The 230,686-nt window shown below is 55.1% G+C and carries 199 protein-coding genes, 6 tRNA genes and 1 pseudogene (1 of these 206 running past the window's edge); 113 read left to right on the forward strand and 93 right to left on the reverse strand.

Going from position 1 to position 230,686, the window contains the following annotated elements; all coding sequences use genetic code 11:
* Positions 1–30: 30 nt before the first annotated feature.
* From VLX68_15525 to VLX68_15535, 3 genes are read right to left on the reverse strand one after another with little or no spacing between them, the layout of a single operon-like run.
* Positions 31–1,428, reverse strand: coding sequence for a hypothetical protein (locus tag VLX68_15525; protein ID HUI93657.1), 1,398 nt, complete (start codon positions 1,426–1,428; stop codon positions 31–33).
* Positions 1,425–2,201, reverse strand: coding sequence for a methyltransferase domain-containing protein (locus tag VLX68_15530; GenBank protein ID HUI93658.1), 777 nt, complete (start codon positions 2,199–2,201; stop codon positions 1,425–1,427). The genes VLX68_15525 and VLX68_15530 overlap by 4 nt, the downstream gene beginning before the upstream one ends.
* A 28-nt stretch (positions 2,202–2,229) precedes the next feature.
* A complete protein-coding gene (locus tag VLX68_15535; GenBank protein HUI93659.1) occupies positions 2,230–2,769 on the reverse strand; it encodes a septation protein A in 540 nt (179 codons plus the stop codon).
* A gap of 230 nt (positions 2,770–2,999) precedes the next feature.
* Between VLX68_15535 and VLX68_15540 the strand changes: the two genes are divergently transcribed.
* The gene (locus VLX68_15540) at positions 3,000–3,362 is read left to right on the forward strand and encodes a PilZ domain-containing protein (protein HUI93660.1); all 363 of its coding nucleotides are present in this window, start codon (positions 3,000–3,002) and stop codon (positions 3,360–3,362) included.
* Positions 3,363–3,409: 47 nt separating this feature from the next.
* On the opposite strand, the gene VLX68_15545 is transcribed toward VLX68_15540, so the two are convergent.
* From VLX68_15545 to VLX68_15565, 5 genes are all read right to left on the reverse strand, one after another.
* Positions 3,410–4,048, reverse strand: coding sequence for a class I SAM-dependent methyltransferase (locus VLX68_15545; GenBank protein HUI93661.1), 639 nt, complete (start codon positions 4,046–4,048; stop codon positions 3,410–3,412).
* 14 nt (positions 4,049–4,062) lie between these two features.
* Positions 4,063–4,641, reverse strand: a complete 579-nt coding sequence (locus tag VLX68_15550) for a flavodoxin family protein (protein HUI93662.1) — start codon at positions 4,639–4,641, stop codon at positions 4,063–4,065.
* 106 nt (positions 4,642–4,747) lie between these two features.
* Entirely contained in the window at positions 4,748–5,326 is a 579-nt protein-coding gene (locus tag VLX68_15555; protein HUI93663.1) for a DUF4424 family protein, read from the reverse strand.
* Complete coding sequence (locus VLX68_15560; GenBank protein HUI93664.1) at positions 5,323–6,402, reverse strand: T9SS type A sorting domain-containing protein; 1,080 nt, start codon at positions 6,400–6,402, stop codon at positions 5,323–5,325. Before VLX68_15560 ends, VLX68_15555 begins: the two co-directional genes overlap by 4 nt.
* 169 nt (positions 6,403–6,571) lie before the next feature.
* The gene (locus VLX68_15565; GenBank protein HUI93665.1) at positions 6,572–7,303 is read right to left on the reverse strand and encodes a DUF4388 domain-containing protein; all 732 of its coding nucleotides are present in this window, start codon (positions 7,301–7,303) and stop codon (positions 6,572–6,574) included.
* Positions 7,304–7,604: 301 nt separating this feature from the next.
* Between VLX68_15565 and VLX68_15570 the strand changes: the two genes are divergently transcribed.
* The gene (locus tag VLX68_15570) at positions 7,605–9,725 is read left to right on the forward strand and encodes a GreA/GreB family elongation factor (GenBank protein HUI93666.1); all 2,121 of its coding nucleotides are present in this window, start codon (positions 7,605–7,607) and stop codon (positions 9,723–9,725) included.
* 107 nt (positions 9,726–9,832) lie between these two features.
* Here the strand turns inward: VLX68_15570 and VLX68_15575 are convergent, their stop codons facing one another.
* From VLX68_15575 to VLX68_15610, 8 genes are all read right to left on the reverse strand, one after another.
* The gene (locus tag VLX68_15575) at positions 9,833–10,531 is read right to left on the reverse strand and encodes an HAD family hydrolase (protein HUI93667.1); all 699 of its coding nucleotides are present in this window, start codon (positions 10,529–10,531) and stop codon (positions 9,833–9,835) included.
* 123 nt (positions 10,532–10,654) lie between these two features.
* A complete protein-coding gene (locus VLX68_15580; protein HUI93668.1) occupies positions 10,655–13,072 on the reverse strand; it encodes a glycoside hydrolase family 3 N-terminal domain-containing protein in 2,418 nt (805 codons plus the stop codon).
* A 203-nt stretch (positions 13,073–13,275) separates the two neighbouring features.
* Entirely contained in the window at positions 13,276–16,035 is a 2,760-nt protein-coding gene (locus tag VLX68_15585) for a glycoside hydrolase family 3 C-terminal domain-containing protein (protein HUI93669.1), read from the reverse strand.
* Between the two features lie 338 nt (positions 16,036–16,373).
* Positions 16,374–18,038, reverse strand: a complete 1,665-nt coding sequence (locus VLX68_15590; GenBank protein HUI93670.1) for a DUF2341 domain-containing protein — start codon at positions 18,036–18,038, stop codon at positions 16,374–16,376.
* Positions 18,022–18,861: a TIGR02147 family protein gene (locus VLX68_15595; protein HUI93671.1), complete on the reverse strand. Its 840-nt coding sequence runs from the start codon at positions 18,859–18,861 to the stop codon at positions 18,022–18,024. Before VLX68_15595 ends, VLX68_15590 begins: the two co-directional genes overlap by 17 nt.
* 238 nt (positions 18,862–19,099) lie before the next feature.
* The gene (locus tag VLX68_15600; GenBank protein ID HUI93672.1) at positions 19,100–19,804 is read right to left on the reverse strand and encodes a nuclear transport factor 2 family protein; all 705 of its coding nucleotides are present in this window, start codon (positions 19,802–19,804) and stop codon (positions 19,100–19,102) included.
* Between the two features lie 27 nt (positions 19,805–19,831).
* Positions 19,832–20,650 (reverse strand): alpha/beta hydrolase, encoded by an 819-nt coding sequence (locus tag VLX68_15605; GenBank protein ID HUI93673.1) that lies wholly within the window; start codon positions 20,648–20,650, stop codon positions 19,832–19,834.
* Between the two features lie 164 nt (positions 20,651–20,814).
* Entirely contained in the window at positions 20,815–21,762 is a 948-nt protein-coding gene (locus VLX68_15610; GenBank protein HUI93674.1) for a bifunctional methionine sulfoxide reductase B/A protein, read from the reverse strand.
* Between the two features lie 257 nt (positions 21,763–22,019).
* On the opposite strand from VLX68_15610, the gene VLX68_15615 reads away from it, so the two are divergent.
* Positions 22,020–23,522, forward strand: a complete 1,503-nt coding sequence (locus VLX68_15615) for a rhomboid family intramembrane serine protease (GenBank protein HUI93675.1) — start codon at positions 22,020–22,022, stop codon at positions 23,520–23,522.
* Positions 23,523–23,595: 73 nt separating this feature from the next.
* Here the strand turns inward: VLX68_15615 and VLX68_15620 are convergent, their stop codons facing one another.
* Positions 23,596–25,527, reverse strand: a complete 1,932-nt coding sequence (locus tag VLX68_15620) for a zinc ribbon domain-containing protein (protein HUI93676.1) — start codon at positions 25,525–25,527, stop codon at positions 23,596–23,598.
* Between the two features lie 116 nt (positions 25,528–25,643).
* On the opposite strand from VLX68_15620, the gene gloB reads away from it, so the two are divergent.
* Positions 25,644–26,384 (forward strand): hydroxyacylglutathione hydrolase, encoded by a 741-nt coding sequence (gene gloB / locus VLX68_15625; GenBank protein ID HUI93677.1) that lies wholly within the window; start codon positions 25,644–25,646, stop codon positions 26,382–26,384.
* A 477-nt stretch (positions 26,385–26,861) separates the two neighbouring features.
* Here gloB and VLX68_15630 read toward each other — a convergent pair whose 3' ends face one another.
* The 4 genes from VLX68_15630 to VLX68_15645 form a co-directional block, all read right to left on the reverse strand.
* Entirely contained in the window at positions 26,862–27,245 is a 384-nt protein-coding gene (locus tag VLX68_15630; GenBank protein ID HUI93678.1) for a Rieske 2Fe-2S domain-containing protein, read from the reverse strand.
* 97 nt (positions 27,246–27,342) lie between these two features.
* A complete protein-coding gene (locus VLX68_15635; GenBank protein ID HUI93679.1) occupies positions 27,343–27,672 on the reverse strand; it encodes a ferredoxin-thioredoxin reductase catalytic domain-containing protein in 330 nt (109 codons plus the stop codon).
* Positions 27,669–27,926 carry a glutaredoxin family protein gene (locus VLX68_15640; GenBank protein HUI93680.1) on the reverse strand — a complete coding sequence of 86 codons (258 nt, stop codon included), beginning with the start codon at positions 27,924–27,926 and terminating at the stop codon, positions 27,669–27,671. Before VLX68_15640 ends, VLX68_15635 begins: the two co-directional genes overlap by 4 nt.
* Positions 27,927–27,938: 12 nt before the next feature.
* Positions 27,939–28,238: a Rieske (2Fe-2S) protein gene (locus tag VLX68_15645; GenBank protein HUI93681.1), complete on the reverse strand. Its 300-nt coding sequence runs from the start codon at positions 28,236–28,238 to the stop codon at positions 27,939–27,941.
* A gap of 155 nt (positions 28,239–28,393) precedes the next feature.
* Between VLX68_15645 and VLX68_15650 the strand changes: the two genes are divergently transcribed.
* The gene (locus VLX68_15650; GenBank protein ID HUI93682.1) at positions 28,394–29,641 is read left to right on the forward strand and encodes a DUF763 domain-containing protein; all 1,248 of its coding nucleotides are present in this window, start codon (positions 28,394–28,396) and stop codon (positions 29,639–29,641) included.
* On the opposite strand, the gene VLX68_15655 is transcribed toward VLX68_15650, so the two are convergent.
* Genes VLX68_15655 through VLX68_15675 form a run of 5 tightly spaced genes read right to left on the reverse strand, consistent with a single transcriptional unit; the run spans position 29,587 to position 32,595 of the window.
* Complete coding sequence (locus tag VLX68_15655; GenBank protein HUI93683.1) at positions 29,587–30,012, reverse strand: thioesterase family protein; 426 nt, start codon at positions 30,010–30,012, stop codon at positions 29,587–29,589. The two genes, VLX68_15650 and VLX68_15655, sit on opposite strands and share 55 nt — an antisense overlap.
* A gap of 19 nt (positions 30,013–30,031) precedes the next feature.
* Positions 30,032–30,298 (reverse strand): hypothetical protein, encoded by a 267-nt coding sequence (locus VLX68_15660; GenBank protein ID HUI93684.1) that lies wholly within the window; start codon positions 30,296–30,298, stop codon positions 30,032–30,034.
* A 3-nt stretch (positions 30,299–30,301) separates the two neighbouring features.
* Positions 30,302–31,363, reverse strand: coding sequence for a radical SAM protein (locus VLX68_15665; GenBank protein HUI93685.1), 1,062 nt, complete (start codon positions 31,361–31,363; stop codon positions 30,302–30,304).
* 40 nt (positions 31,364–31,403) lie between these two features.
* Positions 31,404–31,802: an OsmC family protein gene (locus tag VLX68_15670; protein ID HUI93686.1), complete on the reverse strand. Its 399-nt coding sequence runs from the start codon at positions 31,800–31,802 to the stop codon at positions 31,404–31,406.
* Positions 31,803–31,836: 34 nt separating this feature from the next.
* Positions 31,837–32,595 (reverse strand): hypothetical protein, encoded by a 759-nt coding sequence (locus VLX68_15675; GenBank protein HUI93687.1) that lies wholly within the window; start codon positions 32,593–32,595, stop codon positions 31,837–31,839.
* Between the two features lie 233 nt (positions 32,596–32,828).
* On the opposite strand from VLX68_15675, the gene VLX68_15680 reads away from it, so the two are divergent.
* Both VLX68_15680 and VLX68_15685 read left to right on the forward strand, forming a co-directional pair.
* Positions 32,829–33,905 (forward strand): DUF362 domain-containing protein, encoded by a 1,077-nt coding sequence (locus VLX68_15680; protein ID HUI93688.1) that lies wholly within the window; start codon positions 32,829–32,831, stop codon positions 33,903–33,905.
* 80 nt (positions 33,906–33,985) lie between these two features.
* On the forward strand, positions 33,986–34,537 hold the full coding sequence (locus VLX68_15685) for a hypothetical protein (protein ID HUI93689.1): 552 nt from the start codon (positions 33,986–33,988) through the stop codon (positions 34,535–34,537).
* A 52-nt stretch (positions 34,538–34,589) separates the two neighbouring features.
* Here the strand turns inward: VLX68_15685 and VLX68_15690 are convergent, their stop codons facing one another.
* The 7 genes from VLX68_15690 to VLX68_15720 all read right to left on the reverse strand — a co-directional run bounded on the left by VLX68_15690 (position 34,590) and on the right by VLX68_15720 (position 44,029).
* Positions 34,590–36,623 (reverse strand): glycosyl hydrolase family 28-related protein, encoded by a 2,034-nt coding sequence (locus tag VLX68_15690; GenBank protein HUI93690.1) that lies wholly within the window; start codon positions 36,621–36,623, stop codon positions 34,590–34,592.
* A 203-nt stretch (positions 36,624–36,826) separates the two neighbouring features.
* Complete coding sequence (gene trpA / locus VLX68_15695) at positions 36,827–37,630, reverse strand: tryptophan synthase subunit alpha (protein ID HUI93691.1); 804 nt, start codon at positions 37,628–37,630, stop codon at positions 36,827–36,829.
* A 36-nt stretch (positions 37,631–37,666) separates the two neighbouring features.
* A complete protein-coding gene (gene trpB, locus VLX68_15700) occupies positions 37,667–38,857 on the reverse strand; it encodes a tryptophan synthase subunit beta (GenBank protein ID HUI93692.1) in 1,191 nt (396 codons plus the stop codon).
* A gap of 30 nt (positions 38,858–38,887) precedes the next feature.
* Positions 38,888–39,835 carry a S26 family signal peptidase gene (locus VLX68_15705; protein ID HUI93693.1) on the reverse strand — a complete coding sequence of 316 codons (948 nt, stop codon included), beginning with the start codon at positions 39,833–39,835 and terminating at the stop codon, positions 38,888–38,890.
* A 2-nt stretch (positions 39,836–39,837) separates the two neighbouring features.
* Positions 39,838–41,643, reverse strand: a complete 1,806-nt coding sequence (gene lepA / locus VLX68_15710; protein ID HUI93694.1) for a translation elongation factor 4 — start codon at positions 41,641–41,643, stop codon at positions 39,838–39,840.
* A gap of 507 nt (positions 41,644–42,150) precedes the next feature.
* On the reverse strand, positions 42,151–43,524 hold the full coding sequence (locus tag VLX68_15715) for a Mur ligase domain-containing protein (GenBank protein ID HUI93695.1): 1,374 nt from the start codon (positions 43,522–43,524) through the stop codon (positions 42,151–42,153).
* Complete coding sequence (locus VLX68_15720) at positions 43,508–44,029, reverse strand: L,D-transpeptidase (GenBank protein HUI93696.1); 522 nt, start codon at positions 44,027–44,029, stop codon at positions 43,508–43,510. Before VLX68_15720 ends, VLX68_15715 begins: the two co-directional genes overlap by 17 nt.
* A gap of 115 nt (positions 44,030–44,144) precedes the next feature.
* Between VLX68_15720 and VLX68_15725 the strand changes: the two genes are divergently transcribed.
* Positions 44,145–44,825, forward strand: a complete 681-nt coding sequence (locus VLX68_15725; protein ID HUI93697.1) for a TIGR00730 family Rossman fold protein — start codon at positions 44,145–44,147, stop codon at positions 44,823–44,825.
* A gap of 486 nt (positions 44,826–45,311) precedes the next feature.
* Positions 45,312–47,507, forward strand: a complete 2,196-nt coding sequence (locus VLX68_15730; GenBank protein HUI93698.1) for a Tex-like N-terminal domain-containing protein — start codon at positions 45,312–45,314, stop codon at positions 47,505–47,507.
* Positions 47,508–47,871: 364 nt separating this feature from the next.
* Here the strand turns inward: VLX68_15730 and argS are convergent, their stop codons facing one another.
* The 7 genes from argS to VLX68_15765 form a co-directional block, all read right to left on the reverse strand.
* Complete coding sequence (argS, locus tag VLX68_15735; protein HUI93699.1) at positions 47,872–49,545, reverse strand: arginine--tRNA ligase; 1,674 nt, start codon at positions 49,543–49,545, stop codon at positions 47,872–47,874.
* Positions 49,538–49,909 carry a ribosome silencing factor gene (gene rsfS, locus VLX68_15740; protein ID HUI93700.1) on the reverse strand — a complete coding sequence of 124 codons (372 nt, stop codon included), beginning with the start codon at positions 49,907–49,909 and terminating at the stop codon, positions 49,538–49,540. The genes argS and rsfS overlap by 8 nt, the downstream gene beginning before the upstream one ends.
* 2 nt (positions 49,910–49,911) lie before the next feature.
* Positions 49,912–50,340 carry a LytR C-terminal domain-containing protein gene (locus VLX68_15745; protein HUI93701.1) on the reverse strand — a complete coding sequence of 143 codons (429 nt, stop codon included), beginning with the start codon at positions 50,338–50,340 and terminating at the stop codon, positions 49,912–49,914.
* Positions 50,341–50,363: 23 nt separating this feature from the next.
* The gene (gene panD / locus VLX68_15750) at positions 50,364–50,696 is read right to left on the reverse strand and encodes an aspartate 1-decarboxylase (GenBank protein ID HUI93702.1); all 333 of its coding nucleotides are present in this window, start codon (positions 50,694–50,696) and stop codon (positions 50,364–50,366) included.
* A 177-nt stretch (positions 50,697–50,873) separates the two neighbouring features.
* Positions 50,874–51,413 carry a hypothetical protein gene (locus VLX68_15755; GenBank protein ID HUI93703.1) on the reverse strand — a complete coding sequence of 180 codons (540 nt, stop codon included), beginning with the start codon at positions 51,411–51,413 and terminating at the stop codon, positions 50,874–50,876.
* A 599-nt stretch (positions 51,414–52,012) separates the two neighbouring features.
* A complete protein-coding gene (locus VLX68_15760; protein ID HUI93704.1) occupies positions 52,013–52,585 on the reverse strand; it encodes a bifunctional nuclease family protein in 573 nt (190 codons plus the stop codon).
* Positions 52,586–52,923: 338 nt separating this feature from the next.
* Positions 52,924–54,210 carry an adenylosuccinate synthase gene (locus tag VLX68_15765; protein ID HUI93705.1) on the reverse strand — a complete coding sequence of 429 codons (1,287 nt, stop codon included), beginning with the start codon at positions 54,208–54,210 and terminating at the stop codon, positions 52,924–52,926.
* A 254-nt stretch (positions 54,211–54,464) separates the two neighbouring features.
* On the opposite strand from VLX68_15765, the gene VLX68_15770 reads away from it, so the two are divergent.
* From VLX68_15770 to VLX68_16045, 56 genes and pseudogenes are all read left to right on the forward strand, one after another.
* Complete coding sequence (locus VLX68_15770; GenBank protein ID HUI93706.1) at positions 54,465–56,141, forward strand: DNA repair helicase XPB; 1,677 nt, start codon at positions 54,465–54,467, stop codon at positions 56,139–56,141.
* A gap of 94 nt (positions 56,142–56,235) precedes the next feature.
* The gene (locus tag VLX68_15775) at positions 56,236–56,592 is read left to right on the forward strand and encodes a hypothetical protein (GenBank protein HUI93707.1); all 357 of its coding nucleotides are present in this window, start codon (positions 56,236–56,238) and stop codon (positions 56,590–56,592) included.
* A 54-nt stretch (positions 56,593–56,646) separates the two neighbouring features.
* Positions 56,647–58,461: a TRAP transporter large permease subunit gene (locus VLX68_15780; protein ID HUI93708.1), complete on the forward strand. Its 1,815-nt coding sequence runs from the start codon at positions 56,647–56,649 to the stop codon at positions 58,459–58,461.
* A gap of 291 nt (positions 58,462–58,752) precedes the next feature.
* Positions 58,753–59,790 carry a phosphoribosylformylglycinamidine cyclo-ligase gene (purM, locus tag VLX68_15785; GenBank protein ID HUI93709.1) on the forward strand — a complete coding sequence of 346 codons (1,038 nt, stop codon included), beginning with the start codon at positions 58,753–58,755 and terminating at the stop codon, positions 59,788–59,790.
* 115 nt (positions 59,791–59,905) lie between these two features.
* A complete protein-coding gene (gene cysS / locus VLX68_15790) occupies positions 59,906–61,387 on the forward strand; it encodes a cysteine--tRNA ligase (GenBank protein HUI93710.1) in 1,482 nt (493 codons plus the stop codon).
* 28 nt (positions 61,388–61,415) lie between these two features.
* Entirely contained in the window at positions 61,416–62,003 is a 588-nt protein-coding gene (locus VLX68_15795; protein HUI93711.1) for an ATP-dependent Clp protease proteolytic subunit, read from the forward strand.
* A 66-nt stretch (positions 62,004–62,069) separates the two neighbouring features.
* Positions 62,070–62,145: transfer RNA gene (locus VLX68_15800), tRNA-Thr, on the forward strand.
* A gap of 34 nt (positions 62,146–62,179) precedes the next feature.
* Positions 62,180–62,262 (forward strand) — tRNA-Tyr (locus tag VLX68_15805).
* Between the two features lie 9 nt (positions 62,263–62,271).
* A tRNA-Gly gene (locus VLX68_15810) sits at positions 62,272–62,344 on the forward strand.
* 13 nt (positions 62,345–62,357) lie between these two features.
* Positions 62,358–62,431 (forward strand) — tRNA-Thr (locus VLX68_15815).
* Between the two features lie 66 nt (positions 62,432–62,497).
* On the forward strand, positions 62,498–63,703 hold the full coding sequence (tuf, locus tag VLX68_15820; protein HUI93712.1) for an elongation factor Tu: 1,206 nt from the start codon (positions 62,498–62,500) through the stop codon (positions 63,701–63,703).
* A gap of 81 nt (positions 63,704–63,784) precedes the next feature.
* The gene (gene rpmG, locus VLX68_15825) at positions 63,785–63,937 is read left to right on the forward strand and encodes a 50S ribosomal protein L33 (protein ID HUI93713.1); all 153 of its coding nucleotides are present in this window, start codon (positions 63,785–63,787) and stop codon (positions 63,935–63,937) included.
* Between the two features lie 129 nt (positions 63,938–64,066).
* Positions 64,067–64,139 (forward strand) — tRNA-Trp (locus VLX68_15830).
* Positions 64,140–64,162: 23 nt separating this feature from the next.
* Positions 64,163–64,354: a preprotein translocase subunit SecE gene (secE, locus tag VLX68_15835; protein HUI93714.1), complete on the forward strand. Its 192-nt coding sequence runs from the start codon at positions 64,163–64,165 to the stop codon at positions 64,352–64,354.
* 21 nt (positions 64,355–64,375) lie between these two features.
* Positions 64,376–64,906, forward strand: coding sequence for a transcription termination/antitermination protein NusG (gene nusG / locus VLX68_15840; GenBank protein HUI93715.1), 531 nt, complete (start codon positions 64,376–64,378; stop codon positions 64,904–64,906).
* A 119-nt stretch (positions 64,907–65,025) separates the two neighbouring features.
* Positions 65,026–65,451 (forward strand): 50S ribosomal protein L11, encoded by a 426-nt coding sequence (rplK, locus tag VLX68_15845; protein HUI93716.1) that lies wholly within the window; start codon positions 65,026–65,028, stop codon positions 65,449–65,451.
* Positions 65,452–65,480: 29 nt separating this feature from the next.
* Positions 65,481–66,179, forward strand: a complete 699-nt coding sequence (gene rplA / locus VLX68_15850) for a 50S ribosomal protein L1 (GenBank protein HUI93717.1) — start codon at positions 65,481–65,483, stop codon at positions 66,177–66,179.
* 68 nt (positions 66,180–66,247) lie between these two features.
* Complete coding sequence (rplJ, locus tag VLX68_15855) at positions 66,248–66,814, forward strand: 50S ribosomal protein L10 (GenBank protein HUI93718.1); 567 nt, start codon at positions 66,248–66,250, stop codon at positions 66,812–66,814.
* Between the two features lie 39 nt (positions 66,815–66,853).
* Positions 66,854–67,237 (forward strand): 50S ribosomal protein L7/L12, encoded by a 384-nt coding sequence (rplL, locus tag VLX68_15860; GenBank protein HUI93719.1) that lies wholly within the window; start codon positions 66,854–66,856, stop codon positions 67,235–67,237.
* Positions 67,238–67,437: 200 nt separating this feature from the next.
* Positions 67,438–71,217, forward strand: coding sequence for a DNA-directed RNA polymerase subunit beta (gene rpoB, locus VLX68_15865; protein ID HUI93720.1), 3,780 nt, complete (start codon positions 67,438–67,440; stop codon positions 71,215–71,217).
* Positions 71,218–71,255: 38 nt separating this feature from the next.
* Entirely contained in the window at positions 71,256–75,467 is a 4,212-nt protein-coding gene (rpoC, locus tag VLX68_15870) for a DNA-directed RNA polymerase subunit beta' (protein HUI93721.1), read from the forward strand.
* A gap of 74 nt (positions 75,468–75,541) precedes the next feature.
* Entirely contained in the window at positions 75,542–75,916 is a 375-nt protein-coding gene (rpsL, locus tag VLX68_15875; protein HUI93722.1) for a 30S ribosomal protein S12, read from the forward strand.
* Between the two features lie 9 nt (positions 75,917–75,925).
* On the forward strand, positions 75,926–76,396 hold the full coding sequence (gene rpsG / locus VLX68_15880; protein ID HUI93723.1) for a 30S ribosomal protein S7: 471 nt from the start codon (positions 75,926–75,928) through the stop codon (positions 76,394–76,396).
* 185 nt (positions 76,397–76,581) lie between these two features.
* Complete coding sequence (fusA, locus tag VLX68_15885; GenBank protein HUI93724.1) at positions 76,582–78,666, forward strand: elongation factor G; 2,085 nt, start codon at positions 76,582–76,584, stop codon at positions 78,664–78,666.
* A gap of 60 nt (positions 78,667–78,726) precedes the next feature.
* On the forward strand, positions 78,727–79,035 hold the full coding sequence (gene rpsJ / locus VLX68_15890; GenBank protein HUI93725.1) for a 30S ribosomal protein S10: 309 nt from the start codon (positions 78,727–78,729) through the stop codon (positions 79,033–79,035).
* A gap of 42 nt (positions 79,036–79,077) precedes the next feature.
* A complete protein-coding gene (gene rplC / locus VLX68_15895; GenBank protein HUI93726.1) occupies positions 79,078–79,710 on the forward strand; it encodes a 50S ribosomal protein L3 in 633 nt (210 codons plus the stop codon).
* Positions 79,711–79,786: 76 nt separating this feature from the next.
* A complete protein-coding gene (rplD, locus tag VLX68_15900; GenBank protein HUI93727.1) occupies positions 79,787–80,416 on the forward strand; it encodes a 50S ribosomal protein L4 in 630 nt (209 codons plus the stop codon).
* A complete protein-coding gene (locus VLX68_15905) occupies positions 80,413–80,703 on the forward strand; it encodes a 50S ribosomal protein L23 (protein HUI93728.1) in 291 nt (96 codons plus the stop codon). Before rplD ends, VLX68_15905 begins: the two co-directional genes overlap by 4 nt.
* A 32-nt stretch (positions 80,704–80,735) precedes the next feature.
* Complete coding sequence (gene rplB, locus VLX68_15910; protein ID HUI93729.1) at positions 80,736–81,563, forward strand: 50S ribosomal protein L2; 828 nt, start codon at positions 80,736–80,738, stop codon at positions 81,561–81,563.
* Positions 81,563–81,871, forward strand: coding sequence for a 30S ribosomal protein S19 (gene rpsS, locus VLX68_15915; protein ID HUI93730.1), 309 nt, complete (start codon positions 81,563–81,565; stop codon positions 81,869–81,871). The genes rplB and rpsS overlap by 1 nt, the downstream gene beginning before the upstream one ends.
* A 27-nt stretch (positions 81,872–81,898) precedes the next feature.
* Positions 81,899–82,240, forward strand: coding sequence for a 50S ribosomal protein L22 (gene rplV / locus VLX68_15920; GenBank protein HUI93731.1), 342 nt, complete (start codon positions 81,899–81,901; stop codon positions 82,238–82,240).
* A gap of 11 nt (positions 82,241–82,251) precedes the next feature.
* Positions 82,252–82,926 (forward strand): 30S ribosomal protein S3, encoded by a 675-nt coding sequence (rpsC, locus tag VLX68_15925; protein HUI93732.1) that lies wholly within the window; start codon positions 82,252–82,254, stop codon positions 82,924–82,926.
* 15 nt (positions 82,927–82,941) lie between these two features.
* Positions 82,942–83,361: a 50S ribosomal protein L16 gene (gene rplP / locus VLX68_15930; protein ID HUI93733.1), complete on the forward strand. Its 420-nt coding sequence runs from the start codon at positions 82,942–82,944 to the stop codon at positions 83,359–83,361.
* Positions 83,362–83,365: 4 nt separating this feature from the next.
* Positions 83,366–83,551 (forward strand): annotated as a pseudogene (gene rpmC, locus VLX68_15935) (50S ribosomal protein L29).
* Positions 83,552–83,743: 192 nt separating this feature from the next.
* Complete coding sequence (rpsQ, locus tag VLX68_15940) at positions 83,744–84,001, forward strand: 30S ribosomal protein S17 (protein HUI93734.1); 258 nt, start codon at positions 83,744–83,746, stop codon at positions 83,999–84,001.
* A gap of 34 nt (positions 84,002–84,035) precedes the next feature.
* Positions 84,036–84,404: a 50S ribosomal protein L14 gene (gene rplN, locus VLX68_15945; GenBank protein HUI93735.1), complete on the forward strand. Its 369-nt coding sequence runs from the start codon at positions 84,036–84,038 to the stop codon at positions 84,402–84,404.
* Between the two features lie 17 nt (positions 84,405–84,421).
* Positions 84,422–84,739 carry a 50S ribosomal protein L24 gene (gene rplX, locus VLX68_15950; protein ID HUI93736.1) on the forward strand — a complete coding sequence of 106 codons (318 nt, stop codon included), beginning with the start codon at positions 84,422–84,424 and terminating at the stop codon, positions 84,737–84,739.
* A 20-nt stretch (positions 84,740–84,759) separates the two neighbouring features.
* On the forward strand, positions 84,760–85,299 hold the full coding sequence (gene rplE / locus VLX68_15955) for a 50S ribosomal protein L5 (protein ID HUI93737.1): 540 nt from the start codon (positions 84,760–84,762) through the stop codon (positions 85,297–85,299).
* A 28-nt stretch (positions 85,300–85,327) separates the two neighbouring features.
* A complete protein-coding gene (locus VLX68_15960; protein ID HUI93738.1) occupies positions 85,328–85,513 on the forward strand; it encodes a type Z 30S ribosomal protein S14 in 186 nt (61 codons plus the stop codon).
* A 38-nt stretch (positions 85,514–85,551) separates the two neighbouring features.
* Positions 85,552–85,944, forward strand: a complete 393-nt coding sequence (rpsH, locus tag VLX68_15965) for a 30S ribosomal protein S8 (GenBank protein ID HUI93739.1) — start codon at positions 85,552–85,554, stop codon at positions 85,942–85,944.
* 31 nt (positions 85,945–85,975) lie between these two features.
* A complete protein-coding gene (gene rplF, locus VLX68_15970; protein HUI93740.1) occupies positions 85,976–86,515 on the forward strand; it encodes a 50S ribosomal protein L6 in 540 nt (179 codons plus the stop codon).
* A gap of 39 nt (positions 86,516–86,554) precedes the next feature.
* Complete coding sequence (gene rplR / locus VLX68_15975) at positions 86,555–86,923, forward strand: 50S ribosomal protein L18 (GenBank protein HUI93741.1); 369 nt, start codon at positions 86,555–86,557, stop codon at positions 86,921–86,923.
* Positions 86,924–87,025: 102 nt separating this feature from the next.
* Positions 87,026–87,538, forward strand: a complete 513-nt coding sequence (gene rpsE, locus VLX68_15980) for a 30S ribosomal protein S5 (protein HUI93742.1) — start codon at positions 87,026–87,028, stop codon at positions 87,536–87,538.
* A gap of 3 nt (positions 87,539–87,541) precedes the next feature.
* Positions 87,542–87,736 carry a 50S ribosomal protein L30 gene (gene rpmD, locus VLX68_15985; protein HUI93743.1) on the forward strand — a complete coding sequence of 65 codons (195 nt, stop codon included), beginning with the start codon at positions 87,542–87,544 and terminating at the stop codon, positions 87,734–87,736.
* A 2-nt stretch (positions 87,737–87,738) separates the two neighbouring features.
* The gene (rplO, locus tag VLX68_15990) at positions 87,739–88,194 is read left to right on the forward strand and encodes a 50S ribosomal protein L15 (protein ID HUI93744.1); all 456 of its coding nucleotides are present in this window, start codon (positions 87,739–87,741) and stop codon (positions 88,192–88,194) included.
* Positions 88,187–89,512, forward strand: coding sequence for a preprotein translocase subunit SecY (gene secY / locus VLX68_15995; GenBank protein HUI93745.1), 1,326 nt, complete (start codon positions 88,187–88,189; stop codon positions 89,510–89,512). Before rplO ends, secY begins: the two co-directional genes overlap by 8 nt.
* A gap of 26 nt (positions 89,513–89,538) precedes the next feature.
* A complete protein-coding gene (gene infA / locus VLX68_16000; GenBank protein HUI93746.1) occupies positions 89,539–89,757 on the forward strand; it encodes a translation initiation factor IF-1 in 219 nt (72 codons plus the stop codon).
* Positions 89,758–89,855: 98 nt separating this feature from the next.
* Complete coding sequence (rpmJ, locus tag VLX68_16005; GenBank protein ID HUI93747.1) at positions 89,856–89,972, forward strand: 50S ribosomal protein L36; 117 nt, start codon at positions 89,856–89,858, stop codon at positions 89,970–89,972.
* Between the two features lie 27 nt (positions 89,973–89,999).
* Positions 90,000–90,383, forward strand: coding sequence for a 30S ribosomal protein S13 (rpsM, locus tag VLX68_16010; protein HUI93748.1), 384 nt, complete (start codon positions 90,000–90,002; stop codon positions 90,381–90,383).
* Positions 90,384–90,703: 320 nt separating this feature from the next.
* Positions 90,704–91,063 (forward strand): 30S ribosomal protein S11, encoded by a 360-nt coding sequence (rpsK, locus tag VLX68_16015; GenBank protein HUI93749.1) that lies wholly within the window; start codon positions 90,704–90,706, stop codon positions 91,061–91,063.
* 14 nt (positions 91,064–91,077) lie between these two features.
* Entirely contained in the window at positions 91,078–91,701 is a 624-nt protein-coding gene (rpsD, locus tag VLX68_16020; GenBank protein HUI93750.1) for a 30S ribosomal protein S4, read from the forward strand.
* Positions 91,702–91,719: 18 nt separating this feature from the next.
* On the forward strand, positions 91,720–92,709 hold the full coding sequence (locus tag VLX68_16025) for a DNA-directed RNA polymerase subunit alpha (protein HUI93751.1): 990 nt from the start codon (positions 91,720–91,722) through the stop codon (positions 92,707–92,709).
* Positions 92,710–92,813: 104 nt separating this feature from the next.
* The gene (gene rplQ, locus VLX68_16030; protein HUI93752.1) at positions 92,814–93,416 is read left to right on the forward strand and encodes a 50S ribosomal protein L17; all 603 of its coding nucleotides are present in this window, start codon (positions 92,814–92,816) and stop codon (positions 93,414–93,416) included.
* Positions 93,417–93,437: 21 nt separating this feature from the next.
* On the forward strand, positions 93,438–94,535 hold the full coding sequence (locus tag VLX68_16035) for a ketose-bisphosphate aldolase (GenBank protein HUI93753.1): 1,098 nt from the start codon (positions 93,438–93,440) through the stop codon (positions 94,533–94,535).
* A gap of 419 nt (positions 94,536–94,954) precedes the next feature.
* Entirely contained in the window at positions 94,955–95,878 is a 924-nt protein-coding gene (locus VLX68_16040; protein HUI93754.1) for a hypothetical protein, read from the forward strand.
* 11 nt (positions 95,879–95,889) lie between these two features.
* Positions 95,890–95,963 (forward strand) — tRNA-His (locus tag VLX68_16045).
* Between the two features lie 284 nt (positions 95,964–96,247).
* Here VLX68_16045 and VLX68_16050 read toward each other — a convergent pair.
* On the reverse strand, positions 96,248–99,094 hold the full coding sequence (locus VLX68_16050) for a DUF4982 domain-containing protein (protein ID HUI93755.1): 2,847 nt from the start codon (positions 99,092–99,094) through the stop codon (positions 96,248–96,250).
* Between the two features lie 606 nt (positions 99,095–99,700).
* Between VLX68_16050 and VLX68_16055 the strand changes: the two genes are divergently transcribed.
* Positions 99,701–101,776: a glycosyl hydrolase family 28-related protein gene (locus VLX68_16055; protein ID HUI93756.1), complete on the forward strand. Its 2,076-nt coding sequence runs from the start codon at positions 99,701–99,703 to the stop codon at positions 101,774–101,776.
* Between the two features lie 252 nt (positions 101,777–102,028).
* On the opposite strand, the gene VLX68_16060 is transcribed toward VLX68_16055, so the two are convergent.
* On the reverse strand, positions 102,029–102,664 hold the full coding sequence (locus VLX68_16060) for a hypothetical protein (protein ID HUI93757.1): 636 nt from the start codon (positions 102,662–102,664) through the stop codon (positions 102,029–102,031).
* Positions 102,658–103,500 (reverse strand): hypothetical protein, encoded by an 843-nt coding sequence (locus VLX68_16065; protein HUI93758.1) that lies wholly within the window; start codon positions 103,498–103,500, stop codon positions 102,658–102,660. Before VLX68_16065 ends, VLX68_16060 begins: the two co-directional genes overlap by 7 nt.
* A 204-nt stretch (positions 103,501–103,704) precedes the next feature.
* Between VLX68_16065 and VLX68_16070 the strand changes: the two genes are divergently transcribed.
* Positions 103,705–104,178 carry a hypothetical protein gene (locus VLX68_16070; GenBank protein ID HUI93759.1) on the forward strand — a complete coding sequence of 158 codons (474 nt, stop codon included), beginning with the start codon at positions 103,705–103,707 and terminating at the stop codon, positions 104,176–104,178.
* A gap of 89 nt (positions 104,179–104,267) precedes the next feature.
* Here VLX68_16070 and VLX68_16075 read toward each other — a convergent pair whose 3' ends face one another.
* The 4 genes from VLX68_16075 to VLX68_16090 all read right to left on the reverse strand — a co-directional run bounded on the left by VLX68_16075 (position 104,268) and on the right by VLX68_16090 (position 109,587).
* Positions 104,268–105,992 (reverse strand): hypothetical protein, encoded by a 1,725-nt coding sequence (locus VLX68_16075; protein ID HUI93760.1) that lies wholly within the window; start codon positions 105,990–105,992, stop codon positions 104,268–104,270.
* Positions 105,993–106,418: 426 nt separating this feature from the next.
* Positions 106,419–107,777 (reverse strand): UDP-glucose/GDP-mannose dehydrogenase family protein, encoded by a 1,359-nt coding sequence (locus VLX68_16080; GenBank protein HUI93761.1) that lies wholly within the window; start codon positions 107,775–107,777, stop codon positions 106,419–106,421.
* Positions 107,778–107,921: 144 nt separating this feature from the next.
* On the reverse strand, positions 107,922–109,148 hold the full coding sequence (locus VLX68_16085; protein ID HUI93762.1) for an MFS transporter: 1,227 nt from the start codon (positions 109,146–109,148) through the stop codon (positions 107,922–107,924).
* 22 nt (positions 109,149–109,170) lie between these two features.
* Complete coding sequence (locus VLX68_16090; GenBank protein HUI93763.1) at positions 109,171–109,587, reverse strand: GFA family protein; 417 nt, start codon at positions 109,585–109,587, stop codon at positions 109,171–109,173.
* Between the two features lie 177 nt (positions 109,588–109,764).
* Here VLX68_16090 and VLX68_16095 point away from each other — a divergent pair, with 177 nt between their 5' ends.
* Complete coding sequence (locus VLX68_16095; protein HUI93764.1) at positions 109,765–110,460, forward strand: hypothetical protein; 696 nt, start codon at positions 109,765–109,767, stop codon at positions 110,458–110,460.
* A gap of 108 nt (positions 110,461–110,568) precedes the next feature.
* Here the strand turns inward: VLX68_16095 and VLX68_16100 are convergent, their stop codons facing one another.
* Complete coding sequence (locus tag VLX68_16100; protein HUI93765.1) at positions 110,569–110,937, reverse strand: DUF1801 domain-containing protein; 369 nt, start codon at positions 110,935–110,937, stop codon at positions 110,569–110,571.
* 222 nt (positions 110,938–111,159) lie between these two features.
* On the opposite strand from VLX68_16100, the gene VLX68_16105 reads away from it, so the two are divergent.
* Positions 111,160–113,970 carry a DUF4982 domain-containing protein gene (locus tag VLX68_16105; GenBank protein HUI93766.1) on the forward strand — a complete coding sequence of 937 codons (2,811 nt, stop codon included), beginning with the start codon at positions 111,160–111,162 and terminating at the stop codon, positions 113,968–113,970.
* 151 nt (positions 113,971–114,121) lie between these two features.
* Here the strand turns inward: VLX68_16105 and VLX68_16110 are convergent, their stop codons facing one another.
* The 7 genes from VLX68_16110 to VLX68_16140 all read right to left on the reverse strand — a co-directional run bounded on the left by VLX68_16110 (position 114,122) and on the right by VLX68_16140 (position 125,035).
* Entirely contained in the window at positions 114,122–114,472 is a 351-nt protein-coding gene (locus tag VLX68_16110) for an STAS domain-containing protein (GenBank protein HUI93767.1), read from the reverse strand.
* 341 nt (positions 114,473–114,813) lie between these two features.
* On the reverse strand, positions 114,814–115,164 hold the full coding sequence (locus tag VLX68_16115; GenBank protein ID HUI93768.1) for an STAS domain-containing protein: 351 nt from the start codon (positions 115,162–115,164) through the stop codon (positions 114,814–114,816).
* A gap of 122 nt (positions 115,165–115,286) precedes the next feature.
* Positions 115,287–115,655, reverse strand: coding sequence for an STAS/SEC14 domain-containing protein (locus VLX68_16120; GenBank protein ID HUI93769.1), 369 nt, complete (start codon positions 115,653–115,655; stop codon positions 115,287–115,289).
* Between the two features lie 352 nt (positions 115,656–116,007).
* On the reverse strand, positions 116,008–116,208 hold the full coding sequence (locus VLX68_16125; GenBank protein ID HUI93770.1) for a hypothetical protein: 201 nt from the start codon (positions 116,206–116,208) through the stop codon (positions 116,008–116,010).
* Between the two features lie 88 nt (positions 116,209–116,296).
* The gene (gene pbpC, locus VLX68_16130) at positions 116,297–118,657 is read right to left on the reverse strand and encodes a penicillin-binding protein 1C (protein HUI93771.1); all 2,361 of its coding nucleotides are present in this window, start codon (positions 118,655–118,657) and stop codon (positions 116,297–116,299) included.
* 227 nt (positions 118,658–118,884) lie between these two features.
* The gene (locus VLX68_16135) at positions 118,885–124,446 is read right to left on the reverse strand and encodes an MG2 domain-containing protein (protein HUI93772.1); all 5,562 of its coding nucleotides are present in this window, start codon (positions 124,444–124,446) and stop codon (positions 118,885–118,887) included.
* Between the two features lie 412 nt (positions 124,447–124,858).
* The gene (locus tag VLX68_16140) at positions 124,859–125,035 is read right to left on the reverse strand and encodes a hypothetical protein (GenBank protein ID HUI93773.1); all 177 of its coding nucleotides are present in this window, start codon (positions 125,033–125,035) and stop codon (positions 124,859–124,861) included.
* 500 nt (positions 125,036–125,535) lie between these two features.
* Between VLX68_16140 and VLX68_16145 the strand changes: the two genes are divergently transcribed.
* The 6 genes from VLX68_16145 (at position 125,536) to VLX68_16170 (ending at position 132,775) form a co-directional block, all read left to right on the forward strand.
* A complete protein-coding gene (locus tag VLX68_16145) occupies positions 125,536–127,743 on the forward strand; it encodes a TonB-dependent receptor (GenBank protein ID HUI93774.1) in 2,208 nt (735 codons plus the stop codon).
* A 117-nt stretch (positions 127,744–127,860) separates the two neighbouring features.
* On the forward strand, positions 127,861–128,685 hold the full coding sequence (locus VLX68_16150) for a DUF3450 family protein (GenBank protein ID HUI93775.1): 825 nt from the start codon (positions 127,861–127,863) through the stop codon (positions 128,683–128,685).
* Entirely contained in the window at positions 128,682–130,148 is a 1,467-nt protein-coding gene (locus VLX68_16155; protein ID HUI93776.1) for a MotA/TolQ/ExbB proton channel family protein, read from the forward strand. The genes VLX68_16150 and VLX68_16155 overlap by 4 nt, the downstream gene beginning before the upstream one ends.
* Positions 130,149–130,151: 3 nt before the next feature.
* Positions 130,152–131,189 (forward strand): biopolymer transporter ExbD, encoded by a 1,038-nt coding sequence (locus tag VLX68_16160; protein ID HUI93777.1) that lies wholly within the window; start codon positions 130,152–130,154, stop codon positions 131,187–131,189.
* 6 nt (positions 131,190–131,195) lie between these two features.
* Positions 131,196–131,831, forward strand: coding sequence for an energy transducer TonB (locus VLX68_16165; GenBank protein ID HUI93778.1), 636 nt, complete (start codon positions 131,196–131,198; stop codon positions 131,829–131,831).
* Between the two features lie 11 nt (positions 131,832–131,842).
* Positions 131,843–132,775 (forward strand): tetratricopeptide repeat protein, encoded by a 933-nt coding sequence (locus VLX68_16170; GenBank protein ID HUI93779.1) that lies wholly within the window; start codon positions 131,843–131,845, stop codon positions 132,773–132,775.
* 509 nt (positions 132,776–133,284) lie between these two features.
* Here VLX68_16170 and VLX68_16175 read toward each other — a convergent pair.
* The 3 genes from VLX68_16175 to VLX68_16185 form a co-directional block, all read right to left on the reverse strand.
* Entirely contained in the window at positions 133,285–133,773 is a 489-nt protein-coding gene (locus tag VLX68_16175) for a hypothetical protein (GenBank protein ID HUI93780.1), read from the reverse strand.
* 243 nt (positions 133,774–134,016) lie between these two features.
* On the reverse strand, positions 134,017–135,657 hold the full coding sequence (locus VLX68_16180) for a serine hydrolase domain-containing protein (protein HUI93781.1): 1,641 nt from the start codon (positions 135,655–135,657) through the stop codon (positions 134,017–134,019).
* Positions 135,658–136,245: 588 nt separating this feature from the next.
* Positions 136,246–137,112 carry a class I SAM-dependent methyltransferase gene (locus VLX68_16185; GenBank protein ID HUI93782.1) on the reverse strand — a complete coding sequence of 289 codons (867 nt, stop codon included), beginning with the start codon at positions 137,110–137,112 and terminating at the stop codon, positions 136,246–136,248.
* A gap of 185 nt (positions 137,113–137,297) precedes the next feature.
* Here VLX68_16185 and VLX68_16190 point away from each other — a divergent pair, with 185 nt between their 5' ends.
* On the forward strand, positions 137,298–137,903 hold the full coding sequence (locus VLX68_16190; protein ID HUI93783.1) for a helix-turn-helix domain-containing protein: 606 nt from the start codon (positions 137,298–137,300) through the stop codon (positions 137,901–137,903).
* Positions 137,904–138,086: 183 nt separating this feature from the next.
* Here VLX68_16190 and VLX68_16195 read toward each other — a convergent pair whose 3' ends face one another.
* The 4 genes from VLX68_16195 to VLX68_16210 form a co-directional block, all read right to left on the reverse strand.
* Entirely contained in the window at positions 138,087–138,815 is a 729-nt protein-coding gene (locus VLX68_16195; protein HUI93784.1) for a class I SAM-dependent methyltransferase, read from the reverse strand.
* A gap of 102 nt (positions 138,816–138,917) precedes the next feature.
* Positions 138,918–139,136, reverse strand: coding sequence for an acyl-CoA thioesterase/BAAT N-terminal domain-containing protein (locus VLX68_16200; protein ID HUI93785.1), 219 nt, complete (start codon positions 139,134–139,136; stop codon positions 138,918–138,920).
* A gap of 55 nt (positions 139,137–139,191) precedes the next feature.
* Positions 139,192–140,163: an NAD(P)-dependent alcohol dehydrogenase gene (locus VLX68_16205; protein ID HUI93786.1), complete on the reverse strand. Its 972-nt coding sequence runs from the start codon at positions 140,161–140,163 to the stop codon at positions 139,192–139,194.
* A gap of 318 nt (positions 140,164–140,481) precedes the next feature.
* The gene (locus VLX68_16210; GenBank protein ID HUI93787.1) at positions 140,482–140,724 is read right to left on the reverse strand and encodes a zinc ribbon domain-containing protein; all 243 of its coding nucleotides are present in this window, start codon (positions 140,722–140,724) and stop codon (positions 140,482–140,484) included.
* Positions 140,725–140,951: 227 nt separating this feature from the next.
* Between VLX68_16210 and VLX68_16215 the strand changes: the two genes are divergently transcribed.
* Together VLX68_16215 and polA are read left to right on the forward strand one after the other, a co-directional pair.
* Entirely contained in the window at positions 140,952–142,229 is a 1,278-nt protein-coding gene (locus tag VLX68_16215; GenBank protein HUI93788.1) for an SO_0444 family Cu/Zn efflux transporter, read from the forward strand.
* 519 nt (positions 142,230–142,748) lie between these two features.
* Positions 142,749–145,448: a DNA polymerase I gene (gene polA / locus VLX68_16220; protein HUI93789.1), complete on the forward strand. Its 2,700-nt coding sequence runs from the start codon at positions 142,749–142,751 to the stop codon at positions 145,446–145,448.
* A gap of 239 nt (positions 145,449–145,687) precedes the next feature.
* On the opposite strand, the gene VLX68_16225 is transcribed toward polA, so the two are convergent.
* From VLX68_16225 to VLX68_16265, 9 genes are all read right to left on the reverse strand, one after another.
* Complete coding sequence (locus tag VLX68_16225; GenBank protein HUI93790.1) at positions 145,688–146,137, reverse strand: pyridoxamine 5'-phosphate oxidase family protein; 450 nt, start codon at positions 146,135–146,137, stop codon at positions 145,688–145,690.
* A gap of 269 nt (positions 146,138–146,406) precedes the next feature.
* A complete protein-coding gene (locus tag VLX68_16230; protein HUI93791.1) occupies positions 146,407–147,354 on the reverse strand; it encodes an alcohol dehydrogenase catalytic domain-containing protein in 948 nt (315 codons plus the stop codon).
* A 585-nt stretch (positions 147,355–147,939) separates the two neighbouring features.
* On the reverse strand, positions 147,940–148,464 hold the full coding sequence (locus VLX68_16235) for an HD domain-containing protein (protein ID HUI93792.1): 525 nt from the start codon (positions 148,462–148,464) through the stop codon (positions 147,940–147,942).
* A gap of 85 nt (positions 148,465–148,549) precedes the next feature.
* Entirely contained in the window at positions 148,550–149,470 is a 921-nt protein-coding gene (locus VLX68_16240; protein ID HUI93793.1) for a hypothetical protein, read from the reverse strand.
* 71 nt (positions 149,471–149,541) lie between these two features.
* Positions 149,542–150,903, reverse strand: coding sequence for an aspartate kinase (locus VLX68_16245; protein HUI93794.1), 1,362 nt, complete (start codon positions 150,901–150,903; stop codon positions 149,542–149,544).
* A 17-nt stretch (positions 150,904–150,920) separates the two neighbouring features.
* Entirely contained in the window at positions 150,921–151,901 is a 981-nt protein-coding gene (locus VLX68_16250; protein ID HUI93795.1) for an AraC family transcriptional regulator, read from the reverse strand.
* Between the two features lie 103 nt (positions 151,902–152,004).
* On the reverse strand, positions 152,005–152,286 hold the full coding sequence (locus VLX68_16255) for a hypothetical protein (protein HUI93796.1): 282 nt from the start codon (positions 152,284–152,286) through the stop codon (positions 152,005–152,007).
* 42 nt (positions 152,287–152,328) lie between these two features.
* Positions 152,329–152,589, reverse strand: a complete 261-nt coding sequence (locus VLX68_16260; GenBank protein ID HUI93797.1) for a DUF2442 domain-containing protein — start codon at positions 152,587–152,589, stop codon at positions 152,329–152,331.
* Between the two features lie 289 nt (positions 152,590–152,878).
* Positions 152,879–153,151, reverse strand: a complete 273-nt coding sequence (locus tag VLX68_16265) for a hypothetical protein (protein HUI93798.1) — start codon at positions 153,149–153,151, stop codon at positions 152,879–152,881.
* A 261-nt stretch (positions 153,152–153,412) separates the two neighbouring features.
* On the opposite strand from VLX68_16265, the gene VLX68_16270 reads away from it, so the two are divergent.
* The 3 genes from VLX68_16270 to VLX68_16280 all read left to right on the forward strand — a co-directional run bounded on the left by VLX68_16270 (position 153,413) and on the right by VLX68_16280 (position 156,131).
* Complete coding sequence (locus VLX68_16270) at positions 153,413–153,583, forward strand: hypothetical protein (GenBank protein HUI93799.1); 171 nt, start codon at positions 153,413–153,415, stop codon at positions 153,581–153,583.
* A gap of 170 nt (positions 153,584–153,753) precedes the next feature.
* The gene (locus VLX68_16275) at positions 153,754–154,914 is read left to right on the forward strand and encodes a glycosyltransferase family 4 protein (protein HUI93800.1); all 1,161 of its coding nucleotides are present in this window, start codon (positions 153,754–153,756) and stop codon (positions 154,912–154,914) included.
* A 20-nt stretch (positions 154,915–154,934) separates the two neighbouring features.
* A complete protein-coding gene (locus VLX68_16280) occupies positions 154,935–156,131 on the forward strand; it encodes a glycosyltransferase family 1 protein (GenBank protein ID HUI93801.1) in 1,197 nt (398 codons plus the stop codon).
* Between the two features lie 15 nt (positions 156,132–156,146).
* Here VLX68_16280 and VLX68_16285 read toward each other — a convergent pair whose 3' ends face one another.
* On the reverse strand, positions 156,147–157,151 hold the full coding sequence (locus VLX68_16285) for a glycosyltransferase family 2 protein (GenBank protein ID HUI93802.1): 1,005 nt from the start codon (positions 157,149–157,151) through the stop codon (positions 156,147–156,149).
* Between the two features lie 217 nt (positions 157,152–157,368).
* Between VLX68_16285 and VLX68_16290 the strand changes: the two genes are divergently transcribed.
* Entirely contained in the window at positions 157,369–159,426 is a 2,058-nt protein-coding gene (locus VLX68_16290) for a B12-binding domain-containing radical SAM protein (GenBank protein ID HUI93803.1), read from the forward strand.
* 269 nt (positions 159,427–159,695) lie between these two features.
* Here the strand turns inward: VLX68_16290 and VLX68_16295 are convergent, their stop codons facing one another.
* A complete protein-coding gene (locus VLX68_16295) occupies positions 159,696–160,901 on the reverse strand; it encodes a type II secretion system F family protein (GenBank protein ID HUI93804.1) in 1,206 nt (401 codons plus the stop codon).
* Positions 160,902–160,915: 14 nt separating this feature from the next.
* A complete protein-coding gene (locus VLX68_16300; protein ID HUI93805.1) occupies positions 160,916–161,971 on the reverse strand; it encodes a type IV pilus twitching motility protein PilT in 1,056 nt (351 codons plus the stop codon).
* A 247-nt stretch (positions 161,972–162,218) separates the two neighbouring features.
* Here VLX68_16300 and VLX68_16305 point away from each other — a divergent pair, with 247 nt between their 5' ends.
* Entirely contained in the window at positions 162,219–162,731 is a 513-nt protein-coding gene (locus tag VLX68_16305) for an SPOR domain-containing protein (GenBank protein ID HUI93806.1), read from the forward strand.
* Positions 162,732–162,782: 51 nt separating this feature from the next.
* On the opposite strand, the gene VLX68_16310 is transcribed toward VLX68_16305, so the two are convergent.
* The 6 genes from VLX68_16310 to VLX68_16335 form a co-directional block, all read right to left on the reverse strand.
* Positions 162,783–163,304, reverse strand: coding sequence for a hypothetical protein (locus tag VLX68_16310; protein HUI93807.1), 522 nt, complete (start codon positions 163,302–163,304; stop codon positions 162,783–162,785).
* Positions 163,291–163,854: a sigma-70 family RNA polymerase sigma factor gene (locus VLX68_16315; protein HUI93808.1), complete on the reverse strand. Its 564-nt coding sequence runs from the start codon at positions 163,852–163,854 to the stop codon at positions 163,291–163,293. The genes VLX68_16310 and VLX68_16315 overlap by 14 nt, the downstream gene beginning before the upstream one ends.
* A 45-nt stretch (positions 163,855–163,899) precedes the next feature.
* Positions 163,900–164,352: an NUDIX domain-containing protein gene (locus tag VLX68_16320; GenBank protein ID HUI93809.1), complete on the reverse strand. Its 453-nt coding sequence runs from the start codon at positions 164,350–164,352 to the stop codon at positions 163,900–163,902.
* Positions 164,353–164,371: 19 nt separating this feature from the next.
* Positions 164,372–168,070, reverse strand: a complete 3,699-nt coding sequence (locus tag VLX68_16325) for a tetratricopeptide repeat protein (GenBank protein ID HUI93810.1) — start codon at positions 168,068–168,070, stop codon at positions 164,372–164,374.
* A 138-nt stretch (positions 168,071–168,208) separates the two neighbouring features.
* Complete coding sequence (locus VLX68_16330; protein HUI93811.1) at positions 168,209–168,805, reverse strand: N-acetylmuramoyl-L-alanine amidase; 597 nt, start codon at positions 168,803–168,805, stop codon at positions 168,209–168,211.
* 22 nt (positions 168,806–168,827) lie between these two features.
* A complete protein-coding gene (locus tag VLX68_16335) occupies positions 168,828–169,295 on the reverse strand; it encodes a hypothetical protein (GenBank protein HUI93812.1) in 468 nt (155 codons plus the stop codon).
* A 97-nt stretch (positions 169,296–169,392) separates the two neighbouring features.
* On the opposite strand from VLX68_16335, the gene VLX68_16340 reads away from it, so the two are divergent.
* Positions 169,393–169,731, forward strand: a complete 339-nt coding sequence (locus VLX68_16340) for a hypothetical protein (protein ID HUI93813.1) — start codon at positions 169,393–169,395, stop codon at positions 169,729–169,731.
* A gap of 314 nt (positions 169,732–170,045) precedes the next feature.
* On the opposite strand, the gene tyrS is transcribed toward VLX68_16340, so the two are convergent.
* Positions 170,046–171,326: a tyrosine--tRNA ligase gene (tyrS, locus tag VLX68_16345; GenBank protein ID HUI93814.1), complete on the reverse strand. Its 1,281-nt coding sequence runs from the start codon at positions 171,324–171,326 to the stop codon at positions 170,046–170,048.
* A gap of 248 nt (positions 171,327–171,574) precedes the next feature.
* Between tyrS and VLX68_16350 the strand changes: the two genes are divergently transcribed.
* On the forward strand, positions 171,575–172,543 hold the full coding sequence (locus tag VLX68_16350; GenBank protein ID HUI93815.1) for a serine/threonine-protein kinase: 969 nt from the start codon (positions 171,575–171,577) through the stop codon (positions 172,541–172,543).
* Between the two features lie 35 nt (positions 172,544–172,578).
* Positions 172,579–173,085, forward strand: a complete 507-nt coding sequence (locus VLX68_16355; protein ID HUI93816.1) for a hypothetical protein — start codon at positions 172,579–172,581, stop codon at positions 173,083–173,085.
* 107 nt (positions 173,086–173,192) lie between these two features.
* Here the strand turns inward: VLX68_16355 and VLX68_16360 are convergent, their stop codons facing one another.
* The gene (locus VLX68_16360) at positions 173,193–174,290 is read right to left on the reverse strand and encodes a glycoside hydrolase family 16 protein (protein ID HUI93817.1); all 1,098 of its coding nucleotides are present in this window, start codon (positions 174,288–174,290) and stop codon (positions 173,193–173,195) included.
* Positions 174,291–174,488: 198 nt separating this feature from the next.
* Here VLX68_16360 and VLX68_16365 point away from each other — a divergent pair, with 198 nt between their 5' ends.
* Positions 174,489–176,015, forward strand: coding sequence for a leucine-rich repeat domain-containing protein (locus VLX68_16365; protein HUI93818.1), 1,527 nt, complete (start codon positions 174,489–174,491; stop codon positions 176,013–176,015).
* A gap of 74 nt (positions 176,016–176,089) precedes the next feature.
* Positions 176,090–177,178 carry a glycosyltransferase family 1 protein gene (locus VLX68_16370; GenBank protein HUI93819.1) on the forward strand — a complete coding sequence of 363 codons (1,089 nt, stop codon included), beginning with the start codon at positions 176,090–176,092 and terminating at the stop codon, positions 177,176–177,178.
* Positions 177,179–177,190: 12 nt separating this feature from the next.
* Here the strand turns inward: VLX68_16370 and VLX68_16375 are convergent, their stop codons facing one another.
* On the reverse strand, positions 177,191–177,745 hold the full coding sequence (locus VLX68_16375; GenBank protein ID HUI93820.1) for an acyltransferase: 555 nt from the start codon (positions 177,743–177,745) through the stop codon (positions 177,191–177,193).
* A gap of 198 nt (positions 177,746–177,943) precedes the next feature.
* Between VLX68_16375 and VLX68_16380 the strand changes: the two genes are divergently transcribed.
* From VLX68_16380 to VLX68_16390, 3 genes are read left to right on the forward strand one after another with little or no spacing between them, the layout of a single operon-like run.
* Positions 177,944–179,896: a tetratricopeptide repeat protein gene (locus VLX68_16380; GenBank protein ID HUI93821.1), complete on the forward strand. Its 1,953-nt coding sequence runs from the start codon at positions 177,944–177,946 to the stop codon at positions 179,894–179,896.
* Positions 179,889–181,007 carry a Rid family hydrolase gene (locus VLX68_16385; protein HUI93822.1) on the forward strand — a complete coding sequence of 373 codons (1,119 nt, stop codon included), beginning with the start codon at positions 179,889–179,891 and terminating at the stop codon, positions 181,005–181,007. The genes VLX68_16380 and VLX68_16385 overlap by 8 nt, the downstream gene beginning before the upstream one ends.
* Positions 181,008–181,058: 51 nt before the next feature.
* Positions 181,059–184,181, forward strand: a complete 3,123-nt coding sequence (locus VLX68_16390; GenBank protein HUI93823.1) for a fused MFS/spermidine synthase — start codon at positions 181,059–181,061, stop codon at positions 184,179–184,181.
* A gap of 261 nt (positions 184,182–184,442) precedes the next feature.
* Here VLX68_16390 and VLX68_16395 read toward each other — a convergent pair whose 3' ends face one another.
* Positions 184,443–186,815, reverse strand: a complete 2,373-nt coding sequence (locus VLX68_16395; GenBank protein HUI93824.1) for a glycoside hydrolase family 3 N-terminal domain-containing protein — start codon at positions 186,813–186,815, stop codon at positions 184,443–184,445.
* Between the two features lie 624 nt (positions 186,816–187,439).
* On the opposite strand from VLX68_16395, the gene VLX68_16400 reads away from it, so the two are divergent.
* The 5 genes from VLX68_16400 to VLX68_16420 all read left to right on the forward strand — a co-directional run bounded on the left by VLX68_16400 (position 187,440) and on the right by VLX68_16420 (position 195,758).
* Positions 187,440–189,335, forward strand: coding sequence for a hypothetical protein (locus VLX68_16400; GenBank protein ID HUI93825.1), 1,896 nt, complete (start codon positions 187,440–187,442; stop codon positions 189,333–189,335).
* A gap of 373 nt (positions 189,336–189,708) precedes the next feature.
* Entirely contained in the window at positions 189,709–190,536 is an 828-nt protein-coding gene (locus tag VLX68_16405; GenBank protein ID HUI93826.1) for a TIGR02147 family protein, read from the forward strand.
* Between the two features lie 13 nt (positions 190,537–190,549).
* The gene (locus VLX68_16410; GenBank protein ID HUI93827.1) at positions 190,550–193,276 is read left to right on the forward strand and encodes a kelch repeat-containing protein; all 2,727 of its coding nucleotides are present in this window, start codon (positions 190,550–190,552) and stop codon (positions 193,274–193,276) included.
* A 24-nt stretch (positions 193,277–193,300) separates the two neighbouring features.
* Positions 193,301–195,043: a hypothetical protein gene (locus VLX68_16415; protein HUI93828.1), complete on the forward strand. Its 1,743-nt coding sequence runs from the start codon at positions 193,301–193,303 to the stop codon at positions 195,041–195,043.
* Positions 195,044–195,425: 382 nt separating this feature from the next.
* Positions 195,426–195,758 (forward strand): hypothetical protein, encoded by a 333-nt coding sequence (locus VLX68_16420; GenBank protein ID HUI93829.1) that lies wholly within the window; start codon positions 195,426–195,428, stop codon positions 195,756–195,758.
* Between the two features lie 72 nt (positions 195,759–195,830).
* On the opposite strand, the gene VLX68_16425 is transcribed toward VLX68_16420, so the two are convergent.
* Positions 195,831–198,230, reverse strand: a complete 2,400-nt coding sequence (locus VLX68_16425) for a glycosyl hydrolase (protein ID HUI93830.1) — start codon at positions 198,228–198,230, stop codon at positions 195,831–195,833.
* Between the two features lie 272 nt (positions 198,231–198,502).
* On the opposite strand from VLX68_16425, the gene VLX68_16430 reads away from it, so the two are divergent.
* From VLX68_16430 to VLX68_16445, 4 genes are read left to right on the forward strand one after another with little or no spacing between them, the layout of a single operon-like run.
* Positions 198,503–199,006: a GspH/FimT family pseudopilin gene (locus tag VLX68_16430; GenBank protein ID HUI93831.1), complete on the forward strand. Its 504-nt coding sequence runs from the start codon at positions 198,503–198,505 to the stop codon at positions 199,004–199,006.
* 51 nt (positions 199,007–199,057) lie between these two features.
* Complete coding sequence (locus tag VLX68_16435; protein HUI93832.1) at positions 199,058–199,504, forward strand: type II secretion system protein; 447 nt, start codon at positions 199,058–199,060, stop codon at positions 199,502–199,504.
* On the forward strand, positions 199,476–200,321 hold the full coding sequence (locus VLX68_16440; protein HUI93833.1) for a hypothetical protein: 846 nt from the start codon (positions 199,476–199,478) through the stop codon (positions 200,319–200,321). The genes VLX68_16435 and VLX68_16440 overlap by 29 nt, the downstream gene beginning before the upstream one ends.
* 13 nt (positions 200,322–200,334) lie before the next feature.
* Positions 200,335–202,545: a discoidin domain-containing protein gene (locus VLX68_16445; protein ID HUI93834.1), complete on the forward strand. Its 2,211-nt coding sequence runs from the start codon at positions 200,335–200,337 to the stop codon at positions 202,543–202,545.
* Between the two features lie 66 nt (positions 202,546–202,611).
* Here the strand turns inward: VLX68_16445 and VLX68_16450 are convergent, their stop codons facing one another.
* From VLX68_16450 to VLX68_16460, 3 genes are all read right to left on the reverse strand, one after another.
* Positions 202,612–204,315 carry a hypothetical protein gene (locus VLX68_16450; GenBank protein ID HUI93835.1) on the reverse strand — a complete coding sequence of 568 codons (1,704 nt, stop codon included), beginning with the start codon at positions 204,313–204,315 and terminating at the stop codon, positions 202,612–202,614.
* Between the two features lie 182 nt (positions 204,316–204,497).
* Positions 204,498–205,340, reverse strand: a complete 843-nt coding sequence (locus VLX68_16455) for a transglutaminase family protein (protein ID HUI93836.1) — start codon at positions 205,338–205,340, stop codon at positions 204,498–204,500.
* A 267-nt stretch (positions 205,341–205,607) separates the two neighbouring features.
* Positions 205,608–206,516 carry a hypothetical protein gene (locus VLX68_16460; GenBank protein ID HUI93837.1) on the reverse strand — a complete coding sequence of 303 codons (909 nt, stop codon included), beginning with the start codon at positions 206,514–206,516 and terminating at the stop codon, positions 205,608–205,610.
* A gap of 239 nt (positions 206,517–206,755) precedes the next feature.
* On the opposite strand from VLX68_16460, the gene VLX68_16465 reads away from it, so the two are divergent.
* Both VLX68_16465 and VLX68_16470 read left to right on the forward strand, forming a co-directional pair.
* A complete protein-coding gene (locus VLX68_16465) occupies positions 206,756–207,961 on the forward strand; it encodes a carboxypeptidase-like regulatory domain-containing protein (protein ID HUI93838.1) in 1,206 nt (401 codons plus the stop codon).
* Positions 207,962–208,090: 129 nt separating this feature from the next.
* Positions 208,091–208,504 carry a T9SS type A sorting domain-containing protein gene (locus tag VLX68_16470; protein ID HUI93839.1) on the forward strand — a complete coding sequence of 138 codons (414 nt, stop codon included), beginning with the start codon at positions 208,091–208,093 and terminating at the stop codon, positions 208,502–208,504.
* Positions 208,505–208,588: 84 nt separating this feature from the next.
* Here VLX68_16470 and VLX68_16475 read toward each other — a convergent pair whose 3' ends face one another.
* Positions 208,589–209,863 carry an MFS transporter gene (locus VLX68_16475; protein ID HUI93840.1) on the reverse strand — a complete coding sequence of 425 codons (1,275 nt, stop codon included), beginning with the start codon at positions 209,861–209,863 and terminating at the stop codon, positions 208,589–208,591.
* A gap of 107 nt (positions 209,864–209,970) precedes the next feature.
* Positions 209,971–211,446 carry a hypothetical protein gene (locus VLX68_16480; GenBank protein ID HUI93841.1) on the reverse strand — a complete coding sequence of 492 codons (1,476 nt, stop codon included), beginning with the start codon at positions 211,444–211,446 and terminating at the stop codon, positions 209,971–209,973.
* Between the two features lie 489 nt (positions 211,447–211,935).
* On the opposite strand from VLX68_16480, the gene VLX68_16485 reads away from it, so the two are divergent.
* Entirely contained in the window at positions 211,936–212,907 is a 972-nt protein-coding gene (locus VLX68_16485; GenBank protein HUI93842.1) for a hypothetical protein, read from the forward strand.
* A 441-nt stretch (positions 212,908–213,348) separates the two neighbouring features.
* Positions 213,349–214,716 (forward strand): hypothetical protein, encoded by a 1,368-nt coding sequence (locus VLX68_16490; protein ID HUI93843.1) that lies wholly within the window; start codon positions 213,349–213,351, stop codon positions 214,714–214,716.
* A 31-nt stretch (positions 214,717–214,747) separates the two neighbouring features.
* On the opposite strand, the gene VLX68_16495 is transcribed toward VLX68_16490, so the two are convergent.
* The 3 genes from VLX68_16495 to VLX68_16505 all read right to left on the reverse strand — a co-directional run bounded on the left by VLX68_16495 (position 214,748) and on the right by VLX68_16505 (position 218,791).
* Positions 214,748–216,328, reverse strand: coding sequence for a sulfite exporter TauE/SafE family protein (locus tag VLX68_16495; protein ID HUI93844.1), 1,581 nt, complete (start codon positions 216,326–216,328; stop codon positions 214,748–214,750).
* A gap of 200 nt (positions 216,329–216,528) precedes the next feature.
* Positions 216,529–217,554: a ThuA domain-containing protein gene (locus VLX68_16500; protein HUI93845.1), complete on the reverse strand. Its 1,026-nt coding sequence runs from the start codon at positions 217,552–217,554 to the stop codon at positions 216,529–216,531.
* Between the two features lie 112 nt (positions 217,555–217,666).
* Positions 217,667–218,791: an aldo/keto reductase gene (locus VLX68_16505; protein HUI93846.1), complete on the reverse strand. Its 1,125-nt coding sequence runs from the start codon at positions 218,789–218,791 to the stop codon at positions 217,667–217,669.
* Between the two features lie 373 nt (positions 218,792–219,164).
* Here VLX68_16505 and VLX68_16510 point away from each other — a divergent pair, with 373 nt between their 5' ends.
* The 9 genes from VLX68_16510 to VLX68_16550 all read left to right on the forward strand — a co-directional run.
* Entirely contained in the window at positions 219,165–221,765 is a 2,601-nt protein-coding gene (locus VLX68_16510; GenBank protein ID HUI93847.1) for an FAD-dependent oxidoreductase, read from the forward strand.
* Between the two features lie 70 nt (positions 221,766–221,835).
* Positions 221,836–222,606, forward strand: coding sequence for a 3-ketoacyl-ACP reductase (locus VLX68_16515; protein HUI93848.1), 771 nt, complete (start codon positions 221,836–221,838; stop codon positions 222,604–222,606).
* Positions 222,607–222,721: 115 nt separating this feature from the next.
* Positions 222,722–224,716, forward strand: coding sequence for an FAD-binding protein (locus tag VLX68_16520; protein ID HUI93849.1), 1,995 nt, complete (start codon positions 222,722–222,724; stop codon positions 224,714–224,716).
* Positions 224,717–224,849: 133 nt separating this feature from the next.
* The gene (gene eda, locus VLX68_16525) at positions 224,850–225,497 is read left to right on the forward strand and encodes a bifunctional 4-hydroxy-2-oxoglutarate aldolase/2-dehydro-3-deoxy-phosphogluconate aldolase (GenBank protein HUI93850.1); all 648 of its coding nucleotides are present in this window, start codon (positions 224,850–224,852) and stop codon (positions 225,495–225,497) included.
* 154 nt (positions 225,498–225,651) lie between these two features.
* On the forward strand, positions 225,652–226,749 hold the full coding sequence (locus VLX68_16530) for a sugar kinase (protein HUI93851.1): 1,098 nt from the start codon (positions 225,652–225,654) through the stop codon (positions 226,747–226,749).
* A 124-nt stretch (positions 226,750–226,873) separates the two neighbouring features.
* Positions 226,874–227,389 (forward strand): hydrogenase maturation protease, encoded by a 516-nt coding sequence (locus VLX68_16535; protein HUI93852.1) that lies wholly within the window; start codon positions 226,874–226,876, stop codon positions 227,387–227,389.
* Positions 227,386–228,300: a hydrogenase small subunit gene (locus VLX68_16540; GenBank protein HUI93853.1), complete on the forward strand. Its 915-nt coding sequence runs from the start codon at positions 227,386–227,388 to the stop codon at positions 228,298–228,300. The genes VLX68_16535 and VLX68_16540 overlap by 4 nt, the downstream gene beginning before the upstream one ends.
* 133 nt (positions 228,301–228,433) lie before the next feature.
* The gene (locus VLX68_16545) at positions 228,434–229,999 is read left to right on the forward strand and encodes a nickel-dependent hydrogenase large subunit (protein HUI93854.1); all 1,566 of its coding nucleotides are present in this window, start codon (positions 228,434–228,436) and stop codon (positions 229,997–229,999) included.
* On the forward strand, positions 229,993–230,686 hold the 5' portion of the coding sequence (locus tag VLX68_16550) for a hypothetical protein (GenBank protein HUI93855.1). The gene runs 614 nt beyond the window's last position; 694 of the gene's 1,308 nt are visible here — the first part of the coding sequence; the start codon lies at positions 229,993–229,995; the stop codon falls past the right edge of the window. Before VLX68_16545 ends, VLX68_16550 begins: the two co-directional genes overlap by 7 nt.

A 230,686-nucleotide genomic window follows, 5' to 3' on the forward strand; every position in this document is an offset into this window, starting at 1 on the left:
CTGTCAACTAATCGATTTCGGGTCAGTTACCTACCAATTGTCATGATTCTCAAGCAATATTTCCTTTGAATCATCCAAATATTTTTTACTGTTCAGGCTCCGGCCCTTAAACAGCACCTCGCGGGCGATAATCCATATCTGGCCCAAAAGCAGCGATACTTCTTCCGTCAGCGGTAGGTTCGACAGCAGCGGGAAACCTGTACCCGATAGCTCGGCATCGAGAAAAAATGACGCCGGCTTCACGCTGATGCCGTTCGACGCCTGCCATTGGGAATCTGAAAGGTTGACATACAGCGTCGCGCCTTCGAATTTTTGACGGACAAGGTTCCTGCCGGTCAAAGCAAAACACCGCCGTCCACGGAGAGCGATTGCGCCGTCGGAAACGATCCTCACGATCGAGTTTGCCGGCAAATTGGCTATAGTTGCCGTGTCATGATAAGTCTCTATTGCGCAAAGGTCGGAAGTCAAATGCACCGGTCGGTCAAACACCACCTGTAGGGAATCAACCGGCGTAGTATTCGTGTTGACAATCCAAAAACGATTTCTCTCATGCAGAATAAAGACTCCTTGGATCAAACGAAGCCGTTTCATCGTGTTCGAAACGGTGTCTATGCGCAGGGCATTATTTGACAATAGCGACTCGACCGCGTCCGTGAAACTCCTTTTGAGGCTGCCTCCATTCGGGCCGGCATACCGGTGGAGGTACTGATACAGGACCGTGAGGCCGTTTTCCCTGATGAGCCGTTCCTGCTCTTCTTTTCCGGCGCAATCGGCAAGCGACCGTTTCGTGGCCGAAAACCATCCATTGACAAGCGGGCGTTGCCTGCAGTGGTACGGCATCGAGGGATTCTTTTTCAGCGTGTTTATCCGCCTTGTCCGGTACAGGCGGATCTGGTTTACGGCGATGCGGCACATATCGCCCCAGAAATACGGGCTTGTTCGGGTCTCGCCGCTGCATTCGAATCCCGAGAATGCCTTAAGAAGTTGATGAAACGGAAACAGGGAGGTTATTTTTTCATTCCAGTAAATGTTTTCGGCGTTCTTGGAATGGCAGATGAACGTGTCGGAAGGCCCTAATTCCCTTTGAAGAAACTCAAGGGCTTTTCTTGTGGATTCTCTAAGATTGTTTCCGGCCGACGCGCCGTGCAGGCACAGCTCGTAGCCCATGGCGCGCAGCTTCTTGCAGTAATCAAGATAGCGGGCATCCTGCAGGGTGACGCCCCGCAGCGTCGAAGCGGGAGCGGGAGGGATGCCGCAGTTGTCGGAGGGCTCAAACGGCCAGACCGTTTTTGTGGTCAGGAAATGCCGTGACGAGAGAAAGTCATACACCGCTGTTATCTGTTCGAAGGTGGCGGCATCGGTGTCATCGGTGACGCAGAACCCCGCCTTGTAGGGGTGGGGAGGCCAGATGACTTTCCCGTTTGTCATTTTTTGACGCCCTTGATCATGATGATCCCGGCAAAATCGGCGGCAAAGGGAACCTTCTCAAGGACGGTTTCCGCCGCTTTGAGGAGTGGCAGCAATGACGAGGGAAACCTTTTTGAAATGAACAGGAACTTCTTGATTCTCCTTACGCCGAATCCGGCATCCAGGAACAACCTTTGCGCTTCGACGGTGGAAAAAAGATGGTCGAAAATATGCCTGTTGATCCCCGCCGCCCGCTTGATAAAGATATGCCACGGTGAAAGCCTGTTGGGGAAATCGATGACGGCAATACCGCCGGGCTTCAGTTTTTTATGAATGGCTTTCAGCGCCTCGTGCGGGCGCGGACAAAACCGTATGGTGGAGAATGAGAATACGACATCGAACGCGTCGTCGGGAAGGCGGGACAGTGTTTCGGCATCATCGGCAATAAAAGTGACATTGGCGATGCCGTAATGCTTGAGCCGCTTTTCCGCGATTTTTATGCTTTCGGGGGAAATGTCCACCGCGGTCAGCGAATCGAATTTCTTCGAAAGCAGGGCGGTCATGTGGCCGAAGCTGCATCCGATTTCCAGGGCCCTTGACGCGCGGGAAACATCGGTGCCGCACAGCCTGAGCGCCTCCGCCACCTTGCGGTCTATGAAATAGTGCGCGGCGGGCGATTCCGGGACGCGTTCGGTGCCGCCCTGTTGCAGCCATTCCCGGGTGTCCTTGTTTATCGCCTCCCGGTCGTATTTTGCAATGATCTTCTGCTTGATGTTCTCTGCGGGCTCGTTCATCACGCGCTCCTTGTCAAAAGCAACAAGTCTACGGTTTCGCCTTGCCTTTTTCCTTCATCTCAATCACCAGGCCCTGCGCCACCGCAAACACCGCAATGCACCCCATGATGCCGAACAGCTTGAAGTTCACCCAGGTGTCGGTTGAAAAATTATAGGCCACGAACAGGTTGACGCATCCGATCAGGGCAAAAAAAACACCCCAACTCATATTCAACGCGGCCCAAGATTTGTCCGGCAGGCTCATCTGTTTTCCGAGAAGGCCTTTCATGGCGTTTTTCCGGAAAAACATCTGGCCGCCAAGAAGCACGGCGCCCATGAGCCAATACAGAATGGTGGGCTTCCATTTGATATACGTTTCGTTGTGCAGCAGAATGGTGGCGCCGCCGAACACCGCGATGATAGCAAGACTGGCCCACATCATGGGCTCGACTTTTTTTCGCCTGACAAGCATCCAGCCGATCTGGAGCGCGCTTGCCGCGATCGCCACACCCGTGGCGACGAAGATCCCCTTCAGTTTGAAGGCGGCAAAGAACAGGATGACGGGAAGGAGGTCGAAGAGAAGTTTCATAAAGAAAAAGGCTTTCTAATGAAAAAACTGTTCGGCAATCAATAGGGGAAAATAACTGTTCCGTAAAGTAACAGCGTAACAAAGAGACATGAAAACCAAGTTGTAATCAACCGGTCCATAGATGATCCTATTCAATTCAGAAGCGCAGAATTTCCTTGCATCCGGAGAAATTATCGGGTAAAATGTAGCAGAGAAAAGGATCGGAACCATCTTCCCGCAAAAGGCGCCATGTGAACCACAGGGAACGCCGCAAACACCCCCGGATCAAGAAACAGCTCCGCGTTGTTCTTTACAAGAAGAAGTTTCTATTCATCTGGGACGGCAGGCATGTCGCCGAGCTGGTTGACATCAGCCTGGGCGGCGCGCAGGTCAGCACGAAAAAGCCGCTTAAACTGGGCGACCGGGTCGTGATGTCCCTGCAGCCCAGGGCCTACAGCCCTGCGGTGCATTTCCACGGCAAGGTGGTGTGGGTGAAAACACAATACGCACAGGACCACCGATACATGCAGGCTGGCGTCGAGTTCACCACCGTGGGATCGGCGCATCGAAAAGTGTTGAAGCGTCTGTCAAGCGGGGCTGCTCCCGCGGAATAGCGCGTAATAAATCATCAATGAACTCCGGTGAGCCCTGCGCCGGCTTTTTATTTCTCCGCGACAAAGCAATGCCCGAGCATTTCCCTTCCGGCCCGTGTCTCGACCGCTGATTCGCACGTGACTGTTTTAAATCCGCCCCTTTGCATGACCGGAAGGAATTCTTCTGCGGTGTATTTGCGGAACACGCCCGTATTGGTGTAGGGGACCGTGTCCATGGCGAGCCGGTCGGAAAAATAAAGCACGGCCCTGCCGCCGGGTTTGAGCATCCGGAAAATTTCGCCGAGCTCGCGCTCGGGCAGCGGCCAGAAATAAACGACATTGACCGCGAATATCCTGTCGAAAAAGTTATCCGGAAACGGCGCGGGATCCATGTCCCCGAACATGAGCTCGGCCTTGCCCGACTTTATGAGCTGCCGGCTGCGCCGTGAAGCTTTTTTCACCATGGATCGCGAAAAATCCAGCCCGAATATTTTGCCGGACTTCAGCCGCTGCGCCGCAAGGGCGATGCCGATCCCCGGGCCGAACCCGATTTCAAGGACCGTGTCGGCCTCCCGTATTTCGCATTTGTCTATCGCCCGTTCTATCCTGGCACGGTTGTTCTTCTCCATGAACCGCACCGCGTACAGTGCAAGAAGGCCGGAAGGCCTGCGGAACTGGCGCGCGAGAATATGGGCGAAAAAATTCATACAGGGAGCCACGCTTATTTCTGATGAAGTTTTTTAAGCACCCAGGCGATGTTTTTCCCGAGCGTGTCCATGGTCGCAATCCCTTCCTGGTCTTTTTCAACCTCGCCCTTTTCGCGTCCCATGCCGATGTTCCAGTACGAGGAGCCGACGATGATCATCTGGGTGATGGTGAAGAAGTGGTTGATTGAATCGAACGCGTGGATCGCGCCCGCGCGGCGCACCGCGACCACGGCCGCGCCCACTTTGCGCTTGAACAGGTCGCCGCCGGCGCGTGCCACAAACCCGGCGCGTTCCATGAGCGCCTTGGTCGCGGCGGTGCAGTCCGCGAAATAGGTGGGTGAGCCGAGGATGATGGCGTCGGCGTCGCGCATTTTCCCGATGAGTTCATTTGCGCAATCGTCACCCTGCGCGCAACGGCCGTTTTTGGAGTCAAAGCATTTGTAGCAGGCAATGCATCCGCTGATTTTTTTGCCGCCGAGCTGGATCAGTTCCGTCTGGATTCCTTCTTTTTCCAGTTCAGCAAGCACGCGGTTTATCAGAATGGCGGTGTTGCCGTTGCTGCGGGGGCTGCCGTTGATGGCAAGGGCTTTCATGTGAACTCCTTTATTCAATGGAAATCACAATTTGATGATCATGAAAAATACTTTCGGATTTGAGATCAAAGTGAATGCGCGGAAAAAAATGAGGATGAATGGCGGATCAGCGCCTGCAAAAGGAAAAAACAAGGTCCTTGGTGGGCATGAACACCTTCTTAGAAAAGAAATACACCGTTGAATCTTTGCGCGTAAAAACCGAGTCGCTTTCGTAGGATAAGAAATTAAGGATGGCATGCGACGGAACGGTAATAAAATAATTGCTGTTGCCGAGCGGCTTCCGCCAGGTCTGGGTGGTGGTGAGGATGTAACGTCCCGAGTTCTTTTTGAGTTTCTGGCGATACACGACGGTGGTTTTGCCCGTGTCGTTTTTGGCGATTGAGACCGGGATGAGGATCATCGCCTGCCCGGGATTGGATTGAAAGGCGACCGGTCCGGCCTTGTCGCGCACGCGTATCAAGCAGGGAAAATTGATGGACGAATCAACAGGAAAGGGGTACATGACCGTCGTGTGGATGGCCGAACCGTCCGTGGAGGCAAAGAAATATTCGCCCTTGACGCACATGGTGTCGGGAAGGACGAGGGAGATGAAGATGTTTTCCTTGACAAAGTCGATGTTGCCGGCAAAATTGCGCGCGGGGGCAAGAAGTAAAAAGATTGCAATAACGGAAAGCGCGCGGATCATCTGATTGAAAAGCGTTTTTCAATCGAAGATGATGGGGATTGGATTCTGGCGACATAGGTCCCCGACGGCGGTGCATTGTACCAACTGACAGAATACGTGCCAGGGCCTGAGTTGAAAACTGTTGTGGAATGCATCCTTTTCCCGTTGAGGGAAAAAATATCAATGGTATAGTCGCCGGTTGCATCACCGCCATTAAAAACTATAAGTGCGCCAGCATTGGTTTTCGTGACGCCAACTATCTTTATCGAGGAGGGGGTTGAACGAAAAACCGGATTGTTCGATGCTGTTGCGATGTAATCATCAAACTTGCACACCACGCTGAGGGTGCATTCGGGAACCACGGAAAAGGGGCCGAAATTGCCGCCATACTTAGAAGAGAAAAATGAAAACTTGTATGACGAAACCAGATTTGGCCAAAAGAAACGCCCGTTGGTGTCTGTTTTAATAGACATCTGCATACCGTTAAGGAGTCCGGGAAACGGATTGTAATATGCAAGTTGAAAATTCGGAATTGGAATACTATCACCGTCGCAAACAAGACCTTTTAGACAACCGTAAATACCGGTTGAATCATTTGCATATCCTAACGTCGGAGTTGCATCCAAACACCAGAGAACGCTTGCGTACGTTCCGTAACCACCCTGGTAAAATCCCTGGTACGCTGCCATGGATTGCGTCGGCTGAAGCCTGCGGTCTATAATACATTCCCAGTTAAAGCTGCCAAAGTGATTCCATTGAAGCGTGACCGTGTCGCCCGGATGGAGCTGCAGCGTGGGATATTGTTGAGGAGTTATGAGGCCATAGCCGTTCTTTTTTATTGGGATTTTCGGGTGATAGCTTGTATCAATGCTCTTGTTTACAAGCGAAAAATCGTAGGTAAAGGTATCGGACAAAAGGGTGACGGCATTGAACTTGTTCGAATAAAGAAACTCCACCGTCCAGTGAGTGGGGTCAATAATCTGAACTTCCGACAGCACAACGTACTGAGTCGGAGAAATCGGGTTGGCAAACACGGCAGTAGCCCCAAAAACAGCAGCCGCCTGAATCACTGCGGAAATTATGCGTCTTTTTTGCATGGTACCCCCCTTTACTTTCAGCGCAGAAAAATTCCAGAAAATCGTCTTTCCTATTACTAAATATACCACTGGAACAAACGATATTCCCTAATTACGTTACGTTCCCGATAAAAAGTGTTTTCTGCTGGAAAACCCCTGTAGGAGGATGAAGAAAAGGCGGTACAGGGTATTAATGGCGTTCGATGCTCGCCTCGTCCATCAACCTGCACCCTTCCATGAGCAGCATGGTGGTGCTTGCGCGAAAACGGGGCTTTTCCCCGATGTCGGCGCGCGGCGCGAACGAAAAGGTTCCGCTCATGCACTTGAGCACCTCATAAACGGCGCTCTCGTCACGTGTCTTTCCGAACTGGGCCGAAATCACGTTTCCCTTGACAAAGTTGAACGTCCCGTTCCCGACGTCGGAGGTGAGCGTGAGGATGCCGGTTTTCCTGCCGTATTCCAGCATCTGGAACAGCTCCACGGCGCACAGGTGCTCGAGGTCTCCGAGGAACGCCGACTGGCTGATCGCGGACTTGATGTCGGCGACATTGATGACGTCGGTGGCCTGTAAATGGATTTGCGAACTGAGTTCCTTGAATTCACGGCTGATTTCGGCAGGATCGTTGACAAAACGCACGGAGAACACGCTCGAGGCGACGCGGATCTTGTCCCCGTCGGCAACGGGCGTCGGGGCAAGGGCATAGAGTTTCCGGCCGTTTAAATAGGTGCCGTTTGCGCTCCCGAGGTCGCTCACGGTAAATGCCTTCGACGAATATTGGTATTCGATCTGCGAATGGAAACGGCTGACGCGGGGTTCGATGAGGACGATGGTGTTCGTTTCGGCGCGGCCGATGGTCACTTTTCCCTTTTCAGGGACGGGCACGGGCGCCTCGGGATATCGTACCAGAAACAGGTTCGCCATAAAAAGAAAAATACGATATGGAGTTTATCGGACAAGGGAAATTAGTGGTCTGAAATGATTACTTTTTCAGGATCAGGCGATAAGTATTTTTTAAATTTGATAATTAAATAATATTGCGGATGGGGGAGGTATCCCCCTCGCTGCGGCCCGGTCGCGCTCCAGGTTGTTTTCTACAATTGCATCCTAGAACCAGCGCGGCCGGTGCCGCCTGCTGCAAGATATTTGCATCCGCTGGGCGCACCCGCGGAGAGCAGTTTCTTTGGGACGCGTCATTCATTATTTACAAATGGAAAAATAAATAATGTCCAACACATTCAATTGGGATGATGGGGTCCTGCATCAGGATAAGCCCTTTTTTAAAACCACGCCGCCGTATCAGCCGCTTATTGACAAAAGCGATTTTGACGGACTTGAGGCCGCGCTTCTTGAGCACTTGGACGCCTCGCCGCAGGACACCGACTATTATCTTCCGGCGTACCGGTTTTTCGTGAAAAGAAAGGAGGCCGACCGCGCATCGGCCCTCCTGCAGCTGCATATCGACGGCCTGCGGGAAAAAAGCGGGGACGCCGAAGTGGCGGCCCTGCTGCAGGCGGTATTGGGGATCTGGCCCGACTGCGTCATTGCCAGAAACGGCTTGCTCGCGTTTCTTAAGGCATTCTACGCGGCAAGCCCGCATTATGAAGCATTTGTCAAGCACATACATGCGCAGGAAAACCCCGGCACCGAGACCCTGCGCCTGCTCGAAGCATGGCTGCGCTACGACGAAGGCAGGCCGGTGTACATGCCGGGAAAAGGCGCGGGGCGCGTAAAGGAAGTCAATCTTTCCCTGGAAGTGCTTCGCATCCTGTTTGAAAACGGCGAGCAGGTTTCCTTCAAGATTGACGAAGCGGAACGGTTGTGCCGATCATTGCCGCAGGAGCATTTTTTGAGCAGGAAGCTCGATTCGGCCGCGGAGTTTTCGAAGATGGCGGAAGCGGATCCCGGCGCGCTGCTCGGCCTGCTTTTCTCCAGCGTCAAGAAAAATCTTTCCCTTGCCGAATTGCGCGAGATGCTCGGCGGCGTGGTACCGGACGAGAAATGGGCCGCCTGGTGGGCGCGCGCGCGCAAGGACAGGCGCCTCACCGTGGGCAGCGGAGCAAAACCGGCCGTCACCTGGAGCGATTCCAGCACCGACGCCGAAGCGGCGATCGCGAAACAGTTTGAAACGGCTTCACCCATGGAGAAACTTCACCTGATGCAGAAGCACGCGGGCCGCTCAAAGGAACTCGCGGCAACCATGCTTGCCGGTCTTGTAAAGGACGCGCAGGCGCTGAAAGATTCCAACCCGTCGCTGTGCCTTGAAATCGCGCTGTCGCTCGACAAGGGAGGGCAGTCCGCGCTTTCATTCTCACCCCAAGAGGTGCTTTTGCGCGGCAGCGCCGCAGACATCATTGCCGGAATCGCCGACCGCCTCACGCGCAAAAAGGCCATGGCGCTCACCGCCGAGGTGCGCGAAGACTGGCCGGACATTTTTGCCAGGCTCATGCAGAACGAGCAGGACGGCCAGGCGCTGGGGTTTCTCTATGATTCGTTGCGTCAAAAAGGAAACGCCGAAAAGTGCGACAAGGCGGTCTCGCAGGCGCTTTCTGATCCGTCAACCGCCCCGCGCTTCTATGCCTGGCTCTGCCGCGAAATTCCCTCGCGGCCGGAGCTGCTCGGCCGCGCCAACGTGGAATTCCTCCTGGGACTGCTGCGCGTCCTTGACAACAAGGCATTCAAGGGTCTTCACGCGTCGCTGCGCAGGCTCTTTGACCCGGGCGAGGCGGCCGACAAGGCCGCCTCGACGCTCGACGCTGCCGGCGCGACCCGCGTGCTCGACGCGCTCAACCGCGACTCCGGGCTCGAGGACTACCGCAAGGACCGCGTCCGCGAACATGTTTTCGCCATGCACCCGCACCTGCACGGCGAAAAGAAACAGTACCTGTATGTGACAAAGGAGAAACTCGAGGAAAAACGCGAGGAGCTTTCCCGGCTCATGACCGTGGACATCCCGCAGAACAGCAAGGAAATCCAGCGCACGCGCGAGTACGGCGATCTGCGGGAGAACTTCGAATACCACGCGGCGCGCCACCGCCAGGAAATGCTCTCGTCCCGCGCAAAGTCATTGCACGACGAGCTTGCCGTGACCCGCGACATAGACCCCAAGACCGTCGACGCTTCGAAAATATCGGTGGGCACGCGCGTGGCGCTCTCGGATACTGCCGGACAGAACGCCGGGATTACCCTTACTATTTTGGGGCCTTGGGATTCGGACCCTGCAAAAAATATCCTTTCCTATACTTCCGCGGCGGGAGCTGCACTGCTGGGCGGCAAAATTGGCGGGACAGTGAAGTTTAATGAAAAGGAATACAAAGTTGAAAAGATTGAGGTGTGGAAAAAATAATGTCTCAGGATTGATGCACCGAAGAGAAAATAGCTGGAAGTTGAAGGTTGAAAATTGAAAGTGAAGAATTGAACAAAACCCGTTTATCTTTCAACTTCCACTCATCCTCAACTATGGGATGATAGGTTATCACGTATCGCCTCCATCACCGCTTCAGTGTCCGCCAGATTATCAAACACCACATCAGCCCCAGCGGCCAGCAGATCTTGCTTTGTGGGATACCCGGTTGCCACTCCGACAGCGAGTGCGTCGATAGACCGCGCCGCTTCCATGTCGTAGGGCGTGTCGCCGAACAGAACGGCTCTATTGCTAACGGTCATATTGTAAAGGGCGCCGCAGCGCTTGAGTGCAAGCGCCGCCATTTCCCTGCGTTCGCCGCTGTCGGAACCGAACCCGCCAAAAGTGAAATAATGCCCGACACCGGCTTTCTTGAGTTTTGCCCGGGCGATTTCTTCGAGGTTGCCGGTGACAAGCCCGATATGCGCTCCTTGTTTCTTGAGCGCCTCGAGCAAATCGAAAACGCCGGGAAGAAGCTCAATGGTGTCTGCGGGATTCAATTCGTTGAACCGCTCGACCATCACCCGCATGCAGCGTTTGATCCCGTTATCAATTGTTTTTTCGTCAAGCCCCTTGACCCGCAGCACTTCCCGGATGATCTGCTGGTCGGTCATGCCGTAGTGCTTTATCACATTTGCCTCGGCCTCAACGCCGTATACGGCCTTGAGCGACATGAAAAACGCCCTGAGATGCGCGGACGAGCGGGCGATGAGGGTTTTGTCGATGTCGAAGAGGGCGATGAGCGGCATGAAAGACTTCTCGCAAAGCTTGCCCCCGCGAAAGCGGGGGGACGCAAAGAATTTTAATAATAAAATACAAAAGCCACACCGGTTTGGTGTGGCTTTTGTCAAATGACCATTCGCGATAAACGGCTAATACGTCAATCCGAAACCATACTGATACAGCGGGGCGGATACGTCGCTGCCGACCGCGTCTCCCATAGTGCCCTCATTGACGGGCTCCTGGTTGTTGTTCGCCGGCCAGGTATAGGGGAGTTTGCCGACAAAATTATAGTCGCCGAACAGAACGTCGGAAACGCCTTCGCCTTCAGTGCCAGGCAGCCACGCGGCGACAAGCGCGGTACTGTTGTCGGGAATGGTGCCCAGAACATTGGGTCTTCCGGTGAGCAGGATGGTGATCACCGGTTTCCCCACACTGGCACAGGTCTGCACAAGGGCCGCTTGGTCCACACCGTTTTGCGTACCGAGCGTTATATCCGCTCTGTAGCCTGCATCTTCGGCATAGGGCGTTTCGCCCACGACCACCACGATCTTGTCAACGGTATTGGGAATACCCGTTCCGTTGGCGTAATAGGTGATGCTGCCGCCGCCGGCCGTGTTGATTGCCGCCTGCATGCCCTGGAGAATGGTGGTTGCGCCGGCAATGCCGTGCGCCGTTGTCGATCCCTGCCATGCGTCGCCGCCCGTTTCCGACCAGCCGCCGCACTGCACGCCCATATTGTCGGCCCACGCGCCCACCACGGCGATCTTTGCCGTCTTGCTGAGCGGCAGAGCCGAATTGCTGTTTTTAAGCAGCACAATTGCCTTGCGCACGCAGGCGCGGGCGACGTTCCGGTAAATGGCGTCGGAAAAGAGGGTGCCTAGGGTCTGGTTCGGCATCTGGGTGGTAAAAAGTCCCATTTCCAATTTTACGCGGATGCACCTTTTCGCCGCGTCGTCGATCCTCGCCTGGGGGATCTGGCCGCCCGCCGCTCCCTTGAGCGCGTTGATATACGCGTCCGTATTGTCGGGCTGCATTGCCACGTCAAGACCTGCATTCAACGCATTGATCGGTCCCTGTGTGGTGCCGCCCACGCTTGCGTCGGTGCCCATGTCCCAGTCCGATATCACATACCCCGTGAATCCCCACCCGTTCTTGAGCGTGTCGGTGATCAGGGTCGTGTTGCAGGTCATGGCGAGCTGGGCGTTGTTTGTTGACGAAGTGGGAAAAGAGTTGTACGAGGTCATGACGGCGGCGGCGCCCGCGTCGACCGCTGCGTGGAACTGGGGCAGGTGGATCCTGCAGAGAACGTCCCACGTGCCGGTGGCGGTCTGTCCCCGCATGATGCCGTCCGTTGTTCCGCCCGCGCCCGCAAAATGTTTGCACGTCGCGATGATGGAGTAATCGGACGAAAGGTCGGAGCCCTGCAGACCGCGGACCGCGGCACGGGCGAAATGCTTCGTAACGTCCACGTTCTCGCCCCAACCTTCGTAAACGCGTCCGTTCTTGTCGTTGCGCGGCACGTCGATGCAGGGCGCGAAGTTTTCGTTGTTGCCCTGCCTGCAGCATATGCCGCAGATGCGGTAGGCAAGCTCGGTGAGGAGCGTGTCGCCGGTCGTGGACATGCCGACGTTATGCGGGAAATATACCATGGGGCCGCCGTGCACATAGTCGGTGCCAATGGTGACCGGGATCTTCATGCGCGTTGACATTGCGGCAGTCTGGTTCGACTGCTGCGCGGCCCAGGTGCTGCCTTTAAGGAACGAACCCGCAAAGGCCGAGGTTATATAAGCGGCATTCGACACCTGCACGCACTGGCCCACTTTTTCAGCCACCGTCATGAGCGCGAGGATCGAGTCCGTCTTGGCTTCGATATTGATGGACGTAATGGCGACATCGCCGACATTGTCGGAATAAGTCGTAAGGTTTACGATTTTCGGCGTGTACCCGGTTTTGCCCACTCGCAGCTGGTCGATGGCTGCTATTTTCTTGAGCGTCGGTGACGGCGTGGCCAGTGCTTCTGAAGCTGGTCCAAAGGCGTTCCGGCCCATATACGGCAGGCTCACCGAGGCCGTCTTCGCACCGTCGCTTATCCGTATGACGTAGGTCTGCTGTGTCACTTTCTCGAATTGTGCAAAAGGATTGAGGGAATAGCTGCCCTCGCCAAGCTGTTTGTCAAAGACGCGGGCCACGTGTTTCCCGGCAATGGTGAAAATATCCGCGGTTATTTTACTGCTTCCCTTGCCTACGGAAAAGAGTATTGCGGAACCGCGGAGCATAACGTTAAATGCCGGGACTGATGCGTTTGATGCAGGAAATTGATGGACCGCCGTGACACACGATTTATACATCGGCGGATCGGCAAGGTTCCATTCCGTGGGAGACGGCAGGCAGAAATCACCGTTTGGATTTGAGTAGACATAATCCAGCCGGTTCGCAATGCTGGTGTAATACACCATTGCGTCGGGAACCGGATTGCCGCTGCCGTCAACAGCGCGGCCGGTTACCATGGCGCCGGCAGGGACGCTCAGAAGGGCAACACAAAGTATTGCCTGGATCCATTGCTTCATTTAAAACCTCCCCCTTGAAAAATGAAAAAGTTGAAAAGATTTTGATTTTTGATTGAAAATATCAGTCGATGAAACCTCATGCACGCCAATGATATTTGGCCGTTCTGGTCCAACTAGAAATATAATACTAATTGGAAGATTTTTTAAGTTTTTTTATGACAAAAAGCCTCCTTTTGCGTTGCAAACACCATGAAAAACCCTTTTTATTTTCCCCAACCTTGTATTCCAAACCCATATTGATAAAGAGGATCACCGTATAAAGAATCGCCGGTACCGGTGTTGCACGGCCGGCCTGTGGCGATAAGCCCGCGAATTTTCTGTCGTTCTTGGCCCGTTGCGCCTATATCGTAGGGAAGGTCCCATTGTTCGATTGCGGATTTCGGGTCATTGAGCCCGATCTGGTCTATCGACCGGGGCAGTTGCCACGGCAACCTTCCTCCAGGCGTAAAGTCTCCAAATACGAGCCCCGCAACCGCAGAGCCGCCGCCGTCGCCCAGACGGTACGCCGCAACGAGCGCGTCGGCGCTGTCGCTCGGCCACCCAAGCGCATAGGGCCTCGGCATGATTATCACGACTATCACCGGAATACCTGCATGTTTATAGCTTGTGATGAGTTCGAGATCAGGGAGCGGGATGTCAACGGTGTTCGCGCCCCACGAAGGAATATTGGTATAGTTCTCCTCGCCGATCACGCATACCGCGGCCTTCGCGTTCGTGTGTACTGCCACCGCGGAATCGTACACCGCCCCGGCTTGCACGGCGGCGGCGCGTTTACTTAATGTCAACCAGATGGTGGTGTCATGAAACGAACTGCCCCAGCCGGTATAGCTATTGCCGTCGTTGGCGCGTTCGCCGGCCACGATAAGCGTGTCGCCTGCCGACAGGGTGAGTGGCAGAACGCCGTTGTTCTTGAGCAGGGTCAAGGATGCCTTTGCCGCGTCCCTGGCGAGCTGTGCATGGGCAGGGTCGGTTTGCACCGCGTTGTTCCAGTCGGCGTTGCCGTAGGGATTTTCAAACAGCCCCATTCTGAATTTCACGGACAGGACCCTCGCGCAGGCGGCGTCGATAACACTGTCGGGCACCTGCGACGCGAAGGTCGGGAGGTCAACGTCTCCGGGGCTCGCGCCGGTGAGCACGTCGGCGCCCGCGAGCAGGCAGTCGAGCCATAACGATTTGTCAAGCCATTCGGTGAAGATGGGGCCGTCAAACCGCAGCGAATCGCGCAGGAACCCGAGCATCTGGCGGTTGGTGCTGGCGCCGTTGGTGTTGGTGAAGTAGGCGCTGTTGGTGCCGAGCCCGGCCATGACCGCGGCCGCGCCCGCGGCGAGCGCGGCGCGCCACGGTTTGAGGTGATAGGCGATGGTGACGGTGTCGAACGGGATGTCATCCTGCCCCGCCAGCCAGTGGCCGGGTATGGCAAGGAGCGAGCGCGGGTTGAGCTCCGGGCCGTCGTGGCACGCGGCGACCATGGCCTTTATCATTGCGGCGCCGAAATCGGCGTTCTCGCCGCACCCGTCGCCGATGCGCGCGTACAGCACCTTGGTCCCCACCTCGGCGGTGGGGGAAAAGGTGCCCTTGTACGCCTGGATGAGCTGCTCGTCGCGCTGCATGGCGGCGCATTTGTAAATTATACCCAGGTCGCGCGTGGCCGCCAGCGCCGCCTGCGAGGGGAACGTGGTGGTGTACCCGCTGATGAAGTCGGACGCGGGGACCACCGGGATGCCCCATTTCGCCTGCGCGGCGCGGATCTGCACGGTGTGCAGGTCGCCGATACTGAGCGACGACGACCAGCCTGCGCCGGGATAGTTGAACGCGTTGAAAAACAGCTGCATGGCTTTTTCGGTCTTTGACATGCGCGACAGCAGGTCGCGCACGCGCACGGCCACGGGCAGCCGCCAGTTTTCATACGGCTCGATGGTGCCGTTTTTATTCAGGTCCCTGCACCCGTTGATGACGGCCACGCTGTCGTAGGCCGTGGCCGACGTGTCGATGGTGGGATTATACACGCTGAACGTGCGGAGGGCCGAGGCCTTCCGGTTTCCCGCCCCGTCAACCGACACCACGTACCACCGGTACGTCCACCGGTCGGGGAGCGCCGGCGCGATGATGCTGTCGTCGGGCGTGCCCGCGGCGATCTGTGTGTAATTGTCAAGCAGGCTCGCGCCGGTGTCCGCCCAGTTGTAATCGGTTCTCGAAAGATTGAGATACACATCGTAGCTCACCGCGTTGGTGTCTTTTCCCCACTTGAGCACGGGCTTGCGCGTCGCGGTCACCACGGCGCTGTCGGCGGGGGAGAGGAGGGCGAACACGGTCTTCTCCAAAGTAAAGTTATAGATTCCGGCATAGGAGGAAATCACCGAGCGCGCCCGTGCATATCCCTGCGCCCATACGAGAATGGTGTCCACGGCCGTGCTCCGCCGTGCAAGGTTGCTGGGGATTTTATCTTCATCTAAAAGCGCCAGGCGGCTTTGTCGCGGCGCCTGCCCAGGAAAAGGCGGCGCCTTGAGCACGGTTTTCTGCGATCCCGTCTTGACGCGCACGAAACATACCTGCGCGGTTCCGCGCGGCAGAAAAGCGGTAAGGGCGTAATTTCCCCGGAGAAGCGTCGCATTGACGGCCGCGCTTATCCGCCTGCCCGACAGGGTGAACGTTTCGATGCACACCTGCTCGGCCGCGCCGTAGACGCCGAAGTACAGCGTGTTGTTGACAAATGCCGGAGCCTCAAGCACGGCGTTTTGCGCGCTGCGGGGCAGAGCGGCGAGCTTCTGGATGATTGAATAGGCACCGTTTGCGTCGGTGTGCACCGTGGCCTTTGCGTTCGCAAGGCTGACGCTGGCGCCCGGGATTCCCGTGCCGTTTACGGTCTTTACGGTTCCGGTGAGGTGGATATCCTGGCCAAACGAGGCGAAGCTTGAGCATGAAAGGCAAGCAAAAGCGAGGGCTGCTCTGATCCGAAAGGTCATAATAGCCGCCGGGTTTATATGCGTTCACCACAACGGCGCGTCGGCCCGGCCGGATACTTTCCCGCGGTGGGTCCCCCCCAATGCTCACCGGTCAAGTGAGCAACCCGCTTAGTTGCGAAAGTATCCGGCGTAGCCGGTGCGCGGCCGCGGCAAAAAGCCGGCAGGGCCTTTTCCTGTTTGAAAAGACCCCGCCGTTCGTAAAAGAAAGGAGCCCCCCCTCTTTCTTTCACTTTGTTAAAGAGCGCCGCGCCCCCTGTCTCCCCCCAAAACCCTCAAGGAGACGCGGCGGAAATTTCAATAATCCCCACGCGCGCATTGAACGGAAAAGTTAGAATCCGTCATTTTTCAATCGTAATCCCAACCGTTTTCTGTCCCGGCTTCTGGTTTTCGTATGAAAACAGTATCCAGTCGCTTGACCGCGCCGTCTTTGAAATGTGCATCTCGTCAAGGAAGCCGTTCAGATACTGGATGCCGTTGTACCCGATACTCACCGCGTCGCCGGCATTGTCCCTGGCGGCAGCCGTGTAGGTGCTCGTGATGCCGGTCTCGCTGCTGTCAAGGAAGAACGCGGCCGTTCCCGATGTGCCCGACTCCCAGTTCCACCGGAATACGAGGTAATGCCAGCGGTTGTCGAGCGGCAGGTCCCGGTCCGCGAACGCGTAGCCGTTGCCCTTGCCCGAGAACGACGGCCGCAGTCCGCTCGCGCCGTTGGGCGTGCCGTCGCTGAAGTACAGCTGTTTTTCCCCGCCGTTCTGCACCATGTTCTCCTTGCCCTTGCCGCAGACCACGCCGCCCGCCGCGGCGAGGTTCACCCATGCCGCGATGGTCACGCTGCCGGCGGCCATCTCGGTGACGCCGCTGTTCGTGGAGATCTTGTCGCTGCCGGCAAATGAATGGCCGCAACCCACCACGCCGCTCTGGTCGGTCGAGGAAATCCAGTCGTCGCCGTCCGCGCCGGCGGGGGTTGCGTCTTTGTAAAGCCCGGGCGTGCCCACGCCGCTTTTTTCCTCCTCCAAGTGCCACACGGCGGCGAACCCGTATGCCGTGTCGAACACCGCGTTCGGGTTGGATGCGGACAACGCGGCGGTGTTGCCCCAGAACATTCGCACATATTGCGATGCGCTGTTGCCGTAAATCGTGTCAACGCTTACCCAGACAACGGCCTGCGAAAGCGAAGCGTCCCATCGGGCGGTCTCAAATGCGAGCGGCCTGCCGTTCGCCTTGGTGAAGCGGATGTCCGCGCCGCCCGGCAGGGTCTGACTGAAGTTGAAATTCGACGCGTCGAGCCGCACAAGGAGCGGAAAATGCCCGAGCGCGCCGGTGATGGCCGCTCCCGAAGCGGCGGAGGTGTTTATCGTGATTTTTGCCGAGTGCGGCCACGAATCATAGGGGCTGACGACCATTGTGCCCGGAGAATCGACACCAACATTCGCATAAAGCAAGGAAACGGAACCGGTGCTGTTTGTCATGAACTGCACGGAAGACAGCGTGCATTGCGGCACCGAATCGAACACCACAGCGTCGGTGCCTGCGTAAACCTGCCGGCAGATCGGCGTGCCCTGCACATAGGCGTATCCGGATAGCGCGATGATGCTGTCGGGAAGGGGCAGCACCACGGTCGCGGTTTTTCTGAGCGAGTCGGGCGGGACAACAACGGGCTCCGTTGCCACTTTAATGTTGGTGCGCAAAAGCCGTGCTCCCTGTGCATTATTCACCGCGAACAAATTGTATTCGCCGGCACTGATGTTTTCAAAACGGTAATTTCCGTTCGCGTCCGTGATATGGATAGCAAGGCCGCTGTCGAATGCCGGGTTGTATGTTTGCGGAATAAACGACACCTGCGTGCCGGGATTGCCCTTGCCGTCGGCGGTGACGATGCGGCCGCTCACCTCGGTGTCCGAGCCGCCGCCCGCGAGCATGGGCGTGCAGGCGCACAGCGCGGCGAGGACGAGACCGGCCGCGCCAAAAAGCAGATGAAATACTTTTTTACTTTTTCTTTCCATCAGTGCTTTTACTCACCGGGAACAGGTTAAACGTGAATTGAAACACGCGGTTCTGCTCGTTGTCGAGCCGCGCGATTTCAAGAAGCTCCTTACGGAACTCGCGCGTCTTCATTTTGAACAGCTCGAAGGTCGCCTTGGATATGCTGAACGTGGTAGAGGCGCTCATGCGGTCGCTTCGCGGCACGTTATCGTACGCCTTGAGCGCCATATCGAGCATTTCAGCCTGGAATTTCTCTATGATGAACGCGTCGGGCGCGTCGGGTTTCACTGCAATCACGTTGTCGGTCTGGTGATACAGGCCCTTTTCATCGCGCTCGAGGAACCCGAGACGCTCGAGCAACTCCACGGATTCCTGCGCTTCCTTTGCCGAGATTGGCGGAGTAAGATGCGAGGCGAGAAGACCGTAGTCGTCCTTGAAATCGACCATGGTGACGAGCTCGCGTATGATGCTGTGGTACCATTTACTGTAGAATTCATACCTGTCTTTAGCGACCGTCGTGATGTCGATGGGCCTTCGGCATTCCACGATGCGGCCGTAATACATGGTCTTTTCCGCGATTGTCTTTGCCTGGTTGAAAAACACCAGGTTCTCGAAATAATCGTTTTCCTCTTTGGTGTGGCCGATGGCGCCTGAGATTTTGTCGATGCTTTTTTTGGTGAGGTTTCTTTTGCCTTCAATCACATAATAAAGGAAAGCGGAGGCGTTGATGCCCGCCTTCTTTGAGAAGTAACGGTAGGAGAAATAGCGTTTTGTTGCCTTCTGATCGTTGTAATAATCGCGAAGATAGAGCCGGTAATTTTGATATTCAAAAATATTGACCATGAATACCGGAAAATGAGGTTGTAATTGTTGATTGAAGGGAGTTCTGTGAACAGAATATACGCAATTTATGGTTATTTTACCAGATTTTTATTCAAATTCGGTGAGGTCCGGTGAACGACGGGTATAATTCTTTGCTCATTAATGAGTTAGGCTTTAAAATCATTAGGATTCTCTACATTAATATTAACGGATTATTATAGGGGCCGCTTAAATCAGCGAGCATTCTTGAGCCGGGATGCTACTCCCCGTACAGAACCTCGAGTTGGCCAACGGTAGGATAGCCGCTATATAATTCTCCCTGCGGCCCAAGATACCCTTCCTTGCATCGTACCAGTTTCACCCGCGAGAATTGGCCCTTTGCGTTCGGGATGTTTATCATGAGCGTATCGTGGAGCGCGGGCCTTGGCTGCAGCGAGATCCCGTACGCGGCGTTCTGGTCTTCGCCGGCGTGGTTCGACTCTGCCGGTCGGCGATAGACATCGGAAACGGGGACATCGCAGATTTTCTGCGAGGTGTGCGTCATCTGGGTCTTCCACCTGTTTTTTTCCTTCTTGTAAATTTCGGTTATGATCAGGTCGTTCTTGACGATGTCCTGCCGGTCCCTCACGATTTCCTCATCCATTTCGTATGTGGCGAACGCCATGGTCTCGTCCTCGGCAATAAAGGGCTGAAAGCTGAGGATCGTGCTCTGTTTGACCGGCGTTTCGGAATGAAGGGCGGCTTTTTTCAGTTCAGGCAGGGTCATCTGCACGCCCGCCGACGTGATGCTCAGGTAATTTTTCGTGCATACCCGGGAAAGCGTGCTGGTATCCTTGTTGGACATCGCGTCGATCCGATCCTTGAGCAGCAGCTTGAGGGCGGCCGGGATGTCCTGCTGGCAGAACGCCGGGGGGAAGCAAAAGAATATGCTAAAAGTGATGAGAATGTTAAAGGGATGACGCATGATAGACGTCCTCCTATTCAAGCCGCATCAGCGGACATTTTCCTGTATAAATTCCTTGATTGAACCCCAGAACGCCCTTGGGTCCTTGTCTTCCAAATTATTGTGGCCTCCGTCTTTAATGGTGACAAATTTCTTTTTCACCGTGAGGCTGTTGTAAACCTTTTCCCCCAAGGCATACGGGATGATTTCGTCGGCTGTTCCATGGATGACCAGGCATGGACACGCGAGCTTCCTGCATTTTTCAACATTGTTGAATGCGCCGCCCGCCAAAAAAGAAATATACCCGATTCCGTGCGCCGCGGCATATTCTTTTCCGGTTGACAACGGCGTGACGAGAATGAGTCCCGCAATGTTTTTTCCCATCGCCGTGTTGATCGCCGCGGTTGTCCCTATCGAGCGGCCGCACATGAAGATCTTTTCCGTTTTGTAACCAAGGGAATCCTTCGCGTAGTTGAACGCGGCGGCGCCGTCAAGATAAATGCCTTTTTCGCTCGGCCTGCCGGTGCTTTTTCCATATCCCCGGTAGCCAACCCCGAGCACGCTCACGCCGGAATGCCGCAGCATCCCGAGTTCCGGGATCCTTTGCCCTATGTTGCCTCCATTGCCGTGGAAATATAGCAGGATGTTTTTTGAATCCGGGAAGGGGAGAAAATAGCACTGCAGTTTTACCTCGTTGCCAGTTTTGATGAATACTTCCTTTACATCCGGCGGAAGGCTGGCGGCAGGGATCGTATCGGTGGTATCGGGAAAAAACGCCATGCGATTCACGAGCGGGTCGCAGCCGGACATGAAAAGCAAATATAAGAAACCGGCGATGAAAATCGTTTTTTTGGAGATCAGTTTCATTTATCAATATTTTAGCATTTTATAGAGGGAAATGCAATTATTAGACGAGTTAAATAATTGCCCCGAAGATTATCGCACACCAACCGGGGTATAAAATTCATAACTTCCCAAACCGGTCATTCTCGCGAAAGTATTCTCACAGTACAAGCGCCCGTTTCAACCATTCACCGCACCGCACACGCCGCACTACCCGTCTTCTCATCATACCGCTGATGATATTCCTCCGCCCGGTAGAATTCCGAGGCGGGCGAAATCTCTGTGACGACCGGTCTCTTGAACCGGTGCGTCTTTTCCAGCGCGGCCTTCGAATCCCTTGCCGCCTTTTCCTGTTCCGAAGAGGTGTAGAAAATCACTGAACGGTAATTGTTTCCTATGTCCGGCCCCTGGCGGTTGACCGTCGTTGGGTCGTGGATGCTCCAGAACTTGTTAAGCAGCTCATTGTAGGAAACTTTCTGCGGATCGTAAATGATTTCCGTCACCTCTGCATGGCCGGTCGTGTGCGTGCATACCTGCTCATATGATGGATTTTTAACCGTTCCGCCCATGAATCCGACCGCGGTGGCCTCCACGCCCTTGACTTTTCTGAATTCCTCCTCAACTCCCCAGAAGCACCCTGCGCCGAAAACCGCCTTGTGCAGGCCGTTCGGATTGCTGATCTTTTCATCAGGAACAAAGTGCAGCGCCGCAGAATTCATGCAGTAGCGCAGATGGGTGGGCGCAGGGCCGTCTTCGAACACGTGGCCCAGATGCGCGCCGCACCTTGCGCACAGCACTTCGGTCCGGTGCATGCCGTAGCTGTCGTCGGTTTTTTCAAGGATGTTTTCACTTGCAATGGGCGCGAAGAAGCTCGGCCATCCGGTGTGGGATTCGAATTTTGTCCCCGACGAGAACAGCGGCAGGCCGCAGTCCACGCAAAAGTAAATGCCGTTTTGGTGGTTGTTATACAGTGCGCCGGTAAACGCGCATTCCGTCGCCTGGTGCCGGGTGACATTATACTGGTCGGGCGTTAGAATACGGCGCCATTCAGCATCCGATTTTATCACCCTGTCCGAGCTCACCGGGCCGGTGATCGAGCCGTCGAAAAGAACAAGCCGGACATTGAGAAAGTCCATGGTCGCTCCCTTGTTTGCTGTAGAATTGGTTGAAAAACATTGCACAAAAAAACATGCAACGGATAACAGAAATACTCCCTTTTTCATTGGCAACCCTTCCTTTCGGTTTCCCATTATGTATTCGAGGTGCCATGGCATAAAATTGCCTTCGGCGGATAGTTTTGCCGCGGATGACCGATCGAGATAGTATTTGACAAATGCGATGATTGAAGGTATACTATTTATCAAAGAGCGTTCGTCCTCTGGAAAACATCCTTATGATGATAATTCCCATCAGCACGGACCGCCATGACGGCAGCATCGGTCTAGCTTCGCTGATCATCATCGGCATCTGCCTTCTGGCACACATAGCCGTTGAACTCGACGCCCCGCGCATCGAGCGCCGCGCAAAGGAGGCCGGGAATGCCTATCGGGAGTCGCAATACCAGCTGCAAAACGACCATGCGTTTTCACTGGATTCGGCCGGAGACATCAGTGCCGCTCGAGTGCGAAAGGCGTACGATTCCGGATTTGCGGCACGCATTGATCACGGCGCGGATTCGGTGGCAAACAGCGTGCGCCAGCAGTCCCTGGAATACCGACTCATGTTCACGCCCGCGCATTTCAACATCGTGGCCATCTTAACGGCCATGTTTATGCATGGCGGATGGTGGCACCTCATCGGCAACATGATCTTTTTTTACGTGTGCGGCGTGGCGATGGAGAAATACTGGGGGTTCGGCAGGTTTCTTATCGTGTATCTTTCCTGCGGCCTTGCGGCGTCCCTGTCGTACATGGGGTTCTGCGCGATCGACTGGCAGCGGATGGCCGGCACGCCGTGCCTTGGCGCATCGGGCGCAATCGCGGGGGCAATGGGCGCGTTTTTGGTCACGCATGCAAAAGCGAAAGTAAAGATGCTCTGGTTCATTTTCTGGTGGGGACGCGGGACTTTCAATGTGGTGGCATGGGCATATCTCGGGTTCTGGTTTCTTTCCCAGGTTGTTTTCCTGCTGCTTGACTTAAAGCAGACTTCGGGGGTCGCCTACACCGCGCATGTCGGAGGATTTCTGGCGGGCATGGCGTTCGGCTGGCTTGTCAAAGGCGAAGACGAGGCCTCCCTTGTGCAGCCTGCGCTGGCGGGCAAGGGCGCGGTGCGGCGCGCGGTTTTGCCCAGCCATATGACCGGCGGCGCCTCGTCATTCAACGCAAAGGCGGGAAATCTTTCGCTTATAGATCAGGCCGTGGAACGGGAGGCGCAGGCGATAAGGCGGGAAACGGGGCCACGGGTAGCCCAGAGCGAAACGGATGGGTTTGCGGCCTTGCAGCAGGGCGACCATGCCTCGGCCGCGCGGAGCCTGGCCTGCGCACTTGACAATTATCTTCAGGCGCCGCAGGAGCACAAGGACGCGATCGCGAGTATACTTGCGAAAATCCTGGAGGCCAAGCCGCCGCTTCCGGTTCCGGCCGCGCAGCTGTACCAGTGGGCAAAGGCGATTTACAAACTGGACCAAAAGGAGCTGGCGCTTTCGTGCCTCGACCGGGCGAGCCTTGACGCATCGAACCCGCATGTCCAGAAAAACAGCATGCTCAACGCGGCGGTCATACGGATACAAACCTACTACCAGCTCGAAACCGCAATCGAGGGCCTAAAAAAATTGCTCTTCATCGAACCTGACGGCATCATTGCGAACCAGGCAAAGCAGTATCTCGCCCAAGCGCAGCAGATGCGCGGGTCGTCAAACTTTTCCATTTCGCACTTCGGAGATCCGGGCGGAATGTAGGCGATCGTCAAGGGAAAAACACCGCACATGTTGCGGGCTCATCGTCCTTATTTTATAAAAAAATTGAGGGGGATTATCGCTTTGTCGTGTCCGCGCCTGTCTTTGCTGCAGCCTCGGCCTTGTCCCGGGCGTCCCGTACCTGCCGCAAGCCGTCGAGCGCGTCGTCGTTCTTGGGATCAAGCGACAACACTTCCATATACTTGTTCACCGCCTCATCGTAGGAACCGAGATTTTGGTACAGCTGTGCGTTTTTAAGGTCTTCCTCGATTTTGGCCTGTTTTTTAGCCGAAGACTGTCCGGTTCCCGCGCTCAGCTTCCTGGCAATGCCTTCAGCGGTCGGGGGAGGAGCGGCTTTTTTCACCGTGTCGGCGACCGGCGCCGGCTTGGGAACCGCGATAACAGGCGCCGGCGCGGTATCGGTCTTGACAACGGGAGCGGGTTTCTCCACGGCCGCAACAGGCGGTTTTACCTGCTCCTGACGGCCGGCCTTCTGCGTGAAAATGAACGTAATTCCAGCCGTGATAATAGCGAGCGGAATAATGATAAAGGAAGCGATCTGAATGATTTTGGCTGCGGATTGTTTTCCCGACTGTTCCGCCGGCGGTTCCTGCCACATCTTTGTGCCGCAATTGGAGCAGAAATTTGCTCCCCGGTGATTTCTGGCGCCGCATCGCCAGCAGAAAAATTCCTCGTCGGGTAAAGGTGCAACTGGATCTTTGGGCATTGGTGGCTGACCTTTTGCCGCAGGCGCCTTGGTCTGGATTTCTTCGATCGCCGCCTGCTCGAATTCCACAATCTCCGGTTCCGGTGCGGGTTTCGGCTCTTCTCGGACAACCTGCTTGACCGGCGCCGGTTTTGGCGCGGCAGGCGCCTGCTTGACAGATGGTGTTTGCGCAGGTGCCGGTTTCGGTGCAACCGGAGCCGCCAGCTTGGCCGGCGGTGTTGCCGCCGGCGCTGGTTTCTGCCCGACCGGTGCGGCCTGCTTGGGCTGAGGCGCGGTCGGCGCGGGCGACGGTTTAGGCTCAACAGGTGATTCTTTCTTGACAGGAGCAGGCGCCGGCTTCGGGGCGGCAGGCGTTGCCTGTTGCGCCGGAGTCGGTGCCGCGGCCGGAGCCGCCTTTACCGCCGGCTCTACTTTCTTAACGGGAGGCGGTGTGGGCGCAGGCGCCGGTTTTGTCGCCTCACGGACTGCGGGTTTGGCGGGCGCGGGCGGCACGGTTTTTTTAGGCTCCGGAACCTCGGAAATGATTTTGGTTTCTTCCCCTTTGTCCAGCAACGCGGTTTTGCGGAAATCAACGGACTTGTCGCCCGAGGCGAGTTCTTCCACCATGGCAAACTGGGACGTGTCGGAGGCGATGACGATGCCCTCCGTCTTCCGCCCGTCTTCCGGCGGCGGCGTTTCGGAAACAAGCTGGTCCTGAATGATCACCTCGGTGCCGGGCGCATCGTCGCCCGCTTCGGGTTCCTTGTAATTCAGATCCGCCTTGGACAGCGGCAGCAGCTCCTTGTTCCGGTCAGCCCATTTCGCCGCCTCGCTGTTGAGCGGGTTGGTGGTGTCGTATTTCTGGAACGCGATCATTCTGCCGAGCTGCACGATGAGGTCGGGAAGCGTCGCGCTGCCGCCCCAGATTCCTTTAATGTCAATTATCTCCGGCGCGATGTTGGGATGGAAAATGGGGGTGACGCGCGTGCACACCGGCTCGGCCTCGGGATATTTTTCAGGGAGCACGATCTCCACCACGTGCTCGTTTTTCGTTTCGATGGTGTTCTTGACCTTTTGCAGCCCGTCGATGCGGTACATGATGTGGTATTTGTCTGGCGGGGAGCCGAAGGTCTCCTTGACGGAAATGAACGGGTGCGACTTGAAGAGCCTGGAAACAAGCGTGAAATCGGACCGGAGCTGCTCGCCCCTGTCCAGTTTGCTCCTGCCGGAAGATGGCTGCTTTTTTTTGAAATTGAACATGTCGATGATCCCCGTTGGAGAACCCGTATTTGTCCTTACCATGAAATTATATTCTTCCGGAATCTATTTGTCAAAATGTTTGCTTTTTAGATGCTGAAAGCGATATTTTTTCCTGTACGGAGTGAAGAAAGGCTGGCTTTCGTACGAACCTCACCATCGTGACCATACCGCTGCTTGCGGACAATTATGCCTGGATCCTCCACGACGGCACTTCCGCGATCGTGGTCGATCCCGGGCAGGCCGAGCCGGTGGTCCGGTTTCTCGGCCGTGCAAAGATCAGCCTGACGCACATCCTGTGCTCGCACCATCACACCGACCACTGCGCCGGGGTTGACGAACTCAAACGCCAGTACAACCCTGCGGTGGTGGGCCCGGACGACGAGCGCATGCCCTTTGTCACCGACAGGGTTCGCGACGAACAAACGAGGAACATTCTGGGCCAGGAGATGATGGTCATCGCGACACCGGGGCATACCATCACCCATGTTGTGTATTATTTCCCCAGCATCCGGGCGGTGTTTACCGGCGACACGCTGTTTTCTGCGGGCTGCGGCCGCATCCTCGAGGGAACGCCCTCCGACATGCTGCAGTCGCTGATCAAATGCGCCTATCTCGAAGACCTCGCCTCGATCTACTGCGGCCACGAATACACCGAGGAGAACCTTCTTTTCGCGACCACCGTGGAACCTGACAACAAGGACGTGTGGCAGCGTCTCTCGGATGTGGAGTTCATGGCGCGCCGCGGTATTCCCACGGTCCCGTCGCCCCTTATCACGGAGCGTTCGATCAATCCGTTTCTCCGCACCGGAAGCCCCAGCCTGCGCAAGAAGCTCGGCATGGAAAAGGCCACGGCGATAGAGGTGTTCGCGGAGCTGAGAAAAAGAAAAGACGGATTCTGAGATTCTTTGTTTTCCATATTCATAAAATGTCTGGGCGTTCCCTCGCTGTGGAGGGGCGGTTCGCGAACCGCCCCTCCACAGCGAGGTCGGCCGTCCTTCCAGTCCACCCCTTCGGGTGCTTCTCCCTCGTCAGGGATTTCCAAGGGTCACAAGGGTCGTCGTCCTTCGGCTCGGGCCGCCACGGGCGCGAGGCCGCTTCGCGGGGCGCCGGGCGGCACCGCGCTCCAGCGCGGCCTCCAGTCCTGCCTAACGCGGCGGCAGAGTTCTGATGCGTCAACATGCTAAAGTAGCGCCGATCGGACGATAATACATCATGTGACGATAATTTTGTCCTGTCTGCTGGTATTCAAAAGAATTTGAAAAATTAAAACACGATCGACATCACCCTCTAGACCTTTGAGCCGGGGGAATTAGCGGTATGCAGGTGAGGAATTTTATCATCGCTCTTATGGTTCAATAATGGCTGAAGAAAACAGATCATACATCGACCCAGATATCCGAATCTTTGATCGTCACCTTGAACGTCTTCAAATCATATGTCTTTATCTTCTCCGCCATCTCTTCCTTGTGCTCGAAAAAATACCTGAACTTTTCCGGCAATCCTTCCGGCTCAGACTTGATGAATGCCTTCTTGAGCATTTTTCCGGTGCGGATATCAAATTGCGCGTAATGCATGGGGCAGGTGAGGATATGCCCGCGCAACGTTCCCATCTCGCACGGCGCGTTCATGTGTCCGCAGCGGCGCTCCGCAGCATAGAATTTTCCCTCGACGTTGCCGATGAGGATTTCTTTTCCGTCAACTTCAAACGCCTTGACTCCGCCTTGAGCAATATCGTTCGCTGATGCGATCTTTTTTTTCATGCGAGCTGTCCTTAATCATTTTAATTATCTTTTCACTCTTTACTCTTCACCATTCACACTTCACTCTATTTTTCTCTGTGTCTCTGAGGCGTTTTTTTTATTTTACCGCCGACGCCGGAATCTGTTTCAGCTTGTCCGGATCGGTCACGTCCTTGTGCACGTACAGGCCGCACCAGCACCGCCTCATGGCGTCGTAATGCTTCCGGTGAAACGGGATGCAGGGGCACACGATTTTCATGTCATGCTCCCGGTTTCTCGTGATCGCCTGGCACGGGCAGAACGGTATTCCGTGCTTTTCCTCGAGTCTGGCCTCCTGTTCAAGGCAGAAATCGACGAGCTCCTTGTCGGGTGAGAATTTGTACCCCAGCGCGTCAACGATGGGCCCGAAAAGGAATTTGAGGCCTTTTGCGCGGGACTTAACGGTCATTTTTTCTTTCCCAGAAGACGGGCATACTCGTCGGGATCGTACCCGCACACGCCGGAATTTCCGATGATGGCGAACGGGAACTCCCCGGTGCCGCCGAACGTGTTCACCTCGTCCATGATGGCCTCCTGCTCCTCTTCGGAGACCAGGTCGTAATCAACGACTTCAAAGGGGATCTTGTTCTTGGTGAAGTACGCCTTTGCCTTCCTGCACCACGGACAGGTGCTCAGGGTGTAGAGTTTCACTGTTTTTTTCATGGAATGTCCCGGTTAAAGGTCTATTGAAACATCGCCGTTTTCCGATTTGAGCGGATACGTTTGCAAACCGATTTCTTTTGCCTCGGTGAAACGTCCGGTAGCCAGGTCGAATTTCCAGTCGTGGCAGGGGCACTGGATCGTTTCGCCTTCCACGACCGCGCCGCCGAGCGAGCAGCCCATGTGCGGACAGTTTGACGAAAGCGAAAAAAGCCCTCCGTCCTTTTTGAAAATAAGGGCGGCGACGCCCCTTGGGTAAATCCGGTGAATGCGGTTGTCGCTGAGTTCGGTTTCTTTGATGGCAAAGGTCCACATGAAAACAATTCACGGTTGAAGAGATTGGATGATTAATTAAAATTATATGGTCGATGGCGGAAGGTCAAACAAATGAGGGATGACCGTTGGCGAATAAACCGTTCTCCATTCAGTGATTCGTATCCAATCATTATGCAAAGACCTATTTTTACCCCATGAAACGCTCCGGCACCGCAGACCTTCCCCTGCACGGCGGCCATGTGCCCGAATGGCTGCATTCGCGCATGACGCAGCTTGGCCGCGAAATCATCCGTGCGCTCGTGCACGAGTGCGGGGCGGCAGAGGTGCTCACGCGGCTTTCCGACCCGTTCTGGTTCCAGGCGCTCGGCAGCGTGATGGGCATGGACTGGCACTCTTCGGGCGTCACCACGTCGGTGATGGGAGCGCTCAAGGCCGGCGTCAATCCGCTGTTCAACGAGCTCGGCCTTTACATCTGCGGCGGCAGGGGAAAACACTCGCTCAAGACGCCGCAGGAGCTTTTGGAATTTTCCAACCGCACCGGCTGCAACGGCGTCGCGCTTGTAAAGGCCTCCAAACTGAGCGCGAAGGTCGACAACACCTGCGTGCTTGACGGCTTCAGCCTATACCTCCATTCCTTCGTGGTTTCCAAAACAGGGGAGTGGGCCGTGGTCCAGCAGGGCATGAACACGAAAACGAAAATGGCGCGGCGCTACCACTGGCATTCGGCAACGGTGAAATCTTTTGTTGACGATCCACACTCGGCGATTGTCGGCGAAAACATGGGCCGGATCATGAACCTGAGCGATTCGCGCGCGGGAAAAAACAGAACGGGCATCGTGGAGTTCCTGTCAACGCACCCGGACAGGCAGCAGCGGGAGCTGCGGCGGCTCGTCATGGACCCCGGGCATGAGGTCCTGCCCCGCCATGTTGACTCGAAGCGGCTCGGCGCGGTGCTCGCGCTCGCGTATGAAAAGCAGCCCCGCGAATTCGTTGACGCGCTGCTTCTGCCCGGCGTGGGGCCGCGCACCGTGCAGTCGCTCGCGCTGGTAAGCGAGGTGATCTGGGGCGGGCCGAGCCGATTCAGCGACCCGGCGCGCTTCGCGTTCGCGCACGGCGGCAAGGACGGCCATCCGCACCCGGTGCCGCTCATGGTGTACGACGAGAGCATTGCGGTGCTGCGCAGCGCAATTGACCGAGCGAAAATAGACCGCAGCGACAAGCTGCGGAGTATCGAGGCGCTCGGCCGACTGGCGCGGCTCATCGAGCGGCGCTGCGACCCATTCGCGGATGTCAATAAAGTGATACGGTATGAGCGCGAGCACTCTCATGAATTCGGCGGAATGACCGTTTACGGAAAGGCGAAACGGCCGGAGAAATCTCCCGCGGTTCAGCAGTTGTCCCTGTTTGATCCCGCCACGGAAAACCTGTCCCGAACTTCCTGACCCACGCGCGCCGGCCTGCCTGTTTTAGCGTCCAGCGGGCACCACAGTGTGCGCGCACGCGCGAGGACCTTGCGGTCGGCGGCCCGCAGAATTTCGGTAAAGCGTTCGAACGTGGTGTTGGTGGCGGTTCCCACCCAGGTAACGGCGATGATCGAGTCTTCGGCACGGGCCGAACGCTTGTAATCTATTTCGTGGCGCACCACGACCCAGGTAATGTTCTCCTGCTCGTTTTTTGAGGCAAGGGTGCGCCAGTGCGCCACGGCCGCATCCTGCACCCAGCGCAGATACACCACGTTGTTCACGCGGCCCTGCACGTCGATGTCGGCGGGAGAGATGGCGATGGAAAGCTCGAATTCGCCGTGCGTTTCCATAATTCTTCAGTGGAATTTTTTAGATTGCTGTTGAAATGTCCATCCCATGTTCAGCGAGTGTTTCCAAGCACACCTTTCGCACGCTTTCCGGGACGTTTTCATTCACCGATTTCAAGACGTCTGCGGTTTCAACTTTTCCCGACGATCGTTCTATCGCGTTTTTCTCGCATGCGCTGATGATCTTGCCGAGCGCCCGTTTCCGCACGAACGGCGGTATGAGGGTGACGCTGGCGCACAGCGCCTTCCACACCGGCTCGTCCCATTCCATGCTTCTGAGGCTCGGCATGGGTCAGCCCTTTGCCCTGGTTTCTTCTTCTGTAAACCAGCAGGTGGGGTCTTCCGCCATCATGTCGCCGGTTTTTTCGTACGCCTTGCAGCGCGCGCCCGCGCAGGTGAGCTTGTAGGAGCATTTCCCGCATTTGCCCTTGAGAAGGTCCCTGTTGCGCAGGGTTGCTAAGAGGGGCGAATGGTTCCAGATGTCCTTGAGGCTTTTCTCCCTGACGTTGCCGAGTTTCACCTGAAGCACCATGCAGGGGATCACGTCGCCGTTCGGCAGTATGGTGATGTACCGCGTGCCCGCGGCGCAGCAGCTCCGCACGAATTTCAAAAGGATCTCGTCCTCGGGCACTGTTTTTTCCACCATCACCCAGTATTGGGGAAGTGCTATCACTCTGTAAATCATGTCGTTCTGGCGCTGGCGTTCGATGACCGTTTCTATCAGCTGCCTGCGCTGTTCCGTGTCGAGTTCATGGTCGGTCTTCCCCTTGCCCCTGCCGGTCGGCACGTAATCAAAAATTTCGACCGCATCGCTTTTGTTCTGTTTTGCAAGGGCGATGATGTCTCCCAATTGACGGCAGTTTCCGGCGTGGAGCAGCGGCGCAAACTGGAACGCCAGGCCCGCGGCGGCGCAGTTTTTCGCGCCCTCAATGGTTTTACTCCACGCCCCTTCAACCCCGCGCCATGAATCGTGGGTGCGTGCGTCGGCGCCATCGAGACTGATCGCCACTCCCCTGCACCCGGCCTGCTTGAGCCGTGCCGCAAACTCCGCGGTGATGCCCATGCCGTGGGAGCCCGCCACCGTCCTAAGCCCTTGCTTCGCGGCGTACTTGATAAGATCGACGAAGTCGGGCCGCAGCGTTGGTTCGCCTCCGTCAAGGATCACGATCCTCGCGCCCAACCCCGCGATGTCGTCGATGACGCGTGCGGCCTCATCAAAGGTCAATTCCTGCGGGTCCTTATCTTTCGAGTCGGAATAGCAGTGGGGACATTTGAGGTCGCACTGGCGTGTGATGCCGAAACTGACTAGAATGGGTGAGGGGACATTTTTATGGACTTGTTTTGGATGATTCATGTGCGGCTCGCTTTTTCCTGATCTGTGGGTCATCAGCATTTCATTTCTGCAGCATCACTTGGACCTGCGGTGGCGCGGCAAGATGCTTTTTCACCGTGCACGATTCTGCCGCCCTTACCACCGCATCTTTGTATTTATCAGGAAAACCAGCGGGCAAGGATAGGGTAATCACTATTTTTTCAACAAAATGCGTCGTGTCGTTTCTTACAACGGTCTGCGACATTTTTATTCCCTCAACCGGAATATCGCGCGCATTGCAAAATGCGACGACGAAATACCCGGCGCAGGTGCCGAGCGACGCGAGGAACAATTCAAACGGCGCGGGCGCGCTGTTTTCCCCGCCGTCGGAAACCGGCTGGTCGGTCGCGATGGTGAAGTCGCGCATGCCGATGGTGACCTTAGTGCCGCCGGCAAGGGAAATTGGGTAAGTTGTTTCCATTGGAAATCTCTGGGGTTTGCAGCTTAATTATAATTTATTTAAAACGATTTGTTTCATAAAAGTCAGTATTCTCAAACGTGCTGTTTACAAAGTCATAAGTTGCGCATGCCCAGTGATCAACTTTACTCGAATCTCCAACTGGAATGCATGAGGAACCGCCAATTCTTCCAATTTTTATCGATGTCAGTTTTGTATTGACCCAAATTACATAATCCATTTGCATCTGAACGCATTCTTTATCTTCCGGATGGCTTGCAACTGCTGCTGCAACGCTTGCAACGACAGTGAGCGGCATAGCAGCGGAAAAAATCATGGGTGCGTTTGAACTCGCACCGATGTGGCTGTTTAACATAAGATTACTCATAAAAAGGATATAGTCTGGTTTTTCTCCATCAAAGATGATTCTTTGACCAGGATCAGGAACCAGAATATAATCTTTTGGCCCAGGAGTAAGTCCTCCAAATGAGCGAGACCTTGGCGTTCCAGGAAGAATTTGCCCCGTGGTCCTTACTTTTTCATTAGGAAAATAAGAAAAGATATTTCTGAATTTAGTGAGATTTCGCATATCTTGCGTCAAGCCAGTATCTATCGCTGTCCAGATTCGGTCTGCTTGCCCGGTATCTACAGGATGATTGTGGTAATAGGCCGTTAATTTTTGAGAAATACAAATGATGGCAATTGATTGTGAAGTAATACTTATTTCTTTTATTTCTCTATCATCGGTATAATCTTCAGCTGGTAACTTCTCAAAGCTGGCGCAATGTAAAAATAGAAAACCGTTGTTAGAAAACACGTTGTCAAAAAATAATGAAACATAGCCTTCGCACTGTCCTTAGAAAGAGATAAAATATTAATAATTGCATGGTTTTAATAATTCGCTTACTGATAAAATACCGTTTTATCGTTTCATCCGCAATGTGGACGGTTTTATATCCGTAGTATCATCGTAGTTTTGGCGCTTTTTTTAACAGTTAAATTTTTCAGATGTATTTTATGCATAACGATGAAAAGAAAAGGAGCGATTTTGTGAAACAAAAAGAATCCATTTCCCGTCGCGATTTCCTTTCCTCTGCTACTGGCGCCACCGCCGGCATCCTTGCCTCGTCCGCCGTTTCCGCCTTCGGTGACGAAATCAAAGGCGGCTGGACCAACGGCAAGCGGATCAATCCTTCCATCGATAACCTCCGCGTGGTGTGCTGTATCGATCCCGCGATGATGAAGTCGGATCCGAAGTCATGGGACATCGTGTCGCAGAACGAACCCGTCGACCACGAAAAAGTGCTCCGTACCATGGACGCGATGGCATGCGCACTTGCGCAGAAAAACTCGGCGCACGAGGCGTGGGGGAGCATTTTCCGCAAGCCCGCGTCAAAGGAATGGCAGGACGTCACGGTGGCGATCAAACCGAATTGCTTTATGCCCAACAACCCTCGCGTTGCGGTCATCGACGCGGTGTGCAAGGCGCTCATCGGCCTGGGCGTGCAGCCGGCCAAGATCATCATTTATGACGGCTGCGGCGGCGCAAAGGAGAAGTTCGGCGGTTTTGCAGGCACCAAGCTTCCCGCCGGCGTGGTGATGAGCAACAAAAACGACGTGCTCGGCGGCACGATCGACGCTCCTGTTCCCGCGCCGCATGCGGGCCATTTCAAGTGCTCGGCGGCGATCGCGAAAGGCTCCATCGACATCCTGGTCAACATCGCGGTGAACAGGGGCCACCACCTTGCGGGCACTTCCATGACCATGAAAAACCACGCGGGCACGTTCGAGGCCATGCCGATTCATCTGGGCGGAGGGCTCAATTATATCATCGCGTTTAACAAATCGGAGGCGATCCTCGGCGGGGAACCGGTGCGCCAGCAGCTCTGCGTCGTTGATTCGCTGTGGGCGCAGACCAAGGGCCCCATGGGCGCGCCCAACAAGCGGCCCGGCGCACTCGTGATGGGGACTCTTTCACCCGCGGTCGATTATATCACGGCGCGCCGCATCCGCGAGCCGCTCATGGGATGCACCCATCCGCCGGAACTCGGCCGCCTCATGTCGGATTTCGGGTATTCGGACCTTGAAAAGCTTGATTTTGTCAAGGTCGAGCCGGTGAAAGGGTGATCGTTGAAAGCATACGGACAGAATTTTTCCGGATTATTGATGTACGGTCAAAACAACATTCGTCGCTGAGAGGTTCAGTCATGAGAAAACTGCAATCATGCCTCCTGTTGTATGTGGCCCTTCATCTAGCAGCGTCCGCCATTTACGCAGGGGAAAAACCGGACTCCGCCAAGTTCGTTGCTTTCCGGTCCTCGGTCAGCGCTTGTGCCGGATGGACCGAGCAGAAGGACCAATACCGGTATTTTGTCCCGCATGGCCTGTACGACATCATCGACGGGGGAGCGGATGAATACATCAAGATGGGCATGGTCGACGGCATCGTGGTGAAGCTTGACAGCGCCGGAAAGAAGACCGCGGAGTTATATATCGAGGATTTCAACAAACCCGGCGGCGCGCAGGGAATGGTCAACCACCGGCAGGCGACCGCTTCCGAGCCGAAACCGCTGGCGGGGCTTGCGGCGCTGGGCGCTTTTTATGATGAGGTCATCGGCGGGTGCGAGGTGTGTTGTTACAGCGGGACGTTTTACTTTGAGATGAACTTGACCGGATACGACAAGCTGGACCCCGCCTTGAAGGACGCGCGGGCGCTTGTCGCGGCCCTCACCGCAAAGAAGAAAGAAAAAGGGAAGTAGTCGTTTGTTTGGCAGGACTTTGCTTCATTCGGTACGTTTTTCGTAACGGGTTTTATTTTACATTCACCGCCGCGACGTTGCTTGACGTCATAGAATTGTTTTCACCGCCCAGCGAAACCCTCACGACGTAGACTCCCGGGCTTAATCCATTGACAGGACAGACATACTCGTTCCCGCCGTGCGGAGCAATTTGCCGGCGCTTCATCACCGCTTGTCCAAGCGAGTTAAAAAGCGAAATCTCAGCCGATGCTTTGGCGCCTTCCACAAAATAGCCGACATGCAATCCATTTTGGAAATGAACGGCCAAGAATTTATTGGCGTTTACGGATGATACCGCTTGCCGCTTGACATCCGACGCCGGCAGCGTATCCGGGAACCCGCTATTGTGTCCGAACGTCACCTTGAAGGTGGACGGCGCGTCGTTTTTGTATGCGAGCTGGCCGGGAACCCGGTTGACAAGAGCGTTGGAATCGAAATACGCCGAGCCAACGGCGCCGGGCTGCACATAGATTGCGGTCTGCGCCGGGTGGTCTATGATGTTGCCGGGCCTAACGTTCATCACCACGCTGTCGCTTCCGATCAGCATGCCGTAGAACTGCGCGTCCCTGATGGTGTTGTCCGCGATGGTCACGTTCACGAATTTGGCGCCGGGTGAGGCGTTGATTGCCATGCCGGCCGGGTCGCGCCTGCCGCCGCAGCGCAGCACCACGTTGCCGGTGACCACGCAAGAGTCAAGGTTGTTCCCATCGGAACCGAACACGCCGATGTAAATGCCGGACTCCTTGACGTCGTCCATGATAAGGTTGTTTTCCGCGCGCACGTTTTTACCGCCCGCGATGCGCAGGCCGTTGGCCCACCACATGGCCACCGTGGTGTTGTTGCGCAGCGTGGCGCCGTTGATTTCCTGGGATGAGGACACCGAATAAACAGTGGCGCCGTCGTCGCCGCAGCCGCGAGTGAAGTTGTTCTGGGCCAGGAGGTTGGTCCCCACGTTGTTGCCGGCGGAGCCGTTATTGAGGTTGAGGCCGTCGCCCCAGCATATTGACGAACGGCAATTCTGGATGGTGCCGTTGGTGCCGCAGGCCCAGAAACCGGCCCAGCAGCCGTGGATGGCCCATACCCGGTCGATGAGCCAGTTGGTTCCCGCGATGTTCACTCCGCCCATGCCCTGGTCGCGCTGCACGGTCACGGCGTCCACGCAGAAGTCCTGCAGCGTGCACGACACGGCCTGGATCTGGCCCATGGTGAAGTACAGCGTGGTGTACCACATTCCCGCGCCCGCTATGGTGACGCCGTTCGGGCTGAAGTTCGAGTTGAAGTAGTATGTTCCGGCGGGGACCCAAACGGTCTTGCCCTGCGATTTCGCCGCAGAGCAGCAGTTGTTGAAAGCCGTGTTGACATTTGCGGTGTCGGTCCCGGTCGCGCCGTAATCCGCCACCGACAGCGAGTTTGCCGGACGGGGCTTGGGCGCGGCGCTCTCGAGGTCGATGCAATCGATGTAATAAAACGCCGCAATGTTCGCGGCATCTTTTTTGAGCATGATGGTTGAACCCTTTGCGATTGCCGCGCCCTGGATGTGCACGCGCGCCTCGTCGTAGAACACATGCGGCCCGCCCGTTGCAGGGTTCTGGTCCATGCCGTTGTTGTTGCCGTTGGTGCCGTCGTACACCCAGGTCTGGCGCGACGTGAGCGGGACCGCCTGGCGAAGCGCGCCGTCAACGTACAGGTCAAGTGTCGCGTCGATCCCGCCGCCGGCCGGCGCGTCGGGGATGCTTTCGCGTATGACAAGCGTGTTGGCGCTGTCCACCGGGTTTGTCCAGGAGACCGATTCGCCGGTTGCGTTCAATTCAACGAATGCCCTTCCCGAGGCTTCGAGTTCCGGGCTTGACAGCGCGTTGGCCGGGATGGTCTGCAAAGCGCGGACGGCCGCCCCGCCGGAAAGCGTCCCCGCTTCTGCTTCGAGCGTAGTGAACGGCGTGGTGGCGCCAATGGTCTGGGCGGTGGCAAATTGAGAGTTCAGGAAAAGAAAAAATGATATGATAATCGGAAAGTTGGATACCTGTTTGAAGTGAGGGATTGAAAGCATCGTACTTTCTCCGGCTTTTGATTATTTCTTGAAATGGATCTGTAATCTATGAATAATAATAATTACCGGTGGTAGCGAAAGAAGGGAGATTGACATTACTCTGTTTAGGAAAGCTATATATAATTAAATTGAGCGCGAAGAAGGATTATTCTATCTGGTGCTCAATTTTTGAAGAGTCAACGTTAAACTTCCAGCTCTCAATTTTATTCCTTTGTCGCTTCCTTGAACTTTTTCACGCTGTCTGACAGCAGACGAATCATCCTCGGTTTGTTCTTCAGGTTATCCTCAATAATTTTCACCAGCGCGCTTCCCACGATCGCCCCGTCCGCGCCTGCCGCCTTCATGCGTTGCACATGCCCCGGCGTTGAAATCCCGAACCCCGCGCACAGCGGTTTATCGGTGACGCCGCGGAGTCGGGCGAGCGTTTTGTCAACCGTGACATTGATTTTTTTCTGAACGCCGGTGGGGCCGAGCCGCGAAACTACATACACGAACCCGGAAACGTGTTTGCAGATATACCGCATGCGCTCGGCCGGGGTGAGCTCCGAGACGATGTAAACGGTCTTGAGTCCGCGCTTTCTCATTGAGGACGCGAGGCCAACCGATTCTTCGGGGGGCATGTCTGCAACAAGCAGGCTGTCTATTCCCGCGTCCGCCGCGCGTTTACAGAAAACATCGTAGCCGAGGTGACGGGCCGAATTCGCGTACATCAGGATTCCTATGGGACAATCGGCGTAGGAACGGATCTTTTCAACGAGCTTGAAAAACGACGCGTGCACAAGCCCGCAATTGATGGATCGTATCGCGGCGCGCTGATTGATAGGGCCGTCTGCTACGGGATCGGAAAAAGGATACCCGATTTCAAGGACATCGGCGCCGCCGTCGATGTATGCCTTGAAAATCGCCTCGCTGGTTTTCAGGTCGGGGTCACCCGCAACAGCAAACGGGATAAAGGCGATTTGCCCTTTCCGCTTCAATGCCGCAAATGTCTTCTGATAACGATTCATGTGATTATTGGATTTCCACGTTATTGTTTTTCCCTCTTATACCTTCATCCCCAAATAATCCGCCACATGGAATATGTCTTTGTCCCCCCGTCCCGACAGATTGACAATCATGATCTTTTCTTTTCCCATCTTCGGCGCTTGTTTCATCGCATAGGCAAACGCATGCGCCGACTCCAGCGCCGGAATGATGCCCTCGCATTCGCAGAGCATGCGGAACGCGGCAACCGCCTGCTTGTCGGTAGCATACGTATATTTCGCCCGGCCGCTGGTATACAAATGGGAATGCTGCGGTCCCACGCCCGAATAGTCGAGCCCCGCGGAAACCGAATGCGTGACGGCGATCTGGCCGTTTGCGTCCTGCAGCACGTAGGAAAGCGAGCCGTGCAATACGCCGGGACGCGACAGTTTTGTCGGCGTGAGCCGAGTGGCGTGCTTGTTCGTGGCAAGGCCGAACCCTCCGGCCTCCACGCCGGTGAGCTTCACCTGCTTGTCTTTCAGGAACGTCGAGAAGATTCCTATGGCGTTCGAGCCGCCTCCAACGCATGCGACGATTTCGTCGGGAAGCCTTCCGGCCTGGGCTATTATCTGCCGCCGCGTTTCCTTGCCGATCACGCTTTGAAAGTCCCGCACGATGGTCGGGAACGGGTGGGGCCCGAGCGCGGAGCCGAATACATAATGCGTGTTCGGGCAGGAAAGCGTCCAGTCGCGCAGGGCCTCGTTCACCGCGTCCTTGAGCGTCTTGTTGCCGCTTTCCACCGGGACCACCGTTGCGCCGAGCAGGTCCATGCGGAACACGTTGGGCCGCTGTCGCGCCATGTCAACCGTGCCCATGTAAATGTCGCACGAAAGGCCGAGGAGCGCGGCGGCCGTGGCCGTGGCGACGCCGTGCTGGCCCGCGCCGGTCTCCGCGATAACGCGCGTCTTTCCCATGTATGTTCCGAGAAGCGACTGGCCCAGGGAATTGGTGATCTTATGCGCGCCGGTATGGTTGAGGTCTTCGCGTTTTATGTAGATCTTCGCGCCGCCGAGACGTTTCGTGAGACTTTTCGCAAAGTAAAGCGGCGTGGGGCGGCCGCAATAGTCATGGAGAAGCGAGTGGAATTCGTTTATAAATGCCTTGTCGCGTTTCGCGGTATTGTACGCCTTTTCGATGGCCGCGAGCGCGGGCATAAGGGTTTCCGGCGCATACTGGCCGCCGAACGATCCGAAATATCCTTTGGTCTTCATAGTTGATTCATCAATCCGAAAAATTCTTTTTTATTTGATGATTTTAAACAAACGGTCGATTCTGAAATAAGATTTCCCTTCCACGCTTTTTCCAAAACTCCACAGAACACAAATAATTCTTCCCTTGACAGATGATGAAACCACCGGCCCGAAATAGCGCGAATCGAATCCCTTCTGCCAATCATCGGCAATAAGGAATATACCTGTTTTTTTAAAGGTGTAATCGTACATTCTCGCCCCGTTTCTCTCGAGGGCGAAACACAACTGCACGTTTTTGCCGTTGTTTGATTTGACAAGATAATCGCGCATCCTGTCCCAGAAAAACCAGTCGTACTCGAATTTTGCGGGCACGGAATCGAGCCGGCCCTTGTAGAGATAAAAGTCCTTGACGACAAAGCTGTCCGCCGGCGTCCCGTCGAAGAACACCGCCGGTTTCATCCGAAAAATATCGCCTGGATTTTCCTGGTGAATGAGCGAAGCGGCAAAGAAAAAGTCCCGCAGGGAAAGCGAATCTAGGGAAACTGTGGCGCCCTTTCGCGGCAAACAATACGCCGGCATTGAATCGCGGGGCGAATAGTCGGGCGGCAGCAGTTCCTCAAACGGCGACTTTGACGAAAACGCCGAAGTATGCCGGTTGAGGATGAGGCATTTGCCGGAGCTTATCACGATGCTGTCGCCCGAGACCGCGGCGACGCGCAGGCACGACGGCTTTCGGCCCGTCTGCGGGTTGGCGAATACCACTGGGCTTTTACGAAGCGGAACCAAAAAAACATTAAACGGCCAGACGTGAAGTGTTTTGAATACCACGACGCGGTCGCCGTCTTTGATGGCGGGATCCATCTGGTCGGTGCGGACCGGGAACGTGTCGAGCAGGAAAAACTTTATCGCGAGCGCGACCAGCGCAACGAGAAAGGTGAACTTGACAATGCGGTAAACTGCGACGCGGCCGTCCACCGGCGCTGCAGAATTGTAGGCCATGGTCACTCCCGGCTCAGAATGGCAAGAAAGGCTTCCTGCGGGATTTCCACGTTGCCCACCTGTTTCATGCGCTTCTTTCCCTCTTTCTGCTTTTCGAGCAGCTTGCGCTTGCGCGTGATGTCGCCGCCGTAGCATTTGGCGGTCACGTCCTTTCGGAACGCCTTCACCGTGGTGCGCGCGATCACGCGGCCGGCAATGGCCGCCTGGATCGCCACCTCGTACTGCTGGCGCGGGATGAGCTCCTTGAGCTTGGAGGTGATCATCTGGCCGTAGGCGTAGGTGTGGTCCTTGTGGATGATGGTGGAGAAGGCGTCCACGGGCGCGCCGTTGATGAGGATGTCGAGCTTGACAAGATCATTCTCCGCAAACGAATCGAACTCGTAGTCCATGGAAGCATAGCCCTTCGAGATGCTCTTGAGCTTGTCGAAAAAATCGATGATGATCTCCGACAGGGGCATTTTGTAATGCATGCACACGCGGGTGGGCTCGAGGTATTCCATGGTGCCCATGACGCCGCGTTTTTCCTCGCACAGCTTCATGATGGCGCCGACGAACTCGGTGGGCGTGATGATTTGCACCTTGTCAACCGGCTCCGCGACGGTCTCCACGTAATTGGGCGGCGGGAGCTTTGCCGGGCTCTCGATGAAAATCTCCTCCTTGTTTCTCGTGAGCACCTTGTACCGCACGTTTGGCACCGTGGTGATGATGTTGACGTTGTACTCGCGGAACAGCCGCTCTTGCACCACCTCCATGTGGAGGAGGCCGAGGAACCCTGCGCGGAAGCCGAACCCCAGCGCCGTTGAGGTCTCGGGCTCGTAGTAGAGCGACGAGTCGTTGAGCTTGAGCTTCTCCAGCGACGAGCGCAGGTTCTCGTAGTCGTCCTTGTCAACCGGATACAGGCCCGAAAACACCATGGGCTTCACTTCCTTGTACCCGGCGACCGGCTCTTCGGCGCCGTTGTTCTTGCTCGTGATGGTGTCGCCGATTTTTATGTCCGATACGGTCTTGACATTTGCGATAACATAGCCCACCTGGCCCGGCGTGAGCGCGTCCTCGGGCATCCTGCCCAGCCTGAAATATCCCACCTCCATCACCTCGTGCTCGCTGCCCGTGTTGAAGAACCGCACCATGTCGCGCGCCTTCATGGCGCCGTCGAACACCCGAACGTAGGCCACCGCGCCGCGGAACGAATCGAACTTCGAATCGAAGATGAGCGCCTTGAGCGGCGTGTCGGCATTGCCCTCGGGCGGCGGCACGCGCTCAACGATGCGCTCCAAAATGGCGGGAACGCCTTCGCCCGATTTCGCGCTGCATCTGAGAATCGTTGAAGGATCTATGCCGAGAAGGTCGGCAATCTGCTTCGCGACGTCGTCGGGATGGGCCGAGGGCAGGTCGAGCTTGTTCATCACCGGTATGATCTCGAGGTCGTTGTCGAGCGCGAGGTACACGTTGGTGAGGGTCTGCGCCTCGATGCCCTGGCTCGCGTCCACCACGAGCACCGCGCCCTCGCACGCGGCGAGCGACCGCGACACTTCGTACGAAAAGTCAACATGGCCCGGCGTGTCGATGAGGTTGAAGCAGTAGTCGTTGCCGTCGGCGGCGCGGTAGGTCATGCGCACCGGGTGCGACTTGATGGTGATGCCGCGCTCGCGCTCCAGGTCCATGTCGTCGAGGATCTGGTCCTGCATCCGGTCCTTGGCCACGGTGCCGGTGAGCTCGAGGAAACGGTCCGCGAGCGTGGATTTGCCGTGGTCGATGTGCGCGATGATGCAGAAATTGCGGATGAATTTCGGGTCTTGCAACGACAAATGCTCCGGAAAATTTTCAATTTTAATTTGGATGACGCTTAAAAATACAAAATGGGGGAGAGGTATTAAAGGACGCAAATAATAAATCAAAATATAAAAATGGGCGCCTGCCTCCGGCACCGGCCCTCCTTCCGGGCTCGGCCCTTGGCCTCGTTGCCGGACCGCCCCGATGCCTATCGGCGGGGTCGGCCGGCAATTCGCTCCAGCTCACCACTCCAGTCCGGCCTGGCGCGCGGCAAACGGATCACTGCCGCAATCCTGTTAATTGGCATGAGCAAATAGTCAATGTCATTGCGAGGAGGTGACGACGAAGCAATCTCCCGTTGATACAAGAGCAGAATATTGATGATTGATTAAATCTGATATTTATCAAACCGCGAAGCGGCGGTATATTTGCAGCCCGGGGCATGCGAGTCTGTTGAAGTTTTATTTCCCCTCTCCGATTCGGAGAGGGGTGGCCCGGAGGGCCGGGGTGAGGTCTCAACGCGCAATCCAAATCCAACCAGTTTACTTCATTTCTTCCAACGCTTTTTTTATCTCCTCCACCAGCCCCGGCAGCGACGGGTCCCGCGCGCCCATCACCAGCACCGCGTCGCCCGGCTGGGCATTTTGCTTTATGAGGGAAACGAGTTCTTCTCGGGAGTGAACCGAAACCGCGGTCTTGCCTCGCCGCTTTACAAGGGATACTATCTGTTCCGATGAGATATCCTTGGTCGCCGTTCCTCCGGCGTAATAGATGGGGAGCAGGAACAGCGTGTCGTCATTCGTCAATTCCTGCGAGAACATGGCAACGAGGTCGTCCTTGAGAAAGCGCGTGGGGCCGAAGCCGTGCGGCTGGAACACGGCGAGCACGCGCTTCGCAAACCCGCGCGCGGTCTGAAGCGCGGCCTTTATCTTTTCGGGATTGTGCGCGTAATCGTCGATCACCTTGATGTCGCGGGGCAGGGTTGAAACGGCGAACCTGCGCTTGACGCCGCGGTAACCGGCGACCGACTTGACCAGGCTCGCGTCGCTGCACCCGAGAAAGTCGCATACCGAAAGGGCAGCGAGCAGGTTCGAAAGGTTGTGCTGGCCGGGAAGCGGCAGGGAATAGCTGACGGTTTCACGCATGAATGAAACCCGGGGCGTCACCGAAATCACGCTGGAAGGCGCGTAGGTCCCGGCCGCGCCGAAGGTGCGGGAGGGCTTGAGGATGTCAAGCTGGCGGTCGTCGGCATTGGCAAAAACGATTTGTGACTGCCGCGCGAGCGTCACGAACAGCTCAAGCGTCTCGGCAACGGGCTTGTGGTCTTTCGAAACATTGAGAAAAACGCTCAGGTACGGCTTGTACTTGGCGCAGGTGCCGTCGCTTTCGTCGGCCTCTATGACGAGAAGGTCGGACGAGCCTTTGTGCGCGTTGCCGATGTGCCCCTGCTCCTCGAGCCTTAAAAGCCCCGCGCCGGTGATCAGCGACGCGTCCTTGAGACAACCCTGCAGAAATTCCCAAATCATGGCCGTGACCGTTGACTTGCCGCTCGTGCCCGCGACGGCGATGGTCTTTTTTGTTTCCGCGATCGCAGCGAGCACGTCCGACCGGTGGAACACGGGAATGCCGCGCTTGCGCGCGGCCGCGATGTCCGGATTTGATTCCTCTATGGCGGTTGACACGACCACGGCGTCGGCCGCGGCAGCGCCCGAACCGTCTTGGGGAAACAGGGCGCAGCCCAGCGCGGCGAGCTTGTCCTCGGTGTCCTTGACTTCCGGGGAACCGATCAGCCGGTCAGATCCCGAAACGGTCAGGCCGTCCCACGCACAATACTGCGCGATCGCGCTCATGCCCGAGCCGAGCACGCCGGTAAAATGCAGGCCGTTGCAGGATGTCGCGTTAATCAATAAGGACAACGGTGCCCTCCGGGACGATGTCGAACAAATCTATGACGTCGCTGTTTTTCATGCACACGCACCCGTGCGACGCGGGCGAGCCGACCGCCGCCTCGTTGTTGGTGCCGTGGATGTAGATGTACCGCTCGTACGAATCAATGCCGGATCCGCGGTTAACGCCCTCTTCGCACCCCTCGAGGCGCAGGATGCGCGATAGGATCACGTTGCCGCCGGGAGCGCCCACGGGCCAGTCTTCGCCTGTGTCAAGACGGTCGCGGAACACCCTTCCGGCCGGCGCGCCGTGCCCGTATTTTTCCCTCACCCGGTGCACGCCCCTGGGCGTCTTGAAGGAGCCCTCGTTGTTTCCCGTGCCGAACTTGGAGGTTGAAACAGGGTATTCTTTGACTAATGCGCCGCTTTCTATGACAGACAATCGCTGTTTCGACGTGTCAACAAGCAGAAAGCGTTCCGGAACGGAGCCGAGCGCCCGTTTGATTTTATTTTCCGCCGATGAGTAATCCCTCATGCAGCCGATTTCTCTTAAGGAAAAATATCAGCCAAGGTTGTCATAGACATATTTTACGTAATAAAATATAATCAATATCCGCAAACGATACGGCAAAACAGAAAGGCTCATGCTCATGAATGACAAGCCAGTTTCCCTGAACCAGCCGCCGTCACACGAAGACACGTGGCGCATCTTCCGCATCATGGCCGAATTCGTCGAGGGGTTCGAGACGCTTTCAAAGGTCGGGCCGTGCGTCACCATATTCGGCTCAGCGCGCATGCCCGAGGGCGACCCCTATTACGAAATGGCGCGCTCGGTCGCGTCGCATGCGGTGAAAAACGGCTACGGCGTGATTACGGGCGGCGGCGGCGGCATCATGGAGGCGGCGAACAGGGGAGCATTCGAGGCGAACGGAACGTCCATCGGCCTCAATATCCAATTGCCGTTTGAACAGGTTCCCAACAAATACATCAAGCTACTGTTGAGCTTCAGGCATTTTTTCTGCCGCAAGGTGATGTTCCTCAAGTACACCTCTGCGGTCATCGTGCTGCCCGGCGGGTTCGGCACCATGGACGAGCTGTTCGAGGCGCTCACCCTCATTCAGACGCACAAGATCGACACGCTGCCGGTGGTCATGATGGGGAAAAAATACTGGGAGGGCATGCTTTCCTGGATGCGTAACGGTATGCGCAGCGCAGGTTACATTTCCAAGGAGGATTTGGATCTTGTCAAGCTCACCGACGACCCGAAGGAGGCGGTGGCGATTATCAATGCGTTTATGAAGAAGCGGCAGACGCAGGTAAATTTCGCCTGATAAATTATCTGGTGGGGGAAGCTCAGCCTGTCTCATAACTGCCTAAATAATCATAGCGCATGCCGGTCACGGCACCGGTTCTTCCTCCGGTCTCGCCTTCGGCTCGGGCTGCCACGGCGCGAGGCCGCTTCTCGGCGGCGTCCGGGCAGCACCGCGCTCTAGCGACGGCCTGCGGTCGCCCCTAACGCGGAACATCATCCTCTTTTTTTCAAACTCAATAAAGAACAAGGATAGAGGTCTACTAAAAACTGCGCACAAAACTACCACTATTGAAGAGGATGCACAAAAAAGCATGTGGAGCTTCGTTAATGGAACGGATAATATTCGGCGATAAATCTTTTGTCGGCCTTCAATGCAAAATTCATACTGTATAAGAAGTTGCAATACATTCTGGCATCTTTTAATTTAAATCCGCGCTAAAAATACCTTTTCACTGGTGTCATCCGGGAAAGCTGTTCACTGGAGACACGCCCCATTAGCCTGGTAATGAAAGAATTTTCCAAATACATCGCGGACAAATGGAACATTTCCGAGCCTCTTTCAAAAGAGTTGTGCGAGTGCTATGAGAAGGGATATTCTCCGTGGTACTGCGCCGACTACCGGCCGAACGTCGCCGCCGAGCTCGAAACGCCGGGCGTGTGGAGCATCTACGATTTCCTCCGCTCCATGGCCGAACTGGCGCCCAAGAAAAAGCGCCTGCTCAACGCGCTCAAGAAAAGCGGCAAACTCACCGATGAGCTTGAGAAGCAGATCACCCTCAACACCAATTCCAACGAGCTTGACGACATGCTGCTTCCCGAGCGCGTCAACCCGCGGAGCAAGGGGCAGCTCGCGCTGAAAAAGGGCCTCGGCGAATGCGCCGACGCCATCCTCCGCCAGGAGGAGGGCGCCGCGTCCCTCGACGACATCGTCGCCCCGTACGTCGGCAAGGACCCGTCGCTGGCGTCCGCGGACGACGTAGTTGCAAATGTCAAAGACATCATCGCCGAACGCTTCGCCTACGACGAGACCGCCCGTACCATGGTGCGCGAGTTCATGTACGACGACGGTTTTTTTGAGATCACCATGAAATCGAAAACGCCGGAGGCCGAACGTTTCGCGAAGTTCGCCGGTAAATCCCTGCCCGTAAAGACGCTTGCGAAAGAAGACCTGCTGATGTTCCTCGCCGGCGAGGACAAGAAACTTGTTCGCGTCAAACTCACGGTGCAATTGTTCCGCATCACCGAGCTGCTCAAGCACCATTTCGTGGTGAACCCGGATTCGCCGGGGTTTTCCGTCATCAGCGAGGCCATCGACGACAGCTGGCTGCGCCTTTTGCAACCCATCGCTGAACGTGACGTGAAACAGCGGCTGCGCACCGAGGCTGAAAGCTGGGCGCTTTCCGAAATGCACGTCGCGCTCGAAAAGCAGCTGTCGCTCGAAGGGGACGAGAAGGCCTGTATCGCCTGCGGCATCGCCGATAAAAAGAGTTTCGCCGTGGTCGCCTGCAACGACAGGGGCCGGCTGTTCGGCGCGGCGCTCGAGAAAAAGATTCCTCTCGACCGGCCCGTGGTGAGCGAGCGGCTCAGGCAGTTCGTGTCGCGCTACCGGCCCGAACAGATCATATGCGCCGACAACGAGAGCGCACCGCTGGCCGAGGCGATCATTGCAAAATCGATCGACGGGTTGACGTTGAATCCGAAAATCGTAAAAGTAAAGCACGGCGAGGGCCGGCCCGACCTCGCGGCGTCGGCCTGGATGAAAAAGGAATTTGCCGACCTCGAGGAGCCCATGCAGAAGGTGCTTGCGGCCGCGATCATGCACCTCCAGCCGCTGCGCCTGCTTCCAAAAATCGGACCAGAATATTTTTCGTTGCACCCGCTGCAGCCGTATGTTTCGTCAAGCCGCCTCGCCGAATATATCGAGCGCATTATCTCCGGAAGGGCGCTTAGCCGCGGCCTTGAGTCGAGCTTGCTCGCCGAAACGCTTCCCGCTTTATTGCTCGAGCCGTACGTGAGCGAGGCGGCCAAGAAGGAAATCACGAGCTGCAGCCTCAAATCACCTTTCGAAACAAAGGACGATCTTCTCAAGGTGCCCGGCATCACCGAAAGCGCGTTCCGGTGTCTCGCGGGATACCTGCTCATCCCGTCCGCACCGTTCGCCCTCGACCGCACCATGGTGCATCCCGATCATTTTTCGTGGCTCGCCGAAATGTGCGACCACCTGCAGCTCCCGCCCGACGCGCTTGTCAATGATCCCGAGGCGGTGCGGTCGTTTCCGGAATCCGATTTCGCCAAGAAGCTCTTCATCGAGAAAAAGCTCATTCCGCAGCTCCAGGCCGGCCGGCGGCAGGCCGCCGCCGGTGCGGCAACACGGCCACGCCACAAGCTCAAGCTCACCGAAATCCAGGAAGGCTCGGTGGTGACCGGCCGCGTCACCAACATCACGCCATTCGGCGTGTTTGTCAACATCAATGCCGTGTGCGATGGCCTGATCCACATCTCGCAGGTCGCCGACACCTATGTGGAGTCCGCCGACCAGGTGGTGAGCGTGGGCGACACGGTGAGCGTCCGCGTGCTCAAGGTCGACATCAAAAAGCGCAGGATCTCCCTCTCCATGAAGGGGCTGGGACATCAGGGTCCCAAGGCCGCTCCCTCCAAGCGCCAGCTCTCCGATTTGGCAAATCACTTCCAGAATCGCTGATCTTCATGGAATTTAAGAAATGCGGGCGTTCCCCCGCTTCGCGGGGTCGGCCGTCCTTCCGGTCCACCCCTTCGGGTGCTTCTCCCTCGTCAGGGATTTCCAAGGGTCACAAGGGTCGTCGTCCTTCGGTTCGGGCTGCCACGGCGCTATGCCGCTTCGCGGCGGCCGTCCGGGCAGCACCGCGCTCCGGCGCGGCCTCCAGTCCTGCGCACGGCATACGGTTTACTGCCGTAACCAAATAAACTTCACAAGAGAGAACTCGTGGATGAGTTTAAGTCACGTAGTGGCGGTATGTTTATAGAAAAACGGTTCTGGGGAAATAATGTTTTCCCCTCTCCTTGTGGGAGAGGGGGCTGGGGTGAGGTTACATCCGTTCCGGAGCCGAAACTCCCAATAAATCCAATCCTAATCTAATCACATTCCTTACCCCGCACGTCAGCAGCAATCTCGCGCATGACAAGGGCCTGTCTTCCGTCACGATCCGGTGCTTCTGGTAAAAGACGTGGAACTCGGCGGCAAACGCCTCGAGAAAGGCGGGAATGCGCTGCGGCTCAACGGCGAGCGCGGTCTGCACGAGCAGGGTGGGGAATTCGGCGATGCGCTTCATGAGGTCGAGTTCTTCGGCCGCGGCCAGCAGCGCCGGCGAGGCAGCGGCGATTTCTTCATCGGTAAAGCCCTGCTGCCGCGCGTGCACGAGCAGGCTGCACGTGCGCGCATGGGCGTACTGCACGTAATACACCGGGTTCTCGTCGCTCTTCTTTACCGCGAGCGACATGTCGAAGTCGAAATGGCTCGACAGCCGGCGCATGAGGAAGAAGTACCGCGCCGCGTCGACTCCCACTTCGTCAAGCAGGTCGGAGATGGTGATGAAATCGCCCTTGCGCTTCGACATCTTGAACGGCTTGCCGTCGCGGATGAGGTTCACCTGCTGGATGATGAAGTTCCTGAACACGGTCGCGCCGGGCGCAAGCACCTTCACCGCGGCCTCGAGCCGGGGAAGATAGCCGTGGTGGTCGGGCCCCCAGAACGTGCACGACTCGTCGTATCCCCGCGAGGCCTTGTGCAGATGGTACGACAGGTCGGCGAGAAAGTAGGTGGGCGAGCCGTCCTGGCGCACGAGCACCCGATCCTTCTCGTCCCCGAACTGCGCAGCCGTGAACCATTTCGCGCCGTCCTTCACTTCCACGAGTCCCTTCGATTCGAGCAGCCCGAGCGTCCGTGACGGGGCGTCCGATTTGTGAAGTTCGCTTTCGCGGAACCACCGGTCGTACGTAACGCCGTAGTGTTCGAGAATGTCCTTCTGCTGCGCCATGATGCGCTCCAGCGCCTCGCGGGTGAACAGCGCCGCTGCCTCGCCATCTTCCATCCGGCCGACCTCGGGATGGACTTGGGAGATTTCGATTGCCAATTCGCGAATGTAATCGCCCTCGTATCCTCCTTCGGGGATGGGACGGTCCTGGCCCGACGCCTGTTTGAAACGGCAGAGGATCGATTTGCCGAGCAGTTCCACCTGGTTGCCGTGGTCGTTGACGTAGTATTCGCGCTCCACGGCGTTGCCGATCCATGCATTGACGCGCGCGACCGTGTCGCCGATGGCCGCGGCCCGTCCGTTCACCACGACCATGGGGCCGGTGGGATTGGCGCTCACGAACTCGAACAGCATCCGCTTTGCCGGGTCTGCCTGGTTGCGGCCGAAAGCCTGCGGCGACGAGACCGCCTCATGCAAAACGCTGTGGAGAAAGGCGGCGCTCAGCCTGAAATTGATGAAGCCGCCCGTGACCGTTGATTTCAAACCGGGGTCCGGCCGCACGAACGCATCGTCCCAGGAAAATCCCGCCATTATTTTTTTCGCCACAACCGGGGGGCTTTCCTTGACGACCTTCGCGAGCCCCAAGGCAACGGGCGATGAAAGGTCGCCGTACGATTTTGTCTTGGGTTTTTCTATGGAAATGTCCAAGCCGCCGGCAGCGCCGCCGTACGCTTTGTCAATGGCGCTTTTCAGGCTTCGGGAAAGGTGCCGGTAAACGGACTCACTCATGCGGCGGCCTGTTCTGGCTCCGAGGCGGCGACGCCGGCCACAGCTCTTCGAGCGCGTAATACTCGCGGACCAGCGGGATCATGATGTGGACCACGACGTCGGAATAGTCGATGAGGATCCACCTGCCGTCCTGCTCGCCCTCGGAGTGCCACGGAAAAACGCCGCGCTCGCCGAGCTCGTCCACGATGCTGTCGCGTATCGCCCTGTTGTGGTGCGGGTTGTCCCCCTGGCAGATCACGAAATAATCGGCGATGCCGGATTCACGCTTGAGGTTGAGCACCGTGACGTCGTCTGCTTTTTTGTCAAGCGCCGCCTCGGAAATGAGGGGGATGAGCTCCTTGCCTCTGGGGATTCCTTTGGCCATTGTCAGCGCACATGCTCCTTGAAATCGGCGCCCACGAACACGGTCACGTCGTACAGGTCGCTCCCGTTCCGGATGAGGACCACCGTTTGAACGCCGAGCGCCTGCGCAACCTGCCGCGCGACGGCCTGATCCTTGGTGTGCGAGACCACCATGGTTCTGGCATAGTTGTCGGTCTTCGCGTTGCCCTCGTCCTTGACGTCGAATTTCCTCGCGCGCAGGAAATTGGCCATGGTTTTTGCCGCGCCGTCAATGCCGCACCCGTTGAGCACCTGGATTCTGCCGATAGAAGGGACCTTCTGGTCGGCTTCGGATTTCTGCGGCGCGGGAGTTTCCGCCGGCGCCGCACCCTTTGCGGAAGTGCCGGAAAGGCCCGCGACCATGGCGATGATGAGCACGATGCCGGTGACAAGAAGAATTACTGCGTTTTTCATACGCTACCTGCTTTTGGTCACGGTCAGTTGTTCCCGCTCACGACGCGCGGCGCGTGGAACGGGATTTCGTTTTCCGTCAGATAGACAAATGACAATACCATGATCCGGTTTCCCACCTTGCCGAGGAGCGCGGCGGGGCCGTTGAGCTCCACGGTACCCGAGCCGCGCTTTCCCTTGATGACGTAGGTGGTGAATCGGTTGCCGTTGTCGAGGTTGAGGACGTGCACCTCCTCGTAGGGAAGGATGCCCGCCTGCTCGAGGTAATCCTCGTCGATGGTGATGCTTCCCTCGTATTCGAGGTGGGCGCCGGTCACCATGATATCGCGTATTTTCGCCTTTAAAAAACTTCGCAGCATTGTCAGCTCCGTTTACCAGTCAAAACAAAAAAACCTTTGCCACAAAGACACAGAGGTATCGAGAAAAATAAAATAAAGTTAGAAGGTAGAGGTTGAAAATTAAAAGACCGGAAATCCGCCGTTGAATCATTATTCATCTAGGCACTGTGTCACCGTGGCAAATTTTTTTTATCCGGATCAAAACGAAAAACAAAATCTCATGCCGATATCTTCCGGAACAAATAATGCTGCGCCCTGCCGTTTTTGCCGTGCCACCTGCACGCTCATGTCAATGCCGCTCCACAGCAGGTCCGGGACCAGCAGGCACAATCCGAGCGGCTGAAACCGCGCACTGCGGTAATTCTGCGCGGCGAGCAGGCCGAGGGAACCTGCCGCCACGGCCACCATGAGCCAGCCCCTCACGGGCTGGTCGCGCCTGATCTGGTTGAACCCGGGAATAAAAAAACTCTGCACCGCGCTTCCCGCGTTGATCGTCCGCTTCTGTGAAATCCTTTCGCGGACCTCCGCGTCGGAATTGCCCGCCCTGCGCAGTTTGATATAGTCCTCTTCCGATATGAAAAGCTCTTTCCACGGATACCTGAAATACTCCGAAACCGTGATGCCGCTGGCCATTATTTCGTGTACTTTCGACAGCGGCAGGTTCGCGTCCTTGATTTTGTTCCATTCGGTTTCCGAAAGCCCGAGCTTCTCATACGCCTCCTTGTCGGCCGGCGTCATGTTGGCAGCTCCGCAGAGCAGGCCGAATAAAAGTACAACAGGTGCGCTGAGATGCGGAAAATATTTTAATGTATGCATGATTGGATAAAATCAATCGCACGGGGAGCGTGTGATCCGTTTCGCATATTTCAAGGGTAAAAATACTTAATTTTGCATAGTTCTCAAAGTGCGTTATTGATTTAATTGGATGAAAAAGCGGCCGGATTTGATGGTTTATTTATCCGTTTCGTTTTGATTTCACAATTGACGGTGGCATTGCGGTAACGGGTACACTGATTTTCCACGAAAGTTTGCCCGCGCGTTAGTAGGCTGTTGAAAAACTCCATAGGGGGTGTAAAATTGCTTGACTTTATGGCATGAAATGGCGATTTTATTTCGCCAGCGCATTTGTCAAGAAAACACCTCAAAACGAGTTTTTCAACAGTCTGTTAGGCGGGACTGGAGGCCGCGCTGGAACGCGGTGCTGCCCGGCCCTCGCCGAAGGCATATTGGGACCGTGGCAGCCCGAGGCAAAGCCGAGACCTGAAGGACGGCCGGCCCGAGCATGAGCAAAGCGAAGGCGAGGGGAACGCCCAGATTTCGCAATTTTATTTGATGGGTTAATTCGAACTCGTCATCTTTTTCAGCTCATCACGCAGCTTCGCCGCATCTTCATACCGCTCCTCCTCGACGGCCTTTTCGAGTTTCTGCTTGAGCGCGTCGAGCGGGGACAATTTCAGCTGCGGTTTTTCCGGAGCCTCGGGCTCTGCCGGCGGGAGCTCGGGCTCGCCGCCCTCCTCGGTGATGATGATTCCCGCCTTGTCCATTACCTTTTCGGCAACATACATCGGCGCGCCGAAGCGCAGGGCGAGGCAGATGGCGTCGCTGGGCCGCGCGTCAAAATCGAGGATCGTCCCCTTGAAATCGATGATGAGGCGCGCGTAAAACGTGTCGTCGATGAGGTCGGAGACCTCGATGCGGAGGATCTCGGCGCCGAGCGAGTCGAGCACCGACTTGAACAGGTCGTGCGTGAGGGGACGCGGGACTTCCACTTTGTTAATCTGGATGATGATGGACTGCGCCTGCTGGTCGTCGATGAAAATGGGAAGCGCGCGCTTGTCCGTGGTGCCTTTGAGAAAAATGACAAAGCGTTTGTTGAGAAGAGCGACGTTGACGATTTCGACGGGAAGCATGTTTTTTAAATCCATTTTCTTGATGAAAAATTAGCCGCTGAAAAAATACTTCATGGGCAAATACGAGAGAGCTATTAGAAAAAATGTGATGAGGCCGAAAAAGAGGTCTCGGCAGGGGCCGCTGAAGCATGTTGACAAAGCGAAGCATGACGACGCGTCAGGGCGGACTGGAGGGTGAGCAAGAACGAATTGTCATTTTCATTCCATGAGGTAAGGAAATTGCGTTTTTTATTATGCCGTTTGCCTCATGCCGGCCATCAAATCGCCCGGTCGTCGAGTAGCCGCTGTTAAGCCGCGTATCGAGACGCGGGCGGTCCGCCCAGTTTATTTGAGAAATCTTATAACGGCTCTACTTCTATCGTCTGCGTCCTGTCCGGTCCAATCGAAACCAGCAGCAGCGGAAGATCATAGCATAATTCCTGCAGCCGCTTGACATACTTCAATGCGTTTTTTGGCAGGTCGGAAAGCTTTTTGCACTTCGACAGGTCCGTTTTCCATCCGGGCATGGTTTCGTAGCAGGGCCTTGCCTTTTGCGCGGCCTCTATGGTGGTGGGGAAGACATCGACTTTTTTGCCGTCGATCTCGTAATGAGTGCAGATTTGTATTTCGTCAAGCGAATTGAGCACGTCGAGCTTGGTGATGGCGAGCCGCGTAAGGCCGTTGAGCTGCGCCGAGCGCCGCAAGAGCACGCTGTCGAACCAGCCGCAGCGCCGCGGCCTTCCCGTGGTGGCGCCGAATTCGCCGCCCTCGGCGCGGATGCGCTCGCCGAGCGCGTTATCAAGCTCGGTGGGGAACGGTCCGTTGCCCACGCGGGTCGTGTATGCCTTGACAATGCCGACAACGTGGTGAATGAGGGACGGGCCAACGCCCGCGCCCGTGCACGCCGCGCCGGCAATGGTGTTCGACGAGGTGACGAACGGGTAGGTGCCGTGGTCGATGTCGAGAAACGTCCCCTGCGCGCCTTCAAACAAAAGGTTTTTTCCGTTTTTTGCCGCGATGTTAAGCAACCCGCTCGTGTCCGCGATAAAGGGAAGCATGCGGTCGCGCAGTCCTTTGTACCGCTTCAGCATTTCGTCGAGGGAAGGTGACATCGGCTGTTTGTAAAATGACAGCAGCTGTTTCTTTATTTCGAAATTGTTCCGGAGTTTGTCGGAGAATGCCGCCCATTCCACCAGGTCGCCCACGCGAAGGCCGGTGCGCGAGGCCTTGTCTGCGTAGGCGGGGCCGATGCCGCGGCCGGTGGTGCCGATTTTTCCCGCGCCCATCGCCGATTCATTTGCGCTGTCCTGCAGTTTGTGGTAGGGCATGACCAGGTGGGCGAGGTCCGAGACAAAAAGCCTTCCGTCAACCGTGATGTTTTTGCCGCGGAGCTCGTCCACTTCCTTGAGAAACTGCTCGATGTCGAGCACCACGCCGTTGCCCACCACGCAGAGTTTCCCGGGATACATGATGCCCGAGGGGACCAGATGGAAAACGAACTTTTCCCTGTTGGCGATCACGGTGTGGCCCGCGTTCGCCCCGCCGTGGAACCGCACGACGATGTCGCAAAACCGGGCAAGGTAGTCGATCACCTTGGCCTTGCCTTCGTCCCCCCACTGCGTGCCAACAATCACTGCATTCGGCATGACGCGATTCTCCTTAAAAAAGAAAATACCGCTTTTTTTAAAAAGCGGTATGGGAATAATCTGTTTCCTGTGTTGCTGGTGACAACGGATTATAAATTACTAATTGTAAAAACAATAGTCAATGGTGCAGGACTTGAACCCTTTGGATAAAGAGAGGTTTTTCCACTGGAAATATTTGGAATATATCAAATAATGGTTTAAAAAAAATCACCCATGAGTTATTTTCCGAAGCTTGTAAAAAAAGAAAAAGAATCATGCCGACAAACCTGAATAATCCGCTCATCGTCCAGAGCAACAGCACGCTCCTGCTCGAGGTGAACAACCCGCTGTTTACCGATGCGAGGGACGCGATCACCCTTTTTGCGCATCTCGAAAAAAGCCCCGAACACATACACACCTATTCCATAACTCCCTTGTCTTTGTGGAACGCGGCCGCGTTAGGCATGACGCCCGCCCGCGTCGTTGAACTCCTCGAAACATTTTCCAAATACGAATTGCCCCAGAACGTTCCCGAGGGAATTTCCGAGCTGATGGCGAGGTTCGGCAAGCTCATCCTGGAAGCGTACGGAGACGGGCTTGCGCTGCGCTGCACCGACGCGGACATGATCAGGCACCTCGCGCGCAACCAGAAGCTTGCCGGCCTCATCGGCGACCCCATCGACGCATACCGGTACGGCGTGCCTCCTCAGAACCGGGGGGTGATCAAGCAGGCGCTCATTTCGCTCGGCTATCCCGTGCACGATGTCGCCGGGTATGTGGACGGCGACGCTTTTCCGCTCTCGCTCAAGAAAATCATCGGTGAAAACGTGACCTTTGTCATACGCGAATACCAGAAGCAGGCCGCCGAAAGCTACGCGGGCAACCCGCAGATGCCGGGCGGCAGCGGCGTGGTGGTGCTGCCGTGCGGCGCGGGAAAAACCATTGTCGGCATGTACGTGATGTCGCTGCTCAAGCGGCGCACGCTCATCCTCGTCACCAACGTCACGGCGGCCCGCCAGTGGAAACGCGAGCTGCTTGACAAGACGGACATTGCGGAAGGCGACATCGGCGAATACAGCGGGGAATCGAAAGACGTCAGGCCCGTCACCCTGGCCACGTACCAGATCCTTACTTACCGCAAGAAAAAAACAGACCCGTTTCTCCACTGGGGACTTTTTAATTCGCAGAACTGGGGACTCATCATCTACGACGAGGTGCACCTGCTGCCCGCGCCGGTGTTCAAGTTCACCGCCGATATCCAGGCGCGCCGAAGACTCGGCCTCACCGCCACGCTCATCCGGGAAGACGGTCACGAGAACGACGTGTTCACCCTGATCGGCCCGAAAAAATTCGACGTGCCGTGGAAGGATCTCGAACGCCAGGGATGGATCGCGACGGCGCGTTGCGTTGAAATCCGCGTCGACCTTGCGCAGGAGGAAAAGCTCAAATATTTCGGCATGACCCCGCGCGAACAGATACGGCTCGCCTACGAAAATCCGCGCAAAATCCCTATTGTCAAGGAACTCCTCGAAAAACACAAAAACGACCAGGTGCTCATCATGGGGCAGTATTTGTCCCAGCTCGCCATGTTCGCGGCGGAGTTCGACGAGCCGGTGATCACCGGCTCAACGCCCAATGACCGGCGCGACGAGCTGTACGAGCGGTTCCGGAAGGGCGACATCCGCGTGCTCATCCTGTCCCGGGTCGGCAATTTCGCGGTTGATTTACCGGATGCGAATGTCGCGATCCAGATATCGGGCTCGTTCGGTTCGCGCCAGGAGGAGGCGCAGCGTCTCGGACGCATCCTTCGCCCGAAAAAACAGGGGGATCAGGCGGTGTTTTATTCCATCGTGACGCGCGAGAGCAGGGAGCTGGATTTCGCCATGAACCGGCAACTGTTTCTGACGGAGCAGGGGTATTCGTATGAAATACGGTACCGGGAATTTGATTAGCCTTTGCCGCCCTCTTGATTTCATCCGAGCGTGGAGTATATCTTTTAGTAAAAGCTGAGTTTTTTCCTGTTTGGGATTTCAAGGAGTATAAATCATGAAAATTCGAATGGGTATTGCCTTCGTCGCCGTGGTTCTCGTTGCGTGCGTGAGTGAGACCAAAACCGCTTTGGATCTCACGATCATCCAGCCGCCTTATTATAAAGACCATATCGATACCATCGCCACGGATACGATCATCGTCGAAGGCGTGACCACCGTCGGCGCGATGGCAATGATCGGCGCAACGGAAAATCCCACCATACCGGTCGCTGTGGACAACAGCGGCCATTTCATCGGCCAGTTCGTCGTCGAGGATATGGAGGGGAATTATTCCGCTTTTGTCAAGGTTTCAATGGCCAATCACGATCCGATTCTCGAAAGCAGGTCGGTGTACTACAAGCCGCTGCATTAAGCCTTGCCCGACTGGCGGCGTAACCTTCGCCCACGACATCCCTTCATCCCCGATATGAAATCAAAACTTTTACCGTTGAAAATTTTCCATTTCACGGAAGACATCCTCTCCTCCCTTTCACTCGTCCTCACCGCCTTGTTTCCGGTGCTCGAGGTGATCGCCCGCGGCGTATTCCACACCGGCGTTTACAGCTCGGCGGAATACGTAAAGCACCTGGTAATTTTCGTCACGTTTCTCGGCGCCATGATCACCTCCCGGGAAGACCGCCATCTCTGTTTTGCGGTTGGCATAGAGCACGTTTCCCCTCCGTGGAAAGAATGGATCCAGACCGCAAACGCCATGCTTTCGGTGGTGGTGACGCTCTTCATCGGGTGGAGTTCCGTCTCGTTTATCAATACCGCATTTTCCCCTTCCGACAAACTCGGATTTTTCCCGTTGCAATGGGCGATGTACGTGATGCCGCTGGGTTTTACCGTGATGCTGCTCAGGTTCGTTTCGCACGCGCCGAAGGGGGTGCTTTTTAAAATCATCGCGGCAAGCGGAGCGGGCGTTATCGCATTACTCGGATTTATTTGCGGCCCCTATCTCCATTTCATGGCATGGCCCGTCGCTGTGGTACTTTCGGCAGGCCTTTTTCTCGGGACGCCGGTCTTTATCGTTGTCGGCGGTTTTTCACTTTTATTTTTCGGACTTTCACAGGGTTCGTTTGAAATAATACCCAACGAGGCATACACGCTGCTCACCGGGCCCAACATTCCCGCGATACCGCTGTTCACCCTTGCCGGGTTCATCCTGTCCGAAAGCAAGGCAGGGGAGCGGCTGGTGAAACTTTTCAGGGAACTTTTCGGATGGCTCCCGGGCGGGCTCGGCATTGCGGCGATCCTCATCTGCACGTTTTTCACCTCGCTTACCGGCGCGTCCGGCGTCACCGTGCTCGCCTTGGGCGGGCTGCTGCTGTTTATTCTCATGGAAAACGGTTACAAGGAAAAGTTCGGAACCGGCCTGGTAACGGTAAGCGGCGTGGGCACCCTGTTCCCGCCGAGCATGCCGCTCATCATGTACGGGATCGTTGCGCAGATCAACATCAAGCACCTTTTTATCGGCGCGTTTTTCCCGGGCTGCATCATGGTGATCGCGCTCGCCGTTTACGCCTTTATGACCGCGAAAAAGGACGGAGTCAAACGGGTGCCCTTCAATGCAAGGAACGCGATACTGTCGCTGCGCGAATCACTTTGGGAAGTGCTGCTCCCTGTTCTGATATTAGTTGTTTTTTTCAAGGGGATTTGCACCCTTGTCGAAACTGCGGCAATCGCGGTGCTCTACCTGATTGTCGTGGAAACGCTTGTCACACGCGACATCCCTCTGCGCAAGCTGCTCACCGTGTGCGTCAAAAGCATGCCGGTGATGGGAGGCGTGCTCATTCTGCTCGCCGTGGCCATGGGACTTTCCTATTATCTGGTAGACGCGCAGATCCCGCAGCACCTGGCCGGATTTACGCAGCGGTATATCCATTCCAAACTACTTTTCCTTCTCATCCTGAATATGCTGCTGATCGTCGCCGCAAGCCTCATGGACGTGTACGGCGCCATCATCGTGATCGCGCCGCTTGTCATTCCGCTCGGCAGGGCGTATGGGATTGATCCCGTCCACCTGGGCGTGATCTTTCTTGCCAATCTCGAGCTTGGCTATCTCACTCCTCCATTGGGGCTTAATCTTTTCCTCTCGTCATTCCGCTTTAACAAACCGCTGCTTTCCATTTCCCGCTCCATCATTCCGTTTTTTATCGTGCTTTTCATTGCGCTTATGGTAATCACCTATGTTCCGGCCGTGACCACAGGAATTTTCCCCCTGCTGCATATCAGCCGGTAAATTTCGGGTATGCCGTTTCATTATATGTAATGGAAGAGAGAATATTGACTTTATTCCTCGCCAGACCTATTTTTGAAAGATTCGCAATGACCCCGCTGGTGGGAAAAAACCGTAAATCCCGGGGTATCGCTGTCTGAATTTTTTCCGTTTTCGCCCCCTGAAAATCTTCGCGTTTTTTGTAAAGGCTTTTTGTATGCCTCGATAAAAATCTGTTTGTAGCAAACGGGAAACGACATTGTATCATTTTGTAAATCAACCACTTTCATCATGGTCAGGAAAAAAGAATAGGCTATGAGTACCCCGCTGAGTTATGCCGATGCAGGCGTTAATATTCCGGCCAAGACCGCTGCAAGAAAGCGCATTGTCAAGCTCGTTGAATCCACCTTCAATAAAAACGTTGTCGGCAAGTTCGGGCACTTCGGCGGCATGTTTTCAATTGCCGCGCTCAAGGGGTACAAGAAACCAATACTCGTGTCTTCGGTTGACGGCGTGGGAACCAAGCTCAAGATCGCTGCGGAGACCGGCGTACACCACACCGTGGGCATGGACATTGTCAACCACTGCATCAACGACATCCTCGTGCTCGGCGCAAAGCCGCTGTATTTCCTCGACTACATCGCGACGGGAAAGCTCGAGCCCGACGTGTTTATCAAGGTCGTTTCCGGGCTCGCCAAGGCGTGCAAGGCGGCCGACTGCGTGCTGATCGGCGGCGAAACCGCAGAAATGCCGGGCATGTACCAGGCCGGGGAATACGACATCGCGGGCACCATCGTGGGCGTCGTTGACGAAAAAGACGTAATTGATGGAAGCGAAATACGAAAAGGAGACGTCATCATCGGCCTGCGTTCCGACGGCCTGCACACCAACGGGTACAGCCTGGCGCGGAAGATCGTGAAGGACGTCGCCCGAAAGACCTACTTCGACGTTCTCCCCGAAACCGGCCGCACCCTCGGCGAGGAACTGCTCCGGCCGCACCGGCCCTACAGCCCGGTGCTCGGCCTGATGCGAAAGGGTCTCATCCGCGGGTGCGCGCACATCACGGGCGGCGGATTCGTCGACAATGTAGACCGCATTCTTCCCAAGGAGTGCGATGCCGCCATCGACTGCCGCACGTGGACGCCCGACCCGATTTTCACCTGGATGCAGAAAACGGCCAATGTTCAAAATCATGAGATGTACCGTACTTTCAATATGGGAATAGGCATGGTGCTCGTAGTCAAGCCTATCGATACGGACAAGGTACTCGGGGCAAAGGAGATTTCAAGGTTTGAACCGCGGGTGGTGGGAACAATAACACAGGGAAAAGGGAAAGTTAATCTGACGTTTTAAGCAAGTTAAAAGTTTGAAGTTGAAAGCGAGAATCTCAATAGCAACAGGTATATTTTTTTTCTTTCAACTTTCCACCTCTAACTCTAACAATTTGTAAATTTTATCAAAATTGACCATGTTTAAAAAATTCTTGATTTTCAACACCGCCTCGCGGCAGAAGGAGGAATTCGTTCCCCTTCACGATCCGGTGTCCATGTATTGCTGCGGCCCGACAGTGTATAACTTCGCGCATATCGGCAACCTGAGGACCTACATTTTCGAGGACGTGCTCAAACGCGTGCTTCTTGCGCTTGGCTACAAGGTGAAGCATGTCGTCAACATCACCGACGTGGGGCACCTGACCTCCGACGCCGACACCGGCGAGGACAAAATGGAAAAAGGCGCCAGCCGCGAGGGGAAAACCGTGTGGCAGATCGCCGAGTATTATACCGGTGTTTTCAAGCAGAACTTAAAAGACCTCAATATCATTGAACCCCAGGTGTGGCCCAAGGCCACCGACCATATTCCCGAAATGATTAAAATGATCGCGGCGCTCAAGGACAAGGGGTTTACTTATAAGACCGGCGACGGGATTTACTTCGATACCACAAAGTTTCCGGCGTACGCCGATTTTGCGCGGCTCGACATCGACAACCTGCAGGCGGGAAGCCGCGTTGACATGGGCGACAAGCGCAGCGCAACCGATTTCGCGCTGTGGAAATTCTCTCCCAAAGACAAAAAGCGCCAGATGGAATGGGACAGCCCGTGGGGAAAAGGCTTTCCCGGATGGCACATCGAGTGCAGCGCCATGTCGCTCAACTACTGCGGCCAGCCCATCGACATACATTGCGGGGGCATGGACCACGTGCGCGTGCACCATACCAACGAAATAGCCCAGGCCGAGGCCGCGACCGGCAAGCCGTTTGTCAAGTACTGGCTCCACGGCGAGTTCCTGGTGCTCGACAAGGGGAAAATGGCGAAGTCGTCCGGCGATTTTCTGACACTCGATTCCGTCAAGCAAGCGGCCGTTCCTCCGCTCGCCTACCGGATGTTCTGCTATACCGCGCATTACCGGAGTCCCCTTATGTTTTCGTGGGACGGCCTTAAATCGGCGGCGCAGGGTCTTGCCAACCTCAAGAAACTGATTTTTTCCGAGACGAAAAAACCAGCGGCAACGGGCTCCGTATCGCACGAGACCGTTGATCGCATTCTCGGGCCGTTTTACGACGCACTTTGCGACGACATGAACATGCCGGTCGCCTGCGCGCATGCGTGGACGGTTCTCAAAGACAAGGCGCTCAGTGCAGAGGAAAAATACGAGGCAATCGAAGCGGCCGATACGGTACTCGGCCTTGATCTTCTCAAGGATGACCGCGCAAAAGAAATAATCTCTGAAGTCGAGAAGAACGATGTGCGCCTCAAGCTGATATCGTCTTCCATTCTTGAAACGTCGCTGATAGACAAGGTCGTGTCGCTCGCTGCGGCGCGCCAGGAGGCGCGACGCAGCAAGGCCTTTGACAAAGCGGACCGCATCAGGAAGGAATTGGCCGGCCTCGGCGTGGAAATCAAGGACCTGCCGGGCGGGATAGCCGAGTGCCGCGTGGCAGCCCGGCCGTAAAAATCATCCAACAAGGAGCTGAACCGTGATGAATGAAAAAGAGAATTCGCTGTCAAACGATCTGAGAAAAATGCTGGTCGGCAGCGAAATCGAAGAACAGATGATGAAGCGCAGGGAAATATTCCTGTGGGGCGACATCAACGACGAATCGGCGGCCTCCGTGGTGCAGAAGATCATCTATTTCGACGGCCAGAGCAACGAGGACATCACCCTGTTCATCAACAGCCCCGGCGGCATGATAAGCTCGGGGCTCGCCATCTATGACGTCATGCAGTATGCGAAATCCGACATCAGAACGGTGTGCATGGGGCTGGCCGCGAGCATGGGCGCCGTCGTACTGTGCGCCGGCGCAAAGGGAAAACGCCAGAGCTGGGAAAACGCCCGCATCATGATCCATCAGCCGCTTATCGCCGGCAATTTTTTCGGCCCGGCTTCGGAAATCAAAATACAGGCCGAGGAAATGCTGAAGGTGCGTGAACGGCTCAATGAGATATTGGCCGAGCATTCGGGCCAGACGCTCAAAAAGATAGAGGAGGACACCGACCGGGACTATTTCATGTCGGCGGAAGAGGCTGTGAAATACGGCCTTATCGACACCATTGTAAAAAAATTATAATAAATTATAATATTTTGACATTAAATTCCAACATATAGTATATTTACAAAACTTTTTCGCTAAAACGCCGATGTAGCTCAGCTGATAGAGCATCCGATTTGTAATCGGATGGTCGGGGGTTTGAATCCCTCCATCGGCTCCAATAGTGGAACAGCGGCGCAAGTCAACAATCAGATGGGTAGGTGCCCGAGTGGTTAAAGGGGATGGACTGTAAATCCATTGGCTGACGCCTACGGTGGTTCGAAACCATCCCTACCCAGATAAACATGCGGGCATAGCTCAAGTGGTAGAGCTCCACCCTTCCAAGGTGGCTGTTGTGAGTTCGAGTCTCATTGCCCGCTTATGCAAACTATCGCCCATGTAGCTCAGTTGGTAGAGCACATCCTTGGTAAGGATGAGGTTCACCGGTTCGATCCCGGTCGTGGGCTTTTCGGAAATGAACCAGGGTAGATACTAAATAAACCTTTTCACCTCACTATACCAAGGGGAGTGTCATGGCAAAGGAAAAGTTCTCACGCACAAAGCCGCACGTGAATGTCGGGACCATCGGTCATGTCGACCATGGTAAAACCACGTTGACAGCCGCGATTACGCGGGTGATGTCGTCCAAGGGCCTGGCCAAGTACATCTCTTACGACGAGGTCGCGAAGGCGTCCGAGTCACAGGGCCGTCGTGACGAGACCAAGATCCTCACCATCGCCACGTCGCATGTGGAATACGAGACCGAAAACCGCCATTATGCGCACGTTGACTGTCCCGGACACGCGGACTATGTCAAGAACATGATCACGGGCGCGGCCCAGATGGACGGCGCCATCCTCGTGGTGAGCGCGGCCGACGGCCCCATGCCCCAGACGCGCGAGCACATCCTTCTCGCCCGGCAGGTGGGAGTTCCCTATATCGTCGTCTTCCTGAACAAGGTGGACACCGTTGACGATCCAGAGCTCCTTGAACTCGTCGAGCTCGAGGTGCGGGAGCTGCTTTCCAAGTACGAATTCCCGGGCGACCAGATCCCCATCATCAGGGGAAGCGCGATCCAGGTGTTGCAGAACCCGGACGATCCGGCGAAGCAGAAATGCATCCTCGATCTCATGGCCGCCATCGACAAGTATATCCCCACGCCCAAGCGCGAGACCGACAAGCCGTTCCTCATGCCGGTTGAAGACGTGTTCTCCATCACCGGCCGCGGCACGGTGGCCACGGGCAGGGTGGAGCGCGGCACGGTCAAGGTTGGAGACGAGATCGAGATCGTTGGCATCAAGGACACGCGCAAGACCGTGGTGACCGGCGTCGAAATGTTCCGGAAGCTGCTTGATAAAGCGGAAGCCGGCGATAACATCGGCTGCCTGCTCCGCGGCGTGGAGAAAGACGACATCGTGCGCGGCATGGTGCTCGCGAAGCCGGGTTCCATCACCCCGCACAAGAAATTCAAGGCGCAGGTATACGTGCTTTCCAAGGAGGAAGGCGGACGCCATACCCCGTTCTTTTCCGGGTACCGTCCCCAGTTCTACTTCCGCACCACCGACGTCACGGGAAGCCTCGTACTCGACAAGGGCGTCGAGATGATCATGCCCGGCGATAACGCGGCGCTCGAAGTGGAGCTCATCGCGCCCATCGCCATGGAAAAATCGCTGCGCTTCGCCATCCGCGAGGGCGGACGCACGGTTGCTTCCGGCGCGGTATCGGACATTGTCGAATAACGGAGAACACTCGAGGATGCGCCCGGCGGCGCATCATCGGTTTACAAGCGGTAACACTTTAAAAACGTATCGGCGGTACAAATGCCCAGAGAGATGATTTCGTTGGAATGCACGTCATGCAAGAGAACCAATTATTCGCTCATGAAAAACAAACGCAAGCATTCGGAGCGTCTCGAGCTGAAAAAATACTGCCCGTTCGAACGGAAACGTACGGTTCACAAAGAAGCGCGTTGAGTACCCATTCTCTCTTAGTTTTCCCTTTGTGCCAGTCGCAGCGGCGTAGCGGAAGTGTTGCAACGTACCTCGCCGGAAAAAAATGGCTCTATGAAAAATTGTAAACCGAACATGACGCTGAAAACGTTTAGGTCTGTAGCTCAATTGGTAGAGTAGTGGTCTCCAAAACCATTGGTTGGGGGTTCGAGTCCCTCCAGACCTGTTACCTCTGACAGTGGAAGACGTATGAATAAACTAATTCAATATCTGAAGGATGTCAGGGCGGAGATGGGCAAGGTGAGCTGGCCCGCGCGCAATGAATTGATGGGCGCCACTTGGCTCGTGATTGTTCTCAGCCTTCTCATGGCTATTTTTGTTTACACGTGCGACCAGGTGATAAACCGGATCATCGGTTTGTTGCTCAAGATCAACCTGTAGAAACGCTCACGAGGATTTTTCATGGCAAAACGCTGGTATGCCGTCCATACATACTCGGGCCAGGAAGCGCGGGTGATGGAAGTCATCACCGACCTTATCGCCGCAGGCGAGATGAAGGAACAGATCGGCCAGGTGCTCATGCCGACGCACGACGTGGTCCACGTGAAAAACGGCAAGAAGATCAAGACGACGCGCAAGTTCTTCCCGAGCTACATCCTGGTCGAGCTTGAATTGAACAAGGATACGTCGCATTTCATCAGGAACATCAACGGCGTCACCGGCTTCGTGGGAGGGAAAAAGCCCCAGCCGCTGCGCGACGAGGAAGTCGCGCGGATCCTGGGACAGACCGAAAAAAGCACGCGGCAGCAGATTTCAGAGGTACCATACGAGATCGGCGACGCGGTGAAAATCAAGGAAGGGCCATTCAAGGATTTCGACGGCGTGGTTGACGAAATACACCCGGAAAAAGGGAAAATAAAGGTCATGGTGAGCGTGTTCGGAAGATCCACGCCGGTCGAGGTGGACTTCATGCATGTCAATCCGATCAGTTGACGGTGATTAAATTGATTAATGTGATTGACAGGATTTTAAATAGAGAATAAATCTTTTTCGATATTTGAAATCACGGCCATCAAAAGAATCATGTAAATCATAGTTAGGGGGCAAGTACCTTGGCTAAGAAAGTAAGCGCAATCATAAAGCTGCAGATCCCGGGCGGTCAGGCGAACCCCGCGCCGCCGGTGGGACCCGCGCTGGGCCAGCACGGTGTCAACATCATGGAATTTTGCAAGTCGTTCAATGCGAAAACAAAAGACGCGAACGGCATGATCATCCCGGTGGTGATCACCGTTTACGCAGATCGGTCGTTTACGTTCATCACCAAGACCCCGCCGGTGTCTGTGCTCATTCTCAAAGAGCTCGGCCTCGAAAAGGGGTCGGGCGTGCCCAACAAGGACAAGGTGGGAACGCTCAACAAGGCGCAGGTAAAGAAAATCGCGGAAATCAAGATGCCCGACCTTAACGCGGCAAGCCTCGAAGCAGCAATGAACACGGTCGCGGGAACGGCGCGGAGCATGGGCGTCAACGTCGCGGACTGAAGCGAAGCACACAAAGGGAGTTCTGATACATGAAACGTCACGGCAAGAAGTGGAAGGCCTCGCGGGCAAAGATCGACAAGACCAAGGAGTATCAAATTCCGGAGGCCGTGGAATTTTTACGTACCAATAAAACCGGCAAATTCGACGAGACGCTTGAAGTCGCGATCAACCTCGGCATTGATCCCACGAAGAGCGACCAGAACGTCCGCGGCGCGGTGGTGCTGCCGCACGGCCTTGGTAAAACCGTGCGCGTGCTCGCGTTTGCCCAGGGCGCAAAGGCCGAAGAGGCAAAGGCGGCGGGCGCCGACCACGTGGGCGCTGAGGACATGGCCGAAAAAATAAACGGCGGGTGGCTGGAGTTCGACGCCTGCATCGCGACGCCCGACATGATGAAAGTGGTGGGCAAACTCGGAAAGATCCTCGGCACGCGCGGACTCATGCCCAACCCCAAGGTGGGCACGGTCACCATGGACATCGGCAAGGCGGTCAAGGAACTTAAAAAGGGCAAGGTCGAGTTCCGCGCGGAAAAAGGCGGCATCGTCCATGCTCCGCTGGGCAAGCTCTCGTTTGACGCGGACAAGCTTATTGAAAATGTAAAGACTTTTCTCGAGGCGCTGGCAAAGGCGAAGCCCTCGTCCGCAAAAGGGCAGTTTCTCAAGAAGGTGGTATTGAGCAGCACCATGGGGCAGGGCGTCAAGCTGGTGACGGCGACCGAAGCCAAGGCCTGACGAGGACTTCCCGGATTTCATAGAAAAAAGAATCATTGTAGAATCACCAAGCAAAGGCATACCAGATCATGTCGACAAAAACCGAACGGACAAAAACCATAGAGGTCCTGGAAAAGGAATTCAAAGAGGCCAAGGGCATCTACCTCACCGACATCAATAAAATTGATGTGGAGAAGATCACCAGGCTGCGCAACGATATCCGGAAAAAAGGGATGAAGTACATCGTTGTCAAGAACACCCTTGCGCGGATCGCGCTCGAGCGTTGCGGGAAAAAAGACCTCACGCCGTTTTTGAAGGGACAAATCGGCGTGGTAGTGGCTCCGCAGGAGGGCATGGCGCCGGCGAAAATCATCCGTGATTTCCAGAAGGAGTGCGCGAAACAAAACAAGGAGCTCGAACTGCTTCCCGTCAAGGTGGCCTACATCGACGGCACCACGTTTGACGGGAAGGAGACGGCGCGTCTTGCCGACATCCCGCCGCGTGACGTGCTGCTCTCCCAGTTGCTCGGCGTGCTGCAGGCGCCCATGGCGAAATTCGCCGGAACGCTCAACGGCGTTCTCACCACGTTTGCGGCGACGCTGGATGCAGTGAGAAGTAAAAAGGAGTCGGAAGCTTCCGCTCCCAAGTCCAACTGAAAACTAAAACTTAAACTTATCTCATAGGGAGGTATTACCGTGGCGACTTTAACGAATGAAGAACTGGTTGAGGCAATTGGCGGTAAAACAGTACTTGAGCTGTGCGATCTGATCAAGGCCATCGAAGACAAATTCGGCGTCAAGGCCGCTGCGCCCGTTGCAGTGGCGGCGGCTCCCGCCGCGGGCAGCGCGGCGGCACCGGCCGAGGAGAAGACCGAATTCTCCGTGATCCTCAAGGACGGCGGCGCGAAGAAGATCCAGGTGATCAAGGTCGTGCGCGCGATAACCGGTCTCGGGCTCAAAGAGGCAAAAGACCTTGTTGAAGGCGCGCCCAAACCGGTCAAGGAAGGAATTCCCAAGGCAGAGGCCGAAACGATTAAAAAGCAGCTGGAAGAAAACGGCGGCGTTGTCGAGATCAAGTAAGCGGGGCGCTCATTCCAACATTAACGAATGCCGGTTGTTTGCATCCTTAAAAAAACAGTCATTCACGTAGCGGACGCACGGAATGCCCGCAAGAGCATTTCGTGCTCGCTATTGGAAAAAACGGATTCATCCTGCCCGTTTTCGGCAAACGCGCCGAAACGTGCGCGGATAATTTCCTATAAACCCGAGGGGACACGCGAATGGTAGAACGCACAAGCTATTCCCGCATTAAAAAAGTCATGGATTTGCCGGATCTTCTGGAGATCCAGACCGAATCCTATGCCGCCTTTTTACAGGCCGACATTTCCCCCCGACAGAGGAAGAAGCAGGGACTTCACGGCGTTTTTCACAGCCTCTTTCCGGTCAATGACGTGAAAGGGTATTACTCGCTCGAGTACGACGGGTACAAACTCGGGGTTCCGAAATATACCATAAAAGAATGTAAGGAGCGGGGAATGACCTTTGCCGCGCCCCTTAAAGTCGATATGTCGCTCCTGGTGTACGAGCAGGACGGCGAGGTCAAGAAGTTCGTCGAGAAGATCACCAACGAAGTGTACGTGGGCGAAATCCCGCTCATGACCGAACGCGGCACCTTCGTGATCAACGGCGCCGAGCGTGTGATTGTGAGCCAGCTGCATCGTTCGCCGGGCATCACCTTTGACGAGGAGGAGCAGCCCAACGGCGAGAAGGAGATGACCGCGCGCATCATCCCGCAGCGCGGATCATGGGTCGAGATGATCCTCGACGCCGACGACGTGCTCACCATAAACATCGATCGCCGCAAGAAGATGCCCGCCACCATCCTGCTGCGCGCGCTCGGCTATTCCACCGACGAAAAGCTTCTTGCGCTGTTCCATGAACGAGAAAACGTCGACGTTGGCGCAAAGGGAAAGGAAAAAATAGTCGGAAACGTCAACGCCGTAACGTTGTTCAACAAGGAAACCGGCGAAATCATCCTTGACGCCAACGAGATCATCACCGAGGAAAAATACGCGAACCTTGTCTCGAATAAAATCGGCGAGGTGCAGATCCTCGCCAACGTCCCGAATCCCGAAAACATGATCATCCGCAACACCATCGAGCGGGACCCGACAAAATCCGAGGAAGAAGCCTTATTCTATATATATGCCACCATGCGGCCCGGCGATCCGCCCAACGTGGAGACCGCACGAAACCTCGTGAATCGTCTTTTCTTTGACGAAAAGCGGTACGATCTCGGCAATGTGGGCAGGTACCGGCTCAACACGCGGCTTAACATCAAGCATGAGGAAGGCAACAACACGCTTTCGAAGGACGATTTCGTCGCGGCGTTCAAATATCTCATTGGCCTGGGCGGCAGCGAAGGTTTCATTGATGACATCGACCATCTCGGCAACCGCCGCGTCCGCTCGGTGGGCGAGTTGCTCTCTGCCCAATTCACCGTGGGCCTCACGAGGATGGTGCGCACGATTCGCGAGCGCCTTAGCCTGCGCGACAATGAAAACGTAACGCCCCAGGATCTCATCAACGCGCGCACCGTGTCGACCGTGGTTCAGGCGTTTTTCGGCTCGAGCCAGCTGTCGCAGTTCCTCGACCAGACCAACCCGCTGTCCGAGCTCACGCACAAGCGACGCGTGAGCGCGCTCGGCCCCGGCGGCCTCACCCGCGAGCGCGCGGGCTTCGAGGTGCGCGACGTGCACCACACGCATTACGGCCGTTTGTGCCCCATCGAAACGCCCGAGGGACCGAACATCGGGCTCATCGCGTCGCTCTCGACCTTCGCGCGCGTCAATGGGTTCGGCTTCATCGAGACGCCGTACCAGAAAATCGAGGACGGCAGGCTTACCGGCGACATCGACTACCTCACCGCCGACCAGGAGGACAACTACAAGATCGCGCAGGCCAACACGCCGGTCAACGAGAAGGGAAGGCTCACCGAGGAGACCGTATTCGCGCGCTACCGCGGCGATTTTCTCATCCTCAATCCCCGGGACGTATCGTACATGGACATCTCGCCCATGCAGCTCGTTTCGGTGGCCGCGGGGCTCATCCCGTTCCTCGAACACGACGACGCGAACCGCGCGCTCATGGGGTCCAATATGCAGCGCCAGGCGGTGCCGCTCCTCAACACCGAGGCGCCGCTCATCGGCACGGGACTCGAAGGACGCGCCGCGGTCGACTCGGGATGCATGATCATCGCGCGCAACCCGGGCCTCATTGAAAAAGTGGATGCCACGAAAGTCGTGATACGCAAAACGAAAACATCGGCCGGCGACGATATCCTCGGCCTTTCCGAATACGACACCTACGAGCTCACGAAGTTCGAGCGCAGCAACCAGGACACGTGCATCAACCAGAAGGTGTGCGTGTCTGCGGGCGACAAGGTAAAGGCGGGCGACGTGCTCGCCGACGGCCACGCCACGAAAAACGGCGAGCTCGCGCTCGGCCGCAACGTGATGGTGGCCTTCATGCCGTGGCGCGGGTACAACTTCGAGGACGCCATCATCATTTCCGAGAAGCTCGTGGCCGACGACATCTACACCTCGCTGCACATCGAAGTGTTCGAGACCGAGGTACGCGACACCAAGCGCGGCCCCGAGGAGCTCACGCGGGAAATTCCGAACGTGAGCGAGGACGCGGTGAAGAACCTCGACGAGACCGGCGTGGTGCGGGTGGGCACCGAGGTCGAAGCCGGCGATATTCTTGTCGGTAAAGTGACGCCCAAGGGCGAGACCGAGCTGTCGCCGGAAGAACGCCTCCTGCGCGCCATTTTCGGCGAAAAGGCCGGCGACGTGCGCGACTCGTCGCTCAAGGCGCCCCCGGGACTCAAGGGCATCGTGATGGACACGTGCATCTACTCCCGCAAGGAACGCGACAAGCGGTCCAAGAAAAAAGACAAGAGGATCATCGACGAGATGAAACTTTCCATCGGCAAGCAGATCGCCGAGATCGAAAAGGCGAGGCTCGAAAAGCTCACCGATATCCTCTCTGACACCGTCACGCGCGTCATCACCAACGCCCATACGGGCGAGACCGTGGTCCCCGAGGGCAGGAAGTGGACCAAGGCGCTGCTTAACAAGATGGAATTCGCGAGCATCGCGTTCAAAAACGGCCTCTGCAACGACGCCGCCAAAAACCGCAAAGCCGAGGACGTGCTGTTCCACGCCAACGATCTCATCGCCAAGCTCGAGGACAAGCTCGACAAGGAGATCGACAAGATCGTGCGCGGCGACGAGCTCAAGCCCGGCGTGCTCCAGCTTGTCAAGGTGTATGTGGCCAAGAAGCGCAAGCTCTCGGTGGGCGACAAGATGGCGGGCCGCCACGGCAACAAGGGCGTGATCTCCAAGATCGTCCCCGCCGAAGACCTTCCGTTCCTTCCCGACGGGACGCCGGTTGACATCGTGCTCAACCCGCTGGGCGTGCCCTCGCGGATGAACTTCGGCCAGATCCTTGAGACGCACATGGGATGGGCAGCGGCGAAGCTCGGCCAGCACGTTTCAACGCCCGTGTTCGACGGCGCCACCACCCAGGACGTCGATGAACTCCTTGCCAGGGCGAAGCTTCCCAAGACCGGCAAGATTCAGTTGCGCGACGGCAGGACGGGAGAGCCGTTCGACCGCGAGATCACCGTGGGCCCCATTTACATGATGAAACTCTGCCATCTCGTGGACGACAAGATCCACGCGCGCTCCATCGGACCGTATTCGCTCGTGACCCAGCAGCCGCTCGGCGGGAAATCGCAGTTCGGCGGACAGCGCTTCGGCGAAATGGAAGTGTGGGCGCTCGAGGCCTACGGCGCGGCGTACACGCTGCAGCAGATCCTCACAGTGAAGAGCGACGACCTTACCGGAAGGTCAAAGATCTACGAGTCAATTGTCAAAGGCGAAAATTCGCCGCGGTCGGGCGTGCCGGAGTCGTTCAAGGTGCTCATACGCGAGATCAAGGCGCTGGCGCTCGATATCGACGTGAAAATAGGTGATGAAGTGTACAAGGCCGTGTAATTCCCGGGCTGACGCCCGTTTAACAAGGAGGAATTTCGGTGGCTGAAACAAATAATCAGATAAGCGCAAAGACGCAGGAAATTTCCCAGGTCGGCATTCGGCTCGCCTCGCCCGACATCATCAGGAACTGGTCGTACGGCGAAGTGACCAAACCCGAAACCATCAACTACCGGTCGTTCAAGCCGGAACGCGACGGCCTGTTCTGCGAAAAGATCTTCGGGCCCGTGCGCAACTGGGAATGCAACTGCGGAAAATATAAACGCATCAGGTACCGCGGCGTGGTGTGCGACCGCTGCGGCGTGGAAGTGACGCATTCCAAGGTGCGGCGCGAGCGCATGGGGCACATCGAGCTCGCGGTGCCCATCATCCACATCTGGTTCCTCAAGAGCGTACCGTCGCACATCAGCTACCTGCTCGGCTTGCCCAACACGGTGCTCGAAAGGATTGTTTACTATGAATCGTACGTGGTCATTGAGCCGGGCGACACCAATTTGCGCAAGGGAATGCTGCTCACCGAAGATGACTATATCAAGCTCGAGGAACAGAAGAAAATGTTCGTGGCCAAGATGGGCGGCGAGGCGATCCTCGAAATGCTCGCCACGCTTGACCTTGAGGAACTCGGCTTCGATTTGCGCTCAAAGATAAAAATCGAATCTTCCGAGCAGCGCAAGCTCGAACACCTGAAACGGCTCCGCATCGTCGAGTCGTTCCTGAAATCGGGCAACAAGCCCGAATACATGGTGCTGCGCGTTCTTCCCGTGCTGCCGCCCGACCTCAGGCCGCTGGTGCCCCTCGAGGGCGGCCGCTTTGCCACGTCGGACCTCAACGACCTTTACAGAAGGGTAATCAACAGGAACAACCGGCTCAAGAAGCTCATGGAGATCAAGGCGCCCGAGGTCATCCTCCGCAACGAGATGCGCATGCTCCAGGAAGCGGTCGACACGCTGTTCGACAACGGCCGCCGCACTTTCTCGGTGAAGGGCGAGGGCAAGCGTCCCCTCAAGTCGCTGAGTGATTTACTTAAGGGAAAACAGGGGCGGTTCCGCCAGAACCTGCTCGGCAAGCGCGTCGATTATTCGGGCCGCAGCGTCATCGTGGTGGGCCCGGAACTTAAAATTCACCAGTGCGGCCTTCCAAAGACCATGGCGCTCGAGCTCTTCAAGCCCTTCGTGATTCAGCGGCTCGAGGAGAGAAATCTTGTCCAGACCGTCAAGAGCGCGAAACGGTTCGTTGAAAAGGAGCGGCCCGAGGTGTGGGACATCCTCGAAGACGTCATCAAGGACCATCCTGTGCTCCTCAACCGCGCGCCCACACTGCACCGTTTGGGAATTCAGGCCTTCTTCCCCGTGCTCGTGGAGGGAAAGGCAATTCGCCTTCACCCGCTCGTATGCGCGGCGTTCAACGCGGACTTTGACGGCGACCAGATGGCCGTGCACGTGCCGCTGTCGTTCGAGTCGCAGATCGAGTGCCGTCTCCTCATGCTGAGCTCCAACAACCTGCTCAACCCGGCGTCGGGCATGCCCATCATGGTGCCGAGCCAGGACATCGTGCTCGGCGTCTATTATCTTACCAAAATGGGAAGCGGCCGCAAGGGCGAGGGAAGGGCGTTCTGCGATCCCGACGAGGTGCTCCACGCCATTTTCAACAAGCAGATCGACATCCACGCGAAAATCAGGGTGCGCGTGAACGGCCAGAGCATCGACACCACGGCCGGCCGCATCATCTTCAACCAGATCATACCCGAAGGCATCGAGTACGTCAACGAACTGCTCAACAAGAAAAAAATCCAGGGCATCGTGGCCGGCATCATCAAGAAAAAGGGCAACGCGGTCGCCTGCAAGTTCCTGGATGACATCAAGAACCTCGGGTACGAGTATGCGACGCGTGCGGGAGTCACCTTCGGCGCCGACGACCTCGTGGTCCCCGGCGAGAAAAAGGCGATCATCGAGAAGTCGCTCGATGAGGGAACGCGCATCCGTAAACAATACGACCGCGGTATCATCACCGAGGGCGAGCGGTACAACAAGATCATCGACCTGTGGACCCACACCACCGGACAGGTCGCCGACGCGCTGCGCGAGGCGCTCAAGAACGACAAGGACGGATTCAACCCGGTGTACCTCATGCTCGACTCGGGCGCTCGCGGCTCAAACGACCAGATCAAGCAGCTGGCCGGCATGCGCGGCCTGATGCAGAAGCCGCAGAAGAAGATCACCGGCGCCGTGGGCGAGATCATCGAGAACCCCATCATCTCCAATTTCAAGGACGGCCTGTCGGTGCTCGAATACTTCATCTCGACGCACGGCGCGCGCAAGGGACTCGCCGACACCGCGCTCAAGACCGCCGACGCCGGCTATCTCACGCGCCGCCTCATCGACGTGGTGCAGGACGTGGTGATCACGCAGGAGGACTGCGGCACCATCAAGGGCATCGAGATCGAGGAACTGCGGGAGGGCGACGAGGTGATGGAGGCGCTCGGGGGCCGCATCGTGGGCCGCGTGGCGCAGGAGGACATCTACGATCCGGGCAGCCCCGACGAGCTCATCTGCCAGAGCAACACCGTCATCGACGAGACCACGGCGCGGCGCATCGAGGAGGCGGGAATCCCCAAAGTCAAGATCCGTTCCGTGCTCACCTGCGACGCCACCGAGGGCGCCTGCGCCAAGTGCTACGGACGTAACCTCGCCACGGGCAAGCTTGTTGACATGGGAGAAGCGGTCGGCATCATGGCGGCGCAGAGCATCGGCGAGCCGGGCACGCAGCTCACGCTGCGGACGTTCCACATCGGCGGCACGGCCTCGCGCCTCATCCTCAAGGGCAGGGAGTTCTTCCCGTTCAACAACCTCGAGCGGGGCAAGACCGTTGTCAAAGGGAAAATCAAATTCGTCGACATCGACGTGGTCGACCATAAGGACGGCCGACGGGTGATGAGCCGTGCCGGCGAGCTCGTGGTGGAACTTCCCGACAAGGAATTCCGGTACACCGTCCCCTACGGCGCCACCATTTTCGTATCCGACAAGGACGAGATCGTCCACAGCAACCCGGAATTCGTCGAGGAAAAGGAAAAGAGCAAGAACAAGCCCGGGTTCAAGGAATACCAGAAAAAGGAAATGGGCACCGTTTTGTTCCAGTGGGACCCCTATAACAGCCTCATCCTCGCGCCGGAGTCCGGCACGCTCGAGCTCGTGGACCTCGTTGACGGCGAGACCACGAAAATGGAGGTGGACGAACGCACGGGCATGAGCAACGTCGTGGTGGTGGAGCACCGCGACAAGAAACTGCACCCGCATCTCCAGGTCCTTGACGACAGTGGAAGGCGGCTCGCCAACATCGCGGTTCCCACGGGCGCCTATCTGGCGACCATAGAGCGCGACCACAAACCGGCGCTCATCAAGAGCAGCGACCCGGTCAACAAGGGCGACATCCTCCTGAAGATCCCGCGCGAAACCGGAAAGAGCAAGGACATCACGGGCGGCCTGCCGCGTGTGGCCGAGCTGTTCGAGGCGCGGCGTCCCAAGGACGCGGCCGTTGTCTCGGAGGTGGACGGCATCGTGGCGATCGGCGGCACCGAGCGCGGCAACCGCAAGCTTGTCGTGCGCGACGACGACGGCGCGGGCCACGAATACCTCGTTCCCATGGGGAAGCACCTCCGCGTGCACGAGGGCGACCGGGTGAAGGCCGGCGACCGTCTTAGCGAGGGCGCCATCGACCCGCACGACATCCTGCGGATCATGGGCGAAAACGCGGTGCAGCGCTACCTGCTTGACGAAATACAATCGGTGTACCGGCTGCAGGGCGTCACCATCAACGACAAGCACATTGAGGTGATCGTCACGCAAATGCTCAAGAAGGTGAAGGTGGAGAACCCCGGCGACACGCATTTCCTCGAAGGCGATGACGTTGATAAACGCAACCTCCGCGACGAGAACGAGCTCGTGGTGTCGGAGGGGGGAGAGCCCGCGACGTTCACGCCGATCCTGCTCGGCATCACGCGCGCCTCGCTGACCACCGAGTCGTTCCTCAGCGCCGCGTCGTTCCAGGAGACCACCAAGGTGCTCTCCAAGGCCGCGGTCGAGGGCAAGGTTGACAAACTCAAAGGCCTCAAGGAGAACTTGATAATGGGCAATCTGATTCCCGCGGGAACGGGGTGCCGGCTGTATAAGGATGTGAAGATCAAAGACTTAAGCACCGAGGCCATCCCGGTGGAGAAAACCGAGGCGGACGAGGATTTCCTCGACCTGGGCGCGTAAGGTAAAGGCGGAATTTGATTTACGAAATGGCTTATATTATTTTGAAAAATTGTCTTTTTCCGGAGGATTTTTAGGTGCCGACCATCAGTCAGCTTATTCGCAACGGGAGAAGGATACTCTCTTCCCGGAGCAAGGCAGGCGCGCTGCAGAAATGCCCGCAACGGCGCGGCGTGTGCATTCGCGTGTTCACCACGACGCCCAAGAAGCCGAACTCCGCGCTTCGGAAGGTGGCGCGCGTCCGCCTCACCAACCACATCGAGGTGAACGCCTACATTCCCGGCGAGGGCCACAACCTGCAGGAACATTCCATCGTGCTCACCCGCGGCGGTCGCGTCAAGGACGTGCCCGGCGTGCGGTACCACATCATCAGGGGTGCGCTTGACACGCAGGGCGTTGAGGACCGCAGGAGAGGACGTTCCAAATACGGCGCAAAGAAGCCGAAGAAGTAGGACTACGAAATGTCAAGAAGAAAAAAGTCGCATAAGCACGAATTCGTCCAGGACCCGAAGTACAAGAGCGTGTTGATAACGCAGTTCATCAACAACCTTCTGCGGCGCGGGAAGAAGCGTCTTGCCGAGACCATGGTCTACGACGCCATCGATCTTGCCGGAAAGCGCACCAACCAGGACGGTCTGAGCGTTTTCAAGAAGGCGGTTGACAACGTGAAACCCACGGTGGAGGTCAAGTCGCGCCGCGTGGGCGGCGCCAACTACCAGGTGCCGGTGGAGGTGCCGTCCGACCGCAGGACGTCGCTTGCGATACGGTGGCTCATCACCTATGCCAAGGAACGCACCGAAAAGAGCATGGCCGACAAGCTCGCCAACGAATTCATCCAGGCGTCCAAGAACGAAGGCGGCGCGGTGCGCAAGAAGATCGACACGCACAAGATGGCGGAAGCAAACAAAGCATTTGTGATATTCAGGTGGTAGCGGTTTGAAGGTTCAGGGGTTCAAAGGTTTAGGGCACCGTTAAGGATTTTTTTTTGATTTGTGAGCCTTTGAACGGGGAACCTCTTCAAATAGTTCTTTTAAAGTCCGGGAGCGAAGGGTACGCAGAAAAGGCGAGCGTGCCTTCGAGTCGTGGCTGTATACAAGGTGAAGGACCGTGATGCGATATGGAAAAGACATTTCTGCTTAACAACGTGCGAAACATCGGCATCATGGCGCACATCGATGCGGGGAAGACGACCACCACCGAGCGGATCCTCTATTATACGGGTATCATCCATCGGATCGGCGAGGTCGACGACGGCAACACCGTTATGGACTGGATGCAGCAAGAGCGCGAGCGTGGAATCACCATCACCTCCGCCGCCATCACCACCGAGTGGAAGGGCGTCCGCATCAACATTATCGACACTCCCGGGCATGTGGATTTTACGATAGAAGTTGAACGTTCTTTGAGAGTTCTGGATGGCGCAGTAGCCATATTCGATTCGGTCGGAGGCGTGGAACCTCAGTCGGAAACGGTCTGGAGACAGGCCGACAAGTACAACGTTCCCCGGATCGCGTTTGTGAATAAAATGGACCGTGTTGGGGCCGATTTCAAGAATGTTGTTGCGATGATGGAGCAGAAGCTCGGCGCGGCTGCCGTTCCCCTCCAATTGCCGATTGGCAAGGAGGACACGTTCAGCGGCGTCATAGACCTGGTGAGGATGAAAGCGTACGGATACGGCGAGGCGGATTTCGGCGCGACCGTAACGCAGCGCGACATCCCGCAGGCATTTGCCGAAGAGGCAGGAAAGTACCGCCACATGATGCTTGAGAAAATATGCGATTTCGACGAAGATCTCATGCATACGCTGTTGGAAGACAAGACTCCGGCGGAGGCGAGCATCAAGCGTGCGGTCAGGGCCGGCGTCATTGCGGGCAAGATTCATCCCGTGCTGTGCGGCGCCTCGTTCAAGAACAAGGGAGTGCAGCAATTGATCGATGCGATCGTCGATTATCTTCCGAGTCCTCTTGACAGAATGACGGTTAGAGGGTTTGACCCGAAGGCCGGTAACGAGGTGACGAGGAACGCGTCGGACAGCGAACCGTTTTGCGCCCTGGTTTTCAAGATCGTCGCCGATGCCCACATCGGCCGCCTGGCGTTTGCGCGGGCGTATTCGGGTGTCATAGACCTGAAGAGCACCCTTGTCAATCCGCGAACGGGAACAAGGGAACGCATCACCCGGATCTTCCGCATGCATTCGAACAAGCGGAAGCCGGAGCAGGCCATGCACGCCGGCGAAATCATGGGGCTCGCGGGGCTCAAGGACACCGCGACGGGCGACACGATCTGCGATCCCGAGCACCCGATTTCGCTCGAGCAGATGACGTTCCCGCAGCCGGTGATCTCCCGGTCGATCGAGCCCAAAAGCACGAGCGACGAGGAAAGGCTGAGCACCGCGCTTGCACGGCTGGCGGACGAAGACCCGACGTGCAAGGTGAAACAGGATCCCGAAACAGGGCAGACGATCATCTCCGGGATGGGAGAACTCCACCTGGAGATACTCATTGACAGATTGGTACGAGAATTCAATGTTGAAGCGCACATTGGGAAGCCGCAGGTTTCCTATAGAGAAACGATCAGCTCGGGCACCGTTGAGACTTTTGAACTGTCCCAGCTCATCGGGGGCAAGACACAGTATGCAAAGGTGGTGCTGAGCGTTGAGCCGATAAATCCCGCACGCGGAACGGAATTCGAGAGCAAGATCTCCGAAAAGTCCATACCCGCCGCGTTCGTCAATGCGGCGAAGCAGGGTGTTGTCGAGACATCGGGCGGCGGCGTGATGTCAGGCTACCCGCTCACCGGGGTGCACACCACGCTGAAGGGACTTTACTTCCGCGAAGACGATTCGACAGAAATGGCGTTCAAAATCGCGGGCTCGATGGCGTTCAAGAACGCGTGCGCACGGTGCGGCCCGGCCATCCTGGAGCCGGTGATGAAACTCGAGGTGGTGGTGCCGGCCGAATACATGGGCGCGGTGATCAACGACCTCAATGCGAGACGGGGCACCGTGAGCGGGATCACGGGACGCAAGGACGCGCAGGTCATCGACGGCGGCGCGCCGCTTTCGGAAATGTTCGGATACGCGACAATGCTGCGCTCTTTGACACAGGGAAGAGCAGTATACACGATGCAGTTTGACCACTACGAGCCCACGAGCAGGGCGGTCCAGGAGGAGATTCTCAAACGCATCGGAAGAATATGGTAGGGCGGAACAACAAGGGCAGAATTCTCAAATAAAAATTTTCGATCATCAAAAGGAGTAACAGTGCCGGGCGAAAGAATCAGAATAAGGCTCAAGTCATTCGACCATAACATCCTCGACAAATCGACCTCCGACATCGTGCGGACCGCCAAGGGAACGGGCGCCAGAATTTCGGGCCCCATTCCGCTGCCCACCGAGAAGTCGATCTATACGGTGCTGCGCGCGCCGCACGCCGACAAGAAGTCGCGGGAGCAGTTCGAGATCCGCATCCACAAGCGCCTCATTGACATCCTCGAATCAACGCCGCAGACCGTGGATTCGCTGATGAAGCTTGACTTGCCGGCCGGCGTTGACGTTGAGATCAAGGTATAACAACACGACTCCATACAAGGTGTATTCAACACAGGACACGCTATGCAGGGAATAATAGGAAAAAAGATCGGGATGACCCAGATGTTTTCGAAGGACACCGGGAAATTCATCCCGATAACCGTGATACAGGCCGAGGGAAACGTCGTGCACCAGGTGAAGACCATGGAGAACGACGGCTACAGCGCGGTGCAACTCGGCTACGACGTCGTTTCCGACAAGAAGGTGAACAAGCCCCTTGCCGGACATTTCAAGAAGCACAATTCGACGCCGACCAGGGTCATCAAGGAATTCAAGCTCGATTCGGCGGAAGAAAAATTGACGCCCGGCCAGAAGATCGGCCTCGAAGTGCTGGAGAACGTCAAGTTCGTCAACGTGGTAGGCACCTCAAAGGGACGCGGCTTCACCGGAACCATCAAGCGATATAATTTTCATCGTGGCCCCGCAGCCCATGGCAGCAAGTCCATCCGCGTCCGCGGATCGTCCGGCGCCAACACCACGCCGGGCCACGTGCTCAAGGGCCTGCGCATGGAAGGCCATTACGGAAACGCGCAGGTCACCACGAGGAACCTCGAGGTGATGGCGCTTGACAAAGAAGCGGGCCTTGTGATGCTCAAGGGTGCGGTCCCCGGCCCGAACAGGGGAATCGTTTTCATCAGCAAAGTGGTTAAGAAGTAAAGGTTCGCCGTTCAAAGGTTCAGAGGTTCAAAACGGGGAACGGTGAACGCGGCAGGAAAATAAAGGCAAGAAACTCATGAAAGCCAAAGTTTTTACGCAGGACGGCAAGGTCAAGGGCGAGATGGCCCTGGCCGACAGCGTCTTTAACGCAGATGTCAACGAGCAGGTGATGTACCTTGTTGTCAAGACCTACCTGGCCAACCAGCGCCAGGGCACGGCCAAGACCAAGGGCAGGTCGGAAGTGAGCGGCGGCGGCCGCAAGCCGTGGAAGCAGAAGCACACCGGCAACGCGCGCGCCGGCTCCAACACCTCGCCGATCTGGGTGCGCGGCGGCAAGGCCTTCGGCCCGGTCCCGAGAGATTATTACCGTCACATTCCGAAGACCATGCGCAGAATCGCGCTCACGTCCGCGCTTTCGTCACGCGCGAAAGAGGAAAAGGTTTCTGTGGTGGCGGGCATCACATGCGACGCGCCGAAGACCAAGACCATCGCCGCGATGATCGGGGCGCTTTCCCTTGCCGACAAACGGACGCTGCTCGTGATCGACCAAGCAAGCAAGAACATCTACCTTTCGGGCAGGAACATAAAGAACCTCACGCTGAAACCGGTCTCCGAGATCAATGCCTACGACGTGCTCAGCAACGACGCCATTGTGTTCGGATCCGAAGCGATCGTGAAGAAGATCGAGGAGGCGTACGCGCAGTGAGCACCTATCATTCGATCATCCGGTATCCGTCCATTACCGAGAAGAACACCCAGCTGCGGGCGTCGCAGAACAAATACGTCTTTGAGGTCATGCCCACCGCCACCAAGCCGCAAATCAAGGAGGCGGTGGAAAAGCTTTTCAGCGTCAAGGTGCTGTCGGTGAACACCATGGTGGTGAAGGGAAAGAAAAAAAAGCAGGGCAGGTTCGCAGGCTACCGCCCGAACTGGAAAAAGGCGATTGTCAAGGTGGCTGCCGGGCAGACCATCAGCAAATTCGGCGAAGTGTAAATAACAGGATACTAAAGTATAACGGAGAAATTATGGCTCTCAAGACCTATCGGCCGCTAACGCCGGTGCTTCGGTATAAGAACACGCTGGATTTTGCGCAGCTGACCACCGACAGCCCCTACGCGCCTCTGTGCGTGGCAAAAAAGAGAATGGGCGGCCGCAATAGCGACGGACACATCACAGTGCGGCACCACGGCGGCGGGCAGAAAAAATATTACCGCATCATCGATTTCAGGCGCGACAAAAAAAACATTACCGGCACCGTAGAGACCATCGAGTACGATCCGAACCGCTCGTGCTTCATCGCTCTTGTCAAGTATCTTGACGGCGAGCGCCGCTATATTCTCGCCACCGCGAACATGAAGCCGGGCATGAAGGTGATTTCTTCCGACACCTGCGAAATCGCCGAAGGCAACTGCATGCCGCTCGTCAACATGCCGTCGGGCACCATGGTGCACAACATAGAGCTCAAAGAAGGCAGGGGCGGCCAAATGGCGCGGAGCGCGGGCGCCTACGCGGAAATCGTGGCGCGCGAGAACAACATGGTGCAGCTGCGGCTTCCCTCGGGCGAGATCCGCAACATCCGCGAGAAGTGCACGGCCACCATCGGTCAGGTGAGCAACATCGAGCACATGAACGTGGTGCTGGGCTCGGCCGGCCGCAAGCGGTTGATGGGTTGGCGTCCGCACGTGCGCGGCGTCGCCATGAACCCGGTCGACCATCCCATGGGCGGCGGCGAGGCGAAGTCCAAGGGCGGCAACCACCCGATGTCGCCGTGGGCGCAGAAGGCCAAGGGGCTCAAGACGCGCACGAGAAAGAAGCTGTCGAGCAAATACATCATCAGCAGGAGAACCAAGTAATGGCCCGCTCAATAAAAAAAGGCCCTTTTGTCGACGAGCATCTCGCGAAAAAGGTGAACGAGATGAATACGTCGGGGCAGAAGAAAGTGCTCAAGACCTGGTCGCGGCGTTCCACCATCCTGCCCGAATTCGTGGGGTTGACGTTCGCGGTCCACAACGGGAACAAGTTCATTCCCGTGTACGTGACTGAAAACATGGTGGGGCACAAGCTCGGCGAGTTCGCGCCGACCAGGACCTTCAGGGGCCACAGCGGCCATATCAAGGCGACCGACGGAATGACGGAAGAGCAAGCGGCGGCGGCATCATAACGAACCGGAGTTTTTGGAGGATAAACAGTGGAAGCAGTTGCGACTTGTAAATTTCTGCGCAAAACGGCGCGGAAGGCCCGCTTCGTGGCGGACGCCCTGCGGGGGAAAATGGTGGGCGAGGCGTTAAGCCTGCTTGAATTCGGCACGAAAAAGACCGTGGCAAAGGACATTGCCAAGCTCATCAAGTCCGCCGTGGCGAATCTGCAGCACAAGAACGCCGACGCGCACATCAACGTTGACGAGTTGCGCATCAAGGCCATCGAAGTGGGCAACGGGCCCACCCTCAAGCGGTTCCGGCCGCGGGCGCAGGGACGCGCCTACCGGATCCTCAAGCGGATGTGCCACATCAAAGTCGTTGTGTCGAACTGAAAGGGGTAATGGTGGGTCAGAAAACGAATCCTATCGGTCTACGGCTCGGCATCACGAGGACCTGGGTCTCCAACTGGTACACGAGGGACAAGATGTCGGACTACATCTATGAAGATCTCCTGGTGCGGAACTATCTCAAGAAGCGCCTCGAGCACGGCGGCATTTCGTTCATCCAGATCGAGCGGACGGCCAAGCGCGTCACGGTCACCATACACACCTCGCGTCCCGGCATCGTGATCGGCAAGAAAGGCGAGGAAGTGGAGCGGCTCAAGGGTGAGCTGCAGCACCTGACGCAGAAAGAAATCCAGATTAACATAAAAGAAGTCAAGAAGCCCGAAATGGACGCGCAGCTTGTCGCCGACAACATTGCGCGGCAGCTCGAAAAGCGCGTCTCGTACAAGAAGGCAATAAAGAAGTCCATCGCCACGGCATTGCGCATGGGCGCCGAGGGCATCAAGATCGGCGTGAGCGGCCGGCTCAACGGCGCGGAAATCGCCCGGCGCGAAATGTTCAAGGAGGGCCGCGTTCCGCTGCACACCCTGCGCGCCGAGATCGACTATTCCACCGCCACCGCGGTGACGACCTACGGGTGCATCGGCGTGAAGGTCTGGATCTGCAAGGGCGAAGTGATCAACCGCGCCGAGAAAAACGCCGCGAAACAGAAGGAACCTGCGAACGCCGCATAGGGAGGGACAAGGGAAATGTTAGCGCCGAAGAAAGTAAAGTGGAGAAAGCAGCAGCGGGGACGCATGCGGGGCCAGGCAACGCGGTGCAATTCCCTTGCGTTCGGGGAATACGGCCTGCAGGCAGTCCAGCCCGGATGGGTCGACAGCAAGCAGATGGAGGCCGCGCGTATCGCCATGGCACGGTTCCTCAAGCGCGGGGGGAAAATTTTCATCCGCGTGTATCCCGACAAACCTTACACGAAGCATCCGGCCGAATCGCGCATGGGAAAAGGCAAGGGCATCCCCGAAGGGTGGGTCGCGGTTGTCAGGCCCGGCACCGTGATGTTCGAAATGGCGGGCGTCAAGGCCGACGTGGCCCAAAAGGCCATACGGCTCGCCTCGCAGAAGCTCCCCATCCGCTCGCGGTTAATTGAGATCGAAGAAACAATAGGATAGCACCATGAGACTTAAAGCACGCGACATGAGGCATTTGGCGGTGAAGGAACTGCAGGAGAAGGCGGCGTCCCTCGAGGAGGAGCTTTTCAACCTGCGTTTCCAGGCGAAAATGGGCCAGCTGAGCAACGCGCTGCGGCTCAGGGCCGTGCGAAGGGACATCGCGCGGGTAAATACCGTGATTAACGAAAAACGCGGAGAGCAGACCCCATCCGCCCCCAAGGCAGAAGTCCAGACGAAAGAGGAACAAAAAGTAAAACATGCCCAGAAGCCGGAACCGAAACCCGAGGCAAGGTCAAAAGGCAAGGCCAAGCCGAAAGAAAAGACCAGGGCGAAAGCGAACACCAAACACAAAGCAAAAGCGTCTTCGAAGTAAGAGGTGAGAATGGTTGAGCGGAACATGAGAAAATCGAGAGTCGGGGTCGTCGTCAGCGACAAGATGGACAAGACCGTCATCGTGAGCGTGGCGCGCAGCTTTATCCACAGCCAGTATGGCAAGACCATCCGCACCAACAAGAAATTCGTGGCCCACGACGAGAAGGACGAGTGCGCCGTGGGAGACATCGTGGAGATCGTGGAGACGCGTCCGCTTTCGAAGACCAAGCGGTGGCGCGTGCGTGAGATCCTGACAAAGGCGAAATAATACAGGTTACCGATATCAGCATGATGAGGACACAATGATTCAGGTTCATACCGAGATGAACGTCGCAGACAACTCCGGTGCGCGCAAGGTGGAATGCATCAGGGTTCTCGGCGCGACGAGGCGCCGTTACGCGTACGTGGGCGACGTCGTGATCGTTTCCGTGAAGAACGCGCTTCCGAACACCGCGGTCAAGAAAGGCGAGGTGGCGCGGGCGGTGATCGTGCGCACCACCAAGGAATACGGCCGCAACGACGGTACCTACATCCGTTTCAGCGACAACGCGGCGGTGCTCATCAATGACGCGAACGAGCCCCGGGGCACGCGTATTTTCGGCCCCGTGGCGCGCGAGTTGCGCGACAAACAATTCATGCGCATCGTGTCGCTTGCGCCGGAAGTGCTGTAACAGGGGAGATTGACACTATGCCATTGCGGTTGAGAAAAAACGACACGGTCATGATCGTGTCGGGCGACAATAAAGGACAAACCGGACGGATCATCAAGGTGATGCCCAAGAAGAACCGCGCCGTGGTCGAGGCGAGGAACATGGTGAAGCGCCATACCAAGCCGAGCCGGAAGGTGCAGCAGGGCGGGATCATCGAAAAAGAAGCGTCCATTCATCTGTCAAACCTCATGCTGCTGTGCCCGAAGACGTCGAAGGCGACGAGGGTCGGCATGAGGACTCTTGACTCGGGGAAACGGGTGCGGTATTCAAAAAAGGCTAAGGAGCTGATCGATTGAACACTGACAAACAGAAAAAACTGCCGAGGATTCGGGAGTTCTACCAGACACAGGTGATTCCCGCCCTTAAAACGAAGTTCGGCCTGAAGAACGTCATGCAGGTGCCCCGGCTCGACAAGATCGTGCTGAACATGGGCGTGGGCAAGGCGATCCAGGACTCGAAGCTCATTGACGAAGCGGTGACCGTGTTGCAGAACATCAGCGGCCAGAAGCCGATCATTACCAGGGCCAAGAAGGCGATTTCCAATTTCAAGCTGCGCAAGAACCTTCCCATCGGCGTCAAGGTGACCCTGCGGGGAGAGCGGATGTACGAATTCTTCGACCGGCTCATTTCCATCACCATGCCCCGCATCAGGGATTTCAAGGGAATCTCGCGGAAATCGTTCGACGGACACGGCAACTACACGCTCGGCATCAAGGAGCAGATCGTGTTCGCGGAGGTCGACCGCGACAAGATCACGAACATCACGGGCATGGACGTCTGCATATGCACTACGGCCGGCAAGGACGAGCTTGCCCTTGCCCTTCTCGAAGAAATGGGCATGCCGTTCAGGAAATAGGTTCACGTTTACTAAGGGAGAATGACGAGTGGCACGAAAAGCGATAATGGAAAAATGCAGAAAGACGCCCAAGTTCAAAACGCGCCGATACCACCGCTGCAGGCGGTGCGGCCGCAAGCGCGGCTATCTCAGGCGATTCGGCCTGTGCAGGATCTGCTTCAGGGAAATGGCGCTCAACGGCCTGATTCCCGGCGTGGTCAAGGCGAGCTGGTAAACGGTTTTTCTATTTTGCAGGAATAAAGGGGACAAGGCATGACGGATCAGATTGCTGACATGTTCACGAGGATACGAAACGCGATACAGGCCAAGAAAAGGACCGTGAGCGTTCCCGCCTCGAATCTCAAGAAGGAAATCACGCGGCTGCTGTTCGAAAACCACTTTATCGCAAAATACGCGTTTGTCGACGACGGCCGCCACGGCACCATTAAGATTTTGCTCAAGTATAACGACCGGATGGAGAACGCCATCCAGGGACTCAGGCGCGTGAGCACGCCGGGGCTTCGGATGTATTCGCGCGCCGCCTCGGTTCCCAAGATGATGAACGGCATGGGGCTCACCATTATTTCAACATCCAAGGGCGTCATGAGCGACGCCGACTGCCGGAAAATGAACATGGGCGGCGAAGTAATCGGCATGGTGTGGTAAAACCTGGAACTTTTCAACGGGGAGCTGTAATTTGTCTCGCATAGGAAAAAAACCGATTCCGATTCCCAAGGGAGTCGAGGTTAAAATAGAGGGCAGCACGGTATCGGTGAAGGGACCCAAAGGAACCGCTGTGAAAAAAGCGCACCCGGCTGTCAAGCTTTCCGTGGAGAACAACGAGGTGCGTTGCACGGCCGACGCGGCCGACCGCCTGTCGAAGTCGGTATGGGGGCTGTGGCGCGTTCTCATCAACAACATGATCATGGGCGTGACCGCCGGCTACAAGAAGACGCTTGACATACAGGGAGTCGGGTACAAGGCCGAAATGAAGGGGAAGGATCTCAACATCGTGGTGGGATATTCACATCCCGTCGTGATCAAGCCGGCCCCGGGAATCACCTTTAAAACCGAAACGGCCACCCGCATCATCATCGAAGGCATCGACAAGGAGGCGGTGGGAGAAACGACCGCCGAAATCCGTTTGATCAGGGGACCGGAACCGTATAAGGGCAAGGGAATTAGATATCTCGACGAGCATGTCCGCCGCAAGGTGGGCAAGGCCGCAGGCAAGTAAACAATCACGCGAAAGATACGTGGAGATCAAGGCAGCGTTATGAAGAAAAAGTCAGACAGCCGGCAGAAACGGGCGAACCGCATACGGACAAAGATAGCAGGCACCGCGCAGCGGCCGAGACTCTGTGTGCGCAGAAGCCTGAGCCACATGTACGCCCAAATCGTTGACGACCTGTCGGGCAAGTCGCTTGTGCAGACCGGCAGCACCTCCAAGGAGATCCTGGGAAAAATTACCGACAAGAAAAAAACCTCAAAGACCGAGGTGGCAAAACTCGTGGGCGATCTCATCGCGGAAAAGGCCAAGGCAAAAGGGATCGAGAAAGTCGTGTTTGACCGCAAAGGGTATGCTTATCACGGCCGTGTAAAGGCGCTCGCCGATGCAGCGCGCAAAAAAGGCCTGCAATTCTAATATGTAGTAAGCAGAAAAAGAGATGCCGCAGATTTTAAATGGATAAGGCATCCAGTAAAAAGTTTTGTTAACAAGGAGTCTCAGTTGGATCACCAAGGAAAAATGGCCGAAACGGGCGAAGAAGGAAAACTTCTTGACAGACTCATAGCGGTGACCAGGGTCGCCAAAGTGGTCAAGGGAGGCCGCAGATTCGGTTTTAACGCGCTCGTTGCGGTAGGCGACTCAAACGGTACGGTCGGCGTGGGCATGGGAAAAGCCAATGACGTCACCGACGCGATCCGCAAGGCCGTTGAAAACGCAAAGAAAAACCTTGTCACGGTCAGCGTGGTGAACGGCACCATCCCGCATGAGATCATCGGCACCTTCGGCGCGGGAAGCATCCTGCTCAAACCCGCGGGCCCCGGCACCGGCGTCATCGCGGGCGGGCCGGCGCGCGCCGTGCTCGAACTGGTGGGCATTCACAATATATTGACAAAATGCATCGGCACCACCAACGCGCACAACGTTGTCAAGGCCACCATGAACGGCCTGCTTCGGCTCAAGACCCGCGATCAGGTGCGGCAGCTGCGGCAGATCCCCGAAGTGGTAAAAGCGGAAGAGGCAAAGGCGGAATAACGCATGGCGAAAAAGATAAAGATAAAACAAGTCAAGAGCTGCATCGGCAACATCACGCCGCAAAAACGGACCCTCAAGGCGCTCGGGCTGCGCCGCATCAGGCACGAAAAGACCTACAACGATTCGCCTGCCCTGCGCGGCATGATCGGGGTGGTGAAGCACCTTGTCGAGGTCACCGAAGCCAAGGAAGGCGCATAACCATGTTCAGACTCAATGAACTGCACCCGGCACCGGGCTGCACCAGGGATTCCAAACGCCGCGGCCGCGGCATCGGCTCGGGCAACGGCAAGACCGCGGGCCGGGGGCACAAGGGCGCAGGCGCTCGCTCGGGCACCAAGAAAAAGCTGTACTTTGAGGGCGGACAGACGCCGCTCACCCGCAGGATACCCAAGCGCGGCTTTGCCGGTCCAGAAGGCAAGAAGTTCCAGATTGTCAATATCGGCGACATCGTGAGCATGGAGCCGGCCGACAAAGAGGTCACGGCCGAGTGGCTTTTCGACAACGGGCTCATCCGGTCGAAAACAGACCCGGTGAAAATCCTGGGCAACGGCGACTGCGCGAAAAGCGTGACAGTCAAGGCACAGGCATTTTCGAAATCGGCGCGCGAGAAGATTGAAAAGGCAAAAGGGAAAGCCGAGGTAGTCGCGAGTGCTTGAGACCTTCAAGAATATCCTAAGGATACCGGACCTCCGCAAGAAGGTTGGGTTTACCCTTCTTATTATATTTATTTACCGCATCGGCGGACATATTCCCACACCAGGCATCAATTCCAATGTGCTCGCCGAATTCTGGGCCCAGTCGCAGAACACCCTGTTCGGCCTCTATGATATGTTCGTGGGCGGCGCATTCGGCAAGGCCACCGTGTTTGCCATGGGCGTGATGCCGTACATCAGCGCATCGATCATCATCCAATTGCTTGCAACCGTTTTTCCCTACTTTCACAAGCTGCAGCGCGAGGGCGGCGAGGGCAGGAAAAAAATCACGCAATACACCCGCTACGGCACCGTGCTCCTTTCCTTCATACAGGCCATCGGCGTGAGCGTTTTTCTCCAGAGTATCGTGTCGCCGACCACCGGACAGCACGCCGTGATTCCCGGGATCGCCCCGCCCGTGTTCACCTTTGTGACCGCGGTGAGCCTCACCACGGGCACGGTCCTGATCATGTGGCTGGGCGAACAAATCACCAACAGGGGAATCGGCAACGGCATTTCGTTTATCATCTTCATCGGCATCGTTGACAGGATCCCCACCGCGGTGTTCAGGGAGATCCAGCAGGTGGTCGCGGGAACAAGGAACCTGTTCCTTGAACTCGTCGTGCTCGCCATTGTTTTCGGCATGACAGCGTTCATCGTGCTCTTTACCCAGGCGCAGCGCCGCATTCCCATACAGACGCCGAAAAAAGTGGTAGGGACAAAAATGTACGCCGGCCAAAACACGGTGCTGCCGCTCCGCGTGATCATGGCGGGTGTCATCCCGATCATTTTCGCGTCATCGCTCATGTTCCTGCCCAGCATGCTCAAGAATTTCTTCCCGGAGTCGCAGGTGATGGAGGATTTCACCAACCTGTTTCTGCCCGGCAGGCCCGTGCACGACTCGCTGTACGCGCTCCTGGTGATTTTCTTCACCTATTTTTACACCGCCATTATATTTAACCCGATGGACATCGCGGACAACCTCAAGAAGTCGGGCGGATTTGTCCCGGGCATACGGCCGGGTAAGAAGACCGCCGAATTCCTCGACAGCGTGCTCACGCGCATCACGCTGCCGGGCGCGATTTTCCTCGCGTTCGTGTCGGTGGTGCCTTTTTTGATTCTCGGCGCGTTTAATGTTTCGTTTTACTTTGGCGGCACGAGCGTTCTCATCGTCGTGGGCGTGGCGCTCGATACGCTGCAGCAGCTCGAATATCATTTACAGATGCATAATTACGAAGGGTTCCTTAAGAAAGGCCGTCTGCGCGGCAGGCGGTATTATTAACCGGACAGGGGAGCACGGCCGGAAGTATGTCGAAGCAGGAATCAATACAGGTGGAAGGTACAGTGGTTGAGACCCTGCCCAATGCTTCATTCCGCGTCGAGCTCGAAAACAAGCATGAGATCCTTGCCCATATTTCGGGCAAGATGAGAATGAATTACATACGCATTCTGCCCGGGGACAAGGTGCTTATTGAACTTTCCCCGTACGACTTGACAAGAGGCAGAATCGTGTACCGATACAAATAGAAGTTCCGAATTCCAGGTTTCAGGTTCCAAGTTCAAAAACAAAGTGACTACCTGAAACTTGGAACTTGAAACCTGGAACTCTTGATAGGAGTGATATCTTGAAAGTACGAGCGTCGGTCAAGAAAATGTGCATCGGCTGCAAGGTCATCAAGCGGCGGGGCGTGGTGCGCGTCATCTGCTCGAAAAACCCCAAACACAAGCAGCGCCAGGGCTGACGCAGCGCCTGAGAAAGGAGTCCGGCAGTGGCACGTGTGGCAGGAGTTGAGATACCGAACAACAAACGGTGCGAGGTTGCTCTCACCTATATCTTCGGCATCGGGAGATCGTCGGCGCTTAAGATTTGCGCAAAGGCGAACGTTGACAAGAACAAAAAGGTAAAAGACTGCTCTGAGGACGAGCTCGACCGTATCCGCAAGATCATCGACAGCGAATACACGGTGGAGGGAAACCTGAGGTCAAACGTCCGCCTCAACATCAAGCGTCTCATGGACATCGGCTGCTACCGCGGCATACGGCACCGCAAGCAGCTGCCGGTGCGCGGCCAGCGCACGCGCACCAATGCGCGCACACGCAAGGGTCCGCGCAAAACCATCGCCGGCAAGAAAAAAGCGCCGTCTAAAGGATAACGGTTGAAAATATAAGGGGTACCACGACAATGGCAGAAAGCAAGAAAGAAGGAAAGGCAGAGGCTAAGCCCGAGAAAAAGGGCGAACACGCTGCCGACAAACCTGAGAAGAAACACGCCGAAGGCAAGCCTGATAAAAAAGGCGAGCATACGGCCGAAGGCAAACCCGAGAAGAAAGCCGAGCACGGCGCAGAGGGCAAACCCGAGAAAAAGGGCGAGCGCGGTGCCGAAGGCAGGCCCGAGCGGAAAACCGAACAGGGAGCCGAGGACGGTGCCGAAGCGAAGGGCGAAGGCAAAGAAAAAGCCCCGGTCGTAAAGAAAATCCGGAAAAAAGTCGCCTCCGACGGCATCGCGCACGTAAGGGCGACGTTCAACAACACGCTCATCAACGTTTCGGACATGCAGGGCAACGTGGTGGCGTGGGGATCGCCCGGCAAATCCGGGTTCAAGGGCTCGCGGAAGAGCACACCCTTTGCCGCGCAGATCGCGGCCGAAGCCGTTGGCAAGGCCGCGTTCGACGCCGGCGTTCGGAAAATAGAAGTGCATATCAAGGGCGCGGGAAACGGCCGGGAGAGCTCGATACGGGCGCTCGCAGCAGCCGGGCTCAGAATCACGGCAATCAAAGATTATACGGCCATTCCTCATAATGGCTGTCGTCCACCAAAACGAAGAAGGGTATAAGAGGAGTAACAACTATGGCAGTGTATCATGGCCCGCGGTGCAGGCAATGCCGCAGGGAAGGCGTGAAGCTGATGCTCAAGGGCGAGCGTTGCAGGTCGGAAAAATGCGCCGTGGATCGCCGGCCCTATCCGCCGGGAATGCGCATGACGAAGCGGCGCCGTTCAACGTCGGAATACAACGCGCAGCTCCGCGAGAAGCAGAAGATGCGCCGCATCTACGGCATTCTCGAGCGCCAGTTCCACCAATATTTTAAAAAGGCGTCGAAAAGCACGGGCGTGACGGGCGAGATGCTGCTCCGCATGCTCGAGATGCGGATCGACAACATCGTGTACCGCATCGGATTCGCCCCGTCGCGCAGCGCGGCGCGGCTTTTGGTGCTGCACAACCATTTCAAGGTAAACGGCAAGAACGTCAACGTCCCTTCGTACCAGCTCAAGGAAGGCGACGTGGTGACGGTCCGCGAAAAAAGCAAAACCCTCGAGGTCATCCACAGCGCGCTCAAGGCCGCGAAGGATGTCCCGGAATGGCTGTCGGTTGACAAAGTCCAGCTGTCGGGGACCGTCGTGCGGCTGCCCGCGCGCGCCGACATCCCGGTCACCGTCCAGGAACAATTGGTCGTGGAACTGTACTCCAAATAACAGAGGAGAACTAGGTACATGAAGTGGAAAAGCCTGTTGATGCCCAAAACCATCAAGGTCGAAAATCCCGACGATGTCGCCCGTTACGGGAAGGTGATTGTCGAGCCGCTCGAGCGGGGATGGGGGCACACCGTGGGAAACGCCATCCGGCGTGTCCTGCTGTCGTCGCTCCAGGGAGCTGCCGTGATTTCGGTCCGCATCGAGAACGTCCTCCACGAGTACTCGACCATCCAGGGCGTCAAGGAGGACATCACCGACATCATCCTGAACATCAAGAAGCTGCGCGTCAAGCTGAATTCCGACGAAGACGCGACACTACGCCTCGACGTGAGCGGCGAGGGCGAGGTCAAGGCGTCCGACATCGAAAAAAACCCGGACGTGGAAATCCTCAACCCGGACCTGCACATCGCCACCATCAATGCAGACGCAAAGCTCAAGATCGAAATGCGGGTGTCGGACGGCCGCGGCTACGTTCCCGCGGAGCAGAACAAGCGCGAGGACGACCCGGTGGGCAGCATCCCCATCGACGCGCTGTTTTCGCCGGTTGAAAAAGTAAACTACACCGTTGAAAACGCGCGCGTGGGACAGCGGACCGACCTCGACAAGCTCGTTCTCGACGTATGGACCGACGGCAGCATCTCGGTCGAAGACGCCATGGCCTACGCGGCAAAACTGCTTGCCGACCATTTCACCCTCTTCATCAACTTCGAGGGCGACCTCGAGCCGGTGGAGGAAGTGGTGAAAGACGAGAAGGCAGAGAAGCTCCGCCAGCTCCTCAAGATGCGTGTTGACGAACTGGAATTGTCGGTGCGCTCCGCGAACTGCCTGCGCGCCGCCAACATCCACACGCTGGCCGACCTGGTGAAGAACCAGGAGTCCGACATGCTCAAGTACAAGAATTTCGGCCGCAAATCGCTCATCGAGCTCAACCAGATCCTTGCCAACCTCGGGTTGTCATTCGGCATGGAAGTGGAAAAAGTGGAGCCCGCGGAAGCCAAGGAAAAATGAGGTTAGAAGGTTCAGGGTTCATGGTCCAAAGGGTGTCAAACCACGAACGAACTTGAGCGCCGAACGGGGAACCTGCAACGAAGAAATAAAGGAATTTATTCAACATGCGTCATTTAAGTTCTGTCAGCAAACTGGGCATGCGGACGAGCCACCGCAACGCGACGCTCGGAAACCTTGCCATGTCGGTGCTCGACATGGAGCGCGTGATCACCACGGTTCCCAAGGCAAAGGTGGCGAGGAGCCTTGTGGAGCATCTCATCACCATCGCAAAGCGCGGTGGACTCCACGCGGTGCGGCTCGCGGCCCAAACCATCACCCAGAAAGACGTTCTCCAAAAGCTGTTCACCGACATCGCGCCGTCGTACAAAACACGCGAGGGCGGATACACCCGCATCCTCAAGCTCGGGGAGCGCTGGGGCGACAACGCGCAGACCTGCGTCTTCGAGCTGGTGGGCAGGAACAGCCTTGAACTGTCGCAGTTGCGGAAAAAGAAACGCAAGGCGCCCGGCGCCGAGCCCGCCGCCGGAGAGGCAGGCAAGGATAAAGAAGCTCCGGAGGAAAAGGCCGTTGAGAAAAAAGAGGAAAAGGCGGCGCCCAAGGAAAAGGAAGCCAAAAAAGAGAAAAAGGAAAAAGCGGCGCCCAAAAAGAAGAAGGCTCCCGAAAAAAAGACCGATGACTCGGCCGATAAGAAAAAGAAAAGCAAATAACGATTAACAAGGGGTAGCACCATGTCACTCGTGCCAATGAAGCTCATTCTCGACGAGGCCAACAAGGCCGGTTACGGCGTTGGGGCCTTTAACGTCAACAACATGGAGCAATTGCAGGCGATCTGCGCCGCGGCCGCCGAAACCAATTCTCCGGTCATCATCCAGGTGAGCCGTAACGCGCTCAAATACGCCGACAAGGGCCTGCTCGCCGTGATGGTGGGCTACATGGCCAACAAAAAATACCCGCAGATTCCCATGTCGTTGCACCTCGACCACGGCCCGGACATCGAGACCGTGGCCGAATGCGTGAAGCTCGGGTTCACGTCGGTGATGATCGACGGTTCGCTTGACTACAGCAGAAAAGACGAAAAGGGGAAGCACCCGGCACGCTCGTTCGAAGACAACGTGAAGATCACCAAAGAGGCGGTCGCGATCGCGCACGCCGCCGGCGTCACGGTGGAGGGCGAGATCGGCACGCTCGGCGGGATCGAGGATGACACGGTCGCCGGCGCGGTGCACCTTACCAACCCGGCCGAGGCCGAGGAATTCGTGAAGCAGACCGGCGTCGACGCGCTGGCGCTCGCCATCGGCACCTCGCACGGCGCGTACAAGTTCCCGGTGGGACACGAGATCAAGCTCGCGCTCGACATCATCGACGACGTGCACAAGCGGATCCCCAACACCGCGCTTGTCATGCACGGCAGCTCGTCGGTGCCGCCGCACATGGTTGAGCTCGTCAATAAATTCGGCGGCAAAGTGCCCAACGCGGTGGGCGTTCCCACGGCCATGATCCAGGACGCGATCAAGCGCGGCATGCGCAAGGTGAACATCGACACCGACGGACGCCTTGCGATCACGGGAGCGATCCGCAAGGTGTTTGCCGAGCAGCCCCAGAAATTCGACCCGCGCGATTACCTCGGGCCCGCCCGCGAGGCCGTGAAGGCTTGGATGCTCGAGGAAATGAAGGCCTTCGGCACCGCCGGCCATGCCGGTGATTACCGGCCGGTGACCACCAAGGACATGCTGAAGGTGTATTTCCCCAAGGCGGCGAAGAAGTCTGCGCCGAAAAAAGCCGCGAAGAAGCCGGCAAGAAAAGCGGCGAAGAAAAGGAAAAAGTAGATTAGTCTTAATAAATAGCGATTGACAAAAGGCATGACGGTGTAAGGTCGTGCCTTTTTGATTTCTGCATCGATTGTCGCCACCGTGGGTGATTTGATGCAGCTGAACCCTGCCGCCGCGTTAGGTCCGAACGGAGGTCGCTCTGGAGAGCGATGCTGCCCGGACGCCCCGGGAAGCGGCCTCGCGCCTGGCAACCCGAGCCGGTAGGCGAGACCGGAGCGAGGACCGACCCGACCCCGAGCATTTATGAGGGGGAGGGGAACGCCCATATATATCACTCATAACTCATAATACCATGTGCATTAATTATATTTTATCGGTCTAAAATCGACATAAAACACGGGCTCCGGAATCATGAACGGCAGCCTTTTCACCGTATATCACCGACATTTTTCAGGAGGGGACAAAGGACAATGCGTATGAAAAAATTACAGGTTGGATTGATGGGCGTGGTCTGCGCGGCATGGTTTGCCACTTCGTCCGGTGCCGATATCGTCACTTTCAACAGCCCCGGGCAATGGACCACCGAACGCTCGGACAACCTCGTGCTCAAGGCGCAGCTCGACACGGCAAAAATTCCGAAGAAGCAAATTTCGGTGAGCCTTTATAAAATAGAGGCGGGGAAGAAAAAGCTTGTCGCGACCAAGCCGTTCAAGGTCACCGATTATTCCCAGGAATTCAATCTCGGCACCGTTGGGACAAACCTCCTGGGCGGCAAGGACTATCTCAAGATCGAGTGGTCGATCATGGGCGCCAAAGACAAGGGCAGCCTGTTCCCGGTCGGCATTGTCAATCTCGACAAGCTGCCCCCGGTGGCGGCCGTGCACGCGTCCAAGGTACAGGCGCCTCTCGATGCGGGCAGCGCCGCGTCGTTTGCCGCAAGCGCGAAATTCGTATCCGTGAAGGACTGCGACATCGCCCTTTTCTGGAGCAGCAGCGCGCTTTCGGTGCTGGTGAAAAAAGGCCAGTCCAAGAACACGCTCAAGCTGGCGTTTGACGGCAAGAACGGCAAGAACGCCTTTATTTCGTACCCGGACCGGGTTGTTGAACTGAACATGACGAAGGATTCCCTGAGCACCGTGCTGTACGAGCGGGTCGCCTTGAGCGACAGCGTCAATTTCCCGGTCAAGGACTGGAAAAGCGAAGTGAAAAAGACCGCGGCCAACGGCATGACCATCATCACCATCCCGTGGTACGACATCGGGCTTGTCGCCCAGGACGGACGGGTGCTGGGTTTTGGTGCGTTCGTGACCGACGAGAAATCGGCGCCGGTCGCGGCCTACCCGGCAAGTGCAAAGCTGCTGCTGCCAGGCTCGTGGTCGAGCATCGTGCTTGACAAATAACGCTATTTACGGTGGCTGTAGTTCAATTGGTTAGAGCCCCGGACTGTGGCTCCGGGTGTTGCGGGTTCGAGCCCCGTCAGCCACCCTTTTAAAATTCCCCTTTTTTTCCACGTTTTGCGAGGGAAAACGCTTGACAAGCCCAAAAGTCCAGCGTTTTTCATTTGTTCCTCTTTATCAATTTTTATCACCTTTTTACAATACGTTTCGGACAAATTACGGACAGTTTTTAAATATCCTCAAATAACCACCAACAAAAATATTCCGGCCGGCAACTATCGAAGAAACTGACATTTTTCCATGGCGCGCGCAAAAAAAGACTGGGCACCCTTACGGATGCCCAGTATATCTACGGACCCGTTCGTAGCGCAGCTACTTTAAAAGCAGAACCTGCCGGACAAAGTGTCCGCCATCAACGTCAAGACGAACGAAGCAAACTCCGGTGCTCATTGCCTTACCGTTGGGGATAGTTCCGTTGATCGCAATCGGATGCCACCCGGCTTCGACCCTCGAATTGGCCGTCCGTTCTAGGATTCTTCCTCTCGCGTCAAGAATCTCCACGGAAACGAGCGAAGGAATACTAATATAGTATCGCACCACACCGTTGATTGTCCGGATGTCGAAAGCCGGCATGACGGAGGCCGCCGCCCGGCGCGGTGCCGGCCTCACCGCAGTTACTATTCCATTGTTCGGTACCGGTACCACCGTGAACGAGGCTGTGCCGGTGCCGAGGCCGGGCGAGGTTGCTGTCACGGTCACCGCGCCTGGTGTAAACGTCGAGCGCACCGCAACCTTGCACATGCCGCCTTCGGCCGAAAGGTTAGGGTCGAGAGGTGCATGATAGCCCACGGGTTGGCCTGCCGTAACCATCTGATCGCTTCCGCCGCGATAATTGCCGGGGCCCGAAACCGCAAAGGTGATGATGTTGCTTGCCGTGGGGCAGGTGATGTTGTTTGCGTCAACGACTTTTGCGAGTATGAGCGCGGCGTCCGTGGCATTGGCAGTAATCTGGAACGTGTCCCCGTCGGCCTGCACCACCGGCGTGTCCACGACCAGAACGATGTGATCAGGATTGCCAGCTGTTTGTTTCTGGTCTGAACACACGATTTTGCCGTTGGCGTCAAGGCCGTTCGCAATCAGTGTCCCGGCAGCCCAGGTCACGTTGTCCCAATAACATTGGAACGGCAGTTCCGTGTTGGTATTCGCGGCGATGGTGTAGTCATCGCCGGTGCCTTGCCAGGGATTCGGCGTCTTGGTTCCCAAACTATTCCCATTTAATAGCAGATTTACGCTGGGGCAATTACTGAACACGTTGACCCGGACCGATCCCGACCGGTTCCAGTGATGTGCGATATAAACGACGGGCCTGATGGAATAGGGAATCCAGCACGCGGCATACATCTTGTACAGCATCTTGGGCAACCGGTTGAAATCCATCATGGAACAGCCGAACGATCTCACGGAATTGCCCGGAGTTCCATCGGCGTATTGCTGGTCCTCGCCGGGAGTTTCGGCCATGTACCATTGACACATGCCAAAACAATTGGCCGCCCTCGCATCCTTCCAGTGCATCAGATATGCCTGGGCCATCTCAATTTCATAATCGTAGGCGTCCCGTTGCGAAGCGTACATGTTCATTCCGCCCCACGCTTCCGCGCCCCAGGCCGGATTGCCGGGGTTCCCGCCCTTGACGCCGATCTCGCATCCGGTAACCGTGCACGAAAGGATATCTTTGGGCCCGTTTCCGTTTCCGCGAACCGATATTACACGCGGGGAAAGGGAGTCCCATGTATTGCAGATGGTCCGGAGCGCGTTGCACGTATTGGGATCGATGTTCCCGTTGCTTACCTCCCATGCGAGAATGGACGGATCGTTCCGGTCGCGGATGACTCCGTCGCGCTGCATTTCCTCCTTGAGCGTGATTTGGTCCGCGGTCGCGGATCCGGTGGAGAACTGGCCCTCGCCTTCGCCGCTCGGCTGCATGAGCATCACACCGGTATTGTCGCACGCGTAGACGAAACCGGGGCTGCACGCGGAGTGACCGGGCCTCCACAGGTTTCCGCCGCACTTTGTGAGAAGCAGCGCGTCACGATATTCGATTTCAGGCGGCAGGGCGGTGCCGAGCGCGGGGTAGTCGTAGCGGGCGGATGCCCCGTACAGCAGATGCTTGTGCCCGTTGATATAAGGAAAATTGGCGTCCCAGGTGATCGTGCGTATTCCCAGAGGACTTTGGAATACGTCAACCGTGGACCCGGCCACCTGTACGATATGGTACACCTTGTACATATACGGCGAGCCGAAGGTGCTGTTGTTCGGATACCACAGATGAGGATTGGCAACGGTTCCGTTCTGATCGAAAACCGTGCTTTGCCCCGCGCTGACGGCGCCGGTGCTTGTCTGGGTCAAAACTACCGTATTCGCGGCATCAACGACCTTGGTTGTAACCGTAACCGTCTGGGCGGTTGCGCCGTCGTTCCTGACGTTTGTCAACATCCGCACCGTTGCCTGTGAACCATCGGCGGTAACGTTTGTCGCGGCGACATAGGTGCCCCATTGACTGAGCGTTGAATACGAATTCATCGGCACATGAACCTTGTCGGTGATGTGCATGAACACTGGCCTGAATATTCCGCCATCCTCTGAACCAAAACGGAAGACCTCCGAAAAACCGGGATCCTTATAAAAGCCGCCGCCCTTGCCCACTCGCACGGCCAACACATTGTCCGCTCCTCCAAAGGTGACATAAGGTGTGAGATCCACGACGAATCCCTGGAAACCTATGACGTGGGTAGCCTGCGCATCCGCGGTAACGGCGCTGTTACCGGGGAGAAAAGTGCCGTTGATGTACACCTGGCAGCCTACATGCACACCCTGGAATTCAACGAAGATTTTTCTGTCGGCGTACGAATTGTCGAGGGTAAAATGTTTTCTGTACCATACATTGCCGCCAAACATCGACCCGTCGCCGCCGCCGCTGCCTTGGTTGATAAAGGTGTCGGTGTCATTATAGGTGTGCGGAACACCGATCTGCTTCCACGCGGCGTCGTTAAACGCAGGGGCCTGGGCGCCGGCGGGGTCGGATTTCGCAAACAGCCAGGGCGTCACGCCCATGTTGATCGTGACCCTGTTGCTCGATTCTCCCGTGTACGTATCCGCGGAGCCGGATATCGAAACCAGCATCGCGGCAACCATCGCCCACCCAATGATTTTGCTTTTCATTGTCATTGCCCCCTTAAAAGTAGATTGTTTTGCATGCGGGATCTTGCGTTGGAGAACCTCGCAGCAGTTTCGGTGATCTTCAAGCTCTGTTGAACGAATACACCCTCTCATTCGATCAGTACCTTCCGCGCGCGCCCCCGGACGCGAGCATGTGAAACATCCTGCGCGCGTTGTGTGCATTCCCACTTTTCGAAAGCGGCCGCAAAACCAAGTTCAATCCCATTCCTAGCCATATAATATAATCTACAATTGCAGATTTCACTTGTCTAAATAAACATATAAACATTAGAGTTATGGTCACATTTCCGGTCACGAGGCGGCCAGCGATAATCGTGATAATAGCGTTGGTCATCACGATAATTGCGATCAAAGGGCTCATAACCTGAAGTTCGCCGTTCAAATCAGAGCATGTCGTAGTAACGCTGTAAAATAGGCGTTAATTCAGGTTTCAAGAGGCACAACTTTTTGACAGATTGTATTAATTCCATAAAATTCAACCCATGCGTCCGGCATCCCCTGATTTGACATCCGCCTCCGATAATGCCTATATTCCCTTGTGACAAACATTTTTTCCAATTCAGTTTCATAAAATCATGGAGCCTTTTTATGAAATCGCCGTTCATCGCATTCGTCGTCATCATTGCCGCAACCTGCTTTTCCGACCTTCTTCCCTCCGACCGCACAGTCGCCTGGGAAGGCAACGTGGGTGTCCCGGGCGGCATTCCTCATCGCACCGCCATCTACAAGACCATTGATTCCGTCACTTACGGCAACGGCGCGACTGATGCGGCCCCCGTCCTGCAAACCACAATCACCGCCTGCCCCAATGATCAGGTAATCTACCTGCCGTCGGGCACCTATCTTGTCTCCAAGTCCCTTGTCATAAATCATCCTGTCATCCTCCGGGGCGCCGGGGCGAACCGCACCACGCTCGTCACGGGCGACCGGATACTGTTCTCTCCTGCCAGCGGAAGCTATCCCGGCGGAGCAGTGGGCAATGTGGTTAATTGGACCGCCGGCTACAACAAGGGCGACACGGTCTTGACTCTTGCGAGTGTTGCCGGCCTGAGCGTTGGGCAATCCATTGTCCTTGACCAGCACAACGATACCTCCATTGTGCATGTACCCGGTGTCGGCGGGATCCAGACCACCTATTCGCGGGCGGATGACGGCAATTTTGCAGGCGGCACGAACCGGGCGCAGGGGCAGATGAACGCAATCACGGCCATCAATGCCGCGACAAGCCAGATCACCGTCCAGGTTCCGCTGTATTACACCTTTAAAAGCGCTCTCGCGCCACAGGTGTTCTTCTGGGCGGGAAACATGAAAAACGCGGGCATCGAAGACCTGAGGATCGACTCCAGAAACAACAGCTCCAGGGCAGTTGATTTCGAATTCTGCGACTACAGCTGGGCCAGGGGCGTCGAGGTGGCGAACCCAGCGCGTTCGGCCATCGCCTTTGTCCTTTATTGTTTCCGGCCCGAGGTGCGCGACTGCTACATCCACAACAGCCAGCTTCCGTTCGGGCCCACGCGCTACGGCATCGAACTGGGGGACGTTTCAGGCGCGCTTGTCGAGAACAACATAGTGAGCAGCGTGGTCGGCCCGGTCGTCACCATCAACTGGATAAGCGGATGCGTGATTGCCTATAATTTCATGCAGAAGAACACGTTTCAAAACGGTGCACAGACCGCCTGGCAGTTCTGCTCCATTGAAACGCATATGTGCCATTCTTTTCAAAACCTCGTGGAAGGGAATATCGCCACCGCGTACGACAACGACGTGTATTGGGGCTCGGGAAGCCATTCGACAACTTTCCGCAACCGTTTTGTCGGGTATGACGGTCCCATGGACAGCCTTTACATAAACGGAACGCACGCGGTAAGGGTGGACGCGTGGAACCGGTACATGAGCCTTGTGGGCAACGTGATCGGCTGCACCGGATGGCACCGTTATTATGAGCTCGACCCGGCCAACTGGAAAGGACAGGACGACCGGTTCGCCGTGTATGCCCTCGGGTGGTGGGATTACATCAACGATACGGCAGATTACGATCCAGTGGTGAAATCAACCATGCTTCGCGGCGGAAATTACGATGTTGCCACGAACGAAGTGATCTGGCGCAGCAATGTTCCCGCGGGCGAGGACTCCGCGACGTACCTGACTCAGCAGGCTCTGCCGCCGTCGCTGTATCTTTCGCAAAAACCCGTCTGGTGGAACGCCTCGCCCTTTCCGCCAATAGGCCCGGAAATAACAACGGGCGACGGCCCTGGCGCGCACACCTTCGCGAATCCCGCGAAAGACTGCTACGACCGTTCGCCCAAAAACCCGGACACCACGCTCCAATTCAATGCCGATACCTGCTATTGTGCCGGCCTCGCCGCGAAAGTTGCGCCGCCGGCGCGCAGGAATACGTTTTCCCTTAGCGTTTCGCCGATCAGGGGATCGCGGTTCACCATTTCCGTGCAGGGAGTCGAGGCGCCTTTTTCGCTGCGCATATTCAACCTCCAGGGCAGGCTGGTGAAGACCTTGGCTTACGATGAGGTAAAACGGACTGCGGAGGCTTATCGCACGGTCTGGACGGGCATCGATAATCAGGGGAACAGGTCAGGGCGTGGGATATATTTCATAACCGGCAGCATGAAGGAACAGCGGGTGGCTGCGCGCGTGCTGCTGTATTGAACGAGGTAGCGCCATCAAATCCAAGTTTCTTTCATTGCCTGTCAAAGGATAAGGCTTGACAATACGAAATGTCGGGCCTTTTTCATTGCCCGACGATAAAAATATGATCTGTCAATTTGGATGGCCTGCTGGCAAGCTGGATCACGATTGTTTAGTTTTGAGCGGCAGATGAACCTTCATCCCAGATCCAGCCCAAACATAAAGAGGGCGCGGCGTCGATACGGGGTGAATGCCTTTTGTTATGGCTGGTTGTTAAAAATGGTATTGCACGGCCATAAGGCGCGTCACCATGCCGCTGCTTTTCACCAAAAAACAGCCGCGGCCCTTGACATTTGCGATCTTTCTTCCGTGAAGATCATAGAGCTCGATTTTCCCGCTGCCTGCGGCGTTGAGCGCCCTCACCGTCCCGTCTGCGCCGATTTTGAAAACCGGCGTTTGCGAAGCGCTTGACGTATTGCGAACCATCGGCGTTATTACCGGCACGCTGCTGCGATAGGTGTTCCATATGTAGGTTACAAACTGGTTCTGAGCGCCGCTTGCGTCGGGCAGGCTGTCATTCATCCATCGGTCGACAAAGTCAAAGAACGCATCATGGTTCCATATGCCTTTTGCGTTGAGCAGAAGTGCCGAAAGCATTTCCCCAACCCAATACGGCACGGTGCAGCAGCCGCGGTAGTCCGGGCATCCGTCAACCAGGCCGGCGGGATCGCGGCAGTCCTTTGCGCCGCTGCCGGTGCAGCCGCTCTGGAAATAGTTCTGGCCGCTGCCGCAATTCCATCCCCAAAGAGCCTTTCCGTTTTTACCGTAGTAGGTCTGGTCGTTTTCACCGAAATTGCCGTCCGCCGCATAGTCAATTCCCGCCCCGAGCATGGCTGAGTCGTTCAGCATGAGGCCGGCAAAAACAACGGGCCACTTGCGCCCGCTGAAATGCCCGCCCAGCCGCCGCCCGCCTTGAGAACGCCGTAATTGTCGATGCCGAGCTGGATCATGTTTCTTGCCACCATGATGCGGTCCGCGACGTTGAGCAGGACATAGAGCGATGCGTCGCTGACAAAGTAGACGACGTCCCTTCCGTAGCAGGGCTCGCTGTCGCCGATTTCGCTCCACCAGTTGTCCTCGGCACAGCCGTATTGGATGGTCCAGTTGCACAGATGATCGACGCGCGGCCCGCGTGAGGCATGCTGCAGGTCGGTGCCGCTCGGCGCCGATGCGGGCCTGGGAAGACTGGGCAGCACATTCCAATGGACTTGATTTGTGGTAAAGTACTTTTTATACTCGCCCGCGTAGGACGGCCGGAACGTTCCGGTGTCCGGCGCGGAACTCACCGCGGTAAGGACCGCCTGCGACTGCAGCACGCCGACATTTTTATAATCAGGACCGTCCGGCTTGCTCACGCTCGAAACCATGGACTGGCCGGGCTGAAGCGTGTAGGGAAGGGAAACCCGGTCGGTGGTGTCGAAATCCGCCCGGTTGTCATAGCCCTGGCGCCCGCCGCGCGGATTGACGCAGGTGCCGTTGCGCGTTGCGGTCGGGGAAGGCGAGACTGAGGCAACAGTGGCCGGGCCCACCACCCACCAGTCGCCGGTCACAAACTGGCCTGCTTCGCAGGGTTTGTCAAACGTCCAGGTGATGCCGAATTGGGTTATGGAAGAAACCGTTGCGCTGGATGATGCGGCCGGTATCATCACGACGACTATTAACATTGATAAGATCATTTTCTTCATGTGACGCCCCTTTCGGCCGAGCCGCAACACAACGACCACCACTATCCACTGGCGTTGCAAAGCGGCGGTTCGATTCGGATTATTTGCACCCCCCGCAGACGTTATTATAAAATAAGGATATTCGGAGGGGAATCTAAATTTATTTTGAAGCAGGCTCGCGTTGAACTCAAATAATTCTTCACCCGTTTTCATTGGAGGACGTCCATGCGCCTGATTTTTATCAATATCCTTCTGTTTACCATTATCGCATTTTTCAGCGTGTCGGCCGAAGAACCGTGCCTCAAAAACGCCTGGTCCTCTTTCGGCAAAAAAGACTATAAAACCGCAATTACCTATTGCGACACCTGCATCAAAAAATTCGGCAAGATCTCCCTTGACCAGCAGGCAAAGCTGGAAAAGGACAGCGTGCCGTTGCCGCCCGCGGGAAAAGTGGACAACGAGGCCGAGAAAAACAAGATCTTTTCGCAGGGGCTCATCAATGACGTGGCCACGTCATTTTGGATTAAAGGCGAGTCCGCGGAGCATCTGTATGAAACCTCCAAGGACAAGAAATATAAGAACCTGTCCCAAGAAGCGTTCAAAGGGGCGGTTGAATTGAATTACGGCCGATGCTGGGATCCCAAGGGATGGTTCTGGTCGCCGGGCGACGCGGCGAAGAAGAAGCTGACTGCCAAGTAGGGTTGACATGGGGAGCGTATGATAAAAAAGGCGCTGCCGCACCGGCAGCGCCTTTTTTATTTAAAGCCTACGTCCGAAGGGCGGGGCGGTCATTTCCGGCACAATGCCTTTGCGGTGAACACGTGCCCATCGGCCTCCATGCGGATAAACGCGAGCATGTTGACGGAGGGCAATTTCCTGCTGAAATACCCCGCCGGCATCATGCCGTCGGCAAGCGTGGCGATGCAGCGCCCCGCGACGTCGTACGCCCTGACCAGCACGCGCGCGCTCTTGGGAAGCGCGAACGACACGCTTCTCGACGCGACACGAAGATCGAAGCGCGCCGGCACCGCCTGTATTGATTTGTTAAGGACCGGCGTCGTTCCGTTAAAAATATAAGCGACCGGTATAAAAAATGTCTTTATGATCGTCGCCCCATTGGCCTTTGTCATCAGGATCCGGAGCGAATCCACCGTGACCGGGACGCCCTGAGAATCCGCTATCCCGAACATGGTCCGGCCGCTGTCTGAACCGATTCCCGCGGGGAACAGAATCGACCCCTTGTCCCATTCGCGGCCGATCACGGCGCCGTGGTACAACGGATCAACGTAGATCCGCACCGCCGTATCGGCGAAATAACTGAACGTAATGTGCATCGTGTCCTTGAAATTGAGCGTTTCCGGCGACGCGGGCGAGATTTGCACATTGTAAACCGAGTCGGAGCCATAGACGTATGAAACGGGAATAAACATGTTGACAAACGTGTCTTGCTGACTGGAATCTTTCATGATTGCCTGAATTGAATCGATACGGCCGATCCCTGAAGTGGGGGCGATGATATACCTGGACATGGTGTCGCTTCCCGCATCAATCGGCAATGCACCTTGACTGGCGCCTACATATTTGCCCTGCCACATTCCCAGGCACCAGATCAACGAGCCATGGCTCCATACCGTGGTGTAGTTGAAATTCGCATAGACCTTCTGCCCATTGGCAAGGACGCCGGGGCTCGGCGGTGCCAGAACAAAGTTAGAGAGCGAGCTGACCGGCTCGTAATAAATCCGGATGGTTGCGGGAGCAACCATGTCAACCGACCGCCATACCGCGGAATGAATGTGCCAGAAAAGACCTCCTGAGCTCGATTGTTTTGCCGAATCAAGATTGCAGTACGTCGTGCCCCCGATCACAACACTGTCGGCCTGCGCATGGACCGTGCCGTTCGCGTTGTAGGTGACGATGCGCAGCGAGAGGTCATAGCCATATTTGAGGACCTGCAGCTTTCCATAAAGCCCGGTTTTCGTTATGTAAATCAGTACCGTTCCCGTTGGAATCTGGTTCGAGACGCTGTCGCTTCCGTCAAGCGAGCTGTAGGGGATGATAAATGAGGAATCCATGGACAACGTCAGATTGTCGAAGGAAACGATGTTCGGTTCGTAATATATCCCGATCGTCGCCCCGTTCATCATGGTCAGGACCCGGTTGTTGCCACCGATGATGTCCCAATGAAAGTCCGCGGAGGGGGCAAGGGTTTCCTTTGCCGAATCAAGACTGCATTCGAACGTCCCCCGTATTTCAACGCTGTCCGCTTGCGCATGCACCGTGCCGTCCGCGTTGTACGTTACAATCTTCAGCCACAGGTTGTACCCGTAGTTGACGACTTCCATTTTCCCCAGCAGCCCGCTGTTTGTTTTGTAAACGAGGATCGTTCCCGTGGGGATCATGTTCGACGAGCTGTCACTCCCGTCGATGGAGCCGGCCGGAATGGTGAACGACGCGATGGTCGCCCGCGTCAGGTTGTCGAACGACACCGTCTGCGCGAAAGACGACCACGCCAACACCAATCCTGCCGCAATCGAAATCAAACATAACTTTTTGAACCGCATACGTCTTGCTTCTCCTTTCATTGAAGTTTAGTAAAGTAAGGTAAAACTGCCGTGGCGGTAAAAATTATATGACACCTTTCGGCGTCTCATTATCGGAACGGCATCGGTCACGGGGGAGATGTTGGTTGCCTAGCGATAATGAATGCAACCGGTTTCTATCTCACGCTCCTGATGCACCTTCGCATCCTTATCACGCCATCCGTTTTCGGGTTCCTTCCTGCAACACAACGTCTAATTATAAGGTTTTATGAAATTTTTGTCAACGTGATTATGCACGAATGACCGGTGATCGTCTCCGGTTGCATTTTCCCCGATGGAAAAGGCGCTGCGTGCAAGGCAGCGCTTTAGCAAATTCCAACTTCAATCAAAGCGCGGCCGTTATTTTGGCTTCATCCCGAGCCCGATTCCGTAATAGGCAGCCACCTTGTCGCGGAACGCCGGGCCGTAAATCCTTCGTCCGTCGATGACCACCGAGCGCTTCATGAGCTTGTTGAACGTCGCCGCGCTCAGCCGCTTGAACTCGTTCCATTCGGTCACTACGATGCAGCAGTCTGCGCCCGTGATGCATTCCTCGGCGCTTGACGCGTAGGATATTTTTATCGTGTCCTTGATGAACCTGTTTTGGGCGTTGGGGACCGCCACCGGATCGTACGCCACTATGTCGGCGTTCTCGGCAAAGAGATGGTTGGCGATCTTGATGGCCGCAGCCTCGCGCATGTCGTCAGTGCCGGGCTTGAACGAAAGACCGAGCAGCGCGATGCGCTTGCCCTTGAGTTCCCCGAGCGCCTTGCGCACGAGGCTCACCACGTGCGACGCCTGCTCGATGTTGACCTCCTCGACCGTCTCGAGGAGCGCGGGCTCGATCTGCCGCAGCTGGGCGAACGATATGAGCGCCTTGACGTCCTTGGGGAAGCAGGACCCGCCGTAGCCGGCGCCTGCGTTGAGGAACACCGGGTTGATGCGCCAGTCCGCGCCGATGCCCTTGACCACCTCGTAGATGTCGATTCCCGGAATGCTCTCGGCGATCCTGGCCATCTCGTTTATGTAGGAGATGTTCATGGCGAGAAACGTGTTGCGGCCGTATTTGACCATCTCGGCGCTCTCCAGGTTCATGCGCAGCACCGGCACCTTCTGCCCTTTGTAAAGCTCATTCGCGAACGCCGCCAGGAAATCGCCGGACTTCCTGTCGAACTCGCCGATCACCACGCTGTCGGGCTCGGACGTGTCCTTGACCGCCGCGCCCTGCCGCAGGAACTCCGGGCTCATGCACACGCCGAAGTCCCTGCCCGCTTTTTTCCCCGAATATTGCTCGAGCAGGGGAATGATCACGTTCCGGGTGGTCCCCGGCACAATGGTGCTGCGCGCGACGATCACGGAGTATTTGTCTTTTTTCTTGAGGGCCTTTCCGATCGCCGCGGCCGTGTCCTTGACAAGGCTCAAGTCCGCCTCGCCGCTCACCAGGCTGGGCGTGCCCACGGCGATGAAACAGATATCGGACTTCAGGGCGGCTTCCTCCCTGCCGTGCAGCGCCTTGAGCGTGCCTTTCTTCACCGTTCTCTTGATAATGGGGGCGAGGTCGTTCTCAAAAAACGGCGCCTTGCCCGCGTTGATCGTGTCGACCTTGGCCTTGTCCTGGCTCGAGGCGAGCACCGTGAACCCCCGGTCCGCAAACACCGCTGCCGCGACCAGTCCCACGTATCCGGTGCCGAGGATCGCGATGCATTTGTCTTTTGGCATGATGGAGCTCCTTTATGAAAGGTTGATGGAAAGATGATAAAAATAATTTTTGGCACGTGAAAGGAGCCGATATCGAGGGTTACACTGCCGTCGTAAAGAGATAGATGATGATTTTCTGACCGCTGAATTCCGATCGCTTATTCATCAGACCGCTTCGGTATAATCCAAATCCTTCCCGTATGTCTCCTCGATCTGCGCAAGCGCGATGAAAGCAATGATGACAATGACCGCTCCGATCAGAATTGCCGAAGGTAAAGTTCCAATTCCGGGCCGCAAGCCCTTAAACGCAATGGTGAGGAGCGCGGTGAGGCCGCGCACGAAGTTCGGGGCGGTGATCGCCGCGGTTGCGCGCAGGTTCGTGCCGAACTGCTCGGCCGAAATGGTGACGAACAGCGCCCAGTAGCCGCAGGCCCACCCGATAAACCCGCACAGGCCGTAAAACACCGGCAGGGAGGCGCCGCCGCACAGGAAATAGGCGGCGCAGGAAACGGCGGTAATGATCATGAACGCGAGAATGACTTTGTTCCTCGTTTTAAATACTTGGCTCAGGTATCCGTTTGTCAAGTCGCCGAGGGAAAGGCCGGCGTAGTAGAGCAGCACCGTCCTGCCCGCCAGCGGCGCCGGCGAAAGCCCGAGCGCAGCGCCGATTTCGGGCGAGAAGGTGATGAGGATGCCGATGGCGTACCAAATCGGCATGGCAAGCAGTATCACACAGGCGTAACGCCTGAGCCTTTTCGCATTGGTGAAGAACGCGAGGAAATTCCCGCGCGCCACGTTTTGCGACTTGACCTGCGCGAACAGGGCCGATTCCCGCACGCCGAGCCGCAGCAGCAAGAGCATGAACCCGAGCCCGCCGCCGATGAAATAGGCGGTGCGCCACGCGAACAGGTCTCCCACCAGCGACGCGCTCACCACGCCGAGTACGCCGATGGCCGCCACGAGCATGGTGCCCCAGCCGCGGCTGCGCTTCGACATGAGCTCCGAAACCAGCGTGACCCCTGCGCCGAGCTCGCCCGCAAGGCCGAGCCCGGCGGCAAATCTGCACGCGCCGTAAGCCGCGACGCCGTTTACCATGCCGTTGGCAACCGTAGCGGCAGAATACAAGATGATGGAGCCGAACAGCACGCGGCGCCTTCCCCAGATGTCGCCGATAATGCCCCAGGCGATCCCGCCCGCGAGCATGCCCAGGAGTTGCGCGTTGAGCAGGTCTATGCCGGTTGACAAAAGCGCATTGCCTGCGACGCCGAGCGAAGCGAGGCTCTGGTTGCGAACGATGCTGTAGAGGAGCAGGTCGTAGGCGTCGACGAAAAAGCCCAGCGCCGCCGCGACTACGGCAAGGGCGATGGCAACGCGGGAGGGATTCTGGTTCATGATGCTGGGGTATTTTCCAAGGTTATTTGCCGCTCGGCAGTAAGTCAAACTTCGGGATAGCATGCAGGTCTGAAAGCAGGGAACAGTGGTCGCGCCAATACACGTGCATCTGGGGCTTCACCCACGAATTGTCGTGAAGCGTTCCCGCGCCGATCACCACCGTGTTCGGGCTCGAGGTCATATCGGCATAGAGCGCCGTTCCGCAGCGGGAACAGAAATGGCGGATCAGCGGTTTGCCGCTGTCCCCGAGGTATTCGTATTTTGTCAAATTGTTTCCCGTTGCCTTGAAGTCGGATTTGTTCAAACCGACAACCACCGAAAAAGCCGAGCCCGTGGCCTTTTGGCATGAGGAGCAGTTGCATATCGCGGTGAATTTCGGTTCGGAAATGCATGAATAATGCGTTGATCCGCAATGGCAGGAGCCTTCGATTTTCGGCATTTTTCCTCCATGATTGATCGCCATGAACGTTATAGATAAACTAAAATCCGCGCGGACGGTCAACTTTTATTAAATAGGGCATTTGACATCACCTCAGTGGCGCGGTATTTTCATGTATTATGAGGAAAATTGAAAGCTCTGGCGGCGGAATTCTCACCAAAGTAACAGGAGGCTACCATGAAATCAGTGCGTTTGTTCGGTATGTATGCGATTATGGCCGGAATCATCATCATTCGGTCTTCCAGCGGACAATGCACCAAGGACACCGACTGCAAGGGCGACAGGGTTTGCGTCGATGGAGAATGCGTGGAGCCGCAGAAATCGAAAACTGAAGGTTCTTCGGCTTCTGAACCTGAAAAAACAGGCAAAACGGGAAATCCAGGATGGGCGTTCGGCGCGGCCATCACCGGATATGCGTGCGCTCCCGTTATCCTGGGGCTTGGCATCGCCTCCGCGGCGACCACGGGAAGCGACGCCTCCCTTCCGCTCGGCGTCAGCGCATTTTCGGTGGGCGTGGCCACGTTCCCCGTGACCGCCGTGGGCGGGGCCTCGGCCCGCATGAACTCGGGCGCGCGGGGCGTGCTCGGCCTTCGGATCCCAGGCTACATCGCTTACGGCCTTGCGCTGGTAAACGGCGGCGTGCTGATCGCCTTCAGCATTGCCAACACGAATGTGACCATTCCCGCAGCCCCCATCGTCACCTGCGCCGCCCTCGGCACCGCCGGCTGCGTGCTCATGTCAACCGACGCGCTCATCTCCGCGCGCCAGGCCGCCAGGGGCGGCTCCAGCGATGCGGACCATCAAGGCACCTTGCGGCTTTCCCTTGTTCCGGCCCGTAAAGGGGCGGGGATGCGGGTTGAATATTTGTTTTGATGAAGGCCGGGTAGAATGAGCCCATCAGGATCGGAATGCTAAAATGATCGCGATGGAGTGGTAGTATTCTTGGCGATAATTTGAGAGGGATTTCTGACCGCGCAAGAGCTATTTCTTTTTTCCTTTTTGGCTGCTCTCCCGAAACCTGAATTTCGTGATCCTTGAAATCAAGCCGTAAGGAATTGGCTTATGGAGAGGAATTTTTATTGTACCTTTTGTTGTCTCATATTCCTTCAACTCTTTTTTGAATTTCGCGACGCCGCTTGACGTGGGGAAGATGCTGACGTGGTCTGAAAAGGCCGCGAAATAAATTAAAATGCCGTTTTGTTTGAACGCGGGCATTTGATAGCTCATGACCTCCTGAGCGCCAGGTACGGCCTTGCGGATCACCGCGCGGATTTTCTGTAATTTATCCTGGATATCACCTGGGAATCCGGTTATGTAATCATCAATATCTTTTGGGGCATTGCTTTTCATTCTTAATTCTCCTTTCGTGGCATCTTAAAGTTTCTGTCAAGTGGAATACTATCAAAAAACGCGCCAAATGCTCAACCAGTAATGTCATTTGGGCATGGATTTCATAAATTAAAATTCGCCAAATAAAATTGTATCTCTCCTGTAAAAAACTCTATATTATAGCCATAGATTAGGCCAACCATAATAATCCAAAGGGGGAGAAGTATGGCTTTAAGAACTTCTATGTTAATCGCTTTAGCCGCTTTTATTTTTGCACAAAGCGGCTGGGCCGATACGTACACCGGCGAACCCAGCAACCGTATCAAGATCAACCTCGGCGCAACGGCCTGGAAACTCGTCCAATCGGACGCGGTCGGCGCCCAGGCACTGGCCTACAACGATGCCAACGCCGCGACCGTCGGCCTTCCAAACAGCATGGGCGAGGACGCGATGTTCAGCAACACCGCATCGGGCGGTGGCCCCGGGCCCGGCGGGCCCTATTGGTACCGCAAGAAGTTCACACTCGCCTCCGCCTTTGCGGACAAAAAGGTGTTTCTGGAAATCGAGGGCGCGCATCTCGGGTGCCAGGTCTATTTCAACGAGACATTGCTGCCCACCTCAAGCGCGGTCAATCCTCAGGCGACGCATGTCGTTGGTTTCATAGGGACCATTCACGACGTGACCAGCCTGGCCAAATTCGACGGCTCCGACAACATCGTGGCCATACGCGTGGGCATGGGCGGCGGATTTTTTACCGATCCGGGTTTCTCGACCGTATTCCGGTTCGGACAGGGCTGTGCCGGCGTTTTCAGGCCCGTATGGCTGCACATCACCGACAAGGTGCACGTGCCTTCGAACGTCTATTCGAACCTCAAACAGTGGGGCACCTATGTTGCAACCACGTCGGTTGCGGCCGACCTCTCCTCGGCCGTGGTGAAGATCCTCACCAACGTGATGAACGAGAACGCCACCGACCAGACCGTCACGCTCACCACCAAGATCGTTGACCAATCGAACAACAACGTCGTGGCCTCCAAGGACGCGACCCATCTGGTCGCAGCCGGGCAGACGTACGAGTTCAACCAGACCGACACCATCGCAAATCCCAAGCTATGGTGGCCCAACAACAGCATCTACGGCAAGCCCAACATGCACAAGGTGTATCACATTGTCAAGGTGGGCGGCGTGACCGTGGACGTGTTCGAGAGCCCCCTGGGAATCCGCACCATTACCTGGGACAAGAACTTTCCGTACATCAACGGCAAGGTCCACCACCTGTACGGCGGTGCGTCGCGCTACGACTTTCCCGCGCTCGGCACCGGCCTGCCGCCCGGCATCGAATTCAGGGACGCAAAGCTTTTGGCCGACGTGGGCGGCAACCTGTGGCGGCCCGGCCATTCATCGTGCTCGATCGGGTTCGTGAACGCGTGCGACGCCTATGGCATCATGCTCATAGACCCGAGCGGCGAGGGCGAGGGCGCCTTCGGCGGCTCGTCTCCCTCGGACGCCAAGGGCACCCTGAAATGCGAGCTCCACCGCGACATGATCATCCGCGACCGGAACCATCCCTCGCTCCTTGCCTGGGAGGCGAGCAACGGCGACATGGCGCAGGCCATGGCCGACTCGCTGCGCGGCCTGTCGAACGTCTGGGACTCGCTCAGTCCACGGGCCCAGAACCTCCGGGGCGCCCCGTTTGAAGAGGGCTTCGACGACCTGCATTCCTGCACCTTGACAGGATGCGATGCCCAGCAGAAACCGTTCCATCCCGACTGGCCGTGGTGGGGCGCAGAGTACTGGGGTTCCCCTACGTCGCGCTTCGCGTACGACTACCAGATCCAGTTTTCGGCGGGATTCCTGCACGACTGGGCCGGCGGCATCACGAACAACTGCTTCGGCATGGTGCAGTGGTATTTCGCGGAGACGCCCGGCGAAGTGCAGACCTTCCTCGGCGGCGGCGGCACGGCCCGCTCGTTCGGCTCCTCCATGACCGATTTCAACCGCATCCCCAAGTTTCTCTATTATCAATACGGCGTGTGCTGGGTGCCCTACAGCCTGCAGCCGCGCATCGCGATCGCCAACCACTGGAACCGCTCCGGCGGCGCCGTGCGCGTCGACGTTTGGAGCAACTGCCCCAAGGTGCGGCTCAGCCTGAACGGCACCGCAATCGGGACGCAGGCGCCCAACGGCAGGCTCGGCGCGGCCGGCGGCATCAACGATGTGACCAACACCACCACGCAGCTGCCGTACCAGTGCACGTTTCAGAACGTGACTTGGGCGGCCGGCACGCTCAAGGCCGAAGGACTTGACTCGAGCGGAAACACGGTCTGCTCGGCCCAGCAGGTCACGGCCGGCGCGGCCGACCATGTCGTGCTGTGGGTCGACACCAACATGCAACGGCCGGGCAACGTGAAGATCCCCATCACGGCCAACGGCACCGACGTCGCGCTTATCAAGGCCACCGTGGTCGACGCCAACGGTAACTGGTGCCCGACGGCGGACGGCGTCATCACCTGGAGCGTGGCCGGTCCCGCAACGTACCGCGGCGGCGCAGACCAGTTCGTGGGCGGAACCGGCAACGGGTGGCACTCGCCGGGCGACCCGAACCTCAACATCGAGGGCGGCATGGCTCAGGTCGCGGTGCGGTCGCAGTTCACCACCGGCACCGTCACGGTGAGCGCAACGGTGACCGGGCTGCCGACTCCCAACGCGTCGGTCTCTTATGACATCACACCGGTGCTTGACATCGTGCGCACCGACACGCTGCCCGTCACCGGCATCAGGGTGATGCCCGAGCAGCGCACTGTGGCCGCGGTGAAGGTGGCGATGTCCGGCACGGTGTTGAAATATTACCTGAACACCACCGCGGTGGTCGGCCTCGACATCATGAACGCAAACGGCAGGCTGGTGCAGCGCATCGCGGCGTCCCGACAAAACGCCGGATGGCACCCGATCAATGCCGCGCTCTCGCAGGTGAAGGGGAGCGGCGTGCTGCTATTCAGGTTCATGGTGGACGGAAGGGCGATGAATGTCAAGCAGTTTGTTATGATGAAATAATGAGTTGACAAATTGGAATGACAAGGTGCCGCGGGTGGAGATCCTGCGGCACCTTTTTTTTAGATGCTCTCAAGCATATAAAAATGGGCGTTCCGCCGCTTCGCGGGCTGTTCGCCTCGTTCGCGGACCGCCCCGATAAAGTCATAATACGTCAGCTCCCCACCACCTTCTGCGCGGCGAGGAACTCCTCCTCGGAATTGTACATTTTCATCAGGCGGTTGATGCCCACCAATTCGAGGAGCTTTTTCACGTCGCCGCGGTTCGCGATGACGGAGACCGACCCCCGGTGCGCCTGCACGTCGCTGAGGCAGTGCACGAAGATGCCGATGCCCGCGCTGTCAAGGTAGGTGGTTTTCTCAAGGTTGAAGGCGAAATGGTGGCGCCCCTTGCTGATGTACGCGGAAATTTCGTCGTCGAGCCGCTGCGTCATCTGCACGTTGTCGATGTCCCCGGTGATGCGGATCATCGCGATTGTTCCCGTGTCAGAGATTTCGTACTGCATGGGAATTCCCTTCTAATCCTTCATCTTGCCTTTCAAGAGATTATACCGTTTGCCAAGGGCCATGGCAAATGATATTTATTTGTGCGTCGCAGTAAATTTAAATATAAATGGGCGTTCCGCCGCTTCGCGGCGGCCACCTTTCAACTTCCAACTTTTAACTTTAGACTCATAAGGAATGCCGCTGCGCGACGATTAAAAAGATCCGAGTAAGGAAATCTGGGAAAAATGGCGTAATCGTGTGCCACGGTCCCGGCAGTGTTTATACCCAATAATGCTGGATTTTATGATTGAATTTCAACCAGGAAAAAAAACCAAGAGGTCACATACGACATGGAAACGCGTCAGCTCGCCACGATCTTGTGCGCCATGAGAAACTCCTCTTCCGAATTGTACATTTTCATGAGGCGGTTGAAGCCGACCATTTCGAGGAGGCTCTGCACGTCGCTGCTGTTGGCGATAATGGAAACAGACCCCTTACGCTCCTGGACATCGCACAGACAATGCACGAAGAGGCCGATCCCGGGGCTGTTGAGATAGGTGATTTTTTCAAGGTTGAAGGCAAAATGGCGGCGTCCTCTCCTAATATACGCTGAAATATCCTTATCGAGTTGTTGCGTCACCTGGTCATCGTCGATGTTTCCGACGATGCGGATCATCGCGAACTTCCCCGCGTCCGAGATTTCATACTTCATCCGAGTTCCTTTCGCAATTCGGGCAATGACCGGGGATCAGATTCCCCGGGGCAGCCGCTCCTTAACGGATTGCTCCTTTTTCCAGATTTTACGTTTATTCATGGTTTGAAGCAAATGAAATTTCATTGCCCTATAAGCCATTGAAGCGCTTCGTCGGAATTGGAGAAGATGCGCAGATTGAAGCCGCGGTTCACGGCAACGGTCTCAAAAAACGCGTCGTCCCGCTCAAATTCCTTGAGGTCAACCAGCGCCGCACGGTTGATCACATTGAGGTTCCGCACCGTGGGGAAAAACCTGCTCGGAATATCATAGTCCTCCCTGATGGGCAAACGGCCCTCCAGTCCGCGGATGTCAAGCAATACCTTTGAAAGCTTCTTTTCGGCGCACGCCGCGTAAATGTCGGGCACAAAGCGTATTATTGCTTCACGGGTGCGTTTTCCGATCGCGCAAACGTGCAGGATGCCGCCCTTCTCTTTATATTCCAACGGCATACTTGTTCGACCTGAATAGGTTGCGCCGGTTTTCGATCCCGGCTGTTTTAAGACGATGGGAGCCTTATTGAAGATAAAATGCAATTCGGAAGTTGATTTTGCAAAGTAATTTTCGCATGTCAAATGCCTGACATGGCCGGGCTAGTCGTTATTATTTTCTGGGCATCATCGGTTCAACAATATAGCTATAAGATTAAAGAATGTTTATTTAGGGAAACACGACCAAGATGGTCGTGGCACACGGAAGGATTATTATTCGTAGGAATAGAAAGAAAAGGTCACCCGCCCGCATGCATAGAGAGGGAAGGGAGATGAATTTGTTTTTAAATATAAACAATACGCCTTAAAAAGCCTACCTTGCAAATGCAAATGGATATAGTATTACGGTGGTATCATTTTTTACAGGTATTGCTCCAAAATCCCATTTATAAATCGTTAATATTAAATTTAACGTTAATAGCGCCGCTATCCCCTCGACCTTGGTGTGCACATGGTCCAGCTGGACAGTGGCCCGGATTACCTCGATATCGTCGTCCATGCCGTCGAGATGCATGAGATCTTCCTTCGTTTATTTCACACCATAACTATTCCATTCATGATCGTTGTAGACAATTCGAACAGGCGAAACAATCAATGTCCCCTCACTCATTCTTCCTAAACGCCCTAAACCTCACCACCTCGGTCTCTCCCTCTCCGTCCTGCACCGCAAGTTTGTGCTTTCCCTCCTGTAAATCAACCGCGACGTTGTGCTGCACCACGGTCTCGGCAAGAAATTCGCCGTCCAGGTACCAGAACAAATGCCCGCTCGGCCGCTGGTATTCGGCCTTGAAAACGATTTTCTCGTGCTCGCCCTGCAAATTCCTCGGCACGATGATGGAAACGTTTTCAACGGGGTAAACGATCTCTATCGCGGGTTGCGGGTGGGCCACCGGGCATTTCGGGTTGTGGCGCGGAAGCGAATCGGTCTTTATGCCTTGCAGGACCAGAATGGAGCGTACCGACGGCGGGTAGATCGTTTTCACGCGCCAGACCGTGTCGATGCCGTTCCAGCAGCGCGAGCAGACCGAAAAGCCTTTTGATTTACTCACGAGGATGCGCTGATGATACGGGCACAGGGCGGTCTGGTATGCGGTCAGGGGCTGTTCGGCATGGATGGTGTCGGCGCATGCCGGGGAAGGGGAGAGGCCGCTCTGGCGGCACACCGTGACGGTGCGGAGGTCGTATTCCGGCTTTGTAAACCATAGGGGCAGCGACTTGTCGGAGAGCGCATTGAACAGCTCGAACAGCACGGGCCCTGCCGACTGGGCGCCGCCCAATGCCGCGTTTCCCTCGCCCGTGAAATTTCCCACCCACACGGCAATGGTCCATTGCCGGTTGGTGCCGATTGCCCACGCGTCTTTCTGCCCGTAGCTGGTGCCGGTTTTCCATGCGACCGATATTTGGTTGGAAAAGAATTTCCAATAATATTCGGAGCCGGGCCGGTTGAGCTGCGATATGGTTGACAGAACGAGCCATGTGGCTCCTTCGCTGCAGATTCTTGTGGTGTCGTGCGACGCCGGGCCGGCGTATATTTGAAACGGCCGCAGTATTCCCAAATTGCCGAGGCCGCAGAACAGGCGGCCGAGTTCCCAGAGGCTCGCCTCTGCGCCGCCTAAAATCAGCGACAGGCCGTATCCTTCGGAAGAACGGAAAAGCCCCGTGAACCCCGCGTTGCGCAGATCGGAATAAAAATCGTCAACGCCGTACCAGTATAAAAGCCGCACCATGGGCACGTTGAGCGACTGAATGAGGCTTTGCCGCATGGTGGAAAGCCCTGAAAATTCCTTTGAGGCGTTCTCGGGCGCAAAGCTGCCGTAGAACGTGGGAACGTCCTGCAGTTTCGATTCGAGAACGTACGGACCTCGGTCGAGCGTTTTCGCCACAAGATACGGTTTTAAAAGGCTTCCTGTCGAGCGCCGTGCCATAACGCCGTCCACCTGGCCGCCGCTTGCCGTATCAAAAAAGTCCTGCGAGCCCGCGTACGCGCGGACAGCGCCGGTCTGCGTTTCCGCAACGAGCGCCGCGATGTTCTTCACGCCTTGTGATGCGTAAAGCCTGTTGTACGTGCGCGCGATTTCCTCAACCCGCTTCTGGATGCCGGGGTCGAGCGTGGTCTTTACGATTGTCGCGTTGGTCAACGCGAGCGCGCGGATTGAAAAGTGCGGCGCCCGAAACGGCACCATGCTCGCGGCAGACGGCAGTGGCTCGCTTTGCGAGAGCATGCAGGTCATGCTGTCGATGAGTCCTCTTTTAAGCAGCGTTGCAAGGCCGCGGTCGCGTTTCTCCTTGAGTTTCGCACGCTCTTTTGCGAGATTGAGCGCGGACGGCGAATTGGGGAGCACGGTGAAGAGCGCGGCCTCTGCCCAGGTGATCTGCGAGAGCGGCTTGCCGAAATACCGCCACGACGCCGCGTGCACGCCGACGATGTTGCCGCCCATGGGAACGTGGCCGGCGTAGAGCCGGAGGATTTTCTGTTTGCTCATGTGCAGCGACAGTTTGAGCGCGCCCGCGCATTCGAGCGCTTTGTTGAGGTAGCTGCGCTTTTTCGGGTGCGACAGCCGCATCACCTGCATGGTGATGGTGGAGCCGCCGCGCACGCGGCGTCCGGTTTTAATATTGACAATGAGGGATTTCACGAGCGCGAGCGGGTCTATTCCCAAATGCGAAAAGAAGCGCCGGTCTTCGCATGCGGTCACTGCGGCAATGTATTTGCGGGGCAGCGGGTCTTCAGGGACCGGAAACCGTATCTGCCCGTCGGGCGCGGCGGTCACGCGCATGAGCCCGCCCCTGCAGTCGTACACCACGCGGGAATAGGACTCCTTGAACGGCGGGCCAGGGGGGATGATGAGCCAGATGGTGATGATAAGGAAGATAATGATGATCGAGGATAAGAATTTATGCTTGAGGATTAATTTGATGATGGCGGAAAATATGGATTTATACCGTTGAAAAGTATTTGTCATGAAAAAATATTTTCGGTTGCAATAGATTTTCTTTTAACCGTCACGCCTCATCCCCAGCCCTTCTCCACAGCGTGGAGAAGGGAGCAGAAAACTGTTTTCCCCTCTCCGCTTGTGGAGAGGGGACGGCCGCTTGCGGCCCGGGAGTGAGGCGACGGTTGCCCGCGAGCGGTTGAACGGCGGAAGCCGCACCCCAGGGGGAGCCTTCCCCCACCAGATAAACTTTATCTTTACTTTACACTCACCTCCGCCCCGCCAATCCTCGCGTAGTAATCCGGCGAATACATGGGCTCGACCGTGATCGGCGGCAGCTTGTAAACACCCTTGAACGTGGGGTTGCATTTGACAACGAAGTTCGCCTCGTTGTTGTAGCCGAGGTCGAAGAACCAGTTCACGCGGTCGTCGCGGATGTCCATGTAGGTGCCGTTGGTCGCGTTCAGGTTGTTCACCCACTCGGGCAGCTCGGTGCCCTCGAGCCGGTTGTTGATGATCTCCCATCCCGACGGGAACAGGCTCGACAGCGCGAGCTGGGTCAGGCGCTCGTGCGTGGTGCTGCGCACGCGGTAGCGCACCCAGAACCCGTCGCCCTGCCTGATCTGCTCGATCGTGATGGGCGCGCCGTCCTCGTCGTAGAAGTTGCGCGTGAGCTCGATGCCCTTCTGCTCGGTCTTTATCCTGTTGTCAATGGGGATGCCCTCCTCGAACAGGGTGACGAACATGGGGTTGTCGCTTTCGGTGGAAATGGAGACCTCCTTGTCCCAGAGGTCGTTTGCGTCGAGCTTGGTCTGGTACGCCTTGATCACCAGTTTTTCGGTCTTGCCGCCCCGCACCGACACGGTAAACGGCACGGCGCCGCCGGTGATGGGCGACTTGGCGTAGACGGTGGAAATGGCGAGAAGCGAAAACGACGTTTCCTGCGTGGAATACCATCCCCACGGATAAAACGACTTTGCCACGGAGCTCAAAACGCGCGCCGCGCCTGTCATGTCGCCCATTTTATAATCGAGGTAGGCGACAAAAGCCATGTCGCGCAGCGACGAGCCGTACGTGCCGCTCATCTCGCGGTAGGTGGAAATTTCCGTGACCATGAATTTGTCAACCTCGGCCGCGGCCGGCTTCTGGCCCGCAAGATAATAGGCGGCCGCGAGCAGCTTCTTGGACAACGGGTCAAGCTCGCGGAGGTAATTCTCGCGCACCAGGTTCATGGCGCCCTGGTTGGGCCTGCCCGCGAGCGAGAGCAGAAAGAGCCGGTAGCATTGGTAGCGGTGGTCGCGGCTGTTCACGGTCTTTGCCTCGCGCTCGGCGTTGTCCAGCCAGTGGTTGAACAAGTCGTCGGGCACGTGGTAGCCCGCGCTTCTCGCCTCGATGAGGAAGTGTCCGGCGTAACTCGTGCACCAATCGGCGTATTCGCCGGCATACCAGCTTCCCAGCGGCCAGTACGAGAACCCGTTTCCGATCCTGAACGACGACAGCTTGTTGATGGCCGCGTTTACGTTGTCGGTGACCATTTGCTTTTCCACCGACGTGAGGTCGAGCAGGGACCCGATGAATAATTGCGGGAACGCCGACGACGTGGTCTGTTCGATGCAGCCGTACGGATAATGGATCAGGTCCTTGTACCGTTTCTCGATCTGGATGTCCGGGAACCGGGTGAAGCTGAAGCGCGCGCGGTTCGTGGGCTCGATACCGAATTTTTTCGGCGTCATGGTCACGCTTTTCCCTTTTGTCACCACCGTGTCAATGGCCTGGATGTAATACGGGTTGGGGCAGGTGACGGGCAGGTCCACCTCGTCGGAGGCGGATTGTCCCCGGCCCGTCGCGTTCACGACGATCTTGCCCGCGCCGATCTGTCCCAGCACGTCAACCAGGAACGACACTTCGGTCTCGCCGGGCTGGCCAAACCTGCAGCCGGCAATGGCGGGCCCGGCCAGGGACAGCGGACCGGAAACCTTTATGGAGACCGTTGCGGTGTCAACCGATTTGTCCATGGCAAACACCGAGACCGGCACGTAAAACCTGTCGCCCGGACGCGCCACGCGCGGCACCGTGGTGAGGATCATGAGCGGCTGGCGAACGGGCACGGTCTTTTCCACGGACGCGTAGCTGTTCTGTGCGCTTCCGATCAGCATGATGCGTACCGAGCCCACGTAATTGGGCATCTCAAACCGGGTGGTGACGCTCTTTCCCGGCTTAATGGCGATCGGCCCGGCAAAGAGCACCACGGGCTTGAAGCGCTGCACCTTGGATTCGCCCGCGCGCTTGCGCGCCTCCTCCATGTCGCCGCCGATGGAAAACCGTTTGTCAATGTCGGGGTAGATGATGCCGAGCACCTCCTCGAGGTTGTCGCGCGTGACCACGCCGAGCCGCAGCTTGCTGAAGAAGAACTTCCACGGGTCGGGCGTCTCGAACCCGGTGAGGTCGAGCAGGCCCTCGTCGACCACGGCTATGGTGTAGGTCGCGGTCTCGGGCGACTTGGACGTCACGGTAATGTCGAACTTGTCCTTGGGCTTGATCTCGGCCGGCGCGCTCATCGTAAGTTGCAGCCGCGTCGAGAAATCCTCCACCGCGATGGGCTTCACGCCGTAGATGCGCATGGGCACGTCGTTCTTCACCTGGCTGTGCGGCTGGATGAGCGAAAGCACGGCATAGCAATTGGGCACCATGTCCTCGGTGATGTCGAGCGTGAAGCTGGTGCGGCCCGGCGTCACCTGCTTGATCTCCTGGTGCAGGATCCGTGCGCCCTGCTCGAGCGTGAACAGCACCATGCCCTTCTGCGGCGTTTCGCAGGAGACCTGCATCCGGTCGCCGGTGTAATAGAGGTTCTTGTCGGATGCGATCTGCAGAAACACCCGCTCCTTCTTTTCCTGCGCCGGGCCCGCGCCCCACGACGACGCCCAGAAGAACATGCCGCAGGTGTGCCCCGACACGGCGTCGGTGATCTCGATGAAGTTCTCGCCCTCGTCCTCCACCTCGAGCGCCTGTTTCACGGGCTTGTCGGATGACACCAGGGTGTATTCGGCGACCTTGTACGTGGTCTTGAGCTCCCTGAAGTCGGGCTTGGAGCGCGAATCGTAGTCCCACCACCAGTAGCCTTTATTGACGTACCATTTCACGGTGAGCTTGTGGCCGGGAACGGGCTTGCCGTTCAGGCCGGTCACGATGATCGGCAGCTGGTAGGTCTGGCCGGTCTGCGCGCTTCCCCATGACGACGCGAACGGGCTCTTGAACCCGCAGTACGAGCGGTACGGCGCGATGAGCACTTTTTTATTATTGGAAGTGAACCCGCCGCCTTTTTCAAAAACCTCGGCGCGCAGGACCGCGCTCACGAGCTCGGGCGCGTTTTTCGCGTCGTCGGCGTCGTAGGAGAAACTGTATCTTCCGTTATTGTCAAGGCTCTGGTCGAACATCTCTTCCGCGCGGCGCTGGAACTTGGCCAGGGGATGGCCGAAGGTGTAGTCGTCCCAGGCCGCAAGCCGCAGCGGCACGGGTGAAAGGTCCACGAGCATCTTCGCGCGCAGGCCCGCCGAGGGCATGCCGAACAAAAACCGGGATTCGAGCACGCCCGCTATCTCGGTGCTGCCCGGCGTGAGCGTGTCGGGCGTCTGGATGAACACCTTGAGCCGGTTGGGCTTCACGGTTTCTATTTTAAGCTCTTTTGTAAATGTCTGGTCGGCGATGGTCAGCGCCGCGCGCCACGAGCCGGTGGGGTCCGAGATGCCGGTGACGATCGCGAAATACACGTGGCCGTTGGGCCCGCATTTCTGCATCGCCTCGTACACCACCTGTTCCTTGGGATTGTACACCTTGAGCGTCACGGGCTGGTCCGCCGGCGGCGCCTTGCGGTTGGCGCGCACGATGGCGGCGAGGTGGACGGTGTCGCCGGGACGGTGCACGCCGCGGTCGGCGTAGATGAACATGTTGAGGCCTTTTACCCCTTCGTCAACACCGGCCACGTCGAACGACGAGGTTTCCCAGTTCGGGTGGTCGAGTCGGATCAGGGCGATGCCGGCGCTGTGGTCGCCGCGCAGATAATAGCCGTTCGACGGGTCGCTGAACAATGCGTGGCCGCTCGCGTCGGTGGTCTGCTTCTGGACAAGCTGGTTCTGGTACGTGTAAAGCCCAAGCGTTAGCCCGGCCTCGGGTTTCGCGTCGATCACGTTGACCGCGTAGGCGTGCAGGCCGTCGGCCGCCTGCTTGATGGTGAGCCCCACGTCCGAGGCGATGAGCAGCTTGCTCTTGTTGCCGTTGCGGTAATAGTAGCCCTCCTGCGCCGGCGTGTTGTAGTAATTGTCGCCCGCGTAGAACAGGTCGCCTTCCTTGATGTCGTCGCGGTCGGTGACGCATCGGCCGGTAAGGTCGTTCTTGTTGAATCTGAGGTTCACGATGAACCCGGCGTTGCGCCTGCCCTTGAACACGTGCGAGAGGTCGATCTCGCTGCGGATCCACTTGTTGCGGTCGGTGGTGATCACGAGCTCGCTGTCGAGGATGCATTTTCCCACTCTGTCAACGTCATTGTACTGGTTGGGCTCGTACCCGCCGTAATAGTCGCCCTCGCCCTCGTCCTCGTCGTAGTAAAAGCGGGAACGGCCGTGGGCCTTTGCCTCGCTCAGCAGGTTGCTCTGGATAAAGAAGCCCAGGTTATTTTCATAAATCTCGGTGATCCTGCAGTGCACCTTTCCCACGTTGACCGATTTGAACTGCAGCCTGAAGTTGTTGTCCGACGGCAGGTAAATGCCCGGGGACAGCCACAGCAGTTCGGGCTTGAGGTTTGCAAGCGCGATTTCCGCGGTGTAGGTGGCGGCGAGCCTGGTGCCGAAGGAACTGGGAAACCCCTTGGCAATGGTGACCGTGTATTCCTGGCCGATCAGGAACTTTGCCGAAAGCTTGAGGAATTTCTTCTCCACCGACACCGTGAAGGGGAGCGGCGGCTCGATCTTGACATAACCCGAAAGGTCCGTTCCGGTGCGGATGGGATCGCTGAAGCGGAACCCGTACGCGCTCTGCGCCGCCTGCGGGTCGCTCATGTCCATGTGCGCGAGCACCTTGAACACGTTGATTTCCGGGAGCATGGCCTCGGCGGTCCATTTGCCCTTGTCAACCGTGTAGCTGCCGGGCAGGGAGAACGCCAGCATCTGGCCCGAGGCCCCGCGCTTGAGCTGCTCCGACGTGATCTTCACACGGCCCTGGTCCTGTCCGTCCTGCTCGATGCCGAGTTTCACGCTGCGGCCTTTTGTCTCGCATTTCAGGTCATTGCGGATTTTGTTTATGTCCACCGGCTGCGCGAACGCGGCGTATCCTCGGTAGCGCACCGTGTTGAGCCCGCCCGTGTCCGGCTCGAAATCCCCGGAAAATTCCACCACCTCCTGCTCCGCGGTCTTGAAGGAGAACTCGAAATCGTTGACGTTGCGCTGCGCGCCGAACGCCTCCTTGCCGTGCAGCACCGCCTCGTAGGTAACGCCGGCGCCCAGCGGTTTATTGGGCGTGAAGCGCAGCTCGGTCTGGCTGACCCACTTGGCAGCACCCTTGATCTCAGGCTTGAAGCCGAAGGGCGACCGGTCAAGCGCCGTGCCGCTGAGGTGCGGCGGGACCACCGGTTCGTTGAAAATGATGTCTATGGTCGCGAGCACCGAAATGATGGCCGGCGGCTTTCCCACCACGGTTTTGTTCAGGTCGAGCGGACGGTTGATGAGCTCCTGCACCGACGCCGCGGGCGGGAGGCCCTTTTCTCCGTGTTTCTTCTGGCACGATACGGCAATGAGGCACAGCAGGACCAGCGCGGCGGCTCGTTTCATAAGGGCTCCTTGCGAAAGGTGAGGGCGTGATGGAAGGGCATGGTGGTTTCCGGATGAGAATACAGGTTGTAAACTAATAAATAGAAGGAGGCGGGGCAAGAAATGGGATTACAGTGTCATTGCGAGGAGCCGCAGGCGACGAAGCAATCTCCGGAAAAGAAAATAAAATTACGGCGGGATTCGCTGGATGCCGGGAAGAGACGGTGGAGACGGAGCAGGATGAACCAGGGCCTTCGTTGCACACAGGACAATACGGTGAATACTTTTGTTTATTTAGAAGCCCAACGTGCGCGCAACTGGGTGCCGTGGCCGAATTGCCGACATGACGGCTGCGAACGAAGCGAAGACGCCGACGGAGCCACCAGACAGGCCATTGCAGCACTTTAACTGTTAGGTGCTGTTTGTAAACCACCTACCTTAGTGCAAGTCTTTTTTTCGGCGGCGGTCTTCGGCTTTTCGGTTTTTGTATTTGCAGCCCCCGTTTTTCAATTTCTTCCGGCGGCGGCTTTTCTTGTTTCTTTGAAGCGCTGTTTTCAGTGGTTAAAAAAAAATATAATAATTTGAGCGTTAAAACGTATTTTGCTTCCATTATTCCATCTATTAGGATATGCCGGAAATGCCAAATCTGAGACGTCGTGCTCGAAAAACATTAGATTTTTGTTTTGCCATTTATTTGGCCGTTCTTCTCGGTGTGGTTGCACCTGCGCACCATCACAAGGATGGCGCGGAACATAGCGACTGCGCAGTTTGCTTAATTTCACATCTGCCCATTATCGCACCATTAATAGTTTCAGTGATTCTGATTGTCGTTAGGTTATTTGTTAAACCCGTCCGGCTTCCTGAAATCATATCCTCTCGTATACCTCATGCTTTCCATTCCCGCGCTCCTCCCGCATTGATTCCGGTTTCTTAAAACACTTCGCTTTAATTTGCTGACCAGCCAGGGAGACAACGAGGGTACTCCACGTCCAAATTATGCATGCAAAACGTATGCATAATTCAGATGGAGTATCTAATATCTAAGTGAACAGGCCAAACCCTCCCGGGCTTTCAGTGGTAATTTATTTAACCATGCGACTCGGGAGGCATATGAAATTCAATTTAAAATTATTGATATATCAACTACGCGTATGCGGTTATTCGGGTAATGTTTTGTCCAGTATTCCCGTGCGTAAATCATTTTTCTTCCTGATAACCGTTCTCTTTACTTTTTCATATTTTGTGCAAGCGCAAACCATGCCGGATTCCTCATCGCAAAAAATACGCTTGCTCGATACGATGACTGTTACAGCCCAGAAACTCAACGAAGCCCGGTTGGACCGCCTCGGAGCCATGTCAAATGCCATCCAACCCACCAGCGTGGTTACGCCCGAGGCCATCTTTCTTAAAAACGCGGATGATTTCACTCAAGCGGTAACGTCGGAACCGGGCGTCTGTGTCTTGACCGGATGCAGTTCATGCGGCTTCAAACAGATTCAGATCAATGGTTTGGGCGCAAATCACACAACCGTGCTTGTCGACGGGCTTCCGATTTACACGCCGGTAACGAGTTTTTACGGCGTTGACGCGCTCACCACCGCCGGAGTGGCCGACATCGACATTTCACGTGGTCCCGGAGCCTCGCTTCTTGCGCCGGGCGCCATGGGAGGAGCCATGGATGTTCGCTTTCGCAACCCTACTCGTAACGCCATCACGGCCGATGCCGCAATTGGCAATAACGACTGGAACCATCTTTCATTCTCGGGAACAGCCGTAGTAGACAGCGCGAAACTCGGCATCCTTGTTGCAGGGCATCACTTTTATGAAGGACAATGGGATGCAGACGGAAACGGCGTTTCGGAGTCACCGTCTCTCAACGACGAAAGCGCCTTGTTGAGGCTCAACGGTCTCATCGGAGAAAACTGGTCGTGGAATTTACGGTATATGCACAGCTACTCTGAGGTTTTCGGCGCGGCCGTGACGTCAAATCATATGGGCGCCGCGGTTGGACCGGCGGATTCGATTCCGTTGTATGTTGATGGAGATGTACGAAAAGCCTTTATAGGAAATCCTCAGGACCTTATCGAATGGGTCCAAACAACGCGAGACGAAGCCGCGGGCGCGTTGACCTGGGATTCGCCACACCTTGGCACATGGCAATTACGGGCGGGCCTCGCCAGCCAATCGCAAGTCTCCGAATACGAAGGAGGCGCGGACTACAACAATGCGGACAACAATGTCGTGGGGGATTTGCGCTGGATGGGAACTGCCTGGGCCAACACCCTTACACTGGGCGTTGACGCCAACATTGAAAGAATGGCGTCGCAATCCCACTACTATTATCAAGTCCTTGGAATTACTCCTGATTCCTATAACGCAACTTTCGGGGGCGTTTACGCGCAGGACGTGTGGAACTTCGGACAGGAGCGAGACTTGTCCCTGGCGCTGCGCCTGGACGATATCGATGTTAATTGGATCAACAAGCCCGGCGAAAAAATCAACAATTTCATAGCCGCGCCCAGGGCCAGCTTGCGTTGGGAATTCATTGAAGGTCTAACCGGGCGCTTGTCCGCCGGTTTAGGCTGGCGGGCGCCGCTCACTTTTTTTGAACTGGATCACGGTCTTTTGAATAACGGATTCGACATAGGCGTTACCAAGTTGGAGAAAGCCGAAGGAGCGGGAGGCTCTCTCGCGTTCGATAGGTCGCAGTGGGAGATAACCGCGGGAGCGTACGTTACCCAGGTTTCGGATCTCGAATTCGTTGACAATAGCCCCTCTTTGCCGCGTCCTGTCTTGCGTAACGATTCCACTCAACTCACTTTTTTAGATGTTGACGCCGAAGCCTCTTATATTCCCTGGAATTGGCTCAAGTTGGGCGTCGGGGTCGAACACCAGCAGATTCCCGATCAGTATAAAGCCGTTGAATTGGTGGCGGCCATGGAAACCGAGGTCAACGGACGCGTTGAAATGAATTACGGACCGGCCTCACTTTCCGGAGACGTGGCATGGACCGCGCCGCGCGACTTGACGCCTTACGGCTACGCGGGTCAATACAATGTTTTTGAAAACGGCGCGGCCAGCGATCCCAAACTCACACAAGCGCCTGGTTTTTTCGTGGTCAATATGAAGGCGACCTGGAAGCTCCTTCCCGTTTTGGACCTTTACGCGGGAGCCGAGAACCTGCTTAACTACACCCAGACAGGTTCGGCCCACGACGATCCACATTATTGGGACGACCAGGGCAATTTCAACACCTCGCATATCTGGGGACCGTTGCGTGGAAGGCAAATGTATGTCGGGTTGCGTTTGAAGACATAACTCAAGCCTGTAGAATGATGGGCCTGCCAAAAAAAAACGGCAGGCCCTTCATTCGGTTTCGGCACAATTTTCTCAAAGAAAAAAGATTCTTGAATGGAGAGTAATTTCATGAAAAAAATGGTTCACCAAGTCACATTTGCCGCGGCATTAGCGTGCTGCGTATGTGCGGCTCTCGTTTCCGCCCAGACCGCGCCGCCGTCGATCGACGACGATATCGCGCGGCTGCGCAAGGAGCTGATTCAATCGCAGGTTGACGCCGAGCGAGTTGGCCAGGAAATGCTAAAAGACAAACAAGACTTCGATACCTACCGCGCCCGAACCGCACAACGCCTGGCCCAAACGCAAAGCGAGCTCGATACACTGAAATCTGAGACCATCGTCGTTTCGCGAGCCGATGCCGCGCTCGCAGCCCAGATCAACGGCGTGCTTGCTCAACGCCATGAGATTGAACTGTCGCAGGACGAATTTCGCCAGAAACTGATCTCCTTTTGCAACAGCGTGACTCCTGCGGTAAAGAGGCTGCCGCCGCTTATTATGGCGCCCACGCTCTCCGGCCTTTACCTTCTTATCAATGACCTGACAACCAAGTCGGTCGACGTCGTCGAAGGCAGCACACGTCTGGTACAGATCCTTAACAAACTCGACGAGGCCGGTTCCGGCATCCAAGTTTCTCAGGAAAGCTCGCCGGCGCCGGACATACCCGGCATGGTTTACCGGTTGCGCATCGGGACAATATTCGAGGCGGTGGTCGACACAAAGGGTGAGAAAAGCGCCGTATTCACTGGCTGGGGAGACGATGGAGCTCCGCATTGGAGGAATTTGAATTCTCCGAAAACCGCTATGGCGATTCTTCAGGCGGTTAACGTCCGCGAAGGAAGATCATTGCCCGTGTTCGTGAACCTTCCCCTTGGAGCCGGTGCGGGAAAGGAAGGTGCAAAGTGAAAAAGACGTTTTTTGTAATTCTGTGGCTGACGGTGACGGCATCTTTTGCAGGCAAAGCCGAAAAGATCCAAGCGATAAAGGAAACGGAACGCAAAGAACTCCAGAACGCCCTCGACAAATCGCGCGATAGTCTGCAAGAGCTCGTTACAAAGCAATACGCGTTCGAGCAGCAGGCCGTGGAAATGAAAGAGGCAAACAAGGATGAATTCGACAAGCTGCACGAACAACAGGACCGCATGGAGACGGAACTCGCGCGCATCAAGGAAGAAAAACTCAATCGTGAACAGTCGCTTGCAGATGAAATAAAGAACCTCGAAGCGAAAAAGGAGGAGTGGACCTACCTGCAAAACCAAATAAAAGACATCTTTCAGAAAGACGCCGATGGTCTGCTTGAAGCCTTTCCGCTCGACAAGGAACTTCGACGTGCCGAACTCGAAAAGATCCGGGCGTCCTTGAGCGAACGCCATTCGCCCACGGCGGCGTTTGGAGCTTTTGTCAACTATAGGCTGGCATGGTTGGCCCTCGGGGATTCCATATCCCTCGCCAAGGCCGTGGTCTTGCCTGAAGATGGCAGCCCAAAGCAACTGACCATCTCGCGATTCGGTAACGTGTTCGGGTACGGCATCGACCCGGCCGCGGGAACGTGCTACTATTTGCGCCAAACGGGAAGACTTGGATCTGATCGATTTTCGGTTGAAAAAATTGCGGCTCCACAACTCGCTACTAAGTTGACCGAACAGTTTCCCAAGTGGCTTTCCACCGGCCGGATTACCGGAGACGTGCTGATGGAAGTGATGCAAAATGACCAGGCCCGCATGCTCATTGCGGGAAAAAGACAATCCACTGGTCTTGCGTTGTACGAATCGTTCGCCAAGGGCGGTTGGGTCATGATTCCCATGCTCATGTTACCCTTCTGGGTGCTGTACCTGATGGTCGTTAAAATCGCGCAATATGCAGGGCGGGGCAGCCTACTTAAGAAGCAATACGTCACAGCAATGAAGTTCCTTGAAAAGAAAGAGTTTAACAGCGCACTGGCATGGGCAAAGACTTGTAAGAGAGGGGTGATGGCCCGCATAGTTGCCGCAAGCCTTGAACGGCAAAGCCAGGGTAGGCAAACGGGTGAACGAGCGGCCTACGAAATTCTAACCCTTGAAACTCCGCCCTTACGCCGTCACCTCAATACATTAGCGGTGATCGCGGGGGCGGCTCCGCTGCTTGGATTACTTGGAACCATTAGCGGCATGATAACTCTGTTCGCGGCGGTCACGCACTTTGGAACCGGAGACCCCAAATTTCTCGCGGGCGGAATATCCGAGGCGCTTATCACTGCGAAAACAGGGTTGGCTATTGCCATTCCCGTTCTGTTTATTCACGATCTTCTTCGTGCAGCAAAGGATCGTCTTATGGCAGACCTGGAGAACGATACGATTGCCGTACTCAACGCAGTGTATCCCGAGGAATAGGAAGTGTTCACACCGTTTCTAAAACTATTCTATGAAGGCGGATGGGTGCTGTTTCCCATCTTTGCCGTGTCGGTTGTAGTGTGGCACATCGTTTTCGGAAAGCTAATCCGCTTTGCACATCTACGCACGGCGCGCAAACGGGTCCATGCCATACTTGTGACGCAAAACGTTGAACCGACGACGCGCACCGGCTACCCGGCCTTTGACGTGTTTGTCAAGAGGCTCCTGAAGCCGGGAATCAAACCGGAGCAGGTGGAACGGACGTTTGACGAGCTTGTGATAGAAATCAAACCTGGGCTCGACCGGGGCTTTTCCACGATCACTGCCTGCATCGTTATGGCGCCGCTGTTGGGCTTGCTCGGAACCATCACCGGCATGAACAGCATGTTCGCCATTATCGGCGAGTTCGGTTTCGGCAATCCGACAATCATGGCCAACGGGATTTCCATGGCGCTTGAGGCAACGCTCACCGGTCTGGCGGTTGCCGTGTCGTCGCTTTTGTTCCTTGATTACCTCAATACCGCAAAACAAAAGCTCATTGCCGGTCTGCGCGAAGACCGGGACATAATACTAAGTAAACTTCTCAGCGGCCGTTCCCAGACTAAGGCCGAGCCTATCAAGGGAGGATCAATGCGCCCCGTCAACAATCCATTCCACGAGGAACACCAAAACCCGGAAATCAACCTTGCGCCGTTTGTCGACACGATCATGATCCTTCTGATCTTTTTCGTGGTTACGGCAAACCTTTACGTAGAGACCGGCGTGGACGTATCCAAGCCAAAGGCGCAGAGCGCACGGCCTGCCGGCCAGAAAGCGATACTCATCGGAATCACCCGCGAAGGCACCGTCCACATTTACGGACGACAAACCACGATTGAACGCGTTCGCACGCTTGTGGAGCAGGAGGTGGGAAAACAGCCTGATATTTCGGTGGTGATTGTTTCTGATCGGGATGGCTCGGTCGGCAGGACTGTCGAGGTAATCGACCAATGCACTCTTGCGGGCGCGCAGAAAATATCAATCGCGGCAAACAAGGATTAGCCCCTCATGCATATCCTTTCCTATTGGTTGCTTTGGATCGGGCGTCTAGCGCTTGCCGTTGTGGTGAGCTTTCTCCTGTTCACCGGAGTTTCGCTTTTGCACGCAGCGGTGGGACTCGGTTCCAAGTCGGACAAGCAGCAGGCGCTCAGGATCTCGGCAACGGACATCGTGCGCAAGCCACCTGAGGAAAAAAAGCTGGTGCAGCAGCGCATCCGTCAAGTGCAAACGCCGACGAACCAGGGAAGGTCCCTAGAGAACCAGATGACCATGCGCTTCGCGCCGGACCTGGATGTAGACAATTCGGGGGAAGGGGCGGGTGTGGCGCTGCAAAAGCAGGAACTTTCAGCCGAAGTGTTTGAGCAGGGACAAGTCGACCAGGACGCGTCGCCGGATTACACGCCGCCGATCCCGTATCCTAATCGCGCGGCCGAGCAGGGGATCAAAGGTACAGTCGAAGTGGAATTTGTCGTCACCCACGAGGGAAAGATAACCGATGTCCAGGTCACGAAATCGTCATCGTCTTTGTTCACCGAAGCTGTCAAGCGAGGAGTGGCCCAATGGCGCTTCAAACCGGCGAAGAACAAGGGGATTCCGGTCAACCAGCGGTTCCGCCAAGTAATCCATTTCAATCTTGACCAGTGATTTTGAGTATCATGAAAAGCAAAGCATTCTTCATTCTTATGTTCATTGCCGTGGCAATTCCTGCCGCCGCCATGACCTCGCTTTCCCAGGCTGATTCTGCCTACAACGCCGGGAATTTTCGCCAGGCGATCAAATTGTTCCACACGGCAGCCGGAGAAGGCGAGACTCCGGCACTGTGCTACTACAATATGGCCAATGCGTACTTCCAGCTCGACAGCCTTGCGGAAGCGGTCGTTTACTATCGCGCATGCATCCAGAATGCACCTGATTTCTTCAAGGCCAATTTCAACCTTTCCGTGTGCTATTACCAGCTTAACGACCTCGGCCGTTGCCTAGCATCGATAAAACGCACGCTTGAACTTGATCCGACGCATCAGAAGGCGCTTCTGATCCAGGCCGCTGCGCTGCGCCGCGTGGGCGCAATTGCCAAGGCCGTGGCAGCCTTTGAAAACATAATCAGGCTGTATCCTCAAGTCGAGGAGGCCTACATCGCTCTCGGAGAAATGTACCGCGACATCGGCGATGCGGACGAGGCAACCAAATGGCTCGAATCTTTTCCGCTGAACGGCAAGAACACCTTGTACGTTGATTTGTTGCTTGCCGACTTGTACGAAAAGGCGGGGGACGTTTCCCGATCCATTTCTTATCTTACCATGGCCTTTAATCTAGACACAACTAAACAATGGACCCTGTATCGTATTGCGCAGCTGCACCAGCAATCCGGCAACCAGCTCGTGGCGCTTGAGACCTGCCGTGACGGCATGAGGCGTTTCCCGAACTTCGCGGACATGGCCGTGCTCGCCGGCAGCATCGCTTTTGATCGCCAGCGCATTGACGAAGCGGAACAGTTCTTTGCTCAAGGCGCGAAAAACGGAAGCCCGTCCGCTGTTGTGGGTCTCACCAACGTTCGCGCTTGGCGTAAGGCACATTTTGTTGAGCAGTAGTGGTTGAATAAGAAGATTGCATCAAGATAGAATAGATAGGTATGCTACCACTGTTAAAGGAAGGTGACGCAAGGGTTAATCGGAAGATCACGCTTATATTTGTTACGCCTTTTCTTTTTTGGTTATTGCCCGGTTGCTCCCTGCACACGAATCCCCAATCCATTCAGTCTCAACAACGAAACAACCAAGAATATCTATTCGCAGCTGGCGCACTGCAAGCAATTAATTATCCAGAATAGATTGAATAGGGAAGACCTCCCCAGGTTTAGTACTGTAAAAGTGCGAGTGAAGCGCTGCCGGACGTGAACGCTGGACATGCGCAGCAGTAATGCTGTGCTGTCAAACAAATATCATCCAGTATACGAAAGCCAGCTTTATTGATGCGCATGCCAAGTGAGCGCCTGCAGCTGAACGATCCAATGTTGTCCATGTGGCTGTTGTAGGCTGTTTTCGCCAATTCACTATATTCGTAGAACCCCAGCGTTACTGTTTATATTGTATTTGTTGAATTAATAATTACACGGATTGCCAGAAGTTGCTTTGCCAGATGGACTCTTATAAGGAATGTCCCATCTCTTATTTGGTAACCAATCAGGAATTATAAATAAGTTTCTTTTTGATGTTCTGTAAAGTGATGTTGTTGAATCGCCAACACATCTTTTGTATTTATTCAACTCCCAATAGACGATATCTAAATTTCTACCCTTACCTGGCATTTCCATTGCCATAAATTTTCCATCGCTTGTTTCATAAAGGTACTGTCGAATAAATGGGATTCCCCCAAATTCTCCGTAAGAAAAAAAGAACATTAAAATTGCGAATATGTTAAAAAACGTCTTTCTAATTTTAGTATCTATTTTGACAAACTTTTTAAAAAAATACAGATAAATTACACATAATATAATAGACAATGGGATACTTAAAAATGTTCCGAACATTGCATGCGCGATATTAACAGATATATAAGTTATCGTCAGAATAGTTATTTTTTTATTCATTTTATTTCCAATATTATTCTTTCGCAGTTTTTTTTACCTTTATGAATTGGCGAAGATTGCGTACAACGTTCCAGGCATGCAGAAGTTGCCCGATTGCCGACATGACGCCGGAACGAAGTTGACGGCGACGGAGGCATCAAACCGGCCTTGTGATCCCTTGCACTATTGTTTGTCTGTTTGGGCACCCAAGCCTTCGTTTTTCGTCGCGCTCTTCGGACTTTTTCAAGAAAGCCCTTTCAATACTTATTTTACTCTCTTGAAATCGAGACCAAACATGGTTATTATGTCCTTGGATGCAATGATAGTTTCTCCTGCAAACCTTCCATACCCGATGGTAATTGCCTCAGAATCATTTATGGCATCCAGGAATATTTTTAACCGTCCCATTTTATCGACAATACTTGAAAGCGCCATTCCGTCATGGGTGCATTGAAGTTTAAAAGATTTCAACCGTGGTCGCTCTTCATTAACACAAACGTAATTGCCGCTTCTTTGTTTCCACGTTTCCGTAACATTCAAAGGCCTAAATTGTTTCCCCTGCGGTGAGCGAAAACCGAGTTGCTCAAGGGCAAATACTTTTTCGCCATTGATTTCAACGATACCTACGCGAAGCATCGATAGTTTTTTCAATTTCAAGGGTAAAAAACCGAAAAGCATAAAAAGAGCGCCAAACCAGCCATCGCTATGCGGTTGAAGACGAAATATGCCTGAAGCCAATTTAGCCACGAGATGTTTTCCAGAGACCAAGGTTTCTGCCATTCCCGAAAGTGTGAAAAATCGACCGGTCAGAGTTTTCATTTTTTCAGGTGAAAGGGTTGATGGCATTTTCCCTTGATCTGGTGGAACAGCTATATGATGGCCTTCTTCGAGAAACAACTGAAGAATGTCGACCGCTAATGTATGGTTCATCGTAGCGCCGGTAGATGAGTTTGTCAACAAGGTGATACCAAGTTTTCTCTCTGGAATAAGAACCACAAGACTGAAAAAGTGTGGCGTACCACCATCATGCCAGATTACCTTGCCACCGTGATCGAGTCCCGGTTTACCCATAAACCATCCTAGTCCGCAAATAAAGCTCATGTCTATGGCATTGTCTGGATATTGGGGAGTAAGCATCATATCAAAAGTATTATTATTGACAAAAATGTTCTTGCCGGAATTCAGAATCGAATTCATAAACAATGCCATATCCGGGGCCGTTGAATGAATCCCCCCTTCAGGAACTGCTTTCATCATTCCTTCAAATTGTTCTTTCCCCATTCGGTAAGGTTTTGAAAGAGCTTTTCTTTTCTCATCAGAAAGACCTATTGCCGAATTGGTCATGCCGATTTTTCTTAATAAAACATCGTCAATATATTTGTGAAAAGGCATGCCGCTGATTCGGCTGATAAGCACGCCCAGGAGTTCATATCCAAGATTAGAATAATAGAACATTTGTCCAGGGGGACAAATGGCATATGCGTTTTGAAGGTAGGGCAGAACAGAATGGAAGGCTTCGAGATTATCGTTATAATAATCACGCAGGTTATCGCAAGGAAGGCCAGAATGATGGCACAAAATGTCGCGGATAGTTATCGGTCTATCGGATGGAAAACGGGATTTTACGGAGAATTCCGGGATGTATTCCTTTATGGGCTTATCAATATCAATCTTGCCCTGCTCGGCAAGCTGCATGACAGCGGATGCCGTGAAGACCTTGGTAATTGACCCGATTTTGAAAAGTGTCGAATCATTAACGGGGATGTTGTTCTTTTTGTCGGCATAACCAAAGTTTCTGAGAATTACCGGAGCATTGTCATTGATGATCGAAATGCTGGCGCCGGTGATCCGATAGGTTTTCATGGCGCGTTGGACTAATGCCGCGGCTCTTTCATTTAAATCCATAGTATCAAGAAACTCTTCCTTTCAATAAATCCACGGCACAAGTCGCCAAGTTCTTGTCATGTAGCCGCGGTATTCCGGAAATTCAGCGATCATGAATTTCTCTTCCTTGTGAATTCGTAATATCGCTCCTATAATGCAAAGAGGTAGGAATAAAAAAGCAATCAATGAATGTAACATCAACCATGTGCCTGCTACCTGCAGCAGTGTGGCGCAATATAAGGGATGACGCACAACCCGATAAATACCGTTAGTCTGCAAACGTTGATTCTCGGAACGTCCCTTCGGCGCTCAACGCCTTTGCGAGGCGTCCTGTCCAATACGCGGTTCAATCCTTTACGGGACGGGCCGGACTGGTTTCTCTTCAACCGCTGCGGTACGTGGCTCGGTCATGCAGATTCTTCTTTCAAGATAGGTCAAAAGGGATCACTACAAATCAACCTTCCGCGCTCCGGAAAAGCAAGGCTTGCGGTGGAAAATTGCCGGTCAAAATGCACAATAGGGGCGGGCCGAAGCAACGTTGGAGAAGTCAGGCCGAAGCAGAATTCTCGTCGCGCAGCAAAGTATTAATGCAACACTAAATCATGCGCGTCAATTTGACGATCCCAAAACGGAGTTTTCTGTTTTGGCGGATTCTTTGGGCCGCGGAAACCTGTAAAGCAATGGCTGCTGTGTCTTCCCGACAACGGGTATGAGGTTCAGCAGCCGTACTTTCATGCGGTCGGAAAGAGACAAGCGCCGAAACTCGGGCAAATCGGTTGCTTTAAGCAAAGAATCGAAGCATAACCGGGGTTCCAGCCGGATCACCTGCCGTGGAGTGCTGATTCCCCAGTGGAACGCGGCCCCTGTCCCTCTCACGGTGGAACGGGACATTAATCGGACGAGCAGCTTGCCGAACGCGTTGAAGAGTATCCGGCCGCTGGGGAACCTGTCGACAACCCGGTTGAGCAGTCGCCTCATGATGTTCTCCGTGAGGTACATGGTCACGCCCTCGGCCATGATCAGTGCCGGCCTGTCATTTTCCACTTTGTCAAGCCATTCCAGCTCCGACAAGGGAGCGGCAACGAGGTGATAACCGGCCCGTGCGGGGTAGAGCCGTTGACGCAGGTCGACCACTGCGGGATAATCAACATCATACCAGCCGACGGACCCGGCCGGATTGACCCGGTGCACCCGGCTGTCCAATCCGCACCCCAGATTAAGGACCGTCGCTTCAGCATGGTTCCGGAGGAATTCCTCGGTGGCAAGGTCGAATATCCTGGCGCGAAGCGCAAGGAATAAAGATTCTTTTTGGCCGACATTGAATTTTTTAAAGTCGTTTTTGATTTTCGAGACCGCCAATTCGGCCCAAGGGTCGCGGAATATCGCCCACTTTGAACGGCTCTCCAGCGCCTTTGCATACAAGGTAAAGAGCATTGTCTCCTGCTCTTTGACCAAATTGACCGTTTCTGTTTGCATTCATCTCTCCCGTATCGTCATCAAAAGCCTTGCTTCGATTTGCCGCCGTCACAGATAAGATACATAGTGTATCTTATCTTAAATATACGCCATTTTAAAATAAAAGACAACATGTATCTTATATTTATTTCAATCGGATTGTATATTATTCATAAAAGAAATACAGGCAGAGGAGGTTCGCATTCATGAAGAACACACGCAGGAATACACGGAAGCGGGGAGATGCGCTGGTCGAAAGTATTTATGACGCGGCCGTAAAGCTTATGAAAAAAGTCGGGTATGCCGATCTCACGTTTCGGCAGATCGCGAAGGCGGCAAAAACCGGCCGCAGCGTGTTGTACCGCCGTTGGGCAAATATGTTTGACCTGCTCATGGAAATAGTCGATGACCGATCGTCCAAAGCGCTGGGCGGCCAATTGATCGACAGAATGGAAAATACCGGAACTTTACGGGGAGACCTGCTCAATTTGCTTACCCTCTACCAGAGCACCTACGCGGAAATCGGGCCGGAAATTTTAAGCGCGGTTTTATTTGAAATAGGGCAAGGCAATAATAAAATACCCGAAGCCGAGATAGACGCTGCCGCAAAAAATATCCTGGTCATGCGAAAATTACTGAAAAATGCGAAGTCAAGAGGCGAAAAGATAAAAAAGGTCAGCGACGCGGCACTGACCCTGCCGTTTACCCTTATTCGCATGGAAAACCTTATGCGTAAAAATGCCGATTCGAAACGGATCGCATTATTTGTCGATGAAATACTGCTTCCGGTTTTTACCAAAGCTTGTTTCTGATTGCGCTTTGCCGTATCGACCACAGAGAAATAAATTACTGAATTCGGCATTTTCGTGCTAGCGCTGTTTACGCTGCTGCCATAGTGTAATGTCTTGTTTGCGCCGATCTTCTCTTTTGTCATTGTCTTGCCGCGCCCCTCTTTTGTTTTCAGCCGCCGCACGGAACTGCGCGGGCACCTTAGCCTATTTTGAGGCTTTCAGGATTCCCTGCCAGGGAGTCACGGTTTCAAGAAAATGGCTATCAAGAATCTCCGTCGACATTCCCTCGCTACGGAAGACTTGGGCGTACTCCTTCAGCCGGAGGATGTCCGAGATTATGACTTTCCCACCGGGCTTTAACACCCTTGCGATTTCCCGGCAAGCTTTTTCTCTGCCCTCCTTGGTTGGGATGTTGTGGATGCAGAGGTTGGAAAGAACAACGTCAAAGTATAAACCGGGAAAGGACATCTTTTGAGCGTCTTCGTTTCTTACCTCAACCTTGTCGCTTACCCCTTCTATTTGGGCGTTTTTGAGGGTGTCTTGAGGATTGTTTTCATGCATGTCTACTTGGCTCCAAATATCGATTCCAATGCTCTTACCGCCGGTTAACCTCTTGGCCGCTCCGATCATCAGCAAGCCTCTTCCGGTGCCGATGTCAAGGACTGTTTCGCTTCCCTTCCAATCCACCATGGAAAGAAGCCTGTCTCGCAAGTGAAACTTGCCGGCCTTAACGTAATAAGCGAATTTAACGGCGACGAAGGTGAACAATAGAGAACCAACAAGGAACAAGGCGCTCAGGATTTTAAGAATTGGGTTGGGAAGAATGACGAGAACGATGGTGATAACCCAAAGCCCGGCACAAATAAAAGGAACCCTGAAAGGTGAACCATCAACGCCATAGTCCGGTGAGACAGTTTTTTTGTTTTGATCCATAGACCCGACTCTGATGTTTTAAAATGGTATTTGCTTTTCCTGTCTTCGGCGCAAACTCTATTATTTCATTCAGCGCAAACATTGACGCCAATGTGCGCCGTGTTACGACGTGGCCAGCGTTAGAAAACGTGGGCTTGCCGAAGGGGACATGCCGCCGGCGTCGGCCGTAAAAAAAGCGAAAGATTCGTATCGTATGTTTTTTGCCCACGGGAAGTTCATGGCGGCGCTCATTTTGACCTTTGCCGTCGGCGGCAAACCGGTGGCTTTTATTTTGATTCTTTCATCGCAAAGGGCGGTCATCGGATTGGCTTCAAGTTTCATCAGTAAAAACCTCCTTTGGTTTGTATCATGTTTGATGCTGATGACGTTGCGCCCGTCAAACCATGACTACCACGATTTTGCCGTGTGCATGGCCCTGCCCAAGATATCTCATGGCGTCCGCGGTCTTTTCGAATGAAAACCTTTTGTCTATAACCGGTTTGATCCTGCCTTCCACGATGCGCTCTTTGATGAAATCCAGATCCCGCTTGTTTGCTTTTGCCGACAAGGCAAGAAATTTCTTCCGGGAGCCCAATGCGAGCAACGGGCCCATCAAAACCCCCTGGAAAATCTGGCGCGGGTTTCCGCCCACCATTATATACACGCCGTTTTCCTTTAAAGCCCGTTTGTAAACGGAAGACGGCTGGAAACCGTTGATGCCGAGTATCGCGTCGAAACGTTTGCCTCCTGTAAAGGCGTTCTCCTTTGTATAATCGACCACGTGATCGGCGCCGAGCGAGCGGGATTGCTCAACGTTGCCGGGGCCGCATACGGCGGTCACGATGGCCCCGAAATATTTTGCCAGCTGCAGCGCGAATGTTCCCACCCCGCCTCCCGCGCCCTGGATCAGCACTTCCTTCCCCTGCAGGGAAGTCCCGGCCTTTTGCATGGCCTGCAAAGCGGTAATGGACGCCAGGGGGACCGCCGCCGCTTCTTCGAAAGACAGGATGCCGGGTTTCGGGACCAAGCTGTCTTCAATACAAACGGCGTATTCGGCGAAACTGCCCGACCCATGCATGAAAATACAGCCAAAGACCGCGTCGCCCGGTTTGAATTGCGTAACGTTTTTCCCGACCGCCTCCACCACGCCGGCAACGTCAGCGCCGAGGACACTTCGTTTGGGTCTTGTCAATCCCATCATCAGCCTGACCGCAAATATATCGGCGGTCAGAAGATGCCAGTCCGCGGCATTGACGGATGCGGCATGGACTTTTACCAATACCTCGTTGTCTTTGGGCGCGGGCTTTTCTATATCCTTTAACTGAAGCACGTCCGGTGGGCCGTATTTTTTATAGACAAAGGCCTTCATTGTTATCCCTTCCGGTTTGTTTTGTGGACCAATGATGACGTTTTACACCGCGAGGATGACTTTTTCAAATCTAAAATCCAACTTGCGACTATCATAAACATCTCTCATAAAATCAACCATCCGCGCCTTATAAAAGCAAGCCTGAGCTTTCAATCCAATAAAATGAGATCGATGATGAAACAATGCCTAGAAATCAAGATGTACCCCTTTTGAAAATCTTCAAAAGGAAAATGATTGCTCTTGCCATTTGGAAAAAAACGGCAGCCAACGGTTGGCCGTGCGTAACGCCCGGATTTTTATCTTCTTGCTTGGGAACTATTATGACATTCCCGGGCAACAATTCCCGGCGCCGCAACTATTGGCGCCGGGACAGGCATGGCCGCTTGAGCAGGCAGGCCCGGATGAAATCTTTCCCATTGCAATGCCGCCCACGCGGGACATGAGCTTGCGGGTCTTTTTCGACTTGCATTTGGGGCAGGGCAGGGTATCGTTGGTGAAGGATGAGACGATTTCTTCAAACGTGTTTCCGCATTTTTCGCATTCATATTCGTAAATCGGCATGACGGAACCTTTTTTTGGTTGATCCCTTACTTATATTGGTTAATTGATGAAACAATTCTTATTCTCTATTTAAAATCCTGCTCACCATCCGTGAAATTCCCGTCCATCATAGTTTAAAATACATCAAAATTCGGCACTGCGACCGGCCGTAATGATTTGTGCCGCTCCTCAAAGAAGGGAAAAGGTATTTTACAGGCTCATTCTTAAAGCATAATGGACCAGATTTTATGCTGATACAATTTGCAAACGGGATCATTGATACGTTTCTTGCCATGGCTCCGTATCTCACGATAGGGTTGTTCTTCGCCGGCATTCTGCATGTGTTCGTGAGCACCGACATCGTGGTAAAACATCTCGGCAGCAACTCCATAGGTTCGGTGGTCAAGGCGGCGATCTTCGGCATCCCGCTGCCGCTGTGCTCCTGCGGCGTGCTTCCGGTCGCCATGTCGCTGCGCAAGGGAAAGGCGTCAAACGGCGCCACGATCTCGTTTCTCATTTCCACGCCGCAGACCGGCATCGACGGCATCATTGCCACCTGGGGCATGCTCGGCCCTGTGTTCGCCTTATTCAGGCCGTTTGCCGCACTAGTCATGGGAATAGTGGGCGGTCTTGTGGCAAACCTGTTCTCGCCCAAACAGGCCGCGTCGGCAAGCAATGGTGAACGGCGTTTCGAATGCAACATCTGCTACGACACGTCCCCGCATTCCCATTCGCTCGCGCACAAAATACGGCGCATTTTTACCTATGCGTACAGGGATTTTTTCGACGACATTTCGGTGAACCTGATCATCGGGCTGGTGCTGTCGGGCGCCATCTCGTTTCTCGTGCCCGACAATTTCTTCGAGAAGTACGTGGGCAACGAGTTGCTTTCGATGCTCATGATGATCGCGCTGGGCATTCCCATGTACACCTGCGTCACGGCGTCCATACCGGTCGCGGTGGCGCTCATGCTCAAGGGGCTTTCACCCGGTGCGGCGTTCGTGTTCCTCACCGTGGGGCCTGCAACGAATTTTTCGTTCATCATGGTGATCGCCCAGGTGATGGGGAAAAAGATCGTCACCGTGTATCTCGCCACGCTCGCGGCCATGTCCGTTATCATGGGCTTTGCGCTCAACGCCGTTTTCGATATTGCGGGCAAGTCCTCTCTCGAAGGCCTGGTGGCGCGGCATTATCACCATCACCATATTCCGGTTTGGCAACTTGTTCTTTCCGGCATTTTCCTGATCGTGCTTCTGCTTTCGTTTTACCGCCTGCTTGCTCCCAGAGTGCAAAGGCTGTTGGGAGTGAAAAAAACCGGCAGGGAGGCATCCGGCGCACTCGTACTTTCCGTTTCCGGCATGAGCTGCAAGAACTGCGCGCGAAAGGTGACCGAGGCGGTGAAAAAGGTTTCCGGCGTAAAGGAAGTTGAAGTGGACGTGAAAAAAGGCAAGGTGAAGGTGGCTGGCAAGGTTGATATAAATGAAGTTAAAAAAGCTGTGATAGATGCAGGATACAAAGTTGCATAAGTTTTATCTAGTGGGGGAAGTCTCCCCCTAGCCCCCGGCTTCCGGCGCACTCCCATGATAGATTATACTATGTCAAGGAGTGCGCCGGCGATCCGGGGGCATACCCCCTCTTTGGCGCCGATACTCCCGTTATTCGCATGCAGTATGAGTGGCTGGCGATACAACAGTAGCAGAGCGAGATATTATTCTAAGGAAAAAGATAATTATTATGGCTACTGACGATCTGTCAATTTGTGCCGATTCTCAAAAAAGAAATGCTGTCCGATTGGCGCCACACTAGTTGTTGACGCGAAAGAATTCCGCCGTCGCGTTAGGGGCGACTGGAGGCCGCGCCAAAGCGCGGTGCTGCCCGGCCCTCGCCGACAGGCATATAGGGGCCGTGGCAGCCCGAGCCGAAGGCGAGACCGGAAGGAGAACCGACCCCGTTTGTAAGGGTGAAATATTTTTCACCCTTACAAACGGAGGTACGCCCATTTTTATTATTTAGTTTTATCCATTATTTATCTTTTATCCATCCCCATGTCCCAACAAAAATCCGACAAGAAACTTTTCCTCATCGACGGCCACGCCGTCGCCTACCGCGCCTATTACGCGCTGATCAAAAACCCGCTCACCAATTCCAGGGGACAGCCCACGGGCGCGGTGTACGGGTTCGCCACGTACCTGCTCAAGCTGCTTGACGATTACAAATGCCCCTACATCGGCGTGGTGTTCGACAGCCCTGAGCCCACGTTCCGCCACAAGCTGTACAAGGAGTACAAGGCCAACCGCGAGGAAATGCCCGACGACATGAAGTCGCAGATCCCGCTCATCAGAAAACTGGTGGAGGCGTTCAACATCACCGCGCTTGCCCAGCCTGGACTCGAGGCGGACGACATCATCGCGCACATGACCAGGCGCGCGCGGTCCGAGGGGTTCGAAGTGTTTCTGGTGACAAAGGACAAAGACCTCATGCAGCTTGTCGGACCCGGCGTGCGCATGCTCGCGTTCGAATCCGCCGGCGGCATCGCGGTGGTCGGGCCCGACCAGGTGAAGGAGAAACTCGGCGTTTTGCCCGAACAGGTGCGCGACCTGCTCGCGCTCATGGGAGACTCGTCCGACAACATACCGGGCGTGCCCGGCGTGGGCCCCAAGACCGCGCAGAAGATCCTGGAAAAGGCGGGCACGGTTGAAAAGCTGCTCAAAGACCCTTCGGTGGTGGAAAACGAAAAGCTGCAGGCGAAAATCGCGGAGAACAGGGACATGATTCTCCTTTCGCAAAAGCTGGCGACGCTGCATTCGGATGTTTCCTATGACGTCAACGTCGGCGACCTCGTTGCCAGGCCGGTCAAGAAGGACGAATGCATTGAGTTTTTCAAGGAGCTCGAATTCACGTCGCTGCTTAAGAACCCGCTGTTCGTCCAGGAAAAAAAGATCTGCCATGCGTCAACGGTCCCGAAATCCGCGGCCGAACTCGAAGCGTTCGTAAAGAAGATAAAGGCCGCCGGGTATGTATCGGTCGACACCGAGACCACGAGCCTCGTGCCCCGCCAGGCCTCGCTCGTGGGGATTTCCCTGGCGCTGGACGACAATCAGGCCATGTATGTTCCGGTGGGCCATACCGGAAAGGACGCGTCTTCCAACCTTCCGTTTCCGAAGGTGCTTGCCGCACTCAAGGACATTCTGGAGTCAAAATCGGTGGCAAAAATAGGCCAGAACCTCAAATACGATTACCAGGTGCTCAAGAACCACGGCATCACCATGCGGGGCATTGCGTTCGATACCATGATCGCCGCCTACGTGCTTGACCCTGGAAAGCGCAACTACGGCCTTGACGCCATGGCCGCCGAGCACCTCGGCGTTTCAACCGTTCCCATCGAGTCGCTCATCGGCAAGGGAAAAAAGCAGGTCTGCTTCAGCGAGGCGCCGGTCGCGGAAGCCGCGGAATATTCCTGCGAGGACGTGATCCTGCCGCTGCACCTTAAAAAGCTGTTCGAGCCCGTGCTTGACGAACGGAAGCAGGTCGCGCTTTTCAGCGACATCGAGATGCCGCTCGTGGCCGTGCTCGCCGAGATGGAATGGGAAGGCGTGCGCATCGACGACGGCCTGCTTGCCAGGCTTTCGAAGCAGTACACGAAAGACCTCGCCGCGATCTCCAAGGACATCTACCGGCTCGCGGGCGAGGAGTTCAACCTCAATTCGCCCAAGCAGATCAGCGCGATACTGTTCGACAAACTGAAGCTCCCCAAATCCAAGAAGACCAAGACCGGTTTGTCGACCGACGTTGACGCGCTGGAAAAACTCGAAGGAAGCCATCCGATCATCCCCAAGCTCCTCGAATACCGGGAGGCGCAGAAGCTGCTCTCCACCTACATCGACGCGCTCGGCCCGCAGGTGCTGCCCGCGACCGGCAGGCTCCACACCACGTTCAATCAGACCATCGCGGCCACCGGCAGGCTCTCAAGCGCCAACCCCAACCTGCAGAACATACCGGTGCGCACCGACGCGGGCCGCACCATACGCGAGGCGTTCATTGCATCCGAGGGCCGCGTGCTCGTGTCGGCCGACTATTCGCAGATCGAGCTGCGCATCCTGGCGCATGTGTCAAAGGACCCGTTCCTCGCGGCGTCGTTCATGGAAGACAAGGACATCCACACGCAAACCGCCTCTGCCATTTACGGCGTGTTCCCCGAGATGGTGACGCAGGAAATGCGGCGCGCGGCAAAGACCATCAACTTCGGCCTGATGTACGGCATGGGGCCGGTGAACCTGTCGCGCCAGCTCGGCATTTCGTTCAAGGAGGCTTCCGAGTTCATCGAAACCTATTTCAAGCAATTCCCCACCATTAAGTCCTGCATGGAAAAGAACATTCGGAAGGCGCGGGCGAGCGGCTTTTCTGAAACGCTGCTCGGCCGGCGGCGCTATCTCCCGGAAATCAACGCCGAGAACCGGCAGGTGCGCGAGGCGGCGGAGCGCACCGCCATCAACACGCCCATCCAGGGCACGGCCGCCGACATCATCAAGATCGCCATGATACGTATCAGCGAGGCGGCCGAAGAGTCGGGCTTCGACTTCAAAATGCTCCTGCAGGTGCACGACGAGCTGGTGTTCGAGGTGAAAACCAAGGACGCCGAGGCATTCAAGGAATGGGCATGTAAAATGATGAGCGAGGCATACAGATTAAATGTTCCCATTAAAGTGGAGGCCGGGGTAGGGAAGAATTGGAGCGAGGCGCACTAATAAATTTGTAATGATTGATAAATAATAATTTGGCGGGGAAGTCTCCCCCTCGCTCGAGCCTCCTCGGCCCGCCAGGAGCGGGACTGGGTGCAGCCGGGTAACGATAGTGGCAAGATTCATCCGCCTGCTGGGCGCACCCGCGGAGGACATCTGTAAAACAATTCTTACAAATCCAATGATACTCATCTAAAGAACAATAACCTTAATGTAAAACATCAGGATAATCTTCTACTTATATTTCAAATTATTTCTTCGGTGATCGTCTTCTTTGATTTGGCTAAATCCGTCACCTGCAAAGTTTTCCCCTCCACTTTGTAAATCGCCCAGTTTTTGAATCCCCGGTCTTTTATATACTTCCCGAATCCAGGTGATTTCTTCGCCAGCATTTTCAGTACCTCATCAAACTCTTTTCCTTCAGGCACCTGCGACGCCTTTCCCGACAGGGCCACGCTCTTGAACTCTTCCTGCGAGATGACGGGATTCTGGAAATTAAGCGTGACATTCGGATTTGCGGCAATATGCCTTACCTTCCGCGAATCCAGGGCCGTGGTGAAGTAGACGTTGAGCCCGGTGTTCACCAGCGGGCCCACGAACCTTACGAAAGGTTTATTTTCCTCGCCCACGGTAACGAGCAGGGCGATCATTGATTTCTCAATATAGGCGGCGGCGTCGGATGAAAGGTCGCTCATGGAGACTCCTTTACTTTCAAGCTCAAAATAAGACTTTTATGCGTAGAAGGCAAGATGCGTGAAGGCAGGCGCCAAAGCATTTGAAAATAGCAATTGAAAATGGCGTAGGGTAATTTATGTTCGATTTGAGTAACGGAAGCTTGTTTACATAGTGGAAGTCATTCTAAATGTTAGGCATGACTGGAGGCCGCGCTGGAGCGCGGTGCCGCCCGGCCGGCCCCGCCTCACCCGCATCCGTGAGGCGGGTGAACGCCAGCCTTTATTTTATTTCACATCTTTAACAATACTTTTAATATTCCCGCCTTTTTAGAATACTCAAACGCCTCCATCCCATCCTTGATCCCAAACTCTTTTGCTATCATCCACGAAAAATCCGGCTTGAACATTTCGAGGAAACGAATTGCTTCAGAAAACCGTCCGCAGCGCGAACCCACCATTGTTATTTCGTTGACCACGAGCGGTGAGGGATTGAACGTGATGCTCAGCGCAAAGGTGCTCTTGAGAACAAGGGTGCCGCGCGGTTTTGTGCATTCTACTGCGAGTTGAAACGCATCCGGGTTTCCGGAAGCTTCAATCACCACGTCAAATTTGGTTTTTTGGAATTCATCTGACACAATTGCCGCCGCCCCGGGTTTTCGGATACGGTTGAGCGTTTCGGGATGATGCCCGACCACTGTCGTCTCGCATTGGATTGTGGAGAGCACATGGGCGATTAAAATACCCAGCTTTCCGTCGCCGACGAGCAGCACCTTTGTATTTTCAAGCGGAACCTGGTCTTTTATCTCAAGCGCGGCGGCAAGCGGCTCGATGAACACGGCGCTTAAATCGGGAATCGAATCAGGAATCACCACGGCATTTTCCGCAGGCACGCTTATATATTCCGCGAACGCGCCGTCGCGCCCCTGTATGCCGATGACAGTCCGGTGGGGACAGTGGCGCTCCATGCCGCTTTTGCAATAATCGCAGGTGCCGCAGCCGCAGTTGATTTCGGCGGTGGCGCGTTTCCCAATAAATTTTTTATCGTCGGCTTTTTCGATAACGCCGATAAACTCGTGGCCGAGCACGCCCGTGAAGCCCGGCATGTAGCCGGCCACGATCTCGTGGTCGGTGTTGCAGATGCCGGCTTTTACAATGCGGATAAGAACGTCGCCTTGTTTACGGACAGGAATTGGTAATTCCGCGAGATGAAGATTTCCGTCAAAGACAAGCGCTTTCATTTGAATCCCTTGGAATAATAGTATTGAAAATTATGTAAAGAAAAACCATAGTAGTTTGATCTCTTCCGGGGGCGTTGTCCCAAACCTCTGCCAACTTTTTTGTCACTTCGTTCCCCACGGCAAAGTAGTTGGTGCTTCGCACCAGCTATTATGTCTTTTGCCCTGTCAGCGGCGAAGGAAAGTAGGCAAAAGACGCCGCGCCTGCAGGGCCGCCTATTCCCGCGGCAGTCGGCCGCTCGTGAACTCGCCCAGCTGGATGAAAAAAGATTAGCGGACTCAAACAGCGCGAGCACCATTCCTCCTGCCTCAGGGCGGCGCTGATGATGACGAAAAAACAAAGTCGGTGGCTGACTTATGCCCAGCGTTGGGCCGGACTGGAGGGTGAGCAAGGGCGAATTGTCACTTCGTTTAGTCAGGGCAAGGTAGTGGTGCTTCGCACCATCCATTATATCAATTGCCCTGTGCCGGCCGACCCGGCCGTCAGGCACAGGGCGGTCCGGCAACGAGGCGAACGGCCGAGCCCGGAAGGAGGGCCGCCGCGGCAGAGCCGCGGAACGCCCAACGCAATTCGGTTTAAAAATATGATCAATGATATCCCGCCAGCGCCATTACTTCTTTTTCAATTTCATAGTACCGCTTTTCGGCCATTTTTACGGATTCTACTTTCTCCTTTTCCAACTTTCTGCGTTTAAGAACTTCTTTGAACCTTTCTTTAAGAGAAACCAACCTGTTCTTGAACCGCGCATCGGCATAAGCCACTATTTTATTCTCAACGGTTTTGGGAAGCAATGATTGGTCCGGCTTTCCGCGAATCACCGAAATTTCGTACATACTTCCATGCATCACAATTTCTGCTATTTCTTCAAGACCTTCCTGCTTCAATAGGGTGATCGAATTTATTTCATGATCCCCTTGCATGCTTCTTCCGATATCGTGAAGTAAAGCGGCGATGCGGACTTTTTCGGGATTAATAGCAAGTGATGGGTGCTTTTTATGGATTTTTGCGGCGAGATTAAAGGCGAATTGCGCCACGCCTTTGGAATGACGCATGTGTGATTCGTCAAGGTCGTATTTCTTAAACAGCGAAAGGGCCTGTTTTACGGTGATCATAATTACGTCGGATGAACTGGTTGATTGGAAAAATGAAAGAGGGAGCCGCCTTCAGCTCCCTCTTTTATTATCGGATGTTGTAAAATCAGAAAAACCTGGGCCAAAGTTTTAGCGGCGATTTCTTTGGAACCGTCGGTCTGACGGACCTTTTGAGCAAAGCGGTTTTGGCATTGGCAATAATGAAGTCCGAAAACCAGGTTGGGACATCATTCGGGCATGACTTCGGCTTGGCATAATAAGTGCCGGTAGCATGTGCGGAATTGGAGCTCGAAAAGGTTTCGTCGCCCTGCGCGTTCCAGGTGACGGTGACGGTCTCGCCCGAGGTTTTTCCTTTCAATTGTACCGAGGAGGCGCTCAGCTTGACAACGGTGATATTATAGCTGCAGGTGTCCATGCCGTAGCTGCCGGCCGAACAGCTGGTCCATGATTTCACATATTCGTCCGCCCAATCAATGCTGGAAGACATTGTTCCGGTGATTTGATTGTTGGAGAAGGTATATTGCATGGAAACCTGGCCCGATGAAAGCGCACTGTTGAAATCAACATTCTGTGAATCAAGATATCGCTTTATGCTGTCGGGCGCTGTGCCGGATGAAACGGCATAACCCTCGGAGGCAAGTTTCCATGTGCCCTCAAGTCCGCTTCCCATGCCGACCCGATTGAAGGTGGCAACCATATCAACGGTATACGCTGAACCCGACATATAAGGGTCCCATTGAGAAAGCGTCATGGTGTTATTCACAATGGAATAGACGTCTCCGGTTTCGCCCGATGTTCCGGCAGAATCAATTTGGACCTCAAGACTGTCGCCTAGGCAGTATGTCGATGTGTCGGCCTGCGAGTTCATGGTGACATACAAGGAATCTCCGGACACGCGGTAGGTGCCGGTCATGGTCATGGCCTGGCTCGGCGCGGGGCCCACGCCGTTGCTGGTCCCGCTGCAGAACAGAAAGATCGTTCCGACAATGACAAGCGCAATAATCAACACGAGAAGTTTTTTCATCATCACTCCTTTAAAAAGGTGCAGAGTCCGGTTGACCGGTAGGACTCATTAAGTATACATTTGCGGCGACGGAATTACTTGAAAAATTCGTGGTACAGGGCCACGACTGCCTTTTGCTCATCCGATGCGTCAATGCCGAAAATCATGCTGATCTCGGAGCTGCCCTGGTTGCACAGCTTGATGTTGACGCCCGCCTTTGACAATGCGGAAGCCGCCTGCGCCAGCACGCCGATCTTGTGCAGCAGTCCTTCGCCCACCACGGCCACGAGCGCGATGCCGAACTCCACCTTGATGTCCTCGGGCTTCAGGTCGTCGTGGATGGTGCGGATGATGTTGTTGACGTCCTCGGGCTTGAGCTGGCTCTGGTCGAGGATGACCGAGATGTTGTCGACGCCCGACGGGCAGTGCTCGTAGGAAAGCCCCATGTCCTCGAAGATGGCAAGCAGTCTCCGTGTGAACCCCTTTTCGCGGTTCATGAGGAATTTCTGTAATGTAAAGCTGCAGTAACCGCCGCCGCTTGCTATGCCGGTCACGTCGCGCTGGCTGGGCAGGCGCTCCGACACGATGAGCGTCCCGTCGTTTTTGAGGTTGAAGGTGTTCCGGAGGCGGATCGGGATTTTCTTCCGCATCACGGGCCGCACCGCCTCCTCGTGCAGCACGTTGAACCCGATATACGAGAGCTCGCGCATCTCCTTGTAGGTGAGCGCCGGGATCTGCGAGGCCTTTTCGATGGTGCCCGGGTTGGCAGAGAAGATGCCGTCCACGTCGGTAAAGTTCTCGTATTCTATTGCGTCAATCGCCTCGGCGAGGATGGAGCCGGTGAGGTCGGAGCCGCCGCGCGAAAACGTGGCCACGTCGCCGGCGCGCGTCACCCCGAAAAAGCCGGGAAAGACCACGATCTGCTCGGAGCAGATTTTCTTGAGCCCCGCGAGCTTGAACGCGATGTCGTCGATGGGCTGCGCGTCGCCGAACACGGGCGTCACCACGAGGCCCGCCTCCTTGGGCGAGACATAGGTGGCCTTCCGGCCCAGGTGCTTGAGGTATTCGGCGAACAGCCGCGCGTTCACGTCCTCGCCCGCGGCCACCACGAGGTCGCGGAACTTGCCCGGGTGCTCCTTGCGGCCCGCGACGCGCTCGTCGAAGTCGTCGAGCGCGGCCTCGATGATCTCCTTCTTGACGCCGAGCGGGCCGTAGATGTCGCGGAAGCGGGTCTTGACGTCCCGGATCTCGTCGCCGCAGTCCTGTTTCGCAAGCGCCTTCTGCACCGCCTTGATGAGAAGGTCGGTGACCTTGACCGCGACGCCCTTTGCCTTTCCGGGCGCCGACACCACGACGCAGCGCCGGTTTTCCTTGAGCTCCAGTATTTTCGCGATCTGCTGTAGGGTGTCCTTGGTGGCGACCGAAGTGCCGCCGAACTTGCAAACGATGAATTCCATGAAACGTGCTCCTCTGGTTAAGATGCCGGCGCCGCGCGGGCCGTTTTTTCCTGCCTGCGGCGGTATGCCGTGGGCGCCTGCGACGCGTAATGCTTGAAGGCGCGCGTGAACGAGTTCGCGTTGGGATAGCCGATGGCCGACGCGATGTCCGAAATAGAAAGCTTGTTTTCCTCAAGAAGGTATTTCGCGTGCTCCATGCGGACGCCCACGAGGTATTTGTAAAGGGTCATGCCGGTTTCCCTGAAAAAGATCACGTTGAGGTAATTGACGTCGACCCCGCACTCGGCGGCCAGCGCGGCCTGGCGGTGAAGCGTCGCGTAATTGTTCTTCATGAAGTTCTTGGCCTTTGCCACGAGGCTTTTCTGCTTGTTTTTGGGGAACTGGCTTTCCTCTATGACAAGGATGCCCTTTTTGAAGAGCACCACGAGGATCTCGATGATGCGCGACACCGACGCGAGCCCGAGCATTTCGTTGCGGCCCGCGATCACGCGGATGCAGTCGAACACTAGGTTTTCAAAATAGAGACGCTCGTCGCCGTCCAGCACGATCTTGCCCTCCACCGCCGAGTTCCAGTAACATTTCGCCTGATGCGAGGGCAGCAGGGAGAATTCCATCAAAAAGCATTCGAACGGCCCTTTCTGATGCAGGTAGGTGTGCCGCTCGCCGCGATCCATGACGCCGAGCAGGCCGGGCCGGGTGTTGCCGAAACTGCTGCGCGTGGCGTTCTGGAGGATTCCTGTCCCGTCAATCTGGTACCACAGCCGGTAACAGTCCTGCTGGAACCGGAGCATGTCGCCGGGCCCGCCCGGCTTCATCCCGAGGTTCCGCAGGTAGTCGAGCCGCCTGATTTCTATCTTGACGCGCGGGAGGTCGATCACGGCGCCGTCCGGCATCCACGACGAGAGGTTTTCGAACGTTTCGAAACCGGGAAACCGCGGATGGGGCACGATGGCCGAGGCCCTGATCTCGGAAAGTATCTCGTGGCGCGTCTGAAGCATGGATCAAAAAATACATTTTCACATGCGAATGGAAAAGAATTGGGGGGAGTCGATATGATAATTTGATATGGATAGTCTCGTAAGCAACCAACTTACCATCAAATTAGAGCAGAATTTTAAGAAATCCAATTAAAGCAAGGACGAGCAGTATGGCGGCGACGACGGCAACCCAGGAAACCTTTGTCTTTTTTTTACCGGGGGAGGAGGGGAATTCATTCTCGACCAGCTCGTCGTAGTCAACATCGTCGCCGAGGTCTATTCCGTCAAGATAGGTCCTGTCGTTCCATCCGGTGCGCTCGTCCGACCCGCAGTGCGGGCACGCTGCCGCGCCTTTTCTCACCTCGCCGCCGCAGTTGGGGCACAGGAAGGTCTGGTTGGTTTTCATAATGCCTTTTAATCAGTAATTATATTTGTTATCGAAAAAAAGTTATTTATACCGTAGAGGATATTTTTCCAGGCTTTCCAAGGAGGCCAGTTCAAGATCGACATCCATTTGAGGCCAGTGAAGATGGGTTGCGTGCAGCAGACTGACATCAAGGACCGCGCTCACTTTTGCTTCCCTGAACCAGGGGAAATCCACAAAAGAAAGGAAATATTCGTGCGCTTTCGCAATAAGCCAGACGCCATGGGAGGTGACATCCGTGATTTCAACGGCTGAAATGCTTTTTCCAACTGTTTTTGATTTCATTAAGCCGTTCCTCAACGAGTTTTTGAAGCCGGTTCAATTGTTTCGTGGACAGCCCGTGATTTTCCGCAAGTGACGGTATCGGCTCGAGCCAGAACTTTGCCTCACCTTCCGCAATAAATATGGACACGCGTCCTGTTTTCTTCACGGGAGAAGAAGTAAAAACGGTATTTTCCCTCGTAAAAAACCGTCGGGCTCATAACCAAAGCTCCCTGAGGACAAAATACTATATTGCCGAAACAGGTTGGAAAAGCGGCAAACGACTCAATAAAACGGTTACATCCCGACAGAATCAAAACAGCTTCACCGACAGCTTTATCGCCCGCATTACGCTGATAAAAAGCGAGACGTCGAACAAAATGAAAAACCCGAAGGCGATGCAGGCCGACACCACAAACCAGGTGAACTTCCGGCCGTTGAAAAAGAGGGGAGCGATGTCGGCCATTTTCAGGTCGATCTTTTTAAGGATCGAGGCGATGCGGTCCGCATGATTGATGATTGCGTAGGCGGCAAAGGCGAGCATGGCGATGAGCCAGAGTGGCCATAATATGATGATTGCATCCATGGATTTACTTCTCCTTGTTTCTCATTTTTCCTCGTCGACCGCTTGCAGCGCGGCAAAGTTTTATAATGACTAGCAAAATAGGTCTTTTTCTAAGCCAGCGTCAAATCCCCGCGTCAACGGGTCCGCGGCTTTTGTGCCATATCCCTGCCCGCCTGGGCTCGATGACGCGGAACTAAAATGCACATTTCCCTGATGTATTTTGGAGAAATCTTGTTTTATCCGCGAGCCGATCATGCGGTCGCGCTCGCGGAAGGAAATACCATGCCGGCATGCTGCAGGGCATGCAAGCAGGCGCCCTTGGCAAAGCGGCACTGGGCGCTTCCAAACAAGTTCGGCATCAGCCCGGTCTTGCTGAGGTTCAATGTTGAGCAGTACCTGCGGTTGATGTACGGAAGACTGGTGTTGCGCATGAGCACAGTATCGTTTTCGTAACGTCTGCCGATACAGGGCCCAACCGAAAATGTTCGGTCGCCAGCATCCGATCTCCTGCGCATTGTATATTTAACCCGTTCTCCCTGTTGAAGAATAACCGATCCGCCGTGACGTCCCGCTGAGAAAGGCCTTCTGGAGGAAAACCAACGCCGTTTGCAGGCGCTCAGCCTATGAATATCTTGTTCATATCAACGCTTTTTCTTTTTCGAGAAACCAGGTTCGGCGGTTCAAAGCGCCTCTATGCCATTGCGAAGGAGCTTTCCAAAAAACATGACGTCCATGTCCTCTGCCTTGACGGCTGCAACGAAATAGGAAATAAAAACAACTATCCCGTTGAATTCGAGCATTTTCTCTATGTTCCCGAGGACAGGCCGCGGCGGCTCCATGAACGGCATCTTCCGATCAATCATATACCGTATCTGATCGGCCGTCACGAATCCGGCATTTCCTTGTTTGTAAATGCGGCCGCCTTTGATGCGGTCTTTCTCGCATTTCCCTATGCACTGTCGTTCCTCGATATTCTGCCCGAAGCGGCTCGCGGCAAGGTGACCTACCTTGAAGACGATCTGTATCTGGAAAAACTCCGGATGGAAGCGGAAGTCCTTTCAAATCCGGTACGGCGTTTTTGGAAACGCTTCAGATACCGGCAGCTCCTCGACTATTACGGCAAGCGGCTCCATCACATTAAACATTTCATAGGAATATCCCGCGAGGAAATCGAGATATTCCGCCGTTATTTTCCCTGGGTAGATGCGAAGGTCATCACCTATGGCGTCGATCCGCTCGAATTTCAATTCCTGCCTCCGCCCCAAGACAGAAGCACCGTAGGCTTTCTCGGCAATTACCGCCATACGCCGAACCGCGATGGAATGGAGTGGTTCCTTCGCCGGTGCCTTCAGCCGCTCGCAAATAAAAATCCCGCGATCAAGTTCTGCTGGGCTGGCCCCAATATTCCTGAATCCCTCCGTAAGGAGTTTGGCGCGGTTCCGTCGTTAATTTGGCGGGACGATGTTGCCGATGTCAGGGATTTCTATTCCTCGATCTCCGTCTTTGTCAATCCAATCGTTTCCGGACGTGGTCTGCGCACCAAGCTTATCGAAGCGGCGGCCCTGGGCAGGCCCATTGTCTCGACGCGGCTGGGCGCCGAAGGCCTTGACGACTTGAAGATTGAACGCGCCGACGATCCTGATACGATCGCGGCAGCATGCACGGAGCTGGTCAACAACGCCGACTATTATCATGAGACGGCACGCCATAATAAGAAAATCGTCAGTGAAAAATATACCGCCGCGGAAATTGCCCGGCAAGTTGAGGAAGTGCTTTTTTCCTGACGTTGATGAAGGCCCGATTCATGAAGCATGTTTTTTTTGATACGACGTTCCTTCACTACGGCGACGACCTGCGCGGCATACCGCAGGTGATCCTCCAGCTTGTGCGTCTGTTCCGCGACGATAAACGGTTTAGGGAAATCCGCTTCATCGCCACCCGAAAGGTGTTCAAGAAGAGACTGGCGCCGCTTGGGATTGCGCCTGAACGCGTCGCCATTGTCAAGCCGCCGCCCCTGTTCCTGAACACGCTGCGATTCCACGGCGCCTTTGCCGCGTGGCGCTATCGGAAACTGCTGCCGAACGCCTCTTTCATCATTCATCCCGAACACCGGACGGTCATCGGGGGGCACCTACCGCAGGCGGTCATCTTCTATGATTTCATTTATCTCGAGGAAGAACGGATCGAGAGGAAGAAACCGACGGTACGGTCGCTGGGACGTTCCTTGTATCTCGTTTACCTCATGAGAAAATTCTCCATTGCGTCTAGGGTTTCCCATAAAATTACCATCAGCGAATACACCAGATCGGAATTACTGCGGCGTTTTCCCTCCTGCGCCCCGGCGTCGGTGACCGCGCTGTGCATCGGTTTCCGGAACAGTTTGTACGAGGGGCCTCGGCTTGCCAAGGGCGATTTGAAAAAGGGAATTCAGTATCTTTACGTCGGGGGTATATTGGAGTCCAGGAAAAATGTCAGGGCCTTGCTCCAGAACTTCGGCTCGTTTCCCCAGCCCGGGGAAACCAGACTCCACCTGGCCGGAGGGGTATTGGCAAACGGCGTAAACAATAAAACCATGCTTACAAAGAAGTTGCGGGAACTCGGGCTTGAAAACAGGGTGGTGATCCACGGTCTGGTGGACGACGTGAAGCTCCGGTCACTTTATCAACAGGCGCATTTTTTCCTTTTCCCCAGCCTCATGGAAGGGTTCGGCCTGCCGCTGATAGAGGCAATGGCAAATGGGACTGTCGCATGCGCTTTCAGGAATTCAAGCATACCCGAAGTCGCGGGGGAGTGCGCGATCCTGAGAGAGAATAATGATTTTGCAGGATGGACGGATGAAATTCAGAAGATGATCAGCAGGCCGGGCAGCTACGATGAATTAAGCAAGAGATCGGTTGAGTGCGCCATGCAGTTTTCGGAAGAGAAAATGTTTAAAAGGTATGGGGACTATTTTGAATCCGTTCTGTTCGCCAAAAGTGGGCTGCTCTCGAGGAGGACATGATCAAACAGCCGTCATTCACGACTTTGATGGTGGATCATATTCCTGAAACGGGTGCTTGTGGAATAATGCAAACTCGCGTTCCCTTACCTTGAATTTAGCAGTCAGCCTTTTTCGCTCCGCGCCAAATTGTAATATTCCCGACAAAGCCTTCATCCTCGATGCAAGATAATCCCGAAATCTCTGTCTCCCGGCGCAACATTGCAGAAGGGCCCACATCTCCCTTTTAATCAAAGGTAAAATATTCTTGAAAATAACCCTCACGGGAAAGAATTTGTACATAAACCAGTATCGATTTCTCTCCGACAAGTAAAAGCTCAACCCGTCCTGCTTGTTAAACGTGTGGCCATGGCGATGGTAGACAACCGCCGACGGCAGGTACAGACATTTCCATCCGTCAAGGAACGCCCGCAGGCACAGGTCTGATTCTTCGTGATAGGCAAAATACCTTTCGTCGAATGTTCCTATCTCGTCAAGGCATTTCTTGCGGTATATTGCAGAGGCGCCGTTGGCAAGAAGCACAAGACCGCAGTGATGATACGGGGCAAGACCGGAATAGAGCCGGCTGGTGCCGGCATGAAAGGGCGCGAAGTTCGGGGGGATGATGCCGAACAGGGCATCAACGATTTCCCTGTGCCAGAAGTCCATCTGCCGGCAGGAGACGATGCCGATTTCTTTGTCGGATTCGAATGCGGCGACTGGGGCGTTGAGCCATTGGGGTTCAACGATAATATCGTTATTGATTGTTGCAAGATACGCTCCCTTGGCTTTTTCGAAGCCAAGGTTGTTTCCGCCGGCATAGCCGAGATTTTTTTCAGATTTAACCAGGGATATTCCGGAAAGCGTCGACAGAATCCTGCAGGAATTATCTGCTGAGGCATTGTCGACGACAATAATTTCGTAATTCGGGTAGACGGTCTTTTGCAGCGAAGCGACACATTCTTCTATAATATCCTCGCCGTTGTAATTGAGCACCACCAGTGATACCAGGGGATATTCTTTTTGAGCTTCTTGCCGATTCACTGCCATAGCGTCTTGCATGCGGACGTCTGGGTAAACTTTCTTCTGCCATTAAGATACGCTACGGAAGATGCCTCCGCCTATAATTTTAACGGTAATTATGATGACGGCTCCATGCAGGGGAGGCAATGGGTACATTGGGTCATCATTTGACAGTGATGACCTTAAAGGGCTATATTAAAACGCCGGCGTTAATAAATCTATCAAACGAGGATCGGCCATGGACCGCGTAAAAACAGTCTTGCTGGTTTATATCGGCTCGGAGCAGGGATCATGGGGAAACATCGCGTTTCCTAAGCCGTGGCATTACTACATCATGCCGGGCGTCCGCTACTGCGCAGCGGCGCTTGAGAGCGATTCCGAAATAGCGGGCTCGTGCGCCGTCGAATGCCGTTACTTCAACCGCACCGTGCAGGACATCGGCGCCATCACGGCGCAATTGCTTGACAAAAAATATGACCTGATCGGCTTCTCTTCGTACTGCTGGAACATCACCGACGTTTGCCTGCTCGCCGGCCGCGTCAAGCAGCGTCATTCTGATACAATCATCATGATGGGTGGGCCGGAAGTTTTCATGCGCGACCAGGGCGAAGCCGATGCGTTTTTTCACGGTAATTCCTTTGCGGATTGCCTGGTGTTCGGCGAGGCCGAGAAGAAAATATCCCTTCTTGTCAAGGCACTGTTCGGCAGGCGGGAGCTGTTTCCGCAGGCAAGGGGATTCGCGCTTGCGCCGCGCCTGGGCGGGGCCTCCGATTTCACCATGACCTACGCGGCAGCGCCGTCCGAGGTCCCGGCCATCATCCCTTTTGCCATCGAGGTGCCCCGCACCAGGGACTGCGGGCTTGCCATGGTCTATGAGACCGGCCGCGGCTGCCCTTACCGCTGCATCTACTGCCAGTTCGGCCACCGCAATACCAAGCCTTTCCGGCTTGACATAACGCGAGTGCGCGCGGAGCTTTGCTGGCTGCTGGAAAAGGAGATCGATTGCATCCATTTCGCCGACGCGGTCTTTGACCTCGACCCGGACTATACAAAGGAAGTACTGCGCCTGCTGGTCGAGAAAAACCGGCGCACGTCGCTTTTTTTCTACTGCTCGTTCAACAAGCTTGACGAGGAGCTTGCGCAGCTTTTCAAAGCGTCCCAATGCCAGATCGGCGTCGGCATACAGTCGACCAACACCGAAGTGCTCAAGATAATAAAGCGCACGCTGAGCCCGCAGCTATTTGAACGTAATGCTGAATTGCTTGAGCGGCATCGTCTCAATTTCTACACCGACCTCATCTTCGGCCTTCCGAACGATGATCCCGCATCCTATGAACGTTCGTTTGACCAGGCGCTCGGCCTGGATCCCTCATTTGTCATGACCTTTCCGCTCACGCTTATCAAGGGGACGCCGCTGGCCGACAATGCCGCGTCGTACGGCATACGGCGGTTCGCCTCTGATAAAATCGCGGAGCTCGGGCTCATGTGCGGCATCCAGTATGACAACATGGGCCTGTTTCGCGCGTTTTCGTTGCAAGATCTTGCGGCGTTCGACGACGTCGCTCTTGCCCTTTTCTATTTTTACAACCGTTTTCCCCATTGCTTGTCCTATCTGCGCCGCAGGTGCGTAAAAGGGAGAGCGTTCGGCCTCTACCGCTCAATCGGGAGCGAAACAAAGGAATTTCTCCGCCGTATCGGCCGCACCGCGTCAAACACCGATCTTATTGAGGGATTTCAGGACGAAATTCAAACCATTTTCCTTCAGATTCTGGAGAAGGAATCGGCCGGCGAAAGGGAGACCTCGGGTTTTAAAGAACTTTTTAAATTGGACATTTACCGGATTCTGATCATCAACTCCTCGCAGCGAGAAAAAATATTCCGCGCATCGTTCCCTCTGAAAAGCCGTTGCATTGACCTCGCAGCAGGCATCGGCGATGCGCCCGTCAAAGCGATTCGTTCCACGCACGGAAAGGTATTCACGCTTTCATACCGGCTCAAAGACCTCCTGCGGCTCCATGAGAAAAGGGAAGCACTCGAAGCGGCGCCGGAGGCCGTGTACATCCACGCGCCGTTCGGCCATTGGAACGCCTCGGTTGCATCGGTCAACGAACTCAAACGTTTCCTTGTGGAATTCATTCCGGCCGACCGCGGCCTGCGGCTGCAATCAATCATTAAGGCGGCGCTACGGCATTTTTCGTCCCATGCTTCCGCGAAGCAGGTGGATGATAACGCGATTCGTTTGACGCTCACAAATATGGCGTGTGAAGAGGTAGTGCTGGTTTACAAAGAGGATTGAACTCGTGGTTTTATCGCTGTAAAGGTGGATTTTTTCCTCTTCACTGAGCGCGTCAAATTGACCCTTTCCGGATCGGACGGGGGACATTTACAAATACGGCGGAGAACTTTTGCCGCGCGTTAGGCAGGACGGAGGCCGCGCTGGGCGTCCCCCGCCGCGCGGGAGCCCTCGCCCTGGTCGTCGAGTAGCCGCTTTTAAGCGGCGTATTGAGACGCAGGCATACAGGGGCCGCGGCAGCCCGCCCGTCTCATTCTGTAAAGCCTGATTTTCTACTCGATATTGCCGATCATGCTAAATATGGGTAGATACATGGCGATGAGCATGCCGCCCACCACAATGCCCACAATGACAATCATGATAGGCTCGATGATGGCGGTGAGCGATTCAACCGCGGCGTCCACTTCCTCGGTGTAGAATTCCGAAATTCTGGTGAGCATGCCGGACAGATCTCCTGTTTTTTCTCCCACCGCGATCATTTGAATGACCATGGGTGGGAAAAGCCCCACGTCTTTAAGCGGATCGGCAATGGTCATACCGCCGGAGATCCGTTCGAATACCCTCATCAGCCCCTTCTCCAGGACCTTGTTGCCGGCGGTTTTGGCCGTAATAGACATGGCGTCAAGAATCGTGACGCCGCTCGTAAGTAGGGTCGCGAGCGTCTGCGAGAACCTGCTGACCGCAGTCTTGCGTTGAAGCTCGCCGATGACAGGCGCGCGAAGGAGGAGAAAATCTATGTTATATCTGCCGATCGGATTCCGGTAATATAGCGTGAATGAAACAATAAAAATAATGATGCCCGGAATAATGAAAACGATATTGTGCGTTATGGCATCCGATATTCCCATGACGATCCGCGTCGGAAGCGGCAGCACTGCGCCCATGTCCTTGAACATCTGCGCAAACATCGGAATCACGAACGTGAGCATGACCGCGGAAAGTCCGAAGATGATGAAAATGATGATGACCGGGTAGGTGAGCGCGCTTTTAATTTTGCGCACAAGACGGTCGCCTTTTTCCAGATATTCGGCGATGCGGTTGAGCACGCCGTCAAGGTTTCCCGACGCCTCGCCGGCCGCCACCATGTTGCAATACAGGGAATTGAAGACGCCGGAATGCTTGGAGAGCGCATCCGCCAGCGAGCTTCCCACCTGGATATCCGCGGAGACCTGCTGAACTTTCTGTGAGAAGTTCTTGTTCGCTATCTGTCCCACGAGGATGTCGAGGCACTGGACAAGGGGGAGTCCGGCGGAAGTCATGGCTGCAAGCTGCCGGGTGAACCTGCTGACCTCCTGGGATTTGACGCCGCTTCCCAAAAACGCCAGCGGGTTCAAGGACACCTGCTTCACCTTGATGGATATGGCGCGGATTTTTTTCTTTCTCAGCTGGGTGATGACTTCGTTCTTGTTGCCGGCAAGGAGTTCGCCCTTGGTCTGCTTGCCGTTCGCGCCGACGCCAATATATTCGAATCGAGGCATAGGATGCTCCGTTGTTAAGCGTCCAAATATTTCTGCAAGCCATCAGGGTCCGGAGTACTGCTGATGGCATCCTTCATTGAAATCATACCCTTATGAAACAGCCGCGCAAGGTCCTGGTTCATAGTCTGCATGCCCTGTTTCTGGCCGATCTCCAGCATCCCCTGCAGCTGGTGCACCTTGTCCTCTCTGATAAGGTTGCGCACGCCGGTGTTCGCCACCATGATCTCCGACGCAACCACCCGGCCGCCGCCGATGCGCGGCACGAGCGTCTGGCTCACGATGGCCTCAAGCACCATGGCGAGCTGAGCGCGGATGGTGGACTTCTGATCGGCCGGGAAAACGTCGATGATGCGGTTGATCGATTTCGTGGCAGAATTGGTGTGGAGTGTCGCGAGCGTGAGGTGGCCCGTTTCAGCAATGGAGAGCGCTGCCTGGATGGTTTCGAGGTCGCGCATTTCGCCGATGAGCACCACGTCCGGGTCCTGCCGCAGCGCCACGCGAAGCGCGCTCGCGAAGCTCTCGGTGTCCTGGTGCACCTCGCGCTGATTGACGATGCATTTCTTGTGCTGGTGCACGAATTCGATGGGGTCTTCCACCGTAAGGATGTGTCCCTCAAGCTCGGAGTTGATTCTGTCAACCATTGAAGCGAGGGTGGTGCTTTTGCCGCTGCCCGTCGGGCCGGTCACGAGCACGAGCCCGTTCGGCCTTTCGGTGAGTTTGCCGACGATGACGGGCAGCCCGAGCTTGTCCAGCGGCTGGATGAGGTAGGGGATCTGCCTGAACACGCACGCGGTGCAGCCGCGCTGCAAAAAAACGTTCGACCTGAAACGGCACAGGTTTTGCACCCCAAAGGAGAAGTCTACCTCTTTTTTCTGCTCAAAGGTTTTTTTCTGCTGTTCGTTCATCACGCTGTAACCGAGCTTGAGGATCTGGTCCGGGTTGAGCTTGTCGGCGGTCATAGGCTTGAGGACGCCGTCCACACGGAACAAGGGCGAGGACCCGGCGGTGAGATGAAGGTCGGACGCCTTTAAATCGATCATCTGCTTCAGCAATTCTTGTATCGATGCCATAATGCCTTAAAATTACTTTGTTATACGGTGAAAAAGAATAACTTTCTCCCCCTGGGAACGGAGATGCGTCGTGTTACTACAATGATAACCTTAGGTGCATTGTTTTTCAAGGAATTACATTTTTTTATGTACCGGGCAGCCGATACTTGACTTGGCAGCATTACGGATTTATTATTTTAAAGTGCTGCCCGCCGGTATCTTTAGGGCCGGAGGTATCTCTTCTGTCAATAGAAAGGCGCATGCGGCGATGATGACACATTTCTTCCGCTTCACCGGTGTCGCGATGATTTTAATCATTCTGAATTCGAATTATGCCATGTCGAAGCGGCCGCAGGACGATGAGGCGCCGGCCCGCAAAATCGTCCTCGCAGCGAATGACAAGCCCGCCGCCGAGACCTTTCTCGACACGCTGAACAGAGGAAGGGAAATCACGCTCAGCGACAAGGACTTCAATCCCATCATTGCGGAAACGACCGCGATAGCGCCCGGCAAGGACGGCGCCGGTTCCTCCGAGGTCCCCAACGGTTTCAGGGTGCAGTGTTTCGCTTCGAGCCAGATCGAGCGCGTCCGCGCGGAGCAGAAAAACATTGAGGCCAGGGTCCGCTTCCCCGTGTACATCATTTTCGCTGCGCCCTACTACAAGCTGCTCGTCGGCGATTTTGTCAAGCGCGCCGATGCAGACGCGGCGCTTGTCAAGATGAAGGAACTCGGTTATGCCGACGCGTGGGTCATGCGCACCAAGGTGTGGATAAAACAATAACCTTCGGTCGTGCCGTCTCCCGACTCCAGCCGACCGCTGACTTTTACTCCCTTATTCTTTTTTGAGATCGACGGGGACGATGCCCTGCGGCGGCTTGACAGGCAGGACTTTTTCGCCCTTTTGGGGAAGGCTTTTCTTGGCGGTGTCGAGCGCTGCGGTCGCTGTCGCGTTTACCGTCTTGGAAGGTGCGGTAACTTTGCTTTGCGCGTAGGCGGAGGATGATTTGGACTGATAGTATGCGAAGGTGAAATAACCGCCGGCGCCGACGCCCAGGGCGAAGACCAGCGCGGAGAAGAGGACCCTCTTGACCCATGGCAGGTAAAAGATTCCGATGCCGGTGGGTATCATGGGCTTCGCGCACAGCGAAATGATCTTTTTATCAAGATGTTCGGGCGTGGGTTCGCACAGGAACGCCGCGCTGAAGTATTTTTTCCTTTCGAGGAAGTATTGATTGAGTTCGTTTGAGCAGCACTGGCAGATTTTAAGATGTTGTTCGAATTCTGACGTTAACGGCTGGGATAGTTCGTTGGCCATGTACAGCAGACCACTTTCGTCCCACTTATTGCACTCCATGGATACCCCTCTTTTTTAATTCTTTTCTGATATTTTTCAAGGCCAGCCGCATCCTGCCCAGCGCGGTATTGATGGGGCAGTTCATGATGTGCGCTATATCCTTGAAAGCAACATCACCGAGTTCCCTCAACAGAAACACTTCCCTTTGCATCGGCTCGAGCGTCTTCACCGCCTCGTTGATCACGGTGTTCAGATACTCGTTTGAAAGACCGACATCCGGCTGGTCCGGCCCTTTTCCGACGGACCTGTCGGTATCGAGAAGATGCTCGTTTTCGACTTTTACATGGCGGAAGTAATCGATCGTGCGCTTGTGTGCAATCCCGAAGATCCAGCTTAAAAAGTTGCGTTGCCTGTCGTACTGCTGCGCATTTCGCATCGCCGCCACAAAAGTGTCTTGGAGAAGGTCTTCCGCGATTTCACGGTCGCCGGTCATCCGCACCAGGAAACCGAACACACGGTTTTTATACCGCTCGTACAGGGCGGCGAAACCGTCGGAGTCACCTCTCATCCATTTGTCGAAGAGTACCTGATCGTCCTGCAAACTGTCCATAACTACGTCTGCTGTAAAAAAAATATTGCAATTTATTTTAAGTATTTAAAGCAGCCCCAGGTCATTTAGGGCCTGTGAATAGACTTCCTTTTTAAAACCGACAATTCTTTTCAGCGCCTCTGTTGCGGGCGCCCACATGAAAGCATCGAATTCGGCGTGCTCATGGTTGAAATTGATCGCAGCATCGTTTCCGGAAAATTCGGCAAAAATCCATTGCTGCACCTGGCCGTCGTAATTTTTGTGTTTGCTCCGCATCCCTTCGGGGAAATTGTAGCTGTACTGTTTTGCCGATATCCGGACCACCGTGACGTCTTCGGTGCCGATTTCCTCCCGGAGCTCGCGCTTCATCTCCGCAACGATTTCGGCGCCTTCACGGATGCCGCCCTGGGGGAACTGCCACCCGTCATCGGGAGGGAACCCTTTCCGGTGGCAGAGAAGCAAAAGGCTGGTGCCAGCTTTCCGCACCGCTATGCAGACGTTTTTCCGGTATCGGGGCATGGACCGATCCGCCCGAATATTACCGTTTGGCGTTCTTCGCCTCTTCCTTTATCTCGGCGTTGTTCGGATCGAGCTGTATTGCCTTGTCGAGATTCTGGAGGTACAACGCGTTGTTCTTCTGCATTTTTGCCAGCCGTGCAAGTCCCAGGTATCCGAGCGCGTAATTCGGATCGGCGCGCAGCGCCCGTTCAAAGAACGTCTTGGCCCACTGGGGTTTGTTCTGCTGCAGATGCACGTCGGCGCGCTCGTACAGCGCGGGCGCGTAGTTGGGATTGATATAGGAGATTTCCTTGTACGTTTCCACTGATTGATCCAGTTTCTTTTCGCAGCGCAACGCCCGCGCAAGGACCATGAGCGCTTCGATGTTTTCCGGGTCCGTGGCCTTGATGTCCTCGATGACATCCTCTGCTTCCTTGCATTTTCCGTCCTCATAAAGGGCCGATGCGTAAGGGAGTAAAATCTTGTTGTCGTGCTTGATGGCGATGAGCTGTTTCATTTCTTCGAGCGCCTTTTTCGGCTGGTCGGTCTTCTTGTACAGCTCCACGAGCTGCAGTCTGATGTCGGCGTCATCGGTCTTGAGGGCTTTTGCCTTTTCGAGCACGTCAATAGCATCTTTGGCCCTGTTTGTCTTGATATACCCTTGCGCGAGCAGGATCATGATGTCGGGGTCCTTGTTCGAAAGGGTGTTGGCCATTTCGAGGTACACCATGGCATCGGTGACCGCACCACCCTTCATAAGGAGGTAACCCAGGCGTTTGTTCGCCTCGAGGTTCTGCGGGTCCATGGTGACGAGTTTTTTATACGCCTCGAGCTCGCCCCGGTCGTTGCCCAGTTTGTTATAGACCTGGGCCATTTCGATCCACATGGCAGGGATCGTGTCCGCGATGGTGGACGCTTTTTTCAGGAGCGCGGCTGATCTCGAAAGCATGGTCTTGTCTTTTGCGTACAGAATGCCCAAACGCAACATGTTGCGGTAGTCATTGGGAAACGCGGCCACGTTGTCCTCGTAAATTTTACGCGCGCGCATCGGGTTGACCTTTTCCTGCAGGAACCCGGCCTTGTACGCGACGTCCGGGTCTTTTGCGCCCGGAAGCATGGAATAGTCGGCGTACATGTCGACGGCTTTTTGCAGGTTGTTGTCCTTCTCGTACGACTCGGCGAGGATCTTGAGGACTTTCTTGATGCCGGGAACCGTGGGCTTGCGGAGCCGCAGCCCCTCGTAGATTTCCTGCGCTCTTTTGCTGTTGCCTGCGAGGTAATAGCTTTCGCCGGCGGCCATGAGGTAGTCGATGTCTTCGGCGCCTTTTTCCTTGACAAGATCGAAATATTTGGTCGCCTCCTGATATTGCTTTTTCTGGTACAGCGCCATGCCAACGCCTTTTGCCACGTCCTGGTCGGTCGGAACCTTCTCGAGGTATTTCTTGTACACGCTGATGGCCTGGTCGTTTCGTCCGTCCTTGAGGTAGAGGTCGCCGAGCTCCTTGAGCTCGATTTCGGCCTTGGGGTTCATCATGATCACCTGTTCGTAAGTGATGATTGCGCCGTTCCGGTCCCCGGTCTTTGCCTGGCATTCGGCCAGCGCCGAAAGAACGTCAAGGTTTTGCGGGTCCATCTGCATGGCCTTCTGGTACATTTCGAGTGCCTTGCCGAACTGGCTGCTCTTCTGGTAGATCATGCCGAGCGTAGTGTACGAACCCACGTCGGCCTCTCCGGCCGCGATCGCGCGGGTGAGCACGCGGATGACCTCGTCCTGCTGGCCTTTCGCGATCACAAGCTCGGCGTAGCGCTTGAGGAACCCTTTGATGGTTGGATCGAGCTTGAGCGCTGCGCGGTAGGCATTCAGTGCGCCGTCCTGGTCCTTGAGTTCGTAGAGCAGGTCGCCGAGGTTGCGCTGCGCGACTGCGTCGGACGGGTTGAGCTGGATGTACTTGCGAAGGTAAACGCTGGCACCGCCCTTGTCGCCGCTCTTCATGCACAGCTCATACAGGTTGCGGAATACCTCGGGGTTTTGCGGGCTGAGCACGGACAGTTCTTTGTACATGTCGAACGCCTGCTTGGAATCCTTCTGGTCGAGCGCGTAACGCGCAAGCCTGAGCCGCGAATCGACGTTGGTCTTGTCCATCTCGGCGATTTTCTTGTCCGCGATTGCGAGTTTGGCCTTGTCGTTAGTCTGATCGTAGCATATCGCGAGCTGCTTCCAGTATTCGAGTTCCGACGGTTTTTTACTTACCAGAAATTCGAGCTCGTCCTTTGCGCCGGTAAAATTTTTGTCCTTGAGGTATGCCTTGGTAAGGATGATCCGCGCGTCCATGAGGTTGCCGTCCAATTTGATCGCCGATTCCGCCGCGTCGCGGGCCTTGTCCCACTGGTTGAGCGTCGAGGCGGTGATCGCAATGCCCTCCGCCGATTTCGCGCCGTGGTCAAGCAGGTAGCATTTCTCAAAATATTTCAACGCTTCCGCAAACTTTTTTGCCTTGAGGTTGTACTGGCCCAGGGTCATGTAAACCTTGGGGTCGTTGGGATTAAGCGATATCATTTTCTCGTAGGTGGTCTTGGCCTTTTCGCCCATGCCGTTCTTCTCATACAGGTCGGCAAGCCGCGCGGTGGCTTCGATGTTGTTCGGGTTCTGTGCAAGCGCCTTTTCGAGGCAGAGGATGGCCTTGGGGCCGTTGCCGGAACCATCGTAGGCGTCGGCAAGCAGGAAATTGATGTTCTCGACGAATTTTCCTTGCGGGTCGGCATTGGCGATGAATTGGTATTGGGCGAGCGCCGCCTCGTAGTTTTTCTTTTCAAGATTGGCGTTGCCGACCTTGAGCCTCGCGGTGAGCGCTTCCGGCGATGTGGCGGTGCCGAATTTTTCAATGGCCTGCAGATAGGCCTTGATGGCGTTGTCCATATTATTGTTTTTTTCATTCGACACGGCGCGGGCGTACTCATCCATCGCGGTCATCTCGGGCCGCGACGCTATTTTCTCGTATTCGCTCGCCGCGGCGAGGTATTTCTCCTTTTTATAGTAGCAGCGGGCAAGTTCGAGCGTGGCTTCGGTGAGAGAAGGGTTTTTTGCGGACGCTTCTTTTAAATAGTTGATGGCATCGTCCACCTTGTTAAGTTCCAAACAGACTTTTCCGAGCCTGAAGGCCAGGTCGGCGTCGGGCTGCCGAGCATAGGATTTCTGCAGAAGCGGCAGGGCATTGCCGTACTGTTTGTCGTTGTAATAGATGTTGCCGAGTTCGCGGTTGGCGATTGCGTTTGAGGAGTCGGTCTGGATCACCTTTTCGAGCGCCTTCTTCGCGTCGGCCGGCCTTTTGAGCTTGATGCAGGCGGCGGCGTATTCCCAGCTCGCCTCGGCGGTGAAATTGATTTCGAGCGCCTTCTGCGCCTTTTCGAGCGCATTTTCGGGCTGGTCGAGCTTGTTGTAGATTCGCGCCGCGCCGAGCAGCGATTCGTAGTCCTTGGGATTGAGACGCCACGACACGAGATAGCAGGCGAGCGCCTTCTCGATGAGGCCGAGCGATTCGTTGGCCTTGCCGAGCTTCACCCAGACATCGGCGGTCCTGGAGGGAGCGGGTATCTTGTCGTCGGCGTAATCAAGGGCGGCCTTGTAGTTCTTGTCGTTTATCATCTTGTCAAATGTGTCGTCGGCGCGCGACGTTGCCGCAAAAAGTGAAATCATGAAAAGTCCCGCCGCGCCGCACATGAGTAACCACCGTTTTACCATACCGAACGCTCCTTTCAACGAAATCGCCGGATTTTTATCTGCAATTTTTGATTGGCTGATGAAAAATAACCCCTAAATATATATAAGTGAAGGCCTTGATATGAAAGACAAATGTTTGTTTCGCGGTGTTAGTTCGTGTCATGCCGCGGGAAAACGCAACATCGTTCTGAACCGATTCCAGTTGAACAGCGAACCGGGATCGCGCTTGATGTCTTTCCTGAGGCCGAGCCAAACGGCCTTTTTTCCCGCGATGTCTTCATGCCCCACATAGATGAATTTTTTTCCGCGCCTTTTTTCGATGTTCCTGCAAAGGCTTGCGCAGGCGGCATATTGCCGCTTCGTAAACCCTGAGCGCGGGGTGGCGACAAGCTCGATTCCTATTGAGAAATTGTTTACCGCTTCGCGCCCGTCCCTTCCGGGCATGATGCTGCCGCCCGCGTGCCAGGCCTTTTTTTTCTCAGGCACAAGGCGCAGAATAACGCCGTTTCTTTGGATCAGATAATGGCTGCTAACGCCGTAATCGCAGAAAATTTTCAGCATTCTTTTCAGGGAAAACGGGCGGGCCGGAGTCACGTTCACCGCGCTCATGTAATGGATCACGATGGTATCGCAAAACGGAGAAGAGCGCTCGTCCCATAAATGTTTCTTGCCCTGCGCCCGCACGCAATCGGCCACCGTGGCCCTGCCCAGCGGGGTATTATTGTGGATGTCAAGCAGGCAGTCGGTGATGTTCATGGGTGAATCCAAAAAATCCTTTTTATCCCGATTTCCGCAGCAGGGGAATGATCCGGTCGATATGGCCGGACAGCGCCTCAAACGCTTTCCGGTAATCCTTGATGGTGCCGCCAACAGGGTCGTCGATCATTGCCTTTTTGGAACCCGCATGCTCCGGCCACGCGCCGAGCAGGAAGATTTTTTCATCGAGCGCGGGGTAGAACGTTTTGAGGAATTCCTTGTGCACCGGCTCCATCACGAGAATAAGTTCTGCCTGCCGGATCTCATCGCTGACCAGCGACCGGGAACGCTGCTGCGAAATGTCGATCCCGTTTTCCGCGCACACCTTGATCGCGAGGCCGGTGGGCGGCAAACGGTCCATGCCGTGGATTCCCATGGAAGATATTGCGAGGTTGTTTCCCGCAGCCGCGGCCCACCAGTGCCGCATGATGCCCTCGGCCATCATGCTGCGGCACCTGTTGGCGGTGCAGATGAAAATAAGCCTTTTCAAGATTTCCCGCAGGTAAAGGTGAGTGGATAATCTGTCAAGGACAACTAAAATATATTATTTTTATTGTGGTCAGACGCTTTCATTATAAAGGAGCAGTATGGCACTTTCGAACGAAGAAAAATCACTCATCGAAGAGGCATTGCAGGTATATGTCCAGCTCGTGGCGCGGCAACTGCCCAAGGCCCAGGTCCAGCAGGTGGCGCAGATCGCGCAGGGCATCGTTGGTAAACTGGACTCGGTGGGCAGTGGCGGCAAGGGCGGCAAGCCGGAAGGCATCACCGACGAGTGGTTCAAAAAAGTGTGCCAGAAATGCGACAAGCTCACTCCCACGGGATGTTCCGACAAGGTAACGGCCAAGTTCCCCGGAAAGTGTGATCCAATATTAAAATATGAGAATGAAAAGCGTGGGGTGAGGATGCCGGGAAAAGAGTTTTAAAATATAAAAGATTTGAGCGTTCCCCCGGTCGCAGGGACAAAATATTTTTTGTCCCTCCATCCGGGGTCGGTTCTCCCTTCGGTCTCGCCTTCGGCTCGGGCCGCCACGGCCCTATATGCCTGACGGCGCGGGCCGGGCAGCACCGCGCTCCGGCGACGGCCTGCGGTCGCCCCTAACGCGTCGGCGAGCTTCTGCTTTGTAAACTATTGTCGTGACTCCAATCGACCTTCCGCTTATTAAGCGCGCTTGAGGATAAACGAGCCTTGCAAAATCCTGGGGAACCGCAAAGCGGTGCCCCCACCATATCGATATTTTTATTTTACATTCACCAGTACGTAATTCTTCTTTCCCTTTTGTACCAAAATATATTTCCCATTCAGCAACGCCTCGGTCGTCACCGTATATTCCGCGTCAGGCACTTTTACCTTGTTGACCGACACGCCGCCGTTCTGAATCAGGCGTTTTGTTTCACCTTTGGACGGAAGAATACCGCATTTAGTGGACAAAAATTCAACGATGTTGATCCCGCCCTGGAGTTCCGATTTCGCGATTGACGCCTTAGGAACGCCCTCGAACATCGAAAGCAAGTCCTGCTCCGAAAGTTTCTTGAGCGATTCCGTGGTGCCTTCGCCGAACAAAATAGCCGACGCCTCGACCGCGCCTTCCCAGTCGGTCTTCGAGTGCACGCGGATGGTGATGTCTTTTGCCAGCGCCTTCTGCAGCGGCCGCGTGTGCGGCGCCGCGTCGTGCTCCCTGCAGACGGCGTCGATCTCTTCCTTTTTCATGAGCGTGAAAATTTTTATGAAACGCCGCGCGTCGTCGTCGGCGCAGTTCAGCCAGAACTGGTAGAACTTGTACGGCGAGGTCATGGACGCGTCAAGCCAGATTTTCTCGCCCGCGGCGCTCTTGCCGAACTTGGTGCCGTCGCTCTTGGTAAGCAATGGGCAGGTAAGCGCGAACGCTTCGCCGCCCGCCTTGCGCCGGATGAGCTCGCACCCGGCCGTGATGTTTCCCCATTGGTCCGATCCGCCCATCTGGACGACGCAGTTTTTGTTTTTGTAAAGCCAGTAGAAATCGTACGCCTGCAGGAGCTGGTACGAGAATTCCGTGAACGAAATGCCGCTTTCCAAACGTGTTTTTACCGAGTCCTTGGCGATCATGTAGTTCACCGTCAGGTGTTTTCCCGCGTCGCGCAGAAAATCGAGGAACGACACGCCCTTGAACCAGTCGTAGTTGTTCACGATCTCGGCCTTGTTGGCGCGGACCGAAAAATCGAGGAACCGTGAAAGCTGCTTCTTGAAGCATTCGAGGTTGTGCTGTATTTCGTCAACCGAGAGGAGGTTGCGCTCCTCGGATTTTCCCGACGGATCGCCGATCATGCCCGTTGCGCCCCCCACGAGCGCCAGCGGCTTGTGCCCTGTCTCCTGGAACTGCACAAGCAGCATGATGGCCGCCAGGTTTCCGATTTGCAAAGAAGATGCGGTGGGGTCGAAGCCGACGTAGCCGCACACGCCCGGATTTTTCAGCTTTTCCTCGGTGCCGGGCATGATGTCCTGGATCATGCCGCGCCAGGTGAGTTCTTCGATGAAGGTCAAAAGATATTCCTTTCGATAATAAGCCAATCATTGCTAAGAATAATGGGGCCACGACATTTTTATGAAATCGTGAATTTCTTTTGTCACGGTAAAAAAATAAATTATCGAGCATTGGAAAAGAAGAAGAATGGTGGGGGGAAGTTTCGACATGTCGGAATGGATTGATAGATATTCTCGCTTCAGGTCCCCCGCCGGCAATGATACAATTAATCATCAATCATCTCCGCCCAATCAACTAATTTTTTCCCATGCCCTTTTCCAAAAAGCATCCTCCGGTGCAGCCCATCCGCGACCTGGTGAAAAGCCTCGCTCACACTGCGGAGCAGCCGCTTGTGCCGGGCACTAGCTTCGGCGTTTACGAACTGCAACGCCAAATAGCTTCAGGCGGCACCGCAGCCATATTCGAGGCTCTTCGTGCACCGGACAATAAAAAAGTCGCGCTGAAAATCTTGCATGCACACCTTGCCGCCGACCCGACGTTTCTCGCGCGGTTCGAACAGGAGGCGAAAATCGCGGCCTCGCTGTCGCACCCCAATATCGTTTCCGTCTACGAATACGGCGTTGTGGACGGCCGCCATTTCATTGTCATGGAATATATAGACGGTTTTTCCCTTGATGATGCCATTGTAAAGCTGAAAACGGTCCCCTGCGCCGCGGCAGCGGCGATAGCCGCAAAGGCATGCGGCGCACTCGGATTCGCTCACGCATGCAACATTCTCCACCGTGACGTGAAGCCGGGGAACATCATCGTCGGCAGAACGGGCGAGGTGAAGGTCACGGATTTCGGGTTTTCCAGAGTACTTGACAATCCGAACACCCGGCTCACCGTGCACAACAGGGTGGTGGGCACGCCCATGTATATGTCGCCGGAACAGATCGAGGGCGGCAGCGTCACGTTTTCCACCGACGTGTTTTCGCTGGGTACCGTTTTGTATTTTCTGGTGACCGGCGTGCCGCCGTTTGCCGGCAGCGGTGCCCTGGCGATCATGAAGAAAATTATCGACGGCGACTATGCACAGCCGAGGAAAATAAACAGGAAGGTGCCAAGGAAATTCCAGGAAATCATCGTACAATGCCTTGAACGGGATAGAAGCCTGCGGTACGAGAGCATGGCGGAATTGAAGAGCGCGCTTGATGGATTTCTGATGGACGCCCGTGTTGAATCTACGGAAAAGGGGATCGGCGCTCTTGTCAATTTATTTAACAATGCGTCATGAAGAAAATATATTCTTAAAAGGGGGGAAGAATCGCCATGAGAACCGTCAAATACCTTTACCTACTTTCTATTGCGGTCCTTCTGATCGTCCAGTACGCCACCTATACCGCGCTTCCGCAGATGGTGGCGTCGCATTTCAGCGCCAACATGATGGCGAACTGTTTCGTTCCAAAGGCGCAATATTTCAAGTCGCTGCTGTCAACATCCGCGCTGATGAACGCGGTTTTTCTCTTGTCGATTATCATCTTGCCGAGATTTCCGTCCGGCCTCATCAATGTTCCCAACAAGGATTTCTGGATGCGGCAGGAGAACAGACCGGTGCTGAACAGCATCCTGACATCGAGGCTTTTCGGGCTGCTTACAGGGATAAACCTGATATTTACGGTTCTGTCGTATTACGTTTATAAGGCAAACATGTCCGCCGCGAAGATGCTGAGCTGGCACTTTCATGTGGTGATGGTGGCGTTTCTGGTTTTTGTGGTGGGCGGGATGGTGCAGATGATGGCGAGGTTGAGAAAGAAGAATACGCCGCTTGAAAGGTAAAAAAATGAAGATAGCCACAGAGACACAGAGGACACAGAGAAAAAAGAGAGATGAAAGTTGGAGGTTGAAAGCATGATGCAGGAAGCGCAAAAGCAAAGGGCGCATTCTTATCGTGTCAATGTGATCGCGCCGCTTGACTGATGCATCCCGTCCGAAAAGCTGATGCAGTAAACGCCGCGGCGCACCGGCAGCCGCTCCCAGGCCACGGTATGCCGCCCTGCCGGCTGCGACCGGATCCAATCGCTAAGGTCCGCAACAAGCCCGCCCCTCAGATCAAAGAACCGTAGAAATGCGTTTGCGGGTTCCTGAATGTTAAACGATAGACCGCTGGCATTTTTTTCCATGGATGGTGTGGCTGCGATTGGTTTCGCGAATCCATTTTGCACGTTGGTTTTCTTCTGATACCACCGTATCCAGTCGACGGTCAGGTATTGCGGCAGCACCGTCGAGGCGTCCGGGTTGCCGGCAAACCCGACTCCGCCGAGCGCCAGGTCGATGGTGAGCGAATGCGGCTGATGGAATTCTGACATGTACGCCGGAGTGATGTCAACCTGAAAATAGGGCGTTGCGGCGCTGTCCAAATAAAACGACAGGTTTTCCTCGTCCCATATGAGGGTGAAGACGTGGAATTGGTCTGCCATGCGGCCGGGGACCTGGATTGATTTCTTGAGCTCGTTGGGAAAATCCGCAAGATCGGTGTAATGGACAACCGCGAAATTCGAATTGTCGCCCCGATCATCCGTATAATTCTCGCCGCAGGCCATTTCGAAGATGTCGATCTCGCCGCAGGCCGGCCACGGTGTGTTGTAGGGCGGGTTGAAGTCCGAACCGAGCGTCCATACCGCGGGCCATACGGCCTGGCTGTAGGGCGCCTTGAGCCGTACCTGTATTTTCCCGTATTGCAACTCGATCTTCTGCCGCGTCGTGATGCGCGAGGAGGTGTATTGCGCGGAGCCCATGAGCTGCCTCCGCAGTTCAATCACCAGGCAGCTGTCGTTGAAAGAAAGGTTATCGCCCGGGGTATAAAACTGCAGCTCGCCGTTTCCCCAGCCCTGGTCCCCGGTGCCCACGTCGTAAGTCCAGGAGGCGGTGTCGAGAGCATTACCATTGAACTCGTCCGACCACACCAGGCTCCAAGTGCTGTCCTGGCCGGCGCACCAGGCAACGATTCCCAACAGGGCAAGGATGGTTCCGAAAGATTTCATGAATGGTCCTTTGGCCGGCAATCATTCATAAATATAATAACCGATCAGGTTTTATGCACTTCAATGCGACAGAAGAATATGAGTTTTTTTCTTGCCTCGATTGTTTTATTCCACATATATTTGATTGTTCATTTACGGTGTTTTACCGAGGAATCATCCCATATTTATTCTACTTACCCTAACCCTTTGGAGGGCGTAATGAAAAAAGTAATTTTCACCTTTGCTCTGTTGGTCCCGGCCATGACCTTTTTCTGGAGTTGCAACCAGAACCCGGCAGGCTCGAAAACGGATACACTGGTCTACAAAGACACCATGTATATCGCCGACACTTCCAAGGCATTGAGCCAGATATATGCCAATTTTGCCAATTCGGACATTTCCGATCTTACCTTCCTCAAGGGCATGACGTCGCTGCAATGGCTGAACCTCGACAGCAACTTCTTCAGCGACTTGTCTCCTTTGTCAAGTCTAGTCAACCTGCAATACCTCAATTTGAAGAACAACTACGCGGTGAGCAATATTTCGGCCCTGGCCGGTCTCAGCAAGCTCACCTATCTGAACCTTGAAGGCGACTGGAGGATCACGGACATCACTCCGCTGGCCAGTCTTACCAACCTTCAGGATCTCAGCCTGCTCAGCGCCAACGGCGTCACCGATATCTCCACGCTTTCGAAACTGACCAACCTTACTAAGCTCGATCTCGGATGGGCAAACGGCATCGCCACCTACGGTGCCTGCTCAACGCTCACCAAGCTGGAATGGATCCGTCTTGCCGGAAAGGGTGCGACCAGTGTGTCAGGAATCTCCGGCCTTCCGAACCTCCAGACGATTCTGCTTGCGCACAACTCGCTCACGACAATCGCCCTTTCCAATCTCCCGAAAGTCACGACGATTGATTTCGAGTATTGCGATTCCGTCCAGGGGGTCAATCTGAGCAATATGCCGGTCATCGACACCATCGATCTTTCCAATTGCCGCGGCCTTATGAAGCTCACGCTCACCACGCTCCCCGGGCTCAAGTCCCTGATTTTCGGCAGTGGTTACCTTACCAACAGCGATATCGCGCTGACCGGCCTCGGCGGCATCGAGAGCATCACGGGAAATTTTGAAAAAGTCACCGACCTCTCCTTTGCAAAGAACCTGACCTCACTTACGGATCTGAACGTCACCTGCGAGGCGCTCACCGATATTTCGGCTCTCAGCAGCCTTACCGGTCTCACGAGCCTCACCATCCGCGGGGACGGACTTGTCGACGTCACGCCGATCCAGAATTGCGTTAACGTCACGACCTTGAGCCTGTCTTATTGCGGCTCGGTGCAGGACATATCGGCGCTCAGCCACCTCACCAATCTTCAGAACCTGAATTTGAGCAACAACCGGTCGATCACCTCGGTCAGCGTCGTCAACAGCCTCACCAAGCTCCAGGTGCTCAACCTGACCTACTGCCAGAGCCTCGACACAACCCTGCCCGACATGTCGGCGCTTACCCAGCTTAAGTCGCTCAATATAAACAACTGTTCAACGCTTAAAAACGTGGCCGGGCTTGCGTCGCTGACGGGCCTCAATTTCATTGATATCCGGTACAACGGCCTCACCCCGGCCACTGTCGGGCCGGTGCTTGCGACCATGCAGTCCGGGGACACGCTCAAGTATTCAATAGGCCAGCTCGACAGCGCGCAGATCGCCCAGATCACCGCCGCCGGCGTCATACAGCCCGCGTACTGATTTTTTTCGCTTGCAGGATTGTCCAAGGGGCCCGCGGGAAACCGCGGGCCTTTTTTAATGTATTTTACATCACCATGAACATCGGCGTTGACATCAAGGCCCTTTACAAGGGAAAGGCAGGAATCGCCGCCTACATCCGAAACACGCTTGACAAGCTCCAAGAGACGGACCACGCCAACCGGTATTTTCTGTTTGAAAAAAGGCCCAGCTCCTATACGACAACAAACCCCCGCTTTCAAAAAATACTGGTTCCCTCCAGACTGCCGGGCACCCTGTGGCTCATGTTCATCCTGCCGTTTCATCTGAAGAAATATTCCATCGGCGTGTTCTGGGGGCCGGAGCAGCTTATTCCCTGCGTTTTCGGGCAGGCCGGCGTTAAAATGGTGTCAACCATCCTCGACCTGACGCTCCTGCATTATCCCGAAACAATGCAGACCACCAATTTTCTCGTCAACAGGCTGTTCCTGAGGAGGAGCGTTTGCAAATCGGACAAGATCCTTACGATTTCCAACTTCATTAAAAAAGACATATGCGAATCATTTCCGCGTGGTGCAACGTCCGATAACGTCGTGGTGACCTATCCGGGCAGCCCCGAGTGGGAAAAGACCTGGGTTGCCGCGCAGGGCAGGGGAGAGCATCTGCTGTTTGTGGGGAGCTTCGAGCCGAGAAAAAACCTTTCAAGCCTTCTTAAGGCGCTGTGCTTCCTCAAGGACGAGAGAAACAGGGCGATTTCACTGCGTATCGTGGGGCCGCCGGGATGGAAGAACGACGCGGTGCACCATTTTATCAAGACCAACAATCTGGAAGGCCACGTCACCTTCAAAGGCTACTGCGGCGAAACGGAGTTGGCGCGGGAATACGCGTCGTGCAAGGCATTCGTATACCCGTCGCTGTACGAAGGGTTCGGCCTTCCGGTGCTTGAGGCGCTTGCCGCGAACACACTCGTACTTTCGTCCGGCGGCACGGTCATGGACGAAATCGCCGGAGGATGTTTTGTCTCATTTGATCCTGCAAATCCGCGTGACATTGCGGAAAAGATTCTGACGGTGTATCAGAAGGATTTCGATCCAACGCCGTACCTGAAGGGTGCGAAGGACGTGCTGGCAAGGTATTCGTGGAAGTCAACGGCGGAAAAGACGATGGAAGTGCTGATGACGGTGTGATGACAGGATAAGTCATCGCTTGTCCGGCAATATATCCGTATTGAAATAAGGCCTGTAATTCAATTCATATTTCAAATCCCTATTTCTTTCCCCGATTTTTTTCGCCGGATTCCCAGCAACCACCGTAAAATCCCCAAAGCTTTTCGTCACCACCGCTCCGGCGCCCGCCACGCAACCTTTTCCTAGATGTACACCAGGAAGGATAACGGCACGCATTCCGGTCCAAACATAATCATCTAAGACTACTTTTTCTCCCCGCGTGGCGAAATCAATTGAGGCGGGATCGTGGTCAAGCGAGATGATGCAGGTTTCGGGGGAGAGGCTCACATCGCCGCCGATTTCGATTCCGATGCGTCCGTCAAGATAGCAGTTCCGGTTGATCACGGTGTTATGTCCGATTGCAATGAGACGGCCGGTGAAGAAACATCCGGTGTGGACCGCGCAGTTATTTCCCATTTTTATGCGGAGCACGCTCCGCAGATAGCGATGACGCACCCAATAGAACGGAATATGGGTGACAAAAGCATTGTACAAATAATATTGCAAAGCACTTGCGGGTTTAAGCATATAAGTTTCCCTCAACTATCGCAATACGATCAGACACGGCGCCGTAGTATTAAAATATATCAGGGGGAGAAACGCATTTTTGCCTCCATTGTGGCGAATTCAAGGGGTGTTGAAGTATATTTTACTTTTTACAAATATCTTTTAGCTTTCGATTAGCATGGTTGCCTTGCAATTTTATTTCGGGGAAAGGACAACCTTATGAGCACGTCGTCAAAATATCTTCTAGTGGTGGGATCTTTCCTGCTCGCGGCCGTTCTTACGATCGGCGTTATTTATTATCGGACCTCCATCGCAGACGGCAAACAGGTTGCCCAGCCCACGGGGATCGTGATGGAGTATCCGTTCCACGGAACGATGTTCCCGCCGGATATTGCCGCCCCGACGTTCAAGTGGGAGGACACGCGGCCCACCGCTGACAAATGGAACATCACGGTGCGGTTCAAGGACAATCCCGACACGCTCCACTTTACTTCCAGTAAAAAGAAATGGATCCCTTCCGGAGATGTGTGGGAAAAAATAAAGCTCAATTCGCTTGGAAAAACGGCCGTTTTTGAGATCCGCGGCGTGAGCGGCGCCAGGCCGAAAAAAGTCCTTTCGGGCGGCCAGGTGACGTTCCAGACTTCGCCCGACTCCGTGGTTGCCCCCATCTTCTACCGCGAAGTGAACTTGCCTTTCATGGAGGCGGTAAAGGACCCTACCAATATCCGGTGGCGTTTCGGCTCCATCTCATCCGATGAACAGCCGAGAATCGTGCTGCAGAAACTGCCGGTGTGCGGCAACTGCCATTCGTTTTCGAGGGACGCCAAGGTCATGGGGATGGAAGCCGATTGCGGCAACGACAAGGGCGCGTACGCCATCATGCCTGTCAAGCAGGACATCGTGCTCGACCGGTCGAAAATCATCAGCTGGTCCTTTTACAAAATGCCTGGCGAAGACAAGGAGCCCACGTTCGGACTCAACAACCAGGTGTCGCCCGACGGCCGTTACGTCGCGGGCACGGTCAAGGACCAGGCGATCGCCGTGTACCGTCCCAACCTCATGTTCTCGCAGCTGTTCTTTTTTGTAAAGGGAATGGTCTCGATCTACGACCGGCAGACCAAGGCGATGTACGTTCTGCCAGGCGCCAGCGACCGGCGGTACGCGCAGACCAATGCGACGTGGAGCCCGGACGGCAAGTACCTGGTGTTCGTCAGGTGCAAGTCCTATAATCTTGACATTTTCAACCGCCAGCGCCGCGCCCTTATCCAGGGCCCCGAGGCCGAGCAGTTCATCGAGACGGAGGGCAAAAACATCAAATACGACCTGTGCCGCGTGGCGTTCAACAACGGCAAGGGTGGCACCCCCGAGCCGCTCAAGGGCGCGTCGAACAACGGCATGAGCAATTATTTCGCGAAATATTCTCCGAACGGAAAGTGGATCGCGTTCTGCCGGGCGAACAATTTTATTTTCCTCCAGCCCGACTCGAAGCTCTACATCATGCCGGCGGAGGGCGGCGAGGCGCGCGAGCTGTCGTGCAACATGTCGATCCTCAATTCGTGGCACAGCTGGTCGCCCAACAGCAAGTGGCTGGTGTTTTCCTCAAAAGTCAACGGCCCGTATACCCAGCTCTTTCTCACGCACATCTCCGACAGCGGGACGAGCTCGCCGCCGGTCGTGCTCGACCGATTTACGAGCGTCGACAGGGCGGCGAACATTCCGGAATTCGTCAACGGACCGTCCGATGCGATTCTCAAGATCCGCGAAAACTATCTCGATGCGTATTCGTACCACCGGATCGCCGAGGCCTTCCATCTTGCCGGCGATTTCGAGCACGCGATCCCGGCTTGGCGGAATGCGATCAAGTATAATCCGAGGAATTATTTCGCGCACAACAATCTCGGCGCGCTTCTCTACCAGAAAGGGCTTAAGGATGATGCGGCGGAGGAGTTCAAGGCCGCCATCAATCTCCACATTGACGACGAAGACCATTACGAGGCGCACACCAATTACGGCAAATACCTTCTTGAAAAGGGCGAGATCGACAAGGCCATCGCGGAATTGTCCATCGCCTATAAGTTGCACCCCGACAGCATCACCAAGAAAAATCTTGAAACGGTGCGCAGCAACAAGAAGACCATTGCCAAGCAGGAAGCGCTCCAATACAATGACTGAGAGCTCGCAAGCCCGCGGGGAGGGCGGCCACACTGCTGTTTTCGGCCGCGGAAAAGTAAAAAGCGTCTATGCCACGCTGCGGCCCGCGGCCGGCGAAGACGGCGCCTCGTTTGCGCGCCGACTCGTTGACCTGCTCAACAAAAACAACGCTTCATTTGTCAAATGCGACGTGTTCGGGTCCTGCGGCGCCTACAACGGGTTCATGCGGGAGCTCGAAACCGCTGTGCCGCCGCACGGCCTGCCCGTGACGTGGGTCGAGGGCGCCGGATGCGGCGGGCACCCGATCGCGGGCGCAGCGGTCCGTTGCGTTACAGGCGTTGAGGCCGAAACCATATTTCTCAATACCAGACCCGTGGGCAGGCTTTACGAGGATGACTTCGCCCGCTTCTGCCTTCTGGGCGGAATCCATTCCAATGCGCCCACGGTCATGCCCGGCCAGCAGACCCAGATGACGCTGGAGGCGCTGGAGGCCGCGCTCAACGCGGCCGGCATGGACATGACCAACATCGCGCGTACCTGGTTCTACAACAACTGCCTGCTCGAGTGGTACGATTCGTTCAACGCGGCAAGGACCCGTTTCTACAGGGAGCGGGGCATTTTCGACAGGATGCTTCCGGCGAGCACCGGCATAGGCGGGAAGAACCCCCATGAGTCGGCGCTGGTTGCCGGAGCCGAAGCGGTCGTGTTCAAACATGCCAAGGCCTCCATGGAGGCCGTTGCCTCGCCGCTCCAGAACCAGGCCTTCAGCTACGGAAGCGCGTTTTCGCGGGCGGTGGAGTTGAAGACGCCGGCGGAGCGCCGGCTTCTTGTTTCGGGGACCGCAAGCATCAACGAGGCGGGGAAAACGGTGTTTGAAGGCGATCTGCACGGACAGATAAAGCAGACGCTGGACGTGGTGGAGGCGCTGCTTCGCTCGCGGCAGATGGGCTGGACCGACGTGGTGCGCGCAATCGCCTATGTAAAGCAGCCCGGTTTTGCAAAGGATTTCTCGAAGTATTGCGCGTCGTCCGGATTGCCCGCGCTCCCCTGGATCATCGCGCACAACGAAGTATGCCGGGACAACCTGCTGTTCGAAATCGAAGTGGATGCCGTGACGGCCGCCGCCGGTTGACGCAAAAAACCTCCTCGGCGCCTGCTTGCCGCCGCGCCCGGAAGCTCCGCTATGAAAGAAAACGGTCCGCTCAAAAAAGAACGCCAGCCGGCCCTTCTCTCCGCCACTACGAGCGCCCGTTGGGTGATGGCGATTTTTTTCTGCTCGGGCGTCTGCTCCCTCATCGACGAGGTGGTCTGGGTCAGGCTCATTAAGTTGACTTTAGGCAATACCGTCTATGCATCGAGCGTCGTGGTCTCGGTGTTCATGGGCGGCCTTGCGCTCGGGGCGCTCGCCATGGCGCGGTGGGCCGACCGCGTCGCCCGACCGCTGCGGCTCTACGCGCTGCTCGAGATCGTTGTTGCGCTGGTGACCGCCGTGCTTCCCGCCGCGCTCGCCGCCGCCGACGGCGCGTACCGGCTGCTTTTTGTCCCGCTCCAGGCGTCACCGCACCTGCTCATCGCCATGCAGGTCATTGTATCGTCGGCCATCCTATTAGTGCCCACCGTGCTCATGGGGAGCACCTTGCCGCTGCTGGGACGCTATGTCACTGCGCTCCAGGAGCGTATCGGCAGCAGCGTCGGCGGGCTCTACGCAATTAACACGCTGGGCGCAGTAACGGGCTGCTTTCTTGCCGGGTTCGTGCTCATGCGGGCAATCGGCGTGATACCCACCCTATATGCCGCGGCGGGACTCAACGTGTTGGTCGCGCTTGCGGGATGGCAACTGTCGGGCAGAAGCGCCGCCTTGCTACGGGCGGCGGCGCCGGCGGTTTCCGAAAAGTCAATTCCCCCGACGGCGGGCGCCGCGCGCTGGCTGCTCGGCTCCCTCTTTTTTGCGAGCGGCTGCATCAGCATCGGCTATGAGCTCATCTGGATGCGCAGCATCGTGATCCCGCTGGGTGGATTCACCTATGTTTTTTCGGCGGTGCTGACCATCTACCTGCTCGGAAACGTGCTCGGCGTGTGGATCGGAACCTTCCTGTCGCGCCGCGTGCGCAATCCGGCGTTCGGCACGGCGCTCTGCCTGTCGCTTCTTGGCGCCTGCGGCATTTTTTTTGTGCCCTGGCTTGTGGAATGGCTCAAGCGTTTGTTCGATCTTTCAAACGGCGCTCTGCTTCCGGTGATGCAGAACATCGCCGGCTGGGTGCTGGTGCGGCCGCTGCTGTACTGCCTCGTCTTGTTCCTGCCCGCCGCAATGATCATGGGAATGGGTTTTCCGCTCGCGCTTCAGGCCTGGAATTCGCGGACGCGCGGCGCGGGAAACACCACCGGCTCGGTGTACGGCATCAACACGATCGGCGCGATCTGCGGCGGCATTGTCACCGGCTTCGTGCTTATCCCGCTGCTGGGCGCGCAATGGTCGGTTGTCGGGCTGGGGCTGCTCGGCGTTGTTCTCGGCGCTGCAGCGACGCAGGCGTTTTTCACGCCCAGAAATATTGCGTTGCGGACGGTGTACGCCATGCTCGCCCTGGCTGTCGTCGCCGCCGTCGTCCTGGTGCCCTCGAATCTTTTCGTAAAAAGAATCGTTGCGATTCCCGGCCTGCAGACCGTTGCGGTGCGGGAAGGCGTCACCGCCACGGTTTCGGTCACGCTGCGGCCGCAGGACGGCGCCATGGAGCTCACCTCCGACGGCGTGCGCGTTGCCGGCGACGACATTCACCGTTCGGCGCAGCAATGCCTCGGCAACATGGGGGTTCTGCTGCATCCCGATGCGCGCAGGGTCCTTTCGGTGGGGTTCGGCTCTGGCGAGACCGTGAAATGCCTTTCACGGTATCACCTGCGGAAAATCGACTGCGTGGAAATCGCGCCCGAACTCATCGACCTCGCGTGCAAGTATTTCCGGCATATCAATCTGGGCGATTGGAAGGACTCCTCGCTGTCGATCATCAGCATGGACGCGTTCAATTACATGCACGTGACAAACCGGACCTACGACGTGATCATCAACGATGCGAACCTGCCTTCGCACTCGGCCTGCGCGCCGCTCTTTACAAAGGAACATTTCCTGAATTGCGCAAACCGCCTCAATCCGCGCGGGCTTTTTTTCACTAAGCTGCCGCTGGCCGATATTTCGGAGAGCTCGTTCAACAGCATCCTGGGCACTTTTCTGGAGGCCTTTCCGCAGGTGACGCTGTGGTTTCCCGTGACGCGCCCCTACATCTTTTTTTACCTCATCGGCTCGCGCCAGGAGATGCTTTTTTCCCCTGAAAACATCGACCGGATGCTTGCCGCCGACACCGTCCGCGCCGCCTCGGGTTTCCTGCGGTTCCACAGCAGCCATGACGTGCTGAGTTGCTACATCGCCGACCGGAACGATCTTTCCCGGTACCTCAAGGCGTATCACCGGAACGCCAGCAACACGCCCTACATTGAATTCAATGTCGATCAGAAGGCGCTGCCGCTGCGGCCGTTCTTTAAGCAGCTTACCGCCGCGGTCCGCAGCGCTTCGCTGTATAATCACATCGACTGGGGCGGCTTCTCCGATGAACAGAAAAGCAGGTGGCTCGCCGACCAGCGCATCCAGGACGAGGCCACGGCATGCGTGCTGCAAACGGTGGGCGAGGAGGATAGGTGGCAGAAGCTCTCAATATGCGGAAAAGGGCTCAGGGCCGTGCCGGGCAACGCGGTACTGCTCGATGAGGAGGACGGCGACCTCCAGGAGGCGCAGAGCATGCTCAATATGAACAAGGCGGATTTCATTGGCGACGTCGCCAATGCCATGCTGATCAGGGACTCGAGCAGCGCAGCAGGATGGATACTGTTTTCGTGGACGCTGCAGCGCGGCGGCCGGGTTTCTGAAGCGCTTGCTGCCGCGCAGTCGGGAGTCGCACGGGCGCCCTGGAGTGTTTCGGCTCTTGACAATTGCGCCACCATCCTTCTGCAGTCCCAGGCGTTCGACGCCGCGATTTCCCGGTGCGACACGGCGCTGCGCCTGGCACCCGACCGCGCCCGGAGCCGCATCGTGCGCGGCATGGCGCTCTACGCAAAAGGCCAAATCGATGGTGCCATCAAAGAATTTACTAAGGTGGTTCAACTGCAGCCCCGCAATGCGCACGCTTGGTGCATTCTGGGCGATATTTACCGCGAAAAAAATGAACGCAGGCTTTCTGAACAGGCGTACCGGGAGGCGCTGAAGATCGACCCGTATTATAACGATGCGCAAAACGGGTTAAACGCGCTTGGACAGCTCTAGCGAATTTTCATCTCGTGGTATTGATAAGCTGCTTTCATTTTTTTATTCCATCAAGATTTTAATATTGACACATAGCAATTCGAGCGAATTCGCGCGATATTTGACGTGGGGGATTGACCGGAAAGGGAGTAACGACCTGGGCCGCATAAATGGCGTACGTGACTGTAGAATCGGATAAATCTAAAACTGTTGACAAAAAGAAAGCCGCAGAGACAATTCCGCGGCTTTCTACTTAACTAAAACTTAAAAGAACTTGTCAGCTCAGTCGGTAAGCCCGAAGCCGTACGCATACATTCCGGTCTGGCCATCGCCGGAGTTGATGGGCTCCTGGGCGCTGCTCGTGGGCCATGTCACCGGCAGCTTCCCCGAGAACTTGTAATCACCGAACAGCACGTCGGCTATGCCTTCTCCTTCCGTGCCCGGCAGACACGACCATATGAATGCGTCGCAATTGTTGATGACCGTGGAAATGTCGAGCACTCTTCCCGCGATCAGCATTCCGATGACCTTCTTGCCCGCCGTATGCGCCGCGGCAACCTCGTTGATCACGGCCTGGTTCGTGCCCGTCGCATCATTCCCCGTCAAGTTGATGTTGGGAAATGAGGTCTCGGCATAAGGATTCTCGCTGAACACCGCGAGAATGTAATCGGAATTGCCCACCGCGTTCGGGCTTGATACAAAGCTCACCGTGGCGCCCACCGCCTGGCACGCGGTGCGTATCGACGTGCCGCCGCCGCCCGGGATCGCGCCCTGCTGGCCCTGCCAGCTCACGGTCCATCCGCCGCACTGGATGCCGATATCGTCTCCCGCCTGTCCCCATATCGCAAGGTTCGCGGTCTTGGGCATGGGCAGGACGTTGTTGGCGTTCTTGAGCAGCACCTGCGAGGCGCGTACGCATTGCCGTGCCACGTCCCTGTGCGCTGCGCACCCGACCAACGGGGTGAGCCGGCGGTCGGCGAGCGGATTGTAACCCGAATTGAACATGCCCATCCATGCCTTGACGCGCAGCACGCGCTTGCATGCATCGTAGATTCGCGCCTGCTGGGTTGCGCCCATGGCGGCCATCTTCACAAAATTATTGTTATTGTTTGGATCATTTGTCGCGATGATTCCTATGTTGCAACCCGGCGCCATGGGTACGTCGACGCCGGCTCCCTCGCAGGTGGGCAACGGCCATGATGCTTCCCAGTCACCCACAACGAGGCCTTTGAAACCTGGGGAAGGAGGGGTGCCTGTGTTGGTTGAGTCTTTCAGCCAACCTGTTATTAGCGTCTTGTTCTGATGCATTGGCGTGCCGTCACACCAGCTGGAAAATGAGGGCATGACCGTGGCGACGCCTGCGGCAACTCCGGCCGCATAACCGGGCAGATTGATTGCCCGTGCCGTTGCATCGGGACCTACCGTCTCGCCCTGGTTGACGCCGTTAGCCGTATTGCCGTCGCCTGCGAAATGTTTGATACATGCCGCGTATGACAATGGGCAGGACAGGTCGGTAAGTTGAGCGCCCAGCACGGCGTGCCTCGCCATGATCTGCGTGCGCTCAGGAGTTTCGCAGAAGCCCTCGTACGAGCGGCCCCAGCGGTCGTCGCGAATTACCGCGATACAGGGACCGAATCCCCAGTTGCAGCCCGAGCCGCGCACTTCGAGCGCGGCAACGCGCCACGCCTTCTGCACCAGCAGAGAGTCCTGGACTGCGCCCAGCGCCAGGTTGTGCGGCAGCATTGTGGCGCCCGGAACCGCGCTTGCCCCGTGCACAAAGTCGTAGGCCGCCATGATAGGGATCTTGAGTGCGGTGCCCATCATTGCCGTTTGACAACCGTCAACCTGGTCGGCGCAAGCCGAGGCGCTGGAGCCGACCAATGCGCCACCGCCGCCGAATATGCTTCCGCAGTTGTTGGAAGCACATGAGGATGCAAGATTGCCGATGCTGTTCGGCGGCATGCAGAGTTGTCCGTACCTCTGGAGATCGGTCATTTGGTTGAATAGCGCGTCGACCTTGCTCTCGATGTCAATCGGCGCAATGGTCACGTTGCCAACGTTGTCGGAATAGGTTTGAATGGGAACATAAGTGGGGGCATAGCCGGTCTTTCCGACACGGATCGAATCGATGACCGCGAGCTTCTTAGCCATAACCATGGGCGTGTTCGATGACGAAAGCTCATATACGGAAGCCGAACCGGTTCTCAGACCGGTTTTTAACAGTTTACGATAGATCACCTGGTTTCCCGCCCTGATCTTCATCAGGTAAACGGATTTTGAAAGTTTTGAGGTGATGGGCTCAAGAGCATAGATGCCTTTTTCGATTCTGGCATTATAAACCGATTCCACTTTTTTTCCACTGATATCAAAGATGTCGATGGAGACCGGCCCTTCTCCAAGCAGGGTTAGAGTCGAATTCTGCTGAAGAGGTTGGCTTGTGGAAACCGAATAGCCGCCGAAGGTCCCATCTGACTTGGAAAAATCCCATGACAGGCGCTTTGCAATGCTCTGGTACGTGACTGTGGCATTTGCTACCGGTGACCCATTTGCGAGAACGACTTTTCCTGAAACCGAAAAGTCAAGGCTTTGGGCAAATACTGTTGTATATGCCAGCAAGGCTACAGCAGTGAGTGAAATAAATTTTATACTTTTCATGAAATGATCCTCCTCAATAAGTTTGTTTGCTTTTTGGTATTTGCAATGTTCGGTAGCTAAAAAGCCATAGGGCTCCTTTCTTTAATTTAAAGACTTTGTTGGCCCCCCAACTGTATTTATAAAATTAATACAGAAATTGGTGACTTGTGAAAGGAAAAAATGGAATAATTTTATTTTACTTATAAAATATACCCAAATACATTAGACTTTTCCAAAAATATTGCAAGATTTTGTATACACGGCGTATACACATAAAAGTTCAATATCGGAAGCATGATTAAAGAAAATTAATGGAGATAAAAAAAAGATATACCGATTTGTAACTAATTGAATAATAAGACTACTACAATATTTTTCCAGTTTTTAATTTTTAAAATGGCCTTTCTTTTCGTGGCGAGTTGGTGGGAGAAGTTTTAAAAATGCTTTCAGTTTGATAAATTAAGCCTTATTCTTTTTTCTTGCTTAAACCAATTTAATCCACATATATTAACCAATCAATCGAATAATATTTTTTAACCTCAAGGCACCTCAATTTATTCTTTATTTTGCCGATGGAAGTGACAACCGCAGAAATAATCCGAGTCTCACTTAATTAACAACCAATCATTCCTCAAAGGGGGGTAAATGAAAAAATTACTTTTCACAGTTCTTGGCGTGAGCGCGCTCTTTGCCGCGATGTGCTTGAACGGCTGTTCAACAGAGCCGAAAGGGACGGAAGGCAGGATAACCGTAAGCGATACCTTGCCCGTCGGAACGGCGAGTGTTGATACCATTACTCTCAAGGACGCAGATCTCACCGCTGATACGCAGAGCGTGAAGGTGACAAGCGGTGTAGACAATACAGGTATCTATCTCGTTCTATCCGGCAAAAACGGCATCTACAAAGGTGTGCTGTCATTTTCCACCGCAGCTTCCACGCCCAACAGCACGATACTGGTGAACCAGAACGGTACAGTAACGGTTACTTATAAGGATGCAAAACCCGCCGGAACACGGACGGAAATCTTAATTTGGAAAGCCGGAACCCTTGGTGTTGCTCTTGATAAATCCTCGTATCAAGGTGTTTCCACTCCCATGATCATCACGGTTACAGACACTAACGTGGCAAGCCAAACGGTGAGCGTCAATGTCAGCACAACCACATTTACCACACCTGTTCAGGTGATACTCGCGATGGATGCTACGAAATACGGGGTATATACTGGTTCCGTTTACTTCACGGTCGGCAATACTGCCACAATTAAAGACACCATTCGCGTAAAAGACCAAGACAATGTCACGGTATCTTATTCTTGCGCCCTTATTCCGGGATTGGCCGCAGCTACTGCATCGGCGAAGTGGGCGGCGCTTGCTTCGAGCGTCGCGCCGGGCGCAGCCACGTATACCGGACTCGCAAACAAAATGGTGATCAACGTTACCGACTCGAACGTCACGACCCCGACGGTAACCGTACATCTTAAATCGCAGAAAGACCCGACGGGTATCGATGTTGTACTCAACGGATCGGCGGGATCATACACCGGCCAGGTTGGCGTTTCACTCACCCAGTCATCGGGGCCCAACAGCGTCATCGCCGTTCAAGCTCCCGCGGATACCATGGCGGTTTCATACACAGATCCTGCCGTTGCCAACCCGGTTCTCGGTGCAGTAGTGTGGGCTGCCGGCTCGGTGACCATTGCCCTTGACTCCGCCGCTTATCACGGAACTGCGGAGCAGATGGCCATTTCCCTTACCAACGACCACACCACGGCTGCCTCGCTTGTTGTAAACGTGAGCAGCACCAAAGCCGGAGACACAATCCCCATTACGCTCAATGCCGTTACGGCAACACCATGGGTGTTTACCGGCGCGGCCGGTTTCTCCCTTGGTGCCAAGACCGCCACCGCGGTCGGTGTGAAGGACAGCGATGTTGTTACGGTGTCGTACGCCGATCCGGTTTTGAACGAGACGAAGAGCGCTTCGGCGAACTGGTTTTCGACACAGGTGCCAGCCTTCGGGATCACGGGAGCAGGATACACCAGTGCCACCGCACTCAATCCGAATCTGATTCTCCAGCTCATTCCTTGGACAGGTGGCGGAGTGGCCACATGCACGATTGACAATACCGACTCGCTGGGTGAAGACGGAAAAACGCCGGCTGTTGCGATCACAGCCGGAACCGTTGGCTGGGCAGGATTCGGCTGGGCTGCAGTTGCCTCTGCCGGAAGCGGCACGCTGGCAAGCATTGATATGACGACGTACGCTGCCTGCACACTCCACGTGTCAGCAAAAAGCACGACGGCCACGGATTTCAGCATGCTTGTGGAAAATCTAAACAAGACTGGCCAGACATGGGTTACCGCATCGTCGGTTGGTTTTGTTGCAGACGGAAACTGGCATGATCTTGCAATTCCACTCTCAGCATGGTCCGCGACATGTGACTTGTCCAACGTTGACTATTTCCTCGGTGTAAGCATGGCTCCCTATGTCGCTGGAGAAACACTAGTCCTGGACAATGTGTATTGGACATTGCCTCAATAATGCGGTTATGTGGTAACATCCGTCGTCGTATGGATGCCTGAAAATGAAAAACCCCGCGCAAGTGCGCGGGGTTTTTTTATCCTGTTTGTAAACTTTCCCTGCTGAGGCAAAATTATTTTCATTGATGACCGCTTGCTCTTCATACGATGCGGGAGCGCTTCCGGAAAGGTGGTTTTCGGATTAACAGAGAAATAAAATCTTACCAACCAAAAACACTTATGATTGTTGTTGTATAACAATGAGTTACAACGACGGATATTTATTATAGTTTTCCTTAAGAAAACATTTAGTCATTTATCCCCTTGATAAAAATCCTGCTTTCCCGTATATTTATAACGGAACGAAGATTCTTGAATATAAGAATGTGGCGTTTATGATCGACATTTATGAATATATCGATTACCGTAAACTTCTCAAGGATCTTTACCTTGAAAAGAAAAAGGAGTTTCCATTCTTCTCTTACCGGTACATCGCCCGGAAGGTGGGATTCAGCTCTGCCGGTTTCTTCATCAACGTTGTCCAGAGAAAGCGGAACATCTCGTCGGAATTTATATTTAAATTTGCGCAGGTGTTTAAGTTCAAGCGCGCCGAAACCGAATACTTCGAGCTGCTCGTCCGGTTCGACCAGGCCAAGAATCACGACCAGAAAAGATATTATTTCGAAAAGATTCTCGCCTCAAAAAAATCGAAGATCAAGGTAACCGACGCGCAGCATTACGAATTTTACAGCAAGTGGTATTACACCGCGGTGCGCGAGGTGCTGAACTGCTGCAAATTTTCCGGCAATTACGCGGAACTTGCAAAACGGGTATCGCCGCCGATAACGCCCGCCGAGGCGAAAAAGGCGGTGGCGCTCCTCGAGAAAATGGGATTTATCCAAAAGGACGACCGCGGGTGCTATCAGCTCGTTGACGATATCATCACCACGGGGTATGAGGCGAAATCGCTTGCGATCAACAATTTCCTCATATCCACCACCGAGCTTGCGCGGCAAGCGATAGACCGGTATCCGCGGGAGCAGCGGAGCATGTCAACGCTCACCTTCAGCTGTTCGCCCGAGGGTTACGCGCAGATTGATGAGCGTCTTAAACGGTTTAGGCGTGAAATTCTCGAAATCGTAAGGGCGGATAAAAACGTGGATAGGGTGTATCATATTAATTTTCACGTTTTTCCGATGTCCAGTCCGATACCAAAGCCATAGCAAAAAAACACGTATGAGCCAGCTCCGTACACTGTTTTTGCTCATGTGCGCCGCCGCGGTGCTTTACGTCGGCTGTACACCTATGTTGGCCGGCGGCTCAGGTTCGGAAGTCGTCGGAGTTGTCCGTGACGCCTCGTTGAAAGCAGTTTCCAACGCAACCATCTATTTAGATTCGACACGAGCAGATACCGTTTCACAGCCCGACACTTCCCTCAAACATCACGATTCCACGAGCTCCGATGCAAACGGCAATTACCGTTTTACCCTCGCCAGCAACGGGATTTCTGTTTACAACATTTCCTGTTCTGCAAATAAGGGCGCGCTTATCGGATTCAAACCCGACATTGTGGTCAACAGGCCGGTGGATTATAACGGGACTTTTATTGTGACCGTTGATCCCATCACCTTGGCTCCCCCAGGTGCGATAAAGGGGAAGGCCCTCATCAACAGCTTGAATATGGCGGGCATCATCTGCTACATTCCCGGCACGTCGTTTCTTGCAATGACCGATGATTCCGGAACATTCCTCATCTCCAAGGTCCCTGAGGGCACGTACAATGTGTATTATTATTATCCCGGTTACCAAACGGGAAAAACCTCCTCGGTTACGGTAATTCAAAACCAGGTCACCACCATTCCCGCCCTCCAGCTCAGCCTGGATCCGGCCGGTAGGCCGCTTCCGCCGCTCTCCCTTGCCGCCGCCGAAGACACGGTCAACGGTATTGTGAAATTAACGTGGCGGTCTGTCAAGGTTTCAGATCTTGCGGGATATATCGTGTTACGGCAAGGGCCCGGGGATCCCGACTTTGTTCCGTTAAATGCAATCCCAGTCACCGATACCGCATATAACGACGTGGTGTTCAACAATCCCCAAGACACGACCAAGACCTTGATCTACACCGTGAGGGCGGTTGATGCCGACCATAACCAGAGCGACAACGCAATTTCAATTCGAATCGACGTCATCCCGCCATCCTATATCCGCCCGGTGTTGTATTTGTCAATGATTTCCCCGGCATCAGACACCATTGTCGCGGGGACCGCGGCAACGGCCGCCGTCGGATTCAAGTGCAACATCACGAAAACCGACACCATCACCTGGTACGCAAAAGCACCTGACTCGGTGTTCCTCAGAAAAACGGCCGTCATGGCGCTGGCGGGCGGGGACACGCTTTCGTACGTCTGGACCGGTTCCGGCATAAAAAAGGTATGCGTGAACGTTCTTGACGAACGCGGAAACACCTGGCGCGACAGCATCATGCTCAGCGTACGGCCGAAGGCCGTCGCGGTGACGGCAATATCTTCCACCGACAGCACCGTGCGCGTCACGTGGCGGAAATCGGCCGACCCCGCCTTTGCGCAATACCAGTTGTTTGCCGCTGATACCGGAACGGGGACAGCGGCGGTTGTTGCGTCAACGGCAAACGTGAGTGACACCACCTACCTCATTTCAACTAGGACAAACGGCATCAAGAGTTACCGCGTAAGAGTGCTTGCCGCGCAGGGCCTGGTTTCCGACAGCGGCATCGCGCTTGCGGGCGGGATAAAAGATTCACCGCCGCGTTTCACCATCGATACCGCCGCCATCCCGAAAACGGCGAACGCCGCCATGCCGTATCGCGTAAAACTTACCGTCTCAGATGTCAATCTAGACAATCTCTCGTTTGTCCAGCTTTCCTCGGTAACGGGCCTTACCATAGCCGATACCGCGGTAGCCTGGACCCCCGGCGTCGCCGACGTCGGCGTGAAGCATATCAGCGTGCGGGTAAGCGACGGGTGGGGCGGGAGCGATACGATATCCTGGGACGTTACGGTAATGCCGTCGAACGTGTGGTCGAGCATTTCCCCCCTGTCAAAGGCGCGCAGGTTCCTTTCGGCCGCCGTGATCAACGGCGTGCTCTACGCAGCGGGAGGGGGCACCCTTCAATTTGATGGCATGAATTACAACCTGCATCCATGGGACACTGTTGAGGCGTTTACTGTTGCCTCCGGCACCGCCTGGTCGCCGGTGGCTTCGCTTCCCACCGCCCGATACCGAATGGCGTGCGCTTCTCTGGGCGGCACGCTTTTCTGCTTTGGCGGTGCGGGAACCTATGATTATGTGATGCATGTCGATTCTTTCAGTCCGGCGTCGAATTCGTGGGGCGCTGCCGACACGCTCTACAGTGTGCGGGTAGGCGCCGCCGTCTGTACCGTCGGCGGCAAATTCTATCTCATCGGCGGCGAGAGTTATAACGGCACAAGCTTAACGGTGTCCGCGAACATTGACGAATGGGACCCTGGGCTGGGATGGAGTCCCAAAGTGTCTTTGCAAAAGGCGCGCATGGACCATCAGGCCGTGGTGATTAACAATAAGATTTATATCATCGGCGGGCTGGGCGGATCCGACCCGAACAATTGCGTTCCCGAGCAGAGCGTGGAGGTGTTTGATCCGGTCCAAAACCGCATTGATACGGCCGCCCCGCTCAACACGGGCCGCTGGTATTTCGGCGCGGCTGAGGCAAACGGAAAAATCTATGTCGTCGGCGGCCTGTATTCTTTTGATACCGACAGCTCCCAAGCATCCGTTGAGGAGTACGATCCGGTTAAAAATGTCTGGTCATTCAAGGCTTCGCTTCCCGCGGGAAGGTTCGGCTGCGCAGCGGCCTCGTGGCAGGGAAAAATTTACGTGGTTGGCGGCGCTGAAAAAGACGCGACAGGCACAAAGGAAACAAATTCGGTAATGGTGTTTTATCCGTAATCTGCGTCGCGATGGAAATAAGGCATGAAAACCATTAAAAGACACAAATGGCATTTCGCGCAGTGCATTGCCGCCGCGCTCGTCATGTTCTTTGCGGCCGCGTTTGCCTATCCCCAGTGCAACCTGAACGACAACGGGTATGTGTTTCTGCATCCAGCGTTTGCAAACAGGAATTGGGGCAAGGCCTGGTACGACAGCGTAAGCATCGTGCTGCCCGACACGCTGTGCGCGGCAAGGCCGGTGCGCTTCGACATCTGCGGGCCGGCGGCAGGCGCCGTGGCACTATATTCGGATTCCGCAAACGGCCTGTATCTCATGAAAACGCAGTACACCTGTCCGCAGCCCAAGCCTCTGTGCACCACCTGCATCCTCGAATATCTCGATCCTCTGCAGCTCGCGCTGCCGGGCGTGGCCCTGGCGCAAAATTTTCCGCTGTACCTGGTGAAAAGTCCTCTTTACGGCGGCGACAGCATAAAGGTGCTGGTAAAAAACACCCAGAAAAAGGTTGTTGCGCTGGCGCTTTCCACCTCGAGCCTCGCCGTGCTTCACCAGGACACGCTCGCGACGAGCGCGCTGCTGCCGCAGCAGGACATTTTCCGCATCCAAGGCGCTTACGACACGCTTAACCAGCGCGACTCGGGCGTTTGGCTGCTCGGTTCGTCCGGCCTCATGCGGTATTTCCCCATTGCAAACGGCCAGTGGGGCGCGGAGGCCAAGCGCGACCTGAATGCCGTGTCCGACACGGTGTTGTGCGTCGATAACGGGTTTGCCGGAACGTCGTCGGGTTCGATATATAAAAGACTGGGCGGCTCGTTTGTTTTCGACAACCAGCCGTGTCCGAACATCGCCATCAGGAACATCTATCCGCGCGGCGCCGTGTGCGATAAAGGAACCTTTTTGGATTATACCGGGACTTCATGGAATGCGTTTTCGCGGGACACCACAAATTATTTCAACGGCAATTTCATCAACCGGTGGGACGGTTTCGGCGTGGAGCTGCTCGACAACCAGTGGCACCGGAGCGCTTACACCTATCGCCTGAATCCTTCCAGTATTTCGGCAACCCAGCCGGCTGCGGCAAAGTTCTATGTCAATAACGGCTGTTATCGTTTGAACCAACCTGATAGCATCAACGTGATCCTGCAAGACCCGGACGCCAGCTTCACCGATTTCAGCATCATCTTAAACAATGCTGGAACCAAGGTCAACATGAAAAATGACGGCACCTACACCATTTCAACATTCCCCCCCGATTCACAATGCACGCTTGATTCGCTGCGGATGAAATCCGGCACCCTCGCTTTCGCGTTTTCCATGTCATCCGTAAAGGTATATGCGAGCTGCGAGCTGGGCAAACGTGACGTTGTTTGCCTCAAATGCATCCGCGCCGATTATCCGTTTGTCACATCGCATGCATGGAGTCAAAATGATACCTTGACCATTACCGCAGGCAGCGATGTTTTAAAAATAGCGAACGAAATGATGTCCGTCACCGCCAACGGTTTTGCTTTTTCCGCCGCAGACAATGGCGCCGTTTTCTATAAGATCGCCGGCCGATCCCTCATGTTTTTCGTTCACCAAGGTCTCGATAAAAAACTGGTCCGCATCAATGTATACAATGTCGCCGGCCAAATGCTCGCCTCGCTTGCGGTCGGCAATCAGGCTTCAGTGGCCATGCCGCACATCGCGGGCGCCGGCGTGGCTTTTGCCAAATATCACTTTTCTGACGGCAGTTCGTGCTGCCAGCAGATCCTTCTTGTCCGCTGACCGCAGCTTTATTGCACGTTGTCCTGCAACCCGCATTTTTTAATCCGCAAGAACCGATGTTTACCATGAGAAAACACTTTATTGTCAAGCCTGTTGCCCGTGATGAAATAGAGGGATATATTTATAGGCGGCTGGATGCTCAACACGCATCGGAGAATCGTTCATTATCATTACCCTGCGGTTTATGCGGTAACGCCGCAGCCGCAGGGCGTTTAGGGTAAAATGGTGTTAGGTTGAAACCGGCGCCGAGGCGGAGTGTTCTGGCGGCGCCGGTTTTATTTGGTTATAACTACCTGTTGTTTCCCGCGATTGCAGATTATACTTTTAATGCAATGTTTCCAGCAATTTTTTCATGAAAACCCGGGAAGGAGAGACGGCGTTTATGGCTCATACGTTCGAAGAACTCAAACATAAGACGGTTGCCGAACTGCGTGACATCGCGGCGGGCATCCAGCACGAAGCGCTTCAGGGATATTCCCAGCTCAACAAGGAACACCTGCTCGTGCAGCTCTGCAAGGCCCTCAATATCAGCATGCTCTCGCACCACAAGGTGGCGATGGGCGAGGTAAAGGTCAAAATAAAGAGCAAAATAAAGGAACTCAAAGTAAAACGGAACGAGGTGCTCAAGGCGGGCGACCACAAAGCGCTCAAACACCTCCGCCGCAGGATGCATTTCCTCAAAAGGAACCTGAGAAAGGCCGCGGTCGAAGTGTAACGGCGGCAGCTGAACAATAAAAAGGCCGTCCCCGCTGGGACGGCCTTTTTATTTGTCAATTATGCGGTACCGTCACCGGTACTGCCTCAACATATAAATGCCTTTTGCCATGGTCAGGGCCCTGACAACCGGTTTCCCGGACATCACCAGGGATTCCCAAACTTTTTTTCCTGAAAGATCATATAATTCGATTTTCTGAATTCCCGCGCCGAGACGCGGGATAGCGACCGCGCCGCCGAGGACCGCGATTTTCTCCAGGGAACAACTTGTAAGGGTTTTTCTTTCAACCGGGGCCGTTACCCCCACGGGCTTGACCGGTCCCGTGGTGCATACCTGCTTCTTGGAAGGCACCACCATGCTGAATCCGTCATTGAAGTTGACGGTTTTGTCGGAGATATCCGGGTTGAAGGCGCAGTAGGTGCGGGTTGTTCCTTTGTCAAAAACGGCAAAGGTGGGCGTGCTTCCGGTGACGGAGGTGTCGAGCCTGCCGGCCGTGTTAAGGGATGAGATCTCGAGATAGCAGGCCGCCTTGGTGTTTCCGGCCTCGATGCTGGTTCCGCCGTTGTATTTCGACATGGCGGTGGCCCCGTCGGAGTAGGCGAGGAACTCGTAGAAGAGGTCGGACCACCCGCCGTCGAATCCTTCATTATAATTTAACGGGTTGTAATCGGGGTACCGGCCGTAGTACAGGTGCCCCGACGTGTTGGGCAGGAAATTGATTCCGTGAATGGCGCTGCCTGCGCCCGAGAACCAGGTGCTGTATGCGCCGCCGTTGCTCCACACCATGCCGACGCAGGTGTGGGTATATGCGGTCGGGAATGTTACATTGTCAACGTCCCACCAGTACTGCCCTATGGCGCGCGCCTCGTTGACATACATGAAAATACCCTCGTCGCGCAGCACTTTGTTACCGGTCATGACGCCGTATAGGATAAGTCCGGCGTTGAAGTTCATGGATTCCGACGACGATTCTTGGTTGGTGCCGGTGGCAAAGCCGGTGCCGTCGGCCCAGCCGTGGCCCTCATAGGGCTCGAAATAGCCGAAGCGGCCGAACAGCGGATCGTTGTCGTCCCATGAATTCACGTCACGGATAAGCATCTGCACCATGCCGCCCCAGTTTTCCGGTTTTGCCCAGGTTGTGTCCCATTGCGCCACGCATGCAGCGGCTCTCAGATAATAGCCATAGTGGAAATGGTGATCGGTAAGGCGCGTGTCCGAGTAGTAGCACGGCGGATACCCGATAAGCCTGTTCCATGGTTTGTGATAATAAAATTCGGGTTGACCGTCAGCGGTAAACCAGTTCTGCAGGCTTGACTTGAGGGAGGTGACGATCGCGTCCCGCTTGGCTGTGTTGCCGGCCACGTCCGCGATCTGCGCGAGCTGCGCATATTTGCCCATGTCTTTGTTGTAGGTGCATCCGCCGGCGCCGATGGATGCGGGAATTCCTTCGCCATTGACGAGGTTCTGGAGCGTGGGCATGTCAAACCCCACGGCCGGCATTGAAACGAGTATGCCGTTGAACTTCATGGGCACGGCAAAATTCTGGCCCGCCACGGTCTTCATCACGCCGCGGGCGCTCTGGTAGGTGTAGGAGAGAAACGGACCCGGCATTTCGAGCCATTGGTGGCGGAACACGGCGAAAATCGTCCCCGATGCGGTTCCTTCCTTGGCCTCGGTGACCACGCTGAAAAACGAGGTGAGGATCGCCGACGGCTCGTCATAGTTCCAGGTCACGCGTGTGTCCTTGACAAAGGAATAGGCGTATTGCGTGAAGAACGCGAGGGTCTGCGCCGAATTGTCGGGAAGCAGGGCCACCGAAAGATAGTCTTTCCCGGAAAGCGACGATGTCATCGTCCCCGAGCCGCTCCATGTTGACCCCGTGGGGGCGAACACGGCCCAGTTGTGACCGTTGACCGTTGCCGCAACCACGCTGCCCTGGCTGTACCAGATGGTGGGAGTACCGGCAAAACTGACCTTAGCATTCCCGCCGGTCATCTTGAAATAGGTAAAAGGAATTCCCTGCGCCATGGTGGCCTCCATGGTCATGGCGCCCGAGGTCCACCTTGCAGTGACACCAAAATGGGAATGTGCCGAAACGGGAGAAGAGGTGGCGTTCAGGCCGTCCATGCCGACGGTAAGGTCCCTGTTGTGGGAATTTGAGAACCCGCCGCCCGTGCTGACGGCGGCGCCGGGGTATCCCATGTCCAGCCCACCTGCATTTGTCTGGTAGGATATCGGATGCGCCCAAAGGGGCTGGGAGAACGAATTGTTGATGAGCGTCGCCCACCATTTTGCACAGATCACCTTCTGAGAAAAATCCGACGTTATCACCGGATTGTGGTCGGGTACGGTAAAATTACCCGAGGTAGCATAGGATCCCAAACCTGCCTGGACCTGGGCCGAAACAGGAACATTTGTCAATAGGCAAAAAGCGCAGCTTGCAACCATGCACCACAGCTTGGTCCGTATCATTTTTTTTCCTCCTTAGTGCAGAGCAACTTGATTTGCTTTACCGCTTAAAAATATTGTACTAATCAAGGTTTAATCGCTTTAACAAAATGCAATTAAAAAATATTCTATTATTTTATAATATAAGAAAAAAAAGAGTAAATACCTTAAAAATATATCCAAAATAGGGCAGAAACCACCAATTAAATTTAAACGCCTAATTATATTGAAAAGTCATTACGGTTTTGATATAATTAATTATGAGGGTCAAGGATTCCGTTAAAAGCGAGCTTGCTATGGCTAAAGTTAAACGCAACTCCGGAATTACTATCATAGAATTATTGACGGTCATAGTAATTTTAGGCCTTTTAGCAGCTGTTGCGGTGCCGAACATCAACCGATTGACGGATCAGGTAAGACTTCGGACTGCTGCCAATTCTCTCAAACGCCAGCTTATCATCGCGAGAACGCGCGCATTGGCGGATCCAAATATCCATGTCGGCGTCTGCATAGATACCAATCATAGCAAGTCAAGGTCTTGGGTGTTTCTTGATCTTTCGTCCGGTACTTTAAATCATTACGATGCGACAGACCCGACATACATGGGTACCTATACCGCGCCCATGGGTGTTTGGGACAGCATACCGACGCTTGCCAATAATGGAATATCGGATAGCGTCGTGATTTTCAGGGGCGACGGCTCCGCAAAAAACGGCGGAAAAATCGTGGTGAAAAATAAGAGAGGACAGGTACGGATAATAAGCGTGCTGGCAAGCACGGGAAGAGTAAAGGTAAATTAGTCAACAGAGTTTTTAGGAACCTTTTTGACGTCTGGAGCGCAGGAGAAAATAATGAAAAACCTTGGAACTATTGTGAAAAACGCAAAAGGATTTACTTTGATGGAAGTAATAATGACTATGGTCATCATTGGCGTGACCGCGGTTGTCATTCTGACATGGCAAAAAACTTCATGGACGCAGACAAAATCGACCAACAGGCTTATGGTTGCAGGACAGGTGATTGAAAAACAGATAGAAAAGATACGAATGACCATTGCACAGAACCCGGCAACAAATTACCCGTCTTTTAGAACGAGTTTTGCCAGCAAGGATTCGGTCATGGCCGACACCACGGTTACGCCGCGGATGTGGGTGCGGTGGAGCACATGGGACACGCTGCATGATCCAAAGGGACACGCAATAACCGATATATGCCAGGTCAAACTTGTTGCCTGGTGGACAGGCGCAGGGGTAAACGACTCTTTAAAGGTTGAAACACGCATTGCAAAGAATTTTTAAGGCCCACAAGACCGGAGCAAATAGCATGCACGGGGCAGGGAAAGAAGAAAAAAAAGGAACGGGTGGGTTTACCATAGTGGAACTCGTTATAGCAATCGCGGCGGGTACCATTGTCATTCTCGGTATCTACCGTTTGCTTTCCTCGAGTTTGTGGAGTTATAACCTGCAAGATCAAGAGACCGATATGTACCAGAATGCGACCTATACAATAAAGAAATTAACCGAAGTGCTTTCCCAGGCAGGATCGGATCTGCCTGATTCTTTATATCCCGTGATAAGCGTGAACAGCGCCAGCGATATCATTGTGAAGACAAATGATAAAGGTGCAAAACAGATGATGAGCGCAAACCTAACTGCATCGGCAAAAATTCCGGTTGACAATGGCGCCCCTTTTGTGGGATGTGATACCATTGTTGTTGATTCGGGATTGGGATTTCTTAAATTTCCGTTCGATAGCGTTCGGGCTGCTGCTTCACCAGACACGGTTTACCTTAAATCCCCGGCCGTGGCTACGTTAAAACAATGGGACAGGGTTTTTGGCTCGTATACCGAACACTATTATGCCAGCAATTTTAATTTCTGCTACCAAGCTGACTCTGTGGTTCTTGCCGAAAACATAGATTCGATCGCCGTAACCTTTTACGACACGGGCCACGCAACGACCACCAACTGGGACCACATGAGCACAGGGGCATTGTATGTCCGCGCGCGCACCGCGACACCGGACAAGCTGTACAAACATCCCGTATTTCATGACGGCTACAGGAGGCTCGCGCTCACAATGGAGTTCAGGCTGAGAAACAAATTCAGATTTTAGTGGGGAGGGATCTATGGAAAAAATAACGAGGTTTCTGAAAAATTCCAACGGCGTGGTCATGGTGATTTCCCTGGTCATCATGCTTGCGGTCACCGCAATCGGCATAGCCATGGTGGCCAACGCGGCGATGAGCTCCACCATCGCGAAGAATTACCGCAACGAGATCCAATCATTTTACGCGGCGGACGGACAGATGACCATGCTCTCCCAGGCCGTGATCGATTCCACCGACACCAACTGGACGCGCGTGAGTCTTTGGAGAGGGAAAAAATGCGGAAATGCCTACACTTTCGTATCGGATTCCGCCTCGTCGGTGAACGGCACCAATGTCGCTTCGTTTGCGATCGACGGCAATCAGACCACACGATGGGAGAGCACGCAGGGAGTTGACCCCCAATGGATTTGGGTCAATCTCGGAAGCTCAAAAAAAATCTATTGTGTTGCGATTGACTGGGAAAATGCCAGTGCCGCCTCATATCATCTTGACGGGTCCAACGATAAATCGACTTGGACAACTCTAAAGTCTTTATCCGGGCTAACAGGCGCCCGAACCGATTCCATCACCGGATTAAGCGGCAACTACCAATATATTCGCATTTATGGTTTAACCCGATCGACCACTTACGGATATTCAATTTATGAAATAAGCGTTTATCCCGACACCTTGGGGATGGCCTCAAACGACACCCTCTTTCCACGCTCCTTAATCACGATGACGGCCAGCTCCACAAACGCAGGTTCTCCCGCCAATGTCAACGACGGTAACAGCTCCACATCCTGGACAAGCAACGCGTCTGACCCTCAATGGATATACGCCAATTGCGGCAGCCCTATTTATATCAGCAAAGTCATTATTAATTGGGCACATAACTCATCGGGCAAGAGCTATACCATAGACGGCTCCACCGACGGCAAATACTGGACAACGATAAAATCTTTTTCAAGCACCGATACCACGAATCAGCGCCTTGATACCATTTCCGGTCTCACAGGAAGTTATCAATATATACGCATGAGCGGCGCCACCCGCAACGGAAGCTCGGGCTATTGCATAAATGAAATGCCCATTTATGCTTATTCGGTCGCTCCAAGGTTAGATACTACAATTTACGGCAGATACAAGGTACAATGGTCGGTCCAAATGGTTGATACCGACATGTACACCATTTCCACGCTTTCCTGGGATTCGCTGCAGAAATGGGGACAGGTTTTTAAAACGCCGCTCAAGCAATCCATTGAAAAGTTGGGCAACCTGAAGTCCATGGCGCCTTCTCAGTTGGACACAGTAAAGGTAAGGTTCTACGATTTCCATTCCGGCAGAGTGTGCCCGGAATTTGAAAATGTTCATCGTTCCGGAGTTCATAAAAACATGGTGAGTCAATACTTGGATGGTCAACGTAAACCGCAGGTGGGCACCCAACCACGCACAAACCAATATATAAAATATTGGTTCAGGGACTGGAACGGAGCCGGCGGCGGCAAGGGCGATTCAACAATTCCAATCTACCTCAATGTGGTCTCGCCATGGAAGGACACGAGCCCATGCACGGTTCTCAGGTATGATACAAAACACTTTACTGCCGCCAGGGGAAATAGTCTCAGAAGGTGGGTATACGACGGAACTCCCAAATGGGGAGCGTGTCACGTGAACGAACTTGCATGGCCCGACTCTTTATTTAAAATTGATACAACGGTAAAGAACGGCGGCATTCTAAATGATACGGCGTTTAAAAATGCGATCGTCGACACCTTTCTTGTTTTCAATCTTTCTGATCCAACTACCGGAACCTACAGTTACGGAAACGGCGCCTTCTTCCTTTTGGATAATAAAGGTTTTGGCAAGGAGTGGTCAACAGAAAATACGGGCGTAGGTGATTCCACGTACATTTCACAACACAATTATAGCTTCACCATGTCGATGGATACAACCTTTATCATGGTACCGGGACTCAAATTTTGCTTCACCGGGGATGATGACATCTGGCTGTATCTCAATAACAGGCTCGAAATGGACCTGGGAGGGCCGCACCAGGCCGCATCGGACACGGTGCTGGTCGACACCGTGGCGGGACTAACGAATTATCAGAAATATAATTTTGATTTTTTCTATTGTGAGCGCCACAGCGTGAATTCCGATATCTACATCACCACAAACATGCTGGTGTTCCACAGGAAAACGTTCAATGAGCGCTCATGGCACCGCGACTATGGGTTCACCGATTAACATGCATGCCATGTCGTTTGCTGCACGGGCGTTCAACCGGACGCCCTTGCTTTTTGAGAATTCTGGTTATCGTTGCTCAGGTACTTCGGTTTTCTTTTCCACGGTTTGCGCGGAAGTCTCCATACCCATGTAACGGAGCATCTCCGTAAAATATCCCAGCGCCTCCTGCCGCACATACGGAGCACCCTTCCATTGAACCCGGATGCTGTCGGCAACCGCATCTGCGGTTTTAGGGTCAGAAAGGTCAATCGCGGGCCTCTTCGAGCCGCTGTTCTTCACAAGCAAAAACGACGAGCCGTCAGTATATTCAAGATGCCAGTCGGGATTTTCGCAAAGCCACTTGATGAGGTTCCGGTATTGCGTGAAAATGGCCGACGGAAGGATCGCATGCGTGATGTTGAACTTTTTTTCGAGAAAGGAAAAAAGTTCCGGCGTGGCGCACACCGAAAGGTACTCGGCGAAAAACCGCGGTTGCCGGATCACCAGCCTGCCGTCGATAAACACCTTCTGGCGCGGATAGAGCTCCCAGATAAGATAGCCGCCGTACCTGATGTCGTTGAACATTTCGCCTGGGACAGGATCTGCCTTGAGATAGGCCGCGATTTTTTCGGGAAACCTGAACGGCGACAGCACCCGCCCCGGCGGGCAGGCGGCCACCACGGCGTAATGATTGATAAAGGGGACAACAACGAGGAGCAGGGAGGCGGCCGCCACGCCCGCCGAGGCAAGGTGCCGGGCTTTTTGCGGCAAAAAGGAAAAACGGTGCAGGCCGTCGGCGTCCATCACTATGTATCCGACAATAGGGACAACGGCGATAAAATAGAGGAGGACATTCCGCACCGCGCTCACGGCAAGAAATAAAAACCCGAGAAACAGCACCGCGTGCGCGGGCCGGATTTTTTTCCAGTTCACGGCAAACAGAGCGATTGCGGCAACGGCGGTCACCATCACCGCTGTCCGGTAGCCTGCTTCGAAACCGGTAAGCGAAAAAAGCGGGACGTTTTCCGATATGGTAAGGGAATACAGGTTCTGCGCGACCGGCGCAATGCGGGAGAATAGTTTAAACGGCAGGAGCAGGCCCGAAATGCCGTAGGGATTTACAAGACAGGAAAGCAAGCAGAGAACTAAAACGAGGGAATGGCTGTTCCACAGGACCGATCCCGGCTTGTCCGTGGACAAAGCGGCCGCCCGCGCCGAACCGACCACCTCCTCGGCCGCATACGCCCCGATAATGAAGAGGCCGATCGGGTACAACCCTTGCGAATTTGTCCAGATCATCTGCAGCGGCACGCAAAGCCACAACCACCGTTTATTCAATCCCCGGCGAACATTCTCGAAAAGAAAGATGTACGCGGCGATGCAGAGCATAGTGATGAGCACGGGCCTTTCGCACACGAGGTACCGCGCATCGTAGAACAGCAGCGCCGAGAGAAGGCTGCAAGCCCAGGCATAAACGCCACTCCGGTATGCGAGGCATAAGAGCGTCACGGTTCCGGCAACAGCGGCGAGCTTGAAAACGATCAGTGCCTTGAGGCCGCCCAGTAAAAACAGGCCGTACACGAGAAGCTGGAACAGCCAGTGAAGGTCTATCCATCGGGGAGACGCAAGTGTAAAGGCAAACGGGTCGGTGTAGAGAAGATGCCGCTGCGCGATAATTTCCCTTCCCGCGGCCAAGTGCCAGAAGATGTCGGTGTCGGTGATGGGGAAGTAGCAGAAAAACGCGGCAAGGCCGGCGGCCAGGAGAACGGGGAAGTATTTAATAATCTTCATAATTCAATTCTTGCCATATATTTCCGCAAATGCAGGTCATTGCGAGCGAAGCGAAGCAATCCTCTCAAAATGCTTTTTCTGATGGCATTTTATCTTATAAGCAAAAGCATTGAACGGCACTGTAATAAGATTATTTCGCCGCAATCCCCCGAATTGACATTGACCATCCGCATCCGGTATTATCAAGGGATTTTATTTTCGTTTTGTAATTCTTTTTTAGCTGTGGCCCGGCTTAACCCGGATAGCAGCACCGTATCCTCCGGGAAATACTCCAGCCCTTTTTTAAAGACCTCAACGGCCTTATCGTACTGTTTGGCCGCCATCGCGACGCCGCCGTAATTCGCGGCGAGGTTTGCAAAATCGGGATGCGCGGCAAACAGCGTTTCAAACACCGCCAGCGACGAATCCGGCTTCCCCGCGGCCGCGTATGCGAGCGCGAGGTTCCCCGTTGCCTCGCCAAAGCCGCTGATCCTTGCCGCGGCCTCCCTGAAATACAAGATTGCCACGCCGTGCCGCCCGCGGTTCATGCATAGCGTGCCGGCGTTGTAGCAGAGCATGCCGATGGTTTTGCTTTTTACAAGGCTCGAAAGATCGTACCAGGGTTTGCCTGCGACAGGATACCGTTCCCGGTAATAGCCGTCCGGATGGCTGAAACCGGACTTGTTGGGCTCGATGTTGAACCGCTTTATTCCATCGTCATATCTGCAGAAAAAATGGCCCGGCAGCATCACGCCGTACATCGGGCATCCGATCCTTTCGGCAAGCATGAGCATGACAAGGGAAACGCCCAGGCACGCGCCCTTTTTGTTTTTAAATACGAGGTGGGGAAGAAGAGTTCCGGGGATGGTATCGGCGGGATCAAATCCGATTTTCCATGAGTCATAGACAAGTGCGATAATCGAATCTGCAGCGGCGGGTGATTTTTTTTTATCACCGAGCGATTGCGCCAGGACGGTCGCTGCGTTGTCGAGGACGCGGTAAAAGCGGCGAAGGGAAACGGTATCGTCATCGCCATAAACCGCCATAAGGTTTTTGGAAATAATAATGACTGAGCTTTCAAGCGGGATTGAATCCGAAAACGCGGGAAAGACCGTTGCCGGTCCGGATGAATAATGCCTGCTGCAAACACCGGTCAGCAAAAAGAAAGGGATGATGATGCCGAAACAAATACGGAAGGAATATTTTTTATTCATCACGTTCAAATATAAATAAGGCAATGGGATTCATACCGGATAAAAAAAGCCTGACGTGCGGACAGCCAGGCTTGAAAAAGCTAAAAATTATTTTAAAAATCAATTAATTAAAATGCTTTTGCTTACGCCCGCCGGACCGACGATAATGCAGGCATTGACATGGGCGAATGACGCCTTTTGACCAGCGTTTAAAATCAACCTACCGTTGGGGAGGAACGTCCTTGCAACCGTCGATGACCGCTGCAGATCAACATTCGTTTGCGGGACCATCCTTAAAGAAGCTACTCCGGTGGTCAATCCCAGCAGCCATTTCATGACATTGGTGCCGCACAGCTTGTTGTCTTTCGAATTGATATACTCATTGTAAAGCCATGGGTCGCCCATGGCGAACACCTTTCCATTCCCCTGGAGTGCCGTTGAGATGAGAACGCTCCCTCCGAGGGTGAACAGGGCCTGGGCCGGCGCGACGAGCGTTTGCGTGCACATGTCGACGATATGGAGCGTGTCGCATCCCGCAAAAAGAGGATTGGCCGGAAGTGGGCCGAGGTCTGCGCCTCCGCCATAGGTGTCGCTATTGAAGGTGATGCCGAACTTTGCCGCAAGGATGTTCACGTGCGTGAGATCGCAGTTGCCCTTATTGTTGGTAAGCAGCAAGAGGCTCCCGCCCCGCTGCACCCATTTGTCAATGGCGTCGGCCTCCGCCGGGGTAACGAATTCAGGATCCGGCGATTCCGAGGAGTCGTCGGGGTCGACGATGATAAATACTTTTAGGGGAGCGAGCACGGCTGAATCCGGTGATGTTTGAATGCTTGCCGTGTCTGCGCCAAGCCCCAGGATGAGCTGTGCACACTGCGAGAAGCCACCCACGCTGGTCAGCTGCCACGTATAGTGAGGCGTTGGTTCATTGTTATGGAAGCAGTCGAGACCCACTACTGGTTTTTGGGCGAAAGATTGAGATACGGTGAGCACGCATACAATCAGGACGGCGGTCAGACTGCGATATTTCATAATTTACTCCCGGTTTGTATATATAATTCTATCATTAATATATTATTAAATCCTTATATTTTACTTAACTATTTCTGTGGAATTTCCTTACTGAAGGTAAGAAAAAAAAGGGGTGAAATGGACAAAAATTGCTTATTATATTTATTAACCGTCCAAAAATAAATGTAGTTTTTATGGAAAATCAGGAATATTAGAAGGTATAATAGCATAAAACCTTATTTATTATAAAAGGAGGCATCATGTTTTTTACCAAAAGGATCTGTGCCGCAGGTATCATTGCGCTTGTTCTCGCTGCTGCTGCTTTTCCTGCCGACACTGTTGTTGTTGAGATCACGGGGTATGTATCCGACTGGGCGGGACAGCCCGTGAAGGGAGCATCGGTCCATCTGAAAAACGCTAATTTGACTGTTGCTACCGATACCATGGTCGGCGATCCCGGACCCGGTTACTTTAGATTTGACGCTCTTGTTCCCATGGCGGTACAGGCACCGATCCAAAAGGCCGCTTCCGTCTCACGGCCGTTCCTGGCGTCGGACGGCCTCCATTTCAGCGTGAGCCAGAATACGCAGCAGGTGAAAATCGATCTTTTCACCCTGTCCGGCAGAAAGGCATTTGAACTTGTCAATTCGAGCATGAAACAAGGGAATTACCGGGTGCCGATCCGCGCCGCGATGCAAACATCGCAGACCTATGTCGTTCGCGCCCGTATTGGAGACCAGACTTCATTCTTCAAGGTGCCCATGCTCGGTAGCCGTGTCGGTTCGGCGGCGGTGCAGGCTTTTACCGGCAAAACTCCCGCGAACAGCCTCGCCAAAAAAGCGGCTGTGATCGACAGCCTCATTGTTTCGATGCCGAGCATCGGAACCAACAGCTGGCCTATTGAATCGTACAGTGGTTCGCATTACCTGATACTCAGAACCCCGGCGCAGATGCAGAACAAGGTCCTGAGCTTCACCTGCACCACAAACCAGGGAACCACCGACAATGATCCGGCGGTCACGCTCTGCACCACGATATTTGCCAAGGACATGAGCGGAAACCTGGATTACCGGAATACCATGTTTGTCAACTGGTGGCTTTCACAAGAAGGATATTCCTATCCGCAATATATCGTGAATCCTGATTGGAGGGGGCCCGACTCTAACGCATGGGCCACCTTCAAGAGCAGTAATACGGCGTACGTGGACGCAATAACGAAGGCGACGCCGATTATCGGAAAGTGTTCATTTGAATTTAATCCCGGCAATCTGACGCTCACTGCGGGGATCCCTTACCGGTTCTGCTTTGAGATGAATGTTGACAATCAATACAACATCATGTATTCAGACAGCATCACGCTGGGCACCCAGACCGTGGTGCGGACGCCGGCCATTCAATATGTTCCATCAGCAGACCCTGCCGCGTCCGTTGTCCCGCTCGCCGATATGGTCATTTCTTACCAATAGGACGATCTGTCCGAGCGACCGTGATTTGAAGTATTTTTTTGGAAGAATCCCCGCCCGGCAAGGAGGGGATTCTTCTCTTTGTGGAGGGCATCGTCTATAATGCGGTAATGCCATCGGCGGGGTACGCTCATGCGTTTTTTTCTTCTGTTTTTGTTTTTGTTTGCGGTTCCGCATGGCGTATATCCTCAGAAAAGCGATTCCATTTTTTCCCATGCCAAAAAACAATTAGGGACGAACCAACCGACCTACACCTCACCCTGGCTGCATCAGCACGGCAACAAGGACCCGCTCTCCCAGAACCAGCCCAATCCCGCTTCAAGCTATACCATTATTTACTTCTACGTCGCGCAGTCGGGCCCGGTCAGCCTCAAACTGTATGATGCAAGAGGAAAACTCATTGGCTACTTTGTCGACGGCCCCGGAACCGGCGGGACAACCTACCGCGTGCTTTTCCCCGTGAATTTCCTGGCCGCGGGGGAATACTTCTATTGTTTCATGACCAGCGAGTTCTCTATTGTAAAGAAGATGGTGGTGGTAAAATAACAAGCTTGGAGTGAACGGCTCAACAAAGTCAAGAGCCTTTCCCACAGGGAAAGGCTCTTTTTTTACCACGGATATTCGCCCTTTTTACTCTGGCAATTTCTGTCCTTTTGTTTCGGGCAGGAACCAGATAAGGATAAGGCCGACAAGATACACGCATGCCATGACCGAGCTTGCCTTTGCGAAAGCCCTTGCCCCTGCGCCGAAAACGTGGTACAGGTTGCCGATTCCGGCAAAGACCCCGATTGCCGCGACGATACGGCCAAAATTGTAGGTGATGCCTTCTCCCGTCGCCCTTATCCGGGTGGGGAAGAGCTCGGGCAGGTACAGGGGTAGCCAGCCGAAAAACGCGGTGCTGAACACACCGGCCGCGGCCGCAAGTGTCCAGAGCAGCGGGCCATAGGACTTGACAAAATAGAAAAGTACAAGCGATGCGCATAAACTGCCGATGCAGAACAGTGCATAGGATTTCCTTCGGCCTATCCATTCCGCAATAAATCCGCCGAAAAAAGCGCCGATTATCTGGCCGAATGCCATGAACATCTGGGTTATTGGCTTCTGATACGGCGTCTTGCTAGAAGCGGCCATCTGATCAACCCATGAAGGTATCCATTGGAACACACCCCACGTGCCAAGCACGACAATCGAAGCGATAAGGCATCCCATGATGGTTTTGTAGGCTAGTCCCTTTTGAAAAAGTTCCGAAAACGATGCCTTTTCACCCCGCTCTTTTATTTTTTTCCACGCCGCAGGCTCCTGCACGCCGAGTAGCATGAACAAGACTGTTATCGCCGGCACGATACCGATAAGGAGGATTATACGCCAGTGCTCGTTTACTCCGCCTGCGTATTTTGTCAAGATGATGGCTATAATTGCACAAACAAGGAAACCCACATTTGCGGCGGCGCCGAGTATGCCTGCAAGCGCGGGGCGGCTCTTGTTCGACCACGATTCCATAACGAGCGCGACGCCGAGTCCCCATTCGCCGCCCAGGCCGAGCGCGCCGAGGAACCTGCACGCGCCGAACTGCCAGACGTCGGTGCAGGCCGCACTGAGCCCCGTAAAGAGCGAATAAACGATCACGGTCGCGGCCAGCGACTTGACCCTGCCAATCTTGTCGCCCAGCGCGCCAAATACGTACCCCCCCAGCGCGGCGCCGAGGAGAAACAGGGCGAACAGAAGACCGACCTTGGGAAGGACGAGCCCCATGTCCTGTGTGTGCATGAGCATTTTGAGCGCCGGAACGGCGATGAGTGAATAAATCCCCATTTCCATTCCGTCAAACAGCCAGCCGAGCCAGGCGACGGTGAGGTTGACCCAGGGGGTGTCGGATTTTCTGACGGCAGGTTCTGATAGTGCCATTTTATTCCGGTCCTTTCATGAATGAGGGTCTTGAAAAAAGGCTTCCGGGAGACACGCCGGAAGCCTTTTTCACCATTCCCTTTGTTGTCTGCAATTTCTTGTCTGAATCAAATGCCAATTTGAACTTTGAAATCGAAATACCATTGTTTCTGGAACATCTTAAGCGGACTGTCCACGCCGTGCGTTGCGTCGATGTAATCCGGAAGCACTTGGTAGGTCATCATATGCATATGATCATTGGCAAATTGGAGATGCAGGGAAATCGCCTTTCCCAGACTCTTTTTTATGTAGATCGCCCACTTCCAATTGTCCTTGTCGAAATACTGCCTCCAGGTTTTGGCGCCTTCTTTGTCAAAACCGCTTGCCTGTGTAAAAACAGCCGTATCGTCATAATCCCTTGGATTGTAAGATCCGCCGGGAATGTACCATATCGGATCTTGATTGTTCTGAGAGGCCATCATGTTGTTGTCGAACTGGCTCCCATAATATTCCCATTCAAAAGACAATACATCGAGGAGCTTGAACGTGGGGAAATTGAAACCGAACATGACCGGAATGCGCTTTGTGATATCGTCATAATAGAAAGGGTAATTTTGAACGCCAAGCACGGCCGCTTCAGCGAATATCTTCAGGTCTTCTTTGCCGAACACGGTGGTCGGGATCACCGGTTTGATGTCAAAGGAGGCCATGCCCATGAGTTTAATGCCCCGGAAGGTGTAATACTGAACGCCCTTGAGCGTGTCCGTATTGCCGTTCAGTCCTTCAGTACTATTAAGTGCGCTGTCCCCAAGATATCGGTTGTAGAAATCTTTTGGCGTTGTCTTGCTTTCATTCATGGAAATCGCGTGGGCCCACGAGACGCCAGCCCCGAGAGAGAGCATCTTGGCGATGTTGCCTTTGATGATATAACTGGGAGAAACGTCGTACATGGGCGGATAGTTTAATTCCATGGTTGCTAGAAAATGCTGCTCTATGGCACCGTTAAGCAGATAATTGCTGAAACGAATTCCAAGGGCCCGGTAGAGGTTGTCGCCGATGATGTTCCATCTGCCGTTTACCAGGTAGCCAGGATATGCTCCCGATTTCAGAAGATATTCTCCCATGTCATATGCATCCGGGTTGTATTTGAAGGGAAAATAGCCGAATTGAAATTCGAACAAAGGGTTGGCAAGGTCTTTTCCGATTTTATACGTTCCGGAGGCTTCGCTGACTGCGGGAGAGAATTTCGGGACGAGATATACGTCGGTGGGCAATTCAGGGAAAGCATACCAGACAAACGCACCCACCCCCAGTTTCAATGTCAAGCGGTTCGCAACAACCGCTTCCCCGTTCAGGAACACATTAAGGCGGGAAATCCATTGTCTCACGTTGTACTGCTGATTCACGTATGGGGATGATTGTCCCTCAACGAGCTGGCCTTCGTCAAGGCCCGAAGACATCTTGATCGGCTTGTGATCGATACCAGAGGTGTCGGGTGCAGGTTGAAGGGTTTTTTGCTCCGGGACGGATGAGTCGGCCGCGGGCTGGCCTAAAACCAAACTCACCCAGGAAACACACAGTAAAACAGTGGTGAAAAACCTCATGCGCTGGTCCTCCTTTGGGATTAAACAGTTTGAATCACAGCCAACAGGTTATGTCTTAGTAATTGTGGTCTCTTTAAATGCTTATAAATAGAATTAACGAAAAGAATCCGGACGTTGTTTCTTATTAGTTGCAAAGAATTTAGGGCTAAAACGAGGGCTTTTAATATGAACTAATATAAAAATGCGCACATGCGTTTCCAAAACATTTTTCTTCCCGAAGGTAAGATATATTTCCCAAACAACCTTATTGGTTTCTATTGATAATTCTAACAAACTTGAGTATATTACACTTACGAGCGCCGTCGCTTGATGTGATCGGTCCTTTGTCTGCCTCCATTTCAAAGCGTTACCGCAACAATTTTCAGACTACGATGAACAATAAGGAAACCGTCCTGCGGTTTATAAAATTCTTGCACCGAACGGCTTTTTCGGGCGGGGATGCCGGGAAACGTGATGAACAACCCATGACTGCGTGACAAAACAGCGAGCATGAGAAGAGTTTCCGCACACCTCTCGTTCACCAAAAGAAAATGTCTTTCTGTTGGTTTGGATCACCGTTTTTTGAGAAAAAAAAAATCATCATCGTTTGCTATTATAGGGACCTTCAAAGCCGTGCTGGCAGCCTTTGCGTTATTCATGTTCACTGTTCACTCCCGGGCACAGGAAAACAATCCGCGACTGAACCAGAAGGTACAGGCATCCGTGCCGTCCGCACCTGCCGGCCGGGGTGAAAAAGAGAACTTCAAAAAGAGGACGCCTGAGGAGATTTTTGAAGCACTTAATGCGGTATTGCAGGCGATGAATAATGATATGGAGGAATTCAACTTTGACAAGATTCATCCCCATTTGAAGGTTATCTATTCGCTTTATAATGAATTGCGCCTTCTGTCTCTTGATAACATCGACAGTCTGGTCGCCCAAGCCGGGAAAACAGATTCGACAGCGGCAAAAAAGGGCTTGAGTTCAATCAATCTCAGTAGGGCGATTCGCGCGGACAGCTTTCCCCCGTCCAAGGACTCCTTGGTGAACATGGTAATTGACACCGGCACCTTGTTCAGATCTTCTCCGGCGCAGCTGTCGTCAATTGGCCCCCGGGTTGATTTGAAAAACTTCAATCCTTCAAAGAATAATAATGACAGCAACCCTTTAGGAAACGCGTCCTCTCTTTCACTTTCTTGGGACGACACCTCTTTCCAGAAGTATCTGCTCAAATTCGAGATCGTGCCCGACACTGCCGGTATAAAGAAGTGGAATGTGGTTTTTGAGAAAGTGGACAAATTGAAGAATAAGACCACCAAGATCCATCAGTATTTTGACCTTGGAGAATTTTCTGTAAGCGCACAGGATCTGGTGTGGCTGAGCGATGAAGTGAAGAAATCGGAAACGGAAATGCGGAGTTATTTCTACAACAAAGATCACGAGAAGAAAAAAGAGAAGAAGGATACGGTTCTTTTTAAATAGCATTTGCGGCGGATCATAACGGCCGCTTACCGGCATAGATCTGAGGAATGGCGGACACCCATGAAAAAAGCTGCGTTGTTTTGTCTTGTGTTTCTCTTCCTGCAGCACGAAGGATCTGCACACCAATCCATGAACGGACAAGGAGGCGCATTCGGCGGGTCGGGAGCCGGGCGGACCTTTTCCGGCGCATCCATCTATGATATGAACGATTCCGTAAAATTGGCGTTCGATCTGTACGCCAATTTGGGACATTCGCTCAGTCCGGACCTGCACGGCGGAGAACCGCTCGGGCCGGGAGGGGACATTTCCAACGTGTATAATTCCTTTCTGTACCTGGAGTCAACCAGTAAAAACCCGAGCCCCTTCAGGTCAGACGATCGCATTTCGCAGGGCGATTTCGGGTACGTTCCGCTGTGGCAAGGTAATTCCGTAAGCAGCCGTTTGAGATATCGTTTCCTGCCCGATGTCTGGGGGACAATGACCTTGGATTGCAATCTGGACAACCTTGCGGAAAATGCTCAAAGCGTGAGTAACTACATCCAGCTCAGCTCACTCGACATTAAGTGGGCGCCTCCCTTTTTAAAGGGTTTTTCAGGGGAAATAGGCCGGTTAAATATTACGGGGTCTTATTGCCCGATTTTTGATCTGATGCCGCTTGAAAATTTTAATTTTGACGGACTGCTTTTTAATTATGACTGCAATATCCAGCAGACCCATTTTTTTTCCTGGGAAGCGGCGGCCGGCCAGCAATTTCTCGGCAGGACTCTCTGGTTCAATGACACAACCGGCAACCAGCAGGTGTTGTTTGAAAAGCTGGACAATATCCGAAACCTCAATCATCTTTTTCTGCGGGCGCAATACGGGTATAAAAGAATCTTCGGTCTGAAATTAATTGGGGGTTACCAGGAATGTCCGGCGGATTCGACCCAGACCAGCATCGGCAATCCGAATATTCTCGACTACCCCGGAAATGCAATAATTACTAAAACATATTATCTGCCTAAAACAAGAGGCTGGCATATCGGAACGGAGCTTGTTTTAAACACAAAAGGTTTGGTCCAGAATGCAGTGCTTGCCTACGGCAGAGGAACCGTTTTTCTGGCCAGCGGATCGCCCGACTATGTAAACAAACCGAGTGACAAAGTCGGAGCGGTTGTCGACAGCTGGAAGTGGGATGAAATGATACCGAATTTTTCCATGGATGGCAGTTCGGTTCTGAACGGCATGTACTGGTTTAATTGGCGGTGGAAGAAGCTGATGGTTGATGGAGCGGTAGCGGGATCATGGCGGATTCCGGAAAAAAACAGCGTTACCTATGCGTTTGATCATACCTATTATTACTTGGATTCCGCATCCATCTACCGGGAGGGCGGCTTTATGGACACGGCCACCCTTACGGCGCAGGATTTCAAGGCGATAAAATACGCGCTGCGCATTTCCTATCCCGTCCTGAAAGGCGTCCGCATAGGTGCACGCTATGATGAATTTCACTTTTTCAATCCCGATGCCCATTCAAATATCCCGGACATCGAACCGGTTACGAACGACTACACGACATTGGAGCCGAATGGAAACAATTTCGAGTTTATCGACAATGATCCGGCAAAGTGGGAAGGGGAGGCGGTTAACACGCACATGATCACCCCCTTTGTTGCGCTTGAAGTGGCGAATGTACTCAGAATCCAGGCATCATATTCCTGCGCATTTTACGACAGTCCGATTCTTCGCCAGGGTGTTCTCGCACGATGGCAAGGAAATTTCAGTCTGGGCGCAACGCTGACGTACCGTTTCGCAAAGTTGCCGGAGTGAACATGCGGTGGGCTTCGATCGGAATTTAAACTTATCCCTGCGCAAGCATTGCCCTGATTACGATTGCCGCACCAATTAGAATAATCAGTATCGAGCTGAAAACAGGCAATTTTGGCAAGAATTTGCTTTTGTCGTATTTGTTGATGAGCGAAGAACCTTTTGCAAACAGAATTCCCAGAATGGTCAGCGTTGCCGCAAGGCCGAAGCTGAAGAAAACAATCAGCAATAAACCAAGGGCAACTTTCTTGACCGAAACGGCAAGAAAAAGAACAACCAGTGCCGTTGGACAGGGAACCATACCGCCGGAAATCCCCATTATTACATTCGTCATGAATCCTTTCTTCTGGATCGATTCCATTGTAACGTGCTGATGTCCATGCGCATGTTCATGTTCAAGGGAATGCTCGTGCGAATGTGAATGTCCGTGCCCATGCGAAAACTCATGTAATTCGTTTTCAGAGTGTGAATGGCGGTGCTCCTCAAGGTGATGATATGAATGCTCAAAATCGTTATGCTCATCATGTGAATGACCGTGCTCCTCATCATGGTCGTGTGAATGCGTGTGGTGATCGTGGAAACGGCCATGATGATCGTCTGCGTGGTTCAATTCCATGAGACGTTTTCTGGACATGAGCGCGCCGATGATGATGATAATCGAACCCGATGCGACATTGAGATAGAGATTCATCCGCGGCGGGACCACGGAATTAAATGCGATCAAAATAATTACTCCGAGGACGAGAACGCTGAGGGTATGACTGATTGCCGTGACGATTCCCAGCGTAACGGCATCGGCAACAGTACCTCTATTCCCGATGATATATGCCCCGATCAGCGCCTTCCCATGACCGGGGGAGAGCGCATGGAGCGCGCCGATTATAATTGCAAGGAAGAGGTAAATAATAAGGATGGAAGGATTTTCGCCCGGCTTGAATATTTTTTCGAGGCTGAAGGTGTTGAAGCCTGTTTTTACGAACAATGAAATTCTGCCCCAGAGGGTGCTTTCGTCCGAACCGGACAACAATTTGCCGGCTTGGTTGACGAATGCGCTCTTGTCAAAATCGAAGTAGGCCGTTTCCCCGCGTGAAATAACCTTGAACAATCTCCGGTCTTTTGTCCGGTCGGTGGCCAGCACGACCACCCATTTGACCGGCAGCACAACATGCTCGAGCAGATCGGGTTTGAATTCGACGGTGTGCGGAACGCCGGCAAAGTTCCATGACCGGGAAATTTCAATTGCGCGCATGAGAGTGTCAACCGCTGCGGCGCCGTTTGAGTTGTCTTCAAGCTTCCAGCTTTCGTCGACGACGTTCGTTACCGGACTACCGTCGATTTTGAGAGCAATATTATCAAAAACGTAGCTCTTGATTTTAGGCAGCAATTCGTTCCATTCTTTGGTGCTGAGAACTGCTGTGCTGTCTATTCCTTTGTCCACCTCGCCCAGTAGATCAACCTGAACCACCCGCAATTTCAAGGTTAATTGATTTCCATTTTGTATGATAAGCGCCTTGTTCCAGCTTGTATTGTGGGCAAGAACGGGATTTAGCGACAAGGCTACGAATAACAGGGAAATAAAAATCACTTTCCAGATTTTAGCCAACAGCGTGCTCATGAATCAATTCCTTTAAGGTGCGATTTTGCCATTTGTACCGGAGATGCAAAATATAGTACGGGCCGCATTTCCATGGCGGAGAACTCATTCCGGCGCGTTGAGGATACGCGTCGCCGCAGCGTCAATAAATGTAGAAGGGAAGCTCCTTCACAAGAGCTTCCCTTCATGGTGCATAAAAAACGGATAACCGGCAAAAAGCCTTACTTTACCACTGTCATCTGCTTCGCGGTGCGTCCCGACCCGTCCATGATACGCACGACATGGCAGCCCGCAGGAAGGGCATTCTGGGCTTCGGCAAGACTTTTAACCCATTTTGATGCCACAAGTTGTCCTGCAAGATTGTAAACATTCAAACGTGTCGGCTCATTAAAATTCCATTTTGCAATGTCCTCACCCCCCTTGGAATGCAGGAAGTTCTCTTGAGGGGCAACAGAGACAATCGGCAATTGTGAACCGCACCATTGCAAAGCATCCCAGATCGTGGAGTCCATCGTCGTTTCGGTAAAACATGCCGAGGTATGACCGCGGCTGCAATAAAAGGCTCTCCCTCCGTTAGGAAAAATCTGGCACCATGTAACAGGGTGATGCGGACCCATTACCGTAACTCCATACGATGCTTCGTCGACGTATTGAAGCATATGTAAAAAGGGGAGGTTGTACGGATTAGGAGTCAGATTATACCATTCCTCGCTCGTCCAGAAGGTATCAGGCACATTACCGAAAAAGATTTTGAATGTATCGTTCGTGGCCAGTTGAAGGTTGGTGTACATTTCCGCCCGCACAACACCGCCGTGATTCGTGAAATCTGCGCCAATCAGGGAATCGATATACCATGCCCATGTGGCATGAGTAGCCCCTGCGCCGTGCCAGCCGATCCAGCCACCACGATCGATTTCCAGGTAATCGTGCAATGCGAGCTGTTCATCGGCATTAAGGGTTGTTCCGGCATAGGAGGTCTGGTTAAAAATAACCACGTCGTATTGCTGCAGGTTGGCCCTGGTGATCGGCACTGGGGTTTTCACGATAGTGAGCTGAAAACCGAATTTTGCGGACAGATGTTTTAACATAGTATCCCCGTCTGCAACCGGATGCCCCACAGGGCCCATGTCTGAAAGATCAAGCACGCTTTTTAGCCCATTTTGCCTGGGGTATCCCAAAGAAACACCCACACAGAACACCATAACCAACAAGGCTGCAGCCACGCCCCAGAATTTTAACCTAAGCATTTTGGCCTCCTTTCAAGAGGATCACTTGACTTTTCGCTTCATTTTAGCTTATCAAGCCGAGTGTCATAATATTTTTTTTACCGCCGTAATCCTTAGTTCCACTATCAATTGCTCATGCCCATATATAGGGTTTTCCGTTGTCCTTGAAATCCGGCCGTGCCCAGGGTAGGGCGTGCGGCCCTGCAAGCGACTTGGCGCTGCGCTCGAGATCGTCGTAATTGTACGGATTATTGTCCGAGAGCACGCCCGTGCAGGGCGCGGGCGGGTACAGCTGGTTCATGGTCGCGCAGTTGGCGGTCACTTCGGCGGCGCCGTTTGCGAAACCAACGCCGTCATGGCCCACTATTAAGGTGGATACGAGCCAGTCACCGTTTGCGTCCTTGAGACTGAGCAGGCCGCCGAAGCAGGCCGCAATGGGATGAGCGGCGCCGACTACTCCGAGCAGTGTTTTAATGCACGAAACGCCCATTCCTTTTGCGCGAGCGGCAGGTGCAGCGGTGTTCTTCATATTGCCGTATCCTGTGATGTTCATTGCCAGCGTGCATACATCCGGATTCATGGTACTGTTTATCCACGTGACAAGATTGCCGCCGCCGGCTGTGTTGTCCATGCTTGAGAAGCCGATGAATCGCGCCAGACCGTTTTTCTTCGCCTCCTGCAGGTACGTCCATGCGCCGGTGGAGGCCGCGAAGGTGGTGATATCATCAGTGGAAGCGATATTGTGCATGAGCAGGATATCGACATAAGAAGTTTTCAACAGCGCAAGCTCGCTCGCCAGACTGGTTTTGGCTCCTGTATAGTCGCGCGCGTCAAGTTTGTCAACGATGATTACCTGGTCCCGCGACACCGGGCAGCTCGCTGCGGAAAAATAGTTTCCAAGGGTGGCCGCGGTTCCGTATTCAACGCACGTGTCGAAATAATTGACGCCGCCGGCAAGCGCGGCGTCAAGGGCGGCGTACCTGCCCGCAGGATCGGAGAGGGCCGCGAACTTTGTGCCGCCGCCGAATCCGAGAATGGAGACCTGTAATCCGGTGTTCCCTAACGGCCGCCTCGTCATAAGGCAATCACCGGAGACGGCTGGCTTGGAAACCGGTGCATTGGGATTTTCTGTCTGGATGTTTGACGGCAAGGGCATCTTGCTGCCGCCTGAACACGAGGCAATAATCGGCGCGGAAGACAAGGCCGCTGCATCGGCGAGGAACTTGCGCCGGCTGATCTGTTTTTTGTCCTGATCCATACGGGCTCCTTCTTTATAAGGTTATATTTATCAATAAGTTATAGCTGCTTTAAAAAATATTAAATCTGCAGCTTTTTACCAGTTTTAAATATATAAATAAATGGATGCTTTGCCAAAAGTATTTTCTTACCTACAGTAAGATATATCTTGGTTTATAATAACATTTTAGAGATTTATATTATTAAACCGTATCCCTTTTAAATCAATTATGTTCTTAAAAGTAAATATACTCCTATTTAAAAATAAAAGCTCATGGAAAATTGTTTAATTTATTAAATTATTTGTAATCCGTATTCCGATTGACACGTATTTTGGTCTAATTGTACCATGGTAATGGCATTTTTACCACAAATTTTTATTTCCGGAGCGGCGCATGAACGGATCGCATGACCGGTTTCATTATAAAACTATCGATGGTCTTAAAAAGGATCTTGCGGACCTTCACTTGCAGCTGCCGTTTGAGGAGAGTAACATCAGGATTCTCGGCGATCCGGTCAATAAGGGCCGCCTCTCGGTCCCCAACCGTTTTGTCGCGCAGCCAATGGAAGGATTTGATGCCACGATCGACGGCGCGCCCCAGGAGCTGACGTTCCGGCGTTATCTCCGGTATGCCCGCGGCGGTGTGGGGCTCATCTGGTTCGAGGCGTCGGCCGTGGTGCCTGAAGGCCGCTCAAACCCCGGGCAGATTTACTTGCATAAGAAGAACGTCGGCGTGTTTAAAAACCTGGTCGGCAGGGTCAAACAGGCCGCGAGGCGCGAGATGGGAAGGGACGTGGTCATGGTGATCCAGCTCACCCATTCCGGCCGCTACAGCAAGCCCGCGGGCGTGCCGGCGCCCATCATCGCCCAGCACAGCGCCGTGCTCGACTCACGCCACAACCTCGGGCCCGACTATCCGGTCGTCAACGACGAGTACCTTGACAAACTGCAAGACCGTTACGTTGAGGCGGCAAGGCTCGCCGCGTCCGCCGGATTCGACGGCATCGACATCAAAAGCTGCCATGGATACCTTCTTGCCGAGATCCTCGGCTCGCATACCCGGGAGGGAAAATACGGCGGTCCGTTCGAGAACCGGACGCGGATGCTTTGCGAGACGCTCACCAGAATATCCTCAGAGGTGCCGGAGGTCTTTCTCGCCACCAGGATGAACGCGTTTGACGCGTACCGGTATCCGTACGGCTGGGGTGTTGACAAAGAGGATCCTCTCAGGCCGGATCTCGCCGAACCGCTCCGGCTGGCGGGACTGCTGGAAAAAATCGGGCTTTCGGTCCTCAATATATCCATCGGCAACCCCTATTTCAACCCGCACGTGGGCAGGCCCTACGATTTTCCGGTCAAAGGGGTCAGCGTTCCCGACGAGCACCCGCTGCTCGGGCTTGTCCGTTTTGTCAATGTGTTTTCGGCGATTCAAAAGGCGTACCCGAAACTGCCGGTGGTGGGCTCCGGGCTCGGCTGGCTGCGCCAGTTCATGCCGCCGGTTGCCGCCGGCATCGTACGGCAGGGCATGGCGACGCTCATCGGACAGGGAAGGGGCATGTTCGCCTATCCTGACTCGGTGAATGACATCATAAAAAAAGGCGCCATGGACCCCGCCAAATGCTGCGTCACCTGCTCGGCTTGCACGCAGATCATGCGCGACGGCGGCCAGACCGGCTGCGTGGTCCACGACAGTGAGATATACGGGCCCAAATACCGCGCCGCGCGACGCTTCTCCCTCGACCGGCTCCATGCCGAGGCGCAGCGCTGCCGAAATTGCACCGAGGCGACCTGCAGCGCGGCCTGTCCAGCGCACGTGGACGTTCCGGGGTTCATCAGGGCATTTTCCGAGAACAATATCAAGGAAGCATACCGGATGCTCCGGAAGTCCAACGTGCTTCCTGAGATGTGCGCGTACGTATGTCCGGTGGAGGAGCAGTGCCAGGGCGGATGCCTCGAAAAGATCTTCTGCCTCAACCCGATCGCGGTGGCCGACATCCAGCTGGTGACGGCGCGCATCGCACGGCTGCAGGGAATAACCGGCGTGGCAATGCCCGACAAAATTTCCGCAAAGTCAATTGCCGTGGTGGGCGGCGGGCCGGCCGGGCTCGGCTGCGCCATCCGGCTGCTCGAAATGGGACATTCCGTGACGATTTACGAAAAGAACAAACAGCTCGGAGGAACTCCCACGGCCATAATTCCAGACTACCGTTACGGAGACGAAACAGCCGAGACCGACGCGATCCTCAAACCCGCCATTGTGAACAAACGCTGCACCGTGGTTTACAACCGCGCCTTGGGATCGGGCTTGTCGCTCGGCGACCTGCGCAAAAAGCATGATGCGGTGCTGCTTGCCGTGGGGCTCGATTCCGGCGCGGGCAAGGAGCGGGGCGTCACGGACGCGCTTACGTTCCTGGCCCTCGCCAAGCAGGGAAAATTAAAAAAACTTCCGGACAGGGTGGCCGTCATCGGCGGCGGCAACACCGCGATCGACGCGGCCATGACCGCCAAGAAGCAGGGCGCGCAGGACGTGTACCTCGTGTACCGCCGCTCGTTCAACCAGATGCCCGCCTGGAAAAGCGAGCGCGACGGCCTTCTCGACGCTGGCGTGCATCTAATGATCCTGACCCAGCCTTCCGGCTATATTTTTAAGAAGAAAAAACTTGCGGGCATGAAAATTGTCCGCACCCGTCTCGGCGAACCCGACGCGTCGGGCAGGCGCAGGCCCGAGATCGTTCCGAAAAGCGGAAGCGTTCTCGACGTTGGCATGGTGATAGAAGCCACGGGCCAGAAAATTTCCAAAAAGGTGCTTGCCGCGCTCGGGCCGGTCGCGGTGGCCCAAAACGGATTGGTCGCCGCGGATGCTTTGACATTTGCGACAAGCGAAAAGGGCGTTTTCGCCGCGGGCGACTGCGTAAGCGGCGGGGAAACCGCGGTGCGCGGCGTGGCCGAAGGGATGAAGGCGGCGGAGTCGATACATGCGTTTTTAAAAAGCTGATGCGTTGGAGAGTTGGTGCGTTGACGGTAATTTTTACCCCATCAACGAATGATAACCGAAAGGATCCGGGATGAAAAAATCTGCGATGGTCACCGGCGCCGCGCGCGGCATAGGATACGCGATCGCGCAGCAGCTTGCGAAAGAGGAATACGATATCGCGATTTTCGACGTGCTCAACGAGGCCGACGTCGCCAAAAACATGGGCGGCCTCAAGGCGTCGGGCGCGAACGTCCTGTATTTCAAGGGCGACGTGAGCAATCCCGTGGACCGCAAGAACGCCCTTGACGCGGTGAAGAAGACCTTTGGCGGGCTCCACGTGCTTGTCAACAACGCGGGCGTCGCGCCGAAGGTGCGCGCCGACGTGCTTGACGCGACCGAGGAAAGCTTCGAGCGTGTCTTGAGGATCAACCTCCAGGGGCCGTATTTTCTCACCCAGCTTGTGGCCAGGTGGATGATCGAGCAGAAAAAGGTCGATTCCTCATGGACCGGATGTGTTATCAATATCTCGTCGACTTCGGCCGAGACCGCCTCCATCAGCAGGGGTGAATACTGCATCTCCAAGGCCGGCGTGAGCATGGCCACCAAACTCTGGGCGGTGCGGCTCGCCGAAGAGAACATCCCGGTCTATGAAATCCGGCCCGGCATCATCCAGACCGACATGACCGCGGTTGTCAAGGAACGATACGACAAGCTTATTGCTGAAGGAATTCTCCTCCAGAAGCGCTGGGGTCTTCCGGAAGACATCGCAAAATGCGCGGCGATGATGGCAAGGGGCGATGTGGGGTATTCGACGGGCCAGGTGGTGAATGTGGATGGCGGGTTTACGGTTTCGCGATTATAAAATAGAAAATAATCTGTCGGGGGAAGTAGCCCCCTGGGGTGCAGCTTCCGCCGCCTCCTTGATAAAAAGCGAAATTGTTAAGGCGGCGGTACCGTGGAGACAAGGAAAAGTGAAAATGAGTACAAAAAAAATTCTTATCACGCATAACGGAAAAAAGATTTCCATCCCTTGTCATCGAATCCACACTCTTGTCATCGGATCAGGCGCCGCGGGACTCAACGCAGCGGTCCAGCTCCATGCAAACGGCATCACCGACCTGTGCATCGTGACCGAGGGGCTTTCGATGGGCACGTCGATCAACACGGGCAGCGACAAGCAGACCTATTACAAGCTCGGCATGTACGGCGGGCAGGACGATTCGCCCATGGCGCTGGCCGAATCGTTTTTCGGAAGCGGCGGCATGCACGGCGACCTCGCGCTCGTGGAGGCGGCGCTGTCGGCGCGGGCGTTTCTCAACCTGGTGAACCTCGGGGTGAAATTCCCTTCCGACAAGTACGGCCAGGTCGTGGGCTACAAGACCGACCATGACCCGCGCCAGCGCGCCACGTCCGTCGGGCCCTACACCTCGCGCGAGATGTGCCGCGCGCTCATTCGGGAAGCAAAACGCCGCGGCATTGACACCCGCGAAAAACGCGTGGCGGTTTCTTTGCTGACAGTAGGCGAGGGGGCAAGCAGGCGTGCCGCGGGCGCCGTTGTCATGAACCTGTGCGCGAAAACCGCGCAGAGCGCCTTCGAAATGTATCTCGCGGATAATGTCGTTTTCGCCGCGGGAGGTCCCGGCGGACTTTATAAAACGAGCGTTTATCCAACGGTTCACACCGGCGGCATCGGGCTGGCGCTCCTGGCGGACGCAAAGGCACAGGGCCTTCCGGAATCGCAGTACGGCATGGCGTCGATCAAGTTCCGGTGGAACGTGTCGGGCACCTACATGCAGGTGATTCCCCGGTTCATCAGCACGGCGGCCGACGGCGCAAGCGATGAAAGAGAGTTCATGCGGCCGTTCTTTGCCAATGCCGGCGAAATGAGCAGCATGGTGTTTCTCAAAGGGTACCAATGGCCGTTTGATCCGCGCAAGGTTGCGGGCGGGTCGTCCATCGTGGATATTCTCGTCTATATCGAAACGGTAATCAAGGGAAGGCGCGTGTTTCTTGACTACAGGAGAAATCCCGATGAATTTGATTTCAACGCGTTGTCAAAAGAAACGCACGATTACCTTGAAAAATCAGGCGCGCTCTTGGGAACACCCGTCGAACGGTTGAAGAAAATGAATCAACCCGCTATTGATTTGTACAAAGATCACGGCATCGACATCACCAAGGAACCGCTTGAGATCGCCGTGTGTTCGCAGCACAACAACGGCGGGCTTGCCGGAAATTTGTGGTGGGAATCGCTCAATGTAAAGCACCTGTTCCCGGTAGGCGAAGTGAACGGCTCGCACGGCATTTACCGGCCGGGCGGATCCGCACTCAATTCCGGCCAGGTGGCGGGCTTCCGCGCCGCTGAATATATTTCGCACCGGTATGACAAGAAGGAACTCAGCGAAAGCGCTGCCGCGGCTGAAGCGAAAAAAGTCATTGCTCGACTTCTCGACTGGATTGAAAAAGGCAAGACTTCGAAAATAAAATGGCAGGAATCCCGCGCGGAATTCCAGGCGCGCATGACAAAGGCGGGCGCGCATATCCGCAGCGCGGGCGGGCTGGCGAAGGCGCTCCCCGAGGCGAGGCGGCAATTTCAGGAGCTTTCCAAAAAGGGAAGCTCGTGCAGAACGCTCAAGGACGCGGTTGAATCCCTGCGCAACCTGCAGCTGTGCTTTGCGCATGTGGCGTATCTCGACGCGGTGAAGTTCGCGGTGGACGGCGGCGTGGGCAGCAGGGGGTCGGCAATTGTGCTTGACAAAAACGGTATTCCCGCGCACAAGGACCTGGGCCCCGAATGGAACTTTGCCCGGCAGGACGAGACTTTTCAGGACAAGGTGATGGAAACCGATGTTGTTTCCGTCGACGACGCGACCTTCTCGCACCGGTGGGTGCCGCGCAGGCCCTTGCCGCAAGCCGACGCCTGGTTTGAAACGGCGTGGCAGGCGTACCGTAATGGCGATATTTACAAATAAAACTAAAATCTCACCGCAAAGGCGCAAGGAACGCAGAGTGAAACAGAGTAAAAAATAAAGGATAAAAATGTTACATATCTTTGCGTCCTTCGCGTCTTTGCGGTGAATCTTTTTCTACAAGCAAGGAGCAGCGATGGACAAAGCCGAACTCTTCAAAAAATTCGAGCAGATGAAGGTCATCCCGGTCGTAAAAATAGACGACGCCGGCGACGCCGCACCCCTCGCGGACGCGTTTGTCAGGGGCGGCCTGCCCTGCGCCGAAATAACGTTCCGCACCGCTGCCGCCGCCGACGCCATAAGGAAAATGGCCTCGCGCAGGGACATGCTCGTGGGCGCGGGCACGGTGCTTTCGGTGGACACGGTAAAGAAGGCGCTCGACTGCGGCGCGGTGTTCGTCGTGGCGCCGGGGTTCAACCCCAAGGTTGTGGAATATTGCGTGAAGAACAACATACCGGTCACGCCCGGCGTTGCCACGCCCACCGAAATCGAGATGGGGCTCGACCTGGGCGTTGATGTTCTCAAATTCTTCCCGGCTGAGGCGATGGGCGGGCTCAAGACGCTCACCGCCATCAGCGCGCCGTACGGAAAGGTGCGGTTCGTGCCCACCGGCGGCATCGACGAAAAAAATCTTGCGGCGTATCTTGGCTTTGCCAAGACCCTGTGCTGCGGGGGAACATGGATCGCAAAGGCTGACTTGATAAATGAAAAAAAGTTTGATCAGATAGCGGAAATAACGAAGCGGGCAGTGGAGATAGCGAAAGCTGCTGTAATAAAGAAATGACGGTGTCATTCCCGCGAAAGCGGGAATCCATGTCTCTGTTGTTGACCGGACTCCCGCTTCTGCGGGAGTGACAATAATTTTGGATCAGATTATAACGCAACTCGTTTATTCGTCAACTCGTCTACCCGTCAACATTTATAAAGGAGAATATGCAATGCCCCTCACCATCAAACCAAAATCACAATGCAAATGGGACCAAGTTTCCCTCGGTGAAATCATGCTGCGCCTGGATCCCGGCGAAGGCCGCATAAAGTGCGCGCGCGAATTCAAGGTGTGGGAGGGCGGCGGCGAATACAACGTGGCGCGCGGGCTCAAGCGCTGCTTCGGCATGAACACCTCGGTGGTCACCGCGATCGCGGAGAACGACGTGGGATACCTTCTGCTCGACCTGATTTACCAGGGCGGCGTTGACACATCGCACATCAAATGGGCGCCATTCGACGGCATCGGCCGCAATGTGCGCGTGGGGCTCAACTTTACCGAGCGCGGCTTCGGCGTGCGCGCGGCGCTCGGCGTGTCGGACCGCGGCAATACCGCCGCGTCCCAACTTAAAACGGGCGACATCGATTGGAACAAAATTTTCAAGGAAGAGGGCGCGCGATGGTTCCACTGCGGCGGCATCTTCGCCGCGCTTTCGTCCACAACGGCCGGCGTGGTGATCGAGGCGATGAAAGCGGCAAGGGCCGGCGGCACCGTGATCAGCTACGACCTTAACTTCAGGGAATCGCTGTGGAAATCCATCGGCGGCAAGGCGAAGTCGCGGGAGGTGAACGCCGAGATCGCGAAATACGTTGACGTGATGATCGGCAACGAGGAGGACTTCACGGCCGCGCTCGGGTTCGAGGTGGAGGGCGTTGATGAAAACCTTTCGGGACTCGACCCGGCGAGCTTCAAGAAAATGATTGAAAAGGTCGTGAAGGAATACCCGAACTTCAAGGCGGTCGCCACTACGCTGCGCGACGCGAAGACCGCGTCGGTCAACGACTGGGCCGCCGTGCTCTGGTGCGACGGAAAATTCTTTGAGTCGAGAAAATACCCCGACCTTGCCATCTGCGACCGCATTGGCGGCGGCGACAGTTTTGCCTCGGGATGCATCTACGGGTTCCTTGCCGGCAAAGACCCGCAGTACTGCGTTGACTGCGGCGCGGCGCACGGCGCGCACGCCATGACCACGCCCGGAGATACCTCCACGGCGACGCTGAAGGAAGTGGAGAAGATAATGAGGGGCGGGAGCGCGAGGGTGCAGAGGTAAGTGGGCAGAATTTAGGTAAAAAATATCTTTAATGATTTGATATTAATGTGAAATCTCTTACTATGCGGAAGAAAATTTCCCTATTAGATATCTGAAAAATCTCTTATTTTTATATAAATATAGTATGTCCCTCAAACCCTTCCTCATCCTCGGCATCGGAAACCTGCTGCGCACCGACGACGGCGTGGGCGTCCATGTCGTCAACCTGCTCAACGATTCCGGAAAGCTTCCCGACTTCGCCGAGGCCGTCGACGCGGAAACCAGCGGGCTCGACCTTCCCTCACTCCTTCAGGGACGCGAGCGGGTGATCGTGGTGGATGCGCTCGAAGCTGAGGAAGAGGAGCCGGGGAGCATATTCAGGTTTGATGCGCGCCGCCTCTCTTCATCCGCGCCCCATGCCGTTTCACTGCATGAAACGGGAATCGTCGAGGCGCTCCGGGCGCTCGAAGTGCTCGGCGAGAAGCCGGAAACGGAAATCATCGGCATTGTGCCCCATGATGCGGAATCCATGGGAATCGAACCCACGGAACCCGTGCTCGCCGCGATTCCAAAGGTACTTCGGCTGGTTTTTCAGGCCGTCTCCGATTACCAGAAATCCGACTCCGGAATCGCGATAGGCGAGGACGCGCCCCTGCAATGAACAGGCGGGAATTCATCCGCATTATGGGCGGTGCCAGCGCGCTCCTTGCTTTTCCCGAGGTCATTCTCGCCGGCACCAAGCTCACGCTGGGAAAGGCCTCATCGCGCACCCCGGTAATATGGCTCCAGGGACAGTCGTGCTCCGGCGACTCGGTGTCGCTGCTCAACGCGGGCGACCCGGACATCGCCACGCTCGTCACCAACCGCATCAGCCTGCATTTCCACCAGACCCTTTCCACCGCCACGGGCGACACCGCCATAAACATCCTGCTTAAAACGCTTGACGAAGGAAAAAAAGACTACGTGCTCGTGGTGGAGGGCTCCATCCCGCAGAAATCGGCAACGTACTGCACCATCGGCGAGGTGAACGGCGCGCCGCGCGGCGTGAGGGAATGGGTGGCGCTGCTGGCGAAAAATGCGAAGGCCGTGGTCGCCGTGGGAACCTGCGCCGCCTACGGCTGCATTCCGGGCGCGGCGCTGCGGTCGGGCGGGGAGAATCCCACGGGCGCGACATCGGTGTGGGGCGTTTTGCCCATTGCAAAGCGGATCAACATCCCGGGCTGCCCGGCGCACCCGGACTGGATCATCGGCAGCCTGGTCTATTTGATAATGGGGAAGCGGCTCAAGCTTGACGTGTACGGAAGGCCGCTAGCGTATTTCGGCAGGACGGTGCATGACAAATGCGAGCACCTTGCCGAGTATAAGAAAAACAAGTTCGCGCGTTCGTGGGGCGATGAGGGCTGCCTGTTCCAGCTCGGCTGCCTGGGCATCGACACCAACTGCGACATCCCCACGCGCAAATGGCTCGGCGTCAACTCGTGCACGGGCTGCGGCGCTGGATGCATCGGCTGCACCGAACCGGTGTTTCCGGATTACGGGGCCAGGGGACTGTTCCCGATGAAGAAGGCATAAAATTCACCTCAGAGCCACTGAGAACTCAGAGAAAAAAACTGAGTGAATAGTGAAGAGTGCAGAGTGAAGAGAAATGAGAAGAATGTTCTTGTTGACCGCTGACTGGTGACTGCTAACCGCTTAAAAAGGTACTATGGCCAAAGTAGTCATAGATCCAATTTCCCGCATCGAAGGGCATTTGTCCGTCGAGCTCGAGATTGACGCCGGCAGGGTGAAGTCGGCGCGCACGCGCGGGGACATGTTCCGCGGCTTCGAGCAGATCCTGCTCGGCCGCAACCCGTTCGACGCGGTGCAGATCGCGCAGCGGATCTGCGGCGTGTGCCCGGTGTCGCACGGCATCGAATCGGCGCGCTGCGTGGAGAACGCCTGCGGCGTTACTCCGAACAAGAACGGAAGGCTGCTGCGCAACCTCGCGCTCGCGGGCAACTACCTGCAGTCGCACATCCTGCATTTCTACCATCTGGCCGCCCTCGATTTCGTCGACATCACCGCGATACTCAAGTATTCCGGCAGCGACGGCAAACTCAACTATGTCAAGGCCTGGGCGCAGAGCGAGCTCGCCGAGAAGAAATCCGGCATCGACGCATTGACCGCCTGTTCGCCGTTCCTGCCGCGTTACGAAGGCGGGCTCTACATCAAGGACACCGACCTGAACATCGCGGCGATCGCGCATTATGTCAAGGCATTCGACATGCGCATGAAGGCGCACCGGCTCGTGGCCATTTTCGCGGGACGGATCCCGCACGCCATCGGGCTCGTGCCGGGCGGCATCACGAAAGTGCCCGACAAGGCCGCGCTCGCCGAGGCGGGACGGATCCTGGCGGAAATATCCGATTTTGTCAATAATGCCTATGTCCCGGACGTCGTTGCCGTGGCCAGGACGTTCCCGCAATACTGCGACGCGGGCCGGTTCGGTGATTTCCTTGCCTACGGCGAATTTCCCGACGGAAACGAGATCGCCGACCTTTATTTCCCGCGGGGCATCGTGTCGGCCGGAAAAAAGGAGGCATTTGACGCCGCGAAAATCACGGAGCAGGTCCTGTATTCCCGGTATTCCTCTCCGTCAAACCTTCATCCCTCGCAGGGACAAACCGTGAGCCAACCCGAAAAAACCGGCGCCTATACATGGCTCAAGGCGCCACGGTATCTGGGCAGGCCCATGGAAGTGGGACCGCTGGCGCGCGTCATGGTGGCCTACCTTTCCGGCCATGCCGACATCAAGAGGGAAGTTGACGGCCTCGCGTCGGCGCTGGGAATCGGGCTTCCCCAGCTGCAGTCGGCGATTGGGCGCCACGCGGCGCGGGCCATAGAAGCGAAGCTGCTGTGCAAAAAGATCCCGGGCTGGATCGACCAGCTTGACGCAGGCGACAAGCCGCGCAGCGAATGCGCGATACCGGAAAGCGGCGAGGGCGCGGGCCTCGGCGAGGCCGCGCGCGGCGCGCTCGGCCACTGGATTTCCGTGAAGAACGGAACGATAGCGCGATACCAGTGTGTTGTGCCCACCACGTGGAACGCGTCGCCGCGCGACGACAACGGCACGCCCGGTCCCATGGAGCAGGCGCTCGTGGGCGCGCCGGTACTCGACGATAAAAATCCCATCGAGCCGGCGCGGATCGTCCGCACCTTTGACCCGTGCCTCGCCTGCGCCATCCACAGCGTGAAGGCCGGCAAGGAGATCGCGGGGTACCGGGTATGCTGAAAAACATGCTTTTCTCCCGCGGCCCTTTACGCACCGGAATCATCCTGTGCACGGTGCTGTCGCTGTTGGGCGCAACGGGCGTTTTCGCCCTGTCGCTTGACCTGTACCACGGCAACATCTATTATGCCCGCGACGACCGGGTCGACACGGTGTCCAGCGCAACGGCGCGGCGCAACAATTTCTATGAAGACGTCGGCCTGACGCTCCGCAATCCCGGCGCCACCGGCATGTCGTTCTCGTCCGACGTGTGCATGACAAACGACAAGGCCTCCGGTTTCGCGAAGCAGTACGAGATACGGTCCACGAGCCTCGACTGGAACAACGACGCAACGGGCCTGGGCATGAGCCTCGGCCGCCAGTTCGTGAACACCTTTGCCCGCGATGCCGGATACGTTGACGGCCTCAGCTTTTCCTACGACGCTGGAAAGCTTTTCTCGCTTTCGGCGTTCGCCGGCACCGCCAATCCGTCCCGCTATTCCGACAGCATTCTGAGCTTGGACCCGAAGGCGGCGACGGCCGGCTTCTACGGAAATTTACGTATTGTAAAGGGCACCATGCTGGGCCTCGGCGTCGCGGCCGACAAGCAGGACTCGGCGGCAGGAAGGTTGTACCGTTTCGCGGCGAGCGGGAGTTCCGACATCGCGCATACGGTCGAGGTGCGCGGCCACGCGCGCTTCGAGGCGACAA

This window comes from Chitinivibrionales bacterium, from assembly GCA_035516255.1.
In the GTDB taxonomy this organism is placed as follows: Bacteria; Fibrobacterota; Chitinivibrionia; order Chitinivibrionales; family FEN-1185; genus FEN-1185.

What these genes read in the sequence shown, in the direction of transcription:
- VLX68_15525 (HUI93657.1), bottom strand. Translation starts at nt 1,428, where the DNA reads ATGACAAACGGGAAAGTCATCTGGCCTCCCCACCCCTACAAGGCGGGG.
- VLX68_15530 (HUI93658.1), bottom strand. Translation starts at nt 2,201, where the DNA reads ATGAACGAGCCCGCAGAGAACATCAAGCAGAAGATCATTGCAAAATAC.
- VLX68_15535 (HUI93659.1), bottom strand. Translation starts at nt 2,769, where the DNA reads ATGAAACTTCTCTTCGACCTCCTTCCCGTCATCCTGTTCTTTGCCGCC.
- VLX68_15545 (HUI93661.1), bottom strand. Translation starts at nt 4,048, where the DNA reads ATGAATTTTTTCGCCCATATTCTCGCGCGCCAGTTCCGCAGGCCTTCC.
- VLX68_15550 (HUI93662.1), bottom strand. Translation starts at nt 4,641, where the DNA reads ATGAAAGCCCTTGCCATCAACGGCAGCCCCCGCAGCAACGGCAACACC.
- VLX68_15555 (HUI93663.1), bottom strand. Translation starts at nt 5,326, where the DNA reads ATGATCCGCGCGCTTTCCGTTATTGCAATCTTTTTACTTCTTGCCCCC.
- VLX68_15560 (HUI93664.1), bottom strand. Translation starts at nt 6,402, where the DNA reads ATGCAAAAAAGACGCATAATTTCCGCAGTGATTCAGGCGGCTGCTGTT.
- VLX68_15565 (HUI93665.1), bottom strand. Translation starts at nt 7,303, where the DNA reads ATGGCGAACCTGTTTCTGGTACGATATCCCGAGGCGCCCGTGCCCGTC.
- VLX68_15570 (HUI93666.1), top strand. Translation starts at nt 7,605, where the DNA reads ATGTCCAACACATTCAATTGGGATGATGGGGTCCTGCATCAGGATAAG.
- VLX68_15575 (HUI93667.1), bottom strand. Translation starts at nt 10,531, where the DNA reads ATGCCGCTCATCGCCCTCTTCGACATCGACAAAACCCTCATCGCCCGC.
- VLX68_15580 (HUI93668.1), bottom strand. Translation starts at nt 13,072, where the DNA reads ATGAAGCAATGGATCCAGGCAATACTTTGTGTTGCCCTTCTGAGCGTC.
- VLX68_15585 (HUI93669.1), bottom strand. Translation starts at nt 16,035, where the DNA reads ATGACCTTTCGGATCAGAGCAGCCCTCGCTTTTGCTTGCCTTTCATGC.
- VLX68_15590 (HUI93670.1), bottom strand. Translation starts at nt 18,038, where the DNA reads ATGGAAAGAAAAAGTAAAAAAGTATTTCATCTGCTTTTTGGCGCGGCC.
- VLX68_15595 (HUI93671.1), bottom strand. Translation starts at nt 18,861, where the DNA reads ATGGTCAATATTTTTGAATATCAAAATTACCGGCTCTATCTTCGCGAT.
- VLX68_15600 (HUI93672.1), bottom strand. Translation starts at nt 19,804, where the DNA reads ATGCGTCATCCCTTTAACATTCTCATCACTTTTAGCATATTCTTTTGC.
- VLX68_15605 (HUI93673.1), bottom strand. Translation starts at nt 20,650, where the DNA reads ATGAAACTGATCTCCAAAAAAACGATTTTCATCGCCGGTTTCTTATAT.
- VLX68_15610 (HUI93674.1), bottom strand. Translation starts at nt 21,762, where the DNA reads ATGGACTTTCTCAATGTCCGGCTTGTTCTTTTCGACGGCTCGATCACC.
- VLX68_15615 (HUI93675.1), top strand. Translation starts at nt 22,020, where the DNA reads ATGATGATAATTCCCATCAGCACGGACCGCCATGACGGCAGCATCGGT.
- VLX68_15620 (HUI93676.1), bottom strand. Translation starts at nt 25,527, where the DNA reads ATGGTAAGGACAAATACGGGTTCTCCAACGGGGATCATCGACATGTTC.
- VLX68_15630 (HUI93678.1), bottom strand. Translation starts at nt 27,245, where the DNA reads ATGAAAAAAAAGATCGCATCAGCGAACGATATTGCTCAAGGCGGAGTC.
- VLX68_15635 (HUI93679.1), bottom strand. Translation starts at nt 27,672, where the DNA reads ATGACCGTTAAGTCCCGCGCAAAAGGCCTCAAATTCCTTTTCGGGCCC.
- VLX68_15640 (HUI93680.1), bottom strand. Translation starts at nt 27,926, where the DNA reads ATGAAAAAAACAGTGAAACTCTACACCCTGAGCACCTGTCCGTGGTGC.
- VLX68_15645 (HUI93681.1), bottom strand. Translation starts at nt 28,238, where the DNA reads ATGTGGACCTTTGCCATCAAAGAAACCGAACTCAGCGACAACCGCATT.
- VLX68_15650 (HUI93682.1), top strand. Translation starts at nt 28,394, where the DNA reads ATGAAACGCTCCGGCACCGCAGACCTTCCCCTGCACGGCGGCCATGTG.
- VLX68_15655 (HUI93683.1), bottom strand. Translation starts at nt 30,012, where the DNA reads ATGGAAACGCACGGCGAATTCGAGCTTTCCATCGCCATCTCTCCCGCC.
- VLX68_15660 (HUI93684.1), bottom strand. Translation starts at nt 30,298, where the DNA reads ATGCCGAGCCTCAGAAGCATGGAATGGGACGAGCCGGTGTGGAAGGCG.
- VLX68_15665 (HUI93685.1), bottom strand. Translation starts at nt 31,363, where the DNA reads ATGAATCATCCAAAACAAGTCCATAAAAATGTCCCCTCACCCATTCTA.
- VLX68_15670 (HUI93686.1), bottom strand. Translation starts at nt 31,802, where the DNA reads ATGGAAACAACTTACCCAATTTCCCTTGCCGGCGGCACTAAGGTCACC.
- VLX68_15685 (HUI93689.1), top strand. Translation starts at nt 33,986, where the DNA reads ATGAGAAAACTGCAATCATGCCTCCTGTTGTATGTGGCCCTTCATCTA.
- VLX68_15690 (HUI93690.1), bottom strand. Translation starts at nt 36,623, where the DNA reads ATGCTTTCAATCCCTCACTTCAAACAGGTATCCAACTTTCCGATTATC.
- trpA (HUI93691.1), bottom strand. Translation starts at nt 37,630, where the DNA reads ATGAATCGTTATCAGAAGACATTTGCGGCATTGAAGCGGAAAGGGCAA.
- trpB (HUI93692.1), bottom strand. Translation starts at nt 38,857, where the DNA reads ATGAAGACCAAAGGATATTTCGGATCGTTCGGCGGCCAGTATGCGCCG.
- VLX68_15705 (HUI93693.1), bottom strand. Translation starts at nt 39,835, where the DNA reads ATGGCCTACAATTCTGCAGCGCCGGTGGACGGCCGCGTCGCAGTTTAC.
- VLX68_15720 (HUI93696.1), bottom strand. Translation starts at nt 44,029, where the DNA reads ATGAGGGATTACTCATCGGCGGAAAATAAAATCAAACGGGCGCTCGGC.
- VLX68_15725 (HUI93697.1), top strand. Translation starts at nt 44,145, where the DNA reads ATGAATGACAAGCCAGTTTCCCTGAACCAGCCGCCGTCACACGAAGAC.
- VLX68_15730 (HUI93698.1), top strand. Translation starts at nt 45,312, where the DNA reads ATGAAAGAATTTTCCAAATACATCGCGGACAAATGGAACATTTCCGAG.
- argS (HUI93699.1), bottom strand. Translation starts at nt 49,545, where the DNA reads ATGAGTGAGTCCGTTTACCGGCACCTTTCCCGAAGCCTGAAAAGCGCC.
- rsfS (HUI93700.1), bottom strand. Translation starts at nt 49,909, where the DNA reads ATGGCCAAAGGAATCCCCAGAGGCAAGGAGCTCATCCCCCTCATTTCC.
- VLX68_15745 (HUI93701.1), bottom strand. Translation starts at nt 50,340, where the DNA reads ATGAAAAACGCAGTAATTCTTCTTGTCACCGGCATCGTGCTCATCATC.
- panD (HUI93702.1), bottom strand. Translation starts at nt 50,696, where the DNA reads ATGCTGCGAAGTTTTTTAAAGGCGAAAATACGCGATATCATGGTGACC.
- VLX68_15755 (HUI93703.1), bottom strand. Translation starts at nt 51,413, where the DNA reads ATGACGCCGGCCGACAAGGAGGCGTATGAGAAGCTCGGGCTTTCGGAA.
- VLX68_15760 (HUI93704.1), bottom strand. Translation starts at nt 52,585, where the DNA reads ATGCTTCCCGTCGAAATCGTCAACGTCGCTCTTCTCAACAAACGCTTT.
- VLX68_15765 (HUI93705.1), bottom strand. Translation starts at nt 54,210, where the DNA reads ATGCCGAATGCAGTGATTGTTGGCACGCAGTGGGGGGACGAAGGCAAG.
- VLX68_15770 (HUI93706.1), top strand. Translation starts at nt 54,465, where the DNA reads ATGCCGACAAACCTGAATAATCCGCTCATCGTCCAGAGCAACAGCACG.
- VLX68_15775 (HUI93707.1), top strand. Translation starts at nt 56,236, where the DNA reads ATGAAAATTCGAATGGGTATTGCCTTCGTCGCCGTGGTTCTCGTTGCG.
- VLX68_15780 (HUI93708.1), top strand. Translation starts at nt 56,647, where the DNA reads ATGAAATCAAAACTTTTACCGTTGAAAATTTTCCATTTCACGGAAGAC.
- purM (HUI93709.1), top strand. Translation starts at nt 58,753, where the DNA reads ATGAGTACCCCGCTGAGTTATGCCGATGCAGGCGTTAATATTCCGGCC.
- cysS (HUI93710.1), top strand. Translation starts at nt 59,906, where the DNA reads ATGTTTAAAAAATTCTTGATTTTCAACACCGCCTCGCGGCAGAAGGAG.
- VLX68_15795 (HUI93711.1), top strand. Translation starts at nt 61,416, where the DNA reads ATGAATGAAAAAGAGAATTCGCTGTCAAACGATCTGAGAAAAATGCTG.
- tuf (HUI93712.1), top strand. Translation starts at nt 62,498, where the DNA reads ATGGCAAAGGAAAAGTTCTCACGCACAAAGCCGCACGTGAATGTCGGG.
- rpmG (HUI93713.1), top strand. Translation starts at nt 63,785, where the DNA reads ATGCCCAGAGAGATGATTTCGTTGGAATGCACGTCATGCAAGAGAACC.
- secE (HUI93714.1), top strand. Translation starts at nt 64,163, where the DNA reads ATGAATAAACTAATTCAATATCTGAAGGATGTCAGGGCGGAGATGGGC.
- nusG (HUI93715.1), top strand. Translation starts at nt 64,376, where the DNA reads ATGGCAAAACGCTGGTATGCCGTCCATACATACTCGGGCCAGGAAGCG.
- rplA (HUI93717.1), top strand. Translation starts at nt 65,481, where the DNA reads ATGAAACGTCACGGCAAGAAGTGGAAGGCCTCGCGGGCAAAGATCGAC.
- rplJ (HUI93718.1), top strand. Translation starts at nt 66,248, where the DNA reads ATGTCGACAAAAACCGAACGGACAAAAACCATAGAGGTCCTGGAAAAG.
- rpoB (HUI93720.1), top strand. Translation starts at nt 67,438, where the DNA reads ATGGTAGAACGCACAAGCTATTCCCGCATTAAAAAAGTCATGGATTTG.
- rpsG (HUI93723.1), top strand. Translation starts at nt 75,926, where the DNA reads ATGTCAAGAAGAAAAAAGTCGCATAAGCACGAATTCGTCCAGGACCCG.
- fusA (HUI93724.1), top strand. Translation starts at nt 76,582, where the DNA reads ATGGAAAAGACATTTCTGCTTAACAACGTGCGAAACATCGGCATCATG.
- rplC (HUI93726.1), top strand. Translation starts at nt 79,078, where the DNA reads ATGCAGGGAATAATAGGAAAAAAGATCGGGATGACCCAGATGTTTTCG.
- rplD (HUI93727.1), top strand. Translation starts at nt 79,787, where the DNA reads ATGAAAGCCAAAGTTTTTACGCAGGACGGCAAGGTCAAGGGCGAGATG.
- rplB (HUI93729.1), top strand. Translation starts at nt 80,736, where the DNA reads ATGGCTCTCAAGACCTATCGGCCGCTAACGCCGGTGCTTCGGTATAAG.
- rpsS (HUI93730.1), top strand. Translation starts at nt 81,563, where the DNA reads ATGGCCCGCTCAATAAAAAAAGGCCCTTTTGTCGACGAGCATCTCGCG.
- rplP (HUI93733.1), top strand. Translation starts at nt 82,942, where the DNA reads ATGTTAGCGCCGAAGAAAGTAAAGTGGAGAAAGCAGCAGCGGGGACGC.
- rpsQ (HUI93734.1), top strand. Translation starts at nt 83,744, where the DNA reads ATGGTTGAGCGGAACATGAGAAAATCGAGAGTCGGGGTCGTCGTCAGC.
- rplN (HUI93735.1), top strand. Translation starts at nt 84,036, where the DNA reads ATGATTCAGGTTCATACCGAGATGAACGTCGCAGACAACTCCGGTGCG.
- rplX (HUI93736.1), top strand. Translation starts at nt 84,422, where the DNA reads ATGCCATTGCGGTTGAGAAAAAACGACACGGTCATGATCGTGTCGGGC.
- rpsH (HUI93739.1), top strand. Translation starts at nt 85,552, where the DNA reads ATGACGGATCAGATTGCTGACATGTTCACGAGGATACGAAACGCGATA.
- rplR (HUI93741.1), top strand. Translation starts at nt 86,555, where the DNA reads ATGAAGAAAAAGTCAGACAGCCGGCAGAAACGGGCGAACCGCATACGG.
- rpsE (HUI93742.1), top strand. Translation starts at nt 87,026, where the DNA reads ATGGCCGAAACGGGCGAAGAAGGAAAACTTCTTGACAGACTCATAGCG.
- rpmD (HUI93743.1), top strand. Translation starts at nt 87,542, where the DNA reads ATGGCGAAAAAGATAAAGATAAAACAAGTCAAGAGCTGCATCGGCAAC.
- rplO (HUI93744.1), top strand. Translation starts at nt 87,739, where the DNA reads ATGTTCAGACTCAATGAACTGCACCCGGCACCGGGCTGCACCAGGGAT.
- infA (HUI93746.1), top strand. Translation starts at nt 89,539, where the DNA reads ATGTCGAAGCAGGAATCAATACAGGTGGAAGGTACAGTGGTTGAGACC.
- rpsD (HUI93750.1), top strand. Translation starts at nt 91,078, where the DNA reads ATGGCAGTGTATCATGGCCCGCGGTGCAGGCAATGCCGCAGGGAAGGC.
- VLX68_16025 (HUI93751.1), top strand. Translation starts at nt 91,720, where the DNA reads ATGAAGTGGAAAAGCCTGTTGATGCCCAAAACCATCAAGGTCGAAAAT.
- rplQ (HUI93752.1), top strand. Translation starts at nt 92,814, where the DNA reads ATGCGTCATTTAAGTTCTGTCAGCAAACTGGGCATGCGGACGAGCCAC.
- VLX68_16035 (HUI93753.1), top strand. Translation starts at nt 93,438, where the DNA reads ATGTCACTCGTGCCAATGAAGCTCATTCTCGACGAGGCCAACAAGGCC.
- VLX68_16040 (HUI93754.1), top strand. Translation starts at nt 94,955, where the DNA reads ATGAAAAAATTACAGGTTGGATTGATGGGCGTGGTCTGCGCGGCATGG.
- VLX68_16050 (HUI93755.1), bottom strand. Translation starts at nt 99,094, where the DNA reads ATGAAAAGCAAAATCATTGGGTGGGCGATGGTTGCCGCGATGCTGGTT.
- VLX68_16055 (HUI93756.1), top strand. Translation starts at nt 99,701, where the DNA reads ATGAAATCGCCGTTCATCGCATTCGTCGTCATCATTGCCGCAACCTGC.
- VLX68_16060 (HUI93757.1), bottom strand. Translation starts at nt 102,664, where the DNA reads ATGCTGAACGACTCAGCCATGCTCGGGGCGGGAATTGACTATGCGGCG.
- VLX68_16065 (HUI93758.1), bottom strand. Translation starts at nt 103,500, where the DNA reads ATGAAGAAAATGATCTTATCAATGTTAATAGTCGTCGTGATGATACCG.
- VLX68_16070 (HUI93759.1), top strand. Translation starts at nt 103,705, where the DNA reads ATGCGCCTGATTTTTATCAATATCCTTCTGTTTACCATTATCGCATTT.
- VLX68_16080 (HUI93761.1), bottom strand. Translation starts at nt 107,777, where the DNA reads ATGCCAAAAGACAAATGCATCGCGATCCTCGGCACCGGATACGTGGGA.
- VLX68_16085 (HUI93762.1), bottom strand. Translation starts at nt 109,148, where the DNA reads ATGAACCAGAATCCCTCCCGCGTTGCCATCGCCCTTGCCGTAGTCGCG.
- VLX68_16090 (HUI93763.1), bottom strand. Translation starts at nt 109,587, where the DNA reads ATGCCGAAAATCGAAGGCTCCTGCCATTGCGGATCAACGCATTATTCA.
- VLX68_16095 (HUI93764.1), top strand. Translation starts at nt 109,765, where the DNA reads ATGAAATCAGTGCGTTTGTTCGGTATGTATGCGATTATGGCCGGAATC.
- VLX68_16100 (HUI93765.1), bottom strand. Translation starts at nt 110,937, where the DNA reads ATGAAAAGCAATGCCCCAAAAGATATTGATGATTACATAACCGGATTC.
- VLX68_16105 (HUI93766.1), top strand. Translation starts at nt 111,160, where the DNA reads ATGTTAATCGCTTTAGCCGCTTTTATTTTTGCACAAAGCGGCTGGGCC.
- VLX68_16110 (HUI93767.1), bottom strand. Translation starts at nt 114,472, where the DNA reads ATGCAGTACGAAATCTCTGACACGGGAACAATCGCGATGATCCGCATC.
- VLX68_16115 (HUI93768.1), bottom strand. Translation starts at nt 115,164, where the DNA reads ATGAAGTATGAAATCTCGGACGCGGGGAAGTTCGCGATGATCCGCATC.
- VLX68_16120 (HUI93769.1), bottom strand. Translation starts at nt 115,655, where the DNA reads ATGCCGTTGGAATATAAAGAGAAGGGCGGCATCCTGCACGTTTGCGCG.
- VLX68_16125 (HUI93770.1), bottom strand. Translation starts at nt 116,208, where the DNA reads ATGCATCTCGACGGCATGGACGACGATATCGAGGTAATCCGGGCCACT.
- pbpC (HUI93771.1), bottom strand. Translation starts at nt 118,657, where the DNA reads ATGACAAATACTTTTCAACGGTATAAATCCATATTTTCCGCCATCATC.
- VLX68_16135 (HUI93772.1), bottom strand. Translation starts at nt 124,446, where the DNA reads ATGAAACGAGCCGCCGCGCTGGTCCTGCTGTGCCTCATTGCCGTATCG.
- VLX68_16140 (HUI93773.1), bottom strand. Translation starts at nt 125,035, where the DNA reads ATGGAAGCAAAATACGTTTTAACGCTCAAATTATTATATTTTTTTTTA.
- VLX68_16145 (HUI93774.1), top strand. Translation starts at nt 125,536, where the DNA reads ATGAAATTCAATTTAAAATTATTGATATATCAACTACGCGTATGCGGT.
- VLX68_16150 (HUI93775.1), top strand. Translation starts at nt 127,861, where the DNA reads ATGGTTCACCAAGTCACATTTGCCGCGGCATTAGCGTGCTGCGTATGT.
- VLX68_16165 (HUI93778.1), top strand. Translation starts at nt 131,196, where the DNA reads ATGCATATCCTTTCCTATTGGTTGCTTTGGATCGGGCGTCTAGCGCTT.
- VLX68_16170 (HUI93779.1), top strand. Translation starts at nt 131,843, where the DNA reads ATGAAAAGCAAAGCATTCTTCATTCTTATGTTCATTGCCGTGGCAATT.
- VLX68_16175 (HUI93780.1), bottom strand. Translation starts at nt 133,773, where the DNA reads ATGAATAAAAAAATAACTATTCTGACGATAACTTATATATCTGTTAAT.
- VLX68_16180 (HUI93781.1), bottom strand. Translation starts at nt 135,657, where the DNA reads ATGGATTTAAATGAAAGAGCCGCGGCATTAGTCCAACGCGCCATGAAA.
- VLX68_16185 (HUI93782.1), bottom strand. Translation starts at nt 137,112, where the DNA reads ATGCAAACAGAAACGGTCAATTTGGTCAAAGAGCAGGAGACAATGCTC.
- VLX68_16190 (HUI93783.1), top strand. Translation starts at nt 137,298, where the DNA reads ATGAAGAACACACGCAGGAATACACGGAAGCGGGGAGATGCGCTGGTC.
- VLX68_16195 (HUI93784.1), bottom strand. Translation starts at nt 138,815, where the DNA reads ATGGATCAAAACAAAAAAACTGTCTCACCGGACTATGGCGTTGATGGT.
- VLX68_16200 (HUI93785.1), bottom strand. Translation starts at nt 139,136, where the DNA reads ATGAAACTTGAAGCCAATCCGATGACCGCCCTTTGCGATGAAAGAATC.
- VLX68_16205 (HUI93786.1), bottom strand. Translation starts at nt 140,163, where the DNA reads ATGAAGGCCTTTGTCTATAAAAAATACGGCCCACCGGACGTGCTTCAG.
- VLX68_16210 (HUI93787.1), bottom strand. Translation starts at nt 140,724, where the DNA reads ATGCCGATTTACGAATATGAATGCGAAAAATGCGGAAACACGTTTGAA.
- VLX68_16215 (HUI93788.1), top strand. Translation starts at nt 140,952, where the DNA reads ATGCTGATACAATTTGCAAACGGGATCATTGATACGTTTCTTGCCATG.
- polA (HUI93789.1), top strand. Translation starts at nt 142,749, where the DNA reads ATGTCCCAACAAAAATCCGACAAGAAACTTTTCCTCATCGACGGCCAC.
- VLX68_16225 (HUI93790.1), bottom strand. Translation starts at nt 146,137, where the DNA reads ATGAGCGACCTTTCATCCGACGCCGCCGCCTATATTGAGAAATCAATG.
- VLX68_16230 (HUI93791.1), bottom strand. Translation starts at nt 147,354, where the DNA reads ATGAAAGCGCTTGTCTTTGACGGAAATCTTCATCTCGCGGAATTACCA.
- VLX68_16235 (HUI93792.1), bottom strand. Translation starts at nt 148,464, where the DNA reads ATGATCACCGTAAAACAGGCCCTTTCGCTGTTTAAGAAATACGACCTT.
- VLX68_16240 (HUI93793.1), bottom strand. Translation starts at nt 149,470, where the DNA reads ATGATGAAAAAACTTCTCGTGTTGATTATTGCGCTTGTCATTGTCGGA.
- VLX68_16245 (HUI93794.1), bottom strand. Translation starts at nt 150,903, where the DNA reads ATGGAATTCATCGTTTGCAAGTTCGGCGGCACTTCGGTCGCCACCAAG.
- VLX68_16250 (HUI93795.1), bottom strand. Translation starts at nt 151,901, where the DNA reads ATGCTTCAGACGCGCCACGAGATACTTTCCGAGATCAGGGCCTCGGCC.
- VLX68_16255 (HUI93796.1), bottom strand. Translation starts at nt 152,286, where the DNA reads ATGAAAACCAACCAGACCTTCCTGTGCCCCAACTGCGGCGGCGAGGTG.
- VLX68_16260 (HUI93797.1), bottom strand. Translation starts at nt 152,589, where the DNA reads ATGAAATCAAAAACAGTTGGAAAAAGCATTTCAGCCGTTGAAATCACG.
- VLX68_16265 (HUI93798.1), bottom strand. Translation starts at nt 153,151, where the DNA reads ATGGATGCAATCATCATATTATGGCCACTCTGGCTCATCGCCATGCTC.
- VLX68_16270 (HUI93799.1), top strand. Translation starts at nt 153,413, where the DNA reads ATGCCGGCATGCTGCAGGGCATGCAAGCAGGCGCCCTTGGCAAAGCGG.
- VLX68_16275 (HUI93800.1), top strand. Translation starts at nt 153,754, where the DNA reads ATGAATATCTTGTTCATATCAACGCTTTTTCTTTTTCGAGAAACCAGG.
- VLX68_16280 (HUI93801.1), top strand. Translation starts at nt 154,935, where the DNA reads ATGAAGCATGTTTTTTTTGATACGACGTTCCTTCACTACGGCGACGAC.
- VLX68_16290 (HUI93803.1), top strand. Translation starts at nt 157,369, where the DNA reads ATGGACCGCGTAAAAACAGTCTTGCTGGTTTATATCGGCTCGGAGCAG.
- VLX68_16295 (HUI93804.1), bottom strand. Translation starts at nt 160,901, where the DNA reads ATGCCTCGATTCGAATATATTGGCGTCGGCGCGAACGGCAAGCAGACC.
- VLX68_16300 (HUI93805.1), bottom strand. Translation starts at nt 161,971, where the DNA reads ATGGCATCGATACAAGAATTGCTGAAGCAGATGATCGATTTAAAGGCG.
- VLX68_16305 (HUI93806.1), top strand. Translation starts at nt 162,219, where the DNA reads ATGATGACACATTTCTTCCGCTTCACCGGTGTCGCGATGATTTTAATC.
- VLX68_16310 (HUI93807.1), bottom strand. Translation starts at nt 163,304, where the DNA reads ATGGAGTGCAATAAGTGGGACGAAAGTGGTCTGCTGTACATGGCCAAC.
- VLX68_16315 (HUI93808.1), bottom strand. Translation starts at nt 163,854, where the DNA reads ATGGACAGTTTGCAGGACGATCAGGTACTCTTCGACAAATGGATGAGA.
- VLX68_16320 (HUI93809.1), bottom strand. Translation starts at nt 164,352, where the DNA reads ATGCCCCGATACCGGAAAAACGTCTGCATAGCGGTGCGGAAAGCTGGC.
- VLX68_16325 (HUI93810.1), bottom strand. Translation starts at nt 168,070, where the DNA reads ATGGTAAAACGGTGGTTACTCATGTGCGGCGCGGCGGGACTTTTCATG.
- VLX68_16330 (HUI93811.1), bottom strand. Translation starts at nt 168,805, where the DNA reads ATGAACATCACCGACTGCCTGCTTGACATCCACAATAATACCCCGCTG.
- VLX68_16340 (HUI93813.1), top strand. Translation starts at nt 169,393, where the DNA reads ATGGCACTTTCGAACGAAGAAAAATCACTCATCGAAGAGGCATTGCAG.
- VLX68_16350 (HUI93815.1), top strand. Translation starts at nt 171,575, where the DNA reads ATGCCCTTTTCCAAAAAGCATCCTCCGGTGCAGCCCATCCGCGACCTG.
- VLX68_16355 (HUI93816.1), top strand. Translation starts at nt 172,579, where the DNA reads ATGAGAACCGTCAAATACCTTTACCTACTTTCTATTGCGGTCCTTCTG.
- VLX68_16360 (HUI93817.1), bottom strand. Translation starts at nt 174,290, where the DNA reads ATGAAATCTTTCGGAACCATCCTTGCCCTGTTGGGAATCGTTGCCTGG.
- VLX68_16365 (HUI93818.1), top strand. Translation starts at nt 174,489, where the DNA reads ATGAAAAAAGTAATTTTCACCTTTGCTCTGTTGGTCCCGGCCATGACC.
- VLX68_16370 (HUI93819.1), top strand. Translation starts at nt 176,090, where the DNA reads ATGAACATCGGCGTTGACATCAAGGCCCTTTACAAGGGAAAGGCAGGA.
- VLX68_16375 (HUI93820.1), bottom strand. Translation starts at nt 177,745, where the DNA reads ATGCTTAAACCCGCAAGTGCTTTGCAATATTATTTGTACAATGCTTTT.
- VLX68_16380 (HUI93821.1), top strand. Translation starts at nt 177,944, where the DNA reads ATGAGCACGTCGTCAAAATATCTTCTAGTGGTGGGATCTTTCCTGCTC.
- VLX68_16385 (HUI93822.1), top strand. Translation starts at nt 179,889, where the DNA reads ATGACTGAGAGCTCGCAAGCCCGCGGGGAGGGCGGCCACACTGCTGTT.
- VLX68_16390 (HUI93823.1), top strand. Translation starts at nt 181,059, where the DNA reads ATGAAAGAAAACGGTCCGCTCAAAAAAGAACGCCAGCCGGCCCTTCTC.
- VLX68_16395 (HUI93824.1), bottom strand. Translation starts at nt 186,815, where the DNA reads ATGAAAAGTATAAAATTTATTTCACTCACTGCTGTAGCCTTGCTGGCA.
- VLX68_16400 (HUI93825.1), top strand. Translation starts at nt 187,440, where the DNA reads ATGAAAAAATTACTTTTCACAGTTCTTGGCGTGAGCGCGCTCTTTGCC.
- VLX68_16405 (HUI93826.1), top strand. Translation starts at nt 189,709, where the DNA reads ATGATCGACATTTATGAATATATCGATTACCGTAAACTTCTCAAGGAT.
- VLX68_16410 (HUI93827.1), top strand. Translation starts at nt 190,550, where the DNA reads ATGAGCCAGCTCCGTACACTGTTTTTGCTCATGTGCGCCGCCGCGGTG.
- VLX68_16415 (HUI93828.1), top strand. Translation starts at nt 193,301, where the DNA reads ATGAAAACCATTAAAAGACACAAATGGCATTTCGCGCAGTGCATTGCC.
- VLX68_16420 (HUI93829.1), top strand. Translation starts at nt 195,426, where the DNA reads ATGGCTCATACGTTCGAAGAACTCAAACATAAGACGGTTGCCGAACTG.
- VLX68_16425 (HUI93830.1), bottom strand. Translation starts at nt 198,230, where the DNA reads ATGATACGGACCAAGCTGTGGTGCATGGTTGCAAGCTGCGCTTTTTGC.
- VLX68_16430 (HUI93831.1), top strand. Translation starts at nt 198,503, where the DNA reads ATGGCTAAAGTTAAACGCAACTCCGGAATTACTATCATAGAATTATTG.
- VLX68_16435 (HUI93832.1), top strand. Translation starts at nt 199,058, where the DNA reads ATGAAAAACCTTGGAACTATTGTGAAAAACGCAAAAGGATTTACTTTG.
- VLX68_16445 (HUI93834.1), top strand. Translation starts at nt 200,335, where the DNA reads ATGGAAAAAATAACGAGGTTTCTGAAAAATTCCAACGGCGTGGTCATG.
- VLX68_16450 (HUI93835.1), bottom strand. Translation starts at nt 204,315, where the DNA reads ATGAAGATTATTAAATACTTCCCCGTTCTCCTGGCCGCCGGCCTTGCC.
- VLX68_16455 (HUI93836.1), bottom strand. Translation starts at nt 205,340, where the DNA reads ATGGCGGTTTATGGCGATGACGATACCGTTTCCCTTCGCCGCTTTTAC.
- VLX68_16460 (HUI93837.1), bottom strand. Translation starts at nt 206,516, where the DNA reads ATGAAATATCGCAGTCTGACCGCCGTCCTGATTGTATGCGTGCTCACC.
- VLX68_16465 (HUI93838.1), top strand. Translation starts at nt 206,756, where the DNA reads ATGTTTTTTACCAAAAGGATCTGTGCCGCAGGTATCATTGCGCTTGTT.
- VLX68_16470 (HUI93839.1), top strand. Translation starts at nt 208,091, where the DNA reads ATGCGTTTTTTTCTTCTGTTTTTGTTTTTGTTTGCGGTTCCGCATGGC.
- VLX68_16475 (HUI93840.1), bottom strand. Translation starts at nt 209,863, where the DNA reads ATGGCACTATCAGAACCTGCCGTCAGAAAATCCGACACCCCCTGGGTC.
- VLX68_16480 (HUI93841.1), bottom strand. Translation starts at nt 211,446, where the DNA reads ATGAGGTTTTTCACCACTGTTTTACTGTGTGTTTCCTGGGTGAGTTTG.
- VLX68_16485 (HUI93842.1), top strand. Translation starts at nt 211,936, where the DNA reads ATGAGAAGAGTTTCCGCACACCTCTCGTTCACCAAAAGAAAATGTCTT.
- VLX68_16495 (HUI93844.1), bottom strand. Translation starts at nt 216,328, where the DNA reads ATGAGCACGCTGTTGGCTAAAATCTGGAAAGTGATTTTTATTTCCCTG.
- VLX68_16500 (HUI93845.1), bottom strand. Translation starts at nt 217,554, where the DNA reads ATGCTTAGGTTAAAATTCTGGGGCGTGGCTGCAGCCTTGTTGGTTATG.
- VLX68_16505 (HUI93846.1), bottom strand. Translation starts at nt 218,791, where the DNA reads ATGGATCAGGACAAAAAACAGATCAGCCGGCGCAAGTTCCTCGCCGAT.
- VLX68_16510 (HUI93847.1), top strand. Translation starts at nt 219,165, where the DNA reads ATGAACGGATCGCATGACCGGTTTCATTATAAAACTATCGATGGTCTT.
- VLX68_16515 (HUI93848.1), top strand. Translation starts at nt 221,836, where the DNA reads ATGAAAAAATCTGCGATGGTCACCGGCGCCGCGCGCGGCATAGGATAC.
- VLX68_16520 (HUI93849.1), top strand. Translation starts at nt 222,722, where the DNA reads ATGAGTACAAAAAAAATTCTTATCACGCATAACGGAAAAAAGATTTCC.
- eda (HUI93850.1), top strand. Translation starts at nt 224,850, where the DNA reads ATGGACAAAGCCGAACTCTTCAAAAAATTCGAGCAGATGAAGGTCATC.
- VLX68_16530 (HUI93851.1), top strand. Translation starts at nt 225,652, where the DNA reads ATGCCCCTCACCATCAAACCAAAATCACAATGCAAATGGGACCAAGTT.
- VLX68_16535 (HUI93852.1), top strand. Translation starts at nt 226,874, where the DNA reads ATGTCCCTCAAACCCTTCCTCATCCTCGGCATCGGAAACCTGCTGCGC.
- VLX68_16540 (HUI93853.1), top strand. Translation starts at nt 227,386, where the DNA reads ATGAACAGGCGGGAATTCATCCGCATTATGGGCGGTGCCAGCGCGCTC.
- VLX68_16545 (HUI93854.1), top strand. Translation starts at nt 228,434, where the DNA reads ATGGCCAAAGTAGTCATAGATCCAATTTCCCGCATCGAAGGGCATTTG.